Genomic DNA, 223,959 nt, shown 5'->3' with positions numbered 1-223,959 from the left:
GCCGAGGCGGACGAGAGCGACGCCAGCTTCCTGCATCTGCAGCCGATGGTCTCGGTGGTCACCAACATCGACGCCGACCACATGAGCACCTATGGCGGCGACTTCAACGTCCTGAAGAAGACCTTCATCGAGTTCCTGCACAACCTGCCGTTCTACGGCCTGGCCGTGCTCTGCGTGGATGACCCGGTGGTACGCGAGCTGCTGCCGCAGGTCGGCCGTCCGACCGTGACCTACGGTTTCGCCGAAAACGCCGACGTACGGGCGATCAACGTGCGCCAGCAAGGCATGCAGACCCACTTCACCGTGCTGCGCCGTGACCGCGAACCGCTGGATGTGTCGGTGAACATGCCGGGCAACCACAACGTGCTCAACTCCCTGGCGACCATCGCCATCGCCACCGACGAAGGCATCGACGATGCCGCCATCGTCCAGGGCCTGTCGGGCTTCCAGGGCGTCGGTCGGCGCTTCCAGGTGTACGGCGAACTGCCGGTCGACGGCGGCAGCGTGATGCTGGTCGACGACTACGGCCACCACCCGCGCGAAGTCGCGGCGGTGATCAAGGCTGTGCGCGGGGGCTGGGCCGAGCGGCGCCTGGTGATTCTCTATCAACCGCATCGCTACAGCCGTACCCGCGACCTGTACGACGACTTCGTCCAGGTGCTCGGCGATGCCAACGTGCTGCTGCTGATGGAAGTCTATCCGGCCGGCGAAGAGCCGATCCCCGGTGCCGACAGCCGCCAGCTGTGCCACAGCATCCGCCAGCGCGGTCAGCTCGACCCGATCTACGTCGAGCGTGGCGCTGACCTGGCCCCGATCATCAAACCGCTGCTGCGCGCCGGCGACATCCTGCTGTGCCAGGGTGCCGGCGATATCGGCGGCGTGGCCCCGCAACTGATCAAGCACCCGTTGTTCCAAGGCGCCGTGCGCCAGGATGACCCGCTCCAAGGTGAGTCGAAATGAGCCTGCATTCCACCCTCGATCCCAAGGCCTTCGGTCGCGTCGCCGTGCTGTTCGGTGGCAAGAGCGCCGAGCGTGCGGTCTCGCTGAAATCCGGTGCGGCGGTGCTCGAAGCACTGCAGGCGGCCGGTGTGGACGCCTTCGGCATCGATGTCGGCGACGATCTGCTGCAGCGCCTGACCCGCGAGAAGATCGACCGCGCGTTCATCGTCCTGCATGGTCGTGGCGGCGAAGACGGCTCCATGCAGGGCCTGCTCGAATGCGCCGGCATCCCCTACACCGGCAGCGGCATCCTCGCCTCGGCCCTGGCCATGGACAAGCTGCGCACCAAGCGCGTGTGGCTGAGCCTGGGGCTGCCGACGCCGGCCCACGCCGCCCTGGCCAGCGAAGAGGACTGCCGCACGGCGGCTGCCGAGCTGGGCTTCCCGCTGTTCGTCAAGCCGGCCCATGAGGGGTCGAGCATTGGCATGGCCAAGGTCAGCGATGTCGATGCACTGATTGCGGCCTGGAAAGATGCCAGTCGCTACGACTCGCAGGTGCTGGTCGAGCAGATGATCGCCGGGCCTGAGTTCACCATCGCCATGCTACGTGGTCAGGTGCTGCCACCGATTGCCCTTGGCACGCCACACAGCTTCTACGACTACGATGCCAAGTACCTGGCCAATGACACCCAGTACCGCATCCCTTGCGGCCTCTCGGCCGAGAAGGAAGCGGAGCTGAAGGACCTCACCGCGCGTGCCTGCGAAGCCGTCGGCACCCAGGGCTGGGCCCGTGCCGACGTGATGCAGGATGCCGACGGCAAGTTCTGGCTGCTCGAAGTGAACACTGTACCGGGCATGACCGATCACAGCCTGGTGCCGATGGCGGCGCGTGCCGCCGGCCTGGATTTCCAACAGCTGGTTCTGGCGATTCTCGCCGACAGCGTCGAGGCGAGGGGTTAAGTCATGGTCGCCACGCTGCGTCATCCGCAACCTATCGGCCGCGCTCCCCAGCGCAAGCCGATAGCTGCGCGTGGCGCGAGCCGGATGGTCGCCAAGGAGCCGCTGGCCTCGCGCCTGCCGAAGCCCGACTTCAGCGTGCTCAAGCGCCTGACCTGGCCGCTGCTGCTGGTGGTGCTGGGCTTCGGTACCTACGAGGCGGCCCAGCGCCTGCTGCCGTATGCCGACCGCCCGATTGCACGGGTCAGCGTGCAGGGTGAGCTGAGCTACATCAGCCAGCAGGTGGTGCAGGAGCGCATCGCGCCTTACGTTTCGGCGAGCTTCTTCACCGTCGACCTGGCGGCGATGCGTGGCGAACTGGAACAAATGCCGTGGATCGCCCATGCCGAGGTCCGCCGCGTCTGGCCGGACCAGGTGTCGATCCGCCTGGAAGAACAACTGCCGGTGGCCCGTTGGGGCAACGAGGCGCTGCTGAACAACCAGGGCGAGGCGTTCGCGCCGCGCGAGTTGGCCCACTACGAGAACCTGCCGCTGCTGTCCGGGCCCAAGCGCGCCCAGCAGCAGGTGATGCAGCAGTACCAGGTACTCAGCCAGATGCTGCGTCCGCTGGGCTTCTCCATCGCCCGCCTGGAGCTGCGCGAGCATGGCAGCTGGTTCCTCAGCACCGGGCAGGGCGTCGAGCTGCTGCTGGGCCGGGATCACCTGGTGGAAAAAATACGTCGCCTGAGCACCATTCACGACAAGGTGCTCAAAGAGCAGATCGCGAACATCGCGCGCATCGACCTGCGTTACGCCAACGGCCTGGCCGTGGCATGGCGCACACCGGTCGCGCCTACGGCGGTAGCAACCGCCGCCGTGCAATGAATCGAGGAGAAAGGTAAGGATCATGGCAAGCGTGCAGAGCGGCAAGATGATCGTTGGCCTGGACATCGGCACCTCCAAGGTGGTGGCGCTGGTGGGTGAGGTAACGGCCGACGGCCAGCTGGAAATCGTCGGCATCGGTACCCATCCGTCGCGCGGCCTGAAGAAGGGCGTGGTGGTGAACATCGAGTCGACCGTGCAGTCGATCCAGCGCGCCATCGAGGAAGCCCAGCTGATGGCCGGCTGCCGCATCCATTCGGCCTTCGTCGGTCTGGCCGGCAACCACATTCGCAGCCTGAACAGCCACGGCATCGTCGCCATCCGCGACCGTGAAGTCAGCAACGCCGACCTCGAGCGCGTGCTCGACGCCGCCCAGGCCGTGGCCATCCCGGCGGACCAGCGCGTGCTGCACACGCTGCCGCAGGATTACGTGATCGATAACCAAGAAGGCGTGCGCGAGCCGCTGGGCATGTCCGGCGTGCGTCTGGAAGCCAAGGTGCACGTGGTCACCTGCGCCACTAACGCCGCGCAGAACATCGAGAAGTGCGTGCGCCGCTGCGGCCTGGAAGTCGACGACATCATTCTCGAACAACTGGCGTCCGCGTACTCGGTACTGACCGAGGACGAGAAGGAGCTGGGTGTGTGCATGGTCGACATCGGTGGCGGGACTACCGATATCGCCATCTTCACCGAAGGTGCGATACGTCACACTGCGGTGATTCCGATCGCTGGCGACCAGGTTACCAATGATATCGCCATGGCATTACGCACCCCGACCCAGTATGCCGAGGAGATCAAGATTCGTTATGCTTGCGCCCTAGCCAAATTGGCCGGTGCGGGCGAAACCATCAAGGTTCCGAGCGTGGGAGACCGGCCACCGCGGGAACTGTCCCGTCAGGCTCTTGCCGAAGTTGTCGAGCCTCGTTACGACGAGCTCTTCACCTTGATTCAGGCGGAACTGCGGCGCAGTGGCTACGAAGACATGATCCCTGCCGGGATCGTGCTCACCGGCGGAACTTCCAAGATGGAAGGTGCTGTCGAACTGGCCGAAGAGATCTTTCACATGCCGGTGCGTTTGGGCGTACCTCACAGCGTCAAGGGACTGGCCGACGTCGTGCGTAATCCTATCTATTCAACAGGCGTGGGCCTGCTCATGTACGGGCTGCAGAAGCAGGCCGATGGCATCTCCATGTCTGGCAGCAACTTCTATAGCGATGAACCCAAGGCACCTGTACTGGAACGGCTTAAACGCTGGGTCCAGGGCAATTTCTGATGGCAAACCCGCGGTAAGCAGTAGGCGATACAACTAGAAATAAGGAGAGGGGAAATGTTCGAACTCGTAGATAACGTTCCGCAAAGCGCAGTTATCAAAGTGATCGGTGTTGGTGGCGGTGGTGGTAACGCCGTTAACCACATGGTCAAAAACAATATCGAAGGCGTTGAGTTCATCTGCGCCAACACTGATGCGCAAGCCCTGAAAAATGTCGGCGCGCGCACCGTTCTGCAACTCGGCCCAGGCGTCACCAAGGGCCTGGGTGCCGGCACCAACCCGGAAATCGGTCGTCAGGCCGCTCTGGAAGACCGCGAGCGCATCGCTGAAGTCCTGCACGGCGCCGACATGGTGTTCATCACCACTGGCATGGGCGGCGGTACCGGTACCGGTGCTGCACCGATCATCGCCGAAGTAGCGAAGGAAATGGGCATTCTGACCGTTGCCGTGGTTACCCGTCCGTTCCCGTTCGAAGGCCGTAAGCGCATGCAGGTTGCCGACGAAGGCATCCGCTCGCTGGCCGAGTGCGTCGACTCGCTGATCACCATCCCCAACGAAAAACTGCTGACCATCCTCGGCAAGGACGCCAGCCTCCTGTCCGCCTTCGCCAAGGCTGACGACGTACTGGCCGGTGCCGTACGCGGCATCTCCGACATCATGCAGCGTCCGGGCCTGATGAACGTCGACTTTGCCGACGTGAAGACCGTGATGGGCGAAATGGGCATGGCGATGATGGGCACTGGCTGCGCCAGCGGTCCGAACCGTGCTCGCGAAGCCACCGAAGCGGCCATCCGCAACCCGCTGCTGGAAGACGTCAACCTGCAGGGCGCACGCGGCATCCTGGTCAACATCACCGCCGGTCTGGACCTGTCCCTGGGCGAGTACGCCGCCGTGGGCGAGATCATCGAAGCCTTCGCTTCGGAGCACGCCACCGTCAAGGTTGGTGCCGTGATCGATCCGGACATGCGTGATGAGTTGCACGTGACAGTCGTGGCCACCGGCCTGGGCGCGCGCATCGAGAAACCGGTCAAGGTCATCGACAACACCGTGCCGGTCGCTACCGCCGTGCCGGCCGCTCTGGTCAGCGCTGCGCCGCGTGCCAGCGAGCAACCGACCGTCAACTACAAAGACTACGAACGCCCCACCGTTCAGCGTCAAAGCCACGCCGGCGCTGCCGCTGCGGCCAAGTTGAACACTCAGGACGACCTGGATTATCTGGATATCCCGGCCTTCCTGCGTCGCCAGGCTGATTGATGGAATTTATCAGGAGTATTTGGGTGATTGGTGTTCAGCAAAGGTCGGTTCTGCTATCATCGCCGGCCATTGTTGACAACAATTCGCAAATAGCGCAGCCAAAGCCATGATCAGACAACGCACCCTGAAGAACATCATCCGTGCCACCGGCGTTGGCCTGCATTCGGGGGAAAAGGTTTACCTGACCCTGAAGCCGGCACCTGTGGACAGCGGTATCGTGTTCCGTCGCACCGACCTCGACCCTGTCGTGGAAATCCCCGCCCGCGCGGAAAATGTCGGTGAGACCACCATGTCGACCACGCTGGTCAATGGTGATGTCAAGGTGGATACCGTGGAGCACCTGCTTTCGGCCATGGCTGGCCTGGGCATCGATAACGCCTACGTCGAGCTCTCGGCATCCGAAGTGCCGATCATGGATGGCAGCGCTGGCCCGTTCGTATTCCTGATTCAATCTGCTGGTCTGGAAGAGCAGGACGCCCCGAAGAAATTCATCCGCGTCCTGCGTGAAGTCACGGTGGAAGAGGGCGACAAGCGCGCCACCTTCCTGCCGTTCGACGGCTTCAAGGTGAGCTTCGAAATCGACTTCGACCACCCGGTATTCCGCGGCCGTACCCAGACCGCGAGCGTCGACTTCTCCAGCACCTCGTTCGTCAAGGAAGTCAGCCGCGCACGTACCTTCGGGTTCATGCGCGACATTGAGTACCTGCGTTCGCAGAACCTGGCACTCGGCGGCAGCGTGGAAAATGCCATCGTGGTCGACGAGTTCCGCGTGTTGAACGAAGACGGCCTGCGTTACGAAGACGAATTCGTCAAACACAAGATTCTCGATGCCATCGGCGATCTCTACCTGCTGGGCAACAGCCTGATTGGCGAGTTCCGTGGTTTCAAGTCGGGGCACGCCCTGAACAACCAGCTCCTGCGCACGTTGATCGAGCAGAAGGATGCCTGGGAAGTGGTGATCTTCGACGACGCCAGCACCGCACCGATCTCCTACATGCGTCCGGTTGCTGCTGGCTAAGCACTACCCTCTCTTCTTGTTTCATTCAGGCCACCCTCGGGTGGCCTTTTCTTTTGCGGGCCCTATTCGCGCGGCTTGGCCTTGCTGGCCAGTCGTTCGAGGGCGGCGCGCAGTTTCGGGTCGCTGATCCCTTCGGCTGCGCTGTGCAGGCTTTCGGCCGCGGCGCTGGAGAGTTCGGCGGTGCGGGCGACGTGATGGGTCTGCGTGCTGGGCGGACGGACCTTGATCTGGATCTTCAGCAGGCCAACGAACTCCGGCAGTGCTTGTAGCTGACGCAGCAGGCGGCGCTGCTGGTAATGCAGGCGCGTGGCCCAGTGCCCGTTGCTGGTCAGCAGCAGGAGGCAGCCTTCACGCCAACTGGCGACTCGGCAATGCTCGCGGGCGGTCGCTTCCAGTTGCTCGTCCACCAACGCCTGCAGCCGTCCCAGACGCATCGCCTGGTCGAGCATGGCTTGCAGCGGCTTGGCGTCGCGCAGCAGGGCAATGGGGGCTTTGGCGGGAAGGGGGCGGAACGTCATGGTGCAGTCGTCGTTGGCGATGATCCGGCATGTTAGCAAACGGGGGTTGCAGCTGCCGGAGATCATCCCCATATAGCAATGGATCGCATCCGTGCGGCTTGTGGCCCATGCGTCAATGGTGATGGCACGCTGCGCTTTCATCGCCAACGTTTCCGAGTAGAATGCCCCCTTTGCACGCGGCCGAGCTGGCTGCATGGCTGGTGTTCTGCACCATCCTCCATCCCAATTAGTGGAAGAATCTGCCGATATGTTTGCGCCGCTGTTGAAGAAACTCTTTGGAAGCAAGAACGAGCGTGAAGTCAAACGCATGGTCAAGGCGGTAGCGGCGATCAATGCCCTCGAAGAGCAGGTGCTTGCGCTCTCCGACGAGCAATTGCGGGCCAAGACCGAAGAGTTCAAGGCGCGCTTGGCTAAGGGTGAAACCCTCGACCAGATTCTTCCAGAAGCCTTCGCGGTGGCCCGTGAAGCAGGCAAGCGCGTGATGGGCATGCGTCACTTCGACGTCCAGCTCATCGGTGGCATGACCCTGCACGAAGGCAAGATCGCCGAGATGCGTACCGGTGAGGGCAAGACCCTGGTCGGCACCCTGGCGGTGTACCTCAATGCCCTCGAAGGCAAAGGCGTGCACGTGATCACTGTGAACGACTACCTGGCTCGCCGCGACGCCAACTGGATGCGTCCGCTGTACGAATTCCTCGGCCTCAGCGTCGGCATCGTCACCCCGTTCATGCCGCCGGAAGAGAAGCGCGCCGCCTACGCCGCTGACATCACCTACGGCACCAACAACGAATTCGGCTTCGATTACCTGCGCGACAACATGGCCTTCGCCCTGGAAGAGAAGTTCCAGCGCGAGCTGAACTTCGCCGTGATCGACGAAGTGGACTCGATCCTCATCGACGAGGCGCGCACCCCGCTGATCATCTCCGGTCAGGCCGAAGACAGCTCCAAGCTGTACATCGAAGTGAACAAGCTGATCCCGCGCCTCACCCAGCACATCGAGGAAGAAGAAGGCGTCGTTACCCAGGAAGGTCACTACAAGATCGACGAGAAGACCCGTCAGGTCGAACTCAACGAAGCTGGCCACCAGTACATCGAGGAGCTGCTCACCGCCGGTGGCCTGCTGGCCGAAGGCGAGAGCCTGTACTCGGCGCACAACCTGGGCCTGCTGACCCACGTCTACGCCGGCCTGCGCGCGCACAAGCTGTTCCACCGCAACGTCGAATACATCGTGCAGAACGATCAGGTCTTGCTGATCGACGAACACACCGGTCGGACCATGCCGGGTCGTCGTCTCTCCGAGGGCCTGCACCAGGCCATCGAGGCCAAGGAAAACCTGCCGATCCAGGCCGAGAGCCAGACCCTGGCCTCGACCACCTTCCAGAACTACTTCCGCCTGTACAAGAAACTCGCCGGCATGACCGGCACCGCCGACACCGAGGCCTTCGAGTTCCGTCAGATCTACGGTCTGGACGTGGTGGTGATCCCGACCAACAAGCCGCTGGCGCGCAAGGACTTCAACGACCTGGTCTACCTGACCCAGGAAGAGAAGTACGTGGCGATCATCGCCGACATCAAAGAATGCCAGGCCCAGGGCCGGCCGATCCTGGTCGGTACCGCCACGATCGACAGCTCCGAGTATGTCTCCAAGCTGTTGGAGCAAGCCGGTATCGAGCACAAGGTACTGAACGCCAAGTACCACGAGAAGGAAGCCGAGATCATCGCCCAGGCCGGTCGCCCGAGCGCGGTGACCATCGCCACCAACATGGCCGGTCGCGGTACCGACATCCTGTTGGGCGGTAACTGGGAAGTTGAAGTGGCGGCCCTGGAAAATGCCACCGACGAACTGGTCGCACAGATCAAGGCCGACTGGCAGAAGCGTCACCAGCAGGTGATCCAGGCTGGTGGCCTGCACGTGGTCGCGTCCGAGCGCCACGAATCGCGGCGTATCGACAACCAGCTGCGTGGCCGTGCCGGTCGCCAGGGTGATCCGGGCTCCAGCCGCTTCTACCTGTCGCTCGAAGACAGCCTGATGCGCATCTTCGCCTCCGACCGCGTGAAGAATTTCATGAAGGCCCTGGGCATGCAGTCCGGCGAGGCCATCGAGCACAGCATGGTGACCAACGCCATCGAGAAGGCCCAGCGCAAGGTCGAAGGCCGCAACTTCGACATGCGTAAGCAGCTGCTCGAATACGACGACGTGGCCAACGAGCAGCGCAAGGTGATCTACCACATGCGCAACAGCTTGCTGGCGGCTGACAACATCGGCGAGACCATCGCCGAGTTCCGCGAGGAAGTGCTGAGCAACACCATCAGCCAGCACATCCCGCCGCAGTCGCTGCCCGAGCAGTGGGATATCTTCGGTCTGGAGCAGGCGTTGTACAGCGATTTCGGCCTGAAACTGCCGGTCCAGCAGTGGCTCGACGACGACGCCCAGCTGTATGAAGAGCCGCTGCGCGCCCGCATCCTCGAAGAAATCCTCGCCGCCTACAACGAGAAGGAAGAGCAGGCCAGCGCCGAGGCCTTGCGTACCTTCGAGAAGCAGATGCTGCTGCGTGTGCTCGACGACCTGTGGAAAGACCACCTGGCGACCATGGATCACCTGCGTCACGGCATCCACCTGCGTGGCTACGCGCAGAAGAACCCGAAGCAGGAATACAAGCGCGAGTCCTTCACCCTGTTCCAGGAGCTGCTCGACTCGATCCGCCGCGACACCATCCGTGTGCTCTCGCACGTGCAGATTCGTCGCGAAGACCCGATCGAGGAAGAGGCGCGCCTGCGTCGCGAGGCCGAAGCCATGGCCGAGCGCATGCAGTTCCAGCATGCCGACGCCTCGGCCCTGGCGCTGGAAGAGAACGAAGAGGCGGATGTCGCGGGCGAGGTGCCGGTCGTGGCTGCCACGCCGGTGCGCAACGAGCCCAAGACTGGCCGCAACGAGCCTTGCCCGTGCGGTTCCGGGAAGAAATACAAGCACTGCCACGGTCAGATCAACTGATCGGCGGCACGCCTGCGATGTAATCAACGCCGCGACCGGCTCAGCCGCTCGCGGCGTTTTGCCACTGCCTGCCGGCCCAGCCGGCGTTTGAACAGACTGCTTACGAAGGAGCGCATCCATGGCTGTTGGTCTTGGTCCCTTGCCTGTCCTGCACCCGGTTCCCGGTTTCGAACTCGGTATTGCCTCCGCCGGCATCAAGCGCCCGGGGCGCAAGGATGTCGTGGTGATGCGCTGCGCCGAGGGCTCGCGCGTGGCCGCCGTCACCACCACCAATGCTTTCTGCGCGGCGCCGGTGCTGGTCACCCGCGAACGTGTGCAGGGTGATGTGCGCTATCTGCTGACCAACACCGGCAACGCCAACGCCGGCACTGGCGCCGATGGCCTAGCCAACGCTCGGCGCACCTGCGCCGCCCTGGCTGCCCTGACTGGCGTGCCCGCGGATGCGGTGCTGCCGTTCTCCACCGGCGTGATCGGCGAGCCGCTGCCGGTCGAGAAGATCGAAGCCGCCCTGCAGGCCGCGCTCGACGACCTGGCGGAGAACCACTGGGCCGAAGCCGCCACCGGCATCATGACCACCGACACCCTGCCCAAGGGCGCCAGCCGTCAGTTCCAGCACGATGGCGTGACCGTCACCGTGACCGGCATCAGCAAGGGCGCCGGGATGATCCGGCCGAACATGGCGACCATGCTCGGCTACATCGCCACCGACGCCAGGGTCGCTCGCAGCGTGCTGCAGGACCTGGTGCGCGACGCGGCGAACAAGTCGTTCAACCGCATCACCATCGACGGCGACACGTCGACCAACGACTGCTGCATGCTGATCGCCACTGGCCAGGCCAGGCTGCCGGAAATCACCGATGCCAGCGGCGAGCTGTTCGCCAAGCTCAAGCAGGCGGTGTTCGAGGTGTTCATGGATGTGGCCCAGGCCATCGTCCGTGACGGCGAAGGCGCGACCAAGTTCGTCACCGTGCAGGTCAATGGTGGTGGTACGCACCAGGAGTGCCTGGATGTCGGTTACGCCGTGGCCCACTCGCCGCTGATCAAGACCGCGCTGTTCGCCTCCGATCCGAACTGGGGACGCATCCTCGCCGCCGTTGGCTATGCCGGTGTGCCGCAGCTGGATGTCGGCAAGATCGACGTGTTCCTCGGTGACGTGTGCATCGCCAGCCAGGGTTGCCGCGCGGCCAGCTACACCGAAGCGCAGGGCGCCGAGGTGATGGCGCGCGAGGAAATCGGCATCCGCATCGAGCTGGGCCGCGGCACCTGCAGCGAGACGATCTGGACCACCGACCTGTCCCACGAGTACGTGAAGATCAACGCCGAATACCGCACCTGATCCAGGCGTAACCACGCTCGACATTCCCGCTGTTCATGGGCCCATGAACAGCGGGAATTTGCTATCGGAAGGGGCAGCTTTTAAGGTCGAGTGCATCCGTATGGAGCCTCATCTGCCTGGAGAATGCGCATGTCCCTGACCCTGATCATCGGCAACAAGAACTTCTCGTCCTGGTCCCTGCGTGGCTGGCTGGCGCTCGAGCTGAGTGGCGCGCCGTACACCGAGAAACTGGTGTCGCTGTATGGCCCGGACAGCCGTCGTCAGCTGCTGCAGCATTCGCCGACAGGCAAGGTGCCGGTGCTGCAGTCCGAGGACGGGGCGATCTGGGACTCCCTGGCGATTGCCGAGTACCTCGCCGAGCGCTTTCCCGAGGCCCACCTGTGGCCGCAGAACCCGGCCGCACGCGCATTGGCGCGCTCGGCCTGTGCGGAGATGCACAGCGGCTTCGTCGCCCTGCGCAGCAACCTGCCGATGGACCTGCAACGTGACCAGGCGCTGCCGCAGATTCCCGCAGACGCCCAGGCGGACATCGAGCGGATCTGCGAGCTGTGGCAGGACTGTCGCCAGCGCTTCGGCCAGGACGGCCCTTACCTGTTCGGTCAGGTCAGCATCGCCGACGCTTTCTTCGCCCCGGTGGCCGCGCGGTTGCGCAGCTATCAGGTGACACTGCCAGCCGCTGCCGCAGCTTATGTGAACACCATTTACGAGTGGCCGGCCTTCCAGCGGTGGTACCGCGCCGGCCTGCAGGAAACGGAGAGCAATGCATGAAGCGAGTGCACGTGGCCGCTGCGGTCATCCGTGGTGCCGATGATCAGGTGCTGATCGCCAAGCGCGCCGATGATCAGCACCAGGGCGGCCTGTGGGAGTTTCCCGGTGGCAAGGTGGAAGAGGGTGAAGCCGTGCAGGCGGCCCTGGCCCGCGAGCTGGAGGAAGAGCTGGGCATTCGCGTCAGCGCCGCCCGGCCGCTGATCCAGGTGCAGCACGACTACCCGGACAAGCAGGTGCTGCTGGATGTCTGGGAGGTTTCGGCATTCTCCGGCGAGCCTCATGGTGCCGAAGGCCAGCCGCTGGCCTGGGTGGCCCCGCGCGAGTTGGATAACTACGCGTTTCCCGCCGCCAACCAGCCGATCGTCGCGGCGGCGCGCCTGCCCGACCGTTACCTGATCACTCCGGAAGAGCTGGAGCCCGGCGAGTTGCTGGCCGGGGTGCGGGCGGCCATCGCCAGCGGCATCCGCCTGATCCAGCTGCGCGCACCGAACATGTTCGATGCGCAGTACCGCGACCTGGCGGTGGATATCCAGGGCCTGTGCGCCGGCAAGGCGCAGCTGATGCTCAAGGGGCCACTGGAGTGGCTGGGCGATTTCCCCGCCGCGGGCTGGCACCTGACCGGCGAGCAGCTGCGCAAGTATGCGGCCAAGGGCCGCCCGTTCCCGGCCGAGCGTTGGCTGGCGGCGTCCTGCCACAGCGCGGAAGAATTGCAGTTGGCGACGCAGATCGGCGTCGATTTCATCACCTTGTCGCCCGTGCAGGCGACTCAGACCCATCCCGACGCGGCGCCGTTGGGCTGGGACGTCGCCAGTGAACTGTTACGCGGCTTCAACAAGCCGGCTTATCTGCTTGGCGGGCTCGGCGCGGATGATCTGTCACGTGCCTGGCAGAGCCGCGCCCAGGGCGTCGCGGCGATTCGCGCGTTCTGGCCGGGCGTCTGATCGGAGCGGTCAGGCTTCAGGCTTTGCGGCTGCCTGCCACAGCACTTCGTTGATGTGCTGGCGGCGGGCGATCAGCCGGCCGGCGACGAACAGCAGGTCCGACAGGCGATTGATGTAGGCCATGCCCACCGCACGCAGCGGCTCGCTGGCGTTGAGCGTCTGGCAGCGGCGCTCGGCGTTGCGGGCCAGGGCGCGGCAGACGTGGGCCTGGGCGATCAGTCGTGAGCCGCCGGGAAGGATGAAATTCTGCAGCGGGCCGAGTTCCTCGTTCCAGCGATCGATGGCCTGCTCCAGGCGTTCGACTTCATCGTCCTGCAGCGCCTGGTAGTCCGGCATGGCCAGTTCGCCACCGAGGTCGAACAGGCGGTGCTGGCAGGGTGTGAGCACTTCGATGATTTCGGTCAGCCCCGGCCACATGCCCTCGTGCTCGGCAAGGTCGGCGAGCAGCAGGCCGAGCTGGCTGTTGAGCAGGTCCAGTTCCCCCATTGCTTCCACCCGCGGATGGTCCTTGGCCACCCGGCGGCCATCGGCCAGGCCGGTTTCGCCGGTGTCGCCGGTTTTCGTGTAGATCTTGCTCAGGCGGTAGCCCATGGTCAGTGGCTCGCGGTGTCGGTCGGGGCGGTGGTCAGGGGCAGGCGCAGGGTGAAGCAGGTGCCCTGGCCGAGCTGGGAGTGCACTTCCATCTGCCCCTTGTGGTTGTTGGTGACGATGAAGTACGACACGGACAGGCCGAGGCCGGTGCCCTGGCCGACTTCCTTGGTGGTGAAGAACGGCTCGAAGATGCGCTTGCGCACGTTGTCCGGCATGCCGATGCCATTGTCCTCGACTTGGATGATCGCCCAGGGCGGGCTGAGCCTTGTGCGCAGGGTGATGCGTCCGGGCTCGCGGTCATCGTCGCGCAGGTGGATGGCCTGGGCGGCGTTCTTCAGCAGGTTGAGCAGTACCTGTTCCATTTCGTTGGCGGTGGCTGTTACCGGGCCCAGGTTGGCGTCGAAATCGCGGACGATGGTCAGGGTCTTGAAGTCGAAGCTGTCGGCCAGGTCGAAGTCGTTGCCGGCGATCTCCAGGGCCTGATCGATCAGCGCGGGCAGCTGGCACGGCGCCATCTGCCGGTGGCTGCGGCGGCTGAAGCTGAGCATGTGGCTGACGATCTTCGCCGCCCGTGAGCCGGCCTGCTGGATGCCGTCGAGCAACTGGGGGATTTCTCGCGCGTCGAGGTAGGCGGTGACATCGTCCAGGGCGATGCCGACGGCCACGGCCTGGGTCTGGTTCTTCGCCAGGTCGGGCGACAGGCGCCGGCGGATGTTCTGCACGTTGTGCAGGATGGCGCCGAGCGGGTTGTTGATCTCGTGGGCCATGCCGGCGGCCAGGCCGCCGACCGAGAGCATCTTCTCCGACTGCACCATCATGTCCTCCAGCGACAGGCGTTGGGTGATGTCGTCGATGCGGATCACCACGCCACGGCCGCTGCCGCCCATCAGCGGGTAGAAGGTCAGGGCGTAGTGGTGCGGTTCCTCTTCCTTGATCCAGGTGACGCGCTCGACCTTCTCCACCTTGTGCTGTTCGGCGGTGCGCTTGAGCTGCGGCAGGAACGGCTTGAGCGGCGGGAAGGCGAGGAACACCGGCTGGTTCAGCGCTTCGTCCAGGCGTGTGCCGGAGAGCGCGCTGGCCTCCTGGTTCCACTGGGTGACGTAGAGCTGCTCGTCGAGGGCGATCAGCGCCGAGGGCATGGAGTCGATGATGCTGTTGAGGTAGTTCTGGAAGCCGGTGAGCTTCTTCTCGATCTTGCTGCGCACCTGCACTTCCAGTTCCAGCTTGCGGTTGGAGTGGCGGGTTTCCTCGGCCAGGCTGCGGGCCTGGTCGAAGGCATCCTGGGCGTCGTCGCGGGCACGTTTGAGCTGGTGCTCGCGGGCCTCGATGCGGCTGAGCATGGTGTTGAAGGCATCAGCCAGGCTGCCGATCTCGTCCTGGTTGCCACGGGCAGCACGCAGGGCGTAGTTCTCCTCGCGGGTGACCTGGCGCGAGAGTTCCTCCAGGTGGCGGATCGGCCGGGTGATCAGGCGGCGGATCTGCCGGGCAATCAGGGTCCAGAGCAGCACGCTGATTACCAGGATCACGCCGCTGGCGGTCAGGGTGCCGGTGTAGAAGGCGCCTGGCAGCTCGCTGGAGGCCACCAGCAGCAGATGGCCGGGTGGCTTGCCAGCCTGTGGCAGTTCGATCACCTGGGTGGCGCGGAACTCACCCATGCGCCAGGTCTCCAGCACGTCGACGTGCAGCGGCAGTTGCAGCGAGGTGCCCATCTGCAGGTCGGCGATGCGCACGCCGCGGGTGTCGTACAACGCGGCGGCGCGCAGCGGTGCGTAGCTGTCCAGGCGTTGCAGCAGGTCCTCGGCGGCGTCGGGGGAATTGAGCACGCTGGCGCTCAGGGCCGGCGTGGCGATCAACCGGCCGAGGGTGTGCAGGGCCTGGGGCGCGACGCTGTCCTGGGAGATCCAGTAGGCGGCGCTGATGAATGCCAGGTTGGCCACCAGCAGTACGGTGGCGAGCAGGGCGAGCAGGGCCGCGAGCAGTTTGCGGCCGACCGGCAGGTTGTCGAGGCGCTGACGCAGACGGGTCAACAAGGGCACAGTTTCCGCGGGGACAGGGAACGGGCAGGGTAGCGCGGGCTCAGGTGACGGGCAATCCGCGCTCGGTGAGATGGCTGCGCAGGCGCTCGTACAGCGCCAGCAGACGTGGTGTGGTCAGTTGCAGAGTGGCGGCGCTGCGACAGGCGTAGCCGAGCAGGTAGTCGATTTCCGTACGCTGGTGGCGGGCGACATCCTGATACATCGACGAGTAGTTGGCCGCCGTGGCACCGATCACCCGCCAGACATCGTCGTGCAACCCCTCGGCTGCCGATGCCTGGTTGCAACCTTGCAGCAGCATGACCAGCTCGTCGCACAGGTCGTTGACCTCTTCCGGCCAGGCGCGCAGGTCACCATTGCGACAGTCGTGCAGTACGGTGAGCGGGTTGATCGCGCAGTTCAGCGCCAGCTTTCGCCATAGCTTGCCGAGGATCTGCTCGCTCCAGGCATGGGCGATGCCGGCCTGTTCGAGTTCGCCCAGCCATTGCGGTGCGCTGCTGTCGCCCTCAATACCGAGCCAGGTGAAACCCTGGCCGGCGAATACCACGCGAAAGTCCCCGTCGCGGAACGCGCCTTCGGTGCTGGAGGCGAAGATGCCCTGTGCCTGCGGTGCAAGGGCGCTGGCGGCTTGCTGGCTACCCAGGCCGTTTTGCAAGAGGACGACTTGTGCGCCAGGAATCAGGCGCGTGGCCACGCTGGCGATGGCCTGCTCGGCGTCGTAGGCCTTGCAGGCAAGCAGCAGGCGCTGGATTGGCTGCGGCTCGGCGGCGGTTTGGGCAGGTATCGGGTAATGGCGTTCCTGCTGGTTCTCCACCAGGGTCAGAGCGCCGGCCTGGCAGTAGGCGGCCAGGCGCTGCGCGTCACGCAGAATCAGCTGTACTGGCAAGCCGGCACGGAACAGGCGGACGGCCCAGAGGCTGCCGAGACTGCCGGCGCCGAGAACGTGCCAGGTCACTGTGGCAGTGGCAGGCGTACCGCGCTGACCCGGCCACTGGCGTACGAGTCAGGCAGCAGCTTGGCGGCCTGTTGCAGCAGCACTTGCGGTTCGACCGGCAGCGACTTGGCATTCAGGCCGACCAGGCTGATCCCGGCCTTGAGGGTGATGAAGCCCTCGCTGGTCTTGAAGGCCTTGAGATTGAGCCCTTCGTGCAGGCGCTTGAAGCTGCTCGGCGAGCATTCCTGCAGGTCTTCGAGCATGGTCAGCAAGGCGAAGTGGTTGTCGTCGATGCGCGCCAGCACGTCCAGCGGGCGGACCAGCTGCTGCAGACGCCTTGCGACGCCGTGTAGCAGTTCGTTATAGAAGCTGTTGCCGTACTGCTGGCGCAGCGCACCGGCCTCCTGCAGGCCGATCAGCAGGTAGCACACCGCGCCGCCGCGCGACTCGACCTGGCGCAGGCTGTCGCTGAGCTTCTGCAGCATGTAGCGCGGGTTGCCCAGGCCGGTGAGCGGGTCGACCAGGTTGCGCTGCTCGAGGCTGGCGATGTTCTGGATGAGCATGCGGTTTTCCTGCAGCAGGCGCTGCAGGGTGTTGCACAGGCGGTCGGCGGCGTAGACGCGCGGCACCAGTTGCTCGTTCATCGAGGCCTTGCTGATGAAGTCGTCGACGCCACGGTCGAAGGCCTCGACCAGCACGTTGTCGCCTTCCTTGCCGGTGAGCAGGATGACGTAGGTGTAGTGCTCGGCGGTTTCATCCAGCTGGCGCACGCGCCCGGTCAGCTCCAGGCCATCCATCTCCGGCATCAGCCAGTCGGCGAGCAGCACGCTCGCCGGGCGCTGTTCGAGCTGGCGCAGGGCTTCGGCTGCGCTGGTCGCGAAGCGTACGTCCTGGTAGCCGGCCTGGCTCAGCGCGCGACCGATCATGGCGCTGGAGAACTTGGCGTCGTCCACCACCAGGATGCTGAGATGGGGGTTGGGCATGTAAGGCGCTCGTGTAGGAAATCGGGTAGGCCGCAGGCGTCCATTCTACGTGGGCCGAGCGGTATGTATCAGACTGGTTATAATGAGCGCGCAAATTTTATCGTCAAGCCAGGCGCGTTCTGTCCGTGATATGGATCGCGCCGTCTATCTGGAGGAATTCCATGCCTTCGTTCGACGTGGTGTCCGAATTGGATAAACACGAACTCACCAACGCCGTGGACAACGCGGTGAAGGAACTGGAACGGCGCTTCGACCTGCGTGGCAAATGCAGCTTCGAGAGCAAGGACAAGACCATTACCCTGACCGCCGAAGCCGACTACATGCTCGAGCAGATGCTCGAGATCCTGCGCATGGCCCTGGTCAAGCGCAAGATCGATCCGCAGTGCCTGGAACTCAAGGATGCCTATGCGTCGGGCAAGGTGATCAAGCAGGAAGTGACCTTCCGCGAAGGCATCGACAAGGAGCTGGCGAAGAAGATCGTCGCGCACATCAAGGACGCCAAGCTCAAGGTCCAGGCTGCCATCCAGGGCGAGCAGGTACGGGTCACCGGGAAGAAGCGCGACGACCTGCAGGAGGCCATCGCGGCCTTGCGTGGCAAGGACTTCGGCATGCCGCTGCAGTACAACAACTTCCGCGACTGAATCGCCGCGCCTGCGCTTGAGAAGGAACCCCCGGGTTTTTTTCCCGTCGCAGAAGAAGCAACCATCGTGACGCCATGGCCTGCCATGGCGTTGTTGTTTCTGGCGAGAAGAGGAGTGCGGGCATGGACCTGACCGAAATCAACATGGACCAACTGATGAAGGCCTCGGAGGCCTGGTTTCCAGTGGTCATCGCTTACGGCAGCAAGCTGTTGCTGGCTTTCATCACCCTGTTGATCGGCTGGTGGCTGATCAACCGGCTGACCTCGCGTATCGGCGGTCTGATCGCCATGCGCCATTCCGACAAGGCCCTGCAGGGCTTCATCGAGAACCTGGCGAACATCGTGCTCAAGGTGCTGCTGGTGATCAGCGTGGCGTCGATGGTCGGCATCGAGACCACCTCGTTCATCGCCGCCATCGGTGCGGCCGGCCTGGCCATCGGCCTGGCGCTGCAGGGCAGCCTGGCGAACTTCGCCGGGGGTGTGCTGATCCTGCTATTCCGCCCGTTTCGCATCGGCGACTGGATCGAGGCGCAGGGCGTGAGCGGCACGGTCGACAGCATCCAGATCTTCCACACCGTGCTGCGTACCGGCGACAACAAGACGGTGATCGTGCCCAACGGCTCGCTGTCCAACGGCACCATCACCAACACCTCGCGGCAGGCCACGCGCAAAGTGATATTCGATGTCGGTGTCGACTACGATGCGGACCTGCAACGCGCCCGGGAAGTACTGCTGAAACTGTCAGAGGACTCGCGGGTAATGCGTGAGCCGGCGCCTGAAGTGGTGGTGGCGGCGTTGGGGGACAGTTCCATCACGGTATCCCTACGCATGTGGACCAGCAACGCGGATTACTGGGCGGTGGTTTTCATGCTCAACGAGAACATCCGTGATCAATTGCGCGAGGCGGGAATCGACATTCCCTTTCCCCAGCGTGTTGTACGAATGATCAGCGTAGGTGAGTGACGCCGACTGTCCGTTGTGGCATCAGCCGGCCTGATCCGGTTTCGCCGCGGTTGATACGCTTTCACTCTTGCTCTCGGCCTGGACCGCGTCGACGTCCCTGCGGCTCCACTGGATGGCGATCAGGATCAGTGTCGGGATGCCCAGCAACGCGGTGATCAGGAAGAACTGGTGGTAGCCGACGCTTTCCACCATGACCCCTGAATAGCCGCCGATCAGCCGAGGCAGCAGGAGCATGATCGAGCTGAGCAGGGCGTACTGGGTCGCCGAGAACTTCAGGTTGGTCAGGCTCGACAGGTAGGCGACGAACGCCGAGGTGGCCAGGCCAGCGCTGAAGTTGTCGCAGGAGATGGTCAGGATCAGCATGTCCAGGTTGGCGCCCATGTCGCTGAGCAGGACGAACAGCAGGTTGGTCGCCGCCGACAGCAGGCCGCCGATGAACAGGATCGGCAGAATGCCGAAGCGCACGATCAGCAGGCCGCCGGCGCCCGCACCGAGCAGGGTCATGACCAGGCCGAACAGCTTGCTGACGCTGGCGATCTGCTCCTTGGAAAAGCCCTGGTCGATGTAGAACACGTTGGCCATCACGCCCATCACCGTATCCGACATGCGATAGGTGGCGATCAGCCCGAGCAGCAGCAGGGCGTGCCAGCGGTAGCGCTGGACGAACTCGCTGATCGGCGTGACCACCGGCGCCATCAGCAGGCGACCGGGTGCGGAGAGGCAGGCGAGGGCGATCAGCACGTACATGGTGCCGCGGGGCCAGGCACCGGACACATAGGCTTTCGCCGCTGCCGCCGCGGTCACCAGGATGACGATCAGGACGATCATCGACACGGCCTGGTGGACGAAGTCGAAGTTGGGAATGACCTTGCCGCGGGCGGCGACCAGCAGCTGCCGGCGCTGCACGCTGAGCAGGTCGCGTACCGGGGCGATCTGCCGCTGGCCCCAGGGCGACAGGCAGACGGCGAGGAACAGCGCATAGAGCGTCGCCCGCGGCCAGGCCTGGTCGAGCAGGCCGGTGATCATCGCCGGCAGGGAAATCAGCATTACCAGCAGAATCAGCACCGAGAACAGCTGGTCCTTGAGCTTGAAGCGCGAGGTGCTGCTCTGCACCGGCACGTCGACGTGCGGCTCGCGCATCCACAGGCTGGTGATCAGGCCGGGCAGCATGAGGATGCCGAAAATCAGGTAGGTGCTGGCCCAGGCGCCGTATTCGTAGACCTTGGTGGTCGAGCCGAACCATTCGGCGAAGTACAGCGCGCCGGCGGTGGCGAGCAGCGCCGAGACCCGGTAACCGAGCATGTAGCTGGCGGCGAGCGCGGCCTGACGGCTGTCGTCGGCGATTTCCAGGCGGTAGGCGTCGACGGCGATGTCCTGGGTGGCGGAGGCGAAGGCCACCAGTACGGCGGTGGCCATCAGCCAGCGCAGGTGTTCCTGCGGGTCGCACAGGGCCATGCCGACCAGGCCGAGGGCCACCAGGATCTGCGACAGCACCAGCCAGGAGCGACGACGGCCGAGGCGGCCGAGCAGAGGCAGGCGCCATTGGTCGAGCAGGGGCGACCAGATCCATTTGAAGGCGTAGGCGAGGCCGATCAGGCTGGCGAAACCTATGGTTTCGCGGGAGACGCCGGCCTCGCGCAGCCACACCGAAAGCGTGGAGAACACCAGCATGTACGGCAGGCCCGCGGCGAAGCCCAGCAGAAGCAGGGCCAGCGTGGCCGGGCTGGCGTAGGCGGCCAGGGCGGCGCGCCAGGTACGATGGGGCATTAGGCGTTGAGTCCGTGAAGCGCGGGGCAGCGATGCTGCAACAAAGGGCGCACTCTAACCGCTGCGGGGCATGGGATGCCAGCCATGCCGGCGCATATCCACGCGGTTGTTGTGGACGCTGACGCCTTCGGCGCGCAGGCGCGCCCGCTGTTCCTCGCCGGCCGGCGTGCCGAGCGGCAGGCTCAGGCGACCACCGGCGGCGATCACCCGGTGCCAGGGCAGGCTGGTGCCTTCCGGCAACTGGCTGAGCGTTCGCCCGACCCAGCGTGCCGCGCGCAGCATGCCCGCCAGTTCGCCGAGCTGACCGTAGCTGACCACATGCCCTGGCGGCACCTGCGCCAGCGTCAGGTACAGCGCCTCGCGGCGCATGTCCGCCGGAGCGCTGGCGATAGCCGGGCCAAAGGCGCTGCTTGCGGGAACGGAAGAGGAGGGCGTGCTGCGCTTGACCATGTGGCAATGGGCCTGTGTGCGAAATAAATGCGGCGATCGGTCAGGCCATCACCGCGCTGAAAGTGTGCCCCAGGCGATGCCCGGATGACCAGCACGCGGGCGCTGCAGCGGTTTCCAGGGCGCGCAGGCGCGGCGTTCTGTCATCAAATGCGGCGAATATGCCGGGGAACTCGACGGATTTCGGTCGGTCAGTTCTTGCTCAGCCGCCGGGCATGCGGATAATGCCCGGTTTCCGCGAACCAGCCGGCCTATCCGACATGCTTTCCACACCCCTGTTTTCCCGATCCCTGCTTTTTCTCGTCGTAGCGTCCACCAGCGGTGCGGCCCTGGCCGATACCGTGTGGCTGAAGAACGGTGATCGCCTGACCGGCACCATCAAGCTGTTCGACGGCGGCAAGCTGTTGCTGCAGACCGACTACGGCGGCGCCATCCCGCTCGACTGGGACAAGATCGCGACCCTGGAAAGCAGCCAGGAACTCCTGGTCAAGCAGGACGACTTCACCGGCGAGCGGGCCAAGTCGCTGCAGCGCGCCGACGATGGCAAGGTCATCCTGGCTAATGGCGAGACACCGAAGACCGTCGAGCTGGCGAGCATCGAGCAGATGATCCGGCCCAAGCCGGTGGTCGAGGATCTGGTCTGGAAAGGCAACATCGACCTGGCGCTGGACTACAAGCGCGCCGAGAAGGACACCGACGACTACGACGTCGACTTCAAGACCCAGGCCCGTCATGGTCGCTGGCGCCACCTGGCCGAAGGCGAGTACAACCGCGAGTTCAGTGACGACGTGCGCACCGCCGACAACTGGGCTGCCGAGTACGCGCTCGACCGCTTCCTCACCGAGAAATGGTTCTGGCAGGGTCGTCTGGAATACAAGCACGACAACGTCGAGGAGCTGGAACGTCAGCGCACCCTCGGTACCGGTCCGGGTTACCAGTTCTGGGACGACGAACTGGGTGCGTTCTCCCTCGGTTCGCTGCTCAACCGCACTGACCATCAGTACGCCAACGGCGAGAAGGAAAACTTCTACGCCGTCAGTATGAAGTGGGACTACAACCGCTACCTGATCGGCAAGACCGTGGAGATGTTCACCAACGGCGAAGTCGGCAAGCCACTGGGCAACGCCGCCGACTACACTCTGGATGCCGAGTTGGGCCTGCGCTACAAGGTCACCGACTGGGCGTCGCTGAACATGAAGGCAGAGAAGGACATGGTCAGCGGCTCCGAAGGCGAGATCGACGAAACCCGCTACACCATCGGCTTCGGTGTGGGCTGGTAACAGCCCTCGGCCGGACACAAAAAAAGCCCCGCAATGCGGGGCTTTTTTACGGGGCCAAATCTCGACTTTGCGAGCTAGAGCCAGCCTAGGCAGCAGCGATCGCGGGCGCGGAGTTTACGTGTTGTAAATGAGCAAGCCCGCGAGTGCTGCTAACGACGACTGGCCGACGCGCAGCAAGTCGAAACGCAACTACAGGCGCAGGCCGCCGTCCAGTTCGAGGATACGCCCGGTGTAGTAGTCGTTCTCGAGGATGTAGGCCACCGAGTGCGCGATCTCCGCCGGTTTGCCCATGCGCTTGAGCGGAATGCCCGAGGTCATCTTCTCCAGTGCTTCCGGCTTCATGCTGCCGGTCATCTCGGTTTCGATGAAGCCCGGTGCGACGCCCGCGACACGGATGCCGTAACGCGCCAGTTCCTTGGCCCAGACTACGGTGTCGGCAGCGACACCGGCCTTGGCGGCGGAGTAGTTGGCCTGGCCGACGTTGCCGGCGCGGGAGATGGAGGAGATGTTGATGATCGCGCCTTCGTTCTTCAGCTCGATCATCTTCGCCGCCACTTCGCGGGTGCAGAGGAACACGCCGGTCAGGTTGACGTCGATCACCGACTGCCACTGGGCCAGGCTCATCTTGCTCAGTTCGCCGTCCTTGACCTTGATGGTCAGGCCGTCGCGCAGGATGCCGGCGTTGTTGACCAGGCCGTTGATGGCGCCGAAGTCTTCGGCGATCTGCGCCACGGTGTGGGTGACCTGTTCTTCATTGGCCACGTTGCACAGGTAGGCACGGGCATCGCCACCGGCAGCCTTGCAGGCGGCCACGGCTTCGTCGAGCTTTTCCTGGTTGAGATCGACCAGCGCCAGCTTGGCGCCCTTGGCGGCCAGGTACTCGCCCATGGCGCGGCCGAGGCCCTGGCAACCGCCGGTGATCACGATGACTTTGTCTTTAAGCTGCATACGGAATTCCCCTCTCAAATAATACTGATGGCCCCGCCGGCGTTCAGAAATCGCTATTCTGAAAGCCCGTCCGTTTGTGACGGAATCTGCGCGAGGAGTCACAAGGTGAGCGTGAAGGCCGCAAAGCATGCACGAGAATTGCTGCTCAAGGAATACCGCGGGGTGCTTTCCACCCACTCGAAAGCCATGCCCGGATTCCCTTTCGGATCGGTGGTGCCGTACTGCCTGGACGAGCTGGGCCGCCCGCTGATCCTCATCAGCCGCATCGCCCAGCACACCCACAACCTGCAGAAAGACCCGAAATGCTCGCTGCTGGTCGGCGAGCGCGGTGCCGAGGATGTGCAGGCCGTGGGCCGCCTGACGCTGCTCGGTGAGGCGGTGAAATTGCACGACACCACGCAGATCGCCGCGGCGGCCGAGCGCTATTACCGCTACTTTCCCGAGTCGCACGATTACCACAGCGCCCACGACTTCGACTTCTGGCGCCTAGAGCCGGTGCGTGCCCGCTATATCGGCGGCTTCGGCGCGATCCACTGGATTGACCAGGTCACCCTGGCCAACCCGTTCGCCGGCGAAGGCGAACGAGGCATGATCGAGCACATGAACGCCGACCACGCCAGCGCCATTGCCCATTACGTCGAGCTGTCGGGCTTGCCGCAGCACGAACCGGCACAGCTGGTCGGCATCGACAGCGAGGGCTTCCACCTGCGCATTGGCAAGAGTGTGCACTGGCTGGCCTTTCCAACATCCTGTAACAGTGCCGGGGCAGTACGCCAGGCCCTGGTTTTGCTGGCGCGGGCCGAGATCTGGCCAAGCGGGGAAACGCCCGAGGCTTGAATTAATCGCAGCGCGGCATCATTTACAGACTCTCGGAAGCCGTTCTTCCGCCAAGGAAACCCAGATGCGCGCTTTTCTCTTTCTGTTCCTGCTGTTCCCGATCATCGAACTGGCCCTGCTGATCCAGGTTGGCAGTGCCATTGGCGTGCTGCCCACCCTGTTGCTGGTGATCGGTACCGCGGTGCTCGGCAGCGTCCTGCTGCGGGTGGCCGGTATTGCCACTGCCTGGCGCGCACGCGAGCGCCTGGCGCGCGGCGAGATGCCCGAGCAGGAAGTGTTCGAAGGCCTGCTGATCGCGGTCGGCGGTGGCCTGCTGTTGCTGCCGGGCTTCATCAGCGACGTGTTCGGCCTGCTGTGCCTGATTCCCTTCACCCGCCGCCTGATGATCGAGCGCCTGCGTCGTCGAGCAGCCGAGCAGGCGCTGCGCCAGCGTGCGTTCGCCGATGATCTGGCGGCGCGCACGGGGCACGTGCATCCGGGTGCTACCCGACCCAACGTGATCGAGGGCGAGTACGAGCGCCGCGATCAGTAGGTATTTGGCGCGGCTGGCAAAAAAAATCGCCGGCGGCCCTTGAAATGCTCCCACCCGCCCCGATCTAGCCATCACCGCAAGGTTTCTGTCGCACGGCAGAACAAACTTCCGCGGCTCGCCTTGGCGTGCCGCGACCGGCCCCGCCGGATGTGCCAACTCGCCGGTGCCGTCCACCGGTTCGTTACAACTACTACTCAGGAGAGATCGACAATGAAGCTTCGTCCTCTGCACGACCGCGTCGTTATCCGCCGCAGCGAAGAAGAATCGAAAACCGCTGGTGGCATCGTGCTGCCGGGTTCCGCTGCTGAAAAGCCAAACCAGGGCGTGATCGTCGCCGTCGGTACCGGCAAAGCCCTGGACAACGGTGAAGTACGTGCCCTGGCCGTTAAAGTCGGTGACAAAGTGGTATTCGGCCCTTACTCCGGCAGCAACACCGTCAAAGTCGACGGCGAAGACCTGCTGGTGATGAGCGAGAACGAAATTCTCGCCGTCCTCGAAGCCTGATCCCCGTATCTCCGTTAACCCAAGAATTTAAGGAACAACCACCATGGCTGCTAAAGAAGTCAAATTCGGCGATTCCGCTCGCAAGAAAATGCTGGTCGGCGTCAACGTCCTGGCCGACGCGGTAAAAGCGACCCTCGGCCCGAAAGGCCGCAACGTGGTTCTCGAGCGCAGCTTCGGCGCGCCGCTGATCACCAAGGACGGCGTGTCCGTTGCCAAGGAAATCGAGCTGAAAGATCGCTTCGAGAACATGGGCGCCCAGCTGGTCAAGGACGTTGCGTCCAAGGCCAACGACGCTGCCGGTGACGGCACCACCACTGCCACCGTTCTGGCTCAGTCGATCGTCAACGAAGGCCTGAAAGCCGTCGCGGCCGGCATGAACCCGATGGATCTGAAGCGCGGCATCGACAAGGCCACCATCGCCATCGTCGCCGAGCTGAAGAACCTGTCCAAGCCGTGCACCGACACCAAGGCCATCGCCCAGGTCGGCACCATCTCCGCCAACTCCGACAACTCCATCGGCGACATCATTGCCGAAGCCATGGAAAAAGTCGGTAAAGAAGGCGTGATCACCGTTGAAGAAGGCTCGGGCCTGGAAAACGAACTGTCCGTCGTCGAAGGCATGCAGTTCGACCGTGGCTACCTGTCCCCGTACTTCATCAACAAGCCGGACACCATGGTCGCCGAGCTCGACGGCCCGCTGATCCTGCTGGTCGACAAGAAGATCTCCAACATCCGCGAACTGCTGCCAGTTCTCGAAGCCGTGGCCAAGTCCGGCCGTCCGCTGCTGATCGTGGCTGAAGACGTCGAAGGCGAAGCCCTGGCGACCCTGGTCGTCAACAACATGCGTGGCATCGTCAAGGTCGCAGCCGTCAAGGCTCCGGGCTTCGGCGACCGTCGCAAGGCCATGCTGCAGGACATCGCCATCCTCACCGGCGGTACCGTGATTTCCGAAGAAGTCGGCTTGAGCCTGGAAAGCGCCACTCTGGAGCACCTGGGTAACGCCAAGCGCGTTCAGCTGAGCAAGGAAAACACCACCATCATCGACGGTGCTGGCCAGCAGGTTGATATCGAAGCCCGCGTTGCGCAGATCCGCAAGCAGGTCGAAGACACTTCCTCCGACTACGACAAAGAGAAACTGCAAGAGCGTCTGGCCAAACTGGCTGGCGGTGTTGCCGTGATCAAGGTCGGTGCCGGTACCGAAGTTGAAATGAAAGAGAAGAAAGCCCGCGTTGAAGACGCCCTGCACGCGACCCGCGCAGCCGTCGAAGAAGGCGTGGTACCTGGCGGTGGCGTTGCCCTGGTGCGCGCTCTGCAGGCCATCAGCGAGCTGAAAGGCGACAACGACGACCAGAACGTCGGTATTGCCCTGCTGCGTCGCGCGGTCGAGTCCCCGCTGCGTCAGATCGTTTCCAACGCTGGTGGCGAGCCGAGCGTCGTGGTCGACAAGGTCAAGCAAGGTTCGGGCAACTACGGCTTCAACGCCGCGACCGACACCTACGGCGACATGATCGAGATGGGTATTCTCGACCCGGCCAAGGTCACCCGTTCCGCGCTGCAGGCCGCTGCTTCCATCGGCAGCCTGATGATCACCACCGAAGCCATGATCGCCGATAGCCCGGACGACAAGGCTGCTCCGGCCATGCCGGACATGGGTGGCATGGGCGGCATGGGCGGCATGATGTAAGCCAGCCGGCACCTGCTGTACCAGAAGCCCCGCCTCGTGCGGGGCTTTTTTATGCGTGGGCGGTGGGTGAAAAATCCGTCAAACCCTGCGCCGGGCGGCGCGCACAGGGTATCGTTGCGCCTTCGATGAGGAATCCGACTTATGCGTATCCTGCTGGTTGAGGACAACCGCGACATTCTGGCCAACATGGCCGACTACCTGGGTATCAAGGGCTACACCGTGGACTGCGCGCAGGACGGGCTGTCCGGCCTGCACCTGGCGTCCAGCGAGCACTACGACCTGATCGTGCTCGACATCATGCTGCCGGGCATCGATGGCTACACCCTGTGCCAGCGCCTGCGCGAAGATGCGCGACGCGACACGCCGGTGATCATGCTCACCGCCCGTGACCAGCTCGACGACCGCCTCAAGGGTTTCCAGGCCGGCGCCGACGATTACCTGATCAAGCCCTTTGCCCTGTCTGAACTGGCCGCGCGCATCGAGGCGGTGCTGCGCCGCAGCCTTGGCGGAGGGCGGCGCCTGCTGCAGGTCGGCGACCTCAGCTATGACCTCGACACCCTCGAAGTCAGCCGTGACAAGCGCCCGCTCAAACTCAACCCGGTCGGCCTCAAGCTGCTTGCGTTGCTGATGCAGAAGAGCCCGCACGTGGTGCGCCGCGAGGTGCTGGAGGAGGCGCTGTGGGGCGACGACTGTCCGGACAGCGACAGCCTGCGCAGCCATGTGCACCAGCTGCGCCAGGTGATCGACAAGCCGTTCGCGCAACCGCTGCTGCACACCGTGCACGGCGTTGGCTATCGCCTGACGGAAGTGGTCGATGGAGTTTAGGCAGAGCCTGTCGCGGCGCATCGTCATCGCCTTCGTCTTGATGACGGTACTGGTCGGCGGCGCCTTTTCCATCGGCATCATCGAGACTGTGCACTTCGTCGAGGAGCGGCTGATCTCCGCCGAACTGGGTGGCGATCTCAGCCGCTACCTGAAGATGGAGACCATGGAGGACTGGCGCCAGCAACCCGAGCCGGGACAGTTGTTCTTCTTCAGCGGCGGGCCGGGCATCTTCGCCATGCCTGACGACCTGGTGGACCTGTCGCCAGGCTTCCATGAGGTGTTCCGCGAGAGCGGCTCCTACCACGGCTTCGCCGAAGTGGTGGACGGACGCCACTACGTGCTGCTGCAGGACCAGACCGAATTCGAGGACCGCGAGCAACTGCTGTTCGCCGTGGTCCTGACCGGCTTCATGATCACCGTCGGCCTGTCCGGGCTGCTCGGCTGGCTGCTGGCGCGCAAGGTGATCGAGCCGGTCGGGCGCCTGGCGCGCCAGGCGCGTCACCGCGACCAGTTGCTGGACATGGCCCCACCGATGGCGCCGGACTACGCCAAGGACGAAGTGGGCGAGCTGGCCGAGGCTTTCGACAGTACCCTCGGCCTGCTGCGTGGGGCGCTGACCCGCGAGCGCCTGTTCACCAGTGACGTCAGCCACGAACTGCGCACGCCGCTGATGGTGCTGGCCAGCTCCTGCGAGCTGCTGCTGGTCAACCCGGCGCTGGACGACCGCGCACGCCGTCAGGTGCAGCGCATCGCCCGCGCCAGCGAGGAAATGCGCGACCTGGTGCAGACCTTCCTCCTGCTCGCCCGTGCGCGCAGCGAGGAGCCGGGGGTGACACCGCAGATCAGCCTGAACATGGTCGCCGACGAGCTGGTCGAGCAGTGGCGCCCGGCGATCGAAGGCAAGGGGCTGCGCTTCGACTACCAGCCCGGTCGTTTTCCCGCGATCTGCTACAACGCGCCGCTGCTACGTTCGGTGATGGGCAACCTGTTGCGCAATGCCTTGCACTACACCGAAAGCGGGCGCATTCGCTTGGAGTTGCTGGAGCACGGCTTCATCGTCGAGGACAGTGGCGTGGGCATTCCCGAAACCGAGCGCGAGGCAGTGTTCCAGCCGTTCGTCAGGGGCGTGGCGGCGCGGGGGGAGGGCTTGGGACTGGGCTTGTCGCTGGTGCAACGCATCTGCGAGAGCCAGGGCTGGCAGGTTTCGCTCAGTGGCGCGACCCCTCAAGGTTGCCGCTTCGAGGTCAATCTGCCGAACGGTTGAGAGGCTTTCACATCTTCTTCACAAATGGCTGGTTAGCTTCCTTGCAGCTTGGCGACCACTGGTGCGCGAGCCATGTAGACAGCGGTCACCTGTGACCGTTCGTCTTTTTACCCGAACGGTACCGTCACGGTGATCTAGGGTATTTCCAGTGTCGGCTGCGCTATCAAGGGGTTGCGGTGATGAAGCTAGAAATTGCACGAGGTGTATTCCTTGTCGGTGCGCTCGGGGTGACTGCCATGGCCGCCGCGGCGTGGAGCGAACCCAGCCCGGATATCCTCGATAGCCGCCACAGTTCCTTCGAATACTGTCCGCAGCCCCTGGCGATGAAGAACAAGCCGACCGAGCAGTTGCGCCCGAACTCCGACCTCCTGCTGTTCATGTTCGGCATGACGCACAGCAAACGCTGAACCAGCCGCCAAAAAAAGCCCCGCAATCGCGGGGCTTTTTTGTGCGCGTCGGTTACCTCAATGGCTGGGCGCCGGCGCGGCTGCCGGTTGGGCATCCGGCTTGGCCAGCAGGGTGTACACGCACGGCAGGACGAACAGGGTGAACAGCGTGCCGATGGACATGCCGGTGGCGATCACCAGGCCGATGTCGAAGCGGCTCACCGCGCCCGCACCGGTGGCGAGGATCAGCGGCACCATGCCGAAGACCATCGCCGCGGTGGTCATCAGCACCGGGCGCAGGCGGATCGACGCGGCTTCCTCGATCGCCTCGCGCACCGACAGGCCCTTGTCGCGGCGCAGCTGGTTGGCGAACTCGACGATCAGGATACCGTGCTTGCTGATCAGACCGATCAGCGTCACCAGGCCGACCTGGGTGTAGATGTTCATGCTCGAGAAGCCGAGGAAGATCGGGATCAGCGCGCCGCAGATCGACAGCGGCACCGTCACCAGGATCACCAGCGGGTCGCGGAAGCTCTCGAACTGCGCCGCAAGCACCAGGAAGATGATCGCCAGGGCCAGGGCGAAGGTGACGAACAGCGCGCTGCCTTCCTGAATGTACTGGCGCGAGGCGCCGGCATAGTCGAAGGCGTAGCCGCGCGGCGCTTCCTCGCGGGCGATCTGGGTGATGGTCTCCACCGCCTCGCCCATGCTGACGATCGGCACGCCCTCGACGATGGCCGAGTTGAGCTGCTGGAACTGCTTGAGCTTGGTCGGCCGGGCACGGTCGGTGACCGTGATCAGCGTACTCAGCGGCACCATCTGCCCGCTTTCGCTCTTCACGTAGTAGCTGTTCAGCCAGCCCGGGTTGTCGCGGTATTCGCGCTCGACCTGGGCGATCACCTTGTAGCTGCGACCGTCGATGGTGAAGCGGTTGATCTCGCCCTCGCCGAGCAGGATCGCCAGGGTGCTGCCCAGGTCCTGCATGGATACGCCCATCTGCGCTGCCTTGGCGCGGTCGATGTCGACTACTACCTCGGGCTTGTCGAAGGCCAGGTCGACGTTGAGGAAGGCGAACTTGCCCGACTCCATGGCGCGCTGCTTGACCCGCTCGGTCACCTGCAGCAGCGACTCGTAGTCGTTCGGCGTGTTGATCACGAACTGGAACGGCAGGCCCTCGCCGGTACCCGGCAGCGACGGCAGGTTGAAGCCGAAGATCTGCAGGCCGGGGATCTCGTTGAGCTTGCTCTGCACCTGTGGCAGCAGCTCCATCTGGGTCTGCTCGCGCTCGTCCCAGGGCTTGAGCAGGAAGCCGCCGATACCGGCCTGAACGCCGTCGAAACCGTTGATCTGGAACGAGGAGTAGTACTCGGGGAAGGACTTGAAGATCTCCACGAACTGATCGGTGTAGTGGTTCAGGTAGTTCAGGTTGGTCGGCTGCGGCGACTGCGCCATGAGGAACACGATGCCCTGGTCTTCATCCGGGGCCAGTTCGCTCTTGCTGAACTTCAGCAGCACCGGGATCAGGCACATGACGATGATGGCGAACACCACCACCACCGGCCGCGTGTTGAGCGTACCGTGCAGCGCGCTCTGGTAGCGGCGCTTGAGCCGGTCGAAAATCTGGTCGAGCTTGTGTGCCAGGCCGGACGGGTTTTCCTCGTGGCGCAGCAGACGCGAGCACATCATCGGCGACAGGGTCAGGGCGACGATGCCGGAGATGATCACCGCGCCCGCCAGGGTCAGGGCAAACTCCTTGAACAGCGCGCCGGTGAGGCCCTCGAGGAAGCCGATTGGGGCGTACACGGCGGCCAGGGTGATGGTCATCGAGACCACCGGGATGGCGATTTCCCGCGCGCCCTCGATGGCCGCATCGAACGGCGTCTTGCCCTCTTCGATATGGCGGTGGATGTTCTCCACCACGACGATGGCGTCGTCCACCACCAGGCCGATGGCCAGGACCATCGCCAGCAGGGTCAGCAGGTTGATCGAGTAGCCCATCAGCTGCATGAAGAACAGTACGCCAATCATCGACAGCGGGATGGTGATCACCGGGATCAGCACCGAGCGGAAGGCGCCGAGGAACAGGAACACCACGACCACGACGATCAGCACCGCCTCGAACAGGGTCTTCACCACCTCGTCGATGGACGCCTGGATGAAGCGCGTGGCGTCGTAGGCGATGGACACCTTGAGGTTGGGCGGCAGCTGCGCCTCGATCTCCGGCATCACGTCGCGCACGTGCTTGATCACGTCCAGCGGGTTGGAGCTGGGCGTGCCCTTGATGCCGATATAGACCGACGGAATGCCGTCGAACGAGCTGATCGAGTCGTAGTTTTCCGCGCCCATTTCCACCCGCGCGATGTCGCGTACCAGCACGCGACGATCACCCTCGGTCTTCAGCGGGATGGCACCGAAGGCCTCCGGCGACTTGAGGTCGGTGGTGGCGTTGATGCTGGTGACCACATACTCGCCTTTGACCTGGCCGGCGGCGGAGAGGAAGTTGTACTTGCGCACTGCTTCGCTCATGTCGCTGGCGGTCACGCCGTAGGCGGCCATCTTCACCGGGTCCAGCCACAGGCGCATGGCGAATACCTGGTTGCCGAGGATCTCGGCTTCGGCCATGCCCGGCAGGGTCGCCAGCTTCGGCTGGATCACCCGCGACAGGTAGTCGGTGATCTGTGGGTTGGACAGTTCGTTGCTATAGAAGCTGATGTACATCAGCGCCGAGGAGTCGGCCGCTTCCTTGGACAGCACCGGGTCTTCGGCATCCTGCGGCAGCTGGTTCTTGACCTCGTTGGCCTTGGCCAGCAGCTCGGTGAACAGGCGGTCGGAGTTGGCGCCGATGCGCGCGTAGATCGAGATGATCGACACGTTCTGCTGGCTGGCCGAGGTCATGTAGTCGATACCTTCGGCGCTGGCCAGGCTCTGCTGCAGCGGCTGGGTGATGTAGCCCTGGATGGTCTCGGCGTTGGCGCCCGGGTAGGCGGTGCTCACCGTGATCAGGGCGTTCTCCATCTGCGGGTACTGGCGGATCACCAGTTTGCTGAAGGCCTGGAAGCCGAGCAGCACGATCAGCAGGCTGACCACGGTCGCCAGTACCGGGCGACGGATGAAAGGATCTGTGAAAGCCATATTTCTGTCCTTCGCGGCGGGCGAGTTACTGCCCGGCGCTGGCTTGATTGTCCGCTTCGACCGGCGTGGCCGGGTCTGCGGCGATGCTCACGTGGGCGCCGTTGTCCAGCTTCAGCTGGCCGGCGGTGACCACCTGTTCGCCGGCCTTGAGGCCCTTGCTGACCACGACCTTGCCGTCGCGGCGCTCGCCGGTGTCGACGAAGCGGCGCTCGACGACCAGATAGGGCGCGCCCTTGTCGTCCTTCTGCAGCTGGCCGTCCTCGCCTTTCTTCTCACCGATCACGTACACCGAGTTGCCGTAGAGGGTGTAGGTGATGGCGGTTTCCGGCACGACGATCTGCGGCGCGTCGCCCGGCAGGATGATCTGCAGATTGGCGAACATGCCCGGCAGCAGCTTGTTGTCCGGGTTCTCCAGCATGGCGCGCACCTGCACGTTGCGCGTGGCGTCATCGACCTTGGGGTTGAGTGCGCTGATCTCGCCCTCGAACACGTCGCCGCTATAGGCCGCGACGTTGATGCGCACGCGCTGGCCGATGGCCAGTTGCGGCACGGCCTGTTCCGGCACGTAGAAGTCGACGTAGAGCTTCGACAGGTCCTGCAGGGTGGCGATGATGGTGCCCGAGGAGAGGAAGTCGCCGACGTCAACCTGGCGAATGCCGATGGTGCCGGCGAACGGCGCGACGATGCGCTTCTTGGCCAGCATGGCCTGCAGCTGGGCAACGCTGGCGTTGGCCTTCTGCAGCGACGAGGCGAGGCGGTCGAATTCGCTCTTCGAGATGCTCTGCCGGTTGACCAGGCTGCGGCCGCGCTCGAACTCGACGCGGGCCAGGCTCAGCTCGGCTTCGGCGGTAGCCAGGCTGGCCTGCTCGACATCGCTGTCCATCTGGATCAGCGGTTGCTTGAGGCTGACCTTCTGCCCGGATTCGAACAGCACGTCGCGCACGGTGCCGCCGACTTCGACGGTCAGGTCGACGCCCTGGAACGCCTTGAGCGTGCCGATGGCCGGCAAACGGCTCTGCCACGGGGTCGATTCGGCCTTGGCCGCAGAGATGCTGATCGCCGGCTGCGGCGCGGTGAACATCTGGATTTGCTGGTAGATCGAGAAGCCTTTGTAGGCGGCGAGGGCGAGCACCACGAGGATGACCACGCCCAGCATGATCAACATGCGGCGGAGCAACATATTCCGGTTCCTTGGCAGGGCAGAGAGGGGCCTGGGAATAGGCAAGACGGGCACCTTAGACCTACTCGTCAGGCAAGTCAAAAAGGTGCGGTTTGCAGGAGATTGCCAGGGTTGATCGCCGCAACGCACTGTCGCGGCAATCGCTCCACGGGCGCATTGCGCGCCCGCTGGGTGGGGTCAGGCGCTGAGGCGGCTGGTGACTTCGCTGAGCTCGGCGGAGAGGTTGTGCAGGTCGTGGCTGGCGCCTTCGGTGCGCTGCACGTTCTCCTGGTTGGTGGTGGCGATGGCGGTGATCTCGGTGAGGTTGCGCGAGATGTCCTCGGCCACCGAGGTCTGTTCTTCGGCCGCCGTGGCGATCTGCCGGTTCATGTCGCGGATCGCCTCTACCGCGCTGGTGATGCGCTGCAGGGTGGCGCCGGCGGCGGTCACCTGGGTGACACCTTCCTCGCTGCGGTTCTGCCCGTTCTCGATGGCGCGCACGGCGTTGACCGCGCCGGTCTGCACGGTGTCGATGATCTGGTGGATCTCGGCAGTGGATTCGGCGGTGCGCTGGGCGAGGGTGCGCACCTCGTCGGCGACCACGGCGAAACCGCGGCCCTGCTCACCGGCGCGAGCGGCTTCGATGGCGGCGTTGAGCGCCAGCAGGTTGGTCTGCTCGGCGATGCCGCGGATCACTTCGAGGACCTTGCCGATACGCCCGCTGTCGGCTTCCAGGCGGCGGATCACCTCGGCGGTATTGGCGATCTCGCCGCGAATGCCGGTGATGGTGTGGATGGTCGCCTGCATGACTTTCTCGCCCTGTTGCGCCGAGGTGTCGGCTTCGTCGGCCGCGCGTGCGGCTTCGGCGGCGTGACGGGCGACTTCCTGGGCGGTGGCGGACATCTCGTGCATCGCCGTGGCCACCTGGTCGGTGCGCGAGAACTGCTCGCGGGTGCCCTGGGCCATCAGCGTGGCGATGGCGTTGAGCTCGCCGCTGGCGGTGTCCAGCTGGCTGGTGCTGCTCTTCAGGCGGGTGAAGGTGTCGGCGAGGAAGTCGCGCAGGGTGTTGGCGGCCACGGCCAGGCGGCCGAGCTCGTCGCGGCGGTCGGTGGCCACGCGCTGACCGAAGTTGCCCTGGCTGAGCTGGGCGATGTGCTCGATCAGGCTGGTGATCGGTGCGATCAGGTTGCGGTTGACCAGCCACAGGCTGAACAGCCCGACCAGCACGCTGGCGCCGAGCATCAGCAGGGTGCCGAGCAGGATCGTGCGTTCGGCGCCGGCGTTGATCTGCTTGGCCTGGCTGTTGGCCTGCTCGTGCAGCTGGTTGACCAGGTTGTTCATCTGCTCGCTGGCGGCGCGGTCGATGCCCTTGACCGCCGCATCGCCCGCTTCGGGATCGGCACCGGCGGCAACGAAGGCATCGCGGCCCTTGCGGTAGTTCTGGCCGAGGGTCTGGTGCTCGCTGCGCAGGCGCTCGACCTGGCCCTTGAGCGCGGCATCGTCCGCGGCGAGGCTGGCGAGCTGGCCGAGGGTGTCCTGCACCTTGCGTTCCTGGGCTTCGAACTGGCTCCAGTAGCGGCTGAGGTTGTCGCTGTCCTTGCCCCGCAGCAGCACGTTCTTCCATTCCTGCACCTGGACCTTGAACTCCAGGTTGGCGGCGTCGATCAGCCGCGCGGATTCCAGCGGGCCGTCGAGCAGGCTGCGGTAGTTCTGCATGCCGCCGGAGAGAAAGTTGAAGCAGATCAGTGCGGTGATCAGGATCAGCGCCAGGCTGCCGCCGAGCAGGGCGAGGATCTGCGCGCGCAGTGAGTTTTGCAGGAGCATGGATGGAAGGCCTCGGTAGGGATGCTGCCAGACGCTTGAGCGTCGGATCTGCGGATATCCCTATCCCCGGAACATGACGGTCCGGTTACAGCGCTGTAATAAATCGGACAAGCGTGCTGTCGGGCTGAGTATAGTCAGGCCCGACAGTGCTGGCGATCTGCCTTTAGTCGGTATTCAGGCCAGGCGCAGGTGGTTGTCCCAGAGCCCTGCCGGCAGGGCGAGCGCCTCGGCGCTGATGCTGCCGTGGCGGCAGTCGTACAGGCGGCAGCGCCCCTGGCCGGAGGTGACGACGAAGCCGTTCTGCGTGGCGCCGACGCCGGCGCAATCGGCCAGCGGCGTATCCAGCAGCAGCTCGGTGCTGTCCAGGTCCCAGATGAAGAAGCGATTGCCGCGCGGCGCGGTCAGGGCCAGCAGGCGCAGCTCGCTGTGCACGGCCAGGCTGGCGGTGTACTGGTTCATCATCTGCCGCTGCGCATCGCCCAGCGGGAAGTGCTGGAACGGCTGCCCCGGACGTTTGATCGCCAGCAGCGGCACCACGTCGGTCGGCTCGCCTTCGTACTGCTGGCCGGAAACCACCGTGCCGTCGCTGGCCACGGCGAGGTGACGCACGCTGTTCATCTGCTCGGGCAGCTGTTCCTTGCTGATCAGGCTGCCGTCGCGGCGCATCAGCACCAGGCTCGGTTCCATGGCATTCAGGTTCATCATCACGCGGCTGTCGGCTTCGGTGCGGATGCCGCCGTTGGCCACCACCAGGGTTTCGCCGTCAGGCATCCACAGCAACTGGTGCGGACCGATGCCGTGGGTCGAGTGCTCGGCCACGCGCTGCAGCTGGCCATCCTGCCAGCGGTACACGCCCAGTACGCCGCGGCCGGCATCGCGGGTGTCATTGTCGGTGCTGTAGAACCACTCGCCGTCCTTGTGGAACACGCCGTGGCCATAGAAGTGGCGATCCGCCGGCGAGGCCAGGGTCTGCAGCAGGCGCCCGTCGCGGGTGTCGATCAGGTAGCTCTCGCGGCTCGGCCGACGGCCGACGAACACCGCCATTGGCAGCGTCGGGTGCGGCACCACGTCGTGGCAGCGTTCCTTCACCTGGGTGGCGAACACCTTGCTGCCGTCGAGGCGATAACCGACGGCGTAATGGTTGCCGTCGGCGTCGTCGCGTGCCGAGACCAGCAGCGGTTGTTCACCATGACTGACCAGCTTCCAGCCGCCCAGCGCACTGGCAGCCAGAACGGCGCTGCCCAGACCGAGAAAAGCTCTGCGGCGCATCGATCAGTCTCCGTCGTGGGCGTTGAAGCCGAGCTGGATGCCGAGGGCTTTAGCCAGCTCACCCTCATGCAGGCGGTGCAGGGTATTGAGGTTGTCGTAGAAGGCGTTCAGCGCTTTGAGGCCTTCGGGCTCGGCCAGCAGTTCGCCCAGTGGGCGGCTGAAGGTGGCGAGGTGCTGGCGGGTGACGCTGTACTGCTCGTCGAGGCGTTTGCCCAGGTCGGCCTGCTCATCCGGCAGCATGGCCTTGAAACCGTCGTTGTTGGCGCCGAGCCAGACGCGTTCGGCGCTGGCGAGGGTAGCGGCGAGGGTGGCCAGGCTGGCATTGCTGCGCCAGAACTCGGCCTGGTACGGCTGCGGCAGGCTCTTGGTCTGGCGACCGAGGGCGGCACCGAGTTTCTTCTTCAGGCCGTCGATGGCGCTGACCTGGGCGCGCAGCAGTTCGGCGATGGCTTCCGGGGTCTCGGCGTAGCGCGCGTTGGGGTAGTTCTCCAGCTGCGCGGCCATGCCGTCCTTCTTCTGCCATTGCTGCAGCACGTCGGCGCTGAGGGCTTTCTGGTGTTCACCGATGGCCACCAGCAGTGGGCAGTAGCGGGCTTTCTGTGTGGCGTCTTCGAGGTCGATGGCCGCATCGAACAGCACGTATTCGTAGGCGGTAAGGCCCTGGACCACGACGCTGGCCTTGCTCAGCTCGGCGGGTGTCAGCTGCGGCTTGCTCTTGAGCAGGGCTTCGACCTGGCGCTGTACCAGGTTTTTCTTGTCCGGCCAGAACTGCACCTGCCAGGCGCGATTGCCTTCGGCGAGCGGGCCGACCACCAGCGGTTGCAGCGAGGACCAACTGCCGAGCGTGGTGAGGAAGGACTGGCGGGCGCTGCCCAGGTCCTGGCTGCCGGCGCAGAAGCTCTGCGCGCTCTCGCTCAGTTGCTGGTTGCTCTTGTCCCAGCTGCTGTAGGCCGGCAGATAGACGCCTTTGGCCAGCGCGGTGCTGGCCTGCTGTTGCGGGTCTTGCGGGGTGCAGGCGGCGAGCGCCAGACCGAGCAGGGTGACAGCCAGTGGCTTGCGGATCATGCCGGACTCCTTACAGGGAATTGAGAAAGGCCAGTAACGCGCCGCGTTGGCTGGCGTCGTAGCCGAGAACCACCTTCTGCGCCGCAGCGGCTTCGCCACCGTGCCAGAGAATGGCTTCAAGCAGGTTGCGGGCGCGCCCGTCGTGGAGGAACTGGGTGTGGCCGCTGACCGTCTGGGTCAGGCCGATGCCCCACAGTGGCGGCGTGCGCCACTGGCTGCCACTGGCCTCGAACTCCGGCCGATTGTCGGCCAGACCGGGGCCCATGTCATGCAGCAGCAGGTCGCTGTAGGGGCGGATCAGCTGATTGGCCAGTTCCGGTTCGGCTGCATTCGCCGCGGTGGTGAAGCTCGGGGTGTGGCACTTGTCGCAGCCGGCCTGGCTGAACAACTGCTTGCCGCGGCGCACCTCCAAGTCGTCCACCTGGCGCCGCACCGGCACGGCCAGGTTGCGGGTGTAGAACAGCACGCTGGCCATGATGGTGTCGCTGACTTCCGGGGTGCCGCCGTTGATCGCGTTGAGGCAGTCGACCTGCGCCGCGGTGCAGTCGGTGTGTGGCAGTACGCTGCTGGTCAGGCCCATGTCGTTGGCGAAGGCGTGGGCATTCTGCTGGTTGAGGCTGGGCTGGCCGGCTTTCCAGCCGAAGCGGCCGAGCACGGTCTCGCCCTTGAGGTCGTCCCACACGCGATTGGGCGTGCCGCGAATGCCGTCGCCATCGCGATCTTCCGGGTCAGCGTTGGCCAGGATTGCCGCCTCGGGAATCGCCTCGAGCAGGCCGAGGCCGATCATCGGTGGCGCCACGCGAGTGGAGAACAGCGTCTGCGGGTGCATCTCGCCGTAGCCGAGGCGGGTGATCTGGGTCTGCGGCTGGCGCAGTTCGACCTGCGTGCCGTCGTCGAGGGTGACGGGCACGCGGGTGTAGGTCACCCGTACTTTGCCCTCGGGCGGATAACCGGGGTTGCCCATGTCCTGCAGCTGGCCACCGTAGACCGGCTCCGGGATCACGCCCAGGCGCTTGGTCATCTCGGCGTGCGCAACGGATTCGTCGCTGGGAATCGACAGGCGCACCAGCATCGACACGGCATTGCTCGCGCCATCGAGCGGCGGATGGCCGCGGCCGTCCTTGATGTGGCAGTTCTGGCAGGCGTTGGTATTGAACAGCGGGCCGAGGCCGTCGCGCGCGGTGGTGGTGGTCGGGGCGATCACCCAGGGGTTGCGGAAGAAACTGTTGCCTACGCTGAAGTCCAGCCGGCGCGATGGCGCCAGGTTGGCGGAGGGCATGGAGAAGGCGTTCTGGTCGATCTGGCGCACCGTGGTGGCACCGCCGGAAAGCGCTTCGCCCGGCTCGGCGGGTGGAGGTTCCCGGTCGCAGGCGGTGAGGCTGAACATCAGCAGCAGTGCGCTAAGGCGAAGCGGGGAAAGCATCGGGGCCGGACCTGGGCTGAGAAACAGGCGGGCAATCTTAGCAGGCTAATGGATTTCAAATAAGAGGGGTTTTCGTTTGCAAATCAGGACCAAATGTCGCGGGCCAAACCTGCAGGCATAAAAAAACGGATGCGCCTTGTGGGCGCATCCGTTGCCAGTGCTGCGGATATCAGAACTGGTGGTCGGCGGTGTCCGGGTTCAGGTCGCTGATACCCAGTTTGCCTGCGGCTTGCTCGATCGCACCGGTCTGCTTGACCAGGGCGGCGATGGCGTCACGCACGATCTGCTGGCCTTCGGCGTTGTCGGCGGCGATCAGCTGGTCGAAGTGCACATTGTTCTTCTCGGCGCTGTCGACCAGAGCCTGCAGCTTGGCTTCGGTGGCGTCCAGGTCGGCCTTCAGGGTGGTGTCGGCTTGCGCGTCGACCTTGGCCACCAGCGAGGACAGGCTCGGGCCGGTCAGGGTGGTGCCGTCGGCTTTCTTGTACTCGCCCAGGTAGACGTTGCGAATGCCTTTACCGTTGTAGAAGTGCGAGTTATGGGTGTTGTCGCTGAAGCAGTCGTGCTCGTCTTCGGTGGAGTTGGCTTCCAGCGCGACTTTCATGCGCTCGCCAGCCAGCTCACCGAGGGACAGGCTACCCATGCCGAACAGCATCTTGCGCAGGCCGTTCTCGGCAGGCTCGGCTTCCAGCTTGGCGCGGTAGTTGTCGGCAACGCCGGCTTTCCACTGGGCAACCATGCTGTCGAGGTCGCTGACCAGCAGGTCGGTAGCGGCCTTCAGGTAGGTGCGACGACGCTCGTTGTTGCCGCCGGTGGCGCCTTCGCCCACGACGAAGTCGCTGGCCGGACGCTCGCCTGCGCCTGGGTTGGTACCGTTCAGGTCCTGGCCCCAGAGGAGGAATTCGATGGCGTGGTAGCCGGTGGCGACGTTGGCTTCGGAACCGCCCAGCTCGTTCAGCTCGGCCAGTTTCTCGCTGGTGATTTCGGTGACGTCGATCTTGTCTTCGCCTACCTGGATCTCGGTGTTGGCGATGATGTTGGCGCTGGCGCCCGGGTTGCCCAGCGCATGCTGGTAGTCCTTGGCGACGTAGTCGATCAGGCCTTCGTCCAGCGGCCAGGCGTTCAGCTGACCTTCCCAGTCATCGACCACGGCGTTGCCGAAGCGGAAGACTTCGGTCTGCATGTACGGAACGCGGGCGGCCAGCCAGGCTTCCTTGGCGGCCTTCTGGGTTTCAGCGTTGGGCTTGGCGAGGAATGCGTCGACGGCGGCTTGCAGGTTCTTGCCGGTGCTGGCGGCGTCGCTGAACACGGCGAAGGCCAGGTCGGCGTAGTGGCTGACCACGGCTTTGGCGGCAGCGTCGTCGACTTTCAGTGCGGCGGCGGTAGCGGCAGGGCTGGCGGTGGTTTCAGCAGCGGCCGGAGCTTGTTGCGCAGCGGCTTTTTCTTCTTTCTTGTCGTCGCCGCAGCCGGCGAGGGAAATGGCGAGGGCCAGCAGGCTGGCGGTAGCCAGGGGCATACGAGTCATGGCGAAGTCCTTTGCGTCTGAATGAGTGTGCTGTGTAGCTGCACGGGAAAACCGCGCAATAATGCGAAAGATTTGCATTTTATGCAAAGGTCTTCGTTGCTCGGGGTACAGACCAATTGTCGCGCTGCGGTACTGGTTGGCGGGTGACTGACAGGCTCGCCGTAGACGCTGTGCTAGAGCTTGCCCTGCTTGTGGATGTTCTTCGGCAGCTGGATCACCCGGCTTTCCGAATAGATGTCGTGCCAGCTGCGCTTCTGTTTGTCCCACAGGACCCAGAGAAAGCCCAGGCCACCGAGCAGCCAGGAAATGATCGCGATGAGGAAGCGCAGCAGCGCCTGCCACAGGCTGATTGCCGAGCCATCGGCATTCTGGATGCGCAGGCCCCAGACCTGCATGCCCAGCGTCTGTCCGTTGTGCGTCCAGAACTTGGCGAAGAAGGCGAACAAGCTGAGCAGCAGCAGGGTGGAGAGCAGCGGATCGCCGTCCAGTGCGCCGGAGTCGGAGAGCTGGCGCAGCTTGCTCTCGCCGTAGATGCCGATCATCGCCAGCTTGTAGAGGAGGGTGACGACGATCAGCAGGGCGATGCTGAGCAGGAAGTCATAGAACATCGCGGCCAGTCGGCGCGGCAGGCCGGCGGCGGGGAATTCACCTGCGGGGCGGAGCATGTGCTGGGTCATGACTGGCTCGGGAGAAAAAGACGGCGCAGAGTGTACGGCAAAAATCGCAGGCAAAAAAAAGCCCCTGATGTTGCCATCAGGGGCTTTTTCGGAGCAGCGACTTAGCCCAGAACCTGGACTTTGTCAGCCTGCATGCCTTTCTGGCCTTGAACGGCTTCGAAAGTAACTTTCTGGCCTTCTTTCAGGCTCTTGAAGCCGTTACCTTCGATAGCGCGGAAGTGTACGAACAGATCCGGACCGCTTTCTGGGGTGATGAAGCCAAAGCCCTTCTCGTCGTTGAACCACTTAACGGTGCCGGTTTGACGATTCGACATGTCTTATTTCCTTGAAACTAGAGTTGATGACAGCCTCTTGCTCTGGCGAAGAGGGCTGGGACTGGTTGCAGAGAGTAAGAGAAGTCGAGCGGGATGTAGCGGATCTAGGATCTACTGCATCAGGTCACGATTCAAGGCGACCCATGCAAACACAGTGGGCACACTCTACGCTAACTCAAATGCGTTTGCCAAGCCCCTCGAAACCGTTGCTTTGCAGCGGGTTTGCAGGGCTCTGATGCGGGTGTTTCAGAGGGGATTCAGGCCGTCTGCGAAGAGGCTTGAATCGAGGTGGATGGTGCCCCGGGGGAGACTCGAACTCCCACTCCTTTCGAAAACGGATTTTGAATCCGCCGCGTCTACCATTCCGCCACCGGGGCACGATGGCGGCGGAGTATAGGGAGGTCGGCCGGGGCGGTCAATCGCGGCGCGTGGCCAGAATCGGTGCTTTCCGGTAAGCTTCGCGGCCCTGCTAGACGATCCTCACCATGCGCGTTGCCGACTTCCATTTCGACCTTCCCGATGCCCTGATCGCCCGCCATCCACTGGCCGAGCGCCGCGCCAGCCGTCTGCTGGTGCTGCAGGGTGACAACGGCGAGCTGCGCCATCGCCAGTTCGTCGACCTGCTCGAGTACCTGCGTCCCGGCGACCTGATGGTGTTCAACAACACCCGGGTGATCCCGGCGCGGCTGTTCGGCCAGAAGGCCTCGGGCGGCAAGCTGGAGATCCTCGTCGAGCGTGTGCTGGACAGCCATCGCGTGCTGGCGCACGTGCGTTCGAGCAAGTCGCCCAAGCCCGGCTCGCTGATCCATATAGAAGGTGGCGGTGAGGCCGAGATGATGGCGCGCCACGATGCCCTGTTCGAGCTGCGCTTCAATGATGAAGTGCTGCCGCTGCTGCAGCGTGTCGGGCACATGCCGTTGCCTCCTTATATAGACAGAGCCGATGAGGTGGCTGACCGCGAGCGCTACCAGACGGTGTACGCCGATCGCGCCGGCGCCGTGGCGGCACCGACCGCGGGTCTGCATTTCGATGAGGCGCTGCTCGAGGCAATCGCCGCCAAGGGTGTCGAGCGTGCCTTCGTTACCCTGCATGTCGGTGCCGGCACCTTTCAGCCAGTACGGGTCGAGCGCATCGAAGATCACCACATGCACCACGAGTGGCTGGAAGTCGATCAGTCGGTGGTCGACGCGGTCGCGGCCTGCAAGGCGCGCGGTGGCCGGGTGATCGCCGTCGGTACCACCAGCGTGCGTTCCCTGGAGACGGCGGCACGCAGCGGCGAGCTGCAGGCGTTCAGTGGCGACACCAACATCTTTATCTACCCAGGCCGGCCGTTTCACGTGGTTGATGCCTTGGTGACCAATTTCCACCTGCCCGAGTCGACCCTGCTGATGCTGGTCTCGGCGTTTGCCGGCTATCCCGAAACCATGGCGGCCTACGCCGCGGCGGTCGAACAGCAGTACCGCTTCTTCAGTTATGGCGATGCCATGTTCATCACCCGCAACCCCGCTGCGCGCGGCCCCGAGGAAACCCTATGAGTCACATGTCCTTCGAGCTGCTGGCCACTGACGGTCGCGCGCGCCGCGGCCGCCTGACGTTCCCCCGTGGCGTGGTGGAGACCCCGGCCTTCATGCCGGTGGGCACCTACGGCACGGTCAAGGGCATGCTGCCTCGCGACATCGAAGCCATCGGCGCGCAGATCATTCTCGGCAACACCTTCCACTTGTGGCTGCGTCCGGGCACCGAGGTGATCAAAAAGCACGGCGACCTGCACAACTTCATGCAGTGGCAAGGGCCGATCCTCACCGACTCCGGCGGTTTCCAGGTGTTCAGCCTGGGCGCCATGCGCAAGATCAAGGAAGAGGGCGTGACTTTCGCCTCGCCAGTCGACGGCGCCAAGGTGTTCATGGGGCCGGAGGAGTCGATGCAGGTGCAGCGCGACCTCGGCTCGGATATCGTGATGATCTTCGACGAGTGCACGCCGTACCCGGCCGAGTTCGACGTGGCCAAGCGCTCGATGGAGCTATCGCTGCGTTGGGCCAAGCGCTCGAAGATCGCTCACGAAGGCAATCCCTCGGCGCTGTTCGGCATCGTCCAGGGAGGCATGCATGAAGAGCTGCGCATGCGCTCGCTCGAAGGGCTTGAGCAGATTGGTTTCGACGGCCTGGCCATCGGTGGTCTGTCGGTCGGCGAGCCGAAGGAAGAGATGATTCGCGTGCTGGATTTCCTGCCGCCGCAGCTGCCTGCGGACAAACCCCGTTACCTGATGGGGGTGGGCAAACCGGAAGACCTCGTTGAAGGTGTGCGCCGCGGCGTCGACATGTTCGACTGCGTGATGCCAACCCGTAACGCGCGCAACGGGCATTTGTTCACCGATACCGGCGTGATCAAGATCCGCAATGCGGTGCACAAGCATGACGACTCCGCGCTGGACCCGACATGCGATTGCTACACCTGCCAGAACTTCTCCCGCGCCTACCTGTACCACCTGGACAAGTGTGGGGAAATGCTCGGCAGTATGCTCAATACCATCCATAACTTGCGCCATTATCAGCGCCTGATGGCTGGTTTGCGCGAGGCAATTCAACAAGGTACATTGGCCGCCTTTGTCGATGCCTTCTATGCCCGGCGGGGCCTGCAAACACCGCCGCTGGCGCCCTGAATTCAATCCTTTCAAGACTTTGTGCAATAGGAGTTTTTCATGAGCTTTCTGATTCCCGCCGCTTACGCCGATGCCGCTGCACCGGCTGCTGCCGCTTCGGGTGCTGGCGGTTTCGAATGGGTATTCCTGATCGGTTTCCTGGTCATCTTCTATCTGATGATCTGGCGTCCCCAGGCCAAGCGCGCCAAGGAGCACAAGAACCTGCTCGGCGGCCTGCAGAAGGGCGACGAAGTGGTGACCTCCGGTGGTATGGCCGGCAAGGTGACCAAGGTGGCCGACGACTTCGTGGTCGTTGAAGTCGCTGATAACGTCGAACTGAAGTTCCAGAAGCAAGCCATTGCGGCCACGCTGCCGAAAGGCACTCTGAAAGCCATCTAACGATTCATTTTTCACCAACGACGGGGCGCATCATGCGCCCCGCGTCATAACGGGCGGCGTCATGCTCAATAAATACCCCCTGTGGAAGTACCTGCTGATCCTGGCTGTGCTGGCGATCGGCTTTGTCTATTCCGCACCCAACCTGTATCCGGACGATCCGGCCATCCAGATCAGTGGCGCCAGCTCGGCCCTGCAGATTGGTCAGGCGGACCTCGACCGCATCAGCAAGGCGCTGAACGACGCGGGCATGACGGTCAAGGCGTCGAGCCTGTCCGCTCAGGGCAAGGGCGGCCTGGTTCGCCTGTCCAAGCAGGAGCACCAACTGCCGGCCAAAGAGCTGGTGCGCAAGGTCCTCGGTGATGACTACGTCGTCGCGCTGAACCTGGCGCCGACCACGCCGCAGTGGCTGCGCAGCATTGGCGCCGGCCCGATGAAGCTCGGGCTCGACTTGTCCGGCGGTGTGCACTTCCTCCTCGAAGTGGACATGGACAAAGCTGTTGGCGCGCGTCTGAAGGTTTACGAAAGTGAAGTGAAAACCCTGCTGCGCAAAGAGCGCCTGCGCTATCGCAGCCTGCCGCAACAGGATGGCACGATCCAGCTGGGCTTCACCGATGCCGAGCTGCTGCAGCGTGCGCAGAGCCTGATCCGCAAGGACTTCATCGATTTCGAATTGACCACCAGCGAGCGCAATGGCTTGCAGGTGCTGCGTCTGGCGATGACCCAGGCCAAGCTCGCGGAAATCCGCGAGTACTCGATCAAGCAGAACCTCACCACCGTGCGCAACCGGGTCAACGAACTCGGTGTTGCCGAACCGCTGGTGCAGCGCCAGGGCGCCAACCGCATCGTGGTCGAGCTGCCGGGTGTGCAGGACACGGCCGAAGCCAAGCGTATTCTCGGCAAGACCGCAAACCTGGAGTTCCGCCTGGCTGCCGAGGCCGACGCGCCCCGTGCCAGTACTGAATCCTTCGAGTTCCGCGAAGAGGGTCGTCCGGCCGCTCCGCTGGAGCGCAGCCTGATCATCACCGGTGACCAGGTGACCGACGCTCAGGCCAGTTTCGACGAGAACGGCCGTCCACAGGTCAACATCCGCCTGGACAACCATGGCGGCGAGCTGATGAGTCGCGCCACGCGCAACAACGTCGGACGCAGCATGGCGGTGATCTTCATCGAGCAGAAGCCGGTGACCCGCTACTCGAAGCAGACGGTCGACGGTGTCGAGAAGGACGTCGCTATCCAGACCTTCAAGGAAGAGAAGAAGATTATCAGCCTGGCGACCATCCAGTCGCCGCTGGGCAGCCAGTTCCGCATCACTGGCCTGAACGGCCAGGGTGAGTCCTCCGAGCTGGCGTTGCTGCTGCGCGCCGGTGGTCTGGCTGCGCCGATGTACTTCGCCGAAGAGCGCACCATCGGCCCGAGTCTGGGTGCGGACAACATCGAGAAGGGTATCGACGCCTCGCTGTGGGGCATGCTCTTCGTGTCCCTGTTCATCATGGCCATCTACCGCTTCTTCGGTGTCCTGGCGACCGTCGCTCTGGGCCTGAACATGGTCTTGCTGCTGGCGCTGATGTCGCTGCTCAGCGCGACCCTGACCCTGCCAGGCATCGCCGGTATCGTCCTGACCATGGGGATGGCGGTCGACGCCAACGTGCTTATCTTCTCGCGTATTCGTGAGGAAATCGCCAACGGCATGTCGGTGCAGCGCGCCATTCACGAAGGTTTTGATCGCGCCTACACGGCGATTCTCGACGCCAACCTGACCACGCTGCTGGTCGGCGGCATCCTGTTCGCCATGGGCACCGGGCCGGTCAAGGGCTTTGCCGTGACCATGTCGCTGGGTATCGTCACTTCGATGTTCACCGCGATCATGGTCACCCGCGCCATGGTCAACCTGATCTTCGGCGGCCGTGACTTCAAGAAGCTGTGGATCTGAGGGGCTGACTATGAAACTGGGTACTATCAATTTCATGGGCGTGCGCAATGTCGCGTTCGCCCTGACCATGCTCCTGACTCTCATCGCGCTGGGCAGCTGGTTCTACAAAGGGCTGAACTTCGGTCTCGACTTCACCGGCGGCAGCCAGATCGAGCTGAGCTACGAGAATCCGGCAGACCTGAGCAAGGTGCGCAATCAATTGCTCGCAGCCGGCTTCGAAGACGCCATCGTGCAGAGCTTCGGCGCCACCACCGACGTCGTCGTGCGCATGCAGGGCGATGATCCGCAGCTGGGCAACAAGGTGGCGGCTGCTCTGCTGAGTGCCGATGCGAGCAACCCGGTGCACGTGAAGAAGGTCGAGTTCGTCGGTCCGCAAGTCGGTGAAGAGCTGCGCGACCAGGGCGGCCTGGGCATGCTCCTGGCGCTGGGCGGCATCTCGTTGTACCTGGCGTTCCGCTTTCAGTGGAAGTTCGCTGTCGGTGCCATCGTTTCGCTGGTGCACGACGTGGTGGTGACGATGGGCATTCTGTCGTTCTTCCAGATCACCTTCGACCTTACCGTGCTGGCGGCGCTGCTGGCGATCATCGGCTACTCGCTGAACGACACCATCGTGGTCTTCGACCGGGTACGTGAAAACTTCCGCGTGCTGCGCAAGACCAGCCTGATCGACAATATCAACATCTCGACCACGCAGACTCTGCTGCGCACAATGGCGACGTCGGTCTCGACACTGCTGGCGATCGGCGCGTTGATCATGTTCGCCGGTGACAATCTGTTCGGCTTCTCCATCGCCCTGTTCGTTGGGGTGCTGGCGGGTACCTACTCGTCGATCTACATCGCCAACGTGGTGCTGATCTGGCTGAACTTGAGCACCGAGGATCTGATTCCGCCGGTAGCCACCGCGGAGGTCGACGAGCTGCCGTAAGGGTTCGTCGTGATCGAAGAAAAAAGCCCGGCTATTGCCGGGCTTTTGCTTATGTGCAGATTGGGTTTGCGTGGATGTGATGAGTCTCCCAGTGTCGGGCATGCCTGGTGGGTATGGGAACTTGAGGTGTTCTGGTGGTTCCAAGGCAGGGAGTAAGGGCAAAAGGCCCGGTATGAGTCTCAGGAGGACCAGATGAACAAGTCGATGATTGTTGGTGCAGTGTTGGGTGCGGTGGGAGTTACCGCAGGCGGTGCTGTGGCGACCTACAGCCTGGTCGGTGGTCCCGAGTACGCTGAGGTGCTCGCCGTGCAGCCCGTCAAGGAAACCATCAAGACCCCGCGTGAAGTCTGCAAGGACGTCACGGTGACCCGTCAGAAGCCGGTCAAGGATCAGCACCAGATCGCCGGTACCGTGCTCGGTGCCGTCGCGGGTGGCCTGCTGGGCAACCAGGTTGGCGGCGGCAACGGCAAGAAGCTGGCGACGGTCGCTGGCGCTGTCGGTGGCGGCTATGCCGGCAACAAGGTGCAGGAAAACATGCAGGCCGGCAGTACCTACACGACCACCGAAACCCGCTGCAATACCGTCATGGACAGCAGCGACAAGGTGGTGGGCTACGACGTGAAGTATCAGTTGGGTGATCGTGTTGACCAAGTGCGCATGGATCGCGATCCGGGCAGCCGCATCCCGGTGAATGACCAGGGCCAGTTGGTGCTGGTGCAGAACCAGATCGCCCAGTAAGCGATACGCATAAAAAAACGCCCTTCGGGGCGTTTTTTTATGGCGCGACTATGAGCGATCAGCGCTTCAGTGACGGTGTCATGTGCGGCTGGATGGCGGTCAGTACGGCCTTGAAGCACTTGGTGTTGCCGGCAACGATCTGGCCCTTCTCGAGGAAGTCATGGCCGCCGCTGAAGTCGCTGACCAGACCGCCTGCTTCCTGGATCAGCAGAGCCCCTGCAGCCATGTCCCACTCCGACAGGCCGAATTCCCAGAAGGCGTCGTAGCGGCCGGCGGCAACGTAGGCCAAGTCCAGGCTGGCGGCGCCGGCGCGGCGGATGCCGGCGGTCTGGCCGACCAGGCTGCGGAACATGCCGAGGTAGCTGTCCAGGTGATCCAATTGTTCTTCGCGGAACGGGAAGCCGGTGCCGAGCAGGGCGCCGTCCAGGCTCTTGCGGGTGCTGACGCGCAGGCGGCGACCGTTGATCGCGGCGCCACGACCGCGGCTGGCGGTGAATTCTTCCTGGCGAACCGGGTCGAGGACGACGGCGTGCTCGAGGCGACCGCGGTATTTGCAGGCAATGCTGACGGCGAAGTGCGGTACGCCGCGCAGGAAGTTGGTGGTGCCATCCAGGGGGTCGATGATCCACTGGTAGTCGGCGCCCTCACCCTTGCCTTCGATGAGGCCGCCTTCCTCGCCGAGGAAGCTGTGGGTCGGGTAGGCCTTCTGCAATGCCTGAATGATGGTCTGCTCGGCAGCGCGGTCGACTTCGGATACGTAGTCGTGGGCGTCTTTCTCGCTGACCGAGATGACATCCAGGCGTTCGATCGAGCGGAAGATCAGTTCACCCGCGCTGCGGGCGGCACGCAGGGCGATATTCAGCATGGGCTGCATGGGGGATTCACCTGGGTCGTTAAAGAAAGCCGGCCATTCTAGCAGAAAAGCCCATTGTATAAAGCGTAGCCTTTGTCGTGCATGGTGTTGAGCGGGGGGCTTCTGTAATATCGACGCCCCTTTCGTTGCCGATGGACGCTCGCGTTGCTGCAGAATATTCGTGTCGTTCTGGTCAATACCAGTCATCCGGGAAACATCGGCGGTGCCGCGCGGGCCATGAAGAACATGGGCTTGTCGCGTCTGGTGCTGGTCGAGCCCGAGGACTTTCCCAGCGATGAGGCGGTGGCGCGGGCATCGGGGGCGGTGGATGTTCTCGATGGCGCTCAGGTTGTCGGCTCCCTCGAGGAGGCGCTGGTTGGCTGCAGTGTGGTGCTCGGTACCAGCGCGCGTGATCGGCGTATTCCCTGGCCGTTGCTGGACCCGCGCGAGTGCGCGACAACGACGTTGCAGCATGTCGAGTCGGGTGGCGAGGTGGCGCTGGTGTTCGGTCGCGAATACGCTGGGTTGACTAACGAAGAGCTGCAGCGCTGCCAGTTCCACGTGCATATCCCGTCCAATCCGGACTTCAGCTCCCTGAATCTGGCGACTGCCGTGCAGGTGCTGGCGTACGAAGTGCGCATGGCCTGGCTGGCTGCGCAGGGGCAGCCGACCAAGATGCATAAGCTGGAGGGCGCCTCGGCGCTGAATGCGGAGCTGGTCACGGCGGACGAGCTGGAAAAATACTACGGGCATCTGGAAAGCACGTTAGTGGGTATCGGCTTTCTCGACCCGCAGAATCCGCGGCATCTCATGTCGCGTCTGCGTCGTCTCTACGGGCGCAGCAATATCAGTCGGCTGGAAATGAACATCCTGCGCGGCATCCTGACGGAAACCCAGAAAGTAGTGCGTGGCGAGTCCCACAAGCGGAGAGAAGACGATGTTTGAGCGTGTCCGCGAAGATATCCAGAGCGTATTTCACCGTGACCCGGCGGCGCGTAATGCCTTCGAGGTGCTGACCTGCTACCCGGGCCTGCATGCCATCTGGTTGCATCGTCTGGCTCATGCGTTGTGGTCCGGTGGCTGGAAGTGGCTGGCGCGCCTGGTGTCCAACTTCGGGCGCTGGATGACCGGGATCGAGATTCACCCAGGGGCCAAGATCGGTCGCCGTTTCTTCATCGATCACGGCATGGGTATCGTCATCGGCGAAACGGCCGAGATCGGCAATGACGTCACGCTTTACCAGGGCGTAACGCTTGGTGGCACCAGCTGGAACAAGGGCAAGCGCCACCCGACGCTGGAGGATGGCGTCGTGGTGGGGGCGGGGGCCAAGGTGCTCGGTCCGTTCACGGTGGGGGCGGGTGCCAAGATCGGCTCCAACGCAGTGGTGACCAAGGAAGTGCCGGCCGGCGCAACCGCGGTGGGGATTCCGGGGCGCATCATCGTCAAAGTCGATGGCGAGCAGGAGGCCAAGCGCCAGGCCATGGCCGAGAAGCTCGGCTTCGATGCCTACGGCGTCAGCGAGGACATGCCGGATCCGGTAGCGCGTGCAATCGGCCAGCTGCTCGATCACCTGCAGGCTGTGGATGGGCGCCTGGAGGGTATGTGCGATGCGCTCAAGGGGCTTGGCAGCGACTACTGCGGCAAGGAGTTGCCGGCGCTGCGCGACGAGGATTTTGCCGATGTCTGCAAGGAGCAGGGCGACAAGCCGGCGGCCTGATGCCTTATGGTGCGCGCTTTGCTATGATTTGCGCCCCTCGCGGTACCTAAATCCGACTGTTTTGATAGGTCTTATAGTTGACCTAAATAGTCGGAAAAGGGGATACTAGCGGCACTTCAGCGAAACCGTGGTACCAACCATGCGCCTGACCACCAAAGGCCGTTACGCCGTCACCGCCATGCTCGACCTGGCGCTGCATGCCCAGCACGGGCCGGTGTCCCTTGCCGATATTTCCGAGCGTCAGGGTATTTCCCTGTCCTACCTCGAGCAATTGTTCGCCAAGCTGCGTCGCGGCAGCCTAGTTTCCAGTGTGCGCGGTCCGGGTGGCGGCTATCAGTTGTCGCGCGACATGCGTGTAATCCAGGTGGCGCAGGTGATCGACGCGGTCAATGAGTCGGTCGACGCCACACGTTGCCAGGGGCTTGGCGATTGCCACTCCGGCGATACCTGTCTGACCCACCACTTGTGGTGCGATCTCAGTCAGCAGATTCATGAGTTCCTCAGCGGCATCAGCCTGGCCGATCTGGTGACGCGCCGCGAGGTGCAGGAAGTCGCCCAGCGCCAGGATCAGCGCCGCTGCAATGGCAGGACGCCGCACCTGGACAAGATCGAAGCGTCCGCCATTGATTGAGCAGGGCGCCTGCCTGAACTAGGAGATACCTGATGAGATTGCCGATTTACCTCGATTACTCCGCGACCACGCCGGTCGACCCACGCGTCGCGCAAAAGATGAGCGAATGCCTGCTGGTGGATGGCAACTTCGGTAACCCGGCGTCGCGCTCCCACGTCTTCGGCTGGAAAGCTGAGGAAGCGGCTGAGAACGGTCGTCGTCAGGTCGCCGAGCTGGTCAATGCCGACCCGCGCGAGATCGTCTGGACCTCCGGTGCCACCGAGTCCGACAACCTGGCCATCAAGGGTGTTGCGCACTTCTACAACACCAAGGGCAAGCACATCATTACCTCGAAGATCGAGCACAAGGCGGTGCTGGATACCTGCCGCCAGCTTGAGCGCGAAGGCTTCGAGGTCACCTACATCGAGCCCGGTGAAGATGGTCTGGTCACCCCGGCCATGGTCGAGTCGGCGCTGCGTGACGACACCATCCTGGTTTCGCTCATGCACGTAAACAACGAAATCGGCACCATCAACGACATTACGGCGATCGGTGAGCTGACCCGCTCGCGCGGCATCCTCTTCCATGTCGACGCTGCTCAGTCCACTGGCAAGGTGGAGATTGACCTGGAAAAGATGAAGGTCGACCTGATGTCGTTCTCGGCGCACAAGACCTACGGCCCCAAGGGTATCGGCGCGCTGTATGTTCGCCGCAAGCCGCGCGTGCGTCTGGAAGCGCTGATCCACGGTGGCGGCCACGAGCGCGGCATGCGCTCCGGCACCCTGGCCACGCACCAGATCGTTGGCATGGGTGAGGCGTTCCGCATCGCCAAAGAAGAAATGGCCCAGGAAAATGAGCGCATTCGTGCCTTGCGTGACCGCTTCTACAAGCAGGTCGAGGGTATGGAAGAGTTGTACATCAACGGCAGCATGACTGCCCGCGTACCGCACAACCTGAACCTGAGCTTCAACTACGTGGAAGGTGAGTCGCTGATCATGGCGCTCAAGGATCTGGCGGTTTCCTCCGGCTCCGCTTGCACCTCCGCATCGCTCGAGCCGTCCTACGTGCTGCGTGCCCTGGGCCGCAACGACGAGCTAGCACACAGCTCCATCCGTTTCACCTTCGGCCGTTTCTCAACCGAGGAAGAGGTCGATTACGCGGCGTCGAAGATTCGCGAGGCTGTAGACAAGCTGCGTGAGCTGTCGCCGCTGTGGGACATGTTCAAAGAAGGTGTCGATCTGACCAAGGTCGAATGGCAGGCGCATTGATTTCGAGTCGCCACCAGAGCGGCACCTGATGAAAGAGGAATTGCACCATGGCTTACAGTGAAAAGGTCATCGACCATTACGAGAACCCGCGCAACGTCGGCAAGATGGACGCCGAAGATCCGGACGTCGGTACCGGCATGGTCGGTGCTCCGGCATGCGGCGATGTGATGCGTCTGCAGATCAAGGTCAACGAGGCAGGTGTCATCGAAGACGCCAAGTTCAAGACCTACGGCTGCGGTTCGGCCATCGCGTCCAGCTCCCTCGCCACCGAGTGGATGAAGGGCAAGACGCTGGACGAAGCGGAAACTATCAAGAATACCCAGTTGGCGGAAGAGCTGGCGCTGCCGCCAGTGAAGATCCACTGCTCGGTACTCGCCGAAGACGCCATCAAAGCGGCTGTTCGCGACTACAAGCAGAAGAAAGGTCTGCTCTGAGTCTGTTCCGTCCGTAAGGAGTTGTTATGGCTATTACCATGACCGAATCCGCCGCGCGTCACGTGCAGCGCTCCCTCGAAGGGCGCGGCAAGGGCGCGGGCATCCGTCTGGGCGTGCGCACCACCGGCTGCTCCGGTCTGGCCTATGTGCTGGAGTTCGTTGATGAGCTGGCTGCCGAGGATCAGGTGTTCGAGAGCTTCGGCGTCAAGGTGATCATCGACCCGAAAAGCCTGACCTACATCGACGGCACCGAGTTGGACTTCGTGCGTGAAGGCCTGAACGAGGGCTTCAAGTTCAACAACCCCAACGTGCGTGGCGAATGCGGCTGCGGCGAGAGCTTCAACGTCTGAGGCTGGTTGTGGGTAGTCCCTGTCATTTCGCCCTGTTCGATCTCCAGCCCGATTTCCGTTTGGATCTGGCGCAACTGTCTGCGCGCTACCGTGAGCTGGCCAAGGCCGTGCACCCGGACCGTTTTGCCGATGGCTCGGCGCGCGACCAGCGCTTGGCCCTGGAACACTCGGCGAGCCTCAACGAGGCCTACCAGACGCTGAAGAGCACCCCGCGTCGCGCGCTGTACCTGCTGGCCTTGCGAGGTCGTGAGTTACCGTTGGAAGTGACGGTGCAGGACCCCGAGTTTCTCCTGCAGCAGATGCGCTGGCGTGAAGAGCTTGAAGACCTCCAGGACAGTGCCGATGTACCGGGCGTGGCGGTGTTCAAGCGTCGCCTGAAGGCGGCTCAGGATGAGCTGGATCAAGGTTTTGCAGCCTGTTGGGATGATACTTCGCGTCGCGAGGAGGCCGAGCGCCTCGTGCGGCGCATGCAGTTCCTCGACAAGTTGTCCCACGAAGTGCGCCAGCTGGAAGAGCGCCTCGACGATTAACCGCTGCGCAGCCTGGACTGCGCGCCTGACTTTCAGAGCATCATGGCCTTATTGCAGATCGCCGAGCCCGGCCAGAGTCCGCAACCCCACCAGCGCCGTCTGGCCGTGGGTATCGATCTGGGCACCACCAACTCCCTGGTCGCTGCTGTGCGCAGTGGCCTGTCCGAGCCTCTGGCCGACGCGGCTGGTCAGGTGATCCTGCCATCTGCCGTGCGTTACCACGCCGAGCGCGTCGAGGTAGGCGCCACGGCGAAAGCCGCGGCCGCGCAGGACCCGCTGAATACCGTCATGTCGGTCAAGCGCCTAATGGGGCGTGGTCTGGAAGACGTCAAGCAGCTGGGTGAGCAGTTGCCCTATCGCTTCGTCGGTGGCGAGTCGCACATGCCCTTCATCGAGACGGTGCAGGGCGCGAAGAGCCCGGTCGAAGTCTCCGCAGAAATCCTCCGCGTGCTGCGCGAGCGTGGCGAAGCCGCTCTCGGTGGCGAGCTGGTCGGCGCGGTGATCACCGTGCCGGCCTATTTTGACGACGCCCAGCGCCAGGCAACCAAGGACGCAGCGCGCCTGGCCGGCCTGAATGTCCTGCGCTTGCTCAACGAGCCGACCGCGGCGGCGGTCGCCTATGGTCTGGATCAGCACGCCGAAGGCGTGGTGGCGATCTACGACCTGGGTGGCGGCACGTTCGATATTTCCATCCTGCGCCTGACGCGCGGGGTCTTCGAGGTCATGGCCACCGGCGGCGACAGCGCCCTGGGTGGCGATGATTTCGATCACGCCATCGCCGGCTGGATCATGCAGCAGGCTGGCCTGTCCCAGGATATCGATCCGGGCACGCAGCGCAGCCTGTTGCAGGCCGCCTGTGCCGCCAAGGAGGCCCTGACCGCCGCTGACTCGGTCGAGGTGCGCCATGCTGACTGGGCTGATGTTCTTACCCGCGGGCAGTTCGAGGCACTGATCGAGCCGATGGTCGCGCGCAGCCTCAAGGCCTGTCGCCGCGCGGTGCGTGATGCCGGTATCGAGGTCGAGGAAGTCGAAGCCGTGGTCATGGTCGGCGGTTCCACCCGCGTGCCGCGCGTGCGGGCGGCGGTCGGCGAACTGTTCGGTCGCGAGCCGCTGACCGACATCGATCCCGATCAGGTGGTGGCCATCGGTGCTGCCATCCAGGCCGATACCCTGGCCGGTAACCGCCGCGGCGACGGCGAAGAATTGCTGCTGCTGGATGTGATTCCGCTGTCGCTCGGCCTGGAAACCATGGGCGGGCTGATGGAGAAGATCATCCCGCGCAACACCACGATCCCGGTCGCGCGTGCCCAGGACTTCACCACCTACAAGGATGGTCAGACCGCCATGGTGGTCCACGTGTTGCAGGGGGAGCGCGAGCTGATCAGCGATTGCCGTTCCCTGGCGCGCTTCGAGCTGCGCGGCATGCCACCGCTGGTGGCGGGCTCGGCCAAGGTGCGCGTGACCTTCCAGGTGGATGCCGATGGCCTGCTCGGCGTGACTGCGCGGGAGCTGGGCTCGGGTGTTGAGGCCAGTATTCAGGTCAAGCCGTCCTACGGACTGACCGATGGCGAAATCGCGCGCATGCTGCAGGACTCTTTCCATAATGCCGGTGGCGACAAGGAGGCGCGTGCCTTGCGCGAGCAGCAGGTCGAGGCCGAGCGTCTGCTGGAGGCGGTGCAGTCGGCGCTGGATGTCGATGGCGAGCGTCTGCTCGACGACGACGAGCGCATCGCCATTCTGGCGACGATGGATGGCTTGCGTGAGCTGGCGGGTGGTGCGGATGTCGTGGCCATCGAGCAGCAGATCAAGCGCCTGTCGCAGATCACCGATGCCTTTGCCGCGCGCCGCATGGATTCGACGGTAAAAGCCGCTCTGGCAGGGCGCAATCTGAATGAAATCGAGGGTAACTGATGCCACAGGTCATTTTTCTGCCGCACGAGAAGTTCTGCCCTGATGGCCTGGTTGTCGAGGCCGAGCCCGGCACGTCCATTCTCGAGCTGGCGCATGAGCACCACATCGAGATGGAAAGCGCCTGCGGCGGTGTCTGTGCCTGCACCACCTGCCACTGTGTGATCCGTGAGGGTTTCGATTCGCTGGAAGAAGCTGACGAGCTGGAAGAGGATTTCCTCGATCGCGCCTGGGGGCTGGAGGCGCAATCGCGCCTGGCTTGTCAGGCGATCGTCGGGACTGAAGACCTGACGGTCGAGATTCCGAAGTACTCGCTTAACCACGCTGCCGAAGCGCCGCACTGAGTCAGAGGAGCTGTCATGAGTCTGAAATGGGCCGACGTGCTGGATATCGCCATCGAGCTTTACGAGAGCAAGCCGGATGTCGATCCGCGCTATGTCAATTTCGTCGATCTGCACCGTTGGGTGCTGGCCCTGCCGGCGTTCAGCGATGACCCGCAGCGCGGCGGCGAGAAGGTTCTCGAGGCCATCCAGGCCGCCTGGATCGAAGAGTCCGCGTGACTCGCGGCGCCATCCGGCGCTGCCTTACGCATTTTTTCCTAACCTGCGTATAATTCGCGGGTTTACTTGTTCGCTTTAATCCTTGTTTCCGGAGTTTCACATGGCTGTTCAACGCACTTTCTCCATCATCAAGCCTGATGCCGTCGCCAAAAACGTAGTTGGCGAAATCGTCACTCGTTTCGAAAAGGCTGGCCTGCGCGTCGTCGCTTCGAAAATGGTTCAACTGTCCGAGCGCGAAGCTGGCGGTTTCTACGCCGAGCACAGCGAGCGTGGTTTCTTCAAGGATCTGGTTGCCTTCATGGTTTCCGGTCCGGTCATCGTCCAGGTCCTGGAAGGTGAAGACGCCATCGCCAAGAACCGCGAGCTGATGGGCGCCACCAATCCGAAAGAAGCTGCTGCCGGCACCATCCGCGCCGACTTCGCCGTTTCCATCGACGAGAACGCCGTACACGGTTCCGATTCCGAGGCCTCCGCTGCCCGTGAAGTCGCGTACTTCTTCTCCGCCACCGAGGTGTGCGCTCGCATTCGCTAAGCGCGAACAGGCGAGGGTGAGTTCATGACTGAAACAGCCGGCAAGATCAATCTTCTGGGTTTGACCCAGCCTGAAATGGAGAGCTTCTTCGAGCAGATCGGAGACAAGCGCTTCCGTGCCGGTCAGGTGATGAAATGGATTCACCACTTTGGCGTCGATGATTTCGACGCCATGAGCAATCTGGGCAAGGCCTTGCGCGAAAAGCTCAAGGCCTGTGCCGAAATTCGTGGTCCCGAGGTTGTCAGCCAGGACATCTCCAGCGACGGCACCCGTAAGTGGGTGGTGCGCGTGGCGTCCGGCAGCTGCGTCGAGACTGTTTATATCCCGCAAGGCGGACGTGGCACCCTCTGTGTATCGTCCCAAGCGGGCTGCGCCCTGGACTGCAGCTTCTGCTCCACGGGCAAGCAGGGCTTCAACAGCGACCTCACTGCCGCGGAAATCATCGGCCAGGTGTGGATCGCCAACAAGTCCTTCGGCACCGTCCCGGCGAAGATCGACCGCGCCGTCACCAACGTGGTGATGATGGGTATGGGTGAGCCGCTGCTGAACTTCGACAACGTCGTCTCGGCCATGCGCATCATGATGGACGACCTCGGCTACGGCATTTCCAAGCGCAAGGTGACCCTGTCGACCTCCGGCGTGGTGCCGATGATCGACAAGCTGGGCGAGGTCATCGACGTGTCGCTGGCCCTGTCGTTGCACGCGCCGAACGACAAGCTGCGCAGCGAACTGGTGCCGATCAACAAGAAGTACCCGCTGGACGTACTGCTGCCGGCCTGCCGGCGCTACATCGAGGGCCTGGGCGAGAAACGCTTCCTGACCATCGAGTACACCCTGCTCAAGGACGTCAACGACCAGCCTGAGCACGCTGAGCAGATGATCGCACTTCTCAAGGATTTCCCTTGCAAGATCAATCTGATCCCGTTTAATCCCTTCCCGTTCTCCGGTTACGAGCGGCCGAGCAACAACGCCATTCGCCGCTTCCAGGACCTGCTGCACAAGGCAGGACACAACGTGACCGTGCGAACCACGCGTGGCGATGATATCGATGCGGCATGCGGCCAACTGGTCGGCCAGGTGCAGGATCGTACCCGTCGTAGCGAGCGTTACATTGCCGTGCGCCAGTTGGGCAGCGAGGGCGATGCCCCCCGCGGTTCTGCCAACCGAAATTGAAGAGAGGACGTTCATGATCGTGCGCGCTGCGCTTTTGCTGGCTCTGGCCGGTCTGATGACCGGATGCGTTACCACGGGTGGTATCACCGACCCGATGAAGACTGCAGAGGGGCGTGCGCAGGCACGGGATGCCTACATTCAACTGGGTATCGGCCTGCTCGGGCAGGGGGATACCGAAAAGGCGAAGAACCCGCTCAAATCGGCGTTGGAGCTCGATCCTTCCAGTGCTGAGGCGCATGCCGCGCTGGCTGTAGTGTTCCAGCAGGAAATGGAGCCCAAGCTCGCAGAGGATCATTACCGCAAGGCGCTGTCGCTGAAAGGCAATGACGCCCGGCTGCTGAACAACTACGGCGGCTTCCTCTACGAGCAGAAGCGCTACAAGGAAGCCTACGACGTCTACCAGAAGGCCTCGGAAGACACCCTGTACGGCGAGCGCTCGCGGGTGTTCGAGAACATGGGCCTGACCGCTCTGCAGCTGGGCAAACGCGACGAGGCCGAGCACTATTTTGAGCGCTCCCTGCGCCTCAACAGCCAGCGGCCGATTGCGTTGCTGCAGATGGCCCTGCTGTCTTTCGATAACAAACAGTACGTTCCGTCGCGTGGCTACTACGACGCCTTCAGCCAGCAGTCGCGTCAGACCGCGCAGAGCCTGTTGCTGGGCACACGCCTGGCGCGGGTCTTCGAGGATCGCGACCTGGCGGCCAGCCTTGGTCTGCAGTTGAAGCGCCTCTACCCAGGCACCCCGGAATATCAGCAGTATCTGTCGGAGCAGTGATGAAAGCGGTGCATCCTGAAACAGCGGCGGCGAGCCGGGCGAATCCGGGCGAGACCCTGCGCAAGGCGCGGGAAGCCAAGGGCTGGGCGCTGGTCGAGGTGGCTGCCCAGCTCAACCTGAGCGCGCAGTCGCTGCAGCAGCTCGAGGCTGGCGCGTTCGACAAGTTGCCGGGGCACACCTTCTCGCGTGGCTATGTGCGGGCGTATGCCAAGCTGTTGGGGATGGATCAGGCGCTGTTGGTCCAGGAGTTCGACCAGTTCACCGGTACCGACTCTCAGGGTGCCAGTGTGCACAGCCTGGGCCGCATCGAAGAGCCGGCGCGGCTGTCGCAGAGCATTCTCAAGGTAGTCAGCCTGTGTCTGTTGCTGGTGCTGGGCGCTGGCGGTTTCTTCTGGTGGCAGGGCGACGCCGAGCGCAAGGACCTGCTGTCTCCCGACCTGGCGCTGGAGCACGTCGAAGTCGATGGCGCCGACGGCACCACCGAGATTCATCCGCTGGACGAGCCTGAAGACCAGGCCGTTGCCGAGGCCCAGGCGCCTGAGCAATTGCCCGAGGCGCCGGTGTCTGCCGAGCTGGCTGCGCAGCCGGAAGGCGAGACCCCCGCTGTGGACACGCCCGTTGCCGTGGCTCCCGACGCGGCAGGCGCTCCGGCAGTGCCAGCCGTCACACCGCCAGTCACGCCTGCGGCGCCGAGCGTGGCTGGCAGCGCGCCAGCCGGCACAACCCCGCCCACGCCCGAGCCGGTTGTGCCGGCGGCCCCGGTAGCAGGGGAGTCGCGCGTGCATCTGCAGTTCACCGCCGATTGCTGGACCCAGCTCACCGATGCCAATGGCAAGGTCCTGCTCAGCGCTCTCAAGCGCCGTGGCGAAAGCGTCGAGTTTGTCGGCAAGGCACCGCTGGAGCTGCGCCTGGGCTTCGCCCGTGGTGCGCAGGTGCGTGTTGATGGCCAGCAGGTCGACGTTGCTCCTTTCACCCACGGTGAAACCGCTCGCCTGAAGTTGGGCCAATAACATGCATTGCGAATCTCCAATCAAACGCCGGCTGTCCCGCAAGATCTGGGTCGGCTCGGTGCCGGTGGGTGGCGACGCGCCGATCGCGGTGCAGAGCATGACCAACACCGATACCTGTGACGTCGCGGCAACCGTGGCGCAGATCCGTCGCCTGGAAGAGGCCGGCGCCGATATCGTGCGCGTCTCCGTGCCGGATATGCAGGCCGCCGAAGCCTTCGGCCGGATCAAGCAGCAGGTCAACCTGCCACTGGTGGCGGACATCCACTTCGACTACCAGATCGCCCTGCGGGTCGCTGAGCTGGGTGTCGATTGCCTGCGTATCAACCCGGGCAACATTGGTCGTGAAGACCGCGTGCGCGCCGTGGTCGAGGCCGCGCGCGACAAGGGCATTCCGATCCGCATTGGGGTCAACGCCGGCTCCTTGGAAAAGGACCTGCAGAAGAAATACGGCGAGCCGACGCCCGAGGCGTTGGTCGAGTCCGCGTTGCGCCATGTCGAACACCTCGACCGCCTGAATTTCCCCGATTTCAAGGTCAGCGTGAAGGCCTCGGACGTGTTCATGGCCGTCGCCGCCTACCGCCTGCTGGCCACCCAGATCGAGCAGCCCCTGCACCTGGGTATCACCGAAGCCGGTGGCCTGCGTTCGGGCACGGTGAAGTCCTCAGTCGGCCTCGGCATGCTCCTGATGGACGGTATCGGCGACACCATCCGCATCTCCCTGGCGGCTGATCCGGTCGAAGAGATCAAGGTCGGCTACGACATCCTCAAGTCCCTGCGCCTGCGCTCGCGTGGCATCAATTTCATCGCCTGCCCGAGCTGCTCGCGGCAGAACTTCGATGTGGTGAAGACCATGAACGAGCTGGAAAGCCGTGTCGAAGACCTGCTGGTGCCGCTGGACGTGGCCGTGATCGGCTGTGTGGTCAACGGCCCGGGTGAAGCCAAGGAGGCGCACATCGGCCTCACCGGCGGCTCGCCGAACCTGATCTACATCGATGGCAAGCCGGCGCAGAAACTGACCAATGACAACCTCGTGGATGAGCTAGAAAAGCTGATCCGCCAGAAAGCGGCCGAGAAGGCCGAGGCCGATGCGGCGGTTATCGTCCGCGGCTGAACCCGTTAAGGAAACCTTGTGAGCAAGACCCTGCAAGCCATTCGTGGCATGAACGACATCCTGCCCGAGCAGACGCCGAGCTGGCGCTTCCTGGAGAACACCTTCGCGCGCTTGCTGGATGGTTACGGCTACAAGGAAATCCGCCTGCCGATCCTCGAGTTCACCGAGCTGTTTGCCCGTGGCATCGGCGAGGGCACCGATGTGGTCGACAAGGAGATGTACACCTTCCTTGATCGCAACGAAGAGTCGCTGACCCTGCGCCCCGAAGGCACCGCTGGTTGCGTACGTGCGGTGCTGGAGCACGGCCTGACTGGCGGTGGCCAGGTACAGAAGCTGTGGTACGCCGGCCCGATGTTCCGCTACGAGAAGCCGCAGAAAGGTCGCTACCGGCAGTTCCACCAGATTGGTGTGGAAGTGTTCAACCTGCCCGGGCCGGACGTTGACGCCGAGCTGATCGTGCTCACGGCGCGCCTGTGGCAGAAGCTCGGCCTGACCGACGCGGTCACCCTGCAGCTCAACAGCCTCGGCTCCAGCGAAGCGCGTGCGACTTACCGCGATGCGCTGGTGGCCTATCTCAACGAGCGTTTCGAGCAGCTTGACGAAGATAGCCAGCGCCGCCTGACCACCAACCCGCTGCGTATCCTTGACAGCAAGGTTGCAGCCACGCAGGCGCTGCTGGTCGGCGCGCCGACCCTGCACGATTACCTCGACGACGAATCGCGGGTCCACTTCGACGGGCTCAAGGCGCGCCTGGATGCGGTCGGCATCCGCTACGAAATCAACCCGAAACTGGTCCGCGGTCTGGACTACTACGGGCGCACCGTTTTCGAATGGGTCACCGACAAGCTCGGCTCGCAGGGAACGGTCTGTGCCGGCGGCCGCTATGACGGTCTGATCAGCCAGTTCGGCGGCAAGCCGACGCCGGGTGTCGGCTTCGCCATGGGTGTCGAGCGTCTGGTGCTGTTGCTGGAAACCCTCGATCTGGTGCCGGCCGAGCTGAACAGCCCGGCGGACATCTACCTGTGCGCCTTCGGTGAGCCGGCTGAGCTGGCTGCACTGTCCCTGGCCGAGCAGTTGCGCGATGCGTTGCCGGGCCTGCGCCTGATGGTCAACGCCGGTGCTGGCAGCTTCAAGAGCCAGTTCAAGAAGGCCGACAAGAGCGGTGCACGCTTCGCCTTGATTCTGGGTGACGACGAACTGGCCGGCCGCGTGGTAGGTTGCAAACCTTTGCGCGCCGATGGCGAACAACAAAGTATCGGTTGGGATGTACTGGCACAGCATCTCGCCGCTTGCCTCGAGCAGGCTTGAGAACATGAAGAACAAGGAGTTATTGGGGTGAGCATGACCGAAGACGAACAAATTGCGCAGATGAAGGAATGGTGGCAGCGCAATGGCAAACCCCTGCTGACTGGTGGTGTGCTGGCGCTCGCGCTGGTGGTCGGCTGGCAGGCCTGGAAACAGTACGAGGTCAAGCAGGCGCAGGGCGCCTCGGTGGTCTACCAGCAACTGCTGGAAACCAGCCTGACCCGTGAAGGCCAGCCCGATACCGCCAAGGTCACCGAACTGGCCGGCAAGCTGAAGACCGAGTTCTCCGGTACCCACTACGCCCAGTACGCCAGCCTGTTCGTGGCCAAGGTCGCGGTGGAAAGCGGCAAGCTGGACGACGCGGCGGCGGAACTCAAGCCGCTGATCGACAAGCCGGCGGACCACGCTATCGGCGAGCTGGCGCGTCAGCGCCTGGCGCGTGTGCTGGCTGCCCAGGACAAGGCCGAAGAAGGGCTCAAGCTGCTCGACGGCGAAGCCGACGAGGCCTGGAAGGCCAGCCGTGAAGAACTCAAGGGTGACCTGCTGGTACAGCTCGGTCGCAACGACGACGCCCACGCCGCCTACGAAAAGGCCAAGTCCAGCCTGGCCGATGACGCCGCGATTGGCGGCCTGCAAATGAAACTCGACGATCTGGCAAAAGGGGATGCGTGACGTGATGCGTTGGAAACATGCCGCACTGCTGGCCCTGGCCGTTCTGGTCGTGGGTTGCAGCAGCACCAGCAAGAAGGAACTGCCACCAGCCGAACTGCCTGACATCCAGGAAGAAGTCGAGCTGAAGGCCGAATGGAGCCGCTCCATCGGCGACGGCCAGGGCGAGCTGTACAACATGCTGACTCCGGCCGTGGACGGTGATCGCCTCTACGCCGCGTCCTCGGACGGTCTGGTCATGGGCCTCGATCGCCTGAATGGCGACGTGTTCTGGAAAGTCGATATCGAGCTGCCGATCTCCGGCGGCGTCGGTGCCGGTTACGGCCTGGTCGTGGTCGGCACCCTCAAGGGTGAAGTGATCGCCCTGGATGCCAGCTCCGGTGAGGAACGCTGGCGTGCCCGCGTGACCAGCGAAGTGCTATCCGCGCCGGCCACCAACGGCGACATCGTCGTGGTGCAGACCCAGGACGACCGCGTGATCGGCCTGGATGCCAGCACCGGCAGCCAGCGCTGGATCTACGAGAACACCCCGGCGGTGCTGACCCTGCGTGGCACCAGCAGCCCGGTGGTGACCAACCGCCTGGCCATCGCCGGCCTTTCCACCGGTAAGGTCATCGCCCTGGATACCCAGCGCGGCATTCCGGTCTGGGAGCAGCGCATCGCCGTACCACAAGGGCGTTCCGAACTGGAGCGCATGGTCGACATCGACGGCAGCCTGCTGCTGTCCGGTGGCACCCTGTACGTGGTCACCTACCAGGGCAAGGTCGCCGCTATCGACATCGAAAGCGGCCGTCAGCAGTGGCAGCGCGAAGCGTCGAGCTACGTCGGTCTGGCCCAGGGTTTCGGCAGTGTTTACGTGAGCCTGGCCAGCGGCGCCGTGGAAAGCGTCGACGAGCGTTCCAACTCGGCGCTGTGGAACAACGACTCTCTGGCCCGCCGCCAGCTGTCGGCGCCTGAAGTGTTTTCCAGCTACGTCGCAGTTGGCGATCTGGAAGGCTATCTGCACCTGCTGAGCCAGGTCGATGGCCACTTCGTCGGGCGTGAGCGCATCGACAGCGACGGCCTGCGTGCCCGTCCGCTGGTCGTGGGTGAATGGATCTACGCATTCGGCAACAGCGGAAAACTGGTCGGTCTGACCATCCGCTAAGCTGTTCTGCACTGTCCGGCCGCTGCCGTTCTACGTCAGCGGCCTTTGTGTTTTCTGGATTTAGCTGTGGAGGAGCCCAATGGTTCCGGTAATCGCCCTGGTGGGCCGCCCCAACGTGGGCAAGTCGACCCTCTTCAACCGCCTGACCCGCACCCGCGACGCGATCGTTGGTGACCTGTCGGGCCTGACCCGCGACCGCCAGTACGGCGAGGCAAAGTGGGAAGGGCGCAGCTACATCCTGGTCGACACCGGTGGCATCTCCGGCGACGAAGAAGGCATCGACGAAAAGATGGCCGAGCAGTCGCTGCTGGCCATCGAAGAAGCCGACGTCGTGCTGTTCCTGGTCGACGCCCGCGCCGGGCTGGTCGCCGGTGACCAGATGATTGGCGAGCACCTGCGCAAGCGCAACAAGCGCAGCTACCTGGTGGTGAACAAGGTCGACAACATCGACCCGGACATCGCCCGCGCCGAGTTCGCGCCGATGGGCCTGGGCGAAGCCCTGCCGATCGCCGGTGCCCATGGCCGCGGGATCACCCAGATGCTTGAGGCGGCGCTGGGGGAATTTCCCCAGGACGAGGAAGAGGTCCGTGACGAAGAAGTCGCCGAGGGTGAGGAAGCCAAGCGCATTCCCGGGCCGAGCGAGAAGGATGGCATCAAGATCGCCATCATCGGGCGGCCCAACGTCGGCAAGTCGACCCTGGTCAACCGCATGCTCGGCGAAGACCGCGTGGTGGTCTACGACCAGCCCGGCACTACGCGCGACAGCATCTACATCCCGTTCGAGCGCAACGACGAGAAGTACACGCTGATCGACACCGCCGGCGTGCGCAAGCGCGGCAAGATCCACGAGGAAGTGGAGAAATTCTCGGTGGTGAAGACGCTGCAGGCGATCAAGGACGCCAACGTGGTGATCTTCGTGATGGACGCCCGCGAAGGGGTGGTCGACCATGACCTCAACCTGCTCGGCTTCGCCATCGAATCCGGCCGTGCCCTGGTAATCGCGCTGAACAAGTGGGATGGCATGGAGCCGGGCGAGCGCGACTACGTGAAGACCGAGCTGGAGCGCCGGCTGTTCTTTGTCGACTACGCCGACATCCACTTCATCTCCGCCCTGCATGGCACCGGCGTGGGCAACCTGTACAAGTCGGTGCAGGCTTCGTTCAAGTCGGCGATCACCCGCTGGCCGACCAACCGCCTGACGCAGATCCTCGAAGACGCGGTGCAGGAGCACCAGCCGCCGATGGTCAGCGGGCGCCGCATCAAACTGCGCTATGCCCACCTCGGTGGTGCCAACCCGCCGCTGATCGTGATCCACGGCAACCAGGTCGAGTCCGTGCCGAAGTCTTACACGCGCTACCTGGAGAACACCTTCCGCCGCGTGCTCAAGCTGGTCGGTACGCCGATCCGTATCGAGTACAAGGGCGGTGAGAACCCCTACGAGGGCAACAAGAACACCCTCACCGATCGCCAGGTGAACAAGAAACGGCGCCTGATGAGCCACCACAAGAAGGCCGACAAGAAGCGCCGCGACAAGAAGCGCTGATTCATGGCGCGGTGAACGAAGGCGCAGCGGCATAAGCTTCTGCGCCTTTTTCATATGCGCGGCTGCTGCATCCGGCGCCAGCCATCGGCTATCCTCGCGGCTCGCGCCCGTCTGCAGGAATAGGCCAGATGTTCACCAGCAAGTTGCCGAATGTCGGCACCACCATTTTCACCCGCATGTCCCAGCTCGCCGCGGAAGTCGGCGCCATCAACCTGTCCCAGGGCTTTCCCGACTTCGACGGCCCACTGGCCCTGCGTGAAGCCGTGGCCCGCCATGTGCTGGAAGGGCGCAACCAGTATTCGCCGATGACCGGCCTACCGGCTCTGCGCCAGCAGGTGGCGGCCAAGATCGCCCGCAGCTATGGCGTACAGCGCGATGCCGACAGCGAGATCACCATCACCCCAGGCGCCACCGAGGCGATCTTCTGCGCAGTGCAGGCGCTGATCCATCCGGGTGACGAGGCCATCGTCCTCGACCCCTGCTATGACAGCTACGAGCCCTCCGTCGAGCTGGCCGGCGGGCGCTGCGTGCATGTGCCGCTGGCCCTGCCGGACTTCGCCGTGGACTGGCAGCGCCTGGCCGATGCCATCACCCCGCGCACCCGCCTGATCTTCCTCAACTCGCCGCACAACCCCAGTGGCGCGCTGCTGTCGCGTGCCGATCTCGACCAGCTGGCGGCGCTGATCCGTGGGCGCGATATCCACATCATCAGCGACGAGGTCTACGAGCACCTGATCTTTGACGGCGTGCGTCATGCCAGCGTGCTGGCCCACGACGAGCTGTACGCGCGCGCCTTCGTGGTCAGCTCGTTCGGCAAGACCTACCACGTCACCGGCTGGAAGACCGGCTACGTGGTGGCGCCACCGGCGCTCACCGCCGAGCTGCGCAAGATCCACCAGTACGTGAACTTCTGCGGGGTGACTCCGCTGCAGCACGCCCTGGCCGATTTCATGGTGATAAATCCCGAGCATGTCGAGGAGCTGCCAGCCTTTTACCAGGCCAAGCGTGACCTGTTCTGCGACCTGCTGGGCGGCTCGCGTTTCCGCTTCACCCGCACGCCGGGCACCTATTTCCAGCTGGCCGACTACTCGGCAATCCGCCCGGACCTGAACGACGTGGAGATGGCCGAATGGCTGACCCGCGAGCATGGCGTGGCGACCATCCCGGTGTCGGTGTTCTACCAGCAGGCGCCGCGTGATCTGCGCCTGGTGCGCTTCTGCTTCGCCAAGCGTGAAGAGACCCTGCGCCAGGCCGCCGAGAAGCTCTGCGCGGTGTGATCGATGGGCGCCAGCGTGCTGGCGATCCGTTACAACCCAAGGCATCGCCAGCGAGCTGGCCCCTACAAAAAATCGCGAGGCGCTGTGATGAGCGACAAACCCGACCTCGAACTGGCGCTGATCCAGAGCGAGCTGGCCTGGCAGGACCCGGTCGCCAACCGGGCCCACTTCGGCGCCTTGCTAGAGCAGGCCCGCGGCGCCGACCTGGTGGTGCTGCCGGAAATGTTCAGTACCGGCTTTTCCATGCACTCGGCCGAACTGGCCGAGCCCGAGGACGGGCCGACCGTGCAGTGGCTGCGTGAGCAGGCCCGGCGCATCGACGCGGTGATCACCGGCAGCCTGATCATCCAGGCCGTCGACGGCAGCTACCGCAACCGCCTGCTGTGGGCGCGCCCGGACGGTTCGCTCGCGCACTACGACAAGCGCCACCTGTTCCGCATGGCCGGCGAGCACAAGCACTACAGCGCCGGTGACGCCCAGGTGCTGCTGGAACTCAAGGGCTGGCGGGTGCGCCCGCTGATCTGCTACGACCTGCGCTTCCCGGTCTGGAGTCGCGACCCGGCCACCACCGACCTGCTGCTCTACACCGCCAACTGGCCGGCCGCACGGCGTCAGCACTGGAACCGCCTGCTGCCAGCCCGCGCGATCGAGAACCTCTGCTACGTGGCCGCGGTGAACCGCATCGGCAGCGACGGCAATGGTCATCCCTACAGTGGCGACAGCCAGGTCCTGGACTTTCAGGGCGAAGCCCTGCTGGCACCGGGTGAGGCCGCGGGTGTGTTTCGCGTCAGCCTCAAGGCTGCCGAGCTGGCGGCTTATCGCGAGCGCTTCCCGGCAGACCGCGATGCCGATCACTTTCATCTCGATATCTTCTGAACCGGAGCTCGCCGCATGGATGCCAATCAAGACAGCCCGTATCGCGCGCCTTCTGCCGAGCTGCTCGCGCCTGACTCGCAGGCCGCACGCCCGCTCTACCGCATGAGCGCCGTGGGTATTGCGACGTTCTTCGGCACCCCGTTGGCCGGCGCCTACATCACGGCCCATAACCTGCGTGTGCTCGGTATGCACGAGCGGGTGCGCAACACCTGGCTGGTGGGTGTCGGCGTGCTCGTTCTGGTGATGGTGATCGGCTACTGGCTGCCGGATGGCGCGGGAATAGGCCTGACCGTCGCCCAGGTGCTCGGCATGCACCAGCACGCCAAGTCGTTGTTCGGCGAGGCGGTCTGCGCGCATGGCGGGCGCTTCAGGTCCAACTGGCGAGCGTTCGGCGTCGCCTTGCTGTTCCTGCTGGCATTCTTCGTGGTGGTGTTCGCCGCCGTGCTGGTGATCGACCCCGGCGACGGTGAGCTGACCACCCTGGGCGGGCCGGTGGCGGTCGAGCAACCCTGACTGAACGCCGCGCGCATCGATGCAGGCGACGGGTGTGCGGTGCGCAAGGGGCTGCCCTACGAGGGCTGCCTGATCGGTAAAACGAAAACGCCGGGCGGTGCCCGGCGTTTTGCATGGTGCGGCGTTGTTCAGGCTGCGCTGGCGTCGTCCTTGAGCGAGGCCATGTCGATCACGAAGCGGTACTTCACGTCGCTCTTGAGCATGCGCTCGTAGGCCTGGTTGATTCCCTGGATCGGGATCATTTCGATGTCGGAGACGATGCCGTGCGCGGCACAGAAGTCGAGCATCTCCTGGGTCTCGGCAATGCCACCAATCAGCGAGCCGGCCAGGCGGCGGCGCTTGAAGATCAGGCTGAACACTTCCGGCGACGGGTGCGGCGAGTCAGGCGCGCCGACCAGGGTCATGGTTGCGTCACGCTTGAGCAGGCCGAGGAACGCGTCGAGGTTGTGCGGTGCGGCCACGGTGTTGAGGATGAAGTCGAAGCTGTTGGCGTGGGCGGCCATCTCGTCCGGGTTCTTCGACACCACCACTTCGGCGGCGCCCAGGCGCAGGGCATCTTCGCGCTTGTTGGGCGAGGTGGTGAACAGCACCACGTGAGCGCCCATCGCCGCGGCGATTTTCACGCCCATGTGGCCGAGGCCGCCGAGGCCGACCACGCCCACCTTGTGCCCCGGCTGCACGTTCCACTGGCGCAGCGGCGAGTAGGTGGTGATGCCGGCGCAGAGCAGCGGGGCGACGGCGGCGAAGTTGCCGGTGTGGCTGATGCGCAGGACGAACTTCTGGTCCACCACGACGTTGTCGGAGTAGCCGCCGAAGGTGTTCTCGCCGCCGAATACCGGACCGTTGTAAGTGCCGGTGAAGCCGCTCTCGCAGTACTGCTCGAGGCCTTCGGCGCAGGACGGGCAGGACTGGCAGCTGTCGACCATGCAGCCGACGCCGGCGATGTCACCGACCTTGAAGGCGCTGACGTTGCTGCCGACCGCGCGGACCTTGCCGACGATCTCGTGACCGGGCACCGACGGGTAGAGGGTGTTGTTCCACTCGTTGCGTGCGGTGTGCAGGTCGGAATGGCATACGCCGCAGAAGAGGATGTCGATCTGCACGTCATTGGCGCCGACGGCGCGGCGCTGGAACTGGAACGGCGCCAGGGGCGTGCCGGGATTCTGTGCTGCATAGCCAAGGGTTTTCATGAACAACTCCTGTGGGCACAAGGAACGGGGCGCCGCCGTACGGTTACGGGCGGGCCATGGGAAAGGTGTCGGACAAGCCTAGTACAGGCATCGCCGTGGGCATTTGCCTAATCCTGTCGTGGGCGTGTCGATTCCTCTTGAAATGCTCCGCTAGCAGGGGCGCAAGCACGGTCGGGCAACACCCAGCCGGGCGCTGGCCAATAAAAAAGGGATGCCGAGGCATCCCTTTTCAGTGCTGCGAGGCATCAGGCCGCGTGGGTCTTTTCCTCGGCCTGGCTCAGGGCGCGGTTGAGTGCGCTGAACAGAGCGCGGAAGGTCGCAGTGGTCAGATTCTCGTCGATGCCGATGCCGTGCAGCGGGCGTCCGCCGTTGACGCGGATCTCGATGTACGCCGCGGCCTGGGCGTTGGTGCCCGAACTGATGGCGTGCTCGTGGTAGTCCATGATTTCGACATTGATCGGCAGGGCGGCGACCAGCGCCTCCAGTGGGCCCTTGCCGGTGCCGTGCTTGCGGCGCAGCTCGCCGTCAACGCTGACGTCGATGTCGACGTTGCAGATGCCGTTTTCTTCCTGCAGGCGGTGGCTTTTCAGCGCATACGGGCTGTTGGCCTTGAGGTATTCATTGTCGAGCAGTTGGTAGATCTGCTCGGCGGTCATCTCCAGGCCCAGGCGATCGGTTTCCTTCTGCACCACCTGGCTGAACTCGATCTGCATGCGGCGTGGCAGGCTGATGCCGTACTCCTGCTCGAGGAGGAAGGTGATGCCGCCCTTGCCGGACTGGCTGTTGACGCGAATCACCGCCTCGTAGTCGCGGCCGATGTCGGCCGGGTCGATCGGCAGGTACGGGACTTCCCAGATGCCGTTCGGATCCTGCTGGGCGAAGCCCTTGCGGATCGCATCCTGGTGCGAGCCGGAGAACGCGGTGTGCACCAGGTCGCCGACGTAGGGATGACGCGGGTGCACCGGCAGCTGGTTGCACTCCTCGACCACCTTGCGCACGGTGTCGATGTCGGAGAAGTCCAGTTGCGGGTCGACGCCCTGGGTGTAGAGGTTCAGCGCCACGGTGACCAGGCAGACGTTGCCGGTGCGCTCGCCGTTGCCGAACAGGCAGCCTTCCACGCGGTCGGCACCGGCCATCAGGCCCAGCTCGGTGGCGGCCACGCCGGTGCCGCGGTCGTTGTGGGTGTGCAGGCTGAGCAGCACGCTGTCACGACGGTCGACATGGCGGCCGAACCATTCGATCTGGTCGGCGTAGTTGTTCGGTGTGGCGCCTTCGATGGTCGCCGGCAGGTTGAGGATCAGCTTCTGCGCCGGGGTCGGCTGGAACACGCCGATCACCGCGTTGCACACCTCGACGGCGAAATCGATCTCGGTGGAGCTGAACACTTCTGGCGAGTACTCGAAGCCCCACTGGGTTTCCGGCTGCGCGGCGGCCAGGCGCTTGACGATCTTCGCCGCTTCCACGGCGATCTCGGTGACGCCGGCCTTGTCCTGGTTGAAGACGATGCGGCGGAAGCTCGGTGCGGTGGCGTTGTAGTAGTGGACGATGGCTTTCTTGGCGCCCTTGAGCGACTCGAAGGTGCGGGTGATCAGGTCTTCACGGGCCTGGGTCAGTACCTGGATGGTCACGTCGTCAGGGATGTGGCCGCCTTCGATCAGCTCGCGGACGAAGTCGAAATCGGTTTGCGAGGCGGACGGGAAGCCCACTTCGATTTCCTTCAGGCCCACGGCGAGCAGGCACTTGAAGAAGCGCATCTTCTTCTCGGCGTCCATCGGCTCGATCAGCGACTGGTTGCCGTCGCGCAGGTCGGTGGACAGCCAGATCGGCGCCTTGTCGATGATCTGATCCGGCCAGGTGCGGTCCGGAATGTTGATCGGGGTGAACGGGCGGTACTTGGACGACGGGTCTTTGAGCATGGTCATGGTGCGAATCCTGGGTGGCGGCAGGCCGGGTAAGCGAGAAAGGGAGTGGCGAGCAGGCGAAACGCTTTAGCTACGCAGTCGTGGGCTGACCAGGCGTAGGCAGGCGTGCTGGCGTAGCAGAATGAGGGTGTGGGCGTTGTTCATGGAGTCAACCCTAACCAGTGAGGCTAAAGCTGGCAAGCATGTCGATGAATTTGGTGAAAATCCCCTTTTCTATTTGCTTGCTGAATTTTTATTGCGTGTTTTGTCTGTTTATTGGCTCCTGCTTGCGCGGCTTTTTGCCGCGCGCACAAGGCCCTGCTGCTCACGGTGTGTGCAACTGCGGGCGCAACTCGCGCATGTCGGCGCCGCTCGGATGCTGGAACACGCGCAGGCCGAATTCCGGCAGGATCGCCAGCAGGTGATCGAAGATGTCCGACTGATAGCCTTCGTACGCCACCCAGGCCACGGTATTGGTGAAGCAGTAGACCTCCAGTGGCAGGCCATCGGCGGTGGGCTGTAGCTGGCGCACGAGCTGGGTCATGTTCTGGTTGATGCCCGGATGCTGACGCAGGTAGTGCTCTATGTAAGCGCGGAACGTGCCGAGGTTGGTGACCCTACGGGTATTGGCCGGCTCCTGGGCGGCTTCGGCCAGTTCGGTGTTCCAGCTCAGCAGCTCGCTCTGTTTGTTGGTCAGGTACTGACCGAGCAGCAGGAAGCGCTGCAGGTGGGCGATTTCGTCCGGGCTGAGAAAGCGCACGCTGGTCTGATCCAGGTACAGGCTGCGCTTGATCCGGCGCCCGCCGGATTCCTGCATGCCGCGCCAGTTCTTGAACGGGTCGCTGATGAAACGCTTGGTCGGGATGGTGGTGATGGTCTTGTCGAAGTTCTGCACCTTGACGGTGTGCAGGGCGATGTCGATCACGTCGCCGTCGGCGTTGAGTTGCGGCATTTCCACCCAGTCGCCGACGCGGATGATATCGCTGGAGGAAATCTGCACGCTGGCCACCAGCGACAGCAGAGTGTCCTGGAAAATCAGCATCAGCACGGCGGCCATCGCGCCGAGACCGGAGAGCAGGATCAGGGGCGAACGGTCGATCAATGCCGCGACCATGAGAATGGCCGCAATCGCATAGATGACGATGGTGACGACCTGGATGTAGCCCTTGATCGGCTTCATATGGGCGTCGGGGCGACGCTGGTAGAGCGCGTTGATCAGGTTCAGCACGCCGCCGATGGCCAGGGCGATGGTCAGAATGATGAAGGCGCTGCAGACGTTCTCCACCACGGTGACCAAGGCCGCTGGCAGGTGCGGCACCACCTTGATGCCGCTGGTGAGAATCAGCGCCGGCACGATGTTGGCCAGGCGTGCGACCACATGGGAGTCGGCCAGCGCCTTGTCCTGGCCCATGGCGGTGGATTTGAGCGCCCGATACAGGCCGCGAACGAGGATGCGCTTGACGATCCAGTTGGCGATCCAGGCACCGAGCAGCAGCAGGCTCAGGCCGAGTAGGGTGTGGAGTTCCGGATGGCGTTCGATCCAGTCGAGTGCGGTGGTGTAATAGCTGTTCATCGGCATCCTGGTTGGCGGCTCCGGCAAAAAACGAGGCGTCACCTTAACAAACGAGGTGTTTCAGGTCGGCGTCGGTCTTTTGCCAAATGCGTCGCAGGTCTAGTTGGCGTAAGCGTACTCGCCGCCTTTTTCCAGAGCCCGGCGGTAGGCCGGACGCTTATGGATACGCTCGAGAAATGCCTTGAGCCGAGGTCTGCTGGCGTCGAGCCCGCCACGGGACGTAGCGGCCTCCAGGGGGAAGCTCAGCTGGATGTCGGCGACGCTGAAGTCCTCGCCCGCGAACCAGCTGCTCTTGCCCAGTTCCCCCTCGAGGTAGTCCAGGTGCAGGTTCAACTGCGGGGTGATCAGAGCCTTCTTGACCTTCTGCGCGATGCCGCGGGCAATCGGTTTGACGAAGAAGGGCATCGGGCTGGATTCGACCTTGTCGAGCACCAGCTTCAGTAGCAGCGGCGGCATGGCCGAGCCTTCTGCGTAGTGCAGCCAGTAGTTGCAGCGCAGCCGTTCGGGCGTGCCGGCGGGCGATAGCAGGTCTGTATCGTAGCGATTGGCGAGGTAGTCGATGATGGCGCCGGATTCGGCCAGGGTCAGGTCGCCGTCGGTAACCACCGGTGACTTGCCCAGTGGGTGTACGGCACGCAACTCTGCCGGGGCGAGCATGGTCTTGGGGTCGCGCTCGTAGCGCTTGATCTGGTACTCCACCCCCAGTTCTTCGAGCAGCCAAAGGATGCGCTGCGAGCGTGAGTTGTTCAGATGGTGAACGGTGATCATCATGGCTCCTTGTCGGGTGCGGATGCCGATGACCGTGCCCATCAGGTCGGAGGGCGATCAGCGGATAGCTGCCACTTTACATGCGAACGTCAGCTGATGCGGGGTAGGGGCGCCACTACTACTCGAGTCACTATAGGGTTTCGTCGCTCCTCGAGCCGTCAGGCCGTAGGCGGTCAGCACAGCGCAATACCCGATCCGACTGGTGTTGAAAGCGGGCCGTGCATGTGGCCTGAATTGTTTCTGCCGAGTGGAGGTACCCATGAAGTCCATCCTGGTGCTGTGTGCGCTGCTGACGCTGGGTGGCTGTGCCTCCAGCGAGCATGTGCATGACGAACAGCTGCCATTGGAGCATCGCCTGGCCAAGCTGGGGCTGAGCCAAGGTGAGTTGCAGACGTCGATCAGCCGCTACGAAATCGACGACTGGGAGTACCTGGACAAGCGCCATATCCTGCTCGGTCTGGCGCCAGGGCGGCGCTATCTGCTCGAGTTCACCCGTGACTGCGATCGCCTCGACTTCAGCAGCACCATCGGCTACAGCTCGACCATCGGTCAGTTGACTCACCTCGACCATGTAACGGTGTTCGACGGTATGGGCGAGATGCCGCAGATCTGCCAGATCGACAAGCTCTACAGGCTGGAGCGGGTGGAAAAGCCGGCGCCCTGATCGGCAACTCACTGGTCGTATTCAGCGCGGCCCTGGGCTTTCCCATGGGCTGGTAATTACGCAGCAATGCCCCGTCGGTAGTGTGGCGAGTTGCTGCTGGATGGCCTGCCGTGTGATGATTAATAGCAATTCTCATTTGCTCTAAAGATCTTGATGCCCGCGGGACGCCACCCAGCGGCGTGGTGACTGCCTGTGAGCTCATCTGCCTATGTCTCCCCTCCATCGCTGGAGACCCTGTATTGCGACCACCACGGCTGGTTGCAGGCGTGGTTGCGTCGACACCTGGGGCACGCCTGCGATGCTGCCGACCTGGCCCAGGACACCTTCCTGCGGCTGATCGGCGGGGCCAGCCCGCCGCGCTTCGCCAGCATGGGCGAGGCCCGCGGCTACCTGCGCACCATCGCGAGAAATCTGTGCATCAACCTGTGGCGGCGTCAGGAAATCGAGCGCGCCTGGCTCGATACCCTGGCGGCACTGCCGGAAGACCAGTACCCCTCTGCCGAGCGACAGGCTGCGGTGCTGCAAGCCCTGGAGGAAATCAGTGGCATGCTGCAGACGCTGTCGGCCAAGGCCGCGCGGGGTTTCATCCTCGCGGTGGTGTGCGAGATGACCGACGATGAGGTCGGCGCAGAGCTGGGAGTCTCCGGGCGCATGGTGCGCAAGTACGTGGCCCAGGCCATGCTCGCGTGCCTGACCCTGCGTGCCAGCGCGACGGTTGCTGCGTTGCGCCAGGAGCCGCTCGGCTGATGCAGAGCCGTAGCTACGAGCAGGCCTTGCCGTCGCACGCTGTGCTGGAGCAGGCGGCTTACTGGTACGCCACCCTGCGTGATGGCCAGGCCAGCGCCCAGCAGTACGCTCGCTGGCAGGCCTGGCTGGGTGCGGATCTGTTGCACGAGCAGGCCTGGCGTTATGTCGAAGGCATCAGTCAAGATTTCGAACCGCTGCTTGGTCGAGCCGATACGCGCCTGGCGGCGGATGCGCTGGAAATTGCCGCTGGGCGTATGCACTCGCGGCGTCGCCTGCTGAGCGGGATGGCGGTTATCACCACTGGCAGCCTGTGCGGTTGGCTGGGCTGGCGCGAAGCGCTGCTGCCGTCGAGCCTGATGGCATTGGGCGCGGATTACCGCACCGCCACGGGTGAGCTGCGCGAAATGACCCTGGCCGATGGTTCCCGCACCTGGCTCAACACCGCCAGCGCCATCGACCTTGCCTTCAGCGCCCATGCACGCGTCGTCACGCTGCTGCGTGGCGAGGTGTTCATCGCCACCGCCAAGGGCGCGCGCCCCTTCTATGTCGAGACCGAGCACGGGCGCCTGCAGGCCCTGGGCACTCGTTTCAACGTGCGCCGCGACGGCGAGCGCACCTGGCTGGCTGTCTATGAAGGCGCCGTGGAAATCCGCACCGCCAGCGGGGAAACCCGTGTGGTTGGCGCTGGCCAGCAGGCCCCGTTCAGCGCCGAGCGTATCGGCGACAGCCTGGCCGCCGACGCGGCGCGTGAAGCCTGGACCCAGGGCACGCTGCTGGCTGACAACATCTCCCTGCGCGAGGTGGTACAGGAGCTGCGCCGCTATCGCCTGGGCCATCTTGGCGTGGCCGATGAAGTGGCCGACCTGCGGGTGTACGGCAACTTCCCCATCCAGGATTCCGAGCGTGTGCTGCGCATGCTGGCGTCGGCGTTGCCGATTCGTATCGAGCAGCCCATGCCCTGGTGGGCGAGCATTGAAGCTAGGCGTTGAGCCAGGCCAGAAAAAACTCAGAAAAAGGTTCCGGGTTTCGCCTGCTCGCTGGTTTATCCAGTGAGAAGACATGAAACATCGCCGAATCGGCGCTCTGAGCGGCCACATGGCATCGCCTGTTGAGGGTCTTCACTCATCAACCCTTGCTCCCCGAGAGGAATGCTATCCATGCCCCACCGCTGCCACCAGCGCGCTGCCCGTCCGGGTACCGCCACACACGTCTTTGCCCTGCGCCCACTGACCCTGGCGCTTCACCTGGCATTACTGGGCAGTGTTGTGAGCCTGGCGAGCTGGTCGCCGCTCGCTGCAGCGGAAGGCAGTGTCGCGGCTACCGCCGAGCGTAGCTACGACATTCCTGCGGGCCCGCTCGCCAGCGCGCTCACGCGCTTTTCCCGTGAGGCAGGCGTGTACCTGGTCGGCGCCGGTAGCCTGGCCGAGGGGGTGACCAGTCCAGGTTTGAGGGGTAGCTACTCGGTGACGGACGGCTTGGCCGCGTTGCTTGCCGGCACGGGCCTGGTGGCGGTGCAGCAGGCAGGTGGCAGCTACGGGCTGCAGATGGCGCAAGCCGAAGAGGCGTTTCGTCTGGCGCCCATCCTGGTCAACAATCAAGCGACAGCGGAAGACTCCTCCGGCTCGGTGGTGGCTCAGGAATTGTGGGTCGGTGGCAAGGTGGCAACCAGCATCCTCAACACGCCGGCGTCGGTTTCCGTGGTGACCCAGAAGGAAGTCGAGCAGCGTAGCGCCAGTACTACCGAGGAAATTCTGCAGTACACCCCGGGCGTGATCACCGACTACTACGGCACCGACGACCGCAACGACTACTTCCAGATTCGCGGCTTCCAGGCCACCACCTACCGTGACGGCCTGACCCTGGGCTCGATGCGCGGTGTGCGCGAGGAACCCTTCGCCTACGAGAGTATCGAGGTTCTGCGTGGCGCCAACTCCACGCTGTTCGGCCCGGCCGACCCAGGTGGTTCGGTTAACTTCGTGACCAAGCAGCCGCGCTTCAGCAAGTTCGGCCAGGTCTATGCGACCTATGGCTCCTTCGACCACATGGAGACCGGTCTGGATACCGGCGATGCGAACGAAGAGCAGACCCTGGCCTACCGCTTCACCGGCAAGTTCCAGGACAGCGATCGCGAGTACGACCACTCCCAGGACGACAACAACTTCGTCATGGGCGGCCTGACCTGGGCGCCGACGGCCTATACCTCGGCCACGCTGGTGGTGGATCACCTGCGCCAGGACAACACGCCCAACAGTGGCGGTTACCCGATGGATCGTGAGTACGACCGCGACGAGTTCTTCGGCGAGCCGAGCTACAACTTCCACGATGTCGAGCGCACCAACGTCAGCGCCAACTTCAGCCATGACTTCGACAACGGCTTCACCCTGCGCAGCAACATGCGCCACAGCGACCTGAGCGACGAGTACGGTTACGCCTATATCAGCGACTCTGCTGGGCATGTCGGAACCGTAGTTGATCGTGGTTACCTGGGTGTTGACAGCGAAGCCGAGCAGTTCAATGGCAACGTGATGCTGCAGTACGACGCGCGCTTCGAAAATATCGACAGCAGCAGCATCGTTGGCGTGGAGTATCTCGATGCCTCTGCCGAGAATGTCTCTGTATATGGCCTCTCTTCACTTGGCGATATCGGGCCAATCAACACCGCCAACCCGGTATATAGCGGTGTTTCGTCTCCCAAGGTCTATCAAGACAAGGATCAGGACAGCACCATCAAGTCCGTCTTCCTGCAGCAGAACCTGTCGTTCTATGAGCGCTTCATCGTCACGGCCGGTGTGCGCAATGACTCCATGGACGTCTCTGAAGATGACCACCTGGCCGGACGCAAGACCTCGGACAGCTTCTCGGAAAACTCTTTCCGCGGCGCGTTGACCTACATCGTCAGCGACGAGGTTTCCACCTACGTCAGCATGGTGGAGTCCGTTTCCCCGCCTGAGGTCGGTGTTACTCCGGAGCGCGGCACCCAGTACGAAGTGGGCGTGAAGTATTCGCCGCTGGAGATGAACGCACTGTTCTCGGCGGCCATCTACGAGCTGACCCAGGAAGATGTCGCCACCGCGGTCGCACAGTCGAACGGACTTATCGATCAGCAAACCGTTGGCGAGCAGCGCGTGCGCGGCCTCGACCTGGAGGCCAAGGCCGAGCTGACCGAAAACCTCAGTCTGGTCGGCGGCTACTCCTACATGGATACCGAGGTGCTGCGCGGTGCGCTGCAGTCATGGTCTCCGACGAAGTTGGCGTATGAAGCTGTATCGATCAAGGGTAACGAGATGGTCTCGGCGCCCAAGCATTCGGCCTCGCTGTGGAGCTATTACAGCGTGCCGGGCACCGACGTCAGCGTCGGCCTGGGCGCCCGCTATGTCGGCGCCTACTACTTCGGTGACTTCAACAACACCGGCAAGAGCGATGCCACCACGCTGTTCGACGCCGCGTTCAACTACCAGATCGTCAAGGGCACTGACCTGGCCGTCAACGTCAGCAACCTGTTCGACGAGCAGCATGTGGTCGGTCGTGGTAGCGCGAACTACTACAACCCAGGCCGCGAGATCACGGCCAAGGTGAGCTACAACTGGTAAGCCTGCGGCGCGCTGCCCTCGGGTAGTGCGTGATGCCGTGAAATGAAAAGACCGCCTGGGGCAACCCGGCGGTCTTTTTTATTGGGGCTCTGCGGGTGGATGCTTCAGGGTTTGAACGCGCCGATGAAGATCGCCGGGTCGACCCGCGCATCGTTGAGGCTGACGTTCCAGTGCATGTGCGGGCCGGTGGCGCGGCCGGTGGCGCCGACGCGCCCGACCAGGCCGCCGCGCGGTAGCTCCTGGCCCAGCTGCACATCGATCTTGGACATATGACAGAACATGCTGATCAGGCCCTGGCCGTGGTCGACGAACACCGTCTTGCCATTGAAGAAGTAATCGCCGATCAGGATTACCTTGCCGGCCGCCGGGGCCTTGATCGGCGTGCCGGCACCGACGGCAAAATCCAGCCCGGAGTGTGGGTTGCGTTCCTCGCCATTGAAGAAGCGGCGCAGGCCGAAGGCGCTGGAGAGCGGGCCATCTACCGGCTTGTCGAACAGCAGGTTGCTCGGCTGGCGGGCGCTGAACTGCTGGTAGGCCCTGGTCTGTTCGGCCAGCTCGCGCTCGATGCGCTTGAGGTTCGCGGCGTCCGGGTTGACCTGCTGGGTGTTCTTCAGGGTGATGCGTTGTTCGCGGTACTGCTTGCTGCCGACAGTGAACGGCACGGCGCGCCCGTCGACCTGCGCCTCGCTGGTACCAGGCTTGACCGTCAGCGGGATGCCGACGATGGCGATCCACTGCTTGCCGTCCTCACGGACCACCAGCACCGGCTTGTTCTGGTAGCGCACCTGCGGCGCGCTGGCCGCGTCACCCAGCTGCAGCACGGCGACGCCGCCGGGCACCGGCTTGTGCAGCAGGCGGCTGATGAAGCCGTCGGCAAGGGCGGAGGCGGGCAGGGTGAGGCACAACAGGAGGGTGACAAGCAGGCGCATGAAGGAAGCGTTCCGTGTGTAGGTCAGTCGAGCAGCGACAGGGTCACCGGCGTCAGGTGGTTGTCTTCCACGCGTACTTCCAGTTCGCCCTCGCCCAGGCGCGCCTTGAGGCGCTGGCCAGGGTGGGTCTGTGCAGCGCTGCGGATCGGCTTGCCGCGCTCGTCGAGGAGGATGCTGTAGCCGCGGCCGAGGGTGGCCAGCGGGCTGACGATCTGCAGGGTCTGCGCCAGACTGGCAAGGGCCTGGCGGCGCTGGCGCAGCAATTGTTGCGTGGCGCGTGGCAAACGTTCGGCGAGGCTGTCGAGGCGCTGGCGCAGCAGGGCCAGCTGGCGACCCGGATGTTGCCCGGCCAGGCGGCCGTCGAGGCGCGCCAGGCGTTCCTGGCGGCGGCTCAGGCTCTGTTCGAGGGCGCGACGCAGGCGCATGTCCAGGTCGTCGAGGCGTTGCGCCTGTTGGCGCAGGCGTTCGCCGGGGTGACGCAGGCGGCGGCTGATGCCGTCGAGGCGCAGGCGTTCATGGGCCAGACGGCCCTGCATGCGCAACAGCAGGCGGCGTTTGAGGTTGTCCAGGCGATGACGCAGGTCGCTGCTGTCCGGGGCCAGCAGTTCGGCGGCGGCGGAGGGTGTCGGCGCGCGCACGTCGGCGACGAAATCGCTGATCGACACGTCGGTTTCATGGCCGACGGCGCTGACGATCGGTGTGACGCAGGCATCCACGGTGCGGGCCACGGCTTCTTCATTGAAGCACCAGAGGTCTTCCAGCGAGCCGCCGCCACGTGCCAGGATCAGCGCATCGAAGCCCTGGGCGTCGGCCAGCTGTAAGGCGCGAACGATCTGCGCGGTGGCGTCGCGGCCCTGTACGGCGGTGGGGATCAGAGTCAACGCCACCTGTGGTGCGCGGCGGCGGAACACGCTGATGATGTCGCGAATCACCGCCCCGGTCGGCGAGCTGACGATGCCGATGCGTTGCGGGTGCCTGGGCAGGGCTACCTTGCGCTCGGCGCTGAACAGGCCCTCGCCAGCGAGTTTCTCTTTCAGCGCGTCGAAGGCCAGGCGCAGGGCGCCATCACCGGCGGGCTCGACGCTGTCGACGATCAGCTGGTAGTCACCGCGCCCCTCGAACAGCGAGACCTTGCCACGCACCTTGACCGCCAGCCCGTCGCGCAGGGCCTGGCGCACGCGGGCGGCGTTCTGCCGGAACAGCGCGCAACGCACCTGGGCGTTCTGGTCCTTGAGGGTGAAGTACATGTGGCCGGAGGCGGGCTTGGCCAGGTTGGAGATTTCGCCCTCGACCCAGACCTGGGCGAACACGTCTTCCAGCAACGTCCGCGCACGGGTGTTGAGCTGGCTGACGCTGAGGACGTCGCGGTCGAGACCGAGGCGCTGGAAGGGATCGTTGAGCATGGCCGGCATGATACGGGCATTGCGCGGGCGGGTTCCAGGCGCGTGGGGCAATCGCCGGACGACCGACCTTGACGACCCGGCCATGGCGATTAAGCTGCGCGCCTCTTTGCCAGCGTGATTTGCCATGAGCGACCAGCAGACCATCATCGTCCCGCAGATTTCCCGCGTGCCCGGGCACGAAGGCAAGGCCCAGGCGCTGCTGCGCTGGCTGATCAAGCGCGACATCGTCGAGGCGCTGCCGACCACCTGCGGTCGGGGCGGCCGCGGCATGGCCTATGCGATTGCCCCCGGTGCCCGCGCGGTGGTCGAGCGGCCAGAACGGTTGCCCTATGGTCGGCCGCTCAATGGCCTGGAAGTGGTGACCAAGCGTTGCATCTATACGCCCAGCGACGAGTACCACGAGGCGGGCTGCGCCGAGTGCCGGCGAGAAGTCGGCGAGGCGCTGTTCGACAGCCTGGAAGAGTGGATGCCCGGTGACACCGACAACTTCACCTGTCCGGAATGCGGCCATGAAGACGATATCAATGGCTTCCTGTTCCTGCAGCCGTGCGGCTTCTCCGACCTCGGTTTCATCTTCAACAACTGGGGCGCGGCGACCTTCCGTCAGGCTTTTCTTGAGGAATTCGCCGAGCGCCTGGGCTACCCGTTGTCGCTGGTACAGGTGCGCGGCTGAGCGAGGTGGGCTGGATGCGGCAATTTCGTGTCTTGCCGATTGATTCTTTGCATTGAGTGAAGGGGGGCTGCTGGGTATAATGCCGCGCTTCTTATTTTCCCGCTCGGGAGCCCCGCCATGCTGCGTATCAGCCAAGAAGCCCTGACGTTCGACGACGTCCTCCTGATCCCCGGATATTCCGAAGTTCTGCCCAAGGACGTGAGTCTCAAGACTCGCCTGACCCGTGGCATCGAGCTGAATATCCCGCTGCTGTCCGCCGCCATGGACACCGTCACCGAAGCGCGCCTGGCCATCGCCATGGCCCAGGAAGGCGGCATCGGCATCATCCACAAGAACATGACCATCGAGCAGCAGGCGACTGAAGTGCGCAAGGTCAAGAAGTTCGAAGCCGGCGTGGTCAAGGATCCGATCACCATCGAGGCCGACGCCACCGTGCGCGACCTGTTCGAGCTGACCCGCCAGCACAACATCTCCGGTGTGCCGGTGCTGAGCAACGGCGACCTGGTGGGTATCGTCACGTCCCGCGACGTGCGTTTCGAGAATCGCCTGGATGCCCTGGTGCGCGAAGTGATGACGCCGAAAGAGCGCCTGGTCACCGTCAAGGAAGGCGCCACCAAGGAAGCCGTCCGCGATCTGTTGCACAAGCACCGCATCGAGAAAGTCCTGATCGTCGACGACGCCTTCACCCTCAAGGGCATGATGACCGTCAAGGACATCGAGAAAGCCAAGGCCTACCCGCTGGCCAGCAAGGACGACCAGGGTCGTCTGCGCGTTGGCGCCGCCGTCGGCACCGGTGCCGACACCGGTGACCGGGTTGGCGCACTGGTCGCCGCCGGCGTCGACGTGATCATCGTCGATACCGCCCACGGCCACTCCAAGGGCGTGATCGACCGCGTACGCTGGGTCAAGCAGACCTTCCCGGAAGTCCAGGTGATCGGCGGCAACATCGCCACCGGTGACGCCGCCAAGGCGCTGGTCGAAGCCGGTGCCGACGGCGTCAAGGTCGGTATCGGCCCAGGCTCGATCTGCACCACCCGTATCGTTGCCGGTGTCGGCGTGCCGCAAATTTCCGCTGTGGCCAACGTCGCCGCCGCATTGGCCGGCACCGGTGTGCCGCTGATCGCCGACGGTGGCATCCGTTTCTCCGGTGACCTGTCCAAGGCCATCGTCGCCGGCGCTTCCGCCGTGATGATCGGCTCGATGCTGGCCGGCACCGAAGAAGCCCCGGGCGAAGTCGAACTGTTCCAGGGTCGTTCCTACAAGGCCTACCGCGGCATGGGCTCGCTGGGCGCCATGGCGCAGGCGCAAGGCTCGTCCGACCGTTACTTCCAGGACTCCTCGGCCGGCGCCGAGAAGCTGGTGCCGGAAGGTATCGAAGGCCGCGTGCCGTACAAGGGCGCGATGAGCGCCATTGTCCACCAGCTGATGGGCGGCCTGCGTGCCTCCATGGGCTACACCGGCTGCGCCACCGTCGAGGAAATGCGCACCAAGCCGGAGTTCGTGCGCATCACCGGCGCCGGCATGGCTGAGTCGCACGTACACGATGTGCAGATCACCAAGGAAGCCCCGAACTATCGCGTGGGCTGAAAAATTGGTGTGCCGCTGCTGCACTCGTGACGCGGCAAATCGATTTTTGAAGTTTGATAAGACACAGGGCTGCTATCAGCCCTTTGTCATTTGTGAATTCCGCTACGAGAGACGGCCATGGCTCACCCTGACATTCACGCCCACCGCATCCTGATTCTGGACTTCGGTTCGCAGTACACCCAGCTGATCGCCCGCCGCGTGCGCGAAATCGGTGTGTACTGCGAGATCCACCCGTTCGACATGGAGAATGACGCCATCCGCGCCTACGCGCCGAAGGGCATCATCCTGGCCGGCGGCCCGGAGTCCGTGCACGAGGCCAACAGCCCGCGCGCGCCGCAGGCGGTGTTCGACCTGAATGTACCGATCTTCGGCATCTGCTACGGCATGCAGACCATGTCCGAGCAGCTCGGTGGTCGTGTTCAAGGCTCGGACCTGCGTGAGTTCGGTTACGCCCGTGTCGACGTGGTCGGCAAGAGCCGCCTGCTCGACGGCATCGAAGATCACATGGATGATGACGGCGTGTTCGGCCTCGACGTGTGGATGAGCCACGGCGACAAGGTCACCGAGATCCCGGCCGGCTTCCACATCCTCGCCAGTACCCCGAGCTGCCCGATCGCCGCCATGGCCGACGACACCCGCGGCTACTACGGCGTGCAGTTCCACCCGGAAGTAACCCACACCAAGCAGGGCGGGCGCATCCTCTCGCGTTTCATCCTCGACATCTGTGGCTGCGAAGCCCTGTGGACCGCGGCCAACATCGTCGAAGACGCCATCGCAACCGTGCGTGCCCAGGTTGGCACCTCCAAGGTGCTGCTCGGTCTGTCCGGCGGTGTCGACTCCTCGGTGGTCGCGGCATTGCTGCACAAGGCCATCGGCGAGCAGCTGACCTGCGTGTTCGTCGACAACGGCCTGCTGCGCCTGCACGAAGGTGACCAGGTGATGGCGATGTTCGCCGAGAACATGGGCGTCAAGGTGATCCGTGCCAACGCCGAAGAGCTGTTCCTCGGTCGCCTGGCCGGCGTCAGCGACCCGGAGCAGAAGCGCAAGATCATCGGCGGCAGCTTCATCGAAGTGTTCGATCAGGAAGCCACCAAGCTGCAGGACGTGAAGTTCCTCGCCCAGGGCACCATCTACCCGGACGTGATCGAGTCGGCTGGCGCCAAGACCGGCAAGGCCCACGTGATCAAGTCGCACCACAACGTCGGCGGCCTGCCGGAAGACATGCAGTTCAAGCTGGTCGAGCCGCTGCGCGAACTGTTCAAGGACGAAGTGCGCAAGATCGGCCTGGAGCTGGGCCTGCCGTACGACATGGTCTACCGCCACCCGTTCCCGGGTCCGGGCCTGGGCGTGCGCATCCTCGGCGAAGTGAAGAAGGAGTACGCCGACATCCTGCGTCGTGCCGACCACATCTTCATCGAAGAGCTGCGCAACTTCGACTGGTACCACAAGACCAGCCAGGCCTTCGTGGTGTTCCAGCCGGTGAAGTCGGTCGGCGTGGTCGGTGACGGTCGTCGCTACGCCTGGGTCGTCGCCCTGCGCGCCGTGGAAACCATCGACTTCATGACCGCACGCTGGGCACACCTGCCCTACGAGCTGCTGGAGAAGGTTTCCAACCGCATCATCAACGAGATCGAAGGCATCTCCCGCGTCACCTACGACGTGTCGAGCAAGCCGCCTGCCACCATCGAGTGGGAATAACCGCAGCGTCTGCGTCGCGGTAAACCGAAGCGTGGTGCGCCTGGCGCCCACGCTTTTTTACTGCCCGGGATTTTTCTCTGCAGCCACCGCCAGTGCTGGGCTCGAGCGCTGTATCGCGGTTGCTGGCGACGCTTTGTCGCGTTCGAGGTCGTCTGCTTTTTGAGAATGAAGCTCAATTGGCCCGTATAATCGTTTCAGAGTATTTCCTATAACGAGAGGAGTGGCTGATGACGGCACGTCTTGTAACGGGTCTGCTGCGCACCTGCGCAGTCGGGGTTCTGTCGGGTCTGATGAGTACGGCAGCCTTTGCCGGTGATGTGGTGCTGACCCTGTACAACGGCCAGCACGATGCGACCGGCCGCGCCGTGGCCAAGGCCTTCACCGAGCAGACCGGGATCAAGGTGCTGATCCGCAAGGGCGGTGGTGGCCAGTTGGCCAACCAGATTGCCGAAGAGGGCGAACGCTCACCTGCGGACATCATCTACACCGAGGAGGCGCCGCCGCTGATCAAGCTCGGCCAGCAGGGCCTGCTGGCGCCGGTCGACCCGGCCACGCTGAGCCAGGTCGATGCGCAGTTCTCCGACGCCGCCGGCAACTGGCTGGGCATTACCTCGCGTGTGCGCATCCTTGCCTACAACCCGGAGCTGGTCAGCGCCGAAGAACTGCCCAAAAGCGTGCTGGATGTCGCCAGCCCGGAGTGGAGCGGCAAGATCGCCTTCGTGCCCAGCAGCGGCGAATTCCTCGGCCAGGTCGCGGCGGTGATCCGTCTGCACGGGCGCGAGGCGGCGGAAGAGTGGTTGACCGGGCTCAAGGCCTTCGGCGCCACCTACACCAATAACGTCATCGCCATGAAGGCGGTGGAGAACGGTGAAGTCGGCGCGGCGCTGATCAACAGCTACTACTGGATGGCGCTGAAGAAGGAGAAGGGCGAGCTCAACTCCAAGCTGCACTACTTCGCCGACGGCGATGCCGGCGGCCTGGCCAGCGTGTCCGGGGCGGCGGTGGTGAAAACCAGCAAGCACCCCAAGGAAGCCCAGCAGTTCCTTGCCTTCATGGTCAGCGAAGCGGGGCAGAAGGCGATCCTCAGCGAGTCCGCCGAGTATCCGGTGAACAAGGCCGTGTCGGCCGATCCGCTGCTCAAGCCCTATGATCAGTTGCGCCCGCCGAAGCTCACCGCCTCGGAGATCGGCCTGGCCGAAGACGCGCTGGATCTGGAACGCGAAGTCGGTCTGAACTGAGCATGCAGCCGGAAGCCCTCGAACCCACGCTGGTCGCGCCACCGGTACGTACCTCGGCCTGGCCGCGCAAGTCGCCGCCGTTCTGGTTGCAGGTGCCGGTGCTGGTGCTGGTGATCGTCGCCGCGCTGCCGCTGTTCTATGTCGCGGTACGCACCTGGGAGTCCGGCTGGCACACCGCCTGGCAACTGCTCTGGCGGCCGTTCGTTTTCGGTCTGCTGGCCAACACCATGAAGCTGATGGTGCTGGTGACCGTTGGCTGCGCGCTGATCGGCCTGGCGCTGGCCTGGTGCATCGAGCGTAGCGACCTGCGCTGGCGCCGGCAGTGGAACGTGCTGCTGTGTCTGCCGTTCGCCATCCCGGCGTTCGTCAGCGGCTTCACCTGGATTTCCATCAGCCCGCTGTTCGAGGGGCTCGGAGGGACGGTGCTGGTGATGGTGCTGTCGAAGTACCCGCTGGTGTACCTGCCGCTGGCGGCGACCCTGCGCAACCTCGATCCGGCTCTGGAAGAGTCGGCACGCATGCTCGGCTACACCCGCGGGCAGATCTTCTGGCGCGTGACCCTGCCGCTGCTGCGCCCGACGCTGCTAGGCACCAGCCTGCTGGTGGCGGTGCACATGCTGGTGGAGTTCGGTGCGCCGTCGATCATGCGCTACCAGACCTTCACCACGGCGATCTATCAGCAGTTCGAACTGGAGTTCAGCAGCACCAACGCGGCCATGCTTTCGGCGCTGCTGCTGTCGCTGTGCTCGGTGATGCTGTGGCTGGAGTTCATCCTGCGCGGACGCGGCTATGCGCGCACCGGCCAGGGCGTGGCGCGGCGCTCGACGCCAGTGACGTTGCGTGCATGGCAGGCACCGATCCAGCTGTTGCTGGTGGCCCTGGTGGTGATCGGTTGTGGCACGCCGCTGACCATGCTGGGCTTCTGGATCTATCAGGGCAGCTCGGCAAGCTTCCCGCTGATGGAGGTGATGGAGGCGCTCGGTTCGTCGTTCTCGCTGTCGTTCGGCGGCGCACTGCTGAGCTGCCTGGCTGCGCTGCCGATCGGCATCCTGGTGGTGCGCTACCAGGGCCATCTGGCGCGCCTGGCCGAGCGCCTGCCGTACCTGCTGCATGCGTTGCCGGGGCTGGTCATCGCGCTGTCGCTGGTGTTTTTTGCCCTCGGCTACATGCCGGCGCTGTACCAGACCAGCACGCTGCTGCTGGTGGCCTACGCGCTGCTGTTCATGCCGCTGGCGCAGTCGCCGATCCGCGTGGCGCTGGAGAAGGCGTCACCGCAGTTGGAAGAGGCGGCGCGGACCCTGGGCTGCGCGCCGTTCGTGGCGTTTCTCAAGGTGACCCTGCCGATCATCTTTCCGGCCATCGGCGCCGGCTTCGTGCTGGTGTTCCTCGACTGCATGAAAGAACTCACCGCCACGCTGATCCTCGGCCCCACCGGGCTGGAGACCCTGGCCACGGCGGTGTGGTCGCACACGGCAAACCTCGAGTACGCCGCCGCGGCGCCCTATGCGGCGCTGATCGTGCTGGTGTCCGGCGTGCCGGTGTACCTGCTCACCACGCGGGCCTACATCAGCCGGCGCAGCTGATCCGCCTGTGGCATCTGGTCACTGTTGCGCGGTGTCCCCGGGCGCGGGGGCTGTGCAAGAATGTGCGGCCCCTGTTGCTCACCAACGAGTAGGGGCCGACGCCACCGCCAGAGTGGCGCGTCGCGAAGCCGCACACGCACTCGCGCATGCCTGATGAGCCAGAGCGGTATGTCCTCACAGGAAGCTGAACCCATGACCTTTACCCGCAGACAGATTCTCGCCGGCCTGGCCGGTCTTGGCGTGGTCGGCCTCGGCGCCGGCGGCGCGCGCTACTGGCTGGGCCGTCCGCATAACGCGACGAGCCACGACTACGAACTGATTGCCGCCCCCTTCGACCTCGAGCTGGTGCCCGGCCACGTCACCCCGGCCTGGGGCTATGGCGGCCAGGCGCCCGGCGTGGAATTGCGCTGCCGCCAGGGCGAACGCCTGCGCGTGCGCTTCATCAACAAGCTCGACGTACCGAGCACCATCCACTGGCATGGCATCCGCCTGCCGCTGGACATGGACGGTGTGCCCTATGTCTCGCAACTGCCGGTGCTGCCGGGCGAGTACTTCGACTACGACTTCGTCACTCCGGACGCCGGCAGCTACTGGTACCACCCGCACACCACCAGCGCCGAGCAGCTGGGTCGCGGCCTGGTCGGCCCGCTGATCGTCGAGGAGCGCGAGCCGAGCGGCTTCACCCACGAGCGCACGCTGTGCCTGAAGAGCTGGCATGTCGACGAGCAGGGCGCATTCACCGCCTTCAGCGTGCCGCGCGAGGCGGCGCGCGAGGGCACCCGCGGGCGCCTGTCGAGCATCAACGGCGTGTCGCTGCCGACCCTCGAATTGCCCGCCGGCCAGGTGGTGCGCCTGCGCCTGATCAACGTCGATAACACGGTGACCTATCGCCTCAACCTGCCCAAGGGTGAGGCGCGCATCTACGCCCTGGATGGCAACCCGATCACCCCGCGGCCGCTGGGCAAGGAGTACTGGCTGGGCCCCGGCATGCGCCTGGACCTGGCGCTGAAGGTGCCGACCGCTGGCAGCGAACTGTCGCTGCGCAACGGCCCGCTGCGCCTGGCCACGCTCAAGGGCGTCGCCACCACCGAGCGGCCCGGCGACTGGCCGGCTGAACTGCCGGCCAACCCCTTGCCGGAGCCGGACCTGAGCCGCGCCGAGACCCTGCGCTTCAACTTCGAGTGGGCGGCCGCCCTGGCGTCGCCCGCGGATGAGGCGGCGGGGCGCTACAAGTACTGGCAGATCAACGGCCAGGCCTGGGACATCAACGACAAGACCTGTGCCGATCGTCCGATCGCCAGCCTCAAGCTGGGCGGGCACTACGTCTTCGTGCTGCGCAACATGGCCCAGTATCAGCACCCGATCCACCTGCACGGCATGGCCTTCAAGGTGCTCGACTCGGACCGCAAGGACATCGTGCCGTACTTCACCGACACCTACCTGCTGGGCAAGAACGAAACGGCGCGCATCGCCTTCGTCGCCGATAATCCGGGGGTGTGGATGTTCCATTGTCATGTGATCGACCACATGGAGACCGGCCTCATGGCCGCGATCGAAGTAGTATGAGCGCGGTAACGGCCGAGCCCGGCAAACGGGCGATCAGGACAGCATGAAGAAAACGCAGATCATCGACCGTAGCCAGGACGAACGCTTCATGCGCGAGGCGCTGGCGCTGGCTGCCGAGGGCGCGACCCAGGGCGAGGTGCCGGTGGGTGCGGTGCTGGTGCAGGACGGCGTGGTGATCGGTCGCGGCTTCAATTGCCCGATCACCCGTCACGACCCCAGTGCCCATGCCGAGATGGTCGCCATCCGCGCGGCTGCGGCGGCGCAACAGAACTATCGCCTGCCCGGCAGCACCCTGTACGTCACCCTGGAGCCGTGCAGCATGTGCGCGGGGCTGATCGTGCATTCACGCATCGCGCGCGTGGTGTACGGCACCCAGGAGCCGAAGGCTGGCGTGGTGATCAGCCGTGGGCAGTTCTTCAGCCAGGACTTTCTCAATCACCGCGTGCTGGTCGAGGGCGGGGTGCTGGCGCAGGAGTGCGGTGATCTGCTCAAGACGTTCTTCAAGGCCCGTCGCGAAAACGCAGCCAGCAGCGCCTCCTGAGTCGCACCGATTCGGCTGGCTGATATTCGACTTTGCAGCGGCCGGTGCCAGCCGTTAGGCTGCGCGCTTTGCGGTTAGTCGTGGTGGAGCGTGTCATGAAGCAGGGAATGTTGTTGCTGTTGTTACTGGTCGGCCTGCCCGTGGCGGCGCAGGAGAGCAAGGTCTACCTGTCGGCGACCTTCACCCTGGGTGGTTCTAACATTGCCCAGAGCGTGTTCCTCCACGAGCCGGACATCACCACCCTGGACGCCTGCAACGAAGCCTCGCGCCAGGGGCAGCGTGACCGCGACTGGCTCAAGTATCACCACATCCTGCGCCGCGACAAGATGAAGGGCTTCACCGGTCAGGTGCACTACCGCTGCGTGACCAGCGTGCAGAACCTAGATATGTGGACCGACGGGCCACGCTACCGCAATGCCTACCTGATCGACATCGATGGCGCAGCGCAGATGACCCTTCGCGAGACCGCGAGCCTGGCGGCCTGTACGTCTCAGTTGAACGCGCTGTCGGCGGACAAGCAGGCACAGAGTCACTGCGCCATGAGTAACCAGCGTATTTTGCGCTGAGGCTTGTTGGTCTGCGGCAAACTGGCATTGGTGAGGGGCGAGTGGGATTGCCGCCAATCAAGTCGGCTATCGACGGCCCTCTACAGGGAGAGGGCGCTATCGAGGTGTCGGTGGGCTCTGTGTCTGAGTTCAAGCGTCAGGCAACCCCATCTCCCACGGGAGAGGGCTGGGGTTAGGGCTAGGTTCCGCTAGCGCAAACTGTAAACACGTTCTGCACCTGGGACCTTAGAGCGGCGCGTCTTCCGCCGGCGGCTTGCGTTTGTCGACGCCCGGCACGTGCATGCCGCTCTCGGCCACCTGGTTGCCTTCGAGCTGCGGCTGGGTCACCCAGTTGAGGATGTCGTAGTAGCGGCGGATGTTGCGCACGAAGTGCACGGTCTCGCCGCCGCGGGCGTACCCGTAGCGGGTCTTGCTGTACCACTGTTTCTGCGCCAGGCGCGGCAGCATCTTCTGCACATCCAGCCACTTGTTCGGGTTCAGGCCTTCGGCCTGGGCCAGCTTGCGCGCGTCGCCCAGGTGAGCGATGCCGATGTTGTAGGCGGCGAGGGCGAACCAGGTGCGGTCCGGCTCTTCCAGCTCTTCGGCGAGGCCGCTGTGGATCAGCGCCAGGTACTTGCCGCCGCCCTGGATGCTCTGCCGGGCGTCGAGGCGGTTGGCCACGCCCATGGCCTGGGCGGTGCCCTGGGTGAGCATCATCAGGCCGCGCACGCCGGTCTTGGAGGTGGCGTCCGGCTGCCACAGGGATTCCTGGTAGCCGATGGCCGCGAGCAGGCGCCAGTCGACCTTGTGCTTCTCGGCGGACTGCTTGAAGAACTGTTCGTAGCGCGGCAGGCGCTGCTGCAGGTGCTTGGCGAAGGTGTAGGCACCGACGTAGCCGAGTACGTCGACGTGGCCGTAGTAGCGGTCCTTCAGGCGTTGCAGGCTGCCGTTCTCCTCGACCAGGGCGAGGAAGTGATCGACCTCGGCGCGCAGGCTGTCGTCGGCGCCGGGGGCCATGGCCCAGCCGAGGCTGCGCGCGTCGCCCAGGTCGAAGGCCACGCGCACGTTGGGGAAGTACACCTGGTTCATCGCCAGTTCGTTGGAGTCGACCACGGTCAGGTCGATCTGCCCTTCGTCGACCATGCGCAGCAGGTCGACCACCTCGACCGCCGAGGACTCCTCGTACTGCAGTTGCGGCTGGCTGGCCTTGAGCTGCGCCAGCTGCTCGGCATGGCTGCTGCCCTGCAACACGAGAATGCGCTTGCCGACCAGGTCTTCCGGGCGGCTCGGGCGTGGCTGGCCATTGCGGTAGATGACCTGCGGGGTGACGTCGAGGTAGGGCTGGGAGAACTTCGCCTGGATCTTGCGGCCGTCGCTGGCAACCAGACCGGCGGCGGCCAGGACCGGGCCGTTGGGCTGGTTGAGGCGCTTGAACAGGTCGTCGAGGTTGTCCGCGGTTTCGATCTGCAACTTGACGCCGAGGTTGTCGGCAAAACGCTTGACCAGTTCGTACTCGAAGCCGGTTTCGCCGCTGCGGTCCTGGAAGTAGGTGGCCGGGCTGTTGCGGGTGACCACGCGTAGGACACCCTCCTTCTGCACGCGCTCGAGCGTAGTGGGCTGGGGTTCTTCGCCACTACAGCCTACGAGCAGCAGAAAGATTCCGGCCGCCAGAAACCAGGCGACGGTGCGTATGCGGAACGCAGTGTGCGGAAACATCGGCGCAGTATACGCAAAGGCCGCGGCCCGCCATATCTCGACAGTCGAGGGAGGCTCTGTTAGACGTGCGCCGCCTGCATCCTACGGGTGCCGTCGGCCGGCGCTTTAGGCTAGAATGCACGGCCTCAAAGCACACCCCTTCCCAGAGGCTGTTCACGATGTTGATCCTGCGCGGCGCGCCCGCTCTTTCCGCCTTCCGTCACGGTAAATTGCTCGAGCAACTGACCAGCAAGGTCCCGGCCGTGACGGGTCTGTACGCCGAGTTCGCGCATTTTGCCGATGTGACCGGTGTGCTCACCGCCGACGAAGAGCAAGTCCTGAGCCGCCTGCTGAAGTACGGCCCGAGCGTGCCGGTGCAGGAGCCCAGCGGCCGCCTGTTCCTGACCATCCCGCGTTTCGGCACCATTTCGCCGTGGTCGAGCAAGGCCAGCGACATCGCCCGCAACTGTGGCCTGGCGAAGATCCAGCGCCTGGAGCGCGGCATCGCCTACTACGTCAGCGGTGAGCTGAGCGCCGACGATGCCAGCACCGTCGCGGCGCTGCTGCACGACCGCATGACCCAGCTGGTGCTGGATGCCATGGAGCAGGCAGCCGCTCTGTTCAGCCACGCCGAGCCCAAGCCGCTCAGCGCGGTGGACATCCTCGGCGGCGGTCGCGCCGCGCTGGAGAAGGCCAACGTCGAGCTGGGCCTGGCCCTGGCCGAAGACGAGATCGATTATCTGGTCAGCGCCTTCCAGGGCCTGGGGCGTAACCCGCACGACATCGAACTGATGATGTTCGCCCAGGCCAACTCCGAGCATTGCCGCCACAAGATCTTCAACGCCAGCTGGGACATCGACGGCGAAAGCCAGGAAAAGTCCCTGTTCGGCATGATCAAGAATACCTACCAGATGCACAGCGAGAACGTGCTGTCCGCCTACAAGGACAACGCCTCGGTCATCGTCGGCCACAGCGCCGGGCGTTTCTTCCCGAACCCTGAAACCCGCCAGTACGGCGCGGTGCAGGAACCGGTGCACATCCTGATGAAGGTGGAAACCCACAACCACCCGACCGCTATTTCGCCGTTCTCCGGTGCCTCGACTGGTTCCGGTGGCGAGATTCGCGACGAGGGCGCTACCGGTCGCGGCGCCAAGCCGAAGGCGGGCCTGACCGGTTTCACCGTGTCCAACCTGAACATCCCCGGTTTCGAACAGCCCTGGGAAGTGCCGTACGGCAAGCCCGAGCGCATCGTCACGCCGCTGGACATCATGATCGAAGGCCCGCTGGGCGGCGCCGCGTTCAACAACGAATTCGGTCGTCCGGCCCTGACCGGTTACTTCCGTACCTTCGAGCAGTCGATCAGCACCCCCCACGGCGACGAAGTGCGCGGCTACCACAAGCCGATCATGCTCGCCGGCGGCATGGGCAATATTCGTGAAGACCACGTGCAGAAGGGCGAGATCACCGTCGGCGCCAAGCTGATCGTGCTTGGCGGCCCGGCCATGCTCATCGGTCTGGGCGGCGGCGCCGCGTCTTCGGTGGCCACTGGTGCCAGCTCGGCCGACCTGGACTTTGCCTCGGTGCAGCGCGAGAACCCGGAAATGGAACGCCGCTGCCAGGAGGTCATCGACCGCTGCTGGCAATTGGGCGACGCCAACCCCATCGCCTTCATCCATGACGTCGGCGCCGGTGGCATCTCCAACGCCTTCCCCGAGCTGGTCAACGACGGCGGCCGCGGTGGCCGCTTCGAGCTGCGCAAGGTGCCCAACGACGAGCCGGGCATGGCCCCGCACGAAATCTGGAGCAACGAGTCCCAGGAGCGTTATGTGCTGGCTGTCAGCGCCAAGGATTTCGAGCGCTTCCAGGCCATCTGCGAGCGCGAGCGCTGCCCGTTCGCGGTGGTGGGTGAAGCCACCGAAGAGCCGCAACTGACCGTCACCGACAGCCATTTCGCCAACACCCCTGTGGACATGCCGCTGGAGGTGCTGCTCGGCAAGCCGCCGCGCATGCACCGTTCGGTCACCCGCGAGGCCGAGCTGGGCGACGACTTCGCCGCTGCCAGTGTCGACATCGACGAAGCCGTTACCCGCGTGCTGCGCCACCCGGCCGTGGCCAGCAAGAGCTTCCTGATCACCATCGGCGACCGCACCATCACCGGCCTGGTTGCCCGCGACCAGATGGTCGGCCCGTGGCAGGTGCCGGTGGCCGATGTGGCCGTTACCGCCACCAGCTTCGACGTCTACACCGGTGAAGCCATGGCCATGGGCGAGCGCACGCCACTGGCCCTGCTCGATGCCGCCGCCTCCGGGCGCATGGCAATTGGCGAGACGCTGACCAACATCGCCGCCTCGCGCATCGAGAAGATTTCCGACATCAAACTGTCTGCCAACTGGATGGCCGCCGCCGGCCACCCGGGCGAGGACGCACGCCTGTACGACACCGTGAAAGCGGTCGGCATGGAGCTATGCCCGGCGCTCGGCATCACCATTCCGGTGGGCAAGGACTCGATGTCGATGAAGACCAAGTGGAGCGAGGAGGGCGCAGAGAAGAGCGTGACCTCGCCGCTGTCGCTGATCGTCACCGGCTTCGCTCCGGTTACCGACATCCGCCAGACCCTGACCCCGCAGCTGCGCCTGGACAAGGGCGAGACCGACCTGATCCTGGTCGACCTCGGTCGCGGGCAGAACCGCATGGGCGCCTCGATCCTCGCCCAGGTTTACGGCAAGCTCGGCCAGAGCGCGCCGGACGTCGACGACGCCGAAGACCTCAAGGCCTTCTTCGCCGTGATCCAGGGCCTCAACGCCGACGGTCATCTGCTGGCCTATCACGACCGTTCCGACGGTGGCCTGCTGACCAGCGTGCTGGAAATGGCCTTCGCCGGCCATTGCGGCCTCAACCTGTTCCTCGATGCGCTGGCCGACAGCCGCGACGACCTCGCCGCCGTGCTGTTCAACGAAGAGCTCGGCGCGGTGATCCAGGTTCGCCAGGACGCCACCCCGGATGTGCTGGCGCAGTTCAGTGCCGCCGGCCTCGACGACTGCGTGGCGGTGATTGGCCAGCCGGTCAACGGCAGCGACGTGGCCATCAGCTTCAACGGTGAAGTGGTGTTCGGCGGTCAGCGCCGCCTGCTGCAGCGCCAGTGGGCCGAGACCAGCTATCAGATCCAGCGCATGCGCGACAACGTGCAGTGCGCCGAGCAGGAATTCGACACCATCCTCGACGAGGAAAACCCGGGCCTGTCGATCAAGCTGTCGTTCGACGTCAACCAGGACATCGCCGCGCCCTACATCAAGAAGGGCGTGCGCCCGCAAGTGGCGGTCCTGCGCGAGCAGGGTGTCAACGGCCAGGTGGAAATGGCCGCGGCCTTCGACCGTGCCGGCTTCGCGGCGGTCGACGTGCACATGAGCGACATCCTTGCCGGCCGTGTCAGCCTGGAAGAGTTCAAGGGTCTTGTCGCCTGCGGCGGCTTCTCCTACGGTGACGTGCTCGGCGCCGGTGAAGGCTGGGCCAAGTCGGCGCTGTTCAACAGCCGCGCCCGCGATGCCTTCCAGGCGTTCTTCGAGCGCAAGGACAGTTTCGCCCTCGGCGTGTGCAACGGCTGCCAGATGATGAGCAACCTGCACGAGCTGATCCCCGGCACCGAGTTCTGGCCGCACTTCGTGCGCAACCGCTCGGAGCAGTTCGAGGCGCGCGTGGCGATGGTCCAGGTGCAGGAGTCGGCGTCGATCTTCCTGCGTGGCATGGCCGGCACGCGCATGCCGATCGCCATCGCCCATGGTGAGGGCCATGCCGAGTTCGAAAGCGAGGAGGCGCTGCTGGAGGCCGATCTGTCCGGCACCGTGGCCCTGCGTTTCGTCGACAACAACGGCAAGGTCACCGAAACCTACCCGGCCAACCCCAACGGCTCGCCGCGCGGGATTACCGGTCTGTGCAGCCGCGATGGCCGCGTGACCATCATGATGCCGCACCCGGAGCGGGTGTTCCGCGCCGTGCAGAACTCCTGGCGCCCGGACGAGTGGCAGGAAGACGGCGGCTGGCTGCGCATGTTCCGCAACGCCCGCGTGTGGGTCGACTGATCCGCTGCCGCGCCGTTTCCCGCTCCCGGGACGCGGCGTTGGTGGGGCCTGCCGATGGCCGATGAGGCCCCGCCGATTCTCCCCGAGGTACGCCAGGTCAAGCCTGGCGATACCTTGCTGCTGTGCCGCTGTGGGCGTTCGTCCACGCTTCCCGATTGCCCCGCCGATTGCCCCAGCGGCCTGCGCCTGACGCCTGCGCGCGAACAGCATCTGCTGCTGTGCCGTTGCGGCCTGTCCACACGCATGCCGTATTGCGATGGCAGCCACAATCGCCCGGTAAGCGGCTTGCAGGCACGGATCAGGCGCTTCTTCAGTGGTGAGTAATGCGCGTGCTTATGCGCAACTGCTCTATGCCGTGGCAGGACGATTTGCCCTGGATCGACTCCAATACCGACGTGTGAGCTGTGCCTGATGGCGCTGATAAGGCAAAATGCCAGTATTGCTGGGTCAGGGTGAGCCAGGCGTGGTCATGTTGCGCGGGGAGTGTGATTCCTCGCGTTGCCGATCAGGGGATGGCTCCCGCATTCGTCGCTGCATAGGGGAAAGAATTCGATGTACAAACTGTGTTTCTACGTGCCCGAAAGCCATCTGGATGCGGTGAAAAACGCCGTGTTTGCTGCTGGCGGTGGGCGCATTGGGCGTTATGACAGTTGCTGCTGGCAAACCCTGGGGCAGGGACAGTATCGTCCACTGGAGGGCAGTGAGCCGTTTCTCGGGGTGCATGGCAGGGTGCATGAAATCGCCGAGTGGAAAGTCGAGCTGGTGATCGCCGACGAGTTGTTGCACGACACGGTGAAGGCTATGAAGCGCGCCCACCCCTACGAGACGCCGGCCTTCGAGGTGTGGCGCCTGTCCGACCTGCAGTTCTGATTACGCTGCACATGCAACAGGCCCCGACGCGCCATGGGCGGTCGGGGCCTGTTGGTTTCTGCGTTTTACTTCAGGTGTTTCTTCAGCTCCTCGCCGGCCTGGAGCATGGCCGAGCGGGTACCGGGGATCTGGCTGATCACGTTGAGCAGACCGAAGTCGTGGATCATGCCGTTGTAGCGCACCGCGGTGACCGGCACCCCGGCGGCGTCCAGCTTGCGTGCATAGGCTTCGCCTTCATCACGCAGTACGTCCATCTCGGCGGTCTGCACCAGTGCCGGCGGCAAGCCCTTGAGCTGATCGAGCGAAGCGCGTAGCGGCGAGGCATAGATCTCGGCGCGCTGGCGCGGGTCGGTCGTGTAGCTGTCCCAGAACCACTGCATCATGCTGCGGGTCAGGAAGTGGCCGTCGGCGAACTGCATGTACGAGGCGGTCTCGAAGCTGGCATCGGTCACCGGCCACAGCAGCGCCTGGAAGCGGATCTGCGGTGCGCCCTTGTCCTTGGCCATCAGGCTGACGACCGCGGCCATGTTGCCGCCGACGCTATTGCCGGCCACCGCCAGGCGTTTGCCGTCGACGTCGATTTCCTGGCCATGCTCGGCAACCCAGCGAGTGGCGGCGTAGGCCTGGTTGATCGCGGTGGGGTACTTGGCTTCCGGCGACGGCGTGTAGTTCACGTACACCGCCGCGGCGCCGGAGGTCGCCACCAGATCGCGGATCAGGCGTTCATGGGTGGGGAAGTCGCCGAGCACCCAGCCACCGCCGTGGAAGAACATGAAGACCGGCAGCACACCCTTCGCCCCCGCTGGGCGAACGATGGTCAGGTCGATGGCCTGGCCGTCGACCTGGATGGTCTTGCGGCTGATATCGGCTGCCGGCAGCTGCAGTTTCACCCCGGCCTGGGCACCGACCAGCACGTTACGCGCATCCTTCGGGCTGAGGGTTTCCAGCGGCTGGCCGCCACCGGCGGCAAGGGCGTCGAGGAAGCCCTGGGTGTTGTGTTCGACGCCGGGGCTGCCGGCGGCGAATGCGTTGCTGACGGCCAGGGCGAGCAGGCCGGCAGCGAGTCGTTGGGTGATCTTCATGTGCGGTTCTCCTTTATACACTGGGCTGTCGCAGCCAGGGTTCAGCCCTGGCTGTGGCAGTCATCCGCCTGCTTGAGGTAGGTGATGGCTTCGAGTTGGCCGTCCGAGTTGAGGTAGATCATCTTGGCTTGCACGGGCTGGCAGTGGCCGCTGGCTTGCTCCTGCAGGGAGATCACCTGGGCCACATCCAGTGGCAGACCGTAGCTGTAGGGTTGGGTCGGAACGCCGCCATCCTGGGCGAAGGCGCTGAGAGAGCAGGCGAGGGCCAGCATCGCAATGCCGCTGGCCACGAGTTGACGAATGTTCATGACGGTTCTCCTTCAGCAGTGCCGGTTCAGACCAGCACGAGATTGACGGCGATGTTGCCGCGGGTGGCGTTGGAGTAAGGGCAGACCTGGTGTGCCGCGGCGATCAGCGCTTCGGCGATGGCGCGGTCGATGCCTGGCAGGCTGATGGCGAGTTCCACTTCCAGACCGAAGCCGCCGGGGATCTGGCCAATGCCGACCTTGCCGGTGATCGACGCGTCAGCCGGGAATTTTTGCTTCTGCTGGCTGGCGACGAATTTCAGCGCGCCGATGAAGCAGGCCGAATAGCCAGCGGCGAACAGTTGCTCGGGGTTGGTGGCTTCGCCGCCTTGGCCGCCGAGTTCGCGCGGGGTGGTGAGTTTCACGTCGAGCAAGCCGTCGGAGGAAACGGCACGGCCGTCACGGCCGCCGGTGGCAGTTGCAGTAGCGGTGTAGAGCGCGGTGATGGTTTGCATGGTGGAATCCTCAAGTTGTTCGCTAGCTAAAATTTTGCGCGCTAAATAGTGCGTGAAGCGAAATGTAGTGATGATTTACTTTGTGCGCAAGATAAATTTTTAGACGTATTTATTTGGATGTCTATTCGCTTAGAGAATAAGCGTCTAGAGCGAAGCTTTCAGGGGCGGTGCAGCGCTGGGCGACGGGCGTCGCCCAGCGAAAAAGGGGCTATCAGCTGGCCTGATGCAACTTGGCGCGCAGGGCGACCAGCTCTTCCTTCAGTGCTGCCAGTTGTTCGGGGGTGTGCTCGCTGGTTTGGAGGATGCAGGACGGGAAGCGCCGCGCCTGCTCCTGCAGTGCGCGGCCCTTGTCGGTCAGGCGCAGTTCGACTACGCGCTCGTCGACCGAGCTACGGGTGCGATTGAGCAGGCCATCGGCCTCCAGGCGCTTGAGCAGCGGGGTCAGCGAGCCTGGATCGGTGAGCAGGCGGGTGCTGATCTCGCCCACGGTGATGCCATCGCGTTCCCACAGCACCAGCATCGCCAGGTACTGCGGGTAGGTCAGGCCGATGCTTTGCAGCAGCGGCTTGTAGGTCTTGGTCATCTGCAGCGAGGTGGAATACAGGGCAAAGCACAGCTGGTTGTCCAGCAACAGCGCGTCGCAGGAATCGAAGTCGCTCATGGCGGCGGTCCGGTTGAGTGCGGAGAGTGGAAACAACTTAACGCGCAAGATTAGCGTGCGCAAATTTGCCGGGCGGTGGAATGCAGCGCGGCGCTACAGGAGCGCCGCGGATTCGGAGCAGTGGGATTCACTCAGGGGCGGATTTCGATCAGCGTGCCGTCTTTGACCAGGCTCCAGATTTCGCGCATGTCGGCGTTCTTCATGGCGATGCAGCCTTCGGTCCAGTCGAGGGTGTGGAAGTACCACTCCGGGTATTCGTCATCCAGTGGCGTGCCGTGGATCATGATCATGCCGCCGGGGGATACGCCCTGTTTGCGCGCATTGGCCAGGTCGCGGGCGTTGGGGTAGGAAACGTGCATGGACAGGTTGTACTTGTCGCTGGTCTTGCGCCAGTCGAGCCAGTAGAAGCCTTCCGGCGTACGGCTGTCGCCCTCGCGCAGCTTGGCGCCGTTGGGCTGCTTGCCCAGGGACACGCGATAGGACTTGAGCACTTCGCCGCGGCCCATGAGGTGCAGCTTGCGTTCGGATTTGAGCACCAGCACCTTGTCCACGTTTTTGCCCTGCACTGCCGGGGCCGGGGCGCTGGAGGCGTGACTGAGACTGACGAGGGAGAGGCAGAGTACGGCGAGCAGCCAGCGCATTGCGATGTTCCGAAGGTATTGCTGAGGGCCTGCCGGAGCAGGTCGGTGTTGGGGCGAGAGTCTGCCTATGCCGGCGGGGATGATCAATCCTCGGGAGATTGCCGGTCGAGAAGTTTTGTCGGCGGCTGCGCAGGCGCCTGAAACTTGTCGAGCGGCCCTGGCGTGGCGTGTTCTGATAGGACCCTGCTTCTTGGAGGAACCCGCCCATGGGCGATCTCGAACACCTGCGTGATTTGCTTGTGCAGCCTGGCAGCCACCCGCAGGGGCATGCGCACCTGAGTGCGGCCAGCGCGCTGGTGCGTGTGGGCGGGCAGCTGTATGTCGTGGCGGACGACGAGCTGCACCTTGGCGTGTTCGCTGCCGCCGGGTCGCAGCCGGGGCGTCTTTCGCGTCTGTTCACTGGCGAGCTGCCGCCGACCAAGGCCGAGCGCAAGGCCGCCAAGCCCGATCTGGAGGCGCTGGCCCTGTTACCGCCCGACGAGGGCTTTGCACATGGCGCGTTGCTGGCGCTGGGCTCGGGTTCGACGGGCAAGCGCCAGACCAGTGTGCTGCTGGCGCTGGACGCCCGCGGTGCGCTGCAGGGCGAGCCGCGTCTGATCGATCTCGCGGCGCTCTACCAGCCGCTGCGCGAGCGCTTCGCCGATTTGAATATCGAGGGCGCGTTCCTGCTTGGCGAGCAGTTCGTCCTGCTGCAGCGCGGCAACCAGGGCGATTCGGCGAATGCCGTGGTGCGCTTCGCCTGGTCGGCACTGCGCACCTGGCTGGCTGATCCGGCTGGCCAGGCGCCGACTGCCGAGTCGGTCGAGGTGGTGCAGTTGGGCGAGCTGGGTGGCGTCACGCTGGGTTTCACCGATGGCGCGGCACTGGCGGAGGGGCGCTGGCTGTTCAGTGCCGTGGCGGAGAACACCGCGGACAGCTATCAGGATGGCGCCTGCCTGGGCACGTTGATCGGCCTGGTCGAGGCGGATGGCAGGGTGCGGCGTCTGGCCGAGCTGGACGGTCGCTGGAAGGTCGAGGGTATCGCGCTGGACGAGGCAGGCGACCTGTTGCTGGTCACCGATGCCGACGATCCGGCGACGGCGGCCAGCCTGCTGCGCCTGCGACTGTCATCGTGGCGCGAGGTCGTTCCTGGTCAGTGACACGGCCAGTTCGTCGACCTTGATCGCCCAGTCGGCATCGCGCTTGAGCGATTCGGCGAGGAAGTTGGCCTGGGCCTCGGTCCAGAACGGCGCCTTGGCGATCTTCTCGCCATTGGCCAGTTGATGGTCGCGAATGAACGCGGCGATGTCGTCGTTCTCCGACGGCAGGCCGAGTTGCTCGAACAGGGTGCGCAGGCTGTGGTGGTTGCTGGTGTCCATGACGGTGCTCCTGCCCAGATAGAGTGGCGGTTATGCGCGAGGGCGCAGTGCCGCGAGGCCCTCGTTGCGCACCGGAAACTGCTGCTCGCGACGGTCGGCGAAATAGCATTCCAGAGTACGTCCGACCGTGGGGAAGGCCAGCTCGTTCCAGGGAATTTCCTGTTCGTGGAACAGGCGCACCTCGAGGCTTTCCTCGCCGGCGCAGAAGTCCAGGTCAACCAGCCGGGCCCGGAAGAATACGTACACCTGGCTGATGTGCGGCAGGTCGAAGAGGGTATAGAGGTGCAGATCGCTGACGCGGGCGCAGGCCTCCTCGTCGGTCTCGCGGGCGGCGGCCTGGGCCAGGGTTTCGCCGTTCTCCATGAAGCCCGCCGGTAACGTCCAGTAGCCGCGCCGCGGCTCGATGGCGCGGCGGCAGAGCAGCACCTGCTCGCCCCATACCGGCACGCAGCCGGCGACCACGCGGGGGTTCTGATAGTGCACGGTGGTGCAGTGCACGCAGACGAAACGCAGGCGGTTGTCGCCTTCTGGAATGCGCTGTTCCACGGTGCTGCCGCACAGGCTGCAGAATTTCATGCCGACTCCTCTTTTGTGCGCTCATCTTGGCGTCAGCCTGCGCTGCCGGCAAGCCGCCCGGTCGGTTCGGGGCTTGGGCGTGCGTCGGCTTTCATGCCATCATGCCGGGGACAAGAAGAGACCGAGATCAGCCCATGCTCGACGAGCTGCTGCAGCGCGTGCGCAGCCATACGCCACGCATTCTGGAAGTCGACCAGCGCCACCCGGAAGCGGCCGTGCTGGTGCCGATCACCCGTGGCGACGATCCCGAGCTGGTCCTGACCCTGCGCGCCAGCGGTCTCTCCACCCACGGCGGTGAAGTGGCGTTTCCCGGCGGTCGGCGTGACCCCGAGGACCGCGACCTGATCCACACCGCGCTGCGCGAGGCCGAGGAAGAAGTCGGCCTGCCGCCAGGCCTGGTCGAAGTCGTCGGCCCGCTCAGCCCGCTGGTCTCGCGTTTCGGCATTCGCGTCACGCCATATGTTGGCGTGGTGCCGGATTACGTCGAGTACCGCGCCAACGACGACGAGATCGCCGCGGTATTTTCCGTGCCGCTGCGCTTCTTCTGCGAAGACCCGCGCGAGGTTACGCACCGCATCGACTACGAAGGGCGCAGCTGGTACGTGCCTTGCTATCACTATGAGAACTACAAGATCTGGGGCCTGACGGCGGTGATGATCGTCGAGCTGGTCAACCTGGCATTCGATGCCGGGATCGACCTGGAACGGCCTCCGAAGCCGTCGGTCCAGATCATCCGCCTGTGAGGAACCGTCCATGAAGTACCGCCTTGGCGACGCCCGCGTCGATGCCCATCCCGAAAGCTGGATCGCGCCCACCGCTGCCGTGATCGGCAAGGTGCGCCTGGAGAAAGGCGCCAACGTCTGGTTCGGCGCCGTGCTGCGTGGCGACAACGAACTGATCCACATCGGCGAGAACAGCAACGTCCAGGACGGCACCGTGATGCACACCGACATGGGCTTTCCGCTCACGCTCGGCAAAGGCGTCACTGTCGGCCATAACGTCATGATGCACGGCTGCAGCGTGGGCGATTACAGCCTGATCGGCATCAATGCGGTGATCCTCAACGGTGCCAAGATCGGCAAGAACTGCATCATCGGGGCCAACTCGCTGATCGCCGAAGGCAAGGAAATTCCCGATGGCAGCCTGGTCATGGGCTCGCCCGGCAAGGTGGTGCGCGAACTCACCGAGCAGCAGAAGAAGATGCTTGAGGGCAGCGCCGCCCATTACGTGCACAACGCCCAGCGCTACGCCCGCGACTTGGCCGAGGACGAAGGCTGATGGAGGTCGAGCGCCCGGTGCGATCGCCCTGCGTCAGCGTTTGCGCGCTGGACGATGCGGACATCTGCATCGGTTGCCAGCGCACGGCCGACGAGATCACCCGCTGGGGGCGCATGAGCAACGACGAGCGCCGCAGCGTGCTGCTGCTCTGCGCCGAACGCACCCGGGCCGCCGGCCTGTTCCTGGTGCAGCCGACGTCCTGAGCCGTCCCCCTTTTCCGTATTTCCCTATTTTCGAGGATTCATTCATGCCCCGTATCGGTACTCCACTGTCGCCGACCGCCACCCGTGTCCTGCTCTGTGGCTCCGGCGAGCTGGGCAAGGAAGTGGCCATCGAGCTGCAGCGCCTGGGCTGCGAAGTGATTGCCGTGGACCGCTACGCCAATGCGCCGGCCATGCAGGTGGCGCACCGCAGCCATGTGATCAGCATGCTCGACGGCGCCGCCCTGCGTGCGGTGATCGAGCAGGAGCAGCCGCACTACATCGTGCCGGAAATCGAGGCGATCGCCACCGACACCCTGTTCGAACTGGAGCAGGAAGGTTTCACCGTGATCCCCACCGCGCGCGCCGCGCAGCTGACCATGAACCGTGAGGGCATCCGCCGCCTGGCTGCGGAAGAGTTGGGCCTGCCGACCTCGCCGTACCTGTTCGCCGACACCTTCGAGGCCTACAGCAAGGCGGTGGAAACCGTCGGCTGCCCGTGCGTGGTCAAGCCGATCATGAGCTCCTCCGGCAAGGGCCAGAGCGTGGTCAAGGGAGCCGCGGATCTGCAGGGTGCCTGGGACTACGCCCAGGAAGGCGGGCGCGCCGGCAAGGGCCGGGTGATCGTCGAGGGCTTCATCGATTTCGACTACGAGATCACCCTGCTCACCGTGCGACATGCTGGCGGTACGACCTTCTGCGCACCGATTGGCCATCGCCAGGTCAAGGGTGACTACCACGAATCCTGGCAACCCCAGGCGATGAGCGCCAAGGCCCTGGCCGCCGCCGAGCAGGTCGCCCTGGCGGTGACCGAGGCGCTGGGCGGGCGCGGCCTGTTCGGCGTCGAGCTGTTCGTCAAGGGCGACGAAGTCTGGTTCAGTGAAGTGTCGCCACGCCCGCACGACACTGGCCTGGTCACCCTGATCTCCCAGGACCTGTCGGAATTCGCCCTGCACGCGCGTGCCATCCTCGGCTTGCCGATCCCGCTGATTCGCCAGGTCGGGCCATCGGCGTCGGCGGTGATTCTGGTCGAAGGCGAGTCGCAGCAGGTCAGCTTCGGCAACCTGCAGGCGGCGCTGGCTGAACCGGATACCGCGCTGCGCTTGTTCGGCAAGCCCGAGGTGCAGGGCCAGCGGCGCATGGGCGTGGCCCTGGCACGTGACGAATCGGAAGCCGCGGCCCGGGCCAAGGCGGCACGCTCGGCGGCGGCGGTTCACGTCGAGCTGTAATGCGCCTGCGTGCCCTGCTGTGGTGGTCCGGCTTGCTGCTGGCGCTGCCGGTCGCCTTGCCGCAGGCGTTGTGGGTGCGACGCACGGCGTTGCGGTTGCCGCCGGCTGCGGGCGTCCAGCAGGGGCTGGCAGGAAGCGAGTTTGCCGGTGAGCCGCTGCGCCTGCTACTGATCGGCGAGTCGACCGTGGCGGGTGTCGGTGTGGCGGGGCAGGGCGAGGCTCTGGCTGGTCAGCTCGGTACTGCGCTGGCGCAGCGCCTGCGCCGTCCGGTGGACTGGCGTGCCTGTGGCGAGAATGGCATCACCGCCGCTCAGGCCTGTCAGCGTCTGTTGCCGGCAGCACTTGGCGAGCCGGCGGATCTGGCCTTGCTGGTCTTCGGCGTCAACGACAGCACTGCGCTGAGTTCCCTGGTCACCTGGGATCGCGCACTACGTGAACTCAACCAGGCATTGGTTGCGCGGGGTTGCCGTGTGGCGTTCAGCGGCGTGCCGCCGATGCAGCACTTCACGGTGTTGCCCTGGTTGCTCCGGCGCCTGTTGGGCGCGCGCGCGGCGCTGCTCGATGCCCATCTGCTGCAGCTCAGTGGCGAACTGGCGGCCAGTCATCATCCGCTGCAGGTGCGTCTGGCGGTCGACCATCTCGCGCAGGACGGCTATCACCCATCGGAGCTGGGCTATCAGCTATGGGCGCAGGTGTTGGCGGAGCGTCTCAGCGGGTCGTGCGGCGAAACGGCGCCTGCCACAGGCGCACGCTGATCACCCGGCTTTCGCTGGATTCGAGGATTTCCAGGCGGTAGGGGCCGATTTTCAGGCACACCGGCGCATCGGGTATGGTTTCCAGGGCTTCGGTGATCAGGCCGTTGAGGGTCTTCGGCCCGTCGCTCGGCAGGCGCCAGCCGAGGCTCTTGTTGATCTCGCGGATGTTCGCCGTGCCTTCGATGATCTGCGTGCCGTCGGCCTGTGGATGGATCTCCGGGTTGCGGGCGCCGTCTTCGTGGCTGAAGTCGCCGATGATCTCGTCGAGCAGGTCTTCCAGGGTGATGATGCCGAGCACGTCGCCGTACTCGTCGACCACCAGGCCGAGGCGGCGTTTTTCCTTCTGGAAGTTGATCAGCTGCGTCGCCAGCGGCGTGCCCTCGGGCACGAAGTAGGGGGGCTGGCAGCACTCGAGCAGGCTGTCGCGGGTCAGTCCGCCCTGGGTCAGCAGGCTGGCCAGGCGGCGCATGTGCACGACACCGGCAACCTGGTTGATGTCGTCGTCATGGAACACCGGCAAGCGGGTGTGCGTGGAGGTGCGCAGCTGTTCGGCGATCTGCGCCAGGTCGTCGTCGAGGTTGATGCCGACGACCTCGCTGCGCGGGATCATGATGTCGTCGACCGTGACCTTTTCCAGTTCCAGCAGCTCCAGCAGGGTGTGCTGGCGCTGCTGCCGCGCTTCCTGCGGGGACAGGGTGCGCGACACCTGGCGGCGTTCGGGCTGGGTGGAGGGCTTGCTGCGTGTGCCGATGCGCCGGAACAGCGGGCGATCGCGCAGTAGCCAGCCGATGGCGGCGATCAGCGCCGCAATCCCGAGCCACAGTCCGTAGGAGTGAAGATTCACGCGGGCCTACTCTTCTCGCCTTAGACGTGCAGGATGAATTCGCGGACCAGCTTGCTGCCGAAGTAGGCCAGCATCAGCAGGAGGAAACCGGCCAGGGTCCAGCGAATTGCCTTGTGTCCGCGCCAGCCGAGCTGATGACGGCCCCATAGCAGCACCGCGAACACCAGCCAGGCGAAGCAGGACAGGATGGTCTTGTGCGCCAGGTGCTGGGCGAACAGGTTGTCGAGGAACAGCCAGCCGGACAGAAGCGATAGCGACAGCAAGGCCCAGCCGGCCCAGAGGAAGCCGAACAGCAGGCTTTCCATGGTCTGCAGCGGCGGGAAATTGCGGATCAGCCCGGACGGGTGCTTGTGCTTGAGCTGGTGGTCCTGCAGCAGCAGCAGCAGGGACTGGAACACGGCCATGGTCAGCAAGCCGTAGGCCAGGATCGACAGCAGGATGTGGGCGAGGATGCCCGGCTCTTCGTCGATCGGGTTTAGCGTGCCGGATGGTAGAAACTGCGCCAGCAGAACGGTCAGGCCGCCCAGCGGCAGCAGGACCAGCAGCAGGTTCTCCACCGGGATGCGCAGGCAGGCGAGCAGGGTCAGCAGGATCACCGCGTAGGCGATCAGGCTGGCCGCGTTGAAAAAGTCGAGAGTCAGGCCGGGCGTTGCATGCAGCTGCATGAACAGGCTGCCGCCGTGGAAGAACAGGGCGATCACCACCAACGACGCGAGCAGTGGGCGGTTCGGGCGTTCGTGGCGGGCCAGACGCAGGCCTTGGTAGGTAGTGGCGCCGGCATAGAGTGCAGCGGCGACCAGGCTGGGCAGCAGAGGGTGCATAAATCCTTGTAAGGGCCGGTCCCGAAAGGTCGTGAGTGTGGCATATAAGAAGCGTTCCACGAAAGACCGCTGGCGGTGTCAGGCGCGAGGACACTTGGTTATACTCCGCGCCTTGCCGCAAGCCCCCGCTGAAAGGAACGCGCATGTTCGAAAACCTAACCGATCGCCTGTCACAGACGCTTCGCCATGTCACCGGCAAAGCCAAGCTGACCGAGGACAACATCAAGGACACCCTGCGTGAAGTGCGCATGGCCCTGCTCGAGGCCGACGTCGCGTTGCCGGTGGTCAAGGATTTCGTCAACAAGGTCAAGGACCGCGCGGTTGGTACCGAAGTCTCGAAGAGCCTGACGCCAGGCCAGGCGTTCGTGAAGATCGTTCGTGCCGAACTCGAAGAGCTGATGGGGGCGGCCAACGAAGACCTCAACCTGGCGGCCACGCCACCCGCCGTGGTGCTGATGGCCGGCCTGCAGGGAGCGGGTAAGACCACCACCGCGGGCAAGTTGGCGCGCTTTCTCAAAGAGCGCAAGAAAAAAACCGTAATGCTGGTCTCCGCCGACGTCTATCGCCCGGCCGCGATCAAGCAGCTGGAGACCCTGGCGGGTGACATCGGCGTCACCTTCTTCCCGTCCGACACCAGCCAGAAGCCGGTTGCCATCGCCCAGGCGGCGATTGCCGAAGCGCGGCTGAAGTTCATCGACGTGGTCATCGTCGACACCGCCGGCCGCCTGGCCATCGATGCCGAGATGATGGCCGAGATCCAGGCCGTGCACGCGGCGATCAATCCAGTGGAAACCCTGTTCGTGGTCGATGCCATGACCGGTCAGGACGCCGCCAACACCGCCAAGGCCTTCGGTGAGGCGCTGCCGCTGACCGGCGTGGTGCTGACCAAGGTTGACGGCGACGCCCGTGGGGGTGCCGCGCTGTCGGTGCGGCAGATCACCGGCAAGCCGATCAAGTTCCTCGGCATGGGCGAGAAGAGCGATGCGCTCGAGCCCTTCCATCCGGACCGTATCGCCTCGCGCATCCTCGGCATGGGGGACGTGCTCAGCCTGATCGAGCAGGCCGAGCAGACCCTCGATCGCGAGAAGGCCGAGAAGCTCACCAAGAAGCTGAAGAAGGGCAAGGGCTTCGACCTCGAAGACTTCCGTGACCAGCTGCAACAGATGAAGAACATGGGTGGTCTGGGCGGCCTGATGGACAAGCTGCCGTCCATTGGTGGCGTCAACCTGTCGCAAATGAGCGGTGCCCAGGGCGCTGCGGAGAAACAGTTCAAGCAGATGGACGCGATCATCTGCTCGATGACCCCGGCCGAGCGTCGCGATCCGGAGCTCATCAGCGGCTCGCGCAAGCGGCGCATCGCACTCGGCTCCGGCACCCAGGTGCAGGATGTCGGGCGGCTGATCAAACAGCACAAGCAGATGCAGAAGATGATGAAGAAATTCACCGCCAAGGGTGGCATGGCCAAGATGATGCGTGGCCTTGGCGGGATGATGCCGGGCGGTGGCATGCCGAAAATGTGAGGCGTGGCCTCCGGTTTTCGCAACCCTCCACCAAGGCCGTGAAGAGCCGGTGCCCATGGCGTATGGGCTGCAGGCGTGATCGACCGGTGGCACCAAAAAGAAATTTGCAAACGGCCGCATAATCCTTAGAATATGCGGCCTTTCGGGCCCTAGGCCCTCAAAGTGTGCCTTTTAGATTTGCAAGCACCGACTACAGGAACGATGTTCACATGGTAACCATCCGTCTTGCCCGTGGCGGCTCCAAGAAGCGCCCCTTCTACCACCTGACCGTGACCAACAGCCGCAATGCGCGCGATGGTCGTTTCGTCGAGCGTATCGGTTTCTTCAACCCGATCGCCAGCGGTGCGGAAGTGAAGCTTTCTGTTAACCAGGAGCGCGCTACCTATTGGCTGAGCCAAGGCGCCCAGCCGTCTGAGCGCGTTGCTCAGCTGCTCAAGGAAGCTGCCAAGGCTGCTGCCTGAGCAATATGACCACGTCGCCGACCGCCGAGGACCTCATCGTTCTCGGCAAGATCACTTCGGTGCACGGCATACGTGGCGAGGTGAAGATTTATTCCTTCACCGATCCGATTGACAACCTGCTCGACTACCGCCGCTGGACACTCCAGCGCGATGGTGAGGTCAAGCAGGTTGAGCTGGTCAGCGGACGCTTGCAAGGCAAGGTTCTGGTGGCGAAGCTCAAGGGCCTCGATGACCGCGAAGTCGCACGTACTTTCGCGGGTTTCGACATTTGTGTGCCCCGTGAGCAGCTGCCGGACCTGGCCGAAGACGAGTTCTACTGGTACCAGCTGGCAGGTCTCAAGGTCATCGATCAGCTCGGGCAACTGCTCGGCACGATCGACCACCTGTTCGAGACCGGTGCCAACGATGTCATGGTGGTCAAGCCCTGCGCAGGCAGCCTTGATGACCGCGAGCGTCTGCTGCCGTACACGGCGCAGTGCGTGCTCAAGGTGGATCTGGCGGCCGGCGAAATGCAGGTCGACTGGGACGCCGATTTCTGAGCTGTCAGGCTCTTGTGCGAGCGAGTGCCATGCGCGTTGAAGTCATCAGCATCTTCCCGGAGATGTTTGCCTCCATCAGTCAGTACGGCATTACCAGTCGTGCGGTGAAGCAGGGTCTGTTGCAGTTGAACTGTCACTACCTGCGCGATTTCACCGACGACCGTCACCAGACAGTGGACGACCGACCTTTTGGTGGCGGCCCCGGCATGGTGATGAAGATCAAGCCTCTGGAAGGCGCCCTGGCTGCGGCCAAGGCATCCGCCGGAGAGAAGGCGAAGGTGATCTACCTGTCGCCGCAAGGCCGCCAGCTGAACCAGCCGGCAGTGCGTGAGCTGGCTGTCGAAGAGGGTTTGATTCTCATCGCCGGTCGCTACGAAGGTGTCGACGAGCGCTTCATCGAAGAGCATGTCGATGAGGAATGGTCGATTGGTGACTATGTTCTCTCCGGTGGCGAGCTGCCGGCGATGGTCCTGATCGATGCGGTCACCCGCTTGTTGCCCGGTGCATTGGGCCATGCAGATTCGGCCGAGGAGGACTCGTTCAGCGATGGCCTGCTCGACTGTCCGCACTACACCCGCCCGGAGGTGTATGCGGGAAAACGTGTTCCTAACGTGTTGCTTAGCGGCAACCACGAACACATCCGGCGCTGGCGTTTGCAACAGTCCCTTGGTCGGACCTGGGAACGCCGCGCTGATCTTCTGGATAGCCGCTCGCTTTCTGGAGAAGAAAAAAAGCTGCTGGAGGAATACATCCGCCAGCGGGACGATAGTTAACGTATCGATGACAAGCCGTGGCTTGTCTTAGGAGCACAGCATGACCAACAAAATCATTCAGCAGCTCGAAGCTGAGCAGATGACCAAAGAGATCCCGACCTTTGCCCCGGGCGACACCATCGTCGTTCAGGTGAAAGTGAAGGAAGGCGACCGTTCCCGTCTGCAGGCTTTCGAGGGCGTCGTTATCGCCAAGCGCAACCGTGGTCTGAACAGTGCATTCACTGTTCGCAAGATCTCCAACGGTGTTGGCGTAGAGCGTACTTTCCAGACCTACAGCCCGCTGGTCGACAGCCTGGCCGTCAAGCGTCGCGGTGACGTGCGCAAAGCCAAGCTGTACTACCTCCGCGACCTGTCCGGCAAGGCAGCACGCATCAAGGAAAAACTGTCCTGATCGGACGGTTTTCCCTGTCGAAAAAAGCAGCCCTAGGGCTGCTTTTTTCTTGCCCGCATTTTTTCGTTTCTGCATGAACGCCGCGTAGAACAATTACAACCCCGCAGCACAGGCAGCCACCAAGTCGTCAGGTAGTTGTGGCATGACCCCCAGAGAGCAAGAAATTCAGCGGCGTACCGAGCTGTCGGAAACCCGTGTGACCAAGGCGGTCTTCCCGCCGACCACCAACCACCACAACACCCTGTTCGGCGGCACTGCGCTGGCCTGGATGGATGAGGTGTCGTTCATCGCCGCCACGCGCTTCTGCCGCCTGCCGCTGGTGACTGTGTCGTCCGACCGGATCGACTTCAAGCATGCGATCCCCGCGGGCTCCATCGTCGAGCTGGTCGGGCGGGTGATCAAGGTCGGCAACACCAGCCTCAAGGTCGAGGTGAACATCTTCGTCGAGAGCATGTACAGCGATGGTCGCGAGAAGGCGGTCAGCGGGGTGTTCAGCTTCGTCGCCATCGGCGAGGACAAGAAGCCGATGCCGGTGCTGCGTGATGACTTTGCCGCGGAGGCTGTTAACCCGCTCTGATAGGCGTTGCGGGTGCTGGTCGTCGGGCGGGTGCTGTGGAAGACTTGGCCTCCCCCGACGCGAAGCCGACCATGCCTGTTCTCGACCACCCGCTGATTGATCGTTTCCTCGACGCCCTGTGGCTGGAGAAGGGGTTGTCGGCGCATACCCGCGACGCCTACCGCAGTGATCTCGGGCTGTTCAACGAGTGGCTGCAGGCGCGTGGTCTGCAGCTGCCGAGTGCCGGTCGCGAGATCATCCTCGATCACCTGGCCTGGCGCATGGAGCAGGGCTACAAGGCCCGCTCCACGGCGCGCTTTCTCTCCGGCGTGCGCGGCTTCTATCGCTATCTGCTGCGCGAGGGACTGCTGAGCGAGGACCCGACGCTGCAGGTCGACCTGCCGCAGTTGGGGCGACCACTGCCGAAATCGCTGTCGGAGGCGGATGTCGAGGCGCTGCTTGCCGCGCCGGAGCTGGACGATCCGATCGGCCTGCGTGACCGCGCGATGCTCGAGGTGCTCTACGCCTGCGGCCTGCGGGTGACCGAATTGATCTCCCTGACCCTGGAGCAGGTCAATCTGCGTCAGGGTGTGCTGCGCGTATTCGGCAAGGGCAGCAAGGAGCGGCTGGTGCCGATGGGCGAGGAGGCGATCGTCTGGGTTGAGCGCTACGTTCGCGAGGCCCGGCCCTTCCTGCTCGATGGCAAGCCCAGCGATGTGCTGTTCCCCTCGCTGCGTGGCGAACAGATGACCCGGCAGACCTTCTGGCACCGCATCAAGCACCAGGCCAGGGTTGCCGGGATCGGCAAATCCCTGTCCCCGCACACCCTGCGCCATGCCTTCGCCACCCACTTGCTCAACCATGGTGCGGACCTGCGCGTGGTGCAGATGCTGCTGGGTCACAGCGACCTGTCGACCACGCAGATCTACACCCATATCGCACGTGCGCGCCTGCAGGATCTGCACGCGCAGCATCACCCGCGCGGCTGAGGCGCTTTTCGTCCCCTAGTCGCGGCCGCCCGGCGTCTGCGGTCGGCGCTGCAGGGCTGTTGTGATAGGCTTGGCCGACTGTTGATAGGAGTAGTCCATGCCCGCTTTCCGCTACCTCGTTGGTGCCGTTTTCAGCCTTGCCGCTGCCGTCTCCCAGGCCGCCGATCCTGATCAGGCAATTCGTGCGACCTTGAGCAAACTGCAACCGGATCTGCCTATCGAGGCCATCGCCGAAAGCCCGATGACCGGCCTGTTTCAGGTTCACCTCACCGGAGGCCGACTGATCTACGCCAGCGGCGACGGTCAGTACCTGCTGCAGGGCAATCTGTATCAGTTCAAGGATGGCAATGCGGTCAACCTGACCGAGAAGGCCGCCAGCAAAGGCATCGCCAAGCTGATCGACGCGATCCCCCAATCCGAGATGGTGGTCTTCGCGCCCAAGCAGCCGAAAACCTACATCACCGTATTCACCGATACCGATTGCGGCTACTGCCAGAAACTGCACAGCGAAGTCCCCGAGCTGAATCGCCTGGGTGTCGAGGTTCGCTATGTGGCGTTCCCGCGCCAGGGTGAGGGCTCGCATGGCTACAACGGCTTGGTCAGCGTGTGGTGTGCCAAGGACCGTCAGCAGGCGATGAACAAGGCCAAGTCGCGCGAAGAGCTGCCGCCTGGCAAGTGCGACAACCCGGTGATGAAGCAGTACGAAATTGGCCAGATGGTTGGCGTGAATGGCACCCCGGCAATCGTTCTGGCCAACGGTCAGTTGATTCCCGGTTATCAGCCCGCGCCGCAACTGGCCAAGATTGCCCTGGAAGCCAAGTAAGCCGGGCAGCGCGGTCGATTGACTAATAGGGAGCCGCTTCGTAATGTGCGGCTCTTTTGTACGGCCGGGCTCGCCCGGCCGTTTTCGCAGTGAAGATGGGGAGTTCAGCGTGAAGCCGGTAAAAGTAGGCATCTGTGGCCTTGGGACCGTCGGTGGCGGCACCTTCAACGTACTCAAACGCAACGCCGAGGAGATTGCCCGCCGTGCCGGGCGCGGAATCGAAGTTGCGCAGATTGCCGCTCGCCGCCCCAATCCGAAATGCGATACCGGTGAAACCCCCATTACCGCCGACATTTTCGACGTCGCGACCAACCCGGAAATCGACGTGGTCATCGAGCTGATCGGTGGCTACACCCTGGCGCACGAGCTGGTGCTCAAGGCCATCGAGAACGGCAAGCACGTGGTCACCGCCAACAAGGCGCTGATCGCCGTGCACGGCAACGAAATCTTCGCCAAGGCCCGCGAGAAGGGGGTCATCGTCGCCTTCGAAGCCGCCGTGGCCGGTGGCATTCCGGTGATCAAGGCGATCCGCGAAGGCCTGGCCGCCAACCGCATCAACTGGCTGGCCGGCATCATCAACGGCACCGGCAACTTCATCCTCACCGAGATGCGCGAGAAAGGCCGTGCCTTCTCCGATGTGCTGAAAGAGGCTCAGGCGCTGGGCTACGCCGAAGCCGACCCGACCTTCGACGTCGAAGGCATCGACGCCGCGCACAAGTTGACCATCCTTGCCTCCATCGCTTTCGGCATTCCGCTGCAGTTCGACAAGGCCTACACCGAGGGCATCAGCCAGCTGACCAGCGCCGACGTCAATTACGCCGAAGCCCTGGGCTACCGCATCAAGCACCTCGGCGTGGCCCGTCGCACCGAGGCCGGCATCGAGCTGCGCGTTCACCCGACGCTGATCCCGGCCGATCGCCTGATCGCCAACGTCAACGGCGTGATGAACGCGGTGATGGTCAATGGCGATGCCGCCGGTAGCACCCTGTTCTACGGCGCTGGCGCCGGTATGGAGCCGACGGCTTCGTCCGTGGTCGCCGATCTGGTCGACGTGGTGCGTGCCCTGACCACCGACCCGACCAATCGCGTACCGCACCTGGCGTTCCAGCCGGACGCTCTGAGCGACCATCCGATCCTGTCTATCGGCGAGTGCGAGAGCGCCTACTACCTGCGCATCCAGGCCAAGGATCACCCGGGCGTGCTGGCCCAGGTGGCGAGCATCCTCTCGGCGCGCGGCATCAACATCGAATCGATCATGCAGAAAGAAGCCGAAGAGCACGACGGCCTGGTACCGATGATCCTGGTTACCCATCGCGTCCAGGAGGCCCGCGTCAACGATGCCATCGCCGCGCTGGAAGCGCTGAACGATATCGTCGGCAGCGTAGTGCGTATCCGCGTCGAGCAACTGAGCTGAGGTAAAGAACATGCGTTATATCAGTACCCGCGGCCAGGCTCCGGTCCTCAACTTCGAAGACGTGCTGCTCGCCGGCCTGGCCAGCGATGGCGGCCTCTACGTACCGGAAAACCTGCCGCGCTTCACCCAGGAAGAGATCGCCTCCTGGGCCGGCCTGCCGTACCACGAATTGGCCTTCCGCGTGATGCGCCCGTTCGTCACCGGCAGCATCCCGGATGCCGACTTCAAGAAGATTCTCGAAGAAACCTACGGCGTGTTCGCCCACAACGCCGTGGCGCCGCTGCGCCAGCTGAACGGCAACGAGTGGGTTCTGGAGCTATTCCACGGCCCGACCCTGGCCTTCAAGGATTTCGCCCTGCAGCTGCTCGGCCGCCTGCTCGACTACGTGCTGGCCAAGCGTAACGAGCGCGTGGTGATCATGGGCGCCACTTCCGGCGATACCGGCTCGGCAGCCATCGAAGGCTGCAAGGCCTGCGACAATGTCGACATTTTCATCATGCACCCGCACAACCGGGTGTCCGAGGTGCAACGCCGGCAGATGACCACCATCTTCGGCGACAACATCCACAACATTGCCATCGAAGGCAACTTCGACGACTGCCAGGAGATGGTCAAGGCCAGCTTCGCCGATCAGGGTTTCCTCAAGGGCACCCGTCTGGTCGCGGTCAACTCGATCAACTGGGCGCGGATCATGGCCCAGATCGTCTACTACTTCCACGCAGCCCTGCAGCTCGGCGGCCCGGCACGCTCGATTGCGTTCTCGGTACCGACCGGCAACTTCGGCGACATCTTCGCCGGGTATCTCGCGCGCAACATGGGTCTGCCGATCAGCCAGCTGATCGTCGCGACCAACCGCAACGACATTCTGCACCGCTTCATGAGCGGCAATCAGTATGTGAAGGGTGATCTGCACCCGACCCTGTCGCCGTCCATGGACATCATGGTTTCGTCGAACTTCGAGCGCCTGCTGTTCGACCTTCACGGTCGCAATGGCGCCGCCATCGCCGGGCTGATGGACACCTTCAAACAGGGTGGCGGTTTCAGTGTCGAGGAAGACCGCTGGACCGAAGCCCGTCGCCTGTTCGATTCGCTGGCAGTGAGCGACAAGGAGACCTGCGAGACCATCGCCGAGGTGTACAAGGAGTGCGGCGAGTTGCTCGACCCGCACACCGCCATCGGCGTACGTGCCGCGCGCGAGTGCCGTCGCAGCCTGTCCGTGCCGATGGTCACCCTGGGGACCGCGCACCCGGTCAAGTTCCCGGACGCGGTGGAGAAGGCCGGTGTCGGCCAGGCCATCGCGCTGCCGGAACACCTGGCCGATCTGTTCCAGCGCGATGAGCGTTGCACCGTGCTGGCCAACGACCTGAAGACCGTGCAGCAGTTCGTCGCGGCCCACGGCAACCGTGGCAAGTCGCTGTAAGGCTGGTCCGTTCGACAAAAGCCTCGCCCAGTGCGGGGCTTTTTTATGCCCGTTTGCCGTGCCTTTGTCCTCGCGTCGGTCCGCTGTAGTAGCCAGCTGTTACCCGCCCGCTCTGCCCATGCGGCAGACTGCAGGCACCTTCACTCCAAGGAGCAACCCGGATGACTGCCAAGAAGATTCTCATGCTGGTCGGCGACTACGTCGAAGATTACGAAGCCATGGTGCCGTTCCAGGCGCTGTTGATGGTCGGGCACCAGGTGCATGCCGTATGCCCGGGCAAGCAGGCTGGCGACAGTGTGCGCACCGCGATCCACGACTTCGAGGGCGATCAGACCTACAGCGAGAAGCCGGGGCACAACTTCGTCCTCAACTTCGATTTCGCCCAGGTGCGCGCCGAGGATTACGCCGCGCTGGTGGTGCCGGGTGGCCGCTCGCCCGAATACCTGCGTCTCAACGACGAGGTGATCAAGCTGGTGCAGGCGTTCGCCGCAGCGAACAAGCCGATTGCCGCCGTCTGTCATGGTCCGCAGCTGCTGGCGGCTGCCGGAATCCTCAAAGGGCGATTCTGCAGTGCCTACCCTGCCTGCGCGCCGGAAGTACGTCTGGCTGGTGGCGAATACGTCGAGCTGCCGGTGGACGCTGCGCATGTCGATGGTAACCTGATCACCGCTCCGGCCTGGCCGGCTCATCCGGCCTGGCTGGCGGCTTTCCTGAAGGTGTTGGGCTAGGCCTCGACCCGGCAGCCCAGCGAGCGCGACTCAGGTTGCAGAGGGGTGGGCTCAAGGTTTACCTATAGCCCGCTTCAATGCCGCCTGACGGCTGTTTGGCAGATTGGGAGGAACATGACATGTGCGAACTCTATGTAAAGGCCGACCCGATTCTCTACGAGTCGCGCTCGCGCTCGCTGCGCATCCGCGGCGTGGTCACCACCTTGCGCCTGGAAAACCAGTTCTGGGACATCCTGCGCGAGATCGCCGAGGTCGATGGCATGACCACCAACCAGCTGATCACCAAGCTGTACGACGAGGTCATGGATTACCGCGGTGAGGTGGTCAATTTCGCCTCGTTCCTGCGCGTAAGTTGCACGCGTTTCCTCTGCCAGGCGCCGCAACGCTCGGCGGAGGTGCTCAGCCTGGTGGCCAAAGCCTGAGGGCCTGCTTGTTGGCGATCAGCGAGTTCGTGTGGGCGCACCGATCGCCAGCAAGTTGGCTTCTACAAGGGAGATGCCCAGATAGCAAAAGGCCGGCAATCAGCCGGCCTTTTTCGTTACTGCAGATCAGTGGTGGCGCGGCACCGGCTTGAGCAGTTCTTCCGGCGGCATCTCGCAGTTGATCTTGCGCCCGAGCAGCTCTTCGATCGGAGGCAGGGCGTAGGCGTCGTCTTCGCTGGCGAAGCTGATCGATACGCCGCTGGCGCCGGCACGGCCGGTCCGGCCAATGCGGTGCACGTAGTCGTCGGGGACTTCCGGCAGGGTGAAGTTGATCACGTGGCTGATGCCGTCAACGTGGATGCCGCGGCCGGCCACGTCGGTGGCGACCATTACGCGGATCTTGCCTTCGCGGAAGCCTTCCAGGGTCTTGATGCGCTTGTGCTGCGGCACATCGCCGGACATCTGCGCGGCGCTGACGCCATCCTTGATCAACTTCTCTTCGATGCGCCGCACTTCATCGCGGCGGTTGGCGAAGACCATCACCCGCTCCCAGTTGTTCTGTGTCACCAGGTTATACAGCAGGCGGTATTTGTCTTTCGACGACACGGCGTAGACGTGCTGCTCGACGGTATCGCTGGCGACGTTCTCCGGCTCGATCTCGACGATGGCCGGGTCGACGGTCCACTGCCGCGCGAGGTTCATCACGTCTTCGGTGAAGGTGGCGGAGAACAGCAGGGTCTGGCGTTCGCCCTTCATCGGGGTCTGGCGAATGATCTGGCGTACCTGCGGGATGAAACCCATGTCGAGCATGCGGTCGGCTTCGTCCAGAACCATCACCTCGACCATGTCCAGGTGCACTTCGCCGCGCTGGTTGAAGTCCAGCAGGCGGCCTGGGGTGGCCACGAGGATGTCGCAGTAGCGCGACTCGAGCTGCTTGAGCTGTTTGTCGAAGTCCATGCCGCCAACGAACTGCATGACGTTGAGGCCGGTGTACTTGGTCAGGTTGGCGGCGTCGCTGGCGATCTGCACCACCAGTTCGCGGGTCGGCGCGATGATCAGTGCGCGCGGTTCACCCATGTAGCGTTCTTTCGGTGGCGGTGTCTGCAGCAGCTGGGTGATGGTCGATACGAGGAAGGCGGCGGTCTTGCCGGTGCCGGTCTGGGCGCGGCCGATGGCGTCCTTGCCCTTGAGCGTGTGGCCGAGGACCTGCGCCTGGATCGGCGTGCAATACGGGAAACCGAGGTCGTGGATGGCGTGCATCAGCTCGGGCGCGAGCTTGAAGTCGTGGAAGCGGGTCTTGCCTTCGGCGGGCTCGACGGCGAAGTCTTCCAGCTTCCAGTTGTCGACTGGCTTCGCCGGGCGCTCGCGGCGCGGCTTGTCGGTGCGCGGCTTCTTCGCCTCGCGGGTGTGCTCGCCAGTGGCAGCGCTGTCGCGCTGGCTGCTCTGCTGGGGCTTGTGGCCGCGGGATTCGTTCTGGTCGGCTGGCGCTGTCACGACGGGGCTGGAGGGAGTGCCACGCATGGGCTGTTCGTTTTCGCCCTTGCTGAAGATCTTCTTGAGTGCTTTGAGCACGGCCATCTCGTATTGGTTAAGGAATGAACGGCCGCCAGTGTAAAGCAAGAAGCACCCCGTGGCGAAGTGTCACGGGGTTCGCGCGCGGCCAGCCGGGGTTATTGCGGCAGGCTGGCGAGCAGCAGGCGTTGCACGTTGCCGCCCATGACCAAGGCGATGTCGGCCTGGCTGAAGCCGGCGCCCTGCAGCCCTTCGGTGATCTGTGCCAGGCCGGTGGTGTCGAATGGTGTGTGCACCGTACCGTTGAAGTCCGAGCCGAGGGCCACGTGCTCGACACCTACCGTGTCTGCCGTGTAGCGAATGGCGCGCACGATGGCGGCCGTCGAGGTTTCGCAGACGGCGGCTTCCCAGTAGCCGATGCCGATCAGCCCGCCTGTGGCGGCAATGGCCTGCAGGTGCGCATCACTGAGGTTACGGGTGCCGGGGCAGGTGCCGGCGACGCCAGTGTGCGAGACCAGCAACGGGCGTTTGGCGATTTTTAGTACGTCGTCGATCAGCGGCTTCGAGGCGTGGGCCAGGTCGATCAGCATGCCTTTTTGTTCGAGGCGGGCGATGACCTTGTGGCCGAACGGCGTCAGGCCGCCTTTCTTCAGCCCGTGCGCCGAGCCGCCGACTTCGTTATCGAAGAAGTGGGTCAGGCCGGTGATGCGAAACCCGGCGTCGTACAGGCGGTCGACGTTTTCCAGTTTGCCTTGCAGTGGGTGCAGGCCTTCGGTGGCGAGCAGGGCGGCGACATGCTGCGGGTCCTTCTGCCAGGTGCTGATAAAGGCGGCAAGATCGCTACGTGTGCGAATTAGCTGCAGGCGGCCCTGGCTGCCATCCGCCGCTTCCTGCAGCTTCTGCCCCTGATACAGCGCGCGCTCGAGCAGGCTGTTCCAGGTAGCGCGTGGCCAGCGCTGGGCCATGACCAGTAGGGTGATATTGTCGGTGGTGGCGGCATTGCTCTCGTAGTTCAGGCCGCGTGGAGTCTTGGTCACGGTGGAGAACACCTGCAGGCCGACATGGCCGTCGAGCAGGCGCGGCAGGTCGGAGTGCCCATAGTCATGGTGTTCGAGCAGGTTGCGCTGCCAGAGCAGGGCGTCGTCGTGCAGGTCGGCAACGAACAGGGTCTGGTGCAGTTGTTCCGCAGGCGCGCTGGCCGGGTAGGGCGCAGGGGCGGCGACGCTGTTCATGTGGCGGTCGATCAAGGTGGGTAGGCTCAGGAAGACGCCGCAGCCGACGATTATCAGAACCAGCAGGGTGAGCAGGAGTTTGCGCATGACGTGCCATCCGGGCGTTGTTGTTATGCGCGGACTCTATCAGAGGGGGAATGCGGGCTGCTTCGAGCGTGTTGCCGAATCAGCCGCAGAGGCAGTTGCGACCTTGCTGCTTGGCCTTGTACAGAGCGCAGTCGGCACGGGCGATCAGGCCCTCGAGGCTGTCCTTGGGCTGCATCAGGGCCATGCCGATGGACACGGTGACGCCCGGCAGGATGCCGACGGGAGAATAGAAGGAGCTGATCTGTTCCAGGCTCTGGCGCAGGCGTTCGCCGATGTTGCGGGCTTCTTCCTCGTCGATCTCCGGCAGGAGAATGACGAACTCCTCGCCACCGTAGCGGGCCATGCTGTCCTTGGGGCGCAGCTGGTTGCGCAGGGTGTGGGCCACCAGGCACAGGGCGTAGTCGCCGGCGAGGTGGCCGTGCTGGTCGTTGTAGGCCTTGAAGTGGTCGACATCGAGCATGAGCATGCACATCGGCTGTTCGTTGAACGCGCAGCGGGTGCTTTCACGCTCGTACACGTGCTCCAGCCAGCGGCGGTTGAAGCAACCCGTCAGGGTGTCGACATTGGCGTTCTGCTCGCTGTCGAGGATGATCCGGTTGCCCTGGCGAACGCGGTCGCAAAGCAGTTCCAGGAGATTCTGCATCAGCTGTGGCGACTGCTTGAACAGGTTGACCAGCGATTCGCGGTGCAGACGCAGCACCAGCGAAGGAGCGGTTGCGACGACGTAGGCGGAGGGATGATCGTTGTCGATGAAACTGATCTCTCCGGCGCACTCGCCCGGCAGCAGGGTGCTGACTGGCTGGTTGTCCAGCGAGCCCAGGTAGACCTTCAGTTCACCATCGAGCAGCAGGTAGAGGAACTGGTTGCGATTGAACGGCGATAGCAGCACTTCACCGGTTTCCAGCTCGCAGGCACGGAACTCTCTGAGCAATTGCTCAAGGCTGTCTGCGGCGACGTTCTGGAATAGACGCACCTGTTTGACTTGTTGCAGATCTTGCTGCCAGTGGGCGTTTTTCATCGAAGTGGTGAAAAGCCTGGCTTGCGTACGGAAATAAACGGCATCACGAAACTCTCCCTGTAGCAGAGATACCTGACCCGAACTTATGCCCGAGCGTTCCGCCAAGGCAATCCTTGTGGGTATTTCGACCGACCAGTGGTCGGACTTTAGGGCGGACCTGCGATTTTTGACGTGAAGTTGACGCGGGCGATAGAGACTTAGCGCTGTCACCCGCGTCTATGTCGCGGTTTTGACGCTCAGCCTAGCTGTTTGCCGAGCCACGCGGCGATATCGCGGATTTCCTCGATCACCACCTCATGACCCATCGGATAGTCCTGCCAGGTGACGTTGCCGTCGAGTGCCTGCAGTGCATCGTGGGCGGCGCGGCCCATGTCTGGCAGCACCACGTCATCGCGGCTGCCATGCAGGCACAGCACGGGCAGGTTCTGCCGGTTCGGCGCCAAGGTCAGGCTCTCGCCGAAGGTGGGGGCGTACGTCGACAGCGCGAGCACGCCGCCCAGCGGGCCGGCCCAGCGCAGAAAGGCGGTGTGGTAGACCACCGCGCCGCCCTGGGAGAACCCGGCGAGGAAGATGCGTGCCGGGTCGATGCCGCCGTCGCGCTGCGCCTCGATCAGGTCGATCACCATCTGTGCTGAGGCTTCCAGCTGTTCCTGGTTGATCGCCCGCGCCGGGCTCATGGCGAGGATGTCGTACCAGCTCGGCATGGCCCAGCCGTTATTGATGGTTACGGCGCGAGTCGGTGCCTGCGGCAGGACGAAGCGTGTGGTGGTCAGTTGTTTCTGCAGCGCTTCTGCCACCGGCTGGAAATCGTAACGGTCGGCACCCAGGCCGTGTAACCAGATGACGCAGGCATCAGCCGGATGTGTGGGTTCCAGGATCAAGGGCTCGCTCATATGGGGCTCCGGTGGCTATGCGCGCCCTATTGTGGTGCGCGCGGGTCGAGGGGGGAGGTGGAATAACTTAATAAGATGTCGCAAGGCTGCAAGTTTGTGTCTTGACCCGTTCTGTATGGCCGTTCGACAGCAAAGTGGTACGCCCTTTGCTGTAGGCAGCAGGTCCCGGTGGGGGCCGCTGAAGCGGTAAAACCGGGTAATTGCTGTGTCTCCAGTCCGTGTTATCCACGGACGCGGAGTGAGGTTTTTCGCCGGCATTCAGTTCGGCTACTAGACTCACTTCTGGTTCGCACCCCGGTTGATTCCGCTATGGTGGCGGGATCGAACGTGCCTCACAAGGGTACGGCGGCAGGACCGAGACTCCGATCCAACAAGAACATTTGGAGGTTTTGATGAAGATGGTGAAATCCACCCTGGCTGTATTGACCACGGCTGCGGTACTCGGTGTGAGCGGTTTCGCGCACGCGGGTGCCACTCTGGATGCGGTGAAGAAGAAAGGCTTCGTGCAATGCGGTATCAGTGATGGTTTGCCAGGTTTCTCCTACGCCGACGCCAAGGGTAACTACCTGGGTATCGACGTGGATATCTGCCGCGCCGTAGCTGCCGCTGTATTCGGCGACGCCTCCAAAGTGAAATTCAGCCCGCTGACCGCCAAAGAGCGCTTCACCGCGCTGCAATCGGGCGAAGTCGACGTGCTGTCGCGCAACACCACCTGGACCAGCTCGCGTGATGCGGCCATGGGCCTGAACTTCACCGGCGTGACCTACTACGACGGTCAAGGCTTCCTGGTCAGCAAGAAACTCGGCGTTTCCAGCGCCAAGGAACTGGACGGCGCCACCGTGTGCATCCAGGCCGGTACCACCACCGAGCTGAACCTGGCCGACTACTTCCGCGCCAACGGTCTGAAGTACACCCCGATCACGTACGACACCTCCGACGAAAGCGCCAAGTCGCTGGAATCCGGTCGTTGCGACGTACTGACCTCCGACCAGTCCCAGCTCTACGCTCAGCGTATCAAGCTGGCCGCTCCGGACGATTATGTCGTTCTGCCGGAAGTGATCTCCAAGGAGCCGCTCGGCCCATCCGTACGTCAGGGTGACGAGGAATGGTTCGACATCGTTCGCTGGTCGCTCTACGCACAGCTGAACGCCGAGGAGCTGGGCGTGACTTCGGCCAACGTCGAGGAAATGGCCAAGTCCACCAAGAACCCGGACATCGCACGTCTGCTGGGTGCCGAGGGTGACTTCGGCAAAGACCTGAAACTGCCGAAAGACTGGGCCGTTCAGATCGTCAAGCAAGTGGGTAACTACGCTGAAATCTTTGATCGCAACGTCGGTGCCGGCAGCGAGCTGAAGATCGAGCGTGGCCTCAACGCCCTGTGGAACAAGGGTGGCATGCAGTACGCACCGCCGGTGCGCTGACCTGCCGTGCCATCGCCCCCTCGCGGGGCGATGGTGTTCCTGATTCCATGAGCTCCGCGCTGCGGTACGAGCGCGGAGCTTTCATGAGGCTACTATGCAAAACACTGCCACCAATTCCTCGCGTCCGCGGCCATCGGTATGGACCGACCCGCAGATCCGCGCCTGGGTCTTCCAGATTCTTGCCGTCGTCGCCGTCATCGCCCTGGGCTGGTATCTGTTCGACAACACCCAGACCAACCTGCAACAACGCGGCATCATTTCCGGCTTCGGGTTTCTCGATAACAGCGCCGGCTTCGGTATCTCCCAGCACCTGATCGACTACACCGAGAGCGACTCCTACGGCCGCGTCTTCGTCATCGGCCTGCTCAATACCCTGCTGGTGTCGGTGATCGGCATCGTGTTCGCCACCTTGCTCGGCTTCATCCTCGGTGTCGCGCGCCTGTCGCCGAACTGGCTGATCCGCAAGCTGGCAACCATCTACATTGAGACCTTCCGCAACATCCCGCCGCTGCTGCAGATCTTCTTCTGGTACTTCGCGGTGCTGCTGCCGCTGCCAGGGCCGAAGCAGGGCGTGAACATCGCCGACACCTTCTTCCTCAGCAACCGCGGCCTGAACATGCCAGGCCCGTCGGCAACCGATGGCTTCTTGCCGTTCTTTATCGCCCTGGTGTTGTCGATCGTCGCCGTGGTCATGCTCACCCGCTGGGCGCGCAAGCGCTTCGAGGCCACCGGCAAGCCGTTCCGTACCGTGATTGCGTCGATCGCCATTCTGCTGCTGGTGCCGGGCCTGTGCGTTCTGCTGTTCGGTGACCCCTTCCACTGGACCGTACCGGAGCTCAAGGGCTTCAACTTCCGTGGCGGTGTGGTGATCATTCCCGAGCTGATGGCCCTGACTCTGGCTTTGACCGTGTACACCGCGGCGTTCATCGCCGAGATCGTGCGCTCCGGCATCCAGGCGGTCAGCCACGGACAGACCGAAGCTGCACGTTCGCTGGGCCTCAAGCCCACCGTGACCCTGCGCAAGGTCATCATCCCGCAGGCCCTGCGCGTGATCATCCCGCCGCTCACCAGCCAGTACCTGAACCTGGCGAAGAACTCGTCGCTGGCCGCCGGTATCGGCTATCCGGACATGGTCTCGCTGTTCGCCGGTACGGTACTCAACCAGACCGGACAGGCGATCGAGGCGATTGCCATCACCATGAGCGTGTACCTGGCCATCAGCATCAGCATTTCGATCCTGATGAACTGGTACAACAAGCGCATTGCGCTGATCGAGCGGTAAGGAGCAGCCATGCAGACTCATACCTTCAAACCTGATTTGCCGCCGCCGCCAATGAGCGTCGGCGTGGTGGCCTGGTTGCGCAGCAACCTGTTCTCCAGCTGGTTCAACACCCTGCTGACCCTGCTGGCCATCTACCTAGTGTGGAAGATCGTGCCGCCGCTGCTGCAGTGGGCGCTGTTCCAGGCCGACTGGACCGGTACCACCCGTGCCGATTGCACCAGCGAGGGCGCCTGCTGGGTGTTCATCAAGGAACGCTTCAGCCAGTTCATGTACGGCTTCTACCCGGAAGCGCTGCGCTGGCGGGTCGATCTGACCCTGTGGCTGGCAGTCATCGGCGCGGCACCGCTGTTCGTCCCGGCGATGCCGCGCAAGGCGTTGTACGGTGCGGGCTTCCTGGTGGTCTATCCGCTGCTGGCGTTCTGGCTGCTGCACGGTGGTTTCTTCGGCCTCAGCGAAGTATCGACCAGCCAGTGGGGCGGCCTGATGCTGACCCTGGTGATCGCCGCCGTCGGTATCGCCGGTGCCTTGCCGCTGGGTATCCTGCTGGCCCTGGGGCGTCGCTCCAACATGCCGGCGATTCGCGTGATCTGCGTGACCTTCATCGAGTTCTGGCGCGGTGTGCCGCTGATCACCGTGCTGTTCATGTCCTCGGTGATGCTGCCGCTGTTCCTGCCCGAAGGCATGAACTTCGACAAGCTGGTGCGTGCCCTGATCGGCGTGATCCTGTTCCAGTCGGCGTACATCGCCGAGGTGGTGCGCGGCGGCCTGCAGGCCATCCCCAAAGGTCAGTACGAGGCCGCCGCGGCCATGGGCCTGGGCTACTGGCGCACCATGGGCCTGGTGATCCTGCCGCAAGCCCTGAAGCTGGTCATCCCGGGCATCGTCAACACCTTCATCGCCCTGTTCAAGGACACCAGCCTGGTGATCATCATCGGCCTGTTCGACCTGCTCAACAGCATCAAGCAAGCCACCACCGATCCGGCCTGGCTGGGTATGGCCACCGAGGGCTACGTGTTCGCCGCCCTGGTGTTCTGGATTTTCTGTTTCGGCATGTCCCGCTACTCCATGCATCTGGAGAGAAAGCTGGATACCGGCCACAAGCGTTAGGAGTCAGATCAATGAGTGAAGCCAACAAACAGCCAAACGCCGAGCCGATCATTCAGCTGCAGGGCGTGAACAAGTGGTACGGCCAGTTCCACGTGCTCAAGGACATCAACCTCAACGTGCAGCAGGGCGAGCGCATCGTCCTCTGCGGCCCGTCGGGTTCCGGCAAGTCGACCACCATCCGCTGCATCAACCGCCTGGAAGAACACCAGCAGGGGCGCATCGTGGTCGACGGTACCGAGCTGACCAGCGACCTCAAGCACATCGAGGCGATCCGCAGCGAAGTGGGCATGGTGTTCCAGCACTTCAACCTGTTCCCGCACCTGACCGTGCTGCAGAACTGCACCCTGGCACCGATGTGGGTGCGCAAGATGCCCAAGCGCCAGGCCGAGGAAATCGCCATGCATTACCTGGAGCGCGTGCGCATTCCGGAGCAGGCGCACAAGTTTCCCGGCCAGCTCTCCGGCGGCCAGCAGCAGCGCGTGGCGATTGCCCGTGCCCTGTGCATGAAGCCGAAGATCATGCTGTTCGACGAGCCGACCTCGGCCCTCGACCCGGAGATGGTGAAAGAGGTGCTCGACACCATGATCGGCCTGGCCCAGGACGGCATGACCATGCTCTGCGTGACCCACGAAATGGGCTTCGCCCGCACCGTGGCGAACCGGGTGATCTTCATGGACAAGGGCGAAATCGTCGAACAGAACGAGCCCAACGCCTTCTTCACCAACCCGCAGAACGAACGGACCAAGCTGTTCCTCAGCCAGATCCTGCACTGAGTTCGGCGGTAACGAGAAAAGGGAGCCTGCGGGCTCCCTTTTCTTTGCGTGACGTTTTTTGTAGCTGCCAGCAAATGGGTTCCTACTGGGGCGTGGCCGGCCGATGGTTAAGGCGCTTGCGGAACGCTCCGGGCGTCTCACCACACAATTGCTTGAACAGCTTGGCGAAGGTCGCACGGTCGGCGTACCCGACCTGCATCGCCACCTGCTCCAGCGAGCGCGCCGGGTTGCGCAGGGCCGTCTGTGCGGCGCTGATGCGCAGGCGCTGCAAATAGTCGTTGGGCGTCAACCCGGTGGCCGCCTTGAAGCGTCGCAGCAGGGTACGGGTCGAGCAGTGCGTCTGAGCCGCCAGACGCTCCAGATCGATGGCTTCGTGATGGTGCTGCTGCAACCAGCGCAGCAGCGGTGCGATCAACCCGTCTTCAGCGCCAGGCTCGGGTAGCAGCGGGGCGAAGCGCGCCTGCGGGCCGCGTTCACGTTCGACCACCAGGCTGCTGGCCAGGCGCTGCGCCAGCCAGTCGCCGGCGTGCCAGGCGACCAGGTGCAGGCACAGGTCGAGGCCCGCCTGGGCGCCGCCCGAGCAGAAGCGGTTGGTGTCCTCGGTGAACAGTTGCTCGATCTGCAGTTGCGCCAGGGGGAAACGCTTACGGAAATCGCCGGCCAGCGACCAGTGCGTCGTCGCGCGGCGGCCGTCCAGCGCGCCAGCGGCGCCGAGCAGGAATGCGCCGCTGCACAGGCTGGCCAGTTGCTGGCGGACAGGGCGATGAGCCAGCCAGGCTAGCAGGGGGGCATTACCGTCAAGCATGCGGGGCACCGAGCTGCCGCTGGCCGGGATCAGCACCAGGTCGGCCTGCTCGGCGCGCTGCAGGTCTCCATCCACACGTACCTGCATGAAGCCGAGCTCCACCGGCTGGCCGTCCTGGCTGACCCGGAACGTCTCGAACAGGCGTTCGCCGGCCAGCAGGTTGGCCAGGCGAAACGCATCGTCGGCCATGCTCAGGCTGGAACACACGGTTTGTGGACCGACGTACAGGGCGACTCGAATCATGGCGGGCGACTGGCCGGAAAGGATTTTGGCGATTATTGACACAAAGATGTCGTTAGCGCCAATCGCCGCCGGCCCGTTTGGCGACGATACTGAGCCCACTTGTCGCCTACCGGAGTTCCCCATGAGCCACGCCAACGCCGAACTGATCACCCGTTTCTACCAGGCCTTTCAGCGTCTGGATGCCGAGACCATGGCCGCCTGCTACAGCGCCGACGTGCAGTTCAGCGATCCGGTGTTCACCGACCTGCGCGGACGCGATGCCGCTGACATGTGGCGCATGCTCGCCGCTCGGGCACAGAACTTCTCCCTGACCTTCGACAGTGTCCAGGCTGACGACCAGCGGGGCAGTGCGCACTGGGTGGCGACCTACCTGTTCAGCAAGACCGGCAATACGGTGGTCAACCGTATTCAGGCCAACTTCCGTTTCGTCGATGGCCTAATCGTCGAGCACCGCGATCACTTCGACCTGTGGCGCTGGAGTCGTCAGGCGCTGGGCACCAAGGGGCTGCTGCTGGGTTGGGCGCCGCCGGTGCATAACGCCATTCGTGCCCAGGCTGCGGCGGGCCTGCGTGCCTGGCAGTCAGGCCGCTGACTGACGTAAGCTGCCGCCGCACAGCATGTGGGGGCCGTGATGAGTGAGACCTGTGCCGCGGAACCTGCCGCGGCCACATCGGAAAAGACCTGGTTCGTCTACCTGGTGCGCGCGGAGAACGGCGCGTTGTACTGCGGTATCAGCGATGACCCGCAGCGCCGCTTCGCCCAGCATTGCCGTGGCAAGGGCGCGCGCTTTTTCCATTCCAGCCCGGCGCGTGCACTGGTCTATATCGAGGCCTGTACGGCCAAGGGTGATGCCCTGCGCCGCGAGCGGGCGATCAAGGCCCTGGCCAAGCAGGCCAAGGAGCGCCTTAGCCAGGCCTGGCTCATGCAGCAGGTTGATGCCACGCCATCAGGCTGACCGACTAGGCCGCCACGCCCGTGGACGGTAAGCTGGCCGTTCACTGTCACAGACGCGGAGCCCGACATGCACGAGTTGATCCTTCATCACTACCCGACTTCGCCCTTTGCCGAGAAGGCCCGTCTGTTGCTCGGCTTCAAGCAGCTGTCCTGGCGTTCGGTGATGATTTCCCCGGTGATGCCCAAGCCCGATCTGGTCGCGCTGACCGGCGGCTACCGCAAGACGCCAGTGCTGCAGATCGGCGCAGACATCTATTGTGATACCGCGCTGATCGCACGCCGTCTCGACGCGGAAAAGGCCACTCCAGCACTGTTTCCGGAAGGTCAGGAATTCATCGCGGCGAGTTTTGCCCAGTGGGTCGACTCGGTGATCTTCCAGCACGCGGTGAGCCTGGTGTTCCAGCCCGAGTCGGTGGCCGTGCGTTTCGCCAAGCTGCCGCCCGAGGCGATCAAGGCCTTCGTCGCTGACCGCGCCGGCCTGTTCAGCGGTGGCACCGCGACCCGCGTGCCGGCGGAAACCGCCAAGCACAACTGGCCGGTGATCATGGCGCGCCTGGAGCAGCAACTGGCCCGCGAGTCGGGTGATTTCCTGTTCGGTGAGCCATCGATTGCCGACTTCGCCCTGGCCCACTGCCTGTGGTTCCTCAAGGGCACGCCGGTGACTTCGCCCCTGGTCGATGCCTACCCGGCCGTCAGCGCCTGGCTCGGTCGCGTGCTCGGTTTCGGCCATGGCTCGGCCTCCGAGATGAGCGCGGCGCAGGCCATCGAGATCGCCCGTGAGGCGACCCCGGCAGCGCTGCCGCAGGAGCAGTTCCATGAGCCGAACGGCTTCCAGGCCGGGCAACAGGTGAAGATCGCCGCGACCGACTATGGCGTCGATCCGGTGCAGGGCGAACTGCTGTTCGCCGGCAGCGAGGAGCTGATCCTGCGCCGCGAGGACGAGCGTGCCGGCACCGTGCATGTGCATTTCCCGCGTCTGGGTTTCCGCATCGAAGCGCTCTGATCGGTTATCCCGCGCGATGAAAAACGCCCGGCATGCCGGGCGTTTTTCATGGTGGTAACACGTCGCGCTACTCAGTAAGCCGCGCGAATGCCCTGTGGATCGTAGCCGTGGATGATGGTGCCGTTGATGTCGAGCACCGGGATGCCGCGCCCACCCAGGGCCTCATACGCCTTACGCCCGCTGGCGGACTTCTCGATGTCGACCTCGCGATAGGGGATGTTCTGCTGCGCGAGAAACACGCGGGTCTTGGCGCAGTAGCCGCACCAGGACGTGGCGTAGAGCACCACCTGGCTGTCACCGACTCGCACGGGTTTTTCCCGCAGGCCGAGAAGCGGTTCGATTCGCTCCCACTGTTGCCAGACGGCAAGCGCCGCCAGGATCAGCAGAATTCTCTTCACCGTCAGTCCTTGCGGCGCTTGAGCTGATCTTTGAGCTGGGTCGGCAGCTGGCGGATGATCAGCATGTCACGCGCTTCGTCGTACTCGATGGCCGAGCCCAGCAGGTGCGACTCGAAACTGATCGACAAGCCTTCTGCGCGGCCGGTGAAGCGACGGAATTGGCTGAGCGTGCGTTTGTCCGCCGGAAACTCCGGGGCCATGCCGTAATCCTTGTTGCGGATGTGCTCGAAGAAGGCGCGTGGACGGTCTTCGTCGATCAGCCCGGACAGCTCGTCGAGGGTGATCGGCTCGCCGATCTTGGCTTGGCTGGTGGCGTAGTCGACCAGGGTGTCGGTCTTCGCCCGTGCCTGTTCTTCCGGCAGGTCTTCGCTCTCGACGAAATCGCTGAAGGCCTTGAGCAGGGTGCGCGTCTCGCTCGGTGCATCGACGCCTTCCTGGCAACCGATGAAGTCGCGGAAGTAGTCCGAGACCTTCTTGCCGTTCTTGCCGCGGATGAACGAGATGTACTGCTTGGACTGCTTGTTGTTCTGCCACTCGGAGATGTTGATGCGTGCCGCCAGGTGCAGCTGGCCGAGGTCGAGGTGCTTGGCCGGCGCCACGTCCAGCGCATCGGTCACCGCCACGCCTTCGCTGTGGTGCAGCAGGGCGATCGACAGGTAGTCGGTCATGCCCTGCTGGTAGTGGGCGAGCAGCACGTGGCCGCCGGTCGACAGGTTGGATTCTTCCATGAGCTTCTGCAGCTGCTCGACCGCCTGGCGGCTGAAGGCGGTGAAATCCTTCTCGCCATCCAGGTACTGCTTGAGCCAGCCGCTGAACGGATAGGCGCCGGACTCCTCATGAAACAGGCCCCAGGCCTTGCCCTGCTTGGCGTTGTAGCTTTCGTTGAGATCAGCCAGCAGATTTTCCATGGCCTGCGAGGTCGCCAGCTCGCTGTCGCGGGCATGCAGCACGGCGGGGGTGCCGTCTGGTTTCTTGTCGATCAGGTGAACGATGCAGTGGCGGATCGGCATGGCAGTCTCGTCTTGCAGAAGCGGAAAGGCGGGCATGGTATCAGGCGCGCAAAACACTAGGGAAACAGACCCTGGCGAGCACCGCGCGGGCGGTGGCTCGCGGGTATGGCTCAGACCGGTGCAGGCTGGCTATCAGATTTGGCGGGAGCGGCCTCGTTGCCGCGGCGCTGGTAGGCCTGCAGACGTTCGATCATGTAGCGCAGGTGCATGTGCAGTTCGTACAGCTCGCTGGAGTACGACAACGGCACCTCGACCCGCGCCAGTTCATCTTCGAGGTTCTCCAGGCGGCTGATTTCGGCGCTGAGGTCGCTGGACAGATTGCCCTTGTACAGGCGCTGGTCGATTTCGCGCAGGTGCTTGTACCAGCGGTAGATGCGCGCACGGATGCGCCACTGGTAGATCGGGCCGATGGCCTTGAACAGGGGGAACAGCAATACCAGCAGGGGAATGGCCAGGATGATGTAGCGGTCGGCCAGCGAGGCGATGCGGAAAGGCAGGTAGCGCTGCAGGATCGGCAAGCCCTTGTCGTAGTAGTACTCGGCTTCGGACAGGGTCTGCAGCGACAGCGGCGGGCGCGCCGGGTACTGGCCGGCAGGGTCGAGCAGGCTGCCATTCTTCAGCACGTTGCGCGCGGCCTCGAGGATCAGTGGCGTCAGCGATGGGTGGAAACTCTCGCCACTCACCAGTGTGGCGACCGGGCCGAGGGTGACGATGTCGCGTTCGGGGGTGTTCTGCGGCATGTCGAGCATGCCTTCGCCAACGCGCACCTCACTCAGGTACGGTAGGCGTGCCAGGTAGGCCGGTGTGCGCCGCAGGCTGACCAGGCGCAGGGTCGGCTCGGCGGCCAGGCGCTGGATCAGCGCGTTCTCGGCCGGCCCGACGAAGAAGGCCGCGTCGAGTTCGCCGGCGAGCAGGGCGTCGGCAGCGCGGCTGCCGCCGACCTGCTGCCAGGTGGCGGGGTACTGCGCCGGCTCGATGCGATTGGCGTTGAACAACGCCGCGGTCACCGCCTGGGTGCCGCTGTCTTCGGAGCCAACGCCCAGGCGCCATTGCATCAGATCGGCCAGGCGCTCGAACTTGACCTTCCGCGAGGTGAACAGCCACAGCGGTTCGCGGTACATCACGCCGAGGCCGGACAGCGTTTCACGCTGCTCGCTGCCCAGGGTCAGCTCCTGGCCACTCTGCACCAGTGCCAGTTGCACCTCGCCACTCTGCAGTTTGCTCAGGTTGTCTCGCGAGCCCGCGCTGGGCACCAGCTCCAGCTCGAAGCCCTGGCTTGCCAATTCCTCGCGCAGGCGTTCGGCGAAGGCGTGGTAGCCGCCAGTGGCGGCACCGGTGGCCATGCGCGCATACATCGGTGGTGGCGGTGCGACGAAATAGAACAGCGCCCCGACCAGCGCGGCCACCACCGGCACGATCCACAGGTTGGTCAGCAGCATGATTTTCAGATCGCGGAGGATACGGCGCATGGGGAGTCCTTGTCGGTGCCTGCAGCACAGGATAGCTGCGCTTGCACGGCCGTAGCCATGGCGATAGCCGAAGGGTGGATGACTACCAAGGTTTAATTTTGACCTGCTCTAAATCAATACTTTGGCGTGATTGATCGATTAAAGGCATCCGTGTTGCGGTTTTCTGCCGCTAACGCGCACACATCGGAAAAGTGAAAAATATGTGAAATAGGGCTTGGTTGAGTGCCTGACTACTGGTTATCTTCGCGCACCTTCATGGAGCAGACGGATGCGCTACCTCAAACCCTACCGGTCCAGATTTCCCCATACCGTGCGTCAGGGCGAGCTGACGCTGCACCTGGATAACCAGGCCGCGGCGGACATTCTCCCGCCAATCGCCGCGCTGATCGGCGAGCGTGGAACGCGGCCCATGCGCCGCAGTGTGGCGGGTTGCCTGGCCGGCCCGCGCTCGCGTCTGTTCGTCAAGACCGTGGAAATCGACAGCCTGCCGTGTCGCCTGCGCGTGACCCTGGGCATGCAGCGCCGCGACGTCGGTTACGACTGGCCGGTGGCCGAGTTGATCAACACCTTGAAGGCGGCCCAGCTGGGCGCACCGGTCGCGGGCGTCAGGGGCTTTGGCTATCGTCGGCGTGGTCGGCGCCTGGTCCGCGAGCTGTTTCTGGTCAGCGAGATGCTCGACGATCACGTCAACGGCCTGCATTGGCTGGAGCAGCCTGGAACCTGCGTCGAGTCGTTCCTCAAAGATGCCTTCGGCTTGCTGCTGCAGTTGCACGGGATGGGCATCCACCACCTCGACCTGTGGGCGGCGAACATCATGCTCGACCCCGCGCAGCCCCATGACCTGCGTGTGGTCGATCTGGAAAACTGCTTCATCGGCGACACGGCGTACGGCCCCGAAGCGCTGGGCTTCCAGTTCGGCTTCTTTTATTTCCGTTTCATCAAACAATTCATCGATGAAGCGCGTTACGACCAACTGGTGGCTGAAGCGCTCGCGGCGCAATCGGACATCGACGCGCAACGTTTCCAGGCGGCGTATTCGCTGTACAAGCACCAGACCATCAGCCGCAAGAAGCGCCGCGCACTGGTCATCCACGGGCGCTTGAGCATCAAGACGCTTCAGCCCTGATCGGCGATCGGGCGAGGGCGGCGCTCGCGCCAGTAGCCCATCAGTGCGAGGCCTGCGAGCAGGGTCAGGGCGTACAGCGCTTCGCTGCCAAGCATCACCAGCATGGCGCCGCAGAGAAGGGCGCTGAGGCCGGCGAGCAGACGCCACACGCCGCGCAGCAGGACCCAGCCGGCGGCCATGCTGAGCAGGTAGATCAGTACGAAGTTGCCGTTGGCGTAGCGGATCAGCGCGTCCACTGACAGCTGCAGTACTCCGGCCAGGCAGGTGCACAACGCGCAGCCCAGCACCACCATCAGCAGCGCGGTGCCGGGTACGCCGTGGCGATTTAGAGTGGCCAGCTGCGCCGGCAGTTTGCCCTCGTCTGCCAAACTCCAGATCAGGCGCGCGAAGCCCTGTACGTAGACGTTCATCGAGGCGAAGCAGGCCAGGTAACCGATCAGCGCCGCCAGCCAGCGCGCCTTCTCACCCAGCAACAGGTCGAGCATGCGCGGCAGCGAGCTGGCATCGCGGTGCACGTCGCCGTACACCGCGAAACTCAGTACGGCCACCGAGCAGGCCCAGTAGACCAGCCCGGCGAGCAGCACGCCGAGCAACAGGGCAAGCGGAAAATCGCGCCGTGGCCGCTTGAACTCTTCACCCAGGTGAGTGAATGCCTCGATGCCGACGAAGCACCAGAACATCACGCCCAGCGCGCCAGGGAGCAGGTGCCAGTTGCCAGCCAGTGGTGGCAGTAGCGGCACGCTGGCGCGAGGTAGGTCGCCGAGCCACCAGATCAGGCCGACGGTGCCGATGATCGCCAGGGCGATGGCGCCCTGGATCGTTCCCGAGACTTTTGCCGGGCGCTGGCCGAGCAGCAGCATTGCCACCAGCGTAGCTAGCTGGATGGCCAGCACTTCGCCGGTGTTCAAGGGCAGCAACGCTTGCCAGAAACCGGTGGCAATGTTCAGTGCGGCGGGCAGGCCGGCAGGCAGCACGGCGAGAAACAGGAAGGCGCTCAGGCGTTCCATGCGCAGGCCGAATGCCCGGCCGATCAGATGCGGTGCGCCGCCCGCGTGAGGGTAGTGGCGGCCGAGCTGGGCGAAGGTGAAGGCGATTGGTAGCACCAGGGCGATGAGCAGCAGCCAGGCCCACAGCGAGGCTATACCAGCAGCGGTGGCGGCCAGCGCGGGGACGACGAAGATGCCGGTTCCGAGTAGCGAGGTGCTGAGCACGCCGGCTCCCTGCAGCAGCCCCAGCTCCTTGTTCAGACGACTCATGATGTATGCTCGCGGCTTCTTTTTTCGATCCGCCATGTTAGGCAGTGGCCTGCGATAAAGCCGCTGTCAGGGCGTCGCCATTGGCCGCCGAAATGACGGAATCGACCGTGAAACTGCCAGCTCGAGATTCGCCGTGGACAAGTTCGACCGCCAGATCATTGCCCTTCTGCGTGCCGATGCGCGCACCCCTGTCAGCCAGATCGCCCGCGAGGTGAGTCTGTCGCGCTCGGCCGTCAGTGAGCGGATTCGCCAGCTCGAACAGGGCGGCGTGATCCAGGGTTATCACGCCCGCGTGGTCGATCCCGAGGCAGGGGCGATCAAGGCCTTCCTCGAGCTGTTCTACAAGGACAGCCGCTGCGCGGAGTTCGCCGCGCGCATGCGCGCCTTTCCGGAGATCCGCCAGTGCTGCGGCATCAGTGGGGAAACCGACATGCTGGTGTTCGTCGAGGCAGCGAGCATGGCACGCCTCGCCGAAATCCGTGACGAGATCGAACGCTTCCCCGGCATGCAGCGGGTAAAGACACACATGGTGGTGCAGGACTACGCGATGTGACGGCTGCCCACCGGTGAGGTACCACAACACCGCGTTGTGGGCCGCGAAGTAAGTGGACGCTGGAGCGTCAAAGGCGGCATGCCCACGCAGAGCGTGGGTACGATCAGTCGGCGTGTGGGGTGTGGGAGATCAACTAGCCACGCCTCAGACCAACCGCTGCAGGCGAATCCGCCCGCGCCCCAAGTCGGCCAGTTGGTGGGTGGCGGTTTCCAGCTGATCCGCCGGCAACGCCAGGCGCAGCAGGGCGCCGTTGGCGTCGAACGTCTCTTCTTCGAGCAATGCCTGCCAGTCGTCCAGCCGGGCCTTGACCCGCGCCAGGTCGGCGAATGGCACATGGCAACGCGCCTGCATCCTTTGCACCAGGGCGACTCGCTCGCCCGCCTGCAGGCACTTTGCCGCGCTGCCGCCATAGGCGCGGGCCAGGCCGCCGGTGCCGAGCGGGATGCCGCCGTACCAGCGGATCACCAGCACCGCCACCTGGTCGCAATCCTGCCCTTCGATGGCCGCCAGCATCGGCCGGCCAGCGGTGCCGCCGGGTTCGCCGTCGTCGTTGAAACGGTACTGGTTGCCGCACTTCCAGGCCCAGCAGTTATGCGAGGCACTGCGGTCGCTGTGCGCCTCGATGAAGGACTGGGCCTGCTCGGCGCTGGCGATGGGCGCGGCGAGGGCGAGGAAGCGGCTCTTGCGGATTTCCTCGCGGTGCTCGCTGGGTGCGCGCAGGGTGAACGGCATGTCAGCTCGCGTTGCGCGATTGCAGCCAGGCGGCGCGTTGCTCGGCGCTGTGGAAGGTCCAGGCGACGAAGCGGCTCTGCTTGTTGCCCTGGGCCATTTCCACGGTGCGTACGGATGTGGCGCCGGCCTTGCGCAGCGCCGTCTGCACCAGCGGCAGGTTGCTCGCCTTGGACACCAGGCTGCTGAACCACAACACCTGGTACTTTGCCGCGGCGCTTTCCTCGGCCATCTTCTGCAGGAAACCGGCCTCGCCGCCGACGCACCACAGCTCCGCACCCTGGCCGCCGAAGTTGAGCACTGGCAGCTTGCGCGCCGGGTCGAGCTTGCCGAGGTTCTTCCACTTGCGCTGGCTGCCGCGCGTGGCTTCGTCCAGCGAGGCATGGAACGGCGGGTTGCACAGGGTCAGGTCGAAGCGCTCGTCGGGTTGCAGCAGGCCGCTGAAGATGTGCTGCGGCGCGGTCTGCTGGCGCAGTTCGATGGCACCGGCGAGGCCCGGATTGGACTGCACGATGACCCGTGCTGAGGCCAGTGCGACCGGGTCGATGTCCGAGCCGAGGAAGCGCCAGCCGTAGTCGCTGTGGCCGATCAGCGGGTAGATGCAGTTGGCGCCGGTGCCGACGTCGAGCACGCGTACCGGTTTGCCGCGGGGGATCTCGCCGCCGTTGTCCTCGGCCAGCAGGTCGGCCAGGCCATGCAGGTAGTCGGCGCGACCGGGGATCGGCGGGCACAGGTAGCCCTCGGGAATGTCCCAGTGCTGGATGCCGTAGAGCTGGCGCAGCAGCGCGCGGTTGAACACCTTGACCGCCACCGGGTTGGCGAAGTCGATGCTTTCCTTGCCATACGGGTTGAGGATGACGAACTCGCCCAGCTCCGGGCTGGCCTTGATCAGCGCGGGGAAGTCATAGCGACCCTGGTGGCGGTTGCGCGGGTGCAGCAGCGCTTTGCCGGCATCGGCAGGGCGAGGGGCGGGGCGGGGCGGTTTCTGGCGCATGACAGACGATTCGGCGAGCGGGGGCGGACATTGTCCCACAAGATGGTGCGGCCCGAGCCTTGTCCGCCGTTTGCCCGGGAGATTTGACCTAGCGCCAGCCCATCTGCCAGCGCTCGCTGTCCTGCAGGGTCTGCCAGTCCAGGCGCTGGCTGCGGCGGGTGAGCACGGCCTGCAGTTCCACCTGCAGTACCGTGCCTTCTTCATCGCAGAACAGCTCGCTGACCAGAAAGTGCTTCTCGCGGTTCTGCGGCTGGCACGCGGTCCACTTCGATAGCAGCAGTTTGCGCGGGTTGAGCCGGTGCGGGTTACTCACGGCGATGTTCCAGCAGGCGCCGGGCCGCTTCCTGGCCACTGAGCCAGGCACCCTCGACACGGCCGGACAGGCACCAGTCGCCGCAGACGTAGATGCCGTGGTCGGCATCGGCGAGGGCACCCCATTCGTGGCCGCTGGCCGGGCGCGCATAGAGCCAGCGATGGGCCAGGGCGTTACTGGGCGCCGGCACCGCGCAGCCAATCATCTCGGCGAAGGCACCGAGCAGCTGCTCGATCACCGCCTCCTTGCCCAGGTCCAGGTGCTGGCGGCTCCAGGCGCTGCTGGCGTGCAGGACCCAGGTATCGGGGTTGGCGTCGCGGCCGGGCTTGCTGGTGCTGCGCGCCAGCCAGTCGAGCGGGCTGTCCTGCACGAAGCAGCCTTCGACCGGGGTATCCAGCGCCGTGGCGAAGCTCAGCGCGACGGCCCAGGTCGGCTCCATGACCACGTTGGCCGCGGCGCTGGCCAGCTTCGGCGTGGCGGCGAGCAGGGCAGTCGCCTGGGGCGCGGGGGTGGCGATGATCACGCTGCTGAACGGGCCGTGGCTCTGGCCCTCGGCGTCCTGCAGAGTCCAGTGCTGCTCGCCGCGGAAGACCTCGGTGATGCGGCAGGAGAAGTGCACCGGCAGGGCGCCGAGCATGGCGCGGGTGATCGCGCTCATGCGGGGCGTACCGACCCAGCGCACCTGCTCGTCCGGTGAGGGGCTGAGGCGGCCCTCGCGGCTGTTGTACAGCTGGGGGTCCCACTCGGCCACCCAGCCGCGCGCCTGCCACTGCTGCACGGTTTCCATGAAGCGGCGGTCGCGCGCGGTGAAGTACTGGGCGCCGAGGTCCAGCGAGCCGGCGTCGCTGCGCTTGCTGGCCATGCGTCCGCCGCTGCCGCGGCTCTTGTCGAAGAGTTGGACCGCCAGCCCGGCGGTGTGCAGCGCCTGGGCGGCGGAGAGCCCGGCCAGGCCGGTGCCGATGATGGCGATGGGTGCGCTCATGATGTACCTCGTGTCCTGAAGCCGGATCGTACCCGTACGTGCGACGAAGGACGTCTGTTACCGACTCACTAACCGTTTGGACAGAGTATCGCGGCCGTTGGTTGTAGCGATTTTAACGACGCGGCGACTCTTCCTGTCGAGACTGTGACGTGCCGGGGGGCGAAACACGGCACGTTGCCCGTGCATGATTCAGACTAGGGTGAGACGGGCGGTCGATGCCACGAGAGGAGAGGATCATGCACATCTTGCTGACCGGCGGTACGGGTTTGATCGGCCGCCCCTTGTGCCGCCACTGGTTGGCGCAGGGGCATCGACTCACGGTGCTCAGTCGTACGCCCCAGCGAGTCGCCGAGCGCTGTGGTGCCGAGGTGCGTGGCATCGGAACATTCGCCGAGTACGGTGACGGCCCGCTGGACGCGGTGGTCAACCTGGCCGGTGCGCCCATCGCCGACCGCCCGTGGACGCACAAGCGCAAGGCACTGCTGTGGGCCAGTCGCATCGGCCTGACCGAACAGCTGCTGGCCTGGCTTGGCAGCCGTGCGCAAAAGCCGCAGGTACTGATTTCCGGTTCCGCGGTAGGCTGGTACGGCGACGCCGGCGAGCGCGAACTGCCTGAAGACAGCCCGCCGGTGATCGAGGATTTCGCCGCGCAACTGTGTGGCGCCTGGGAAGAAACCGCACAGGCTGCCGAAGCATTGGGCATTCGCGTGGTGCTGCTGCGCACCGGGCTGGTTCTGGCGGCCGATGGCGGTTTTCTCAAGCGGTTGCTGCTGCCGTTCCGGCTCGGCCTCGGCGGGCCGATTGGTAACGGGCGGCAGTGGATGTCGTGGATTCACCTGCAGGATGAAATCGCCCTGATCGACTTTCTCTTGCAGCAGGAATCGGCACGCGGTCCCTATAATGCCTGCGCACCGCAACCGCTCCGTAACAAGGCGTTCGCACAATCGCTGGGCCGCGCGCTGCACCGCCCGGCACTGCTGCCGCTGCCGGCTCCGCTGCTGCGGGTCGGTCTGGGCGAGTTGTCCGGTCTGCTACTTGGCGGGCAGAAAGCCTTGCCCGAGCAGGCGCTGGCCGCTGGATTCACTTTTCGTTTTCCCGATATCGACTCGGCCCTGGCCGACCTTTTCAAGGATGCTGCATGACAGATCATGCCCTGCTGTTGGTCAACCTCGGTTCCCCGGATTCCACCTCCGTGGCGGACGTGCGTCGCTACCTCAACCAGTTCCTCATGGACCCGTACGTCATCGATCTGCCATGGCCGGTGCGGCGCCTGCTGGTCTCGCTGATCCTGATCAGTCGCCCCGCGCAATCGGCGCATGCCTACGCCTCGATCTGGTGGCCGGAGGGCTCGCCGCTGGTGGTGCTCAGCCGTCGCCTGCAGCAGGCCATGCAGCCGCACTGGCCGCACGGCCCGGTCGACCTGGCGATGCGCTATGGCGAGCTGTCCATCGAGAAGGCGCTGCTGCGCCTGGCCGCGCAGGGAGTCAAGCGCGTGACCCTGGCGCCGCTGTACCCGCAGTTCGCCGACAGCACCACCACCACGGTGATCGAAGAAACCCGTCGGGTTCTGCGCGCGCACAACCTCAAGCTAGAGCTGGAAATCCTGGCACCGTTCTTCGATCAGCCCGAGTACCTCGACGCACTGGTCGCCAGCGCCCAGCCGCACCTGGCGCAAGGCTTCGATCACCTGCTGCTGAGCTTCCACGGCCTGCCGGAAAGCCACATCCGCAAGCTGGTCAAAGACCCGAAGCACAGCCTGACCAGCGCCACCAGCGCAGGCGTCAGCGCCGAGACTCTGGCCCTGTGCTACCGCAGCCAGTGCTTGCGCACCGCCGAGGCGTTTGCCGCCCGTGCTGGCCTGCAGCCGGGGCAATGGTCGGTGTCGTTCCAGTCGCGCCTGGGCCGCAACAAGTGGATCGAGCCCTATACCGAAGCGCGCCTTGATGAGCTGGGCAAGGCTGGGGTGAAGAAGCTGCTGGTGATGTGCCCGGCGTTCGTCGCCGACTGCATCGAGACCCTGGAGGAAATCGGCATTCGTGGCCAGGAGCAGTTCCAGGAAGCTGGCGGCGAAGAGCTGGTGCTGGTGCCGTGCGTCAACGATCACCCGCAATGGGTGCAGGCGCTCGCCAGCCTGTGTGAGAGGGCGCCGCTGGCCCGCTAACCCATGCCCCGCGCCTTCCTCCAACCCTGTTGCTGGGCGTTCGCACTGCTGGTGCTGGGCAGTGCTGCGCACGCCCAGGAGCCTGTGCCGGGTGAGTTGCGCGTATGCCAGCACGAGGCCGGGCGTTATGCCTACCGCATCGAACTGGCCAACCTGATTCTGGCGCGCACGGCGGCCAGCCATGGCGACCTGAGCATCGGCCCGGCGCAGGCTGAGGACCCGCCGCAGGAGCGTTGCCTGCTGCAACTGCGCGATGGCGAAGTGGACCTGGCCTACGTGCCGCCGAGTGCCGAGCGCCTCGAACATTTCGACATGCTGCGCTTCGACATTCACGCCGGCATGCTCGGCTACCGCCTGTTGCTGATCCGCCGCGATGACGCTGCGCGCTTCGCCCAGGTGCGCTCCCTGGAGGACCTGCGCCAGTTCCGCGGCGGCTTCGTCAGCCAGTGGAGCGACTTCTCGCGCTTCGCCCTCAACGGCCTGCCGGTGGTCGGCACCTCACGCCCGGAAAACCTCCTGGCGATGCTAGGCAGCCACCGCTTCGATTACTACCACCGCGCCGTACACGAGGCCTGGCCGGAGCTGGATGCGAGCGCCAGCCAGTACCCGAACCTGATGGTCGAGCCGAACCTGGCGCTGGTCTACCAGTTGCCGGTGTACTTCACCTTCAGCCGCGACAATCCGGCCCTGCGCGAGCGTTTCGAGGAAGGCCTGCGCCTGATCCAGGCCGATGGCAGCTTCCAGGCCCTGCTGTTTCGCCACTTCGGCAAACAGGTGCTGCGCAGCCGGCTCAACGAGCGGCGCCTGCTGATTCTGGAAAACGACCTGCCGGAAGACCTGCCTGCTGCGGACAGCCGCTTCTGGCTGGAGAACTGAGGGCTCCTGATCGATGGTTCCCACGCTCCGCGTGGCAGCCGGTCTGGTGACGCTCTGCGTCACGAGGCAACAGGCTGGCACCTAGCTGCGCTCTGACGCTGGAGCGTCTAGGGCTGCATTGCCACGCGGAGCGTGGGAATGATCGGTTGCTGGCGTGGGCTTTCCAGGCTGATGGCTCCCACGCTACGCGTGGTAGCCGGTCTGGTGACGCTTTGCGTCACGAGGTAGCGGGCCGGCACCTAGCTGCGCTCTGACGCCGGAGCGTCGAGGGCTGCATTGCCACGCGGAGCGTGGGAACGATCAAGCACGGGCCGTTGAGGCGATCAGCCAATAAAAAACGGAGGCCGAGGCCTCCGTTTTTTATTCAGCAAACAGTGCGAGGCTTACAGCACCTCGAACAGCCCGGCCGCACCCATGCCGCCGCCGACGCACATGGTGATGACCACGTACTTCACGCCGCGACGCTTACCTTCCAGCAGGGCGTGGCCGACCATGCGCGCGCCGCTCATGCCGTAGGGATGGCCGATGGAGATGGCACCGCCGTTGACGTTGAGCTTGGCCGGGTCGATGCCAAGCTTCTGCGCGCTGTACAGCACCTGGCAAGCAAAGGCTTCGTTGAGCTCCCACAAGCCGATGTCGTCGACGGTCAGGCCGTGCTGCTTGAGCAGTTTCGGCACGGCGAACACCGGACCGATGCCCATCTCTTCCGGGGCCAGACCGGCCACGGCGATACCGCGGTACAGGCCCAGTGGCTGGATGCCGCGCTGGGCAGCCAGGGCGCCACTCATCAGCACGCTGGCGCTGGCGCCGTCGGACAGCTGGCTGGCGTTGCCGGCGGTGATGCAGCCGCCTTCGATCACCGGCTTGAGCTTGGTCAGGTCTTCCAGCACGGTTTGCGGGCGGTTGCCTTCGTCCAGGCTGAGGGTGACTTCTTGATAGCTGACGGCGCCGCTTTCCTTGTCGACCAGCTTCTTGGTGGCGGTGACCGGGACGATTTCATTGGCGAACAGGCCGGCAGCCTGGGCCGCGGCAGTGCGCTTCTGCGATTCCAGGGAGTAGGCGTCCTGGGCTTCGCGGCTGATGTTGTAGCGCTTGGCGACGATCTCGGCAGTCTGCAGCATCGGCATGTAGGCGCTTTCGGCCATTTTCACCACGGCTGGGTCGAAGTCGGCAGCGGCCCACTTCATGTGGGTGTTCTGCACCAGGCTGATCTGCTCCTGACCGGCGCCGATGGTAACGCCCATGCCGTCGACCATGATCTGCTTGGCGGCGATGGAGATGGCCATCAGGCCCGAGGCACACTGACGGTCGATGGTCTGCCCGCTGACCGACAGCGGCAGGCCGGCGGCCAGCAGCGACAGGCGCGCCAGGTTGGTCGAGGCCGTGCCGCCCTGCATGGCGGTGCCCATGATCACGTCTTCGATTTCGCCCGGCTCGATACCGGCGCGCTCAACAGCGGCGCGCAGGGCGACAGCGGCCATCGACGGCGATTTGAGGTCGTTGAACGCACCACGGAAGGCTTTGGCGATCGGCGTGCGGGCGGTTGAAACGATGACGGCGTCTTGCATGGCGGAGTCCTCAGTTTTGTTTTTGATCAGTCGCGCAGCAGGCGAGCGAGTGCCGTGCGCAGGGTGTCGGGAATGCTTACCGGGCGGTTGCTCGTACGGTCGACGAAGACGTGGACGAAACGGCCGGCGGCGCAGGCCTGGTCTTCGTCGGCCTTGAAGATGGCCAGCTCGTACTGCACCGAGCTGTTGCCCAGCTTGCCAACGCGCAGGCCGACCTCGATGCGCTCGGGGAAGGCGATGGAGGCGAAGTAGTCGCACGACGAACTGACGACGAAGCCGACCACGTTGCCATCATGGATATCCAGGCCGCCGACTTCGATCAGGTAGGTGTTCACCGCGCTGTCGAAGAAGCCGTAGTAGACGACGTTGTTGACGTGGCCGTAGACGTCGTTGTCGTGCCAGCGCGTGGTAATCGGCTGGAAGTGCGCGTAGTCGCTGCGCAGGTGTTCAGGTTGGCTCATGGGCGGGTCTCGTCGTGCTTGCTTACCACCCTAAGGGTTGGGCAGTGCGCGGGCTAGTTTGATTCGTGGGCTGTATTGCGGGTTATTGGTCAGGTCATCCCTCTCCCATCGGCAGAGGGGGCTCAGGCTGCCCGTGCTTAACGTTTCCCTCACCCTAGCCCTCTCCCGGAGGGAGAGGGGACGGCCGTGTGCGGGAGTGACGCCGTATGCAGCCATCTTCGGCCACGCTCGCTGGATCGATGACGCGCGATCCACTGGGTGGCCATCCACCCAACTCAATACGCCGCGCGGTAGATCGCCAGGGCGTCCGCCTCGGTAATGTCGCGCGGATTGTTCACCAGCAGACGCTGCTGGAGCATGGCGTCGCGCGCCAGCTGCTCAAGCATGGCTTCCGGCACCTGGGCGTCGCGCAGGCGCGAGGGCAGGCCGCTGCGTGGGCTGAGCTGGGCCAGTTCGGCGATGAACTGCGCGGTCAGCTGCGCGGTATTGCCGGCCTGCAGGCGCTGGCCGAGCAGCAGCGGTGCCAGTTCGGCGTACAGCTCGGTGGCCGCCGAGGCGTTGAATTCCAGCACGTGCGGCAGCACCAGGGCGTTGCTCAGCCCGTGGGGAATGTGGAAGTGCCCACCCAGCGGATAGGCCAGCGCGTGCACGGCGGCGACCGGGGCATTGGCGAAGGCCTGGCCGGCGAGCAGGGCGCCGAGGAGCATGGCCTGGCGCGCCTCGCGGTTCTGCCCGTTGTGCACTGCCTCGTCGAGGTTGGCGGCGAGCAGGCGCAGCGCCTCGCGGGCCAGCAGGTCGGACAGCGGGTTCTTCTTCAGCTTGCTGGTGTAGGCCTCGATGGCATGCACCATGGCGTCGATGCCGGTGGCGGCGGTCACCGCTGGCGGCAGGCCGAGGGTCAGGTCGGCGTCGAGCACCGCCAGGTCCGGCAGCAGCAGCGGCGAGACCACGCCCATCTTGGTGGTTTCGCCGGTGGTGATGATGGCGATCTGCGTCACCTCCGAGCCGGTGCCGGCGGTGGTCGGCACCTGGATCAGCGGCAGGCGCTGGCCACGGGCGTTGCCGACGCCGTAGATGTCCTTCAGCGACTGCTGGCAGTTGGGGTGGGCGAGTAGGGCGACCAGCTTAGCCACGTCCATCGAGCTGCCGCCGCCGAAGCCGATGATCAGCTCGGCGTTCAGCGCACGCGCCTGCTCGACGGCATTCAGAACGATGACTTCGGGCGGGTCGGCGACCACCTGATCGAACACCGCGACGGCCACGCCGGCGCTGGCGAAACCGGGCAGCACAGCATCGAGCAGGCCGAAGCGGGTGATGCCGGGGTCGGTGACGATCAGTACGCGGTGCGCGCCGCGCTCGCGGCACAGCTCGGCCAGGCGCACGGCAGAGCCGGACTCGCAGAGGATCTGCGCGGTGGTGGCGAAACTGAAGGGCTGCATGGCTCTACCTCCAAGGGTCAGCGTTGGGCCGGCGCGGGGCGCTGGCGAGCGAAGAAGTCCCAGATGGCCTGGGGGCCGTCGAAACCGGACAGGGTCGGACCGAGCAGGCGCGGCGCGCGGAAGTCGCCCTGGGGCAGCAGGTGGCCGCCGCCGATAGCTGAATACAGTGCCACTTCCTTGCGGTTGTCGGCCTGCCACTGGTCGAGGGTCACGCGCTGTTCACCGTCGCCCCACACCGTGCTGCTGCGCACCGAGGCGATGGGGTAGCCGGCCAGGTTGGCAAAGTACAGCGCCGACTCGTAGGACGAGCGCACGCTGCCGCGGTTGCCGAAGCCGAACAGGGTGACCACGCCGCCGTTGTACGGGTTGATCGGGTCGCGCGTGCCGTTCATCAGCAGCACCGGCACGGCCTGGCCGGACGGTGTGCAGGCCAGGTTGTCGTCGGTCGGCAGGTTGGCAGCGAAGGCGGCGACACCGGCCAGCAGCGTCGGATTCTCCAGGGCGATGCGCAGGCCCAGTTGGCCGCCGTTGGAATAGCCGGTGAGGAAGGCGCGCTGCGGGTCGGCGCCGTGCTGGTGGGCGAAGCGCTGGATCAGCGCGGCGATCAGGCCCTTGTCGTCGATGTTCTGTGCGCGCGCCGGGTAGTCGGCGCTGCGCCGGCAGTCGTTCCAGTTCTTCTCGAAACCCTGGGGGTAGACGACGATGAAACCGTGCTGGTCGGCCAGGCGCTCGAAGGCGTAGGCGCTGAAGCTGCGGATGTCGTCGATGGTCTGCAGCGAGCCGTGCAGGACGAACACCAGCGGCGCATTGGCCGGCAGGTTCTTCGGTGCATAGAAGGCGTAGTCACGCTGCAGGCCGCCAAGCTCGATGCGCTCATGTTGCAGTGTGGCGCTCAAGGCCGGTTGGGCGGGCTTGGGCGCATAGAGGAAATAGGCGTACAGCCCGGCCGCGAGGGCGGCGAGCAGAAGGAAGAGGTAGAGGGCCGTTCTTATTATTTTCACCAGGTGCTCTCAGTCGAATCAGTAGTAAGCCCAGCAGGTGTGCCCGGCTCCTGCCCGATGCAGGGTAGATCGGGGCGCATAGCTGGCGCGCTGTTCATCCACCACGGGTCCCGCTCGGCGGATCGGTGACGCGTGATCCACCCTACGCGCTTACCTCGGCGGGTGGTGAGCTGCGTCAGCTGACGCGTTGCTTATTCACCCGGTTCAACGCGTATGTCAGGAGGCGATGAGCGCAGGGATACCCCTGCATCACTGCCGGGCATCGCTGCGCTCAACGCCAAATCAACGTGTCCGTCTGAGGGCTTGCAGGGCGGGTGGCCCCCGCCCTACGGTCGACTGCCTCAGAAGGCGAAACTTTCCTCCGGCATCGCCATCAGGCACTGCGCGCCGCCCAGCAGGGCTTCACGGTGGCTGCTGGCGCGTGGCAATACGCGGCGCAGGTAGAACTCGGCGCTGTGCAGCTTGGCTTGGTAGAACGCCTGCTCGCCGGTGCCGGCGTCCAGTGCGTCCTGGGCGCGCACGGCGGCCTGCAGCCACAGGCCGGCGAGCAGGGCGTAGGCCGAGTACTGCAGGAAGTCCACCGAGCAGGCGCCGATTTCCTGGGCGTCGCGCTGGCTCATGGCAATCACTTCGCCGGCCAGTTCGCGCCATTCCTGCAGGCGCTTGCCGACCACACCGGCTACCTCGGCCAGGGCCGGGCGCTGCGCCAGGCTGTCGGCCAGTTCGCTGAACTCGCCGATCAGCGCGGTCAGTTCGCCACCGCCGTCGCCGAGCAGTTTGCGGCGGATCAGGTCGAGTGCCTGGATGCCGTTGGTGCCCTCGTAAAGCTGGGTGATGCGGCTGTCGCGCATCAGCTGTTCCATGCCCCACTCGCGGATGAAACCGTGGCCGCCGTACACCTGCACGGCGTGGCTGGCGACTTCCTGGCCCATGTCGGTGAAGAACGATTTGACGATCGGGATCAGCAGCGCGGCGCGCTTGCCGGCAGCCTTGCGCGCGGCGGCGTCCGGGTGGCCGTGTTCCAGATCGAGCTGGCGCGCGGTGTAGGCGGCGAGCATGCGGCTGCCTTCGACCAGGGTCTTCTGGGTCAGCAGCATGCGCCGTACGTCCGGGTGCACGATGATCGGGTCGGCGGCCTTCTCCGGCTGCTGGGCGCCGGTCAGGCCGCGCGACTGCAGGCGTTCGCGGGCATAACGCAGGGCGCCCTGGAAGGCCGCTTCGGCGATGCCCAGGCCTTGCAGGCCAACCTGGAAGCGCGCGTCGTTCATCATGGTGAACATGCACGCCAGGCCCTGGTTGGCCTCACCGACCAGCCAGCCGGTGGCGCCGTCGAAGTTCATCACGCAGGTGGACGCGCCCTTGATGCCCATCTTGTGTTCGATGGCGCCGCAGCTCAGCGGGTTGCGCGCGCCCGGCGCGCCGTTGGCATCGGCGACGAACTTGGGCACGAGGAACAGGCTGATACCCTTGACCCCGGCCGGTGCGTCCGGCAGGCGGGCGAGGACCAGGTGCACGATGTTGTCGGACAGGTCCTGCTCGCCGCCGCTGATGAAGATCTTGCTGCCGCTGATGCGGTAGCTGCCGTCGGCCTGGGGTTCGGCCTTGGTGCGCAGCAGGGCGAGGTCGGTGCCGGCCTGCGGTTCGGTCAGGCACATGGTGCCGGTCCATTCGCCGCTGACCATCTTGTTCAGGTAGCCGCTCTGCAGCTCGCTGCTGCCGTGCTTGTACAGCGCCAGCACCGCGCCTTCGGTAAGGCCGGAATAGATGCGGAACGACAGGCTGGAAGCCATCAGCATCTCGTGGAAGTTGCACGCCACCAGCTGCGGGAAGCCCTGGCCGCCGAACTCGGACGGGCCGGTCATGCTCGCCCAGCCGTTTTCCACGTACTGCTTGTAGGCGGCGCGGAAGCCCTTGGGTGTGGTCACGCTGCCGTCACTGAGCTGGCAGCCTTCCTCGTCGCTGTTGCGGTTGAGCGGGGCGATCTCGTTGGCGGTGAACGCGGCGGCTTCTTCCAGTACGCCGTCGATCAGCTCGCGGTCGAGTCCGTTGCCGAGCAGCTCGCAGTGGGCGCTGACGTCGAACAGTTCGTGCAGCACGAAGCGCATGTCGCGCAGTGGGGCCTGATAGCTCATACGGAACCCTCCTTCACATCGGCGAAGCGCTTGCCGTTGGTGGCGAGCGTCTCGATCAGTCGTGCTGGCTGCCAGTGGTCGCCGAAGCGCTCCTGCAGGTCTTTCAGGCGCTGGTACAGCACCGCGGCGCCCTGGGCATCAGCCCAGCTCATCGGCCCGCCCTTGTCGGCCGGGAACCCGTAGCCGTTGAGGTAGACCAGATCGACGTCATGGCTGTTGGCGGCGATGTTCTCTTCGAGAATCTTCGCCCCTTCGTTGACCAGTGCCAGCAGGCAGCGCTCGAGGATTTCCTCGGCACCGATGCTGCGCCGCTCGTAACCCAGCGACTCGGAGACCTGCAGCACCAGCGCGTCGACTTCCGGGTCGTGCTCGGCCTGGCGGCTGCCTTCGGCGTAGCGGTAGTAACCCATGCGCGTTTTCTGGCCGAAGCGGCCGAGGGCGCAGAGGCGGTTGTCGACCTGCACCACGTCCTGCTCCTGGCCCTTGCCGGCCAGTTCGCGGGCGCGCCACTCCAGATCGATGCCGACCACGTCGTACATGCGGAACGGGCCCATGGCGAAGCCGAAGCCCTGCAGTGCGGAATCGACCTGATGCGGGTAGGCGCCTTCGAGCAGCATGCTGCGCGCTTCTTTTACGTAGGTGTTGAGCATGCGGTTGCCGATAAAACCGTCGCAGTTGCCGGCCACCACGCTGACCTTGCCGATGCGCTCGCCGAGGGCCAGGGCGGCGTCGAGCACGGCGGGAGCGGTCTTGGCGCCGCGGACGATTTCCAGCAGCTTCATGATGTGCGCCGGGCTGAAGAAGTGCAGGCCGAGTACCTGCTCGGGGCGCTCGGTGACTGCGGCGATGGCGTCGATGTCCAATGCCGAGGTGTTGCTGGCGAGGATCGCCGAAGGCTTCAGCAGGCCGTCGAGGGTGCGGAAAATTTCCTGCTTGAGTTCGAGGTTCTCGTAGACCGCTTCGATCACCAGGTCGGTATCGGCCAGCGAGGTGTAGTCAGCGGCGGCGCTGACCAGGGCGCGGCGGCTGGCAGCCTGGGCCTCGTCGAGGCGACCCTGGCGCACGCTGTGGGCCCAGGTATCGGCGATGGAGGTCAGGGCCTGCTCGAGCATCTGCGGGTTGTTGTCCAGCCAGAGCACCGGGATGCCGGCGTTGGCCAGGCTCATGACGATACCGCGGCCCATGGTACCGGCGCCGATCACGGCGACCTGCTGAATGCTGACGCTGTTGCTCATGGTCTTCCTCACATCGTGGAACAGAAAGAGACGCACCTTAGGTAAGCCGTTACTATTTTAGAAATTTTGTCTTGTGATAAGTTGAATTTAGCTCGTGAATATATCGACCTTCGATCTCAACCTGCTGCGCGTGCTCGATGCCCTGCTGCGTGAACGCAACGTCTCCCGCGCGGCCGAGCGCCTGGCGCTCAGCCAGCCGGCAGTGAGCAATGCGCTGAACCGCCTGCGCGATTTGCTCGACGACCCGCTGTTGGTGCGTGTCGGCCGCGCCATGCAGCCGACACCGCGGGCGCTGGCTCTGGAGGCGCCGATTCGCGAGGCCCTGCAGCGCATCGAGCAGAGCCTCAGTGATGACGCGCCGTTCGACCCGGCCAGCAGCCGCCAGCGCTTTCGCATCGCCGTCACCGACTATGTCGAGCTGATCCTCATGCCGCGCCTGCTGCGTCAACTGGCCGTGCTGGCGCCGGGGGTGCAGATCGACATTCAGCACCTGTCGCCAACCCTGCCCGGCGAGGTATTGGATAAAGGCGGACTGGACTTGGTGCTGGGCCGCTTCGAGCAGGTGCCGACACGCTTCGCCAGCCAGCGCTGGGTTAGCGAGACGTTGCAGCTGGTGGCCCATCGCGACCATGCGCAACTGAGCCGCGGGCTCGATCTGGATGCCTTCCTCGCCGCACGCCACCTGTGGGTGCACGGCGGGCAGACGCGTGGCATGGTCGACCAGTGGCTGGGCGAGCGCGGGCTGTCACGGGAGATCGTCTACACCACACCGAACTACCTGCAGGCGGCGCACATCGTCGCCAGCAGTGACCTGGTCGCGGTGCTGCCCAAACGCCTGGCGCGCTACTTCGCCGCGCTGCTGCCCTTGCAGGTGCACGAGCTGCCGTTCGACCTGGGGCCGTTCCACCTGGAAATCGTCAGCCTTGGCCTGCGTCAGCGGGACATGGCGTTGCAGTGGCTGATCGGGCAGATCGCCGCGTTGGGAGAGGGCTAGGAAGGAGAGGTTGGGGCCAGGCCGACACCGCACAGCGGCATCGGCCTGCCTGTCAGCTTCAGCTGGTCGGGGTGGTGTCGTTATCGAGTTCGTCCTGCTTGGCGAGGAATTCTTCCTCGAGCAGGGCGTCGCCTTCGGAATGGCGGCCGGTGGCGGCGCCAAGGTGGCCGGTGGACAGGACTTTGGCGTCCAGTTTGCCGATCAGGTGTTCCAGGGCGTGGCGCATTTTTTCCGCGGCGCCCTCCACGGCCAGCTCGAGGGAGTCGGCCTTGTGTGTCACGGAGAGGGATTGATGGCCTTTGGGCCGGGCTTCGATCTGGCAGCGTTTGTCGTTGGCACCGGCTTTGGCGCCGTTCTCATCGCTGACATGGATTTCCAGGCGGGTGAGGAAGTCTTCAAAGCGGTCCAGTTCCCCGGTGACCGCCGAACTCACCCAATCCTGAAGTCGGGCACTGCCTTCGATATGGTTGCTGTTCACTTGAACCTGCATGGTATTCCTCGTTGTTGACGGGCTTGTACCTTCGAGGCCGGACGTGGCGCCCAGGTTCCTCGGTTCTCTCTGTTCAGCAAGTGACGGGTTGTTGCAAAGCCTGTTGCAGGGCCTGACGCAGGCCGTCGAGCGTATGGGGATTGCGCAGCAGCATCAGGCACACCACGTGGCCTGCGCGAACTTCGCAGGTAAGCAGCCCGTCCAGTGTGTCGCCGTGCAACAGCGCCAGCGCGGGCATGCCATTGCACTGTACGACACGGGCGCGGTAGGTGCTTGTGTACTTTTGTCGCAGACCGTCGAGGAAGCGCAGGATGCGCGCAGCCCGTGAATCGGCCACGGGGCCGCGATGAGCACGCCGCCGCCATCGGAGAGCTGCTCGGCATCGCTGCTGAGCAGGCCGGGCAGGGTTTGGCGTCGCGACCGGGGTGGGCACGCTCTCACTTTGCCGCCCACTCGGCGGAAATATGACGCGCGGTGGTCCAGCCTGGTGCAAATGGGTACGTTCGTCGGGGAAATCAGCCTGCGCCTGCTGGTATAGCGAGTGCGCATTGCGGCTGCGGCAATGCCGATGTGCAGTCGATGCAATCAACTGCAGGGCCTTTGGCTGGTTGGCTGGAGCGGTCTTTCGCGCTTGGTAATTGCACAGCGGACCAGATCCTGGGAGAAAAGTGCTAGAACTTCTGCACCCGCTGCATATGCCTGATCCGCCTAAGAAATGCGGTTCTACGGGCTTACACTTGGGGCAAGGCCGTAAGCAGGAGATATCCATGCCCTTAGCCATCAACCCCATTGGCTCCACGCTGTACACCCCGCGAGCGCTGCAGCGTATCGACGATACTGTCTCCCCGTTGCAGCAGCGTCAGGGGCTCGATACTCGCCCCAGCGCGGACGAGGTCAACGAGCGTCTGCAGCTGGCGCGTGAAGCTAACCAGCAGCGGTTCGAGGAGCGTCAGCGAATCGCCGACCAGCGTCGGGAAGAGTTGCGTGACGAACAGACCGAGCAGCTGCGGCGTGACGCGGAGGAGGCGAACCTGGCCCTGCAAGAGCGTCTGCAGCAGCTGCAGGTCGAGCAGAACCTGGAGGCCCAGCGAGCCGCCGATGAGCAGGCCCTGCAGAACCAGGCCTCCATCGACGATGCCTTGGCTCAGCAGCGTCTGCAGATAGACGCCAATCAGGCGACCTTCGGTGAACAGCAGGCCGCGGTCGGCCCGCGGGTAGCGGCAGAAGCCATCTCCGTGTACCAGGAGACCCAGCAGACCTCGGTCACCGTTGGCCAGGGCGTGATTGTCTAGCGCTGCTGAAGCATTGACCGTCGCTGTTCATCGGCCATGAAAAAGGGCGTGCCTGAGCACGCCCTTTTTTGTGTAACCGCTCAATCGTTTCTAACGCAGGGTTAGAAACGGTCGCGGATCACCACTTCGTCGAACGGCAGCTTGCCGACCCGCGGCTTAGGTTCGAGGGTCTTCTTGCCCACCGCGACCATCAGACCGATGACGTGGTTGTCCGGCAGGTTGATCAGCTTGCCCACGGCGTCGAAGTCGAAACCGTCCATCGGGCAGGAATCCAGGCCCTTGCCGCGGGCGGCGAGCATCAGCGTCTGTGCCAGCAGGCCGCAGCTGCGCATGGTCTCGTCGCGCTGCACCTCGGGGCGATTGCGATAGTAGTTGTCGATGGCACCGCTCATGTAGCTCTGTACTTCGGCAGGTGCGCCGTCCCAGACGCGGGTGGCATTCTTTTCCCAGCTGTCGAGCTGGGCGCAGATCACCACCAGCATCGAGGCGTCGGTCATCTGCGCCTGGCCCCAGCCGGCTTCGCGGATCTGCGCACGCAGCTCCGGGTCGCTGACTTCGACCAGGCGCACGTGCTGCAGGTTGAAAGCCGACGGTGCATACAGCGCAGTAGCGAGCAGGGCGTCCTTTTCCTCGCGAGTGAGGGTGAAGGTTGGATCGTAACCCTTGACGGCGCGGCGGCTACTGATCGCTTCCTCGATATGCATAGGGACTCCAGGCGTAGTGAAAATGGCGTTTCATGCTAAGGATTGGCGGCCGCTTAGGCGACCGCTATTTGCCGATACGTTTGATCGAATGGGCCGATCCAGAGCCGTGGCGCCCGTCATTCCAGACGGTTGGTGGTAGCTATGACTAGGGGGGAGGGGGGCTATTGGCGCGCCTTGAGTGGCAGTGTCAGGGTAAAGACCGCGCCACCCTCCACGCTGTTGCACGCGCTGAGGGCGCCCTGGTGCCACTGTGCCAGGGTTCGGGCGATGGACAGGCCCAGGCCAATCCCCGCTACATGCTGGGTGTTCTCACTGCGATAGAACCGCTCGAAGATCAACTCGAGGTCAGTCTCGGGAATTCCCGGTCCAAAATCGCGTATCCCGCACAAGAGTTGGCCCTGTTCGATTTGCAGGTCAATCTCTATCGGTTTGTCGAGAGGGCTGTACTTGTGTGCGTTGGAGAGCAGGTTGCAGAGGATTTCCATGCACCAGATGCGATCGCACTCAATCCAGATGGGGCCCGTACCATCAGCGGATGTCATGCGGATGGTGCGTTCGCTCAGCAGATCGCCAAAGCGCTCGCGAGCCCCCTCCAGCACGGCCAGCCAATCGCAACGATGGTGTTCCAGCGTTGGTAGTTCCTCGCCGCTCCTGGCCCCCTCATCCAGGCGCAAACCTTCCAGTACGCGTTCGATCAGGTGATTGAGATGGTTGACCGAGGCGCGAATTCTATCGGCGCGCTCGAGGATGTTCTGTTCCTGCGCGGTCCCGCCGAGCTGTCGTTTCAGGCGTTGAGCGGTCGAATCGATGACCGCCAGCGGTGTGCGCAGCTGATGCGACATGAGCGAGACGAAGTCACGATAGCGCAGGCGGGTGGAGCGCTCCTGCTGCAACTCCTCCAGCAGAGAACGCGCCTGCTCGTGTTGGCGCATGACTTCCTGGTTGGATTGTTCGGCGCGTCTGAGGCTGGTCATCAGTTGCCAGCACAGCAGGGCGCCAGCGAGCAGAATGCCAATGACGGTCATCATGACTTGCAGCACCAGCCGGCGATGAGCGTCGCGTTGCGCGCCGGCGTCCTCGCGTTCGGTGATCATCACCTTGTTGCCGGCCTGGCGCAGAGCGTTTTGCATGGCGGCATAGTCGGCTGTCGGGTCATCCAGCGCTCTGCTTACCTGTTCGATGTCATCCCATACCCCGCTTTTCTGCATGTACCGGCGCTGAGGGCCCTGCTCGAGCATCATCAGGCGAGACTTGAGCAGCTCGTGATGCAGGGCCTTGTCGGCCAGCGATTGAGGGGTTTCGGGCGTGACGGATGCAGCCTGGTACAGGCGCCCGCTTTGGTACACGGCTTGGCTGAGCGCCCAGACCATGTTCTCGCCCACATCGGCGCTGACCTCCGATTGCAGGTCGAACAGCTTGTACAGGGCGTATCCCAGCGTCAGCAGGAAAAACAGGACGGCGCCAAGGACGAATGCGCGCATGCGGCCCGTTCTGCGGTCGATGCCGAGCATCTATTTTTTCGCCACGCCAGGGTTGGTGTCAGGCATTGCCCAGCCGGTGCTCAGCACCAGTGCGACAAGGTCGGACTGGCGGGCTGCGCCGGTCTTGGAGAAGAGGTTGCGCAGGTGAAAGGCGATCGTCGTCGAAGACACGCCGAGCTCGCTGGCTACCTCCTCTGACCGCCTGCCCTGGGCGAGCAGCAGTGCCACAGCCGCTTCGGAGGGGGTCAGGGCAAATAGCTGACGCAGGGTTTCCGCATCTGGCAGTGGTCGGCTTTGCGTGGATGAAACGAATATGGCCAGCAGCTTTTCCGCATGCGTGCCATCGAGGTGGGACTCCAGGCACAACAGACTGGCGACCACGGGGGATCCTGCGCTGACACGGTCGAGAGCCAGCACGCTTCGCTGCCCCGGGGCGGCCAGTTCGTTGAGGCACTGGCGCATTCTGAGCGCGCTGGTGGTGCTCAGGGCGGGCCAGATGATATTGCCCTGTACGTTACGTTGCCAGATGCCTTCCTCTTCCGAGAGGCGCAGCGCCTTGGGCGTGGCATACAACAGTTGCCCCGCCGCATTGCACAGGATGACGGCCCCAGGCAGTTGCTCGAAGATGGCTTGCAGGCGGTGCAGCAGGTTGGGTTGCTGGCGCTGCACGTGAGTGCGCAGTCGCGCCACCTGGCTCAGGCGCGCCGCGATGGTCGCCAGCAGCATGTCGTAATCGACCGGTTTGACCAGGTAGTCGTCAATGCCCTCGCGTTTGGCTTCGAGAATGGCGCTGCGATGCCCGAGCGCGCTGAGAAACAGAAAGGGGGTGTCAGCCAGGTCGGGGCGTGATCCCCGAATATGCTGGTGAACGAAGTAGCCATCGCGCGTGCTGTCGCTCCCAAGCATGACGTCGCACAGAATCAGATCGGGCCGCGTATTCTGCAGGTGCTCCAGTGCCTCGCTCGCCGAAGTGGCGGTGAGCACGCGATAGCCAGCAGTGGTCAGTTCATCACGGACATCGTTGAGCAGCGTGACCTCATCTTCGATGCAGAGAATGCAGGCGTGCATTACGGTGCGACAACGATGTGGCGCAGCATCCAGGCCCAGCGATAGTCGATGCGCGACTCCTGCAGGGCAGGAACCTGGTCCCGGGGGTAGACGACCCAGAGGGGGCCTTGGTCGGTTCTGGTCAGCGCCTTGCCATCCATGTGATGGGCCAGGATCACGTCCCACTGGAGGTAGTCCTTCATGCTGACGTCTACCTCGTACTCATTCCAGGCGATCAGCTTGAGTGAGGCTGTCTCTGCGATGGGGGCGTTCAGCAAAGCCAGCACGTCACGCATCAGCGGCCCCTCGAAGTCTTTGACGCCATCGGTCCAGGAGGTCGAGGTGTGCACACGGTGCTGCGGCAGCGCTTCTATCTGTTGCCGGCTGATATCCAGCGTTTGCTGCGCCGTCCTGATGGTCAGCAGGGTTTCTGCGCTCGCCTCGATGCTGTGCAGCAAGGTGAAGCCGAGGAACAGGCTGAGCACGCTGGCCAGGAGGTATGAGTGAGTCTGATGTGCACGATAAGGCGCCGAGGTGGCTCGCTTGCGTAGCCACGCTGCTGTGGTTGTTGTCATTTCTCCCCCGAAGAGTTCATCTCGCCAGTCGTGTGGCAAGAGGTCAGCGTCCTGTCGCTGCCTTGGCTTTTTCTCGCTATTGATTCCGCCAATTCAGGCCGCTTTTGTCTGCGACTTCGCATGGATGGCGGATATGCCAGTTTTTGTTTGCGCAACTGTATACCCCAAATCGGTGAGGCCTTTCCGGCTTTTTGACAGGTAATGGGCGGGCAGGAGCGCCTCATTCTGCTGCCTTACAGCTCTTCGGTTCTCATCGGCAGGGCAGATTTTGCGTCAGGCGACGGCGCGGATTTTTGCGCAAGGCGACGAGCGGGGCCAGGGCTGCATCTGCTCAAGGTAGGCCGTTTTCAGCTTGAACCCCGTGCGCCAGCGGCTTGGGACGCGCAGCGGCCGGCCTGCCAATTGGAGTCGCCGCTCGCTCTCCTATCCAAACGAACGGGGCGCACAGGTATGGCTATGGGCTACTGTCGAAAAAGTGACGAGCGGTAGGAACTTTCTTTTCCCAGAAATGTATTCGCCGACTCCGAGCCTGGGTTCGTCCGTATGCCGGCATGGATCTGGTCGTCATTTTCCGTAGTCAAGAAAGGACTCGCAGGGTCCGAGGGGAGCTTCCATGTCGTTCAAATCGCGTGCACGTCAACTGGGTCAGGGCATGACCGAGTACATCATCATCGTGGCCCTGATCGCCATTTCCGCCATCGTCGTTTACAACCTGTTCGGCAGTACTGTGCGTGAGCAGGTCGGTGACATGGCGGCCGAGCTGGGTGGCGGCACTGCAGAGCAAAACGCAAGTGCAACCGGTGCTGAAGCTCAAACGAGATCCAAGGACGCTCACAACCTGAGCAGCTACCAGCAAGGCGAACGCGGTCAGTAACGCCGCTCGGGCAGGGAAGCGCCGCAGGTGAAGCGCACGCGACAGCAAGGGCAGGCGATGGTATTCGGCCTGCTCTTCATCGGCATCGCGCTGATCGCCCTGATTCTGATGTTCAATCAGGGCGTTCTGACTCGTGACCGTGTGCAGCTGGAAAACGCCGCCGACGCTGCGGCCTATTCGCAGGCCAAACTGTTCGCCCGCCACCAGAACCTGATCGCCTACACCAACCGCGCCATCGTCGCCAACGAGCTGTCGATTGGCCAGGTGGTGGCGCTGATGTCCTGGGCCAAGCGCTATACCAATATCCCGCGCTGGGTTAACAGCTTTCCGGCCTACCAGGTGCCGATCCTGTTGATACCGCCGAAGCCGTCGATCGCCGACGTGCTCAGTACCGTCACACTGCCGTACCAGATATTGGGCTACGGAGTGCGGGCCGCCGCTACACCGGTGATGAAGATCTACCCGGATGTGGTGTCGAGCTTCAACATGATCATGGGCTTCTTTCAGAAGACCTTCGCCATTGCCACCTTCGAGGCGCAGGCGAGAATACCCAAAGCGATCGTCACGCAGCACCAGTTGCCGGATAAGCCCGGCGACCGGCTGGAGGTGGCGCCGTTATCCAGCCTGCTGCTGGTGCAGAATTTCATCCTGACCTACTTTGCCGACTACCTGCCGGTCGACGCCCTATTGGACCAGGTTCGGGGTGCCAACAGCGCCGCGACGACTCCCGGAGGTGGTACGGGTGGGGCAGGGGGCGGTGCGGGCGGAGGAACAGGTGGCGGTACGCCGGCACAGGAGCCCAGCGATGAGGATCTGCTGGCCGACTTCCTGGGTGGGTATACACCCGGCTCGATGCTGGTCAATCTCGCGCCGGAAATGCACAGCAAGACCGCCAGCAAAACCAAGGACATGACCACCAGCGGCAATGCTTCGCGCTATTTTGCCGCCACCATCAACGATCAGCGCAATGACTGGCTGTCGGCGCGTAACTTCGACGCTGCAATTGGCCTGAGTACCCCGGAAATCACCCTGCCGCTGGGCTTCATCACCATCAAGTTCAAGATCGGTTTTGAGGTCGGGGTGTTCAACAACGGCGGCACCGCCTACGTCTACAACCCGATGAGTACGTCTGCTGCGGGCAAGGCCATGCCGGTGTTCGGCTGGGGTTCGATCGACTTCAGTTCGATGGGCTTCAAGCTCAGCGTCGACCTGGCGATCCAGTTGTGTCTGCCACTGGTGGGTTGCGCGACGCTCTTCGATGACGGCATCAATTTCGGGCTGGGCTTGCCGCTGGGCGGTGCGACCAACCAGCTCGTCACCAGTCCGCAGGATCAGTTCTTCTTCGGCCCTCAATGGGGTTCGCCGGCGCAGGGGATGCTCAAGAACAAGCCACGGCCCTATGGCGATGCCATGCACCCGGTGCATGCGGTGACCTACGGCTGGGGTAACTTCCCGATGATGATGTTCGGCATGAATGCCGCCGAAGACGTCAACACTGGCTACAGTGGCTCCCCATCGTTTTTCGTCCTGGGCGATGATCACGCCGAAACCGGGCGTAGCAAGGAGTTCAGCGTCGCAGTGTCCAAGCCGCTGGGGGCGATCCGCACCAGCGACAACCCGGACAGCCTGAATCTGCGACCGGTCTCCGACAGCTCCAACGTGCTCAACCGTCGGGGGCGCTTCGCCCTGCAGACGGAAGGCGTGGACGACAACCCGATCGATTTTCTCTGGGGCGACGGCGAGCGAATGATGACCGTCTCTTCGGCGGAAACTTACTTCGCCGCACCGCCCGGCCGCGACGAGTCGCCGAATCAGTACAGCCCATTCTGGGACGCACGTCTGCGCGAGCCGAGCCGAGTGGTGCAATTCATCGCATCCGGCAAGATCGACCTGACCCAGATCCTCAACATCAACCCGTCGAACGTGGCCGGCTACCTGCTTGGCCTAGCCACCGACTTCATCATCAAACCGGGTCGTGACCGCCTGCTGGACAAGCTGCCGACGCTGATCAAACCGGCGGTCAAACCGGTGCTGGAAACGCTCACCGACAAAGTGTTGGAAGGTGCGACCGAAGGCGTTACCGGGGCACTGGAATGACCATGAAGCGTGAGTGCCGAGGCCAGGCCATGGCTGAGTTCGTGGTGATGACTGCCGGCTGTCTGCTGCTGCTGTTCGTGCTGGTGCCGGTCGTGGCCAAGCTTTCCGATATGTCCTACAAGGCACAGGAACTGGCGCGCTATACCGCCTGGGAACGCACCGTCTGGTACAACAGCTTTGGCAGCAGCGACACCTTGCCAAGCCAGATCGATACCAAGGACGGCTACCTGGCCATCCGCTCGGATGCCGCCATTCTCAACAGCGCCGAGCAACGCCTGCTGCCATACGAAGCGACGACGCGCCGCTTCGCCGCCACCGACATCGACCAGCCGACCGCCAGCAACAACCTGTGGCGCTGGACGCACAGTGGCCAGGCCATGACCACTGCCGGCAGTGCGGCAGCCAGTTCCGGTCTGCTCAACTCGGCGACCCCCTCCACCGCTTACAGCGTTCTCGATACCTACAACGATGTCATGGGCACGGTGAACAAGGTGCTCAAGGTGATCAGTTTCGGTGGCGGCGACGACGACTTTCTGCAGGTCGCTCATCCCACCCAGAATTTCTACAAATCCACCATCGACATCCCGGTGCCGATGGCGGGCGGCAGGCTGGGCGGCCAACCGCTGCTGGGTGATCGCTTCGCCAACCAGCTTAACGTCAAGGCGAACTCGGCGGTGTTGGCCGATGGCTGGGTGGCGCAGAGCGAAGGGCACTTCCGCGAAAAGACCGATGACTTCGTACTGGGCACGCTGATCGAGGACAACCCGCTCTGGGGCGTTGTGCGCAGTTTGATCGGCATCTTCGAGCCGTCCTTCAAGGATGTGAACTTCGCACCGGTCAGCACCAAGCCGATGCCCGACGGCGACGTCAATTGCAACACCACCACCGGTTTTTGCTACTTCAAATGAACAATTATTCCCGACTCCTGCCCACCACCATCCTGCTGGTTTGCCTGGGCGCCCAGGCAGATTGCGACTACGACGATTTTCCGCGCATGGACGCCATGATCGTCAGTTCGATTGGCGGCAACGTGCAGTGGAACCACACGCCGATGGCCGGTCGCAGCTTCCGCGTGGCCGCCACCCTGGAACAGGTCAAGGCGTTCTATGCGGACGAGTGGCAGGAAGCGGTGGATTTCACCGAGTTCAACGGTTGGGAGCAGATTCTGCACATCAACAAACACTGCATGATGATGGTGCAGGTCAAGGCGCAGAACGATCGCTACAGCTACGGCCGCATGCTGCTGACCAATCCACCGGCCAGTGATGCCGGTAAGCAGGCACTGGGTGCCGGTATGCCGGTGCCACCAGGTGCCCAGGTGATCAGCGACATGCGCAGCGACGACGAGATTCGCCAAGGGCGCATGGTCATGCTGCTTGGCGAGGAAGACCTGAACGCCACGCGCGCCTGGTACGAGGCCGAGCTGCAGAATCAGGGCTGGACACTGGAGTCGCGTAGCGAACAGCCCAATGCCCTGGTGCTGAGCTACGCCAAGGGACGGGAGATCATGACTGTCGGCCTGCTGCGCGCGCAGGGCAGAACCCAGATTCTGGTCAACAGGATGGATCGCTGATGAGCCGTGCACGTCAGCTGGGGCAGTCCATGACCGAATACCTGGTCGTGCTGGGCGTTACCGGGGCCGCGCTGCTGGCGGCCACCACCGACGTCACCACCCTGTTCGACAACGTGAAACGGGGCTACAGCACGCAGTCCAGCGAAATGAACAAGGTGCAGCAATACGATCGCTACAAGGTGAGTTTCAACGCCAACGCAGACGAAGATGAAGACTTCGATGATGGCGACACGCCGCCAGCCGATGACACGGAACTGCCAGGCGCGGATGCGCAGTTGCCGACCATCGAAATGATCTACGACGCCAACGGCAAGCTGCTGGGCCAGATGAATGGCGACATGCTGGTGGACGCCGCCGGCAATATTCTCGCCTGGTGCCAGCGTACCGAGACCGGCGACTGTGTGTTCGTCGACGAGAACGGCAACATCATCTACGGCGGTGCGTCGGGCACGCGTCTGTGGGTCGACGAGGACGGCAAGGAACTGCCGTTGATGGCACTGACCTCGGGCGGCAAGATCTACGGCTTCGCCTACCTGTACAAGAACAAGTACTACTCCGCCTCCACGCGTGAGCTGCTCAGCCCGCAGCCGACCGGCATGACGGCCAAGCCGATGCGCCGGGTGGTGGAACTCGACAGCAAGGGCGTGCCGCAAACGGCCGGTTACGAGCTGGGTGGCAAGCTCTACTCGCTCAAAAGCACGCTTTCCACCTCCACGACCTTCACCGAGCCCGTGGACAGCGAGGGCACGGAGCTGGTCACGGTGAAGTTCACCAGCCTGCCCAATAGCGACTGGGAGGGCTACTCGCCATGCCTGGTGATGCCTGGAGGCTGGAGTGATAGCAATGGCCTTACCAATGCGAATGGCGAGTTGGTCAGTGCTGTCTTCTTAAAAAAATTCAATGACCCCTCCATTCGACTTGATGGTGTGAGCGGCTTCGTCAATGGAGCCAGCGCCAGCGATTGCGGGGGAAGCAGCACGGTGACCTACACCTATGACCCGGTCTTGAGCACCTGGACATTGACCAAGTGATCCAGTGCCGCCTGCATGCGCTCGAGTCCTTGAGCCTTTTCACCTGGGCATAGAAGCCGGGAAAAGGGAGTAGAGCTTTAGCAAGAAAAATTCGGCTACGGCGCCTGCCGGGCCAAAAAGAAGTAAATGGGGAGCGATATGTCATCCGTTTCGGGAAAAAAACTTCTGATCATTGCCATCGTCTGCGGGGTGCTCGCCGCGCTGCTTGGCTGGCTGTACCTGAAGGCCAAGGAGTCGCAGTACCGGGCGGCCTACCAGCCAGCCACTCAGGTGATGGTCTCGGTGATCGTACCCAAGGTCCAGGTCGAGAAATCCCAGCCGCTGACGCCGGAGAACGTCGCGGTGATGGATATCCCGCGTGATTACCTGCCCTCCAATGCGGTGATGTCCGAAGACTGGCCGCGGCTGGAAAACCGCATGACGGTTCAGGCGTTGGAGAAGGGCCGGCCCATCACCTGGGACGCGGTGGAACAGGATGGCGTGTCGCGCTTCTCGGAAAACGTCGAGCTTGGCAAGCGGGTCAAGACGGTGAAGGTCAGCAAGATCAACTCGTTCGACGGCATGCTGCGTCCCGGCGACCGCATCGACCTGCTCGGCTCCTTCTCGGCCACCGACATCGGCCTGCAGGAGCAGACCAACTACTCCGACGAAGTGGTCATCAACGTGCTGCAGGATGTCGTGGTGCTCGCTGCCGGTCGCGAGGATGCCGCGGGGCGCAAATACGAAAACTACTACGACCGCAGCACGCCGGACGGCTTCAACATGAACTTCTCGACGCTGTCGCTGATGCTCACGCCGGCACAGGTGGCGCGGGTGGAATTGGCGGAGAAGGCTGGCGAGCTGGTCGCCGTGCTGCGTCACCCGAAGGACAGCAGCTCGGCCGAGCTTGGTCAGGTTACCGTTTCCAGCCTGCTCGATCCGCTCCCGGCGGAAACCGTCGATGTAGTGCTCGATGCCGACGGCAAAGTGATCGGTCGCATCGTCGGCGACAACATCGTGGACCTGAACGGCCGCATTACCGGCCGCATGGTCGACGGTCAGGCGGTCGGCGTCGATGGCAAGGTCATGGGGCGCACCGTGCGTGGTCTGGCCGCCGATGATCCGCTGCTGCGCATGCAGGATCGCGCCACCGTGGTACGTGACGCCGATGGCAACGTGATCGGTCGGGTGGTCGACGGCAATGTGGTCGACGCCAAAGGCAATGTCATCGGCGCCTACACCGACGGCAAGGCCGTGGGCCTGGATGGTAAAGAGCTGGGTCGGGTGGAAAAGAACGTTGCGCTCGACTCCAGTGGTCGGGTGATTGACATGAGCACCTCGCACGTACCAGGCGCAAGCGGTGATGTCAGCGGCAAACTGGTCAATGGCAAGCTGGTCGACGCCACCGGTAAGGTGATCGGCGAGCCGGGCGAGATCGTCCGTGACGCCAGCGGCAAAGTGCTCGGCAAGGTCGTCGACGGAAAGTTGGTGGACGCCACTGGCAAGGTGATCGGGACAGTCAAGGACGGTGTGGCGGTCGCCAGCGACGGCAAGGTGCTTGGCAAGGTCGAGCAGGCGGTGCTCGATGGCGAGGGCAAGCCAATGGCCGACGCGGTGCTGGTGGTACGCGACGCCAACGGTAATGTCGTCGGTACCGTGGTGGGCGATGACGTGATCGACAGCCAGGGTCGCAAGGTCGGCTCCGTGCGTGACGGCAAGGTCTACGATGCGGCCGGCAATCTCAATGCCAATGCCGAGGTCGGTCTGCGCAAGGACGCACAGCAGGTGGTCCGTGATGCGTCCGGCAAGGTGCTTGGCAATGTGCTCGGCGACACCGTGTACGGAGCCGACGGCAAGGCCATCGGCAAAGTGGTGGACGGCAAGGTGGTGGACAACAACGGCAATGTACTTGCCCGTGGCGTCACCCTGGGGGTGGAAACCCCGCGCGATGCCGCGCCATCCGCCGCCCGCCGGGAGACCACCCGAATGATCCAGTTCATTCCGGGTGGTACCGGCAAGCAAGGCGTCATTCCGATACAGACGCTGCGACTTGAATGACGCTCCTCCTTTCAACGGGCTGCATCGAAGCGGACGGCGTGACTGCGTTCGCTCGGGGGCTGCAGCGTTCAGCGTAGGAAGGGATGGAAAACAAGATGAGAACAGGCAAGACCAACCAGGGCACAACACAATGCGATTTGTAGTCGGAATACTGGCAATCCTCAGCCTGAGCCTGTCGGCCCAGGCCAATACACTCCCGACGTCGCTCGTACTGTACGACGGCGATGTGCGGGTGCTCAGCGCGCCTGGTGTCGAGCGGGTGGCAGTGGGTAATGTCGATCTGATCAGCGCCACCCTGCTGAAGAACGAGGAAGTCGTGCTCACCGCCCAGCAGGACGGCGAAACCACCGTGCATTTCTGGTTCGAGGATGGCAGTCGTGAGCAGATGAGCGTGGTGGTCGCCAAGGGTAACGGCTACCGCCAGTTGCCTGAGCTGCGTGCCATGTTGTCCGGCATCCCTGGCGTACGTCTGCGTACTGTCGGGCGCCAGGTCGTGGTCGACGGTCGGGTCAGTGCCGAGCAACTGGTGCAGATCAAGGACGCGGTCAAACCCTACGGTGACAACGTCATCGTGCTGGCCGAAGAACAGACGGGCGCCGCCACCAAATCCGATGCCGCCGAGGTCCTGAGCGAGGTGCAGGCCATGCTCGGGCAGATCCCGGGTATCACCATCAGGGCTGTCGGTCGGCAGATCGTGGTTGATGGCAGTCTCGATCAGGTCGACCTGAACCGCATCGAACTGGTCAAGAAAAGCTATCCCGATGTGCTGGTACTGGCTCAGCTGACCTCCGAGTACGACGCGCCGATGGTCTATTTCGACGTGCGCATCACCGAGTTCGCCAAGGACGATGTGGAAGAGCTGGGTGTCAACTGGAGTACTTCGATCAACGGCCCGACCCTGGCTTTCAACGCCGACGGTGGCACCAACAATCTGTATCGCGGCCAGTTCCCCAGTGCCAGCGGCACCTTCGATAACCTCAATGATGTGGTCGGCGACGCGGGCTCGCATGCTTACTGGGGTATCGCCAGCGAGCTGACATCGCGCATCAACCTGCTGGAGAAGAACGGCTCGGCCCTGACCCTGGCCTCGCCGCGGCTGTCCGCGCGTAGCGGCGGCAAGGCGCAGCTGACCGTCGGTGGCGAGGTACCGGTGGTAACCAGCAGCATCAGCGGTCCTTCGGTGGAGTACAAGGATTTCGGCATCATGCTCAACATCGAGCCCAAGCTCTATGGCAGCGACCAGGTCGCCACCAAGGTGCAGGCCGAGATCAGCCAGCTCGACAAGGCCAATCAGGTTGGCGAGTACCCGGCGTTCAAGACCCGTCGCACCGAGAACGATGTGCAGCTGCGCATCGGCGAGACTCTGGTGCTGTCCGGTCTCGTCACGGAGGACAGCCAGACGTCCCACGAAGGCCTTGTCTGGCTGAAAGACCTGCCGTTCCTGGGAACCCTGTTCCGCAACAAGAGCTTCAAGGGCAGCCGCACGGAGCTGGTGATTTTCATCACGCCGCGCCTGCTGACCGACGCACCGGACTCGGTGAACGCTGAAGAAATCAATCGCCAGAAGAAAATGATCGAACGCTACCGACGCGACGTCGATGCCATTGAGCTGATCGACTGAGGCTGACCCCATGTTCGAGATCGAAGTTACCTACCGTGACGGCAAACCGCTGGAAAAGCTGACCTGCACCAGTGCGTTCTGCGAGCTGGGGCGGGCGCGCAGCGGGCTGATCCGCCTGCGTGGTTGGAAGGTCGCGCCGATTCATGCACGTATCGAACATTCCATGGCCGGCCTGTTCGTCGAAGATGTCAGTCGTGGCTATGAAGTGCGGGTCAACGAGGCGGTCGTTTCGCGGCACGGCCCGTTGGCCCCCGAGGATGCCATTGCCATCGGCGGCTATCTGGTGCGGGTGCGCGCCCTTCATCCACAGCAAAGCGATGAGCCGGAAAGCCTGACCCCGCTGACAACGGAGGAATGCGTTGCGGCAGTGGAGGCTACGCCGAACCTGCACCATGCCTACATGGAGTGGGCGCAGTTCATTCAGGGCGAGCTGTTTCGCGCGCTCGACCTGCGGCGAATGAACCTCGACAGCATGGATCATGAACAGGTCCGCACGACCCTGTCCGGGCTGATCGACGAGATCCTGCAGCAGGTCGGTGGGCGCTTGCCGGCGTTGAATACCGATATTCTGCGCAAGATCGTTCTCGACGAGGCCATCGGTCTCGGTCCGCTGGAAGACCTGCTGACCGACTCCTCGGTCAGTGAAATCATGGTCAACGCCCACGACGATATCTATGTCGAGCGTGCCGGGCGACTGGAGAAGACCGCGATCAACTTCAGTTCCAATGCCGCAGTACTGTCGACCATCGAACGGATCATCTCGCCGCTGGGGCGGCGTATCGACGAAAGCTCACCGATGGTCGATGCGCGTCTGAAGGATGGCTCGCGGGTCAACGCCATCATCCCGCCGTTGGCGTTGCGCGGGCCCTGCCTGACCATCCGTAAGTTCTCCGAGAAGAAGCTGACCACTGACGACCTGATGCGCTTTGGCACCATCAATGTGCCGATGGTCGAGTTCCTTCGTACCGCGGTCGAACAGCGTCTGAACGTGGTGGTTTCCGGCGGTACCGGTTCGGGCAAGACAACCCTGCTCAACATTCTTTCCAACTTCATTCCCGTGGAGGAGCGGGTGGTCACCGTGGAAGACGCTGCCGAGCTCAAGCTGGTACAGCCGCACGTGGTTTCCCTGGAGGCGCGCCCGGCGAACATGGAGGGCAAGGGGCAGGTGACCATCCGCGATCTGGTACGCAACTGCCTGCGTATGCGCCCGGACCGTATCGTGGTGGGTGAGTGCCGTGGTGGCGAGGCACTGGACATGCTGCAGGCGATGAACACCGGCCACGATGGCTCGCTGACCACCGGCCACGCCAACAACCCGCGCGACATGTTGCGGCGTCTCGAGGTAATGGTGTTGATGGCCGGCATGGACCTGCCGGTGCAGGCCATTCGTGAGCAGATCGCTTCTGCGGTGCAGCTGATCGTTCAGCAGACCCGCTTCGGCGATGGCTCACGGCGGATCACCAGCATCAGTGAGATCACCGGCATGGAGCAGAGCACCATCCAGCTCAACGAGATCTTCCGTTTCCAGCAGACCGGCTTCGATGAAAATGGCCGGGTCAAGGGTCACTTCCAGGCCACCGGCCAGGTGCCCGAGTTCTATGAGGCGCTGGCCAAGCGCGGCATACCGGTCAATCTCGATATCTTCCGCAGCGGGGCGGACCTATGAATGAAATCCTGCTGCTGGCATGCCTGGCGGCACTCGGCGCGGCCGTGGGCATTACCGCGTTGCTGTTCGCCGATCGGGTGTTGGATTTTTTCTCGTTCTATCGGCAGCAGTTCTCGCGCAATGCCGAGATCGAGATGGCCGATATGTTCATCTTCGCTAACGGTCGGCAGCTGTTCATCCTCAACCTGATGTTGCTGGTGCTGGTGCCGCTGTTTCTGCATGCGTTGTTCCAGATTCTCGTCGTGACGGTCGCCGGCACGCTGGTAGCGTTGTTCGTGCCACGTTTCGTCTTCAAGCAGATGAGCAAGAAGCGCCTGAAGAAATTCGAGGAGCAGCTACCCGATGCCTTCATGATGCTTTCCAGCAGCCTGCAGTCCGGGGCGAGCCTGACCATGGCGCTGGAAAACGTGGTTCAGCAGTCCCCCGCGCCGCTGTCCCAGGAGTTCGGTCTGCTGATCAAGAACATCCGCCTCGGTGTGACCCTCGAAGATGCGCTGCTCAAGCTGGAGAAGCGCATCCCCATGCCCTCGTTCATCATGGCCAGTTCGGCGATCCGCATCAGCCGTGAGGTCGGTGGCAACCTAGTGGAGACCATCAACACCATGGCCGCCATGCTGCGGCGCAAGCGGGTGATGGAAGGCAAGATCGACAGCCTGACCGCCCAGGGGCGCGCCCAGGGCACCTTCATGGCGCTGCTGCCGGTGTTTCTCGCCGGCATCCTCAGTGCCATCGAACCCGAAGCCATGAGCCAGCTCTACACCACCCGCAACGGCCTGATGGTGCTGACCGTGATGGTGGTGATGGAGGTTCTGGGCTTCCTGTCCATTCAGCGAATTACCCGGATCGATGCATAGGGCAGTTGCCATATCGCCACTGCTGAGCCGGAGCCGGTTTCATGCGGCGCTCGGCATGAGGAGAGAAAGTTGCCACTTCAGATGAACGACGAACAATGGTGTGCAGTCCGCAGCTCGCGCCAAACGGGGCAAGCCTTCGATGACTGAACTGCTCGCCTTGCTCAGCAGTGCCGGCCTCGGTATGGCCGTCACCAGCACTTTGCTGATATTTGTCTGGCTGCTGTCGCTGCTGCCGGAAGAGAACCGTGCCTACATGGATCCGGTGCCTAGCTGGGTACGCCCGATCTGGCCGCTGGTGCGTCTGGTCAGTCACTTCTTCTGCAGCAGCGTGCCACCGCAGCACATGGACCGCCTCGACCAGAAACTGCAGAAGACCGGTGCGCTCTACGTGCTAACCGCCGAGGACTTCCTCGCCCTGTGCATCACCCTGGCCTTGCTCTTCCCGCTGGTTGCCGCGGTGCCGATGGCCACCGGCAAGTCCGGAATCATCTGGCCTGTGCTGCTGGTGATGATGGCGATGGGTGCGCTGCTGCCGATGATGTGGATCAGCGACACACACAAGCGCCGCGACCGGGACATCATTCGGAACCTGCCGGTCTTCCTCGAATACCTGACCATGTGCGTCGACGCCGGCCTGAACTTCCTGGGTGCCCTGCAGCAGGCAGTGGACAAAGGGCCGGACGGCGCGATGAAGAATGAGTTCCGTATCGTGCTGCGTGACATCCGCTCGGGCCTGCCCCGCTCGGAAGCACTGCAACGGATGGAAGAACGGGTCAACCTCAAGGACCTGACCACCTTCGTGCGCTCGGTCATTCAGGCCGAGAAAATGGGTAGCAGCCTGCGCACTACCTTGCAGATCCAGGCGCAGCAGCGCCTCGAAGAGCGCTTTCAGCGTGCCGAGAAGACGGCGATGCAGGCACCGGTGAAACTGATCATTCCGCTGATCATGTTCATCTTCCCGCTGACCTTCGTGATTCTGCTGTTCCCTATCGTGGTCAAGTTCATGGGGCAGTCATGAATGCCCAGGTGACCCATCGGGTTGCCGGGCGTGTGCCCACGGCCTTGCAGCTCGAGCGTGCAGCGACGCCCTGGGCGCGCCTGCGAGGTTTGCTCGGACGACGGGGTCTGCCTGCCGGTCAGGGCCTGTGGATCAGCCCCTGCAACTCGGTGCATTGTTGCTTCATGCGCTTTGCCATCGATGTGCTGTACCTGGATGCCGAGCAGCGGATTCTGGAAATACGGCATGATCTGCGACCCTGGCGCTTCAGCATCTGCTGGCGCGCCCGCAGTGTGGTCGAACTGGCTGCCGGAGAGTGCCGGCGCCTGCACATAGAACCCGGAGACAATCTTAGATGCGTACCCTGAGTCTCGCCCTCGCAAGCCTTCTGCTGTCCGGTTGCGCCGGCATGCTGCCGCAGTCCAACCTGGTTGCCCTGCAGAACTCGGCCAACCAGGACTACGCCAGTGGCCGCTATGTGCAGGCCAGCGACCAGTACCAGCGCCTGGCCAGGGCCATGCCCAGCGATGCCGGCGTGCGTTATCAGCTCGGTAACAGCCTCGCCCGTCAGGGCGATGTGCAGGGGGCCATTGGCAGCTACCGGGAAGCGCTGCTGCGCGATCCGCAGCACGCACGGGCCTGGCACAACCTGCTGCAGGTACAGTTGCGAGAGGCCCTGCTCAGCGCAGCCGAGATGCAGAGGACGCTCAACCCCCAGCAGCCTGAGGCCGACCGGGCGTTGCAACTGGGCGAACGTCTGCTCGATGTCATGGGCCAACCCAGCCATGACGCCGGACGAGAGCCTTGAGATGAAATGGCGCGCTCAGAGTGCACAGGCGATGGTGGAGTTCCTCATCATCATTCCGGTGCTGATTCTGCTGATCTTCGGTGCGGTGCAGGCGGCGTTCATCTATTCGGCGAAGAACGGCCTGAACTACGCCACCTTCCAGGCCGCGCGAATTGGCGCGATGAACAACGCGCAATATGACGACATGCGGCGCGGACTGCTGCGCGGCATGTACCCGATGTTTTCCCAGTATCAGGATGAGGACGCGCGTCTGGCGCATACGGCCGCTGAGGTCGACAACTACGTCCTGATCACCCGCATCAGCCCGGACAACGCAGCCTTCAACGCATGGGCCGAGGCCCATGATGATCCGCTCGGTGATGGCGTCGGTGGCGAGGCGATCCCCAATGACAACCTCATGTATCGGCCCATGCAGCAGATGCCGGTATCGATCCAGGATGCCAACCTGTTGAAGATCCGCGTGCAGTACTGCATGAAACTGATCGTGCCGATGGTCGACTACCTGCTCAGTACCACGTCGAAATCCATCGATCGTGCCAACAGCAACAAGGCGCCAGCGAGTTTCCGCGATGTATCGCGCAATACCAGCGCCAACTACGCAGATGTCTGCCGCAGTCGCCGTGGTTACGTGGTGACGTCCGAGGCCACCGTCCGCATGCAGAGCGCAGCGGTGGACGATCAGGATCAGTGCGCCAATGGCGGGCGCATGATCTGTCCCTGATGCGCGGCACGACTCCCGCAGGCCGGTCGATCTAGCGCAACGAGTCATCCGTTGATGCGCGGCGTGCCACGCGGTCGGCGTGGCTGCCCAGGTGCCAGCCGAGCACGCCCCACAGCGCCGCGCATGCCGCGCCGATCAGAGCGACCAACAACGCGCCCTGGCCGAGCAGGTCGAGCAGGCTCTTGGCCCAGCCGCTGACGGCATCGCCACCGCGATAGACCACCGTGTCGATGAAGTTCTTTGCCTTGTACTTGCTCTGCGCATCCAGCGGTGCGAAGAGCATTTCCCTGCCCGGACGGACGAAGGCGTATTCGCCGATGCGGCGCACGATCATCAGCCCGGCGAGCATGGCGAAGGTCGGCGCCAGGGCCAGGCCGAGGAAGCCGATGCAAACCAGCGCCGGCACCACCGCCAGCAGGCTGCGCACACCCAGGTGCTGGGCCACGCGGCCGCTGATGAACAGTTGCGAGAGCAGCGCGCCGGCCTGCACGGCGATGTCGATCAGGCCGAATACGCGCACCTGTTCGGCGCGGTCGGGAAACAGCTCGGCGACCAGTCGCGCCTGCTCGAAGTAGAGGAAGGTGCTGACCGTGGCGAGCAGCACGACGAAGGCGGAAATCCCCAGCAGGTAGGGCGAGCGCAGCACCTGGGTCATGCCGCTGAACGGGTTGCCGGCCACCGGGCGGCGTGGGCTTTCCACCTGCTCGGCACCGGGCCGACCGGCGCCGCCAATGGCGCGCCAGCTCATCAGGTGCTGCTTGAGCAGTAGTGCGAGGGCCAGCAGCAGGGCGGCGAGCACGGTCAGTCCGGCCTGGCCGATGACGTCGATCAGCAGCGCGCTGAGCGCCGGGCCGACCAGGCCGCCGACGCTGGCGCCGGCGGCGATGAAGGCGAACAGGCGCTTGGCCTGCGGGGCGTCGAACACGTCGGCCATCAGACTCCAGGCCACCGAGACGACGAACAGGTTGTAGACCGAGATCCACACGTAGAACACCCGTGCCAGCCACACGCTGTCGTCAAGCACGGCGAAGGCGGCGGCGAAGGCCAGCAGGTTGAGGCAGAAGAAACCGTACACCCAGTCGATGTAGCGGATGCGCGGCACGTGGGAGTTGAGCCAGGCGAACAGCGGCACGGCGACCAGCATGACCACGAAGGTGGCGGTGAACAGCCACTGCAGGTTGTCGACGCCGCCGGCGATGCCCATCGCCTCGCGGATCGGCCGCAGCATGAAGTAGCCGGCGAACAGGCAGAAGAACAGCACGAAGCCGCTCAGCGCCGGCAGCAATTCGCCGGGGCGGGCATTGATCGCCGCGCTCAGGCGGCGGCTCAAGAGGGGCTCGGGCATGGGTTCGTCATCGCAAACTCGGGGTTGCCACGCCCTGGCGCTCGGACGGTGAGCGCAGGGCATACCAGGTGAGGCGTCAGGCGAACGCCTCGACGATCAGCTCGCGCTGTTTGGCATCGGGCAAGGCGCCGTGGCCGGCCAGCAGGTTGTCGGCCATGTAGCGGGTCTTCGAGGTGGCGGGAATCACCGCGGTCACCGCTGGCTCGGCGAGAATGAACTTGAGCAGCAGCTGCGCCCAGGAACTCGCCCCCAGCTCCTGTGCCCAGCCCGGCAGCGGCGTGCCCTTGACCCTGGCGAACAGCTCGCCGCGCTGGAACGGCCGGTTGATCAGGGTGGCGATGCCGTGATCGGCGCAGAACGGCAGCAGGCGCTTCTCGGCATTGCGTGCGCCAACCGAATAGTTGAGCTGGACGAAGTCGACCTTTTCTTTCTCCAGCACGCGCAGCAGGTCGTCGTGGGCGGACTCGATGTAGTGGGTGATGCCGATGTAGCGGATGCGCCCCTGCGCTTTCAGCTCGCGCAGCAGCGCTAGCTGGGTGCCGGTGTCCTGCAGGTTGTGCACCTGGATCAGGTCGAGCTTGTCGGTCTTGAGGTCCTTGAAGCTCGCCTCGATCTGCTCGAGTCCCGCTTCGCGGCCGCTGGAGGAAACCTTGCTGGCGAGGAACAAGCGTGCGCGCAGGCCGTCCTGGGCGGTGAGGGTGCCGGTGACCAGCTCGGAATTGCCGTAGCTGGGCGCGGTGTCGATCAGCGTGGCGCCGCCGTCGGCGAGCACGCGTACCACCTCCAGCAGCGGATCGAGGCTGGCCTGATCAAGGTCGACGTCGAATACCCGCGATGTCCCCAGGCCGATCACCGGCAGCTCCTCGCCGGTCGAGGGGATCTTGCGGCGCAGCAGACCGCCGCTCTCTACGGCCCAGGCCAGGCCGGGCCACAACGGGACGAGTGCGGCCAGGGCGGCGGCAGCGGTGGAATGCTGGATGAACTGACGGCGCGTGTGCATGCGAGGGGCCTCCGGAAAAATGGTCACTGAACAGTCATAGACCGTTCAGACGGCCGCGGGGCGCCAGGGCAATATTCGGTAACCAAACCGGCCGCTCTATGTCGCATATCTGGTCTTTTTCGCGGCGGTTCCAGGCGGCAGCCGATGCGCGGCAAAGTCAGTGCTTTGGCGCGGCGTGAACCTCCGCATACGGTGGCCCTGGATTAGGCTGCAGGCATAACAACGACAAGGATCATCGCCATGCGCAAACTGCTGTTGCTGCTCGTGCTCGCCGGCGCCTGCTACCTGCTGTTCTGGCCCACGCGTCTGCAGCCGGTGGCCTGGCAACCACAACCGCTACCCGCCGCCAGCGGGGTGTGGGCGGCGAACGGGCGGCTGGATCGCGCGGTGCTGGAGCAGTCCGGTCTGTCCGGCCCGGACACCGTGGTGGTGGACGGCGAGGGACGCCGCTACAGCGGAATCGGCGACGGACGCATCGTGCGCTGGCGCGCCGGCGAGGCGGTGCAGACCTTCGCCAAGGTCGATGGCCGCCCGGTGGGGATGAACTTCGCCGGCGACGGCAGCCTGTACGCCGCCGACGAGGAGCGCGCGCTGGTCTGGCGTGTGTCGCCCGCGGGCAAGGCCGACATCGTGGTGCAGAGCAGCGAGACGCAGCGCTTCAACTTCCTCAACGATGTGTTCATCGCCCGCGATGGCCGGCTGTTCTTCAGCGATGCATCGAGCCGCTGGGATCTGGCCGACAACAAGCTGGCGCTGCTCGAGCACAGCGGCGATGGCCGGGTGTTCGTGCGCCATTCGGACGGGCGCATCGAGCTGCTGCTCGACGGCCTCGAATTCGCCAACGGTGTGGTGCTGGCGCCGGACGAGTCCTACCTGCTGGTCGCCGAAACCGGCGCCTACCGCATCACCCGCCTATGGCTGACGGGGGAGCGTGCGGGTCAGCGCGAGGTGCTGCTGGATAACCTGCCGGGCTTCCCCGGTGACCTGTCCATCGCCCCGGATGGTACGTACTGGTGCTCGTTCTTCTCGCCGCGCAAGGCCGTGCTCGATGCGCTGGCGCCGTGGCCTTTCGTGCGCAAGATCGCCTCGCGCTTGCCGCCCTCGTTATTGGCGCGGCCCAGCCGCTACCCCCATGTGTTCCGTTTCGATGGCGAAGGCCGGGTGCTGGAAAGTTTGCAGGCCTCGCCGGACAGCGAGCTACCCAGCTTCAGCAGCGTGGTGCAGGTGGGCAACGAGCTGCTGCTCGGTACGCCTGGCGGAGTGGGGGAGATCGATGCGGATAAGGCCTATCGGGTCAGATTGCGCTGAAATTGGCCGGCCCGGAAATCTGCTGCCTCGGCTGATCTCTGCTGGTAATCTGCGGCTCGGTCGGGCGCAGGGCGCGACATGCTGTTGTGCGCCGCTCGCACCATCATTTCCCACCACCGCAGGTGCATTACATGAAGCAGTACAAGGTTGTTGTCTATCGCGAAGGAATGCTGGGCTCTTTGTTTCTCGGTGGCTCCAAGGTCGATCCGGTGCGTTTCTCCGAATTCCTCAACAAGAACGCCGCCGAAGGCTGGCGCGTGGTGACCATGGAGAAGGATATCCGTCGCATGCTCCTGCTGTGGAAGCGTGAGGCTTACCTGGTTGTGCTGGAGAAGGACATTTGAAAACCGGCGTGATCATCGGCCTGAGCCTGTTCGTTGCCTGGGCGCTGCTGGCGCTGGCGCAGCTGTGGTTCACGCCGCTCAGTGCCGAGGTGTTCGTCAAGCTGACGGTCACGGCTGCCGTGATCGAGACGGTGGTGATCATCGTCACGCTGGTGCTCAGGGAATACCGCTCGGAAAAAGAGCTGAAGTCCAAGGGCTACCTCGACTGATCACGGTTACAACCCTGCCATCCGCGTGCCTGGTCGGGCTCGGGTGGCAGCGGCCCGATTGCGCAATGCCATCGGCCTGACTCTTCCCCCTGTTTTTCGACTCTTCGCCACAGCGCTCTACGCCTGCGCCGCCCAGTCGCGCACCTCGGCGTAGGGATAGTCTTCCAACGCAGCGAACCCGGCAATCTGCCGGGCCTTGAGCTTGGTGAACAGGGGTACGCTGATGCCGCAGAGAAAGCGCGTCAGGCATTCGCTGCTCGGCGCTTCACCGCTGTATTCCTGGTGACGCTGGCTGAAGCTGGCGCACAGTGCGTGCATATCCTGCTCGGCCAGTGGGCGCAGGCTCGGGGCCGGCGGCAAGTGCGCGACCCGGCCGTGGCACACCGAGCAATGGCCGCAGCGCTGCGGCGCGTTGGCGTCGCCGAAGTAGGCGGCCAGGCGCTGGCTCAGGCAGTGGTCGGTGGCGAACAGGTCGAGCATGGCGTGGATACGGCGAATCTCGCTGGCTTCCTGCTGCTTGAAGTAGGCGTGCAGCTCAGCGCTCAGCTGCTGCGGGTCGAAGCGCGGGTCGAGCAGGGCGTAGACCTCGGTCATCTGCTTGCTTTCCAGCTCGATCCAACCGCGCTCCTGGAAGAAATCCAGGGCCTTCACCACGCGTCCGCGCTCGGCCTGGTGCTGGTTGTACAGGGCGTCGAAATCCACCGTGCACCAGGTCCGTGCGCGACTGGAGCTAGCGACTATGCCCTCGACGAACTGGCGCCGCTCGCCCTCGAACTTGCCCAGCAGCACCTCCGGCTCGACCAGGTACTTGAAACGGTACTCGGCGAAGTAGGCGTAGCGCGGGGCGATGATGCCGCGCAGTTCCAGCTGCACCAGCAGGGTCTTCAGCGGCAGCTGGCGGATGTTGCTCTGCTCGGAGAGCTGGTTGAGCATCAGTTCCCACTGGCCGTCCGGTGCGCTGGCCAGCAGCTCGTCGAGCACGCGGCGGATGCCGCCCAGTTCCGGGGTGTCGCCGTAGACGAAGTTTTCCAGCACGTTGAGGCTGTCGCGGTTGGCCAGCACCAGGCAGTCGGACGGCTGGCCGTCACGCCCGGCGCGGCCGATTTCCTGGCTGTAGTTCTCGGTGGACTTGGGCAGGTCGAAGTGCACCACGTTGCGGATGTCGCTCTTGTCGATGCCCATGCCGAAGGCGATGGTGGCGACGATGCAGTTGATCCGCCCGTCCATGAACTGGCGCTGGATCGCCTCGCGCGTTTCATGGGGCATGCCGGCGTGGTAGGCGCTGGCGGCGATGCCGCGTTGGCTGAGCTGCTCGGCCACCTGTTCGGCGGTCTTCTGCTGGGTGACGTAGACGATGCTCGGCTGGCCGGCCTTGGCGCCTAGCCACTCGACCAGGCGCCGCTGTTTGTCGCGCCCGGCCACCGGCTCGACCAGCAGGTTGAGGTTGGCGCGGTAGAACCCGGTGGTGACTACGTCATCGGCGGCGATGGCGAACTTCTTCTGCATGTCGGCGATCACCGGTGGCGTCGCCGTGGCGGTGAGCAGCAGCACCTGGGGAATGGCGAACTGGCGCTGGTAGTCGGGCAGCTTGAGGTAGTCCGGGCGGAAGTTGTGGCCCCACTCGGAAATGCAGTGCGCCTCGTCGACCACCAGCAGGGAGATCGGCACCTGGCTGATGAAGTGGCGAAAGCGCTCGTTCTTCAGGCGCTCCACGGAGATCATCAGGATCTTCAGCTCGCCGGATTTGGCCTTGGCCATGGTCTCGGCGGCCTGCTCACGGCTCTGCGCCGAGTCGATGCTGGCGGCGCTGATGCCGCGGGCGTGGAGGAAGGCCAACTGGTCCTGCATCAACGCCAGCAGCGGCGACACCACCAGGGTCAGGTGTGGCAGGTGTAGCGCGGGCAACTGGTAGCACAGCGACTTGCCCGAGCCGGTGGGGAAGATCGCCGCCGCCGAGCGCCCGCCGAGCACGGCGTTGACCACGCGCTCCTGGCCGGGACGCAGCTGGGAGAAACCGAAGACGCGGGCGAGGGTATCGAGCATGAGGGCAGGCCAGGTGATGCGAAAGGCCGATGACCATAGCGCGTGGGGCGAGGAGAGGCCAGGGTGAGGGTTGCTTCAAGCACCCGAACCGCCTGCCTGGTGGATCGATAGCGCGCGATCCACCCTGCGTTCGTGAGCGTCCGCACCATGAAAAAGCCCCGCATCGGCGGGGCTTGGTCTTTCGCGCTACAACCGGCCGATCAGATCTCCGGATCGAGCGGCGGGTGCTTGCGCCAGGCGTTGCCACCGGGCAGCAGCAGGTTGAGCGCCAGGGCGCTGATCGCGCACAGGGAGATGCCCGACAGGGCGAAGCTCTGCCCGCCGATGACCATGCCGCCGATGCCGAACACCAGGGTTACCGAGACGATGATCAGGTTGCGCGCCTCGGCCAGGTCGACCTGGTGGCGGATCAGCGTGTTCAACCCGACCACGGCGATGGAGCCGAACAGCAGGCAGAGGATGCCGCCCATTACCGGTACCGGAATGGCCTGCAGCGCCGCACCGAACTTGCCGACGAAAGCCAGGGTGATGGCGAACACCGCCGCCCAGGTCATCACCTTGGGGTTGAAACTCTTGGTCAGCATCACCGCGCCGGTGACTTCGGCGTAGGTGGTGTTGGGCGGGCCGCCGAACAGGCCGGCGGCCGAGGTGGCCAGGCCGTCGCCGAGCAGGGTGCGGTGCAGGCCGGGCTTGCGCACGAAGTCCTTGCCGGTGACGGTGCCGACGGCGATCACCCCGCCGATGTGCTCGATGGCCGGGGCCAGGGCAACCGGCACCATGTACAGGATGGCGCCGAGGTGGAACTCGGGGGCGACGAAGTTGGGGATGGCCAGCCAGGACGCCGCGGCGATGCCGGCGGTGTCGAACACGCCGAAGATCGCCGACAGCGTGCAGCCGACGATGATGCCGGCGAGGATCGGCACCAGGCGGAACAGCCCACGGCCGAGCACGGCCACCAGCACGGTGGTGATCAGGGCCGGCATGGAGATGAACATGGCGGTCTGGTAGGGCACCAGTTCGGCGGCGCCGTCACCGGTCTTGCCCATCGCCATGTTCACCGCGACGGGCGACAGCGCCAGGCCAATGGCGATGATCACCGGGCCGATCACCACCGGCGGCAGGATGCGGTCGATGAAGCCCGGGCCCTTGAGCTTCACGGCCAGGCCGAGAAAGGTGTAGACGAAGCCCGCGGCAACCACGCCGCCGAGCACTGCCGGCAGGCCGAATTCACCCTTGGCGGCGATGATCGGCGCGATGAAGGCGAAGGAGGAGGCAAGGAACACCGGCACCTGGCGCCCGGTGGCCAGCTGGAACAGCAGGGTGCCGATGCCGGCGGTGAACAGCGCCACGTTCGGGTCCATGCCGGTGATCAGCGGCATCAGCACCAGCGCGCCGAAGGCGACGAAGAGCATCTGCGCGCCGGAGAGGATCTGCCGCGGCAGCGGGTCGTTGTACTCGCTCATGCTCAGGCGTCCTTCTGCTTGGTGCCGAAGATCTTGTCACCGGCATCGCCCAGCCCGGGAATGATGTAGCCGTGTTCGTTGAGGCGTTCGTCGATGGATGCGGTGAAGATGGTCACATCCGGGTGCGCGTCTTCGACGGCCTTGATCCCTTCCGGTGCAGCGACCAGCACCATGGCGCGGATTTCCTTGCAGCCGGCGCGCTTGAGCAGGTCGATGGTGGCAACCAGGGAACCGCCGGTGGCCAGCATCGGATCGATGATCAGCGCCAGGCGCTCGTCGATCTCCGGCGCGAGTTTTTCCAGGTAGGTGTGCGCCTGCAGGGTTTCCTCGTTGCGCGCCACGCCGACGGCGCTGACCTTGGCGCCGGGGATCAGGCTGAGCACGCCGTCGAGCATGCCGATGCCGGCGCGCAGGATCGGTACCACGGTGATCTTCTTGCCGGCGATCTTCTCCACCTGCACCGGCCCGGCCCAGCCCTTGATCTCGTAGTGTTCCAGCGGCAGGTCGTTGGTTGCCTCGTAGGTCAGCAGTGCACCGACCTCCTGGGCCAGTTCGCGGAAATTCTTGGTGCTGATGTCGGCGCGGCGCATCAGGCCGATCTTGTGGCGGATCAGCGGGTGGCGGATCTCACGGATGGGCATGCGGGGTCTCCGGGGCGGGCGGGCAAAGGGATAGGGCGGAACAGATCGTGGACAAGCGGGTACGCTGCGGGTCGGGCCGGGCGTTAATGGGCGCCTGTGCGGTTCATGGGTTGAAAACCGGCAGTTTGCAGCTGTTAATTAACGCAGGGTGACCGGGCGTGGCGATTGTCACAGGGTGTGTAGAGTAAAGCACTGGCCGTGCCAGGATATAGCCGGTGCGCAGTTTAACTGAGCAGCCAGTCAGAAATCCTCGGCGAGGGTTGCCCTGATGTCGCAGTGTAAGTACCGTTGCCGGCCGTTTTTCAGGCTATGCCTTAGGTTCTGTACGAAAAGTGTCTGCGCTCGGTGATGCTTCGTTAAAAACTGGTTCGGAATGCTCATTTACAACTCGTAAACTCGAATGCGAGCCCAATCCGTTCCTCACCCGTTTTTGCCTCGCCTGACCTTTGCTCGACGACTTTTCGTACAGAACCTAGGGCGCCATTGGCCGGTGCATCCGCTTCGCAGCCGGGTGTCCGCCGCCTGCATTTAATCCACTGATCATGTTGACCCCGGAGCGCGCCATGCCAGCCGATCTCGCCCACATCCGCCAAATCATGTCCGAAGCCGACTGCCTGTATACCGAGGCGCAGGTCGAGGCCGCCATCGACCAGGTGGCCACGGCCATCAACGGCGAACTGGCCGAACGCAATCCGGTGGTGTTCTGCGTGATGAACGGCGGGCTGATCTTCGCCGGCAAGCTGCTGCCCAAGCTGGGCTTTCCGCTGGAGCTGTCCTACCTGCACGCCACCCGCTACCGCAGCGAAACCACTGGCGGCGAGTTGTTCTGGAAGGCCAAGCCGGAAATCTCCTTCATCGACCGCGAGGTGCTGATCATCGACGACATCCTCGACGAGGGGCACACCCTGTCGGCGATCATCGAGTTCTGCAAACACGCCGGCGCGACGGCCGTGCACACTGCCGTGCTGATCGACAAGACCCATGATCGCAAGGCGCGCCCGGACCTCAAGGCCGATTACGTCGGCCTGCCCTGCGAGGACCGCTTCATCTTCGGCTACGGCATGGACTACAAGGGCTACTGGCGCAACGCTGCCGGCATCTTTGCAGTAAAAGGCCTGTAAGCACTCGTCTGTAATTGATCCTTCCCACGCGGAGCGTTGATCGTTCCCACGCTCCGCGTGGGAATGCAGTTGCAGCCGCTCTGCGGCAGGGGGACGCGGAGCTTCCCTGGCGGTGTTCCCACGCAGAGCGTGGGAACCATCTACCGGTGCGCGCACCCTACAGGCGAGTCGTTGGCCCCGCGTCATCCGCCAGCCAGCTCAGCGCCTTGACCCGCGCCTGCGGCAGATCGCGCGCGTAGGCCAGGCGCCCGGCCTCGCGCTGGGTACCGGCGCGGCGCAGCTTCAGGCGCAGGCGCGGTGTCACCCCGGCCAGCACCAGGCCGATGCCGTCGCGGCGATAGTCATGCAGCACGTTCTCCAGGGCTGCCAGGGCGGTCATGTCCAGCAGCGGCACCGCGCTCATGTCGACGATCACCACTTTCACGTCCGGGTTGAAGCGGCGCAGCACGCTCAGCGCCTTCTCTGCCGCGCCGAAGAACAGCGGGCCACGAATGCTGTAGGCCAGCACCTGCGCGGGCAGTTCGCCGAGGCCCAGTAACTGCTGGCGCGGCAGCGCGGCGGTATCGGTCAGCTCGCTCATGCGCTTGATGAAGATGCCGGTGGCCAACAGCAGGCCGACGCCCACGGCCAGGACCATGTCGAACAGCACGGTCAGGCCCAGGCACACGACGAGGATCAGCACATCGCTGCGCGGAGCGATGCGCAGGGTGTGCAGCACGTGGCGTGGTTCGCTCATGTTCCACGCCACCATCAGCAGCAGGGCGGCGAGGGCGGCCATCGGCAGGTAGCTGAACAGCGGCGCGAGCAGGAGCATGGCCAGCAGCACCACACCGGCATGGATGATCGCCGCTAGCGGCGAGAACGCGCCGGCGCGCACGTTGGCGGCGCTGCGGGCGATGGCGGCGGTGGCGGTTATGCCGCCGAACAGCGGCGCGACCAGGTTGCCCAGCCCCTGGCCGATCAGCTCGGCATTGGGGTCGTGCTTGCTGCCGGTCATGCCGTCGGCGACCACCGCGCAGAGCAGCGACTCGATGGCGCCGAGCATGGCGATGGCGAACGCCGGGGCGAGCAGCTGACGGATCAGCTCGAACGACAGCACCAGCGGCTGGCCATCCGGCCCCGGCAGTTGCCAGGGCCAGGCGAAGTCCGGCAGGAACGGCGGAATGCCCGGATGGCTGATGCCGTCGACCTGATAGCTGAAACGCTCACCGAGGGTCGCCACCTGAAGACCGCTGGCTTCCAGGGCCAGGCCGAGCAGCGCGCCGACGGCCAGGGCGACCAGGTGGCCCGGCACCTTCGGCACCAGTTTCGGCCACAGCAGCAGGGTCGCCAGGCTGGCGCCGGCGACCAGCGCATCGCCGGCCTGGATGCCCGGCAGGCTGTGCCAGAGCAGGCCGAGCTGGTCGACGAAGTGCTCCGGGGTGCGTGGCAGCTGCAGGCCGAGCAGGTCTTTGATCTGCAGGAAGGCGATGACGATGCCGATCCCGGCGGTGAAGCCGAGGGTGACGGGGTAGGGCACGAACTCGATCAGCCGCCCGGCGCGGCCGAGGCCGAGGGCGATGAGGATCAGCCCGGCGAGCAGGGTGCACAGCAGCAGGCCGCCGAGGCCGTATTGCTGGGTGATTGGTAGGAGGATCACCACGAATGCCGCGGTCGGCCCGGAAATGTTGAAGCGTGAGCCACCGGTCAGGGCAATCAGCGGGGCGGCGACCAGCACCGTATACAGGCCGTGCTGCGGCGCCACGCCGACGGCGATCGCCAGGGCCATGGCCAGGGGAATGGCAATGATGCCCACCGTCAGCCCGGCGCCCAGGTCGCCGCGCAGGCTTTTCCACGAATAGCCGGCGCGCAGAGCCTGGCGCCAGGCGGCAAACAGCGGGGGTAGAGGCATGGCACGCTCCACATCGGTCGCCGCCAGTATAAGGAGGCCGGGGCCGCGTCCGCTTGATCCAGGTCGTTTCTTTAGTCGCGTTGAGCGCCGGGCTCGGGCAAGGGTAAACTGCCGCCCCCGTGAGGCTGGTTAGCTGGAGTGCGTGATGCGTAAAGACAAGAAACAGGTGATTGGCGAAGAGATCAGCGACGACTCGATCAAGCTGTTCCTCGCGGTCGAGCCGGCCGATGCCACGCCGCCGTCCCTGCACAAGCTGGTCAAGGCCTACCGCGGCCTGCGCATCGACGATTTCGAGCGGTTCCTCGGCTTCTTCAAGGACGCCGGCTACGACCTGAATGCCACGGATGCCCAGGGCCAGGATTTCGTCGCACTGATCCAGGATCAGCGCCTGGCCGAGCCCTATGTCGAGGCGATCAAGGCGGCGCGCGGCTGATTCGGCCATCGTTCGGCGATCCGGACAGCCAATTGCGTATTTTTTGCGTCTGAAAATGCGTCATTAATGGTATTGTGCGCGCCGGAAAAACCCCTGCCTGGCTCCGCGTGGCACGCGTGGTTCGTGGGGTGGCGACAAGGCCCGGTCTAGAGCGTTTTCAGCTCGGCGGGCAGCGCCAGCAGGGGTTGCAGAGTTTGAGCGTACGGGCTGCCCACAGGCGGCGCGTAGCAACAAGAGGTTGCGAACGAGCGGGACAGGCCGGTGCATTCCGGCCCCCGGCGGGCGCGCCCTCCGATATTCCAGACACTTGTCTGGCTGTCAGTGATTAGTGGTTGATGCGCGGCTCAAAAGGTCGTTGTCATCGATTTGGTACTGCAGATCTTGGAGAAGCGTTAATGACGCAAAACAATCACGAAACTGTGGATGTGCTGCTGGTCGGCGCCGGCATCATGAGCGCCACCCTGGCGGTGCTGCTCAAGGAGCTCGATCCCAGCCTCAAGCTGGAAATCGCCGAACTGCGCGAATCCGGCGCCATCGAGAGTTCCAACCCGTGGAACAACGCGGGCACCGGCCACGCCGGCCTCTGTGAACTGAACTACACGCCGCAGGCAGCGGACGGTTCGGTGGAGATCAAGAAGGCCGTTCAGATCAACACCCAGTTCGAAGTATCCAAGCAGTTCTGGTCGTACCTGTGCGGCAAGAGCGCCTTCGGTTCGCCGAAGAGCTTCATCAACTCGGTGCCGCACCTGAGCTTCGTGCGTGGCGAGAAGGATGTCGGTTTCCTCAAGACCCGCCATGCCGCGCTGACCCAGCACCACGCCTTCGCGGACATGCAGTACACCGAAGACCAGGCCGCCATGGCCGAGTGGATGCCGCTGATGATGCAGGGCCGCGACCCGGCCGAGCGCATTGCCGCAACCCGCGCGCTGAATGGCACCGACGTCAACTTCGGCGCGTTGACCAACCAGCTGCTGCAGTACCTGGCCAGCCAGGGCGGCATCAATGTCGGCTACAACCAGAAGGTCACCGGCCTGTCGCGCACCGCGCAGGGCTGGAACGTCGAGATCAAGAACACCCAGAACGGCGCGGTGCGTGAAGTCTCCGCACGCTTCGTGTTCCTCGGTGCCGGCGGTGGCGCGTTGCCGCTGCTGCAGATGTCCGGTATCGAGGAAGGCAAGGGCTTCGGCGGCTTCCCGGTCAGTGGCCAGTGGCTGCGTTGCGACAATCAGGACGTGGTCAAGCTGCACCAGGCCAAGGTCTACAGCCAGGCTGAAGTCGGCGCCCCGCCCATGTCCGTGCCGCACCTCGACACCCGTGTGGTCGACGGCAAGACCTCGCTGCTGTTCGGCCCGTACGCCGGCTTCACCACCAAGTTCCTCAAGCACGGCTCGTTCCTCGACCTGCCGCTGTCGGTGCGCCCGAGCAACATCGGCCCGATGCTGGCCGTGGCGCGCGACAACATGGACCTGACCCGCTACCTGATCAAGGAAGTGATGCAGTCCCAGGACCAGCGCCTGGACGCTCTGCGCAAGTTCTACCCCGAGGTCAAAGCCGAAGACTGGCGCCTGGAAGTGGCCGGCCAGCGTGTGCAGATCATCAAGAAAGACGCCAAGAAGGGCGGCATCCTGCAGTTCGGTACCGAGCTGGTGGCGGCCGAGGACGGTACCATCGCCGCGCTGCTGGGTGCCTCGCCAGGCGCCTCGGTCACCGTGTCGATCATGCTCAACCTGATCGAGCGCTGCTTCGCCGAGCAGGCGCGCAGCGAGCAGTGGACCACCAAGCTCAAGGAGATCTTCCCGGCGCGCGAAAACGCCCTGGAAGAAGATGCCGCGCTGTACCGCGAGGTCAGCACCGCGTCGGCCGAGCGCCTGCAGCTGAATGCCTGATCGAGTGAGTTGACCGATCAGAAAAAACCGCCCCTCGGGGCGGTTTTTTTATGCGCTCAGCGCGGTGAGCGGGTGGCGCGGGCGCGCGCTGCGCACGATGATTTCATCTGTCGGCAGGGCACGGCCCAGCCAGTGCGGACGAATGCTGCGCACTTCCACCCAGCCGAACTGGGCCGGTGGCTGGCTGGCTTCACGCAGGGCACGGCATACGCCCAGGCTGTCGAGCAGGGCATAGCGGCGCATTTTCGGGCGCGGGATGAGCAGGTTCCACAGACGCAGCATGGTATCGGTCCTCGTTCGGTGCGCCGCCTTTATCGCACGTGTCCTTGACCGTTGTATGACAGGAACCGGCAGGCCCGGAAATGGTCAGAAAACCAGCTGCCAGCGGCACGGCCGCTGGTTATACTGCCGGCCGTTTTCCTACTTTTTCGCTATTGGAGAGATCAAGCATGATGAACCGTGCGCTGCTCGGCCTGATCGCCCTGCTGAGCCTGACCCTGGTCGGTTGTGCTCACAGCCCGCAGCAACTCAAGCCGCAACCCAAGCTCAACGCCGCACTGGTCGCGGTTGGCCAGGGCCAGCCGGTGGTGGTGCGTGTAGCCGACGGTCGCCAGTCTCCCAACCTCGGCACCCGTGGTGGCCTGTACCCGGAAACCAGCGCCATCAGCGTGCAGGGCCAAGACGTCCTGCCGAAGCTGCAGGCCCAGGCCGAAGCGGCGGTCCGCCTGCTCGGCTTCACCCCGAGCCCGAACGCCTACAACGCGCCGCAACTGACCCTGACCCTGTCGGACCTGAAGTACCAGTCGCCGAAAGAAGGCATGTACGTCACCGAAGCCGACATCAGCGCCAAGGTACGCATCGACGTGCAGAACGCCAACCGCCGCTACGCTGGCAACTACGGTGCTTCGCTGAACCAGCGCTTCGGCATGGCGCCGAACCAGGAAACCAACACCAAGCTGGTCAGCGACGTGCTTAGCGATGCTCTGACCCGCGCCTTCAAGGACCCGACCATCGGCCAGATCCTCAGCGGCCAGTAAGTCGTCCTCGCTAGACGAAAAAGCCCGGCTCATGCCGGGCTTTTTCATTTCTGCCGTGTAGCGCGCGACAGACGCCTCCTCGTAGGGTGCACCGTGCGCACCAGCAGGCTGGCTTGCCGCTACGTGATAGGGCTGGTGGGGCGATGGCGCGTGACCCACTTTACGCAGGCGGTGCGTCGGTGACGGACTTGGCGTCAGGCGGCCTGCTGATAGAAGTCGGGCAGGCTGATACCGGTGTGCGGGTCGCTGTCCGGCAGCTCACTGTGCTCATGGCCGCCGAGGGCGCAGTAGACCAGCCATTGCGCGTCCTGCACGTTGACCGCGAAGGCGTCGACCAGGGCGGATTGTTCCTCGTCGTGGACGATGCGATAGAGGTGATCCTGGACCTGGGCGTGCAGCATGACGGGCTCCTCGAAAATGCAGGGCGCCAGTCTGGCAAGGGCTTCTTACAGTCCGGTGAAGGGTGAATGGACATTCGTCGGAATCGGCAGCGAGGGGCAGAGTGCTTCTGTAGACTGCGCCGCGCTTGGCAGTGCGAACGTGCTGCCGCCTCGCTCAATCAGTGGTCGTCGACGCCATACAGGTCGACAGGGAACGACGTGTCGGTACAGGCTTTGTGGTCGCTGTTTCAGTTGCACCCGGCGCAGGTGATCAATGCGCTGGCGCTGTTCTTCGCCGTCTCCGGCAGCTGGTTGCTGCTGGCCACGCGCCTGCGTGAACAGCGTGCCCTGGCCCGTCTGGCAGGCCAGAGCGACATGCCCGAGCTGGAAGAAGACACCTCGCTGTTCGACGAGCCGACCCGGCGCATCAACCAGTTCTTCTACCTGTTCGGTGGCAGCGTGCTGGTGCTGGCGTTGATGCTGTCCTGGTTCAGTACCCAGCTCTGACCCGCTACGTGCGATGAAAAACGGCAGCCTCGGCTGCCGTTTTCCGTTGCGGTGTGAGTGGGCTTTTAGAGCCCGCGTACGTAGCTTGGCGGAGGTTCCGTCTAGGGTGCGTAAGCGGCTAGTTAGAGCGCCAGACCGGCCTTGACCCGGTACTGATTGCGTACCGGCGTGGCGTACTGCTGGATCAGCCAGGGGCGCTGTTCGGCCGGGCAGCCATCCTTGCGCCGTTGCCACTCGCTGTTGGCCGCGGCCAGTTCATCGGCGTCGAACAGTTGCTCGGCGGGCGGTACGGCCAGCGCCGGGTCGCGTTCGCTCCACTCGGCGTAGGCCAGGTGATGCACCGGGAACAGGCGATAGCCGCCGAGGATGTGCTGGTCCATCAGGGTGGCCAGCTGCTTGCTGTCCTCGAAACCTTCGCTGACCGGCGCACCGAAGTGCACGTGGATGCGGCCCTTGTAGCCGGTGATGCCGAGGGCGATGCTGGCGTCGTCTTCGCCCGGCGCCTTGGTGTAACTGCCACTGATGTCGCGGATCGACAGCTCGCGAGCCTTGGCCTGATCGCAGGGGTCGTACTCGTAGCTGATCGACACCGGGATCAGGTTGAGCGAGGCCAGCACCTCGGCGAACGGCTCGGCCTTGCGGCTCATGTGGAACATCTTGAGGATCGCCGAGTCGGTGCGGTCGTCACCGTCCTTGGCGCGGCCTTCGGCCTGGGCGATCCACACCGACTGGCCGTCGACGCGGATCGAATGGTTGATGTAGGCCGAAAGCAGTTGGTAGGCCGCCAGTTTCTCGCGGCGCCCGCTCAGCGAGCGGTGCACGATGAAGCTCTTGTTCAGCCGCATCAGGTCGCTGACGAAGGGCCGTTGCAGCAGGTTGTCGCCGATGGCGATGCGCGGCGTCGGCAACCCCGCGTGGTACACGGCGTAGTTGACGATGGCCGGGTCCATGACGATGTCGCGGTGGTTGGCGAGGAACAGGTACGCCGAGCCGGGCTTGAGTTGCTCCAGGCCGGAATAGGTCACGCCGTCGCTGGCCTGCTCGATGGCGTGGTCGACGTAGTATTCGATCTTGTCCTGCAGTGCGCTGACCGTGCTGATTCCGGCCACCTGCTTGCGCAGCCGATGGGCTATAAGAGGTTTAAGCAGCCAGCCGAACGGCGCGGCCAGACGCGGAAAGCGGAAGTGCACCAGGGTATCGAGAAATACCGGGTCGGCCAGCAGGCGGGCCAGAACGGCGGGGACTTCGTGGTCGGCGTAGGGTCGGATGGAATCGAATTCGCCCATCATGGTCTCGTAGTTCAGCAGCGGCGGCGGTAAGCGCCTGTTCGCGATCGTATTGACGCAGCCTGGCCGACAGCCGGGAGATCGTGAGCAGGTTCTATGAATGTTGGCCCTTGGCGGGCTTGCAATAGACCGGCGATTGTACCCTCAAGTCACAGTGGAGTTCGTGATGCTGGAAACACAGGCCTATCAATGCCCGTATTGCGGTGAGCCGGTGGAGGCGCTGGTGGACCTGTCCGCCGGCGACGAGGAGTACATCGAGGATTGCCCGGTGTGCTGCCGGCCGATCGTCTTCACGCTGTACACCGATGGGGTGGAGTGGTCGCTGGACGTGCGTGGGGAGAACGATTGATGCAGCGTATCTACGAGCCGCGGGACCTGCTGGAAGGCGAGATGCTGCTGGGCATGCTGGCCAGCGAAGGGGTGGATGCGCACCTCATCGGCGGACACCTGCTCGGCGCGGTCGGCGAGCTGCCGGCGCTGGGGCTGCTCGGCCTGCTGGTGGACAATGAAGACGCCGAGCACGCGCGCCACCTGATCGCCGCGTACAATGCCGCCGCGCCGCTGCCGGGCGATGAACCCGATGGCCATCCTGGCGTGCTGCTGTGCTGAGGCACGCGGCGCCTTCCTGCCTTTTCTGACGAGTCCCTGTTCATATGAGTGGCCGCTTCGCCCTGTTTCGCTGGTCGCCGAGCCTGTCGGCACTGCCGGGTTTTCCTGCTGGGCAGGCGCCGCACTGGAATCTTGCGCCCGGTGCGCAGGTGCTGTTCCTGCGTCATGTCCAGGGCGAACTGCAGGCTGCCAGCGGGCGCTGGGGGTTGACTCCGGCCTGGCTCAGCGACCTGACGAAATCCCCCGCGCACGCCCGCGCCGAAACCCTCAGCGAGCAGCCGATGTTCCGCGAAGCCTTCCGCCAGCGCCGCTGCCTGATGCCGGCCAATGGCTTCTACGAGTGGCGCGGCACCCAGCGCAAGCGGCCATTCTGGCTTACCGGCGAAGGCAGTCTGCTGCACTTCGCCGCGCTGTGGGAGGCCTATCCGGCGGGTGATCGGGTGTACCTGAGCGTGGCGATGGTCACCCAGGAGGCGGCTCATCTGCGCCGTCCGCTGCTGCTCGATGAGGTTCAGCAGCAGGCCTGGCTGGCCGAGGACACACCGCTGACCGAGTTGCAGGCACTGTTGCTGATCCCCACCCCGCCACTGCGCGAGCGGGTGCTGGCCAACCTGGTCAACGACCCCGCGCTCGACGCGCCGGAGTGCCTGACGCCGGCCTAAGAGCAGCACCGAATTCACGCGCAGCAGGCGCACCCTACGCAGAACTGCCGCCATGAGCGCCTCTCGCGCCCTTAGACCGTTGGTTGATATTCCGGGCGCTGCGCCAGGCCTTCCTTGAGCAGATCGACCAGCTGGCGCACCTTCGGCGACAGGTGACGTTGCTGCGGATACAGCGCCCACACCGCGGTATGCGGTGGCTTGTGCTGGGCCAGCAGGTCGACCAGTGCGCCGCTCTGCAGGTGCGCCTGCACGTAGTAGTCGGGCAGCTGGCACAGGCCGAAACCGCGCAGCGCGGCATCCAGCACCGCCTCGCCGCTGTTGCAGCGCCAGTTGCCCTGTACGCGCAGCGACAGCTCGCGGCCGTCCTGCTGGAAATCCCAGTGATCGCTGCTGCCGATCAGGCAGTTGTGCCGCGCCAGCTCCGACAGCGAGTGCGGCCGGCCGTAGCGCTCCAGGTACAGCGGCGCCGCGCACAGGTGCATGACCCGCGGTGCTAGGCGCGTGGCCACCAGCCGCGAGTCCTGCAGGCGGCCGAGGCGGATCGCCAGGTCCATGCCGCTGTGCAGCAGGTCGAGGGTCTGGTTGCTCAGTTCGATCTCCACGCGCAGCTGCGGATGGCGCTGCATGAAGTCATTTACCAGCGGCACGATGAAGCGCTCGCCATAGGCCACCGCGCACGTCATGCGCAGCAGGCCCTTGGGTTCGTGGGCCAGATCACCGACTGCGCGTAGCGCTTCCTCGCGGGCGTCCTGCAGGCGCTGGCAGTGCTGCAGAAAGGTCTGCCCGGCCTCGGTCAGCACCACGCGGCGCGTGCTGCGGTAAAACAGGCGGGTCTGCAGGTGCTCCTCCAGCTTCGCCACCTGGCGGCTGACCTGCGACGAGGACAGGCCCAGGCGCTCGGCGGCGGCGGTGAACTGGCCGCACTCGGCAACGGCAACGAATTCGTCCAGCCCTTCCCAGCGATTCATGAAAGATTATCCCTACATGGCAATAATGTTTTGCTTTGTCTGGGATTATTCCTCAAAACGATGCCAACTACACTGCACGCCACGTTCAAAGCCCACCTGGAGAACCCCATGATCAAGTCCCGCGCCGCTGTCGCCTTCGCTCCCAACGAGCCGCTGAAGATCGTCGAAGTGGATGTGGCTCCGCCGAAAGCCGGCGAAGTGCTGGTGCGCATCATCGCCACCGGTGTCTGCCACACCGACGCCTACACCCTGTCCGGTGCCGACTCCGAAGGCGTGTTCCCGTCGATTCTCGGCCACGAAGGCGGCGGCATCGTCGAGGCGATTGGCGAGGGCGTGACCTCGGTGCAGGTCGGTGACCATGTGATCCCGCTGTACACCGCCGAATGCCGCGAGTGCAAATTCTGCAAATCCGGCAAGACCAACCTGTGCAGCTCGGTGCGTGCCACCCAGGGCAAGGGCCTGATGCCCGACGGCACCTCGCGCTTTTCCTACAACGGCGAGCCGATCTACCACTACATGGGTTGCTCGACCTTCTCCGAGTACACCGTGCTGCCGGAAGTGTCCTTGGCGGTGATTCCGAAAGACGCGCCGCTGGAAAAGGTCTGCCTGCTCGGCTGCGGCGTTACCACCGGCATCGGTGCCGTGCTCAACACCGCGAAAGTGGAAGAGGGCGCCACCGTGGCCATCTTCGGTCTGGGTGGCATCGGTCTGGCAGCGATCATTGGCGCCAAGATGGCCAAGGCGTCGCGCATCATCGCCATCGACATCAACCCGGCCAAGTTCGACGTGGCCCGCGAACTGGGTGCCACCGACTTCGTTAACCCGAAGGACTACGACAAGCCGATCCAGGACGTGATCATCGAACTCACCGATGGCGGCGTGGACTACAGCTTCGAGTGCGTCGGCAATGTGCAGTTGATGCGTGCGGCGCTGGAGTGCGCGCACAAGGGCTGGGGTGAGAGCGTGATCATCGGCGTCGCCGGTGCCGGCCAGGAAATCAGCACCCGTCCGTTCCAGCTGGTCACCGGTCGCGTCTGGCGCGGTTCGGCGTTCGGCGGCGTGAAGGGCCGCACCGAACTGCCGAGCTACGTGGAAAAGTCGCAGAAGGGCGAGATCCCGCTGGACACCTTCATCACCCACACCATGGGGCTGGAGCAGATCAACGAGGCCTTCGACCTGATGCATGAAGGCAAGAGCATCCGCACCGTCATTCACTACTGATCCGCGCAGCGGATAACGCGGCCGCGCCGGCCGCTTGTCCGCCTTGATTGGTGGAAAACGCTTTGCGGTTTTCCACCCAGCATGGGAGGAGTTTCACGTGACCCTGGAAATCGTCTCCAGCAACAAGAGCTTTGGCGGCTGGCACAAGCGCTACCGCCATCGCTCCACCAGCCTCAACTGCGACATGGTGTTCGCCGTCTACCTGCCGCCGCAGGCCGAGCAGGGCGCCAAGCTACCGGTGCTGTACTGGCTCAGTGGCCTGACCTGCACCGACGAGAACTTCATGCAGAAGGCCGGCGCCCAGCGCATGGCCGCCGAACTCGGCCTGATCATCGTCGCGCCGGACACCAGTCCGCGCGGCGAAGGTGTGCCGGACGACGCCAATGGCGCCTACGACTTCGGCCTCGGTGCCGGCTTCTACGTCAACGCCACCCAGGAACCTTGGGCGCGCCACTACCGCATGTACGACTACGTGGTGCAGGAGCTGCCCGCGTTGATCGAGGCCAATTTTCCGGTATCGACCAAGCGCGGTATTTCCGGGCACTCGATGGGCGGGCACGGCGCGCTGATCTGCGCGTTGAAGAATCCGGGACGCTATCAGTCGGTCTCGGCTTTCGCGCCGATCGCCAATCCGCTCAGCTGCCCATGGGGCGAAAAGGCGTTGTCCAACTACCTGGGTGACGACCGTTCGCGCTGGCGCGAGTGGGATGCTAGCGTGCTGATCGCCGAGGCCAGGGAGAAGCTGCCGCTGCTGGTCGACCAGGGCGACCGCGACGACTTCCTCGAGGGCCAGCTCAAGCCGCAGGCGCTGGAGGCAGCAGCCAAAGCCGCCGGCCACCCGCTGACCCTGCGTTTGCAGCCGGGCTACGACCACAGCTACTACTTCATCGCCAGCTTCATCGAGGATCACCTGAGGCACCATGCCGAGGCATTGAAAGGCTGATATCAACCGTAGGTGCGCTGGTGCGCACGGCGCACCTTACGGTCGAAGCTTTTGCGTTCTCATCGCCCCGGCATGAAGTGCTGCCGCTTCAGCGCTTGGTTGAAAACCAAAAGCCCCGCATTGCGGGGCTTTTTCATGGGCGCCGGTTCAGAAGTCCCAGCGCGTGCTCAGCATCACGTTGCGTGGGTCGCCGGAGTAGGCCGAGTTATAGAAGCCGATGTTGGTGTAGTACTTCTTGTCCTGCAGGTTGTAGACATTCAGGCTGGCCGAGAGCTGCTCGGTGAGCTGGTAGCGGGCCATCACGTCCAGCAGCCAATAGGTGTCCTGGGTGAATTTTTCCCTCACCCCCTTGGCCCGGTTGTTCAGCACCTGCCAGCTCTCGCTTTGCCAGCGTGCCCCGCCACCGACCGTGAGCTTGTCCAGGCTCCCGGTCAGCCGATAGGTGGTGTAGAGGTTGAATTGGTCCTGCGGCTCCCAGGTCGAGATCTTGGCGCCGTGCTCATTGCGCACGATCTTGTGGGTGAAGCCGGCCTGAAGCTGCCAGCCGGGGGTCAGTTCTCCCGAGACTTCAGCTTCATAGCCTTTGGTCTTCGCCTGGATGCCGAGGTAGGGATCGGGGTTCACCGACGTATCGGCATCGAGGTCGGATTCGGGGCGGTTGTCCTGATGCACCTCGAAGTAGGCCAGGCTGGCGTTGAGACGCCCGTCGAGATACTCGGCCTTGATACCCGCTTCGTAGTTTTGCCCTTCATCGGGCTCCAGCAGCTTGTTCTGCGTGTCGCGGTAATAAGTCTGCGGCATGAAGATGTCGGTGTAGCTGGCGTACAGCGAGTAGTTGGCGTCGAGATCGTAGACCAGGCCGGCGTATGGCACTAGGCGGCCGGTTTCGACGCTCTTGTCGGTGCCGCTCAGGCGATAGTCGGCCAGTCGCGCCCCCAGGAGCAGGGACAGCGGCTCGCTCAGGCTGAAACGGCTCGCCAGGTAGATCGCGCTTTGCCGTGTGACTTGGTCGTTGCGCTGGCCCAGAGGGCCCCAGTCCGGCACGGGCACATCGCCGTCGAAATTGTAGAAGTCGATGTCGTTGTCGTAGTACGTAACGTTCCAGTAGTCCTTGCTCAGCCAGTGGGCACGGGCGGAGCCGCCGAGGACCACTTCGTGCTCGCGCCCCAGCAGGCTGAAAGGCCCACTGACATAGCCGTCGAGGGAATCGCTGGTGGTCTTGCCGATGAACTTGTTGGCGTAGAGCCTGGCCCGGCCGGTGACGGCGTTGGGCGAGCTTTGCATCGATCCGAGGGGCGCGTCGTAGCCGTTGATCTGGTGGTTGTACTGCAGCTTGCCGACCCAGTCGTTATCGAAGCTGTGTTCAAGGGTGGAGAACAGGCTGTAGTTGTATTGCCGCCAGCTGCTCCATTTGGCGCCGTTGTTGTACGAACGTGGCAGCTCGATGCGGTCGCCACGCGAGTCGAACAGCGGGCGGCTGCCTGACCAGCCCGAGCCCTCGGGGTCGTTGTCCTGATAATCGGCCCCCACGCTGAGTACTGTCTGCGGGCCGAGATCGAACTCGAGAATGCCGTAATAGACACTGGTCTGGCGCTGGTAGTGGTCCATGAACGAGTGCTTGTCCTGGTAGGCCGCCACTGCACGGCCGCGCACATCGCCTTCCTCGGTCAGCGGGCCGGTAATATCGATCTGCGAGCGATAGTTGTCCCAGCTGCCGGCGCCCAGTTCCAGGCTGCCCTTGAATTCGTGGCCCGGTTTCTTCCTGATCAGGTTGATCACGCCACCCGGCCCACCGGCGCCGGACAGCAGACCTGGGGCACCCTTGAGCACCTCGACCCGGTCGAAGAGCGCCATGTCGCTGAGGGTGTGCCCCGCTGAATAGGCCGAGTTGCGCAGCGTCGGGATGCCGTCGTACTGGAAGTTGTCGATGGAGAAGCCGCGCGAGTAGTAGTTGGTTCGCTCGCTGTCGTAGGTCGATACCGTGATGCCCGGGGTATGGCGCATCACTTCGTCGATGGAGGTGAGGGCGAAATCGTCCATGTGCTGGCGGGTGATGACGGAAATCGACTGCGGCGTTTCCTGCGGCGTTAGCACCAGGCGTGTGGCGGTGGCGATGGTGCCCGGCGTGTAGGAGCCCGTGCCTTCGGTGATGGTGCCGAGCTGGTTGCTGGTGATGCTGGTCGCGCCCAGCTCTAGCGCGTCGCTTGGCTGCATGACCGGCACCAGGGTGTAGCGGCCGTCGTCCGTGCGCAGCACCTGCAGATCGCTGCCGGTCAGCAGCTGACGCAGGCCGTCCTCGACGCTGAAGCGTCCGTTCAGTCCCGGGCTGGCTTTCCCCTGTGTCAGCTCGGCATCGAAGGACAGGACCACGCCGGACTCGGCGGCAAAGCGAGTCAGCACCCGGCCCAGGTCATCCTGCTGCAGATGGTATTCGCGCACGCCGTTTGTTTCAGCGTACGCAGTCAGCGGCGCCGTGATGGGCAGCAGCAACGTGGAGCAGAACAGCACGTGGCGAATGCCGGTGCTGGGCCGAGAGGGGGGTGAAAGCCGAGGTGCGGCGAGCGGACTTCATATCGCGTTCTCTTTGGAGTTGGCAGAGGGGCGGCGTTGGGCCGTTCTCCATAAGTCGAACGAGAAGGAGAAGAACCATCATCTGGCGGCGAAATTAATTCCGGGGGAGCGCTACAGGCTGGCTCCGGCGTTACAGCGCGCGGATGGTGACCCAGTAGCGCGTGCGCTGTTCCAGGCGCACGGGCAGGGCGCTGGCCACGGCGCGCAGGGTCTGCTCGCTGTCATCGAGGCGGAAGGTGCCGCTGATACGCAGGTCGGCAATGGCCGGGTCGCAGTGCAGCCAGCCGCGGCGGTAGCGACTCAGTTCGGCGACGAAGCGGTCCAGGCGCTGGTCGTTGGCGATCAGCAGACCCTTGCTCCAGGCACCCTGCGCCGCATCCAGGGGTTCGCTCGGGTGGGCGCCAAGACGGGTGAAACCGCCCTGCTGACCGGCGTCGAGCAGAACGGCCTGAGCGTGATCCGGCGTGATTCGCACCTGATGCTCATACACCAGCACCTGGGTTCGCTCGCCGTCCAGGCGTACCGAGAAGCGCGTACCCAATGCCTGGATCAGCCCGTGTGGCGTCTGCACGTAGAACGGTCGGCCGGCGGCGTCGGCCGCGGTGGTCACCATGATTTCACCCTGGCGCAGGCGGATCAGTCGCCGGCGCTGGTCGTAGCGCACGTCGAGGGCGCTGTCGGTGTTGAGCAGCAGTTGCCCGCCATCGGTCAGCAGTACTGGCAGGCGTTGACCCACGTCGCTGCGATAGTCGGCCAGCCAGGGACCGTCAGTCGCCTCCTTGTAGCCCGACCAGCCCAGCACGCTGCTGCCCAGCAGCAGGGCGAAGCCCTTGAGCACGTTGCGGCGGCTGGCGCTGTGCTGCTGGGCGGCGAGGTCGAGGGTGCGTCCGGCCAACCGCGTGGGCATGGCCTGCAGGCGCTGTTGCAGGCGTTCGGCCTGCTGCCAGGCCCAGCGATTTTCCGGGGCGGCCTGCAGCCAGCTTTGCCAGGCCGTGCGCTCGCTGGCGGCGCTTTCGCTGGTCAGGCGCACGTACCACTGGGCGGCCTGCTCCAGCGCCGCGTGCTGACGGGCGTCGAGTGTCGGGTTCATAGGCCGGCCCGCAGGCTGTAGAGCATGCAGTGCTGCAGGGCCTTGGCGATGTAACGGTTGACGGTGATCAGCGACACGCCGAGGGTTTGCGCAATCACCTTGTAGGGCACGCCATCCAGCTGGGCCAGCAGGAAGGCCTTGCGCACCTTCGGGCCGAGTCCGGCGAGCATGGCGTCCAGCTCGCAGAGCGTCTCCAGCAGAATGGCCCGCGATTCCGGCGATATGTCCTCGGCTTCCGGCTGCTCCGCCAGCGCCTGCAGCCAGGCGCGTTCCAGGCGGGCGCGGCGGAAGTGGTCGATCATCAGGCGACGGGCGATGGTGGCCAGGTAGCCCTTGGGCTCGCGCACGCTGTCCAGGCGAGCAGCGGCGTTGTCTGCGCTGAGCACGCGCACGAACACGTCCTGCACCAGGTCGGCAGCCAGGTCCCGGCAGTCGACCCGCGGGCGCAACCAGCCAAGAAGCCAGCGATGGTGGTCCTGGTAGATCCGGCCCACCTGGTCGTGCAGGTCGATGGAGTGCCCTGACATGCGAGAGATGCTCAAATAAGAAGAGTTATCATTTTAGGGGTCTGCCGCGTTCCTGAGCAAGCACGTGCCAGCGGCGCAGGCGGGGTGCATCAGTTAAACTCCCGACCTTTTTGCAGGACACCGGCTCATGCGCATCGGCCACGGCTACGACGTACATCGCTTCGGCGAAGGCGATTTCATCACTCTGGGGGGCGTGCGCATCGCGCACCGGTTCGGCCTGATCGCCCACTCCGACGGTGACGTGCTGCTGCACGCGCTGGCCGACGCACTGCTCGGTGCCGTCGCGCTGGGCGACATCGGCAAGCACTTCCCCGATACCGACCCGACCTTCAAGGGCGCCGACAGCCGCGCCCTGCTGCGTCATGTGCTCGGCCTGGTGCAGGCCAAGGGCTATGAGGTCGGCAATGTCGACGCGACCATCATCGCCCAGGCGCCGAAGATGGCGCCGCACATCGACAGCATGCGCGCACTGATCGCCGCCGACCTGCAGGTCGAGCTGGAGCAGGTCAACGTCAAGGCCACCACCACCGAGAAGCTCGGCTTCACCGGGCGCGAGGAAGGCATCGCGGTGCACGCCGTGGCATTGCTGGTGAAGGCATGAACGAACTGCAGCTGCTCGGCCCGCGCGCCCACGGCGAAGCCTGCGGGCGCGCCGTGCTCAAGGCCACGGCGGAAGATTTCCAGGTCGATGAAGTGCTCGACATCCCGCTGTCCGGCCAGGGCGAACACCTCTGGCTGTGGGTGGAGAAACGCGGCCTGAATACCGAGGAAGCGGCACGGCGCCTGGCGCGGGCGGCGGGTGTGTCGCAGCGCAACATCAGCTACGCCGGCCTCAAGGATCGCCAGGCACTGACCCGCCAGTGGTTCAGCCTGCATTTGCCGGGCAAGGCCGACCCCGACCTGAGCGGCGCCGAAGGCCACAGCCTGAGCATCCTCAAGACGGCGCGCCACTCGCGCAAACTGCAGCGCGGTGCCCACTCGGCCAACGGCTTCACCTTGCGCCTGACCCAGTTCGACGGCGACAAGGCCGCACTGGAACAGCGCCTGCAGCAGATTATCGGCCAGGGCGTGCCCAACTATTACGGCCTGCAGCGTTTCGGCCACCAGGGCGGCAATGTCGTCGACGCGCGCCAGTTCGCCGAACGCCAGGAGCTGCCGGAACAGCGCAACGTGCGCTCGCGTCTGCTTTCTGCCGGGCGCAGCTACCTGTTCAACCGCGTACTGGCCGAGCGCGTGGCAGCGGGCAATTGGAATCAGGTAGCGGTCGGCGATCTGCTGGCGTTCACCGACAGCCGCAGCTTCTTCATGGCCGGCGAGGCCGAGTGCAGTGACCCGCGCCTGGCAATTCTCGACCTGCATCCGACCGGCCCGTTGTGGGGCGCCGGGCCCTCGCCCGCGGAGGGCGCGGCGCACGCGCTGGAGCAGGGCGTGGCGGCCGGCGAACCGGCACTGGCGGACTGGCTGGTCAAAGCGGGCATGACGCACGAACGGCGAATCCTGCGCCTCCCCATTGGCGGTTTGACGTGGCATTATCCCGAGCCTGACATTCTGCAACTGCAATTCGTCCTGCCGGCTGGATGCTTCGCCACCGTACTGGTGCGTGAACTGGTCGATCTGCTGCCGGCGGGGCAGACGGAAAACCCATGCGAATTCTGATTTCCAACGACGACGGGGTGTTGGCGCCCGGTATCGCCGCGCTGCATGGCGCGTTGAGCGATTACGCCGAGTGCGCGATCGTCGCCCCCGCGGAAGACCGCAGCGGCGCCAGCAGTGCGCTGACGCTGGACCGGCCGCTGCACCCGATGCTGCTGCCCAACGGTTACATCAGCCTCAACGGCACCCCGACCGATTGCGTGCACCTGGGCCTCAACGGCCTGCTCGAGCAGGTGCCGGATATGGTGGTTTCGGGCATCAACCTCGGCGCCAACCTCGGTGACGACGTGCTCTATTCGGGTACCGTGGCCGCGGCGCTGGAAGGGCGCTTTCTTGGTCGCCCGGCGTTCGCCTTCTCGCTGGTTTCGCGTCAGCCGGACAACCTGCCGACCGCCGCCTATTTCGCGCGCAAGCTGGTCGAGGCTCACGAACAGCTCGACCTGCCGCGGCGCAGCGTGCTCAACGTGAACATTCCCAACCTACCGCTGGAGCGCATCCGTGGCATCCAGCTGACCCGTCTGGGCCATCGTGCCCGCGCCGCCGCACCGGTCAAGCAGACCAATCCGCGCGGCAAGGAAGGCTACTGGATCTCGGTGTCCGGCGATGCCGAGGATGGCGGCCCGGGTACCGACTTCCATGCGGTGATGCAGGGCTATGTGTCGATCACTCCGCTGCAGCTTGATCGGACCTTCAACGAGGCGTTCAGCAGCCTCGAAGGCTGGCTGGAGGGGCTGGTCTGATGCGCGGCCAAGATCACCTGCAGCGTCACGGCATCGGCATGACCTCGCAGCGCACGCGCGAGCGCCTGATCGAGCGCCTATACGAGGAAGGCCTGTCCAACCCCGGCGTGCTCGAAGTCATTCGTCGTACGCCGCGCCACCTGTTCGTCGACGAAGCCCTGGCGCACCGCGCCTATGAAGACACCGCGCTGCCCATCGGTCACAACCAGACCATCTCCCAGCCGTACATGGTCGGGCGCATGACCGAGTTGCTACTGGCCGCCGGCCCGCTGGACAAGGTGCTGGAGATTGGCACCGGCTCCGGCTACCAGACGGCCGTGCTGGCCCAGCTGGTGGAGCGGGTGTTCTCCGTCGAACGCATCCAGAGCCTGCAGGACCGTGCCAAGGAGCGCCTGGTCGAACTCAAGCTGCGCAACGTGGTATTCCGTTGGGGCGATGGCTGGGAGGGCTGGAACGCGCTGGGGCCATACAACGGCATCATCGTCACCGCTGCCGCGGCGGAAGTGCCACAGGCCCTGCTCGAGCAGCTGGCTCTTGGCGGCCGCCTGGTGATTCCGGTGGGCGCAGGCGATGTGCAGGAGCTGCTGCTGATCATCCGTGAGGAAGACGGCTATTCGCGGCACGTGCTCGATGCGGTGCGCTTCGTTCCCCTGCTGAACGGCCCGCTGGCCTGAGTGCGGCTGGCTGTTGTCCGAACTTCGTGGCCGGCCATGTTGTCCAGCAGCAGAGGCGTCTAAGGCCGGTGCGGGGTTCATGAGCATTTGCGACACATTCAATTGCGGCACAATGGCACCAATTCCAAGAAACACCGGCAAAGGGAGCATGGGGTGAGATTCACAGCCAAACAGCAGCTAAATGGCTTTGCCGGTCGGACCGGATTGAGCGCTGTGGTCGTTGCCGCCCTGCTGGTCGGATGCACCAGTTCGCCGCGTGGCGGTGTGCAAGTGGTTGACCGTACGCATGGCGGCGCTGCTGCTACTGCGGCACAACAGCGTCAGCCGGTGAGCAGCGGCTCCCACCGCGTCCAGCCCGGTGACACCCTCTACTCGATCGCCTTTCGCTTCGGCTGGGACTGGAAAGCCCTGGCCGTGCGCAACAACATCCCGCCGCCCTACGTGATTCGTCCCGGCCAGACGATCCGCTTCGATGGCCAGCAGGGCAGTGCACCGGTTGTGGTGGCCCAGCCGAACAAGGCGCCGACGACGCTCATCACCCAGCCTGCGGTAGTAACACGCCCCCCAGTCGGACAGACCTCGACGCCGACGCAGCCCCCGGTTGCGGTCAGCAAACCGCCGCTGGTGACCACGCCGGCTACCACCAAAGTGACGCCCGTCGCCCGCTCTGCCAAGGGTTGGGCATGGCCAACCAGCGGAGTTTTGATCGGTAAATTCTCTTCAAACGGCAGTTTGAATAAAGGCGTTGATATCGCTGGCGAATTGGGCCAGCCTGTTTTGGCTGCAGCTGATGGGTCCGTTGTGTACGCCGGAAGTGGTTTACGGGGCTACGGTGAACTGGTCATCATCAAACACAGCGATACCTACGTAAGCGCCTACGGACATAACCGCAGGCTGCTGGTGCGGGAGGGACAGCAGGTCAAAGTCGGACAGAATATCGCCGAGATGGGTTCCACGGGGACCGACCGGGTGAAACTCCATTTCGAGATTCGCCGTCAGGGAAAACCTGTAGACCCCCTGCAATATCTGCCCAGTCGCTGACCTGACTGCCGACCTGCTCCACATGTGTAGGAGGAGCGGGCTCAGGTGTTGCCAAGGATTTGATTCAGCTTTCAAGAATGTTGTGGACGGTGACAGACCTGTTGCAGAACAGGTTTGGGGGACCGGTTCTCCTTGAAATGACTGGGCAGGCGCCGCCGAGCTTGTTGTCGAACTCAGCAGAAGGACAACAACAATGGCACTCAATAAAGAAGCGCCGGAGTTTGACGTCGACGATGAGGTGCTGCTCATGGAGCCGGGCATCATTATGGACGACGGGACTAGCGAGGACGCTGAGCTTCCTCTCGCCAGCGGCAAATCCAGAAACTCGACCACGACTCTCAAGCAACACAAGTACATCGACTACACCCGCGCGCTAGACGCCACTCAGCTGTACCTCAACGAAATCGGTTTCTCCCCTCTGCTCACTCCCCAGGAAGAAGTGCACTTCGCGCGTTTGGCGCAGAAGGGCGATCCTGCGGGCCGCAAACGCATGATCGAAAGCAACTTGCGCCTGGTGGTGAAGATCGCGCGTCGTTACGTGAATCGCGGACTGTCGCTGCTCGATCTGATCGAGGAGGGCAACCTGGGGCTGATCCGCGCGGTGGAGAAATTCGACCCCGAGCGCGGTTTCCGTTTCTCGACCTACGCCACCTGGTGGATCCGGCAGACCATCGAACGCGCGATCATGAATCAGACCCGCACGATTCGCCTGCCGATTCATGTGGTGAAGGAACTCAACGTCTACCTGCGCGCGGCTCGCGAGCTGACGCAGAAGCTCGATCACGAGCCTTCAGCCGAGGAAATCGCCAACCTGTTGGAGAAACCGGTCGGCGAGGTCAAGCGCATGCTCGGCCTGAACGAGCGGGTCACCTCGGTGGATGTGTCGCTTGGTCCTGACTCGGACAAGACCCTGCTCGATACCCTCACCGATGACCGGCCTTCGGATCCTTGCGAACTGCTGCAGGACGATGATCTGTCGCAGAGCATCGATCAGTGGCTGTCCGAGCTGACTGACAAACAGCGTGAGGTCGTGGTGCGCCGTTTCGGGCTCCGTGGTCACGAAAGTTGCACGCTGGAAGAGGTCGGGCAGGAAATCGGTCTGACGCGCGAGCGGGTCCGACAGATCCAGGTCGAGGCGCTCAAGCGCCTGCGCGAGATCCTGGAGAAAAATGGCCTGTCGAGCGATGCGTTGTTCCAATAGCAGTGCTGCGCAAACCAAAAACCCGGCGAATGCCGGGTTTTTTATGCGTGCCGTGTAAGCCATTGCTTACGCGGTGTGTAAGAGATGCACGGCAAAATCGGCCAGCAGGCAGCGATTTTTCTCTGTGGTATTTATATAACTATATGATTATAAAGATTTTATTTTTTACGATGATCTGCGTAAAGCACGTTTCGACGCGTCAGGTGGCCTTGTTCCGATACTGAGAGTCGCTATTATTAAGCCGTGTCTAGGGAAAGACGCAGGCTGTCAGGGAGATGGTCTAGGGAACCACCGCAGGATGCGGTTCATCAGGATGATGAGTAGGAAAAAAAGGGAGTAGGGAAAAAAGAGTGGGCGGTTTCTAACCGCCCCTTTTTTTGTCCGCAGAAAAGCTGCGCACAGCAAAAGGCCCGCATCAGCGGGCCTTTTTGTTTTGCCGGGCGATCAACGTTCCAGGTGTTGTAGCTTGTCCTTCACGCCATCCCACTCTTCGGCATCGGCCAGCGCGTCTTTCTTCTCGGTGATGTTCGGCCAGACTTCCGCCAGTTCGGTGTTCAGGGCGATGAACTCCTGCATGTCTTCTGGCACTTCATCTTCGGAGAAAATGGCCTGGGCCGGGCATTCCGGCTCGCACAGGGCGCAATCGATGCACTCGTCCGGGTGGATCACCAGAAAGTTCGGGCCTTCGTAAAAGCAGTCCACCGGACAAACTTCCACGCAGTCGGTGTATTTGCACTTGATGCAGTTGTCGGTGACGACGAAAGTCATGTTCTGATTCTCTCCTCAGACGGCGGCCGTGCCCATTCTATGTGGGTCTCCGGCACGGAAAGTGGACGGTCTCGGCTCAGGCTAAAAGCCGGACAGTCTTAAAAGCGCGCGGATTCTATCAGCTTGCAAGGGCCTCTGTCAGATCCGTGTCTTCCATGCATATAACAGCTCCAGCGCTCTGCGTGGGGTCAAATCATCGGGATTGATTTTGCCCAATTCCTCCAGAATCGGATGCGGCAGGCTGGCGAACAGGTCGTTCTGCATCGGCGCGGCGGGTTGCCCGGTAGCGCTGCGGATAGGTTCGTGGGGCAGGCTGGTGGTTTCCAGTCGTGCCAGGTGTTCGCGGGCACGCTGGATTACCGGGCCCGGCACGCCGGCCAGTTGTGCCACCGCCAGGCCATAGCTCTGGCTGGCGGGGCCTGGCAGCACGTGGTGGAGGAAGACGATGCGTTCGTTGTGCTCGGTGGCGTTGAGGTGCACGTTGGCCACCACTGGCTCGCTCTCCGGCAGCACGGTCAGCTCGAAGTAGTGCGTGGCGAATAGCGTCCAGGCACGCAGGCTGGCCAGCTGTTCGGCGGCCGACCAGGCCAGCGACAGGCCATCGAAGGTGCTGGTGCCGCGGCCGACTTCGTCCATCAGCACCAGGCTCTGTGCGGTGGCATTGTGCAGGATATTGGCGGTTTCGCTCATTTCCACCATGAAGGTGGAGCGGCCACCGGCCAGGTCGTCGCTGGAGCCGATGCGGGTGAAGATGCGGTCGACCAGCGACAGCTCGCAGCTTGCCGCCGGGACGAAGCTGCCGATATGGGCGAGCAGCACGATCAGTGCGGTCTGACGCATGTAGGTCGACTTACCGCCCATGTTCGGGCCGGTGATGATCAGCATCCGTGTGCTGTCGTCGAGCTTGAGGTCGTTGGCCACGAAGGGCGTTTCCAGCACCTGTTCCACTACCGGGTGGCGGCCTTGGTCGATGCTCATACAGGCGTGGTCGACGAAGCGCGGGCGATTGAGGTCGAGGCTCAGGGCGCGCTCCGCGAGGTTGCTCAGCACGTCCAGTTCGGCGAGCGCAGCGGCGGTATCCTGCAGTGGGCCGAGGTGGCCGATGAGCAGTTCCAGCAGCTCGTCGTAGAGCAGTTTTTCGCGGGCCAGGGCGCGGCTCTTGGCCGACAGGGCCTTGTCCTCGAACTCCTTGAGTTCGGGGGTGATGAAGCGCTCGGCACCCTTGAGGGTCTGCCGGCGGATGTAGTCGGCCGGCGCCGATTCGGCCTGCTTGCTCGGCAGCTCAATGAAATAGCCGTGCACACGGTTGTAGCCGACCTTGAGGTTGGCCAGGCCGGTACGCGCTTTTTCGCGGGTTTCCAGGTCCATGAGGAACTGCCCGGCGTTCTCGGACAGCGACTGCAGTTCGTCCAGGTCCGCGTCGTAGCCGGTCTTCAGCACGCCGCCGTCGCGAATCACCGCCGGTGGGTTGTCGATGATCGCCCGTTGCAGCAGGTCGGCCAGATCCGGGTAGGTACGGATGCTGGTGGCCAGGTCGCGCAGGTGATCGATGTCCAGTTGCGCCATGCCGCTTTGCAGCTCGGGCAACGCGGCCAGGGCGTCACGCAGGCGGGCCAGGTCACGCGGGCGAGCGTTGCGCAGGCCGATGCGCGCGAGGATGCGCTCGAGGTCGCCGATTTCCTTCAGCTGTGGCTGGATCAGCTCGAAACGGTAACGGTCGAGCAGGCAGGCGATGGAGTCCTGGCGGCCTTCGAGCACGCTGCGATCACGCAGTGGGCGGTTCAGCCAGCGGGTCAGCAGACGGCTGCCCATGGCGGTCTGGCAACGGTCGACCACCGACTGCAGGGTGTTGTCGCGACCACCGGCGAGGTTGGTGTCGAGTTCCAGGTTGCGCCGACTGGCCGCGTCGAGGATCACCGTGTCGTCGAGACGCTCGTGGCGCAGGCCGCGCAGGTGCGGCAAGGCGGTGCGCTGGGTTTCCTTGGCGTAGCTGAGCAGACAGCCCGCGGCGCCGATGGCCAGGGTCAGGGTTTCGCAGCCGAAGCCCTTGAGGTCTTGGGTGGCGAACTGTTGGCACAGGCTTTTGCGCGCGCTGTCGCGCTCGAAGTCCCAGGGCGCGCGACGACGGCAACCGCGGCGCTTCTCCACCGGCAGGCCCTGCGGCCAGTCATCGGGGATCAGCAGTTCTGCCGGGCTCAGGCGTTCCAGCTCGGCCAGCAGGTTCTCCCAGCCCTTTAGTTCCTGCACGGTAAAGCGGCCGCTGGTGATGTCCAGCGCGGCCAGGCCGAACAGCTTCTCGTCACCGAGAACGGCAGCCAGCAGGTTGTCGCGGCGCTCGTCGAGGAAGGCTTCGTCGCTGATCGTGCCCGGGGTGATGATGCGCACCACCTGGCGCTCCACCGGCCCCTTGCTGGTGGCTGGATCGCCGATCTGCTCGCAGATCACCACCGACTCGCCGAGCTTGACCAGGCGCGCCAGGTAACCCTCAGCGGAGTGGTGCGGGATGCCGCACATCGGAATCGCCTGGCCGGCGGACTGGCCGCGAGCGGTCAGGGTGATGTCGAGGAGTGCCGCGGCTTTCTTCGCATCTTCATAGAAGATTTCGTAGAAATCGCCCATGCGATAGAACATCAGCTGGTCCGGGTGCTGATTCTTCAGCCGCCAGTACTGTTGCATCATCGGTGTATGGGCAGAGAGATCACTCATCGTTCGGCTGTCCGGCTTAGTTCGCAAAAGCGCGTAGTGTACGGTATCCCTCCCGCTTGCTTCACCTTGGAGAACCCATGGATGTGATAACCGAACTGGCCGCCCGGCTGGGCGAGCGACTGCTGTCGCTAGGAGCCCAGGTGAGCACCGCGGAGTCCTGCACCGGCGGCGGTATCGCCGAGGCCATTACCCGCATCGCGGGCAGCTCGGCCTGGTTCGAGGCAGGCTATGTCACCTACTCCAACGGGCAAAAGACGACCTTGCTCGACGTGCCGAGCGAGCTGTTCGAGCAGGTGGGGGCGGTCAGTGAGGGCGTGGTCGCCGCGATGGTGCGCGGTGCCCAGCGCCGCAGTACGGCGCGTTTCGCCGTGGCAGTCAGCGGCGTCGCCGGGCCTGGCGGCGGCTCGCTGGAAAAGCCGGTCGGCACGGTATGGCTGGCCTGGGGCGACGGCGAGCAGCTGTTCACCCAGCGCTGCCAGTTCGATGGCGACCGTGGGCAGGTCCGTGCGCAAACCGTCGAGCGGGCACTGCGCGGCATGCTCCGACTGGCGGCAGGAGAAAATCCGCAACAGGGGTAGGCGTCGGACTTGCCTTGTGAAATACTACTGTCTACTTATACAGTTGTTGGTGGGCGGTTGGCCCTCTTGAATACGTGAGGATGGAAATGGACGAGAACAAGAAGCGTGCTTTGGCGGCGGCCCTGGGCCAGATCGAGAAGCAGTTTGGCAAGGGCGCTGTCATGCGCATGGGCGATCATGAGCGCCAAGCCATCCCGGCCATTTCCACCGGCTCGCTGGGGCTGGATATCGCCCTCGGCATTGGCGGCCTGCCGAAAGGCCGGATCGTCGAAATCTACGGCCCGGAATCCTCGGGTAAGACCACGCTGACTTTGTCGGTCATCGCCGAAGCGCAGAAGATGGGCGCCACCTGCGCCTTCGTCGACGCCGAGCACGCCCTTGACCCGGACTATGCCGGCAAGCTCGGCGTGAATGTCGACGACCTGCTGGTTTCGCAGCCGGATACCGGCGAGCAGGCCTTGGAAATCACCGACATGCTGGTGCGCTCCAATGCGGTCGACGTGATCATCGTCGACTCCGTTGCGGCCCTGGTGCCGAAGGCCGAGATCGAAGGTGAGATGGGCGACATGCACGTCGGCCTGCAGGCCCGTCTGATGAGCCAGGCCCTGCGCAAGATCACCGGCAACATCAAGAACGCCAACTGCCTGGTGATCTTCATCAACCAGATCCGCATGAAGATCGGCGTGATGTTCGGCAGCCCGGAAACCACCACCGGTGGTAACGCGCTGAAGTTCTACGCCTCCGTGCGTCTGGACATCCGCCGTACCGGCGCGGTGAAGGAAGGCGACGAGGTGGTCGGCAGCGAAACCCGCGTCAAGGTGGTGAAGAACAAGGTCGCACCGCCGTTCCGTCAGGCCGAGTTCCAGATTCTCTACGGCAAGGGCATCTACCGTACCGGTGAAGTCATCGACCTGGCCGTGCAGCTCGGCCTGATCGAGAAGTCCGGTGCCTGGTACAGCTACCAGGGCAACAAGATCGGTCAGGGCAAGGCCAACTCGGCCAAGTACCTGGAAGACAACCCGGAAGTCGGCGGCGCGATCGAGAAGATCATTCGCGACAAATTGCTGGTAGCAACTGGCCCGGCCCGTGCCGAAGCCACGGCTGGTGCCGACGATCTGGCTGACCTCGACGCCTGAGTTCGGCGATGAGCGTGGTGCTGGATACCCCCGTTGCCGTGCGTCGCGCGGCAATGGACCTGCTGGCCAGGCGCGAGCACGGCCGGGTCGAGCTGACCCGTAAGCTGCGCCGCCGCGGTGCGCCGCCCGAGTTGATCGATGGCGCGCTGGATCGCTTGGCGGAAGAAGGGTTGTTGTCGGAGGTCCGTTATCTCGGCAGCTTCATCAGCAGCCGTGGTCGTTCGGGCTATGGTCCGCTGCGCATTCGCGAAGAGTTGGCGCAGCGTGGCCTGGGTCGCGAGGCCATCGAGCAGGCGCTGGCCGAGGCTGGCATCGATTGGGCGGAGCAGCTGCGTGATGTCTGGCAGCGCAAGTTCGGCGGGCAGCAACCGGCGGACATGCGCGAGCGAGCACAGCAATCGCGGTTTCTCAGCTACCGCGGCTTTTCTCTGGAACAGATCGGGCGCCTGCTACGCGGTGCCGATCTGGATTGAATCCCCTTTAGCCCGGCACGTCCGGGCTTTCTTTTGTCTGTATCCTGCTCAACCGTTACTCGCCCAGTTCTGCGGCCGGTTGATGAAGTCCACCAGCTCTCGCAACCGGCCATGGTTGCGCCCGTTGAAAGCGAAAGCCAGGCGGGTCAGTGCGCTGAACTCCGGCTCGTCGATTTCGGCCTGTGCATAGCTCTGCTGTTGATAGCCGCCATTCAGGCAGAGGTCGGCGAACTCCTGATCGAGCGCCGCCAGGGCTGGCCCGTTGAGCGGATGGTTCATGCGGATCAGGAAGTTGCCCTTCAGCCAGCGGGTCGAGTGGAAGTTGCGGTAGAACCGCGCGATTTCCTGCCCCGCCTCTTCGGCGCTGTGCACCAGGCGAACCAGCTGCAGGTCAGTCGGCAGGATGTAGTGGCGTTCCTGCAGTTGCTCGCGGATGAAGCGCAGGGCCTCGGTCCAGTAGCTGCCGTCCGGCTCGTCGAGCAGCACGATCGGCACCAGTGGGCTCTTGCCGGTCTGCACCAGAGTCAGTACTTCCAGTGCCTCGTCCAGGGTGCCGAAGCCACCGGGGCAGAGCACCAGCGCGTCGGCTTCCTTGATGAAGAACAACTTGCGCAGGAAGAAGAAGTGAAACGACAGCAGGTTTTCGCTGCCGTGCATGGTGGCGTTGGCACTCTGCTCGAAGGGCAGAGTGATGTTGAACCCCAGGGCATTTTCTACGCCGGCCCCTTCATGGGCGGCGGCCATGATGCCGCCGCCGGCACCGGTGATGACCATCAGGTTGAGACGGGCCAGCTCTTGCCCCAGGTCGTGAGCCAGGCGGTACACCGGATGGTCGCTGGGCGTGCGCGCGGAACCGAATACGGTGACCTTGCGTCGCCGCTTGAACTGCTCGAGAACGCTGAAGGCGCGCTCCATCTCGCGCAGGGTCTGCAGCATGATCTTGGCATCCCAGCGATTGCGGTCGGCCTGCGCCATGCGCACCACGGTGGTGAGCATTTCCTGGTAGAGCGGCAGGTTGGCGCTGTTGGCGGGGACGACGAGCGCGGTGAGTTCGGCGATCTTCGCGGTCAGGTCGACGCCGCCGGTCTGGAAGTGGCGGGATAGATAGTCGTCAGGCTCATGCGGCATGAAACCTCTCCTTCTTCGATACGGCTCGGGTCGGCACCCTTGTGAAACGGGTTTGGCCCTGAGCAAAGTATGGCTGGCCCGTGACGCTTTGAGGGCACTGCGGCGCTGACGTTTCCTTTCTGTCTTTCAGATGCGGGTGTCTTCGGCGTGCCGGCGGGGCCGTTCGTCTTGCTCGCCTGCTCTCCCGGCGCGATCTGTTCTACCTTGCAACGAGAGCTGTCGTTCATACAGGCGGTCGTTGTGCGCGAACCTCTCGCGCGCTGTCGTACATCTCGTCGGAACGGGGAGGGCAGGTATGCCGAGTCTGACGCTGGAAGTCGATCTGGATCTGTACCGCATGCTACTGCAGGCGGCGCGCACCAATGGCACGAGTATCGAGGAGGAGTGTCTGCGTCGTCTGGATGGCGGTGGGCGGCGCTCGCGCTATCTGGAGGCGCTGCTCGCCGAATTGCGTGCGGACGAGCAGCCGCGCCGGGTCAACGAGGACTGAGGCGGCTCACTGCACGCCGCAGTCGGCCTTGCTGAAGCGCTCGGTGGTAATCGGCTGGTTGGTCTTGTATTCGCTGAACTGATAGCGCAACACGGCGCCACCGGCGAGCAACTGACGATAACCCTGGTTGCTGCACACGCTCGAGCCGAGTTGCTGGCGAACCGCATCCGGGTTGGCGCGCATCTGTATCGCGTGGCGCGGCAGTACGCTGAGGTGGTTGATCAGTTCGTTACCTTCAACCGTGTAACCCTGGTCGAGCAAGTCTTCGTTGATCGCCCGCGGGGTGCCGATGCTGCTTTCCTTGGCGACCTGCTGCAGCATCCGGCTCAGTTCGTAGTCCTTCAGCGAGGCGGCCTGAACGCTGGGGAGGACGAAGCAGAGGGCGAGCGGGGCGACGAGGCGGCGCATGGACAATCTCCTGAAGTAAGGGCGAATCCTTCGACCGGCCGGCACCGGGCTGGTTCAGTAGGCGCTCATCTTACTCTAGACTTGCGCCCCTTTCGCCTTGCCGTACAGGTCGCCCCGATGACTCATGCCGTATCCCGCCTGCGCGACGAGCGCCTCGCTCGCAGCCTGAAGCCCTTCGTGGCACGTGGCTCGCGGGCGCCGCGTTGCCCGCAGTGCCGGGTGTTCTGCAGCCATTGCCTGTGCGAGTGGCGGCCGCAGGTCGAGGCGCGTGCTGGCGTGTGCCTGCTGATGTACGACGTGGAAGTGCTCAAGCCGAGCAACACCGGTTGGCTGATCGCCGACCTGGTGGCCGATACCTATGCGTTCGGCTGGCAGCGCACGGCGGTGGACGAGCAGCTGCTCGCGCTGCTCGATGACCCGCAATGGCAACCCTATGTGGTGTTCCCCGGTGAATACACCACGCCCGGTCGCGTGGTGCATGAGTTGCCGCCGCAGTCGCACAAACGCCCGCTGTTCATCCTGCTGGATGCGACCTGGTCCGAGGCGCGCAAGATGTTCCGCAAGAGCCCCTATCTGGATCGCCTGCCGGTGCTCAGCCTGCTGCCGGAGCAGCTGTCACGCTATCGCCTGCGCCGCGCCAAACGCGATGAGCACCTGTGCACCGCCGAGGTGGCGGCACTGTGCCTCGAGCAGGCTGGCGACGTGCGCGCGGCTGGCGCGCTGGATGCCTGGCTGGACCTGTTCAGCGAGCGCTATCTGGGTGCCAAGCACCACTGGCCGATCGACGAGAGCAGCGCCGCGCACCAGGCTTTGCGCGAATTCCTCTGAGAGGGTTGCGCCTCAGGCGGGCAGTTTCTTCGGCCACAACTGGGCCAGCAGCATGCCGGCGAACATTAGGGCGCAGCCTATATAGCCTTTCAGGGCCAGGGCTTCGCTGAGGAAGATCGCCCCGGCGATGGCGGCGAACACCGCCTCCAGCGAGAGGATGATCGCGGCGTGGGAGGCGATGGCGTGCTTCTGCGCGACCACCTGCAGGGTGAAGCCGATCGCCACGCCGAACAGGCCGCCATAGAGAATCGCCGGGCCGGCGGCGAGAATCGCTGGTAGGCGGATCTCCTCCAGCGCGATGGCCAGCACCAGGCTGATCAAGGCGCAGACGACGAACTGGATCAGTGCCAGGCGCAGCGGGTCGTGACGGCTGGCGAAGAAGCCGACCAGCAATACATGCACACCCCAGACGAAGGCGCCGGCCAGTTGCAGCCAGTCACCCGAGGCGACGTGAAAGCCGTCGCCGACGCTGAGCAGGAACATCCCCACCACCGCCAGGCCGGCACCGAGCCAGGTGCTCATGCCGGTCCGGTGGCCGAGGAACAGGCCGAGCAGTGGCACAACGATGACGTACAGGCCGGTGATGAACCCGGAGTTGGTCACGCTGGTGAAGAGCAGGCCGACCTGTTGCAGGTTGATCCCCAATGCCAGCGCCAGGCCCATGGCCAGGCCGCCCAGCAGCAGACCGCGATTGATCGGCTCCGGCGCCTTGTCCGCGTCGCGGCGACCGAGAATCAGCACCAGCGGCAGCACCGCCAGGCTGGCGAGCGCGAATCGCAAGCCGGTATAAAGGAAGGGGCCGATGGCATCCATGCCCAAGCGCTGGGCGACGAAGGCCGAACCCCAGATCATGGCGGTCAGCAGCATCAGCAGGTCGGCGCGCAGGGCGTGGCTTCGCATGGTGTCTCTCGGCAGGCAAAAGCCGCGACTTTGCCGTAAAGCGGCACGCTTGACCACCCCGTCACAGCTGGGCATGCTTGGCGCCGCCCGCTTGCCGGCTATGGCCGTCCAGATCGGCCCACAACAAGAACAGGGATACCCATGGCCGCTTACGAAATCCTCATCGCTGACGATCACCCCTTGTTCCGCAGCGCCCTGCAACAGGCATTGAGCCTGGGCCTGGGGCCGGATGTGCGCCTGGTGGAAGCGGCCAGCATCGCCGAGCTGGAAACCTGCCTGGGCGAGAAGAGCGACTGGGATCTGGTGCTGCTCGACCTGAACATGCCGGGCGCCTACGGTTTCTCCGGCCTGGTGCTGTTGCGCGGGCAGTACCCGCAGCTGCCGGTGGTGATGGTTTCGGCGCAGGAAGAGGCGGCGGTGGTGGTGCGCGCCCGCGAGTTCGGCGCCAGCGGCTTCATTCCCAAGTCCAGCTCGCTGGAGACCATCCAGCAGGCTGTGCGCCAGGTCCTCGATGGTGAGGTCTGGTGGCCGCCACAGGCGTCCGAAGCGGTTACCGTCTCGGCGGAGGCGAAAGCCGCCAGCGCTGGTCTGGCCAGCCTGACGCCGCAACAGTTTCGCGTGCTGACCATGGTCTGCGAAGGCCTGCTGAACAAGCAGATCGCCTACGAACTGAACGTTTCGGAAGCCACCATCAAGGCCCACGTAACCGCGATCTTCCGCAAGCTCGGCGTGCGCACCCGCACCCAGGCCGCGCTGCTGCTGCAACAGATGGAATCCATTCCGGGGCAGTGATGCGCGACCCCTTCACGTATTTTTGACGGCGGCGTTTCTAAGGTCGCCGCTTCCTCAATTTCGGATGTACATCGCTATGTCGCCATTCAAGGGCCAGACCGGTCTGAAGCGTATTTTCAATGCCGGTGGCTATTCGCTGGATGGCTTGCGCGCGGCCTTCGTCGGCGAGGCGGCGTTCCGTCAGCTGGTGCTGCTCAACGTGGTGCTGATTCCGCTGGCGTTCTGGTTCGACGTGGCGCCGGTGGAGCGCGCGCTGATGATCGCCGTGGGCCTGCTGTCGCTGATCGTCGAGCTATTCAACTCGGCTGTCGAAGCGGCCATCGACCGCATCTCGCTGGACCGCCACCCGCTGTCGAAGAACGCCAAGGACATGGGCAGCGCCGCGCAGTTCGTTTCCCTCAGCCTGATCGCCAGCGTCTGGGCGATCATCCTGCTCGGCTGATTTTCGAATGTAGGCATCAGCGGGAGGGGGGAACTCCGCCCCCCGTCCTGTGAGCCCTACAGCACGCCCGCCTTCTTCCACGCCAGATAGCGGCTGACCAGTTCCGGGCCCAGTTCGCCGGGGCGCGCATCCAGCACCGGTACGCCGTGGGCGAGCAGGCGCTCGTGCAGGCCGGCGCGGGCGTTCAGGTAGTTCACCGTGCCGCAGTAGGCCAGCGCCTGTTCGTAGTCGTTGACGGGCGTCTGGCGCAGGCTGTCGAGCACTTCCTCGCGCAGGCTGGCGACCAGCACGCGGTGCTGGCGCCCCAGGCGTTTTACTGCCCCGAGCAATTCTTCGTCGTCTTCGTCGCGCAGGTTGGTCACCAGCACCACCAGGGCACGGCGGCGCTGGCGTGCCAGCAGGCTGTTGATCGCGGCGGCGTAGTCGGCGGGGCGACGCGTGCTGTCCACCGCGTAGACCGCGTTGAGCAGCGTGCTGATGTGCTCCTGGCCCTTGACCGGCGGCACGAACTGGTCGCGCTCGCTGGCGAAGGTGCTGAGGCCGACCGCATCGCCTTGGCGCAGGGCCACGTAGCTGAGCAGCAGGCAGGCATTCAGGGCATGGTCGAAGTGCGACAGGTCGCCGTCGTGGCTGCGCATGCGCCGGCCGCAATCGAGGAGGAAGACGATCTGCTGATCGCGCTCGTCCTGGTATTCGCGGGCGATCGGCGTGCGCTTGCGCGCCGTGGCTTTCCAGTCGATCTGGCGCAGGGTGTCGCCTTCGCGGAATTCGCGCAGCTGGTGGAACTCCAGCCCCAGGCCGCGGCGCTGGCGCTGGCGCACGCCCAGCTGGCTGAGCCAGTCATCGACGGCCATCAGCTGCGCACCATAGAGGCGGGCGAAATCCGGGTAGACGCGGGTTTCCCCCGGCAGCTCGACGTAGCGGCGGCCCTGCCACAGGCGCAGCGGGCTGGGCAGGTTGATCTCGCAGCGGGCGAAGCGGAAGTGGCCGCGCGCCAGGGGCCGCACGCGGTAGCCGCACTGGGTCTGTTCGCCCGGACGTAGCAGGACGCGTTGTGGCAGGTGCTCGAACTCCATGCGCTCGGGCACGTGGTCGAATACCTCGATGTCCAGCGCGCTGGCGTAGTCGTGGTGCAGGGTCAGACGCACTTCGCTCCAGCGTCCGAGTGGCAGGTTGCCGGGCAATTGGCGTTCGGCGCGCGGGGTTGGCAGGCGCCGCAGCCACAGGGCATCGACGCCGGCCAGCACGGCAAGGGCCAGGAGCAAGCCCCAGCACAGTGTCGGCAGCGTGGCGGGCAGGCGTACGCCAAGCAACGGCAGGCTGCCGAGCACGATGGCGACGGCCAGCAGGGCACCGAGCAGGGCCAGCAGCAAGCGTGACGGTTTCATGCCAGGGCCTGCCCGTTGATGGCGGTTGGCGCCTGCATCACAGGCGCGGCGCCGGCACTTGGTCGAGCAGCTGCTGCAGCACCTGGTCGACCGACAGGCCTTCTATGTCCAGCTCCGGCGACAGGCGCACGCGATGGCGCAGCACGGCCAGGGCGCAACCCTTGATGTCGTCCGGCACGACGAAGTCGCCGCCGCGCAGCAGGGCGCGTGCACGACCGCCGCGCACCAGGGCGATCGAGGCGCGCGGGCCGGCGCCCATGGCCAGGCCCGGCCAGGTGCGGGTCGCGCGAGCCAGGCGCACGGCGTAGTCGAGCACCTGCTCGTCGATGGCCAGTTCGCTGGCGATCTTCTGCAGGGCGATCACGTCCTTGGCCTGCAGCAGGGTACGCAGCGGCGCCACTTCGAGCATGTCGGCCTTGGCCGAACGGGTGACCTGGCGCACCAGGTTCAGCTCTTCATCGGCCGCCGGGTAATCCATGCGCAGCTTGAGCATGAAGCGGTCGAGTTCCGCTTCCGGCAGCGGGTAGGTGCCTTCCTGCTCGATGGGGTTCTGCGTGGCCAGTACCAGGAACGGCTGCGGCACCGGCAGGGCGCGGCCCTCGAGGGTTATCTGGCGCTCCTGCATCACTTCCAGCAGCGCGGCCTGGGTCTTGGCCGGGGCGCGGTTGATCTCGTCGGCCAGCAGCAGGTTGGTGAACGCCGGGCCCTTGCGCAGCTTGAACTGCTCGCTCTGCAGGTCGTACACGGCGTGGCCGGTGACGTCGCTGGGCATCAGGTCGGGGGTGAACTGGATACGCGCGAACTCACCGCCGAAACAGCGCGCCAGGGCGCGGACCAGTAGGGTCTTGCCGAGGCCGGGCACACCCTCGATGAGCACGTGGCCACCGGCGATCAGCGCCGTGAGCACGTCGTCGACCACCGCCTGTTGGCCGATCAGCGCCTTTTGCAACTCCGCGCGCAGGGCCTGGAGCATCTGGGTGGCGCGCTGCCGCTGGCTGGCGGCAGACGGGGCGGCCGGTGCGGTGGGCGCTGCCGGGGCAGCAGGGGCGATGTCGAGGTCGAGGCTGTCGTTGGAGTCCGGCGTTTGTTCGCTCATAGGGCATTCCTGAGAGTTTGCAGGTTGGCGACCTGGCGGGTGAAGTCGGCAGCGGACACACGTTTGTCAGGCGCGGGACGCATGGCCTGACCGATGGCGCTGGTGGGTAAACGGGTGAGGCGGCCGAGCACCTGCCACTGTTCGGCAACGCCGAGGCGTTCGAAGCCCGGGTGCCGGTGACGGGCGCGGCGCAGGATGTCGCGCTGCAGGCTCTGCAGCAGGCTCTGCTGGCCGCTGCGGCGCAGGAGGAAGTCGGCGCTGCCGCGCAGGTGTTCTTCCAGTTGCCGGCGCGCATGGCTGACCGGTGCCTGCAGCGGGCCGTGGCGCAGGCCGACGTGCCACAGCAGCAGGATGATCAGCATCGCCAGGCAGGCCAGGGCGATCGGATAGTGCTTGAGCAACTGGCTGAACAGGTCGTCGCGTTCGGCGTTGTAGACCAGGGTGACGTTGCTGTCCTGGCTCAGGTACCAGAGCAGCCAGGCGTTGTCGTAGTCGGCGATGCTGTCGTTGCGCCAGATCCAGGCATCGGTGAGCACGGTGATCAGGCCGTCGCCGTGGTACAGCTGCAGCATGTGCGTGGCCTGGTCGCTGTTGGCCCAGGCGTGGGCACGGTTCTTCGCGTCGTACAGGTGGAAGTCGGTGTCGAAGTCGACGTAGGCCGGCGCCTGCTCGTTCTCCAGGTAGAGCTTGGTCAGGTACGGATAGCGGTCTTCGTCGCCGGTTTCGGCATCGGCTTCCGGCTCGTCTGCCGTCTCGTCGTCAAGGTGCTCGTCCGCCTCGACCGCCTGCTCGTCCTCCGCCGTCTGGGCATCTTCTGCCTCGGCCTCATCGCTGCTCTCGTCCTCGGCGCTTTCCTGTTCGCCGCTGTCGGCGTCTTCCGCTTCGTCGAGCTCTTCGCTCAGGTGCTGCTGGATGCCCAGGCTGTCGAGCAGCAGGTCGTCGCTCTTGCCCGCGTCCTCGTCCCAGATGCTCTCCGCGACGAATACCAAGTGGCCGCCTTTGGCCGCCCAGTCCAGGGCCTTGCGGGCCTGGCGCGGGGTCATGTTGTGCCGCTCGCTGAGCAGCATCAGGGTCTGGCCATTGGCTTGCAGGGTGTTGAGCACGTCGAGACCGTCGGCGTGCTGGGCGCTGATCTTCTGCTGGCGCAGGAAGTGCTCGGCGGCCAGGTAGGGGTTGGCATCCACTTCCGGCGCGGGGCCGTGTTTGATGGTCTGCTGGTACGGCTGCATCTGCCCGGCGACATAAGTGCCGAGCCAGGTCAGGGCAATCAGCACGCCGCCGGCGAGCAGCAGTTTGACTGGACGATTCATGCCTTCACCCCGTCGCTGCGGAACAGCCGGCGCCAGCCTTCGCACAGGCCGCGTTTGAGGTTGTCCGGTGGCGTGAGGTGGCCGTACGCAAGGTTCTGCCAGTGACGGGTGAGCACGGCGCTGAAGCGGCTGAGCTCGTCCTGCTCCAGGCGTTGTACCAGTTGCAACACTTCGCCTTCGGTGTGCGAGCCCTTGAGGGGCAGGCGGAAGTCGTGCAACAGGCGACTGAGCAGGGCGCGGTAGAGCAGGCCGAGGGCTTCGCGCGGGTGTTCGGCCCAGAGTCGCTCGGCTTCGCTGGCGACGTCGTCGGGCAGGCTTTCGGGGGCGATCTCCAGGCCGAACAGTTGCTCGGGCACCATGCGTGCGTGGCGTTGCGGCAGGCCGAGGCGGCCGGCGAACACCTGCAGCCATTCGCGGTAGCGCCAGACCAGCAGGGTGAGCAGGGCGATCAGCGCGCCCCAGAGGATGACTTCGAAGACCTGCGCGACCACATCGAGCTTCTTGAAATAGGCGGCCAGGTCGACCAGCTTGCGCAGGGACTCGATGAAACCCTTGCCGTCTTCCGGGTCGGCTTTCTTCTCTGCCTGCTCCTCACCGAAGCGCCAGCGCGTCACGGTTTCGCGGTTCTCGAACGGCGGCTGGTCGAGCAGGCTCTTGATGCTGTCCTGTGCAGCGGCGCTGGTCAGCGGTTGCTTGAGCAGGCGCTCGGCGTCGGGGCCGTTGGGGTCCTGGATCGGCACCGGGCAGCTGCCGACGGCCTTGGTTTCTGCTGCCCAGGCGTCCGGCGTCGGCGCCAGGGCGAACAGGCCGAAGGCCAGGAGCAGGGCATAGGCGCTGCCGGTCAGGCGTTGGCGCAGGCGGCGGAACACCAGCTCGATGTCCCAGGCTTCCAGCGCGGTACGCCGGTTGAGGTAGAGGGTGAAGCCGCAGGCGACGTAGATCGGTTCCCAGAACACCAGCACCAGGGCGTACATCAGGTTGGACAGGTGCTCCAGCCACAGCCATTCGCCGTCGCCGGTCTGCAGCAGGTTCTGCCAGTCCAGGTCGATCTCCATCTGCTGCGGCAGCATCAGGTAGACAAGGGCGATGAGGCCGAAGCAGAAGATCGCCTCCAGGTGCGCGCCGAGCACGGTCAGCCACGTGGCACTGCCAGCGTTGCTCTGGCCAAGCACCACCAGGCGCTTGCTGCGTGCTTCGCCGCTGAGCCCTTCGAGCTGCAGGACCGGCAGGTCGAAGCTGCGCGTCGGGCTGAAACGGCGCCAGGTCAGGCTCGCCAGCAATTGCGGTTTGAGCAACCTGGGCAGGGCCTTGAGTGCCTGCTTCAGCGTCGGCGTGTCGCCAAACAGCGAGCGCGAGAGGATGTACAGCGGCAGGCGTTCCCAGGCCGGTTTCAGCCACCAGAAGATGAAAGCGACCACGCTCGGGTACTGCCACAGCAGCAGGGTCAGCAGGGCGAACAGCGGCAGGGTCACCAGTGCCCAGCTGGCCATCAGCAGCACGGTGTGGCGCTGCGCCAGGAGCACGCCGAGGTCGACGGCTTCCCAGGCGCTGCGGGGACGGATGGCGACGCTGGCGTCAGTCAGGCGCATGGCGTTGGCGTCCGGCAAAAACGAAGTAGGCGATCACCAGCGTCCACAGACCGGCACCGACCACGTACTTGATGGTCGGCGTGGTGTAGGTCATCGACGACCAGAAGGCCTCGATGAAGGCGGCGATGAGCAGGAACAGGATGACCCCGGCGACCAGTTGCACGCTGCGCCCGGCCGCCTGGCGCAGAGCCTCGCCACGGCGCAGGCGGCCGGGGGCGAGCAGCGCCCAGCCGAGCTTGAGCCCGGCGGCGCCGGCGAAGGCGATGGCGGTGAGCTCGAAGGCGCCGTGGCCGATGACAAAGGACCAGAAGGTTTCGCTGTAGCCAATACGGGTCAGGTGGCCAGCGACCGCACCGATCATCAGGCCGTTGAACAGCAGGAAGAACAGGCTGCCAAGGCCGAACAGCAGGCCGCTGGCGAACGTCTGAAAGGCGATGCCGATGTTGTTCATGATGTAGAAGCCGAACATCATCCAGTCGTCGCCGGCGTCACGCTCGCTGAAGCGGCCGATGCGCCGTGCATCGGGGTCGTACATGCGCTCCATGTCCGAGACCTGGCCCGGGTCCATCAGGGTGTAGATCAGGTCGTCGAACAGCCAGGTCAGCAGGCCCATCAGCAGCAGGCTGCCGAAGAACAGCAGGCAGGCGGCGAGCACGGCGCGCCACTCGCTGCGGATCAAGCGCGGAAAACCGACCAGGACGAAGGCGATGATCTGCGCGCCGAGGTGGCTGCGGTGACGGTAAAACTGCTGGTGGCCCCGCATCGCCAGTTGCTGCAGCTGGTCGATCAGGTGGCTGCTGTAGCCACGCTCCTCGGCCAGGGCCAGGTGCTGGCAGAGGTGGCGGTAGTCGGCGGCGAAACTCTCGCAGGATTTGGCCTCGGCCTTGCCGCTCTCCAGGGCGTCGAGTTGCGCGGTGAATTTCAGCCAGTCAGGCGTGTGGCGTTGCTCGAACAGGTGCTGCTTCATGTCGACCCCAGCAAGCCACGAGCGATGCCGTTGAGCTTCGCTTCGGCTTGTTCATCCGGCACTTCCAGGGCCGGTGCGAGGATGCCGGCCAGCTCCTGGCGGCGCGCGCCGGAGAGGCTGCCCTGGCGCTCGACGAAGCCGAGCAGGGCACGCTGCTCGGCCAGGTCCAGGCGAAATGGCGCACGCTCGGCATCACCGGCAGCGATGGTCGGGCGCTTGGCCGTGTCGTCGCGATAGACCACCAGGGTGCCGGCGGCCAGGTCGCCGAGGCGCTTGAAGGCCGGATGGCTGAAGCAACTGATCAGCCCCAGGCAGTAGGCGAACGGCAGCATGTCGACAAAGCGCAGCAGGTTGCGGGTCAGTGACGCGCCCCAGCCGACGGGGGTGCCGTCGTCGTGGACCACGCGCAGCCCCATGATCTGCTTGCCGGGCGAACGGCCCTGACGCAGCACTTCGAACAGCACCATGTACCACCAGTTGACCAGGAAGAAGAGGATGCTGCCCAGGCCCACGCCGACCTGACCGAGCAGGGCGAGGATGAGGAACATCACCAGCAGGATCACGCCGCGGAACAGCAGGTCGAGCGCGAAGGCCAGGCTGCGCGGCAGAGCACCGGCCGGACGCAGCACCAGGTCGATGCCCTCGGGCGTTTCCACATGGTGCCGGGTGTCCAGCAGGCGGTCGCGGCCTGGACTGTCGGAAATGGCGCTGGGCGGGCTTGGCTGCATCGTCAACTGCATCGAGGAAAGCCTGATGCTAGCCAGCAGCAGGGCGGGAAATCAATCGGGCCGCGAGGCGGCCCGAGTGCGCGAAGGCGATCAGTTGGCGGGTGGCAGTACGCCGAAGATGATGCGGTACAGCACGCCGATGGCGATGACGAACAGCGGGAGGGTCCAGATCAGGCCGATACCCAGGGCCAGGGCGCTGACACCCATGATCAGGCCGAGAACCAGGAACAGACCAAAGGCCTTGAACCAGTGCTGGCTGATGGCTTTGCGCGAGGTTTCCAGCGCTTCCCACGGCGACAGGCCGCGCTCGACCGCCAGCGGGATGGCCAGCATATAGGCAACGCTGAGGTAGATCCCCGGGAGGATGAGCAGCAGCAGGCCGACATAGATCAGCGCCGTCATCAGCAGGCCGGTGAGCAGCAGCGGTACGAAGCGGCCGAAGTGGCTGAACATCTCGTTGAAGCTGACCGGCTGATCGGCGGCGCGACGGATGCCAATCATGTTGATGCCGGCGAGGAAGGGGTAGGTGACTGCTGAGCCGAGCAGGGAAATGACCAATTGGCCGACCATCATGCTGCCCGGACTGCTCTCGTTCAGAAGGCCGACCATGCCAAGGACGAAGCCGAGCACGAAGGTGGCCAGGAGCATGGCGATGTAGAAGATCAGGAAGCCGCCGATGATGATGCCCTTGGTGCCCTTCACGCGCTGCCAGGCTTCGCCGATCACGTCGCTGATGGTGAAGTCGTAACCGCGGCTCAGCGCTTCGGCGATGCTCGGCACCTGGCCGTTGGGGATTTCCTGCAGGTTACTGGCCGGAGCGGCATAGGGATTGGGGGCGGCGGATTCACTCATGACGACTGTCCTTGTGGTGGGGTGGGGATCCGGGATGCGCCATGCTATCGGCAGAGCGGGTCACGCGGCAAGCTGGCTCACCGAGCGCACGTGAGCCAAGTCATGCTTTGCGCTTCTGACGTGTGAGGCAGGTGCTAGACTGCCGCGGCCTTCAATTCAGGGACAGCACCGTGAGCGCGAGCATCTTCTGGTACGACTACGAAACCACCGGTATCAACCCGCGTTGCGACCGCCCGTTGCAGGTGGCCGGCATCCGTACCGACGAGCAGCTCAATGAAATCGGTGAGCCGGTGAACCTGTACTGCCGCCTGGCCGACGACATCCTGCCGCATCCCGCGGCCTGCCGCATCACCGGCATCACCCCGCAGACCCTGGCGCAGAAAGGGCTCAGTGAGGCCGAGTTCATGAATCGCGTTCACACCGAACTGGCCCAGCCAGGCACCTGTGGTGCCGGCTACAACAGCCTGCGTTTCGACGATGAGATGACGCGCTACAGCCTGTACCGCAACTTCTTCGACCCCTATGCGCGCGAGTGGCAGGGCGGCAATAGTCGCTGGGACCTGATCGACCTGATGCGGACCGCCTATGCACTGCGCCCCGAGGGGATCGAGTGGCCGCGTGATGACGAGGGCCGGGTGTCGCTGAAGCTGGAGCTGCTCACCGCGGCCAACGGCATCGAGCACGGTCAGGCGCACGATGCGCTGTCCGACGTGCGCGCGACCATCGCTTTGGCGCGCCTGGTGCGCGAGCGCCAGCCGAAACTGTACGACTACCTGTTCCAGTTGCGTGCCAAGGCCAAGGTGATGGAGCAGATTCGCCTGCTGCAGCCGCTGGTGCATGTGTCCGGTCGTTTCGCCGGCAGTCGCCACTACCTGGCGGTGGTGCTGCCGTTGGCCTGGCACCCGCGCAATCGTAATGCCCTGATCGTCTGCGACCTGCAAGCCGATCCGCAGCCGTTGCTGGAGCTGGACGCGGCGACCCTGCGCGAGCGTCTCTATACCCGCCGTGACGCGCTGGCGGAGGGGCAATTGCCCGTGCCGTTGAAGCTGCTGCATATCAACCGTTGCCCGGTGGTCGCACCACTGAGCGTGCTGCGCGAGCAGGATCGGCAGCGCCTGCAGGTCGATCTGGGCGAATGCCAGACGCGTGTCGAAGCACTCGCTGCTGCGCAGAACCTGTGGCGCGACAAGTTGGCGGATATCTATGCCGATGAAGAGTTCGCGGACAATGCCGACCCGGAACAACAACTGTATGCCGGGTTTATCGGTGACCGGGATCGGCGCTTGTGCGAGCAGGTCCGCAATGCCGAGCCGACCACATTGTCCGGCGCCGATTGGTTGTTTGCCGATCAGCGTTTGCCCGAGTTGTTGTTCCGTTATCGTGCGCGCAACTTTCCGGCCTCGCTCGAACCGAGCGAACAGATACAGTGGGACCTGTTCTGTAAACAGCGTCTGAGTGACCCCGCAATGGGGGCGCCCAATACCGTTGCAGCATTCGAGCAGGCGTTGGCTGTCGAGTGGCAGCTGGCCGATGAACAAGGGCGCGAGGTCTTGAGTGCCTGGCGCGAATATGTGCAGCAGGCGCGTGCTCGATTCGCTGTGTAATAAAACGTAAGCAATAAAAAAAGCCGGCATGCGCCGGCTTTTTTGTTTTGCTGCGTGTTCAACCGAGCAGGGTTGCCCAGCTCTCAACAGTTTCAGCGCCCCACTTTGCCTTCCACTCTTTCAAGGTCTTGTGGTTGCCACCTTTGGTTTCGATGACTTCGCCGCTGTTCGGGTTCTTGTATTGCTTGACCTTGCGCGCGCGCTTGCTGCCGGCCGGCTTGGTGGCGCGGGTAGCCTTGCTGGCTTTGGCTTCCGGGTCGAGCAGGGCGATGATGTCACGCAGGGACTTCTGGTATTCGCCCATCAGGGTGCGCAGTTTGCCTTCGAATTCGAGTTCTTTTTTCAGCTTGTCGTCTTGCGACAGATTTTTCAGGCGCTCCTGAAGTTCTTTGATGGCTTCTTCGGTGGCGCGATATTCGTTGATCAGGGACATGGGGCGTACCTTGAATTAGGTTAAAGGCAGGAGTAAGTGACGGTAATAATAGTCATGCACTTGCGGCAAGTAAATACGTTTGAAAAGTTTTGATTGGAGTTGGCTTTTCAATATATCGGTGGTGTATGTCATCTGCCTCTTCACGTGAAGTAGCCATGTAATCAATGAAAATTACAGTGAGCAGCCAATATTTGTTGGGGTAATTCTGCAGTGCCGCCTCATGCATCGAGCTTCGTGCATCGCTGGAGGCTGGCGGGTTTTGCCTCGGGCTTTGTTACTGACGTTTCCCCGCTCACTGGCTAGAATGGCCGCCTCGCGAAGTTCTGGAGTTTCATCATGCGCACTTTTCGGCTGGTCATTGCCTGCCCGGACCGCGTTGGCATTGTGGCCAAAGTCAGTAATTTCCTCGCTACCTATAACGGGTGGATCAGTGAGGCCAGTCATCACTCGGATAACCAGAGTGGTTGGTTCTTCATGCGTCATGAAATCCGTGCCGACTCATTGCCCTTCGATCTCGACGGTTTTCGCCAGGCGTTCGCCCCGATTGCCCGCGAATTCTCCATGGAATGGCGGGTGACCGACTCGGAGCAGAAGAAACGCGTGGTGCTGATGGCCAGCCGCGAATCGCACTGCCTGGCCGACCTGCTGCACCGCTGGCACAGCGATGAGCTGGATTGCGAGATTCCCTGCGTGATCTCCAACCACAATGACCTGCGCAGCATGGTCGAGTGGCATGGCATTCCGTTTCACCATGTCCCGGTCGACCCGCAGGACAAGAGCCCGGCGTTCGCCGAAGTCTCGCGCCTGGTCAGCGAGTACGACACCGATGCCGTGGTGCTCGCGCGCTATATGCAGATCCTGCCGCCACAGCTGTGCCAGGAGTACGCCGGGCGGGTGATCAACATCCACCACAGCTTCCTGCCGTCGTTCGTCGGCGCCAAGCCGTATCACCAGGCGTCGCTGCGCGGGGTCAAGCTGATCGGTGCGACCTGCCACTACGTCACCGAGGAGCTCGACGCCGGGCCGATCATCGAGCAGGACGTGGTGCGCATCAGCCACCGCGACAGCATCGAAACCCTGGTGCGCCTGGGCAAGGATGTGGAGAAGATGGTGCTGGCGCGCGGCTTGCGCTCGCACTTGGAAGATCGCGTGCTGGTGCACGACAACAAGACCGTGGTGTTCGACTGATCGGGCCGCGGGCCTGGCGAGGTAGACCATGAGCGATCCACGCAAACCGGGTACGGCCAGTGCGCCACCCGTGCTGGGCGAGGGCTGTGTACAGCGCTACGACCCGGAGGCGTTGAGCGAGGAAGACGGCACCGAGTTTCCCGGTGCCGCCGAGTTGTGGAACGAGCTGCGACAGGACGAAGCGCCTGCCGCGCCGGCGCAGGACAAGCCAGCGCCGCGCTGAGCCTTTAGATGCGGAAGCTGTCCACCAGCTGCTTGAGGCGGCTGGCCTGCTGTTCCAGATCACCGCAGGCGCGCAGCGTCGCCTGCAGGTTTTCCACGCCTTCCTGGTTCAGTGTGTTGATCTCGGTGATGTCCATGTTCAGCGAGTCGATCACCGCGGTCTGCTCCTCGGTCGCGGTGGCTACCGACTGGTTCATGCCATCGATCTCGCTGATCCGCTCGGTGACGCTGCCGAGGCGCTGACCGGCCTGGTTGGCGATGGTCACGCTGTCCTCGCTGTAACGCTGGCTCTCGGTCATGGTGCCGACCGAGTCGCGCGCATCCACCTGCAGGCCCTCGATCATCTTCTGGATTTCCTGCGCCGACTCCTGCGTGCGGTGCGCCAGGTTGCGCACTTCATCGGCGACCACGGCGAAACCACGCCCGGCTTCGCCCGCCCGCGCCGCTTCGATGGCGGCGTTGAGGGCAAGCAGGTTGGTCTGCTCGGAGATGCTCTTGATCACTTCGAGGATCTGACCG

The 223,959-nt window shown here is 64.3% G+C and carries 221 protein-coding genes, 1 tRNA gene and 3 pseudogenes (2 of these 225 cut by a window edge); 137 read left to right on the top strand and 88 right to left on the bottom strand.

Translation table 11 applies throughout. The features are described 5' to 3' along the window. The 6 genes from murC to lpxC form a co-directional block, all read left to right on the top strand. A protein-coding gene (gene murC, locus IB229_RS05315; RefSeq protein WP_192325678.1) for a UDP-N-acetylmuramate--L-alanine ligase crosses the window boundary here: on the top strand, positions 1-960 show its 3' portion. The gene continues 513 nt to the left of window position 1, outside the view; 960 of the gene's 1,473 nt are visible here — the last part of the coding sequence; its start codon lies off the left edge, out of view; the stop codon is at positions 958-960. Next, positions 957-1,898, top strand: a complete 942-nt coding sequence (locus IB229_RS05310) for a D-alanine--D-alanine ligase (RefSeq protein ID WP_192325676.1) — start codon at positions 957-959, stop codon at positions 1,896-1,898. Before murC ends, IB229_RS05310 begins: the two co-directional genes overlap by 4 nt. Positions 1,899-1,901: 3 nt before the next feature. Next, on the top strand, positions 1,902-2,759 hold the full coding sequence (locus IB229_RS05305; RefSeq protein ID WP_192325674.1) for a cell division protein FtsQ/DivIB: 858 nt from the start codon (positions 1,902-1,904) through the stop codon (positions 2,757-2,759). 22 nt (positions 2,760-2,781) lie between these two features. Then, positions 2,782-4,029: a cell division protein FtsA gene (ftsA, locus tag IB229_RS05300; RefSeq protein ID WP_192325672.1), complete on the top strand. Its 1,248-nt coding sequence runs from the start codon at positions 2,782-2,784 to the stop codon at positions 4,027-4,029. Positions 4,030-4,083: 54 nt separating this feature from the next. Beyond that, complete coding sequence (gene ftsZ / locus IB229_RS05295) at positions 4,084-5,280, top strand: cell division protein FtsZ (protein WP_192325670.1); 1,197 nt, start codon at positions 4,084-4,086, stop codon at positions 5,278-5,280. Between the two features lie 106 nt (positions 5,281-5,386). Further along, positions 5,387-6,298, top strand: a complete 912-nt coding sequence (gene lpxC / locus IB229_RS05290; RefSeq protein ID WP_192325668.1) for a UDP-3-O-acyl-N-acetylglucosamine deacetylase — start codon at positions 5,387-5,389, stop codon at positions 6,296-6,298. Between the two features lie 62 nt (positions 6,299-6,360). Here the strand turns inward: lpxC and IB229_RS05285 are convergent, their stop codons facing one another. Then, complete coding sequence (locus IB229_RS05285; protein ID WP_192325666.1) at positions 6,361-6,816, bottom strand: DUF721 domain-containing protein; 456 nt, start codon at positions 6,814-6,816, stop codon at positions 6,361-6,363. Positions 6,817-7,063: 247 nt separating this feature from the next. Here IB229_RS05285 and secA point away from each other — a divergent pair, with 247 nt between their 5' ends. The 4 genes from secA (at position 7,064) to IB229_RS05265 (ending at position 12,853) form a co-directional block, all read left to right on the top strand. Further along, positions 7,064-9,808: a preprotein translocase subunit SecA gene (gene secA, locus IB229_RS05280; RefSeq protein WP_192325664.1), complete on the top strand. Its 2,745-nt coding sequence runs from the start codon at positions 7,064-7,066 to the stop codon at positions 9,806-9,808. A 118-nt stretch (positions 9,809-9,926) separates the two neighbouring features. Further along, positions 9,927-11,144, top strand: a complete 1,218-nt coding sequence (gene argJ / locus IB229_RS05275) for a bifunctional glutamate N-acetyltransferase/amino-acid acetyltransferase ArgJ (RefSeq protein ID WP_192325662.1) — start codon at positions 9,927-9,929, stop codon at positions 11,142-11,144. 129 nt (positions 11,145-11,273) lie between these two features. Continuing rightward, on the top strand, positions 11,274-11,912 hold the full coding sequence (locus IB229_RS05270; RefSeq protein WP_192325660.1) for a glutathione S-transferase family protein: 639 nt from the start codon (positions 11,274-11,276) through the stop codon (positions 11,910-11,912). Continuing rightward, positions 11,909-12,853: a Nudix family hydrolase gene (locus IB229_RS05265; protein ID WP_192325658.1), complete on the top strand. Its 945-nt coding sequence runs from the start codon at positions 11,909-11,911 to the stop codon at positions 12,851-12,853. Before IB229_RS05270 ends, IB229_RS05265 begins: the two co-directional genes overlap by 4 nt. A 9-nt stretch (positions 12,854-12,862) precedes the next feature. Here the strand turns inward: IB229_RS05265 and IB229_RS05260 are convergent, their stop codons facing one another. The 4 genes and pseudogenes from IB229_RS05260 to IB229_RS05245 all read right to left on the bottom strand — a co-directional run. After that, positions 12,863-13,444 carry a cob(I)yrinic acid a,c-diamide adenosyltransferase gene (locus IB229_RS05260; protein ID WP_192325656.1) on the bottom strand — a complete coding sequence of 194 codons (582 nt, stop codon included), beginning with the start codon at positions 13,442-13,444 and terminating at the stop codon, positions 12,863-12,865. Between the two features lie 2 nt (positions 13,445-13,446). Then, a complete protein-coding gene (locus IB229_RS05255; protein ID WP_192329264.1) occupies positions 13,447-15,471 on the bottom strand; it encodes an ATP-binding protein in 2,025 nt (674 codons plus the stop codon). 49 nt (positions 15,472-15,520) lie between these two features. Then, entirely contained in the window at positions 15,521-16,432 is a 912-nt protein-coding gene (locus tag IB229_RS05250; RefSeq protein ID WP_192325654.1) for a putative 2-dehydropantoate 2-reductase, read from the bottom strand. Then, positions 16,429-17,403: pseudogene (locus IB229_RS05245) on the bottom strand (response regulator); the annotation flags it as partial. The pseudogene IB229_RS05245 and the gene IB229_RS05250, both read right to left, overlap by 4 nt. Before the next feature lie 152 nt (positions 17,404-17,555). On the opposite strand from IB229_RS05245, the gene IB229_RS05240 reads away from it, so the two are divergent. Both IB229_RS05240 and IB229_RS05235 read left to right on the top strand, forming a co-directional pair. Continuing rightward, positions 17,556-18,035 carry a YajQ family cyclic di-GMP-binding protein gene (locus IB229_RS05240; protein WP_192325650.1) on the top strand — a complete coding sequence of 160 codons (480 nt, stop codon included), beginning with the start codon at positions 17,556-17,558 and terminating at the stop codon, positions 18,033-18,035. A 122-nt stretch (positions 18,036-18,157) separates the two neighbouring features. Beyond that, complete coding sequence (locus tag IB229_RS05235; protein WP_192325648.1) at positions 18,158-18,997, top strand: mechanosensitive ion channel family protein; 840 nt, start codon at positions 18,158-18,160, stop codon at positions 18,995-18,997. A gap of 21 nt (positions 18,998-19,018) precedes the next feature. Here IB229_RS05235 and IB229_RS05230 read toward each other — a convergent pair whose 3' ends face one another. Both IB229_RS05230 and IB229_RS05225 read right to left on the bottom strand, forming a co-directional pair. Further along, on the bottom strand, positions 19,019-20,764 hold the full coding sequence (locus IB229_RS05230) for an AmpG family muropeptide MFS transporter (protein ID WP_192325646.1): 1,746 nt from the start codon (positions 20,762-20,764) through the stop codon (positions 19,019-19,021). A gap of 54 nt (positions 20,765-20,818) precedes the next feature. Continuing rightward, positions 20,819-21,133 carry an MGMT family protein gene (locus IB229_RS05225; protein WP_225579038.1) on the bottom strand — a complete coding sequence of 105 codons (315 nt, stop codon included), beginning with the start codon at positions 21,131-21,133 and terminating at the stop codon, positions 20,819-20,821. Between the two features lie 353 nt (positions 21,134-21,486). Between IB229_RS05225 and IB229_RS05220 the strand changes: the two genes are divergently transcribed. Beyond that, a complete protein-coding gene (locus IB229_RS05220; protein WP_192329262.1) occupies positions 21,487-22,491 on the top strand; it encodes a DUF481 domain-containing protein in 1,005 nt (334 codons plus the stop codon). Positions 22,492-22,680: 189 nt separating this feature from the next. On the opposite strand, the gene IB229_RS05215 is transcribed toward IB229_RS05220, so the two are convergent. After that, the gene (locus IB229_RS05215; RefSeq protein ID WP_192325642.1) at positions 22,681-23,439 is read right to left on the bottom strand and encodes an SDR family oxidoreductase; all 759 of its coding nucleotides are present in this window, start codon (positions 23,437-23,439) and stop codon (positions 22,681-22,683) included. 105 nt (positions 23,440-23,544) lie between these two features. On the opposite strand from IB229_RS05215, the gene IB229_RS05210 reads away from it, so the two are divergent. The 7 genes from IB229_RS05210 (at position 23,545) to IB229_RS05180 (ending at position 29,492) form a co-directional block, all read left to right on the top strand. After that, complete coding sequence (locus IB229_RS05210; protein WP_192325640.1) at positions 23,545-24,276, top strand: HugZ family protein; 732 nt, start codon at positions 23,545-23,547, stop codon at positions 24,274-24,276. Between the two features lie 64 nt (positions 24,277-24,340). Beyond that, entirely contained in the window at positions 24,341-24,808 is a 468-nt protein-coding gene (locus tag IB229_RS05205) for an FxsA family protein (RefSeq protein ID WP_192325638.1), read from the top strand. Between the two features lie 210 nt (positions 24,809-25,018). Continuing rightward, positions 25,019-25,312, top strand: a complete 294-nt coding sequence (locus IB229_RS05200; protein WP_173209219.1) for a co-chaperone GroES — start codon at positions 25,019-25,021, stop codon at positions 25,310-25,312. A gap of 43 nt (positions 25,313-25,355) precedes the next feature. Further along, positions 25,356-26,996, top strand: coding sequence for a chaperonin GroEL (gene groL / locus IB229_RS05195; RefSeq protein WP_192325636.1), 1,641 nt, complete (start codon positions 25,356-25,358; stop codon positions 26,994-26,996). 141 nt (positions 26,997-27,137) lie between these two features. Continuing rightward, positions 27,138-27,821: a response regulator transcription factor gene (locus IB229_RS05190; RefSeq protein WP_192325634.1), complete on the top strand. Its 684-nt coding sequence runs from the start codon at positions 27,138-27,140 to the stop codon at positions 27,819-27,821. Continuing rightward, the gene (locus tag IB229_RS05185) at positions 27,811-29,085 is read left to right on the top strand and encodes a sensor histidine kinase (protein WP_192325632.1); all 1,275 of its coding nucleotides are present in this window, start codon (positions 27,811-27,813) and stop codon (positions 29,083-29,085) included. The genes IB229_RS05190 and IB229_RS05185 overlap by 11 nt, the downstream gene beginning before the upstream one ends. A 179-nt stretch (positions 29,086-29,264) precedes the next feature. Continuing rightward, the gene (locus IB229_RS05180; RefSeq protein ID WP_192325630.1) at positions 29,265-29,492 is read left to right on the top strand and encodes a hypothetical protein; all 228 of its coding nucleotides are present in this window, start codon (positions 29,265-29,267) and stop codon (positions 29,490-29,492) included. Positions 29,493-29,549: 57 nt separating this feature from the next. On the opposite strand, the gene IB229_RS05175 is transcribed toward IB229_RS05180, so the two are convergent. The 11 genes and pseudogenes from IB229_RS05175 to IB229_RS05130 form a co-directional block, all read right to left on the bottom strand. Next, positions 29,550-32,603 carry a multidrug efflux RND transporter permease subunit gene (locus IB229_RS05175; protein ID WP_192325628.1) on the bottom strand — a complete coding sequence of 1,018 codons (3,054 nt, stop codon included), beginning with the start codon at positions 32,601-32,603 and terminating at the stop codon, positions 29,550-29,552. A 25-nt stretch (positions 32,604-32,628) separates the two neighbouring features. After that, complete coding sequence (locus tag IB229_RS05170; RefSeq protein WP_192325626.1) at positions 32,629-33,783, bottom strand: efflux RND transporter periplasmic adaptor subunit; 1,155 nt, start codon at positions 33,781-33,783, stop codon at positions 32,629-32,631. Positions 33,784-33,960: 177 nt separating this feature from the next. Next, on the bottom strand, positions 33,961-34,665 hold the full coding sequence (locus IB229_RS22185) for a methyl-accepting chemotaxis protein (RefSeq protein WP_412547784.1): 705 nt from the start codon (positions 34,663-34,665) through the stop codon (positions 33,961-33,963). A gap of 228 nt (positions 34,666-34,893) precedes the next feature. Further along, positions 34,894-35,004, bottom strand: a pseudogene (locus tag IB229_RS22180) (hypothetical protein); the annotation flags it as partial. Between the two features lie 756 nt (positions 35,005-35,760). Further along, positions 35,761-36,855 carry a DUF1513 domain-containing protein gene (locus tag IB229_RS05160; protein WP_192325622.1) on the bottom strand — a complete coding sequence of 365 codons (1,095 nt, stop codon included), beginning with the start codon at positions 36,853-36,855 and terminating at the stop codon, positions 35,761-35,763. Between the two features lie 3 nt (positions 36,856-36,858). After that, positions 36,859-37,920 (bottom strand): imelysin family protein, encoded by a 1,062-nt coding sequence (locus IB229_RS05155; RefSeq protein ID WP_192325620.1) that lies wholly within the window; start codon positions 37,918-37,920, stop codon positions 36,859-36,861. 10 nt (positions 37,921-37,930) lie between these two features. Further along, positions 37,931-39,343, bottom strand: coding sequence for a di-heme oxidoredictase family protein (locus IB229_RS05150; protein WP_192325618.1), 1,413 nt, complete (start codon positions 39,341-39,343; stop codon positions 37,931-37,933). Positions 39,344-39,512: 169 nt separating this feature from the next. Continuing rightward, complete coding sequence (locus IB229_RS05145; RefSeq protein ID WP_192325616.1) at positions 39,513-40,865, bottom strand: imelysin family protein; 1,353 nt, start codon at positions 40,863-40,865, stop codon at positions 39,513-39,515. Between the two features lie 173 nt (positions 40,866-41,038). After that, on the bottom strand, positions 41,039-41,542 hold the full coding sequence (locus tag IB229_RS05140; RefSeq protein ID WP_192325614.1) for an RDD family protein: 504 nt from the start codon (positions 41,540-41,542) through the stop codon (positions 41,039-41,041). A 101-nt stretch (positions 41,543-41,643) separates the two neighbouring features. Beyond that, entirely contained in the window at positions 41,644-41,856 is a 213-nt protein-coding gene (locus IB229_RS05135; protein ID WP_160082300.1) for a cold-shock protein, read from the bottom strand. A gap of 293 nt (positions 41,857-42,149) precedes the next feature. Further along, positions 42,150-42,233: transfer RNA gene (locus IB229_RS05130), tRNA-Leu, on the bottom strand. A gap of 108 nt (positions 42,234-42,341) precedes the next feature. Between IB229_RS05130 and queA the strand changes: the two genes are divergently transcribed. From queA to IB229_RS05100, 6 genes are all read left to right on the top strand, one after another. After that, complete coding sequence (queA, locus tag IB229_RS05125; protein ID WP_192325612.1) at positions 42,342-43,391, top strand: tRNA preQ1(34) S-adenosylmethionine ribosyltransferase-isomerase QueA; 1,050 nt, start codon at positions 42,342-42,344, stop codon at positions 43,389-43,391. Between the two features lie 5 nt (positions 43,392-43,396). Continuing rightward, the gene (gene tgt / locus IB229_RS05120; protein ID WP_192329260.1) at positions 43,397-44,515 is read left to right on the top strand and encodes a tRNA guanosine(34) transglycosylase Tgt; all 1,119 of its coding nucleotides are present in this window, start codon (positions 43,397-43,399) and stop codon (positions 44,513-44,515) included. Positions 44,516-44,554: 39 nt separating this feature from the next. Further along, positions 44,555-44,893 (top strand): preprotein translocase subunit YajC, encoded by a 339-nt coding sequence (yajC, locus tag IB229_RS05115; protein ID WP_192325610.1) that lies wholly within the window; start codon positions 44,555-44,557, stop codon positions 44,891-44,893. A gap of 61 nt (positions 44,894-44,954) precedes the next feature. Continuing rightward, positions 44,955-46,823, top strand: coding sequence for a protein translocase subunit SecD (gene secD / locus IB229_RS05110; RefSeq protein WP_192325608.1), 1,869 nt, complete (start codon positions 44,955-44,957; stop codon positions 46,821-46,823). A 4-nt stretch (positions 46,824-46,827) separates the two neighbouring features. Beyond that, positions 46,828-47,748: a protein translocase subunit SecF gene (gene secF / locus IB229_RS05105; RefSeq protein WP_192329258.1), complete on the top strand. Its 921-nt coding sequence runs from the start codon at positions 46,828-46,830 to the stop codon at positions 47,746-47,748. Positions 47,749-47,940: 192 nt separating this feature from the next. Continuing rightward, positions 47,941-48,486: a glycine zipper 2TM domain-containing protein gene (locus IB229_RS05100; protein WP_192325606.1), complete on the top strand. Its 546-nt coding sequence runs from the start codon at positions 47,941-47,943 to the stop codon at positions 48,484-48,486. 58 nt (positions 48,487-48,544) lie between these two features. Here IB229_RS05100 and suhB read toward each other — a convergent pair whose 3' ends face one another. Then, positions 48,545-49,360: an inositol-phosphate phosphatase gene (gene suhB / locus IB229_RS05095; protein WP_192325604.1), complete on the bottom strand. Its 816-nt coding sequence runs from the start codon at positions 49,358-49,360 to the stop codon at positions 48,545-48,547. A gap of 144 nt (positions 49,361-49,504) precedes the next feature. On the opposite strand from suhB, the gene trmJ reads away from it, so the two are divergent. From trmJ to IB229_RS04985, 22 genes are all read left to right on the top strand, one after another. Beyond that, complete coding sequence (gene trmJ, locus IB229_RS05090) at positions 49,505-50,284, top strand: tRNA (cytosine(32)/uridine(32)-2'-O)-methyltransferase TrmJ (protein WP_192325602.1); 780 nt, start codon at positions 49,505-49,507, stop codon at positions 50,282-50,284. Continuing rightward, the gene (gene cysE, locus IB229_RS05085; RefSeq protein ID WP_192325600.1) at positions 50,277-51,056 is read left to right on the top strand and encodes a serine O-acetyltransferase; all 780 of its coding nucleotides are present in this window, start codon (positions 50,277-50,279) and stop codon (positions 51,054-51,056) included. The genes trmJ and cysE overlap by 8 nt, the downstream gene beginning before the upstream one ends. A 139-nt stretch (positions 51,057-51,195) precedes the next feature. Next, positions 51,196-51,687, top strand: coding sequence for a Fe-S cluster assembly transcriptional regulator IscR (gene iscR, locus IB229_RS05080; RefSeq protein WP_192325598.1), 492 nt, complete (start codon positions 51,196-51,198; stop codon positions 51,685-51,687). A 32-nt stretch (positions 51,688-51,719) separates the two neighbouring features. Then, entirely contained in the window at positions 51,720-52,934 is a 1,215-nt protein-coding gene (locus tag IB229_RS05075) for an IscS subfamily cysteine desulfurase (protein WP_192325596.1), read from the top strand. A 47-nt stretch (positions 52,935-52,981) separates the two neighbouring features. Further along, a complete protein-coding gene (iscU, locus tag IB229_RS05070) occupies positions 52,982-53,368 on the top strand; it encodes a Fe-S cluster assembly scaffold IscU (protein ID WP_192325593.1) in 387 nt (128 codons plus the stop codon). Between the two features lie 26 nt (positions 53,369-53,394). Continuing rightward, entirely contained in the window at positions 53,395-53,718 is a 324-nt protein-coding gene (gene iscA, locus IB229_RS05065; protein ID WP_192325591.1) for an iron-sulfur cluster assembly protein IscA, read from the top strand. Between the two features lie 8 nt (positions 53,719-53,726). Then, on the top strand, positions 53,727-54,248 hold the full coding sequence (hscB, locus tag IB229_RS05060; RefSeq protein ID WP_192325589.1) for a co-chaperone HscB: 522 nt from the start codon (positions 53,727-53,729) through the stop codon (positions 54,246-54,248). Positions 54,249-54,290: 42 nt separating this feature from the next. Next, a complete protein-coding gene (gene hscA, locus IB229_RS05055; protein WP_192325587.1) occupies positions 54,291-56,159 on the top strand; it encodes a Fe-S protein assembly chaperone HscA in 1,869 nt (622 codons plus the stop codon). Continuing rightward, positions 56,159-56,500: an ISC system 2Fe-2S type ferredoxin gene (gene fdx, locus IB229_RS05050; protein WP_192325585.1), complete on the top strand. Its 342-nt coding sequence runs from the start codon at positions 56,159-56,161 to the stop codon at positions 56,498-56,500. The genes hscA and fdx overlap by 1 nt, the downstream gene beginning before the upstream one ends. A gap of 15 nt (positions 56,501-56,515) precedes the next feature. Beyond that, positions 56,516-56,716 carry a Fe-S cluster assembly protein IscX gene (gene iscX, locus IB229_RS05045; RefSeq protein ID WP_192325583.1) on the top strand — a complete coding sequence of 67 codons (201 nt, stop codon included), beginning with the start codon at positions 56,516-56,518 and terminating at the stop codon, positions 56,714-56,716. 100 nt (positions 56,717-56,816) lie between these two features. Continuing rightward, positions 56,817-57,248: a nucleoside-diphosphate kinase gene (ndk, locus tag IB229_RS05040; RefSeq protein ID WP_192325581.1), complete on the top strand. Its 432-nt coding sequence runs from the start codon at positions 56,817-56,819 to the stop codon at positions 57,246-57,248. A gap of 24 nt (positions 57,249-57,272) precedes the next feature. Beyond that, positions 57,273-58,421, top strand: coding sequence for a 23S rRNA (adenine(2503)-C(2))-methyltransferase RlmN (gene rlmN, locus IB229_RS05035; RefSeq protein ID WP_192325578.1), 1,149 nt, complete (start codon positions 57,273-57,275; stop codon positions 58,419-58,421). Between the two features lie 13 nt (positions 58,422-58,434). Further along, the gene (gene pilW, locus IB229_RS05030; protein ID WP_192325576.1) at positions 58,435-59,196 is read left to right on the top strand and encodes a type IV pilus biogenesis/stability protein PilW; all 762 of its coding nucleotides are present in this window, start codon (positions 58,435-58,437) and stop codon (positions 59,194-59,196) included. Next, on the top strand, positions 59,196-60,206 hold the full coding sequence (locus tag IB229_RS05025) for a helix-turn-helix domain-containing protein (protein WP_192325574.1): 1,011 nt from the start codon (positions 59,196-59,198) through the stop codon (positions 60,204-60,206). The genes pilW and IB229_RS05025 overlap by 1 nt, the downstream gene beginning before the upstream one ends. Before the next feature lies 1 nt (position 60,207). Then, a complete protein-coding gene (gene ispG / locus IB229_RS05020) occupies positions 60,208-61,317 on the top strand; it encodes a flavodoxin-dependent (E)-4-hydroxy-3-methylbut-2-enyl-diphosphate synthase (RefSeq protein ID WP_192325571.1) in 1,110 nt (369 codons plus the stop codon). Between the two features lie 18 nt (positions 61,318-61,335). Beyond that, positions 61,336-62,625 carry a histidine--tRNA ligase gene (gene hisS / locus IB229_RS05015; protein ID WP_192325569.1) on the top strand — a complete coding sequence of 430 codons (1,290 nt, stop codon included), beginning with the start codon at positions 61,336-61,338 and terminating at the stop codon, positions 62,623-62,625. 27 nt (positions 62,626-62,652) lie between these two features. Further along, positions 62,653-63,294: a tetratricopeptide repeat protein gene (locus IB229_RS05010; RefSeq protein ID WP_318652080.1), complete on the top strand. Its 642-nt coding sequence runs from the start codon at positions 62,653-62,655 to the stop codon at positions 63,292-63,294. Beyond that, positions 63,287-64,438 carry an outer membrane protein assembly factor BamB gene (gene bamB / locus IB229_RS05005; RefSeq protein ID WP_192325567.1) on the top strand — a complete coding sequence of 384 codons (1,152 nt, stop codon included), beginning with the start codon at positions 63,287-63,289 and terminating at the stop codon, positions 64,436-64,438. Before IB229_RS05010 ends, bamB begins: the two co-directional genes overlap by 8 nt. A 79-nt stretch (positions 64,439-64,517) precedes the next feature. Then, a complete protein-coding gene (gene der / locus IB229_RS05000) occupies positions 64,518-65,981 on the top strand; it encodes a ribosome biogenesis GTPase Der (RefSeq protein ID WP_192325565.1) in 1,464 nt (487 codons plus the stop codon). Between the two features lie 128 nt (positions 65,982-66,109). Beyond that, on the top strand, positions 66,110-67,258 hold the full coding sequence (locus IB229_RS04995) for a pyridoxal phosphate-dependent aminotransferase (protein WP_192325563.1): 1,149 nt from the start codon (positions 66,110-66,112) through the stop codon (positions 67,256-67,258). A gap of 87 nt (positions 67,259-67,345) precedes the next feature. Then, positions 67,346-68,134, top strand: coding sequence for an amidohydrolase (locus IB229_RS04990; RefSeq protein WP_192325561.1), 789 nt, complete (start codon positions 67,346-67,348; stop codon positions 68,132-68,134). Between the two features lie 15 nt (positions 68,135-68,149). Continuing rightward, positions 68,150-68,647, top strand: coding sequence for a hypothetical protein (locus IB229_RS04985; RefSeq protein ID WP_192325559.1), 498 nt, complete (start codon positions 68,150-68,152; stop codon positions 68,645-68,647). A 128-nt stretch (positions 68,648-68,775) separates the two neighbouring features. Here the strand turns inward: IB229_RS04985 and IB229_RS04980 are convergent, their stop codons facing one another. The 4 genes from IB229_RS04980 to IB229_RS04965 all read right to left on the bottom strand — a co-directional run bounded on the left by IB229_RS04980 (position 68,776) and on the right by IB229_RS04965 (position 74,079). Beyond that, positions 68,776-69,837: an NAD(P)-dependent alcohol dehydrogenase gene (locus IB229_RS04980; protein ID WP_192325557.1), complete on the bottom strand. Its 1,062-nt coding sequence runs from the start codon at positions 69,835-69,837 to the stop codon at positions 68,776-68,778. Positions 69,838-70,082: 245 nt separating this feature from the next. Further along, entirely contained in the window at positions 70,083-71,759 is a 1,677-nt protein-coding gene (leuA, locus tag IB229_RS04975; protein ID WP_192325555.1) for a 2-isopropylmalate synthase, read from the bottom strand. A gap of 304 nt (positions 71,760-72,063) precedes the next feature. Then, positions 72,064-73,311: a mechanosensitive ion channel family protein gene (locus IB229_RS04970; protein ID WP_192325553.1), complete on the bottom strand. Its 1,248-nt coding sequence runs from the start codon at positions 73,309-73,311 to the stop codon at positions 72,064-72,066. A gap of 99 nt (positions 73,312-73,410) precedes the next feature. Beyond that, positions 73,411-74,079 carry a glutathione S-transferase family protein gene (locus IB229_RS04965; RefSeq protein WP_192325551.1) on the bottom strand — a complete coding sequence of 223 codons (669 nt, stop codon included), beginning with the start codon at positions 74,077-74,079 and terminating at the stop codon, positions 73,411-73,413. A gap of 259 nt (positions 74,080-74,338) precedes the next feature. Here IB229_RS04965 and IB229_RS04960 point away from each other — a divergent pair, with 259 nt between their 5' ends. The 4 genes from IB229_RS04960 (at position 74,339) to IB229_RS04945 (ending at position 79,080) form a co-directional block, all read left to right on the top strand. Next, entirely contained in the window at positions 74,339-74,743 is a 405-nt protein-coding gene (locus IB229_RS04960; RefSeq protein ID WP_192325549.1) for a DUF6491 family protein, read from the top strand. A gap of 192 nt (positions 74,744-74,935) precedes the next feature. Continuing rightward, positions 74,936-75,490, top strand: coding sequence for a sigma-70 family RNA polymerase sigma factor (locus IB229_RS04955; RefSeq protein WP_192325547.1), 555 nt, complete (start codon positions 74,936-74,938; stop codon positions 75,488-75,490). Next, the gene (locus IB229_RS04950; RefSeq protein WP_192325545.1) at positions 75,490-76,479 is read left to right on the top strand and encodes a FecR domain-containing protein; all 990 of its coding nucleotides are present in this window, start codon (positions 75,490-75,492) and stop codon (positions 76,477-76,479) included. Before IB229_RS04955 ends, IB229_RS04950 begins: the two co-directional genes overlap by 1 nt. A gap of 168 nt (positions 76,480-76,647) precedes the next feature. Continuing rightward, positions 76,648-79,080 carry a TonB-dependent siderophore receptor gene (locus tag IB229_RS04945; protein ID WP_192325543.1) on the top strand — a complete coding sequence of 811 codons (2,433 nt, stop codon included), beginning with the start codon at positions 76,648-76,650 and terminating at the stop codon, positions 79,078-79,080. A gap of 104 nt (positions 79,081-79,184) precedes the next feature. Here IB229_RS04945 and IB229_RS04940 read toward each other — a convergent pair whose 3' ends face one another. Beyond that, positions 79,185-80,009 (bottom strand): peptidoglycan DD-metalloendopeptidase family protein, encoded by an 825-nt coding sequence (locus tag IB229_RS04940; protein ID WP_192325541.1) that lies wholly within the window; start codon positions 80,007-80,009, stop codon positions 79,185-79,187. Positions 80,010-80,032: 23 nt separating this feature from the next. After that, a complete protein-coding gene (xseA, locus tag IB229_RS04935; RefSeq protein WP_192325539.1) occupies positions 80,033-81,412 on the bottom strand; it encodes an exodeoxyribonuclease VII large subunit in 1,380 nt (459 codons plus the stop codon). Between the two features lie 124 nt (positions 81,413-81,536). On the opposite strand from xseA, the gene IB229_RS04930 reads away from it, so the two are divergent. The 8 genes from IB229_RS04930 (at position 81,537) to IB229_RS04895 (ending at position 90,864) form a co-directional block, all read left to right on the top strand. Next, the gene (locus IB229_RS04930) at positions 81,537-82,085 is read left to right on the top strand and encodes a sugar ABC transporter ATPase (RefSeq protein WP_192325537.1); all 549 of its coding nucleotides are present in this window, start codon (positions 81,537-81,539) and stop codon (positions 82,083-82,085) included. 117 nt (positions 82,086-82,202) lie between these two features. Continuing rightward, positions 82,203-83,672, top strand: a complete 1,470-nt coding sequence (gene guaB, locus IB229_RS04925; protein ID WP_192325535.1) for an IMP dehydrogenase — start codon at positions 82,203-82,205, stop codon at positions 83,670-83,672. Between the two features lie 117 nt (positions 83,673-83,789). After that, positions 83,790-85,370, top strand: coding sequence for a glutamine-hydrolyzing GMP synthase (gene guaA / locus IB229_RS04920; RefSeq protein WP_192325533.1), 1,581 nt, complete (start codon positions 83,790-83,792; stop codon positions 85,368-85,370). A 227-nt stretch (positions 85,371-85,597) separates the two neighbouring features. Continuing rightward, entirely contained in the window at positions 85,598-86,608 is a 1,011-nt protein-coding gene (locus tag IB229_RS04915; protein WP_192325531.1) for an extracellular solute-binding protein, read from the top strand. Positions 86,609-86,610: 2 nt separating this feature from the next. Then, the gene (locus IB229_RS04910; RefSeq protein ID WP_192325529.1) at positions 86,611-88,191 is read left to right on the top strand and encodes an ABC transporter permease; all 1,581 of its coding nucleotides are present in this window, start codon (positions 86,611-86,613) and stop codon (positions 88,189-88,191) included. Between the two features lie 192 nt (positions 88,192-88,383). Continuing rightward, on the top strand, positions 88,384-89,757 hold the full coding sequence (locus tag IB229_RS04905) for a multicopper oxidase family protein (RefSeq protein WP_192325527.1): 1,374 nt from the start codon (positions 88,384-88,386) through the stop codon (positions 89,755-89,757). Between the two features lie 43 nt (positions 89,758-89,800). After that, a complete protein-coding gene (gene tadA / locus IB229_RS04900; RefSeq protein ID WP_192325525.1) occupies positions 89,801-90,298 on the top strand; it encodes a tRNA adenosine(34) deaminase TadA in 498 nt (165 codons plus the stop codon). 95 nt (positions 90,299-90,393) lie between these two features. Next, on the top strand, positions 90,394-90,864 hold the full coding sequence (locus IB229_RS04895; RefSeq protein WP_225578912.1) for a hypothetical protein: 471 nt from the start codon (positions 90,394-90,396) through the stop codon (positions 90,862-90,864). A gap of 225 nt (positions 90,865-91,089) precedes the next feature. Here the strand turns inward: IB229_RS04895 and mltF are convergent, their stop codons facing one another. After that, positions 91,090-92,559, bottom strand: coding sequence for a membrane-bound lytic murein transglycosylase MltF (mltF, locus tag IB229_RS04890; protein ID WP_192325523.1), 1,470 nt, complete (start codon positions 92,557-92,559; stop codon positions 91,090-91,092). A gap of 158 nt (positions 92,560-92,717) precedes the next feature. Between mltF and purL the strand changes: the two genes are divergently transcribed. From purL to IB229_RS04875, 3 genes are all read left to right on the top strand, one after another. Further along, positions 92,718-96,614, top strand: coding sequence for a phosphoribosylformylglycinamidine synthase (gene purL, locus IB229_RS04885; RefSeq protein WP_192325521.1), 3,897 nt, complete (start codon positions 92,718-92,720; stop codon positions 96,612-96,614). Positions 96,615-96,668: 54 nt separating this feature from the next. Then, positions 96,669-96,938 carry a CDGSH iron-sulfur domain-containing protein gene (locus tag IB229_RS04880; RefSeq protein ID WP_192325519.1) on the top strand — a complete coding sequence of 90 codons (270 nt, stop codon included), beginning with the start codon at positions 96,669-96,671 and terminating at the stop codon, positions 96,936-96,938. Between the two features lie 228 nt (positions 96,939-97,166). Next, positions 97,167-97,484 (top strand): YqfO family protein, encoded by a 318-nt coding sequence (locus IB229_RS04875; protein WP_192325517.1) that lies wholly within the window; start codon positions 97,167-97,169, stop codon positions 97,482-97,484. A 65-nt stretch (positions 97,485-97,549) separates the two neighbouring features. On the opposite strand, the gene IB229_RS04870 is transcribed toward IB229_RS04875, so the two are convergent. From IB229_RS04870 to IB229_RS04850, 5 genes are all read right to left on the bottom strand, one after another. Beyond that, on the bottom strand, positions 97,550-98,566 hold the full coding sequence (locus IB229_RS04870) for an alpha/beta hydrolase (RefSeq protein ID WP_192325515.1): 1,017 nt from the start codon (positions 98,564-98,566) through the stop codon (positions 97,550-97,552). A 41-nt stretch (positions 98,567-98,607) separates the two neighbouring features. Then, positions 98,608-98,874 carry a DUF2790 domain-containing protein gene (locus tag IB229_RS04865; RefSeq protein WP_192325513.1) on the bottom strand — a complete coding sequence of 89 codons (267 nt, stop codon included), beginning with the start codon at positions 98,872-98,874 and terminating at the stop codon, positions 98,608-98,610. A gap of 26 nt (positions 98,875-98,900) precedes the next feature. Beyond that, positions 98,901-99,326, bottom strand: a complete 426-nt coding sequence (locus IB229_RS04860) for an organic hydroperoxide resistance protein (protein ID WP_192325511.1) — start codon at positions 99,324-99,326, stop codon at positions 98,901-98,903. 211 nt (positions 99,327-99,537) lie between these two features. Then, the gene (locus tag IB229_RS04855; protein WP_192325509.1) at positions 99,538-99,987 is read right to left on the bottom strand and encodes a MarR family winged helix-turn-helix transcriptional regulator; all 450 of its coding nucleotides are present in this window, start codon (positions 99,985-99,987) and stop codon (positions 99,538-99,540) included. Between the two features lie 131 nt (positions 99,988-100,118). After that, entirely contained in the window at positions 100,119-100,628 is a 510-nt protein-coding gene (locus IB229_RS04850) for a L,D-transpeptidase family protein (RefSeq protein WP_192325507.1), read from the bottom strand. A 206-nt stretch (positions 100,629-100,834) separates the two neighbouring features. Between IB229_RS04850 and IB229_RS04845 the strand changes: the two genes are divergently transcribed. Next, on the top strand, positions 100,835-101,767 hold the full coding sequence (locus IB229_RS04845) for a DUF6929 family protein (protein WP_192325505.1): 933 nt from the start codon (positions 100,835-100,837) through the stop codon (positions 101,765-101,767). On the opposite strand, the gene IB229_RS04840 is transcribed toward IB229_RS04845, so the two are convergent. Together IB229_RS04840 and IB229_RS04835 are read right to left on the bottom strand one after the other, a co-directional pair. Beyond that, the gene (locus IB229_RS04840; protein ID WP_192325503.1) at positions 101,735-101,986 is read right to left on the bottom strand and encodes a DUF2789 family protein; all 252 of its coding nucleotides are present in this window, start codon (positions 101,984-101,986) and stop codon (positions 101,735-101,737) included. The genes IB229_RS04845 and IB229_RS04840 overlap by 33 nt on opposite strands. Positions 101,987-102,016: 30 nt before the next feature. After that, entirely contained in the window at positions 102,017-102,562 is a 546-nt protein-coding gene (locus IB229_RS04835) for an NUDIX hydrolase (protein ID WP_192325502.1), read from the bottom strand. Between the two features lie 134 nt (positions 102,563-102,696). On the opposite strand from IB229_RS04835, the gene IB229_RS04830 reads away from it, so the two are divergent. From IB229_RS04830 to IB229_RS04810, 5 genes are read left to right on the top strand one after another with little or no spacing between them, the layout of a single operon-like run. Then, entirely contained in the window at positions 102,697-103,305 is a 609-nt protein-coding gene (locus IB229_RS04830) for a CoA pyrophosphatase (RefSeq protein WP_192325500.1), read from the top strand. Positions 103,306-103,315: 10 nt separating this feature from the next. Next, the gene (locus IB229_RS04825) at positions 103,316-103,840 is read left to right on the top strand and encodes a gamma carbonic anhydrase family protein (protein WP_192325498.1); all 525 of its coding nucleotides are present in this window, start codon (positions 103,316-103,318) and stop codon (positions 103,838-103,840) included. Beyond that, positions 103,840-104,043, top strand: coding sequence for a DUF1289 domain-containing protein (locus IB229_RS04820; RefSeq protein ID WP_192325496.1), 204 nt, complete (start codon positions 103,840-103,842; stop codon positions 104,041-104,043). The genes IB229_RS04825 and IB229_RS04820 overlap by 1 nt, the downstream gene beginning before the upstream one ends. Positions 104,044-104,087: 44 nt before the next feature. Further along, positions 104,088-105,269 (top strand): formate-dependent phosphoribosylglycinamide formyltransferase, encoded by a 1,182-nt coding sequence (gene purT, locus IB229_RS04815; protein ID WP_192325494.1) that lies wholly within the window; start codon positions 104,088-104,090, stop codon positions 105,267-105,269. Next, complete coding sequence (locus IB229_RS04810; protein ID WP_192325492.1) at positions 105,269-106,024, top strand: SGNH/GDSL hydrolase family protein; 756 nt, start codon at positions 105,269-105,271, stop codon at positions 106,022-106,024. Before purT ends, IB229_RS04810 begins: the two co-directional genes overlap by 1 nt. Here the strand turns inward: IB229_RS04810 and IB229_RS04805 are convergent. Further along, positions 105,978-106,742: pseudogene (locus IB229_RS04805) on the bottom strand (CBS domain-containing protein); the annotation flags it as partial. The gene IB229_RS04810 and the pseudogene IB229_RS04805 sit on opposite strands and share 47 nt — an antisense overlap. 146 nt (positions 106,743-106,888) lie before the next feature. After that, positions 106,889-107,689, bottom strand: a complete 801-nt coding sequence (locus IB229_RS04800; RefSeq protein ID WP_192325490.1) for an inner membrane protein YpjD — start codon at positions 107,687-107,689, stop codon at positions 106,889-106,891. Between the two features lie 143 nt (positions 107,690-107,832). On the opposite strand from IB229_RS04800, the gene ffh reads away from it, so the two are divergent. The 12 genes from ffh to IB229_RS04740 all read left to right on the top strand — a co-directional run bounded on the left by ffh (position 107,833) and on the right by IB229_RS04740 (position 117,725). Continuing rightward, positions 107,833-109,209 carry a signal recognition particle protein gene (gene ffh / locus IB229_RS04795; protein ID WP_192325487.1) on the top strand — a complete coding sequence of 459 codons (1,377 nt, stop codon included), beginning with the start codon at positions 107,833-107,835 and terminating at the stop codon, positions 109,207-109,209. A 209-nt stretch (positions 109,210-109,418) separates the two neighbouring features. After that, positions 109,419-109,670, top strand: coding sequence for a 30S ribosomal protein S16 (gene rpsP, locus IB229_RS04790; RefSeq protein WP_009403592.1), 252 nt, complete (start codon positions 109,419-109,421; stop codon positions 109,668-109,670). Between the two features lie 5 nt (positions 109,671-109,675). Further along, positions 109,676-110,209 (top strand): ribosome maturation factor RimM, encoded by a 534-nt coding sequence (gene rimM, locus IB229_RS04785; RefSeq protein ID WP_192325485.1) that lies wholly within the window; start codon positions 109,676-109,678, stop codon positions 110,207-110,209. A gap of 29 nt (positions 110,210-110,238) precedes the next feature. After that, positions 110,239-110,982, top strand: coding sequence for a tRNA (guanosine(37)-N1)-methyltransferase TrmD (gene trmD, locus IB229_RS04780; protein ID WP_192325483.1), 744 nt, complete (start codon positions 110,239-110,241; stop codon positions 110,980-110,982). Between the two features lie 40 nt (positions 110,983-111,022). After that, positions 111,023-111,373 (top strand): 50S ribosomal protein L19, encoded by a 351-nt coding sequence (gene rplS / locus IB229_RS04775; protein ID WP_192325481.1) that lies wholly within the window; start codon positions 111,023-111,025, stop codon positions 111,371-111,373. Between the two features lie 142 nt (positions 111,374-111,515). Continuing rightward, complete coding sequence (locus tag IB229_RS04770; RefSeq protein ID WP_192325479.1) at positions 111,516-111,950, top strand: acyl-CoA thioesterase; 435 nt, start codon at positions 111,516-111,518, stop codon at positions 111,948-111,950. A gap of 71 nt (positions 111,951-112,021) precedes the next feature. Then, positions 112,022-112,918, top strand: a complete 897-nt coding sequence (xerD, locus tag IB229_RS04765; RefSeq protein ID WP_192325477.1) for a site-specific tyrosine recombinase XerD — start codon at positions 112,022-112,024, stop codon at positions 112,916-112,918. 97 nt (positions 112,919-113,015) lie between these two features. Next, positions 113,016-113,741, top strand: coding sequence for a thioredoxin fold domain-containing protein (locus tag IB229_RS04760; RefSeq protein ID WP_192325475.1), 726 nt, complete (start codon positions 113,016-113,018; stop codon positions 113,739-113,741). 109 nt (positions 113,742-113,850) lie between these two features. Then, on the top strand, positions 113,851-115,155 hold the full coding sequence (locus tag IB229_RS04755; protein ID WP_192325473.1) for a homoserine dehydrogenase: 1,305 nt from the start codon (positions 113,851-113,853) through the stop codon (positions 115,153-115,155). Between the two features lie 10 nt (positions 115,156-115,165). After that, a complete protein-coding gene (gene thrC / locus IB229_RS04750) occupies positions 115,166-116,575 on the top strand; it encodes a threonine synthase (protein ID WP_192325471.1) in 1,410 nt (469 codons plus the stop codon). 161 nt (positions 116,576-116,736) lie between these two features. Then, positions 116,737-117,303, top strand: a complete 567-nt coding sequence (locus IB229_RS04745; RefSeq protein ID WP_192325469.1) for a DJ-1/PfpI family protein — start codon at positions 116,737-116,739, stop codon at positions 117,301-117,303. Positions 117,304-117,422: 119 nt separating this feature from the next. Then, positions 117,423-117,725 carry a ribbon-helix-helix domain-containing protein gene (locus tag IB229_RS04740; protein ID WP_192325467.1) on the top strand — a complete coding sequence of 101 codons (303 nt, stop codon included), beginning with the start codon at positions 117,423-117,425 and terminating at the stop codon, positions 117,723-117,725. A 126-nt stretch (positions 117,726-117,851) separates the two neighbouring features. On the opposite strand, the gene rhlB is transcribed toward IB229_RS04740, so the two are convergent. The 4 genes from rhlB to IB229_RS04720 form a co-directional block, all read right to left on the bottom strand. Continuing rightward, entirely contained in the window at positions 117,852-119,297 is a 1,446-nt protein-coding gene (gene rhlB, locus IB229_RS04735; protein ID WP_318652079.1) for an ATP-dependent RNA helicase RhlB, read from the bottom strand. Between the two features lie 98 nt (positions 119,298-119,395). Further along, entirely contained in the window at positions 119,396-120,556 is a 1,161-nt protein-coding gene (locus IB229_RS04730; protein WP_192325463.1) for a dipeptidase, read from the bottom strand. Positions 120,557-120,635: 79 nt separating this feature from the next. Beyond that, positions 120,636-121,574, bottom strand: coding sequence for a GGDEF domain-containing protein (locus tag IB229_RS04725; protein ID WP_192325461.1), 939 nt, complete (start codon positions 121,572-121,574; stop codon positions 120,636-120,638). 236 nt (positions 121,575-121,810) lie between these two features. Beyond that, positions 121,811-122,467, bottom strand: a complete 657-nt coding sequence (locus IB229_RS04720; RefSeq protein ID WP_192325460.1) for an alpha/beta hydrolase — start codon at positions 122,465-122,467, stop codon at positions 121,811-121,813. A gap of 392 nt (positions 122,468-122,859) precedes the next feature. Here IB229_RS04720 and IB229_RS04715 point away from each other — a divergent pair, with 392 nt between their 5' ends. The 4 genes from IB229_RS04715 (at position 122,860) to IB229_RS04700 (ending at position 127,050) form a co-directional block, all read left to right on the top strand. Beyond that, complete coding sequence (locus IB229_RS04715; RefSeq protein ID WP_192325458.1) at positions 122,860-123,888, top strand: amino acid ABC transporter substrate-binding protein; 1,029 nt, start codon at positions 122,860-122,862, stop codon at positions 123,886-123,888. A 94-nt stretch (positions 123,889-123,982) separates the two neighbouring features. Then, positions 123,983-125,170 carry an amino acid ABC transporter permease gene (locus IB229_RS04710; protein WP_192325455.1) on the top strand — a complete coding sequence of 396 codons (1,188 nt, stop codon included), beginning with the start codon at positions 123,983-123,985 and terminating at the stop codon, positions 125,168-125,170. A gap of 9 nt (positions 125,171-125,179) precedes the next feature. After that, positions 125,180-126,277 carry an amino acid ABC transporter permease gene (locus IB229_RS04705; protein ID WP_192325453.1) on the top strand — a complete coding sequence of 366 codons (1,098 nt, stop codon included), beginning with the start codon at positions 125,180-125,182 and terminating at the stop codon, positions 126,275-126,277. A gap of 11 nt (positions 126,278-126,288) precedes the next feature. After that, the gene (locus IB229_RS04700; protein WP_192325451.1) at positions 126,289-127,050 is read left to right on the top strand and encodes an amino acid ABC transporter ATP-binding protein; all 762 of its coding nucleotides are present in this window, start codon (positions 126,289-126,291) and stop codon (positions 127,048-127,050) included. An 82-nt stretch (positions 127,051-127,132) separates the two neighbouring features. Here IB229_RS04700 and IB229_RS04695 read toward each other — a convergent pair whose 3' ends face one another. Further along, positions 127,133-128,098 carry a GlxA family transcriptional regulator gene (locus tag IB229_RS04695; RefSeq protein WP_192325449.1) on the bottom strand — a complete coding sequence of 322 codons (966 nt, stop codon included), beginning with the start codon at positions 128,096-128,098 and terminating at the stop codon, positions 127,133-127,135. A 121-nt stretch (positions 128,099-128,219) separates the two neighbouring features. Between IB229_RS04695 and IB229_RS04690 the strand changes: the two genes are divergently transcribed. The 3 genes from IB229_RS04690 (at position 128,220) to IB229_RS04680 (ending at position 130,055) form a co-directional block, all read left to right on the top strand. Next, positions 128,220-128,690: a nuclear transport factor 2 family protein gene (locus tag IB229_RS04690; protein ID WP_192325447.1), complete on the top strand. Its 471-nt coding sequence runs from the start codon at positions 128,220-128,222 to the stop codon at positions 128,688-128,690. A gap of 39 nt (positions 128,691-128,729) precedes the next feature. Continuing rightward, the gene (locus IB229_RS04685) at positions 128,730-129,053 is read left to right on the top strand and encodes a GIY-YIG nuclease family protein (RefSeq protein WP_192325445.1); all 324 of its coding nucleotides are present in this window, start codon (positions 128,730-128,732) and stop codon (positions 129,051-129,053) included. A 66-nt stretch (positions 129,054-129,119) separates the two neighbouring features. Further along, complete coding sequence (locus IB229_RS04680) at positions 129,120-130,055, top strand: glutathione S-transferase family protein (RefSeq protein ID WP_192325443.1); 936 nt, start codon at positions 129,120-129,122, stop codon at positions 130,053-130,055. Positions 130,056-130,126: 71 nt separating this feature from the next. Here the strand turns inward: IB229_RS04680 and IB229_RS04675 are convergent, their stop codons facing one another. From IB229_RS04675 to IB229_RS04665, 3 genes are all read right to left on the bottom strand, one after another. Next, positions 130,127-130,453 (bottom strand): glutaredoxin family protein, encoded by a 327-nt coding sequence (locus IB229_RS04675; protein WP_192325441.1) that lies wholly within the window; start codon positions 130,451-130,453, stop codon positions 130,127-130,129. Positions 130,454-130,455: 2 nt separating this feature from the next. After that, positions 130,456-131,463, bottom strand: a complete 1,008-nt coding sequence (yejK, locus tag IB229_RS04670; RefSeq protein ID WP_192325439.1) for a nucleoid-associated protein YejK — start codon at positions 131,461-131,463, stop codon at positions 130,456-130,458. A 110-nt stretch (positions 131,464-131,573) separates the two neighbouring features. Continuing rightward, entirely contained in the window at positions 131,574-132,932 is a 1,359-nt protein-coding gene (locus IB229_RS04665; protein WP_192325437.1) for a TAXI family TRAP transporter solute-binding subunit, read from the bottom strand. A gap of 268 nt (positions 132,933-133,200) precedes the next feature. Between IB229_RS04665 and IB229_RS04660 the strand changes: the two genes are divergently transcribed. Further along, complete coding sequence (locus IB229_RS04660; protein WP_192325434.1) at positions 133,201-134,058, top strand: hypothetical protein; 858 nt, start codon at positions 133,201-133,203, stop codon at positions 134,056-134,058. Here the strand turns inward: IB229_RS04660 and yjeH are convergent. Further along, positions 134,049-135,314, bottom strand: coding sequence for an L-methionine/branched-chain amino acid transporter (gene yjeH, locus IB229_RS04655; RefSeq protein WP_192325432.1), 1,266 nt, complete (start codon positions 135,312-135,314; stop codon positions 134,049-134,051). The genes IB229_RS04660 and yjeH overlap by 10 nt on opposite strands. Positions 135,315-135,447: 133 nt before the next feature. Between yjeH and IB229_RS04650 the strand changes: the two genes are divergently transcribed. Further along, positions 135,448-135,867: an Lrp/AsnC family transcriptional regulator gene (locus IB229_RS04650; RefSeq protein WP_192325431.1), complete on the top strand. Its 420-nt coding sequence runs from the start codon at positions 135,448-135,450 to the stop codon at positions 135,865-135,867. A gap of 144 nt (positions 135,868-136,011) precedes the next feature. Here IB229_RS04650 and IB229_RS04645 read toward each other — a convergent pair whose 3' ends face one another. From IB229_RS04645 to IB229_RS04630, 4 genes are all read right to left on the bottom strand, one after another. Beyond that, on the bottom strand, positions 136,012-136,599 hold the full coding sequence (locus IB229_RS04645) for an IMPACT family protein (RefSeq protein WP_192325428.1): 588 nt from the start codon (positions 136,597-136,599) through the stop codon (positions 136,012-136,014). A gap of 1 nt (position 136,600) precedes the next feature. Beyond that, the gene (gene rlmF, locus IB229_RS04640; protein WP_192325426.1) at positions 136,601-137,590 is read right to left on the bottom strand and encodes a 23S rRNA (adenine(1618)-N(6))-methyltransferase RlmF; all 990 of its coding nucleotides are present in this window, start codon (positions 137,588-137,590) and stop codon (positions 136,601-136,603) included. Positions 137,591-137,678: 88 nt separating this feature from the next. Then, entirely contained in the window at positions 137,679-137,903 is a 225-nt protein-coding gene (locus IB229_RS21830) for a TIGR02450 family Trp-rich protein (protein ID WP_412547771.1), read from the bottom strand. Beyond that, positions 137,896-138,885 (bottom strand): NAD(P)/FAD-dependent oxidoreductase, encoded by a 990-nt coding sequence (locus IB229_RS04630; RefSeq protein WP_192325422.1) that lies wholly within the window; start codon positions 138,883-138,885, stop codon positions 137,896-137,898. The genes IB229_RS21830 and IB229_RS04630 overlap by 8 nt, the downstream gene beginning before the upstream one ends. A gap of 236 nt (positions 138,886-139,121) precedes the next feature. On the opposite strand from IB229_RS04630, the gene IB229_RS04625 reads away from it, so the two are divergent. Genes IB229_RS04625 through IB229_RS04615 form a run of 3 tightly spaced genes read left to right on the top strand, consistent with a single transcriptional unit; the run spans position 139,122 to position 141,922 of the window. Beyond that, on the top strand, positions 139,122-140,027 hold the full coding sequence (locus IB229_RS04625; RefSeq protein WP_192325419.1) for a TIGR01777 family oxidoreductase: 906 nt from the start codon (positions 139,122-139,124) through the stop codon (positions 140,025-140,027). After that, positions 140,024-141,046 carry a ferrochelatase gene (locus IB229_RS04620; RefSeq protein WP_192325417.1) on the top strand — a complete coding sequence of 341 codons (1,023 nt, stop codon included), beginning with the start codon at positions 140,024-140,026 and terminating at the stop codon, positions 141,044-141,046. Before IB229_RS04625 ends, IB229_RS04620 begins: the two co-directional genes overlap by 4 nt. A gap of 3 nt (positions 141,047-141,049) precedes the next feature. Next, the gene (locus IB229_RS04615; protein ID WP_192325415.1) at positions 141,050-141,922 is read left to right on the top strand and encodes a substrate-binding periplasmic protein; all 873 of its coding nucleotides are present in this window, start codon (positions 141,050-141,052) and stop codon (positions 141,920-141,922) included. A 383-nt stretch (positions 141,923-142,305) separates the two neighbouring features. On the opposite strand, the gene IB229_RS04610 is transcribed toward IB229_RS04615, so the two are convergent. The 6 genes from IB229_RS04610 to IB229_RS04585 all read right to left on the bottom strand — a co-directional run bounded on the left by IB229_RS04610 (position 142,306) and on the right by IB229_RS04585 (position 149,758). Then, on the bottom strand, positions 142,306-143,490 hold the full coding sequence (locus tag IB229_RS04610; RefSeq protein ID WP_192325413.1) for an acetyl-CoA C-acyltransferase: 1,185 nt from the start codon (positions 143,488-143,490) through the stop codon (positions 142,306-142,308). A 26-nt stretch (positions 143,491-143,516) separates the two neighbouring features. Beyond that, on the bottom strand, positions 143,517-143,951 hold the full coding sequence (locus IB229_RS04605) for an acyl-CoA thioesterase (protein ID WP_192325411.1): 435 nt from the start codon (positions 143,949-143,951) through the stop codon (positions 143,517-143,519). Between the two features lie 275 nt (positions 143,952-144,226). Further along, entirely contained in the window at positions 144,227-145,390 is a 1,164-nt protein-coding gene (locus IB229_RS04600) for an iron-containing alcohol dehydrogenase (protein ID WP_192325409.1), read from the bottom strand. 17 nt (positions 145,391-145,407) lie between these two features. After that, complete coding sequence (locus IB229_RS04595) at positions 145,408-146,391, bottom strand: alpha/beta hydrolase family esterase (RefSeq protein WP_192325407.1); 984 nt, start codon at positions 146,389-146,391, stop codon at positions 145,408-145,410. Between the two features lie 341 nt (positions 146,392-146,732). Further along, entirely contained in the window at positions 146,733-148,523 is a 1,791-nt protein-coding gene (locus tag IB229_RS04590; protein ID WP_192325405.1) for an acyl-CoA dehydrogenase C-terminal domain-containing protein, read from the bottom strand. Then, positions 148,520-149,758 (bottom strand): 3-hydroxyacyl-CoA dehydrogenase, encoded by a 1,239-nt coding sequence (locus IB229_RS04585; RefSeq protein ID WP_192325403.1) that lies wholly within the window; start codon positions 149,756-149,758, stop codon positions 148,520-148,522. The genes IB229_RS04590 and IB229_RS04585 overlap by 4 nt, the downstream gene beginning before the upstream one ends. A 94-nt stretch (positions 149,759-149,852) precedes the next feature. Here IB229_RS04585 and IB229_RS04580 point away from each other — a divergent pair, with 94 nt between their 5' ends. After that, positions 149,853-150,752, top strand: a complete 900-nt coding sequence (locus tag IB229_RS04580) for a LysR family transcriptional regulator (RefSeq protein WP_192325401.1) — start codon at positions 149,853-149,855, stop codon at positions 150,750-150,752. Between the two features lie 58 nt (positions 150,753-150,810). On the opposite strand, the gene IB229_RS04575 is transcribed toward IB229_RS04580, so the two are convergent. Beyond that, the gene (locus IB229_RS04575; RefSeq protein ID WP_192325399.1) at positions 150,811-151,242 is read right to left on the bottom strand and encodes an HPF/RaiA family ribosome-associated protein; all 432 of its coding nucleotides are present in this window, start codon (positions 151,240-151,242) and stop codon (positions 150,811-150,813) included. Between the two features lie 73 nt (positions 151,243-151,315). Next, a complete protein-coding gene (locus tag IB229_RS04570; protein WP_192325397.1) occupies positions 151,316-151,579 on the bottom strand; it encodes a hypothetical protein in 264 nt (87 codons plus the stop codon). A 430-nt stretch (positions 151,580-152,009) separates the two neighbouring features. Between IB229_RS04570 and IB229_RS04565 the strand changes: the two genes are divergently transcribed. Continuing rightward, positions 152,010-152,534 carry a hypothetical protein gene (locus IB229_RS04565; RefSeq protein ID WP_192325395.1) on the top strand — a complete coding sequence of 175 codons (525 nt, stop codon included), beginning with the start codon at positions 152,010-152,012 and terminating at the stop codon, positions 152,532-152,534. Positions 152,535-152,635: 101 nt separating this feature from the next. Here the strand turns inward: IB229_RS04565 and IB229_RS04560 are convergent, their stop codons facing one another. The 4 genes from IB229_RS04560 to IB229_RS04545 form a co-directional block, all read right to left on the bottom strand. Then, complete coding sequence (locus IB229_RS04560; RefSeq protein ID WP_192325393.1) at positions 152,636-153,238, bottom strand: nitroreductase family protein; 603 nt, start codon at positions 153,236-153,238, stop codon at positions 152,636-152,638. Positions 153,239-153,399: 161 nt separating this feature from the next. Next, the gene (locus tag IB229_RS04555) at positions 153,400-154,749 is read right to left on the bottom strand and encodes a sensor histidine kinase (protein WP_192325391.1); all 1,350 of its coding nucleotides are present in this window, start codon (positions 154,747-154,749) and stop codon (positions 153,400-153,402) included. Next, positions 154,750-155,787, bottom strand: coding sequence for a response regulator (locus IB229_RS04550; protein WP_192325389.1), 1,038 nt, complete (start codon positions 155,785-155,787; stop codon positions 154,750-154,752). It lies immediately after the preceding gene. Beyond that, positions 155,787-156,251 carry a molybdopterin-dependent oxidoreductase gene (locus IB229_RS04545; protein ID WP_192325387.1) on the bottom strand — a complete coding sequence of 155 codons (465 nt, stop codon included), beginning with the start codon at positions 156,249-156,251 and terminating at the stop codon, positions 155,787-155,789. The genes IB229_RS04550 and IB229_RS04545 overlap by 1 nt, the downstream gene beginning before the upstream one ends. 703 nt (positions 156,252-156,954) lie before the next feature. Between IB229_RS04545 and IB229_RS04540 the strand changes: the two genes are divergently transcribed. From IB229_RS04540 to IB229_RS04480, 13 genes are all read left to right on the top strand, one after another. Next, complete coding sequence (locus tag IB229_RS04540) at positions 156,955-157,215, top strand: Flp family type IVb pilin (protein ID WP_192325385.1); 261 nt, start codon at positions 156,955-156,957, stop codon at positions 157,213-157,215. Between the two features lie 27 nt (positions 157,216-157,242). After that, entirely contained in the window at positions 157,243-159,312 is a 2,070-nt protein-coding gene (locus IB229_RS04535; protein WP_192325382.1) for a pilus assembly protein TadG-related protein, read from the top strand. 29 nt (positions 159,313-159,341) lie between these two features. Next, positions 159,342-160,220 (top strand): hypothetical protein, encoded by an 879-nt coding sequence (locus IB229_RS04530; RefSeq protein WP_192325380.1) that lies wholly within the window; start codon positions 159,342-159,344, stop codon positions 160,218-160,220. After that, positions 160,217-160,885, top strand: a complete 669-nt coding sequence (locus tag IB229_RS04525) for a hypothetical protein (protein WP_192325379.1) — start codon at positions 160,217-160,219, stop codon at positions 160,883-160,885. Before IB229_RS04530 ends, IB229_RS04525 begins: the two co-directional genes overlap by 4 nt. Beyond that, entirely contained in the window at positions 160,885-161,916 is a 1,032-nt protein-coding gene (locus IB229_RS04520; RefSeq protein ID WP_192325377.1) for a cache domain-containing protein, read from the top strand. Before IB229_RS04525 ends, IB229_RS04520 begins: the two co-directional genes overlap by 1 nt. A gap of 138 nt (positions 161,917-162,054) precedes the next feature. Next, on the top strand, positions 162,055-163,953 hold the full coding sequence (gene cpaB, locus IB229_RS04515) for a Flp pilus assembly protein CpaB (protein ID WP_192325375.1): 1,899 nt from the start codon (positions 162,055-162,057) through the stop codon (positions 163,951-163,953). Between the two features lie 130 nt (positions 163,954-164,083). Next, the gene (locus tag IB229_RS04510) at positions 164,084-165,574 is read left to right on the top strand and encodes a type II and III secretion system protein family protein (RefSeq protein WP_192325373.1); all 1,491 of its coding nucleotides are present in this window, start codon (positions 164,084-164,086) and stop codon (positions 165,572-165,574) included. Between the two features lie 10 nt (positions 165,575-165,584). Further along, complete coding sequence (locus IB229_RS04505) at positions 165,585-167,240, top strand: ATPase, T2SS/T4P/T4SS family (RefSeq protein WP_192325370.1); 1,656 nt, start codon at positions 165,585-165,587, stop codon at positions 167,238-167,240. Next, entirely contained in the window at positions 167,237-168,094 is an 858-nt protein-coding gene (locus tag IB229_RS04500) for a type II secretion system F family protein (RefSeq protein WP_192325368.1), read from the top strand. The genes IB229_RS04505 and IB229_RS04500 overlap by 4 nt, the downstream gene beginning before the upstream one ends. 139 nt (positions 168,095-168,233) lie before the next feature. Then, positions 168,234-169,112: a type II secretion system F family protein gene (locus IB229_RS04495; protein ID WP_192325366.1), complete on the top strand. Its 879-nt coding sequence runs from the start codon at positions 168,234-168,236 to the stop codon at positions 169,110-169,112. Next, positions 169,109-169,459 carry a DUF192 domain-containing protein gene (locus IB229_RS04490; protein ID WP_192325364.1) on the top strand — a complete coding sequence of 117 codons (351 nt, stop codon included), beginning with the start codon at positions 169,109-169,111 and terminating at the stop codon, positions 169,457-169,459. Before IB229_RS04495 ends, IB229_RS04490 begins: the two co-directional genes overlap by 4 nt. Beyond that, the gene (locus IB229_RS04485) at positions 169,447-169,899 is read left to right on the top strand and encodes a tetratricopeptide repeat protein (RefSeq protein WP_192325362.1); all 453 of its coding nucleotides are present in this window, start codon (positions 169,447-169,449) and stop codon (positions 169,897-169,899) included. Before IB229_RS04490 ends, IB229_RS04485 begins: the two co-directional genes overlap by 13 nt. A gap of 1 nt (position 169,900) precedes the next feature. Next, positions 169,901-170,620: a TadE/TadG family type IV pilus assembly protein gene (locus IB229_RS04480; RefSeq protein WP_192325360.1), complete on the top strand. Its 720-nt coding sequence runs from the start codon at positions 169,901-169,903 to the stop codon at positions 170,618-170,620. 31 nt (positions 170,621-170,651) lie between these two features. Here the strand turns inward: IB229_RS04480 and IB229_RS04475 are convergent, their stop codons facing one another. Together IB229_RS04475 and IB229_RS04470 are read right to left on the bottom strand one after the other, a co-directional pair. Further along, the gene (locus tag IB229_RS04475; RefSeq protein ID WP_192325358.1) at positions 170,652-171,965 is read right to left on the bottom strand and encodes an NTP/NDP exchange transporter; all 1,314 of its coding nucleotides are present in this window, start codon (positions 171,963-171,965) and stop codon (positions 170,652-170,654) included. Between the two features lie 76 nt (positions 171,966-172,041). Further along, positions 172,042-172,965, bottom strand: a complete 924-nt coding sequence (locus IB229_RS04470; RefSeq protein WP_192325356.1) for an aldo/keto reductase — start codon at positions 172,963-172,965, stop codon at positions 172,042-172,044. 240 nt (positions 172,966-173,205) lie between these two features. Between IB229_RS04470 and IB229_RS04465 the strand changes: the two genes are divergently transcribed. The 3 genes from IB229_RS04465 to IB229_RS04455 all read left to right on the top strand — a co-directional run bounded on the left by IB229_RS04465 (position 173,206) and on the right by IB229_RS04455 (position 174,826). Further along, entirely contained in the window at positions 173,206-174,273 is a 1,068-nt protein-coding gene (locus IB229_RS04465; protein WP_192325354.1) for an SMP-30/gluconolactonase/LRE family protein, read from the top strand. A gap of 131 nt (positions 174,274-174,404) precedes the next feature. Further along, positions 174,405-174,617: a DUF4177 domain-containing protein gene (locus IB229_RS04460; RefSeq protein WP_192325352.1), complete on the top strand. Its 213-nt coding sequence runs from the start codon at positions 174,405-174,407 to the stop codon at positions 174,615-174,617. Continuing rightward, positions 174,614-174,826 (top strand): hypothetical protein, encoded by a 213-nt coding sequence (locus IB229_RS04455; RefSeq protein WP_192325350.1) that lies wholly within the window; start codon positions 174,614-174,616, stop codon positions 174,824-174,826. Before IB229_RS04460 ends, IB229_RS04455 begins: the two co-directional genes overlap by 4 nt. Before the next feature lie 117 nt (positions 174,827-174,943). Here IB229_RS04455 and IB229_RS04450 read toward each other — a convergent pair whose 3' ends face one another. From IB229_RS04450 to upp, 3 genes are all read right to left on the bottom strand, one after another. Beyond that, positions 174,944-176,869 carry an ATP-dependent DNA helicase RecQ gene (locus IB229_RS04450; RefSeq protein ID WP_192325348.1) on the bottom strand — a complete coding sequence of 642 codons (1,926 nt, stop codon included), beginning with the start codon at positions 176,867-176,869 and terminating at the stop codon, positions 174,944-174,946. 200 nt (positions 176,870-177,069) lie between these two features. Further along, positions 177,070-178,332 (bottom strand): uracil-xanthine permease family protein, encoded by a 1,263-nt coding sequence (locus tag IB229_RS04445; protein ID WP_192325346.1) that lies wholly within the window; start codon positions 178,330-178,332, stop codon positions 177,070-177,072. Between the two features lie 2 nt (positions 178,333-178,334). Continuing rightward, complete coding sequence (gene upp, locus IB229_RS04440) at positions 178,335-178,973, bottom strand: uracil phosphoribosyltransferase (RefSeq protein WP_192325344.1); 639 nt, start codon at positions 178,971-178,973, stop codon at positions 178,335-178,337. 563 nt (positions 178,974-179,536) lie between these two features. Here upp and IB229_RS04435 point away from each other — a divergent pair. Next, positions 179,537-180,094 (top strand): hypoxanthine-guanine phosphoribosyltransferase, encoded by a 558-nt coding sequence (locus IB229_RS04435; RefSeq protein WP_192325342.1) that lies wholly within the window; start codon positions 179,537-179,539, stop codon positions 180,092-180,094. 157 nt (positions 180,095-180,251) lie between these two features. On the opposite strand, the gene dauA is transcribed toward IB229_RS04435, so the two are convergent. Then, complete coding sequence (gene dauA / locus IB229_RS04430; protein WP_192325340.1) at positions 180,252-181,985, bottom strand: C4-dicarboxylic acid transporter DauA; 1,734 nt, start codon at positions 181,983-181,985, stop codon at positions 180,252-180,254. Between the two features lie 145 nt (positions 181,986-182,130). Here dauA and IB229_RS04425 point away from each other — a divergent pair, with 145 nt between their 5' ends. Together IB229_RS04425 and mqo are read left to right on the top strand one after the other, a co-directional pair. Next, the gene (locus IB229_RS04425) at positions 182,131-182,418 is read left to right on the top strand and encodes a PA4642 family protein (protein ID WP_192325338.1); all 288 of its coding nucleotides are present in this window, start codon (positions 182,131-182,133) and stop codon (positions 182,416-182,418) included. 395 nt (positions 182,419-182,813) lie between these two features. Beyond that, on the top strand, positions 182,814-184,304 hold the full coding sequence (mqo, locus tag IB229_RS04420) for a malate dehydrogenase (quinone) (protein WP_192325336.1): 1,491 nt from the start codon (positions 182,814-182,816) through the stop codon (positions 184,302-184,304). 48 nt (positions 184,305-184,352) lie between these two features. On the opposite strand, the gene IB229_RS04415 is transcribed toward mqo, so the two are convergent. Then, a complete protein-coding gene (locus IB229_RS04415) occupies positions 184,353-184,586 on the bottom strand; it encodes a hypothetical protein (RefSeq protein ID WP_192325334.1) in 234 nt (77 codons plus the stop codon). A 167-nt stretch (positions 184,587-184,753) separates the two neighbouring features. Between IB229_RS04415 and IB229_RS04410 the strand changes: the two genes are divergently transcribed. After that, positions 184,754-185,341, top strand: coding sequence for a YajG family lipoprotein (locus tag IB229_RS04410; RefSeq protein WP_192325332.1), 588 nt, complete (start codon positions 184,754-184,756; stop codon positions 185,339-185,341). A gap of 194 nt (positions 185,342-185,535) precedes the next feature. On the opposite strand, the gene IB229_RS04405 is transcribed toward IB229_RS04410, so the two are convergent. Then, positions 185,536-185,742 (bottom strand): hypothetical protein, encoded by a 207-nt coding sequence (locus IB229_RS04405; RefSeq protein WP_192325330.1) that lies wholly within the window; start codon positions 185,740-185,742, stop codon positions 185,536-185,538. 198 nt (positions 185,743-185,940) lie between these two features. On the opposite strand from IB229_RS04405, the gene IB229_RS04400 reads away from it, so the two are divergent. Beyond that, positions 185,941-186,228: a hypothetical protein gene (locus IB229_RS04400; RefSeq protein WP_192325328.1), complete on the top strand. Its 288-nt coding sequence runs from the start codon at positions 185,941-185,943 to the stop codon at positions 186,226-186,228. Between the two features lie 122 nt (positions 186,229-186,350). Here the strand turns inward: IB229_RS04400 and IB229_RS04395 are convergent, their stop codons facing one another. Next, the gene (locus IB229_RS04395; RefSeq protein ID WP_192325326.1) at positions 186,351-187,517 is read right to left on the bottom strand and encodes a 1-acyl-sn-glycerol-3-phosphate acyltransferase; all 1,167 of its coding nucleotides are present in this window, start codon (positions 187,515-187,517) and stop codon (positions 186,351-186,353) included. 163 nt (positions 187,518-187,680) lie between these two features. On the opposite strand from IB229_RS04395, the gene IB229_RS04390 reads away from it, so the two are divergent. The 3 genes from IB229_RS04390 to IB229_RS04380 are packed head-to-tail and all read left to right on the top strand — an operon-like array spanning position 187,681 to position 188,785. Beyond that, a complete protein-coding gene (locus tag IB229_RS04390; protein ID WP_192325324.1) occupies positions 187,681-187,863 on the top strand; it encodes a CPXCG motif-containing cysteine-rich protein in 183 nt (60 codons plus the stop codon). Further along, positions 187,863-188,123 carry a putative signal transducing protein gene (locus tag IB229_RS04385; protein ID WP_192325322.1) on the top strand — a complete coding sequence of 87 codons (261 nt, stop codon included), beginning with the start codon at positions 187,863-187,865 and terminating at the stop codon, positions 188,121-188,123. Before IB229_RS04390 ends, IB229_RS04385 begins: the two co-directional genes overlap by 1 nt. Positions 188,124-188,167: 44 nt before the next feature. Next, a complete protein-coding gene (locus tag IB229_RS04380) occupies positions 188,168-188,785 on the top strand; it encodes an SOS response-associated peptidase (RefSeq protein ID WP_192325320.1) in 618 nt (205 codons plus the stop codon). A 71-nt stretch (positions 188,786-188,856) separates the two neighbouring features. On the opposite strand, the gene IB229_RS04375 is transcribed toward IB229_RS04380, so the two are convergent. Further along, positions 188,857-189,753 carry a LysR substrate-binding domain-containing protein gene (locus IB229_RS04375; protein WP_192325318.1) on the bottom strand — a complete coding sequence of 299 codons (897 nt, stop codon included), beginning with the start codon at positions 189,751-189,753 and terminating at the stop codon, positions 188,857-188,859. A 108-nt stretch (positions 189,754-189,861) separates the two neighbouring features. Between IB229_RS04375 and IB229_RS04370 the strand changes: the two genes are divergently transcribed. Continuing rightward, on the top strand, positions 189,862-190,974 hold the full coding sequence (locus IB229_RS04370) for an S-(hydroxymethyl)glutathione dehydrogenase/class III alcohol dehydrogenase (protein WP_192325316.1): 1,113 nt from the start codon (positions 189,862-189,864) through the stop codon (positions 190,972-190,974). 97 nt (positions 190,975-191,071) lie between these two features. Continuing rightward, a complete protein-coding gene (gene fghA, locus IB229_RS04365) occupies positions 191,072-191,917 on the top strand; it encodes an S-formylglutathione hydrolase (RefSeq protein ID WP_192325314.1) in 846 nt (281 codons plus the stop codon). A gap of 147 nt (positions 191,918-192,064) precedes the next feature. Here the strand turns inward: fghA and IB229_RS04360 are convergent, their stop codons facing one another. The 3 genes from IB229_RS04360 to IB229_RS04350 all read right to left on the bottom strand — a co-directional run bounded on the left by IB229_RS04360 (position 192,065) and on the right by IB229_RS04350 (position 196,105). Then, positions 192,065-194,425, bottom strand: coding sequence for a TonB-dependent siderophore receptor (locus tag IB229_RS04360; protein ID WP_412547770.1), 2,361 nt, complete (start codon positions 194,423-194,425; stop codon positions 192,065-192,067). A 193-nt stretch (positions 194,426-194,618) separates the two neighbouring features. Next, positions 194,619-195,578: a FecR domain-containing protein gene (locus IB229_RS04355; RefSeq protein ID WP_192325312.1), complete on the bottom strand. Its 960-nt coding sequence runs from the start codon at positions 195,576-195,578 to the stop codon at positions 194,619-194,621. Next, a complete protein-coding gene (locus tag IB229_RS04350) occupies positions 195,575-196,105 on the bottom strand; it encodes a sigma-70 family RNA polymerase sigma factor (protein ID WP_192325310.1) in 531 nt (176 codons plus the stop codon). Before IB229_RS04350 ends, IB229_RS04355 begins: the two co-directional genes overlap by 4 nt. Positions 196,106-196,232: 127 nt before the next feature. Here IB229_RS04350 and ispF point away from each other — a divergent pair, with 127 nt between their 5' ends. The 6 genes from ispF to rpoS all read left to right on the top strand — a co-directional run bounded on the left by ispF (position 196,233) and on the right by rpoS (position 201,414). Continuing rightward, a complete protein-coding gene (ispF, locus tag IB229_RS04345; protein WP_192325308.1) occupies positions 196,233-196,706 on the top strand; it encodes a 2-C-methyl-D-erythritol 2,4-cyclodiphosphate synthase in 474 nt (157 codons plus the stop codon). Beyond that, positions 196,703-197,761: a tRNA pseudouridine(13) synthase TruD gene (truD, locus tag IB229_RS04340; RefSeq protein ID WP_192325306.1), complete on the top strand. Its 1,059-nt coding sequence runs from the start codon at positions 196,703-196,705 to the stop codon at positions 197,759-197,761. The genes ispF and truD overlap by 4 nt, the downstream gene beginning before the upstream one ends. Continuing rightward, positions 197,749-198,498: a 5'/3'-nucleotidase SurE gene (surE, locus tag IB229_RS04335; RefSeq protein WP_192325304.1), complete on the top strand. Its 750-nt coding sequence runs from the start codon at positions 197,749-197,751 to the stop codon at positions 198,496-198,498. Before truD ends, surE begins: the two co-directional genes overlap by 13 nt. Positions 198,499-198,536: 38 nt before the next feature. Next, positions 198,537-199,172: a protein-L-isoaspartate(D-aspartate) O-methyltransferase gene (locus IB229_RS04330; RefSeq protein ID WP_192329239.1), complete on the top strand. Its 636-nt coding sequence runs from the start codon at positions 198,537-198,539 to the stop codon at positions 199,170-199,172. A gap of 153 nt (positions 199,173-199,325) precedes the next feature. After that, on the top strand, positions 199,326-200,213 hold the full coding sequence (locus IB229_RS04325) for a peptidoglycan DD-metalloendopeptidase family protein (protein WP_192325302.1): 888 nt from the start codon (positions 199,326-199,328) through the stop codon (positions 200,211-200,213). Between the two features lie 193 nt (positions 200,214-200,406). Beyond that, positions 200,407-201,414 carry an RNA polymerase sigma factor RpoS gene (gene rpoS / locus IB229_RS04320; protein ID WP_192325300.1) on the top strand — a complete coding sequence of 336 codons (1,008 nt, stop codon included), beginning with the start codon at positions 200,407-200,409 and terminating at the stop codon, positions 201,412-201,414. 444 nt (positions 201,415-201,858) lie between these two features. On the opposite strand, the gene fdxA is transcribed toward rpoS, so the two are convergent. Together fdxA and mutS are read right to left on the bottom strand one after the other, a co-directional pair. Beyond that, positions 201,859-202,182, bottom strand: a complete 324-nt coding sequence (fdxA, locus tag IB229_RS04315) for a ferredoxin FdxA (RefSeq protein WP_192325298.1) — start codon at positions 202,180-202,182, stop codon at positions 201,859-201,861. Between the two features lie 138 nt (positions 202,183-202,320). After that, entirely contained in the window at positions 202,321-204,888 is a 2,568-nt protein-coding gene (gene mutS / locus IB229_RS04310) for a DNA mismatch repair protein MutS (RefSeq protein WP_192325296.1), read from the bottom strand. A 77-nt stretch (positions 204,889-204,965) separates the two neighbouring features. On the opposite strand from mutS, the gene IB229_RS04305 reads away from it, so the two are divergent. From IB229_RS04305 to recX, 3 genes are all read left to right on the top strand, one after another. Further along, entirely contained in the window at positions 204,966-205,466 is a 501-nt protein-coding gene (locus IB229_RS04305) for a CinA family protein (protein WP_192325294.1), read from the top strand. 86 nt (positions 205,467-205,552) lie between these two features. Beyond that, positions 205,553-206,602, top strand: a complete 1,050-nt coding sequence (gene recA / locus IB229_RS04300) for a recombinase RecA (RefSeq protein WP_192325292.1) — start codon at positions 205,553-205,555, stop codon at positions 206,600-206,602. Positions 206,603-206,610: 8 nt separating this feature from the next. Next, positions 206,611-207,075, top strand: coding sequence for a recombination regulator RecX (gene recX / locus IB229_RS04295; RefSeq protein ID WP_192325290.1), 465 nt, complete (start codon positions 206,611-206,613; stop codon positions 207,073-207,075). 48 nt (positions 207,076-207,123) lie between these two features. Here the strand turns inward: recX and IB229_RS04290 are convergent, their stop codons facing one another. Further along, on the bottom strand, positions 207,124-208,203 hold the full coding sequence (locus tag IB229_RS04290) for an LOG family protein (protein WP_192325288.1): 1,080 nt from the start codon (positions 208,201-208,203) through the stop codon (positions 207,124-207,126). A 295-nt stretch (positions 208,204-208,498) separates the two neighbouring features. Here IB229_RS04290 and IB229_RS04285 point away from each other — a divergent pair, with 295 nt between their 5' ends. Continuing rightward, positions 208,499-208,693, top strand: a complete 195-nt coding sequence (locus IB229_RS04285) for a hypothetical protein (RefSeq protein ID WP_192325286.1) — start codon at positions 208,499-208,501, stop codon at positions 208,691-208,693. Positions 208,694-208,699: 6 nt separating this feature from the next. Here IB229_RS04285 and IB229_RS04280 read toward each other — a convergent pair whose 3' ends face one another. Continuing rightward, complete coding sequence (locus IB229_RS04280) at positions 208,700-209,101, bottom strand: quorum-sensing-regulated virulence factor family protein (protein ID WP_192325284.1); 402 nt, start codon at positions 209,099-209,101, stop codon at positions 208,700-208,702. A gap of 117 nt (positions 209,102-209,218) precedes the next feature. Between IB229_RS04280 and IB229_RS04275 the strand changes: the two genes are divergently transcribed. After that, entirely contained in the window at positions 209,219-209,929 is a 711-nt protein-coding gene (locus tag IB229_RS04275) for a tRNA-uridine aminocarboxypropyltransferase (protein WP_192325282.1), read from the top strand. A 12-nt stretch (positions 209,930-209,941) separates the two neighbouring features. On the opposite strand, the gene IB229_RS04270 is transcribed toward IB229_RS04275, so the two are convergent. Beyond that, the gene (locus IB229_RS04270; RefSeq protein ID WP_192325281.1) at positions 209,942-210,829 is read right to left on the bottom strand and encodes a DMT family transporter; all 888 of its coding nucleotides are present in this window, start codon (positions 210,827-210,829) and stop codon (positions 209,942-209,944) included. 141 nt (positions 210,830-210,970) lie between these two features. Here IB229_RS04270 and erdR point away from each other — a divergent pair, with 141 nt between their 5' ends. Together erdR and IB229_RS04260 are read left to right on the top strand one after the other, a co-directional pair. Continuing rightward, positions 210,971-211,621 (top strand): response regulator transcription factor ErdR, encoded by a 651-nt coding sequence (gene erdR, locus IB229_RS04265; RefSeq protein WP_192325279.1) that lies wholly within the window; start codon positions 210,971-210,973, stop codon positions 211,619-211,621. A gap of 70 nt (positions 211,622-211,691) precedes the next feature. After that, a complete protein-coding gene (locus tag IB229_RS04260) occupies positions 211,692-212,063 on the top strand; it encodes a diacylglycerol kinase (RefSeq protein WP_192329237.1) in 372 nt (123 codons plus the stop codon). A gap of 56 nt (positions 212,064-212,119) precedes the next feature. Here the strand turns inward: IB229_RS04260 and IB229_RS04255 are convergent, their stop codons facing one another. The 7 genes from IB229_RS04255 to IB229_RS04225 form a co-directional block, all read right to left on the bottom strand. Continuing rightward, entirely contained in the window at positions 212,120-213,451 is a 1,332-nt protein-coding gene (locus IB229_RS04255; RefSeq protein WP_192325277.1) for a DUF58 domain-containing protein, read from the bottom strand. 37 nt (positions 213,452-213,488) lie between these two features. Next, positions 213,489-214,547: an AAA family ATPase gene (locus tag IB229_RS04250; protein WP_225578909.1), complete on the bottom strand. Its 1,059-nt coding sequence runs from the start codon at positions 214,545-214,547 to the stop codon at positions 213,489-213,491. After that, positions 214,544-215,857 (bottom strand): DUF4350 domain-containing protein, encoded by a 1,314-nt coding sequence (locus IB229_RS04245; protein WP_192325275.1) that lies wholly within the window; start codon positions 215,855-215,857, stop codon positions 214,544-214,546. The genes IB229_RS04250 and IB229_RS04245 overlap by 4 nt, the downstream gene beginning before the upstream one ends. Beyond that, positions 215,854-217,446 (bottom strand): DUF4129 domain-containing protein, encoded by a 1,593-nt coding sequence (locus IB229_RS04240; RefSeq protein WP_192325273.1) that lies wholly within the window; start codon positions 217,444-217,446, stop codon positions 215,854-215,856. Before IB229_RS04240 ends, IB229_RS04245 begins: the two co-directional genes overlap by 4 nt. Beyond that, positions 217,433-218,413 carry a stage II sporulation protein M gene (locus IB229_RS04235; RefSeq protein WP_192325271.1) on the bottom strand — a complete coding sequence of 327 codons (981 nt, stop codon included), beginning with the start codon at positions 218,411-218,413 and terminating at the stop codon, positions 217,433-217,435. The genes IB229_RS04240 and IB229_RS04235 overlap by 14 nt, the downstream gene beginning before the upstream one ends. Next, complete coding sequence (locus IB229_RS04230; RefSeq protein ID WP_192329232.1) at positions 218,410-219,141, bottom strand: RDD family protein; 732 nt, start codon at positions 219,139-219,141, stop codon at positions 218,410-218,412. Before IB229_RS04230 ends, IB229_RS04235 begins: the two co-directional genes overlap by 4 nt. A 90-nt stretch (positions 219,142-219,231) precedes the next feature. Further along, positions 219,232-219,993, bottom strand: coding sequence for a hypothetical protein (locus tag IB229_RS04225; RefSeq protein ID WP_192325269.1), 762 nt, complete (start codon positions 219,991-219,993; stop codon positions 219,232-219,234). 170 nt (positions 219,994-220,163) lie between these two features. On the opposite strand from IB229_RS04225, the gene sbcB reads away from it, so the two are divergent. Continuing rightward, the gene (sbcB, locus tag IB229_RS04220; RefSeq protein ID WP_192325267.1) at positions 220,164-221,597 is read left to right on the top strand and encodes an exodeoxyribonuclease I; all 1,434 of its coding nucleotides are present in this window, start codon (positions 220,164-220,166) and stop codon (positions 221,595-221,597) included. Between the two features lie 58 nt (positions 221,598-221,655). Here sbcB and mvaT read toward each other — a convergent pair whose 3' ends face one another. Next, positions 221,656-222,030 (bottom strand): histone-like nucleoid-structuring protein MvaT, encoded by a 375-nt coding sequence (gene mvaT, locus IB229_RS04215; RefSeq protein WP_192325265.1) that lies wholly within the window; start codon positions 222,028-222,030, stop codon positions 221,656-221,658. Between the two features lie 336 nt (positions 222,031-222,366). On the opposite strand from mvaT, the gene purU reads away from it, so the two are divergent. Continuing rightward, complete coding sequence (purU, locus tag IB229_RS04210; RefSeq protein WP_192325263.1) at positions 222,367-223,218, top strand: formyltetrahydrofolate deformylase; 852 nt, start codon at positions 222,367-222,369, stop codon at positions 223,216-223,218. Positions 223,219-223,246: 28 nt separating this feature from the next. Further along, positions 223,247-223,441: a hypothetical protein gene (locus tag IB229_RS04205; protein WP_192325261.1), complete on the top strand. Its 195-nt coding sequence runs from the start codon at positions 223,247-223,249 to the stop codon at positions 223,439-223,441. 4 nt (positions 223,442-223,445) lie between these two features. Here IB229_RS04205 and IB229_RS04200 read toward each other — a convergent pair whose 3' ends face one another. Further along, on the bottom strand, positions 223,446-223,959 hold the end of the coding sequence (locus IB229_RS04200) for a methyl-accepting chemotaxis protein (RefSeq protein ID WP_192325259.1). The gene runs 1,364 nt beyond the window's last position; the window shows 514 of its 1,878 coding nt (coding positions 1,365-1,878); its start codon lies off the right edge, out of view — the gene reads right to left on this strand; it ends in the stop codon at positions 223,446-223,448.

Source organism: Pseudomonas sp. PDM14 (genome assembly GCF_014851905.1).
Classification (GTDB): Bacteria; Pseudomonadota; Gammaproteobacteria; order Pseudomonadales; family Pseudomonadaceae; genus Aquipseudomonas.
This window is presented reverse-complemented; position numbering and strand designations above follow the sequence as displayed.

Coding starts and splice junctions, on each gene's coding strand:
- rpsP (WP_009403592.1), top strand. CDS start 109,419: ATGGTAACCATCCGTCTTGCCCGTGGCGGCTCCAAGAAGCGCCCCTTC.
- ndk (WP_192325581.1), top strand. CDS start 56,817: ATGGCTGTTCAACGCACTTTCTCCATCATCAAGCCTGATGCCGTCGCC.
- IB229_RS04810 (WP_192325492.1), top strand. CDS start 105,269: ATGCGCCTGCGTGCCCTGCTGTGGTGGTCCGGCTTGCTGCTGGCGCTG.
- IB229_RS04630 (WP_192325422.1), bottom strand. CDS start 138,885: ATGAGCGCACCCATCGCCATCATCGGCACCGGCCTGGCCGGGCTCTCC.
- IB229_RS04575 (WP_192325399.1), bottom strand. CDS start 151,242: ATGCAGGTTCAAGTGAACAGCAACCATATCGAAGGCAGTGCCCGACTT.
- fdxA (WP_192325298.1), bottom strand. CDS start 202,182: ATGACTTTCGTCGTCACCGACAACTGCATCAAGTGCAAATACACCGAC.
- IB229_RS04855 (WP_192325509.1), bottom strand. CDS start 99,987: ATGAGCGACTTCGATTCCTGCGACGCGCTGTTGCTGGACAACCAGCTG.
- IB229_RS04710 (WP_192325455.1), top strand. CDS start 123,983: ATGCAAAACACTGCCACCAATTCCTCGCGTCCGCGGCCATCGGTATGG.
- IB229_RS04510 (WP_192325373.1), top strand. CDS start 164,084: ATGCGATTTGTAGTCGGAATACTGGCAATCCTCAGCCTGAGCCTGTCG.
- IB229_RS05305 (WP_192325674.1), top strand. CDS start 1,902: ATGGTCGCCACGCTGCGTCATCCGCAACCTATCGGCCGCGCTCCCCAG.
- bamB (WP_192325567.1), top strand. CDS start 63,287: ATGCGTGACGTGATGCGTTGGAAACATGCCGCACTGCTGGCCCTGGCC.
- IB229_RS04565 (WP_192325395.1), top strand. CDS start 152,010: ATGCCCTTAGCCATCAACCCCATTGGCTCCACGCTGTACACCCCGCGA.
- IB229_RS04665 (WP_192325437.1), bottom strand. CDS start 132,932: ATGCGCCGTATCCTCCGCGATCTGAAAATCATGCTGCTGACCAACCTG.
- IB229_RS05240 (WP_192325650.1), top strand. CDS start 17,556: ATGCCTTCGTTCGACGTGGTGTCCGAATTGGATAAACACGAACTCACC.
- iscA (WP_192325591.1), top strand. CDS start 53,395: ATGGCTATTACCATGACCGAATCCGCCGCGCGTCACGTGCAGCGCTCC.
- IB229_RS04820 (WP_192325496.1), top strand. CDS start 103,840: ATGGAGGTCGAGCGCCCGGTGCGATCGCCCTGCGTCAGCGTTTGCGCG.
- IB229_RS04405 (WP_192325330.1), bottom strand. CDS start 185,742: ATGCTGCACGCCCAGGTCCAGGATCACCTCTATCGCATCGTCCACGAC.
- IB229_RS04525 (WP_192325379.1), top strand. CDS start 160,217: ATGAACAATTATTCCCGACTCCTGCCCACCACCATCCTGCTGGTTTGC.
- guaB (WP_192325535.1), top strand. CDS start 82,203: ATGCTGCGTATCAGCCAAGAAGCCCTGACGTTCGACGACGTCCTCCTG.
- queA (WP_192325612.1), top strand. CDS start 42,342: ATGCGCGTTGCCGACTTCCATTTCGACCTTCCCGATGCCCTGATCGCC.
- upp (WP_192325344.1), bottom strand. CDS start 178,973: ATGCCCATCCGTGAGATCCGCCACCCGCTGATCCGCCACAAGATCGGC.
- IB229_RS05200 (WP_173209219.1), top strand. CDS start 25,019: ATGAAGCTTCGTCCTCTGCACGACCGCGTCGTTATCCGCCGCAGCGAA.
- IB229_RS04395 (WP_192325326.1), bottom strand. CDS start 187,517: ATGATGGGCGAATTCGATTCCATCCGACCCTACGCCGACCACGAAGTC.
- IB229_RS04865 (WP_192325513.1), bottom strand. CDS start 98,874: ATGAACATTCGTCAACTCGTGGCCAGCGGCATTGCGATGCTGGCCCTC.
- purL (WP_192325521.1), top strand. CDS start 92,718: ATGTTGATCCTGCGCGGCGCGCCCGCTCTTTCCGCCTTCCGTCACGGT.
- IB229_RS04450 (WP_192325348.1), bottom strand. CDS start 176,869: ATGCTCGATACCCTCGCCCGCGTCTTCGGTTTCTCCCAGCTGCGTCCC.
- mvaT (WP_192325265.1), bottom strand. CDS start 222,030: ATGTCCCTGATCAACGAATATCGCGCCACCGAAGAAGCCATCAAAGAA.
- IB229_RS04895 (WP_225578912.1), top strand. CDS start 90,394: ATGAAGCAGGGAATGTTGTTGCTGTTGTTACTGGTCGGCCTGCCCGTG.
- IB229_RS04235 (WP_192325271.1), bottom strand. CDS start 218,413: ATGAAGCAGCACCTGTTCGAGCAACGCCACACGCCTGACTGGCTGAAA.
- groL (WP_192325636.1), top strand. CDS start 25,356: ATGGCTGCTAAAGAAGTCAAATTCGGCGATTCCGCTCGCAAGAAAATG.
- IB229_RS04255 (WP_192325277.1), bottom strand. CDS start 213,451: ATGAAACCGTCACGCTTGCTGCTGGCCCTGCTCGGTGCCCTGCTGGCC.
- IB229_RS04905 (WP_192325527.1), top strand. CDS start 88,384: ATGACCTTTACCCGCAGACAGATTCTCGCCGGCCTGGCCGGTCTTGGC.
- ispF (WP_192325308.1), top strand. CDS start 196,233: ATGCGCATCGGCCACGGCTACGACGTACATCGCTTCGGCGAAGGCGAT.
- dauA (WP_192325340.1), bottom strand. CDS start 181,985: ATGCCTCTACCCCCGCTGTTTGCCGCCTGGCGCCAGGCTCTGCGCGCC.
- IB229_RS04615 (WP_192325415.1), top strand. CDS start 141,050: ATGCCCCGCGCCTTCCTCCAACCCTGTTGCTGGGCGTTCGCACTGCTG.
- IB229_RS04520 (WP_192325377.1), top strand. CDS start 160,885: ATGAGCCGTGCACGTCAGCTGGGGCAGTCCATGACCGAATACCTGGTC.
- IB229_RS04700 (WP_192325451.1), top strand. CDS start 126,289: ATGAGTGAAGCCAACAAACAGCCAAACGCCGAGCCGATCATTCAGCTG.
- IB229_RS04915 (WP_192325531.1), top strand. CDS start 85,598: ATGACGGCACGTCTTGTAACGGGTCTGCTGCGCACCTGCGCAGTCGGG.
- secA (WP_192325664.1), top strand. CDS start 7,064: ATGTTTGCGCCGCTGTTGAAGAAACTCTTTGGAAGCAAGAACGAGCGT.
- IB229_RS22185 (WP_412547784.1), bottom strand. CDS start 34,665: ATGTCCGCCACCGCCCAGGAAGTCGCCCGTCACGCCGCCGAAGCCGCA.
- IB229_RS05145 (WP_192325616.1), bottom strand. CDS start 40,865: ATGACTCGTATGCCCCTGGCTACCGCCAGCCTGCTGGCCCTCGCCATT.
- argJ (WP_192325662.1), top strand. CDS start 9,927: ATGGCTGTTGGTCTTGGTCCCTTGCCTGTCCTGCACCCGGTTCCCGGT.
- IB229_RS04485 (WP_192325362.1), top strand. CDS start 169,447: ATGCGTACCCTGAGTCTCGCCCTCGCAAGCCTTCTGCTGTCCGGTTGC.
- IB229_RS04230 (WP_192329232.1), bottom strand. CDS start 219,141: ATGCAGCCAAGCCCGCCCAGCGCCATTTCCGACAGTCCAGGCCGCGAC.
- IB229_RS05155 (WP_192325620.1), bottom strand. CDS start 37,920: ATGATCCGCAAGCCACTGGCTGTCACCCTGCTCGGTCTGGCGCTCGCC.
- IB229_RS05100 (WP_192325606.1), top strand. CDS start 47,941: ATGAACAAGTCGATGATTGTTGGTGCAGTGTTGGGTGCGGTGGGAGTT.
- IB229_RS04800 (WP_192325490.1), bottom strand. CDS start 107,689: ATGCACCCTCTGCTGCCCAGCCTGGTCGCCGCTGCACTCTATGCCGGC.
- IB229_RS04600 (WP_192325409.1), bottom strand. CDS start 145,390: ATGCAGCCCTTCAGTTTCGCCACCACCGCGCAGATCCTCTGCGAGTCC.
- IB229_RS04680 (WP_192325443.1), top strand. CDS start 129,120: ATGCACGAGTTGATCCTTCATCACTACCCGACTTCGCCCTTTGCCGAG.
- iscR (WP_192325598.1), top strand. CDS start 51,196: ATGCGCCTGACCACCAAAGGCCGTTACGCCGTCACCGCCATGCTCGAC.
- IB229_RS04985 (WP_192325559.1), top strand. CDS start 68,150: ATGGATGCCAATCAAGACAGCCCGTATCGCGCGCCTTCTGCCGAGCTG.
- IB229_RS04620 (WP_192325417.1), top strand. CDS start 140,024: ATGACAGATCATGCCCTGCTGTTGGTCAACCTCGGTTCCCCGGATTCC.
- rlmF (WP_192325426.1), bottom strand. CDS start 137,590: ATGCGCCAGAAACCGCCCCGCCCCGCCCCTCGCCCTGCCGATGCCGGC.
- yjeH (WP_192325432.1), bottom strand. CDS start 135,314: ATGAGTCGTCTGAACAAGGAGCTGGGGCTGCTGCAGGGAGCCGGCGTG.
- purU (WP_192325263.1), top strand. CDS start 222,367: ATGCGCACTTTTCGGCTGGTCATTGCCTGCCCGGACCGCGTTGGCATT.
- IB229_RS05190 (WP_192325634.1), top strand. CDS start 27,138: ATGCGTATCCTGCTGGTTGAGGACAACCGCGACATTCTGGCCAACATG.
- IB229_RS04350 (WP_192325310.1), bottom strand. CDS start 196,105: ATGTCAGGGCACTCCATCGACCTGCACGACCAGGTGGGCCGGATCTAC.
- ffh (WP_192325487.1), top strand. CDS start 107,833: ATGTTCGAAAACCTAACCGATCGCCTGTCACAGACGCTTCGCCATGTC.
- guaA (WP_192325533.1), top strand. CDS start 83,790: ATGGCTCACCCTGACATTCACGCCCACCGCATCCTGATTCTGGACTTC.
- IB229_RS05150 (WP_192325618.1), bottom strand. CDS start 39,343: ATGCTTTCCCCGCTTCGCCTTAGCGCACTGCTGCTGATGTTCAGCCTC.
- IB229_RS05075 (WP_192325596.1), top strand. CDS start 51,720: ATGAGATTGCCGATTTACCTCGATTACTCCGCGACCACGCCGGTCGAC.
- rplS (WP_192325481.1), top strand. CDS start 111,023: ATGACCAACAAAATCATTCAGCAGCTCGAAGCTGAGCAGATGACCAAA.
- IB229_RS04830 (WP_192325500.1), top strand. CDS start 102,697: ATGCTCGACGAGCTGCTGCAGCGCGTGCGCAGCCATACGCCACGCATT.
- IB229_RS04385 (WP_192325322.1), top strand. CDS start 187,863: ATGCAGCGTATCTACGAGCCGCGGGACCTGCTGGAAGGCGAGATGCTG.
- IB229_RS04585 (WP_192325403.1), bottom strand. CDS start 149,758: ATGAGCAACAGCGTCAGCATTCAGCAGGTCGCCGTGATCGGCGCCGGT.
- IB229_RS05235 (WP_192325648.1), top strand. CDS start 18,158: ATGGACCTGACCGAAATCAACATGGACCAACTGATGAAGGCCTCGGAG.
- IB229_RS04950 (WP_192325545.1), top strand. CDS start 75,490: ATGCAGAGCCGTAGCTACGAGCAGGCCTTGCCGTCGCACGCTGTGCTG.
- IB229_RS04645 (WP_192325428.1), bottom strand. CDS start 136,599: ATGCCGTTCACCCTGCGCGCACCCAGCGAGCACCGCGAGGAAATCCGC.
- iscU (WP_192325593.1), top strand. CDS start 52,982: ATGGCTTACAGTGAAAAGGTCATCGACCATTACGAGAACCCGCGCAAC.
- IB229_RS04825 (WP_192325498.1), top strand. CDS start 103,316: ATGAAGTACCGCCTTGGCGACGCCCGCGTCGATGCCCATCCCGAAAGC.
- IB229_RS04960 (WP_192325549.1), top strand. CDS start 74,339: ATGAAGTCCATCCTGGTGCTGTGTGCGCTGCTGACGCTGGGTGGCTGT.
- IB229_RS04760 (WP_192325475.1), top strand. CDS start 113,016: ATGCCCGCTTTCCGCTACCTCGTTGGTGCCGTTTTCAGCCTTGCCGCT.
- tadA (WP_192325525.1), top strand. CDS start 89,801: ATGAAGAAAACGCAGATCATCGACCGTAGCCAGGACGAACGCTTCATG.
- mltF (WP_192325523.1), bottom strand. CDS start 92,559: ATGTTTCCGCACACTGCGTTCCGCATACGCACCGTCGCCTGGTTTCTG.
- IB229_RS04465 (WP_192325354.1), top strand. CDS start 173,206: ATGCGCAAACTGCTGTTGCTGCTCGTGCTCGCCGGCGCCTGCTACCTG.
- IB229_RS04505 (WP_192325370.1), top strand. CDS start 165,585: ATGTTCGAGATCGAAGTTACCTACCGTGACGGCAAACCGCTGGAAAAG.
- IB229_RS04730 (WP_192325463.1), bottom strand. CDS start 120,556: ATGCGCAAACTCCTGCTCACCCTGCTGGTTCTGATAATCGTCGGCTGC.
- IB229_RS04305 (WP_192325294.1), top strand. CDS start 204,966: ATGGATGTGATAACCGAACTGGCCGCCCGGCTGGGCGAGCGACTGCTG.
- IB229_RS04435 (WP_192325342.1), top strand. CDS start 179,537: ATGCCAGCCGATCTCGCCCACATCCGCCAAATCATGTCCGAAGCCGAC.
- IB229_RS05205 (WP_192325638.1), top strand. CDS start 24,341: ATGCGCGCTTTTCTCTTTCTGTTCCTGCTGTTCCCGATCATCGAACTG.
- IB229_RS04840 (WP_192325503.1), bottom strand. CDS start 101,986: ATGGACACCAGCAACCACCACAGCCTGCGCACCCTGTTCGAGCAACTC.
- recX (WP_192325290.1), top strand. CDS start 206,611: ATGAGCGTGGTGCTGGATACCCCCGTTGCCGTGCGTCGCGCGGCAATG.
- IB229_RS04530 (WP_192325380.1), top strand. CDS start 159,342: ATGGCTGAGTTCGTGGTGATGACTGCCGGCTGTCTGCTGCTGCTGTTC.
- IB229_RS04870 (WP_192325515.1), bottom strand. CDS start 98,566: ATGAAGATCACCCAACGACTCGCTGCCGGCCTGCTCGCCCTGGCCGTC.
- IB229_RS04445 (WP_192325346.1), bottom strand. CDS start 178,332: ATGAGCGAGTACAACGACCCGCTGCCGCGGCAGATCCTCTCCGGCGCG.
- secD (WP_192325608.1), top strand. CDS start 44,955: ATGCTCAATAAATACCCCCTGTGGAAGTACCTGCTGATCCTGGCTGTG.
- iscX (WP_192325583.1), top strand. CDS start 56,516: ATGAGTCTGAAATGGGCCGACGTGCTGGATATCGCCATCGAGCTTTAC.
- IB229_RS04715 (WP_192325458.1), top strand. CDS start 122,860: ATGAAGATGGTGAAATCCACCCTGGCTGTATTGACCACGGCTGCGGTA.
- IB229_RS04965 (WP_192325551.1), bottom strand. CDS start 74,079: ATGATCACCGTTCACCATCTGAACAACTCACGCTCGCAGCGCATCCTT.
- IB229_RS04250 (WP_225578909.1), bottom strand. CDS start 214,547: ATGAGCGAACAAACGCCGGACTCCAACGACAGCCTCGACCTCGACATC.
- mqo (WP_192325336.1), top strand. CDS start 182,814: ATGACGCAAAACAATCACGAAACTGTGGATGTGCTGCTGGTCGGCGCC.
- ftsA (WP_192325672.1), top strand. CDS start 2,782: ATGGCAAGCGTGCAGAGCGGCAAGATGATCGTTGGCCTGGACATCGGC.
- IB229_RS04370 (WP_192325316.1), top strand. CDS start 189,862: ATGATCAAGTCCCGCGCCGCTGTCGCCTTCGCTCCCAACGAGCCGCTG.
- mutS (WP_192325296.1), bottom strand. CDS start 204,888: ATGAGTGATCTCTCTGCCCATACACCGATGATGCAACAGTACTGGCGG.
- IB229_RS04940 (WP_192325541.1), bottom strand. CDS start 80,009: ATGCGCCTGCTTGTCACCCTCCTGTTGTGCCTCACCCTGCCCGCCTCC.
- IB229_RS04910 (WP_192325529.1), top strand. CDS start 86,611: ATGCAGCCGGAAGCCCTCGAACCCACGCTGGTCGCGCCACCGGTACGT.
- IB229_RS05310 (WP_192325676.1), top strand. CDS start 957: ATGAGCCTGCATTCCACCCTCGATCCCAAGGCCTTCGGTCGCGTCGCC.
- IB229_RS04745 (WP_192325469.1), top strand. CDS start 116,737: ATGACTGCCAAGAAGATTCTCATGCTGGTCGGCGACTACGTCGAAGAT.
- IB229_RS04880 (WP_192325519.1), top strand. CDS start 96,669: ATGGCCGATGAGGCCCCGCCGATTCTCCCCGAGGTACGCCAGGTCAAG.
- purT (WP_192325494.1), top strand. CDS start 104,088: ATGCCCCGTATCGGTACTCCACTGTCGCCGACCGCCACCCGTGTCCTG.
- IB229_RS04375 (WP_192325318.1), bottom strand. CDS start 189,753: ATGAATCGCTGGGAAGGGCTGGACGAATTCGTTGCCGTTGCCGAGTGC.
- IB229_RS04470 (WP_192325356.1), bottom strand. CDS start 172,965: ATGCACACGCGCCGTCAGTTCATCCAGCATTCCACCGCTGCCGCCGCC.
- pilW (WP_192325576.1), top strand. CDS start 58,435: ATGATCGTGCGCGCTGCGCTTTTGCTGGCTCTGGCCGGTCTGATGACC.
- IB229_RS04685 (WP_192325445.1), top strand. CDS start 128,730: ATGAGTGAGACCTGTGCCGCGGAACCTGCCGCGGCCACATCGGAAAAG.
- IB229_RS05180 (WP_192325630.1), top strand. CDS start 29,265: ATGAAGCTAGAAATTGCACGAGGTGTATTCCTTGTCGGTGCGCTCGGG.
- IB229_RS04355 (WP_192325312.1), bottom strand. CDS start 195,578: ATGAACCCGACACTCGACGCCCGTCAGCACGCGGCGCTGGAGCAGGCC.
- hscA (WP_192325587.1), top strand. CDS start 54,291: ATGGCCTTATTGCAGATCGCCGAGCCCGGCCAGAGTCCGCAACCCCAC.
- IB229_RS04330 (WP_192329239.1), top strand. CDS start 198,537: ATGACCTCGCAGCGCACGCGCGAGCGCCTGATCGAGCGCCTATACGAG.
- ispG (WP_192325571.1), top strand. CDS start 60,208: ATGCATTGCGAATCTCCAATCAAACGCCGGCTGTCCCGCAAGATCTGG.
- IB229_RS04275 (WP_192325282.1), top strand. CDS start 209,219: ATGACTCATGCCGTATCCCGCCTGCGCGACGAGCGCCTCGCTCGCAGC.
- IB229_RS04550 (WP_192325389.1), bottom strand. CDS start 155,787: ATGCACGCCTGCATTCTCTGCATCGAAGATGAGGTCACGCTGCTCAAC.
- IB229_RS04740 (WP_192325467.1), top strand. CDS start 117,423: ATGTGCGAACTCTATGTAAAGGCCGACCCGATTCTCTACGAGTCGCGC.
- IB229_RS04415 (WP_192325334.1), bottom strand. CDS start 184,586: ATGCTGCGTCTGTGGAACCTGCTCATCCCGCGCCCGAAAATGCGCCGC.
- IB229_RS04490 (WP_192325364.1), top strand. CDS start 169,109: ATGAATGCCCAGGTGACCCATCGGGTTGCCGGGCGTGTGCCCACGGCC.
- IB229_RS04500 (WP_192325368.1), top strand. CDS start 167,237: ATGAATGAAATCCTGCTGCTGGCATGCCTGGCGGCACTCGGCGCGGCC.
- IB229_RS04860 (WP_192325511.1), bottom strand. CDS start 99,326: ATGCAAACCATCACCGCGCTCTACACCGCTACTGCAACTGCCACCGGC.
- rlmN (WP_192325578.1), top strand. CDS start 57,273: ATGACTGAAACAGCCGGCAAGATCAATCTTCTGGGTTTGACCCAGCCT.
- xerD (WP_192325477.1), top strand. CDS start 112,022: ATGCCTGTTCTCGACCACCCGCTGATTGATCGTTTCCTCGACGCCCTG.
- xseA (WP_192325539.1), bottom strand. CDS start 81,412: ATGCTCAACGATCCCTTCCAGCGCCTCGGTCTCGACCGCGACGTCCTC.
- IB229_RS04990 (WP_192325561.1), top strand. CDS start 67,346: ATGAGCGACAAACCCGACCTCGAACTGGCGCTGATCCAGAGCGAGCTG.
- truD (WP_192325306.1), top strand. CDS start 196,703: ATGAACGAACTGCAGCTGCTCGGCCCGCGCGCCCACGGCGAAGCCTGC.
- IB229_RS05230 (WP_192325646.1), bottom strand. CDS start 20,764: ATGCCCCATCGTACCTGGCGCGCCGCCCTGGCCGCCTACGCCAGCCCG.
- IB229_RS04390 (WP_192325324.1), top strand. CDS start 187,681: ATGCTGGAAACACAGGCCTATCAATGCCCGTATTGCGGTGAGCCGGTG.
- IB229_RS04280 (WP_192325284.1), bottom strand. CDS start 209,101: ATGCGCCGCCTCGTCGCCCCGCTCGCCCTCTGCTTCGTCCTCCCCAGC.
- IB229_RS05135 (WP_160082300.1), bottom strand. CDS start 41,856: ATGTCGAATCGTCAAACCGGCACCGTTAAGTGGTTCAACGACGAGAAG.
- IB229_RS04660 (WP_192325434.1), top strand. CDS start 133,201: ATGCGCTACCTCAAACCCTACCGGTCCAGATTTCCCCATACCGTGCGT.
- IB229_RS04605 (WP_192325411.1), bottom strand. CDS start 143,951: ATGAGCCAACCTGAACACCTGCGCAGCGACTACGCGCACTTCCAGCCG.
- IB229_RS04560 (WP_192325393.1), bottom strand. CDS start 153,238: ATGCATATCGAGGAAGCGATCAGTAGCCGCCGCGCCGTCAAGGGTTAC.
- IB229_RS04970 (WP_192325553.1), bottom strand. CDS start 73,311: ATGAACAGCTATTACACCACCGCACTCGACTGGATCGAACGCCATCCG.
- IB229_RS04705 (WP_192325453.1), top strand. CDS start 125,180: ATGCAGACTCATACCTTCAAACCTGATTTGCCGCCGCCGCCAATGAGC.
- IB229_RS04690 (WP_192325447.1), top strand. CDS start 128,220: ATGAGCCACGCCAACGCCGAACTGATCACCCGTTTCTACCAGGCCTTT.
- IB229_RS05140 (WP_192325614.1), bottom strand. CDS start 41,542: ATGACCCAGCACATGCTCCGCCCCGCAGGTGAATTCCCCGCCGCCGGC.
- suhB (WP_192325604.1), bottom strand. CDS start 49,360: ATGCAGCCCATGCTGAATATCGCCCTGCGTGCCGCCCGCAGCGCGGGT.
- IB229_RS04695 (WP_192325449.1), bottom strand. CDS start 128,098: ATGATTCGAGTCGCCCTGTACGTCGGTCCACAAACCGTGTGTTCCAGC.
- IB229_RS04945 (WP_192325543.1), top strand. CDS start 76,648: ATGCCCCACCGCTGCCACCAGCGCGCTGCCCGTCCGGGTACCGCCACA.
- IB229_RS04995 (WP_192325563.1), top strand. CDS start 66,110: ATGTTCACCAGCAAGTTGCCGAATGTCGGCACCACCATTTTCACCCGC.
- leuA (WP_192325555.1), bottom strand. CDS start 71,759: ATGACCATGCTCAAAGACCCGTCGTCCAAGTACCGCCCGTTCACCCCG.
- yajC (WP_192325610.1), top strand. CDS start 44,555: ATGAGCTTTCTGATTCCCGCCGCTTACGCCGATGCCGCTGCACCGGCT.
- IB229_RS04625 (WP_192325419.1), top strand. CDS start 139,122: ATGCACATCTTGCTGACCGGCGGTACGGGTTTGATCGGCCGCCCCTTG.
- der (WP_192325565.1), top strand. CDS start 64,518: ATGGTTCCGGTAATCGCCCTGGTGGGCCGCCCCAACGTGGGCAAGTCG.
- recA (WP_192325292.1), top strand. CDS start 205,553: ATGGACGAGAACAAGAAGCGTGCTTTGGCGGCGGCCCTGGGCCAGATC.
- IB229_RS04555 (WP_192325391.1), bottom strand. CDS start 154,749: ATGCTCGGCATCGACCGCAGAACGGGCCGCATGCGCGCATTCGTCCTT.
- trmD (WP_192325483.1), top strand. CDS start 110,239: ATGCGCGTTGAAGTCATCAGCATCTTCCCGGAGATGTTTGCCTCCATC.
- fdx (WP_192325585.1), top strand. CDS start 56,159: ATGCCACAGGTCATTTTTCTGCCGCACGAGAAGTTCTGCCCTGATGGC.
- IB229_RS04290 (WP_192325288.1), bottom strand. CDS start 208,203: ATGCCGCATGAGCCTGACGACTATCTATCCCGCCACTTCCAGACCGGC.
- IB229_RS04380 (WP_192325320.1), top strand. CDS start 188,168: ATGAGTGGCCGCTTCGCCCTGTTTCGCTGGTCGCCGAGCCTGTCGGCA.
- tgt (WP_192329260.1), top strand. CDS start 43,397: ATGTCCTTCGAGCTGCTGGCCACTGACGGTCGCGCGCGCCGCGGCCGC.
- IB229_RS04930 (WP_192325537.1), top strand. CDS start 81,537: ATGAGCGACCAGCAGACCATCATCGTCCCGCAGATTTCCCGCGTGCCC.
- IB229_RS05025 (WP_192325574.1), top strand. CDS start 59,196: ATGAAAGCGGTGCATCCTGAAACAGCGGCGGCGAGCCGGGCGAATCCG.
- IB229_RS04205 (WP_192325261.1), top strand. CDS start 223,247: ATGAGCGATCCACGCAAACCGGGTACGGCCAGTGCGCCACCCGTGCTG.
- cpaB (WP_192325375.1), top strand. CDS start 162,055: ATGTCATCCGTTTCGGGAAAAAAACTTCTGATCATTGCCATCGTCTGC.
- IB229_RS04480 (WP_192325360.1), top strand. CDS start 169,901: ATGAAATGGCGCGCTCAGAGTGCACAGGCGATGGTGGAGTTCCTCATC.
- IB229_RS05225 (WP_225579038.1), bottom strand. CDS start 21,133: ATGCGCCGCGAGGCGCTGTACCTGACGCTGGCGCAGGTGCCGCCAGGG.
- IB229_RS05160 (WP_192325622.1), bottom strand. CDS start 36,855: ATGCGCCGCAGAGCTTTTCTCGGTCTGGGCAGCGCCGTTCTGGCTGCC.
- IB229_RS04980 (WP_192325557.1), bottom strand. CDS start 69,837: ATGAAAACCCTTGGCTATGCAGCACAGAATCCCGGCACGCCCCTGGCG.
- erdR (WP_192325279.1), top strand. CDS start 210,971: ATGGCCGCTTACGAAATCCTCATCGCTGACGATCACCCCTTGTTCCGC.
- IB229_RS05270 (WP_192325660.1), top strand. CDS start 11,274: ATGTCCCTGACCCTGATCATCGGCAACAAGAACTTCTCGTCCTGGTCC.
- surE (WP_192325304.1), top strand. CDS start 197,749: ATGCGAATTCTGATTTCCAACGACGACGGGGTGTTGGCGCCCGGTATC.
- IB229_RS04425 (WP_192325338.1), top strand. CDS start 182,131: ATGCGTAAAGACAAGAAACAGGTGATTGGCGAAGAGATCAGCGACGAC.
- IB229_RS04410 (WP_192325332.1), top strand. CDS start 184,754: ATGATGAACCGTGCGCTGCTCGGCCTGATCGCCCTGCTGAGCCTGACC.
- IB229_RS04590 (WP_192325405.1), bottom strand. CDS start 148,523: ATGAGCTATCAGGCCCCACTGCGCGACATGCGCTTCGTGCTGCACGAA.
- yejK (WP_192325439.1), bottom strand. CDS start 131,463: ATGCCGATCCGCCACTGCATCGTTCACCTGATCGACAAGAAACCAGAC.
- IB229_RS04460 (WP_192325352.1), top strand. CDS start 174,405: ATGAAGCAGTACAAGGTTGTTGTCTATCGCGAAGGAATGCTGGGCTCT.
- IB229_RS04850 (WP_192325507.1), bottom strand. CDS start 100,628: ATGCGCTGGCTGCTCGCCGTACTCTGCCTCTCCCTCGTCAGTCTCAGT.
- rpoS (WP_192325300.1), top strand. CDS start 200,407: ATGGCACTCAATAAAGAAGCGCCGGAGTTTGACGTCGACGATGAGGTG.
- IB229_RS04770 (WP_192325479.1), top strand. CDS start 111,516: ATGACCCCCAGAGAGCAAGAAATTCAGCGGCGTACCGAGCTGTCGGAA.
- IB229_RS04240 (WP_192325273.1), bottom strand. CDS start 217,446: ATGCGCCTGACTGACGCCAGCGTCGCCATCCGTCCCCGCAGCGCCTGG.
- IB229_RS04725 (WP_192325461.1), bottom strand. CDS start 121,574: ATGAAAAACGCCCACTGGCAGCAAGATCTGCAACAAGTCAAACAGGTG.
- IB229_RS04270 (WP_192325281.1), bottom strand. CDS start 210,829: ATGCGAAGCCACGCCCTGCGCGCCGACCTGCTGATGCTGCTGACCGCC.
- IB229_RS04245 (WP_192325275.1), bottom strand. CDS start 215,857: ATGAATCGTCCAGTCAAACTGCTGCTCGCCGGCGGCGTGCTGATTGCC.
- IB229_RS04495 (WP_192325366.1), top strand. CDS start 168,234: ATGACTGAACTGCTCGCCTTGCTCAGCAGTGCCGGCCTCGGTATGGCC.
- IB229_RS04845 (WP_192325505.1), top strand. CDS start 100,835: ATGGGCGATCTCGAACACCTGCGTGATTTGCTTGTGCAGCCTGGCAGC.
- IB229_RS05175 (WP_192325628.1), bottom strand. CDS start 32,603: ATGGCTTTCACAGATCCTTTCATCCGTCGCCCGGTACTGGCGACCGTG.
- IB229_RS04475 (WP_192325358.1), bottom strand. CDS start 171,965: ATGCCCGAGCCCCTCTTGAGCCGCCGCCTGAGCGCGGCGATCAATGCC.
- lpxC (WP_192325668.1), top strand. CDS start 5,387: ATGATCAGACAACGCACCCTGAAGAACATCATCCGTGCCACCGGCGTT.
- cysE (WP_192325600.1), top strand. CDS start 50,277: ATGTTTGAGCGTGTCCGCGAAGATATCCAGAGCGTATTTCACCGTGAC.
- IB229_RS05260 (WP_192325656.1), bottom strand. CDS start 13,444: ATGGGCTACCGCCTGAGCAAGATCTACACGAAAACCGGCGACACCGGC.
- thrC (WP_192325471.1), top strand. CDS start 115,166: ATGCGTTATATCAGTACCCGCGGCCAGGCTCCGGTCCTCAACTTCGAA.
- IB229_RS04285 (WP_192325286.1), top strand. CDS start 208,499: ATGCCGAGTCTGACGCTGGAAGTCGATCTGGATCTGTACCGCATGCTA.
- IB229_RS04835 (WP_192325502.1), bottom strand. CDS start 102,562: ATGAAATTCTGCAGCCTGTGCGGCAGCACCGTGGAACAGCGCATTCCA.
- IB229_RS04875 (WP_192325517.1), top strand. CDS start 97,167: ATGTACAAACTGTGTTTCTACGTGCCCGAAAGCCATCTGGATGCGGTG.
- IB229_RS05285 (WP_192325666.1), bottom strand. CDS start 6,816: ATGACGTTCCGCCCCCTTCCCGCCAAAGCCCCCATTGCCCTGCTGCGC.
- IB229_RS05185 (WP_192325632.1), top strand. CDS start 27,811: ATGGAGTTTAGGCAGAGCCTGTCGCGGCGCATCGTCATCGCCTTCGTC.
- IB229_RS05170 (WP_192325626.1), bottom strand. CDS start 33,783: ATGTTGCTCCGCCGCATGTTGATCATGCTGGGCGTGGTCATCCTCGTG.
- IB229_RS05265 (WP_192325658.1), top strand. CDS start 11,909: ATGAAGCGAGTGCACGTGGCCGCTGCGGTCATCCGTGGTGCCGATGAT.
- IB229_RS04540 (WP_192325385.1), top strand. CDS start 156,955: ATGTCGTTCAAATCGCGTGCACGTCAACTGGGTCAGGGCATGACCGAG.
- IB229_RS04225 (WP_192325269.1), bottom strand. CDS start 219,993: ATGAGTGAATCCGCCGCCCCCAATCCCTATGCCGCTCCGGCCAGTAAC.
- ftsZ (WP_192325670.1), top strand. CDS start 4,084: ATGTTCGAACTCGTAGATAACGTTCCGCAAAGCGCAGTTATCAAAGTG.
- IB229_RS04720 (WP_192325460.1), bottom strand. CDS start 122,467: ATGAGCGAGCCCTTGATCCTGGAACCCACACATCCGGCTGATGCCTGC.
- rimM (WP_192325485.1), top strand. CDS start 109,676: ATGACCACGTCGCCGACCGCCGAGGACCTCATCGTTCTCGGCAAGATC.
- IB229_RS04610 (WP_192325413.1), bottom strand. CDS start 143,490: ATGCAAGACGCCGTCATCGTTTCAACCGCCCGCACGCCGATCGCCAAA.
- IB229_RS05215 (WP_192325642.1), bottom strand. CDS start 23,439: ATGCAGCTTAAAGACAAAGTCATCGTGATCACCGGCGGTTGCCAGGGC.